Below are 229,772 nucleotides of genomic sequence, written 5' to 3' on the forward strand. Positions count from 1 at the left end.
CAATTACGGCTACACCAAGGTGGCAGCCCCGTTCGACGGCATCGTCAGCGCGCATCTGGTGTCGATCGGCGAGCTCGTCGGCGTCTCCTCCCCGACCCAGCTCGCGACCATCGTCGCGCTGGACCCGATCTGGGTGAACTTCACCGTCAACGAGCAGGACGTCCTTCGCATTCGCGCCGAGGCGGCCCGCCGCGGGCTGACCGTCGCCGACCTCAAGCAATTGCCCGTCCATGTGGGCCTCCAGACCGAGACTGGATATCCGCACGAAGGCCACCTCGACTACGTCTCGCCGACCCTCAACACATCGACGGGCACGCTCGCGGTGCGCGGCGTCATCCCCAACGACAAGCGAACGCTGCTGCCCGGCTATTTCGTTCGCGTCCGCGTGCCCTTCGACCAGGACAAGAACGCCCTCCTCGTCCCCGACACCGCGCTCGGCAGCGACCAGGGCGGCCGCTATCTCCTCGTCGTCAATGCCGACAACGTCGTCGAGCAGCGCAAGGTGCAGATCGGCCCGACCGACAACGGCCTGCGCGTGATCGAAAGCGGCCTCAAGCCGGACGACCGCGTCGTGATCGCGGGGCTGCTGCGGGTGATCCCCGGGCAGAAGATCGACCCGCAGGTGACGAAGATCGAGCAGTCCCAGGCGTCTGCCAAGTAGGAGCCGCCGGCCATGATCTCAAAGTTCTTCATCGAGCGGCCGGTCCTCTCGAACGTCATCGCACTGCTGATGATCCTGATCGGCGGCGTCGCGCTGTTCAACCTCGCGGTCGCGCAATATCCCGACGTGGTGCCGCCGACGGTGCAGGTCACCACGCGCTATCCCGGCGCCAGCGCCAAGACCGTGATCGACACGGTTGCCCTGCCGATCGAGCAGCAGGTCAACGGCGTCGAGGACATGCTCTACATGCAGTCCTACAGCGGCTCCGACGGCACCTACACGCTGACCGTCACCTTCAAGATCGGCACCGATTTGAACTTCGCGCAGGTGCTGGTGCAGAACCGCGTCTCCAGCGCGCTCTCGCAATTGCCGCAGTCGGTGCAGAACCAGGGCGTCACCGTCCAGAAGAAATCGACCTCGATCCTGCTGTTCGTGACGCTGACCTCGCCGGACAAGAGGTACGACAGTCTTTTCCTGAGCAACTACGCCACCATCAACATCCGCGACGAGCTCTCGCGCCTGCCCGGCGTCGGCAACGTCACGGTGTTCGGCGCCGGCCAGTATTCGATGCGGGTGTGGCTCGATCCGAGCAAGCTGCAGGCGCGCGGGCTCGTGCCACAGGACGTCATCAACGCGATCCAGCAGCAGAGCCAGCAAGTCTCGGCCGGTCAGGTCGGCGCGCCGCCGACGCCGCCGGGCCAGGCGTTCCAGTACACGCTCAACGTCAACGGACGGCTCGACGACACCGGCCAGTTCGAAAACATCATCGTCAAGACAGGGACCAGCGGCGACGTCACGCGGGTGCGCGACGTCGGCTGGGTCGAGCTCGGCGCGCAGACCTACAGCCAGATCTTCTCGCTCAACAAGCAGCCCGCCACCGGCATCGGCGTATTCCAGTCGCCCGGCGCCAACGCGCTGCAGGTCGAGCAGGCCGTCGAGAAGAAGATGGCGGAGCTCGCCAAGCGCTTCCCCGAAGGCATCAAATACGACACGCCGTTCGACACCACCAAATTCGTCGAGGCCTCGGTGCACGAGGTCTACATGACGCTGATCGAGGCCGGCCTGCTGGTGCTGGTCGTGATCCTGGTCTTCCTGCAGGACTGGCGTGCGATGCTGGTGCCGGCGACGACCGTGCCCGTCACCATCATCGGCGCCTTCGCCGCGATGGCGGCGCTCGGCTTCACCATCAACATGTCGACGCTGTTCGCGATCGTGCTCGCGATCGGCATCGTCGTCGACGACGCCATCGTGGTGGTGGAAGGCGCTGCGCACAATATCGAGCAGGGAATGAACGGCCACGACGCCGCGATCAGGGCGATGGACCAGCTGTTCGCGCCGATCGTCGGCATCACGCTGGTGCTGATCTCGGTGTTCCTGCCGGCCTCGTTCCTCGCCGGCCTGACAGGGCGCATCTATTCGCAGTTCGCGCTGGTGATCGCGGCGACCGCGCTCTTGTCCGCCATCAACGCGGCGACGTTGAAGCCGACGCAATGCGCATTGTGGCTGCGGCCGACGGTGCCGCCGGAACAGCGCAACTTCTTCTACCGCGGCTTCAACAACGTCTATAACCGGGTCGAGCGCGGCTATACGCGGCTGATCACCTTCCTGGTCAGGCACGCCACCGTGTCGGTCGCGATTGCCCTCGTGCTGATCGGGATCGGCGGCTACGGCCTGTCGCGGGTGCCGACCGGCTTCCTGCCGATCGAGGACCAGGGCTATCTGATCGCCGCCATCCAGCTCCCCGACGGCGCTGCGCTGGAGCGGACCCAGAAGGTGCTCGACCGCGCCAGCGAGATCATCAAGGAGACGCCCGGCGTCCAGCAGGTCATCACCATCGCCGGCATCTCCGCGCTCGACAGCAGCGCGAGCCTTGCCAATGCCGGCGTTGCCTACATCATCCTGAAGGACTGGGACGCGCGCAAAGGACCCGGCGAGGATCTGCGCTCGCTGGTCTACGGCCTCAACGACAAGCTCGCGGTGATCATGGAGGCGCGCACCATCGTGCTGCCGCCGCCGCCGATCCAGGGTATCGGCAACGCTGCCGGCTTCTCGATGCAGGTCGAGCTGCGCGACGGCAACAGCGATTTCGCCAAGCTGCAGGCGATCACCGGGGCGATGGTCAGTAACGGCCAGAGTCAGAGCGCGCTGCAGCGCGTGCAGTCATCGTTCCGCTCGTCGGTGCCGCAGTTCAACGTCGAGATCGATCGTATCAAGACCCAGACGCTGCACGTCACCACCGACCAGGTGTTCTCGGCGCTGTCGACCTATCTCGGCTCGTCCTATGTCAACCAGTTCAACAAGTTCGGCCGCGTGTTCCAGGTCTACACGCAGGCCGATCCCGCCTTCCGCGTCACCGAGCGCGACATCGCCAACATGCAGGTGCGCAACTCGAACGGCGACATGATCCCGATCGGCACCGTCGCCACGATCACGCCGGCCACCGGACCGTCGCTGATCAGCCTCTACAACCTCTATCCATCCTCGACCATCATCGGCCTGCCGGCGCAGGGCTACTCGTCCGGCCAGTCGCTCAAGCTGATGGAGGAGATCGCGGACAAGACGCTGCCGCAGGGCACCGGCTATGAATGGACCGCGATGTCGTACCAGGAGAAGGCGGTCTCGAACCAGATCTACTGGGTGTTCGGACTTGCCATGCTGCTGGTCTATCTCGTGCTCGCCGGCCAGTACGAAAGCTGGTACGCGCCGATCTCGGTGATCCTCGCGGTGCCGCTGTCGCTGATCGGGCCGATGCTGGTCCTCAACGGCCTCAAGATCGACAACAACCTCTACTGCCAGATCGGCCTGATCCTCCTGATCGCGCTGTCGGCCAAGAACGCCATCCTGATCGTCGAGGTCGGGCTGGAGCTGCACAATCGCGACGGCAAGCCGGTGCTGGAGTCCGCCATCGAGGCGGCACGCGCCCGCTTCCGTCCGATCCTGATGACGTCGTTCGCCTTCATCCTCGGCGTGGTGCCGCTGGTGCTCGCGACCGGCGCCGGCGCAAGCGCGCGCAAGTCGATCGGCATCACCGTGTTCTCGGGCATGCTGGCCTCGACCTGCCTCGCGGTGCTGTTCGTGCCGGCCTTCTTCGTGGTAGTGCAACGCTTCGAGAACTGGCGCGCGTCGAAGAAGAAGCCGAAGGCACAGGCCGCGGCGGAGGTGAAGGGATAGGCGACGACCGTCGGCCCAGGCCGTCATTGCGAGCGAAACGAAGCAATCCAGAGTCCTTCCGCGGAGGGATGCTGGATTGCTTCGTCGCTTCGCTCCTCGCAATGACGGTGGAGAGAGTGAGCACCGACCGCTACGCCTGCTCCGACGGAGCCTGTCGCGTTTCGCCGCTGGACACCAGCAGCACCGAGACCTTCGACTGCCTGAGCACGGCGTCGGCGACGCCGCCGAAGGAGAGATGCTCGCCCTGGATGCGGTCGACACCCATGACGACGAGATCGACATCGGTGGTGTCGATCTCGCGCAGGATCGCGGCCTCCGGCGCCCTGTTCACGCGAAGCGTCGTAGTGATGTCGACCTCGTAGCGGGCGGCGAGATCGCTGGCGTCCTTGAGGATACCCGCCTCCTGGCTGAGGCCGCGGGAGGCGCCGCGCTGGGCGCCCTTGTCCCGCGTCGTCGCCACATAGATCACCCGGAGCGAGCCTGACCCTCCTTGCGCCAGCGCCACCGCGACCTCGGCGCCGCGCTTGGAGACGCCGCTGCCGGAGACCGGAACGAGGATATTGAGCGCCTCGGGCACCGGCTGCTTCGCATGTCTGCCCTTGGCCGCGACGATCGCGAGCGGCCCCTCGAACGTCGCGGCGATGTCCTCGATCCTGCGGTCGAAGCGATCCTTGGTCGCGACGACCTTGTCGATGCCGACGACGAGGAGATCGAAGCCCTTGCGCGCCTCCTCGGTGATGGTCTCGCCGAGCTCCGCGCGCCGCGCCCGGGTGACGACGTCGACGCTGCCGGCATCGCCGTCGCCATTGGCGGAGACCGTCTCGGCGGCCTTCTTCACCACCGCCTCGTGGCTCGCCGCCTCGTCGCGGACCTTCTCCTGATCCTTCGCGCGCTTGCCGACATGCAGCACGGTGATCGGCAGGCCGCGCATGCCGGCGATCAGGCCCGCGATGTGGGCGGCGAAGGTGGCGTTGACGCTTTCGTCGACGGCCAGCAGCGGACGCTCGAGGTTGGCGACGAAGCCGCGCTTCTCGAACTCCTCCCGCTCCAGCCGCTCCTTCTCCTCCTTGTCCATCGGCAGCTTCGCCAGCGCCGCGCGCAGCATCGGCGGCATCGCCATCGTGGTCACGATCGCCATGGTGACGATCATCGTGAACAGATTTTGGCTGAGCACGCCGATGGAGAGGCCGATGGTGGCGATGATCACCTCGGTCGAGCCGCGCGCATTCATGCCGCTCGCAAGCGCGAGCGATTCCCGCGTGCTCAGCCCGCCCAATGTGCCACCGACGAAGGCGCCGCCGAACTTGCCGACGCTGGCGATCACGACGAGGAGGCCCGTGAGCATCAGGAGATTGGGATCGCGCAGCACCGAGAGATCGGCGGCAAGGCCGGCGAGGCCGAAGAACACCGGCATGAAGAAGCTGGAGATCAGGCCGCGCAGACGCTCGTCGATCTGCCGGGTCAGGATCGGGGACTCCCCGACCAGGATGCCGGCGACGAAAGCCCCGAGCACGGTGTGGACGCCGATCGCATGCGTGATCATGGCCATCACACACATCAGGAGCAGGATCACCGTGATCACCGCCGCGGCGCTCACGAGGTTGTCGTTGGCCCAGCGAATGAGCTGGAACACCAGCCGGCGGCCGATCGTGAAGCTGACGGCGAGAAAGGCGAGCGTGCCCAGCACCGCCTTCGCGACCGAAGCGATGTCCAGCGTGCCATGCGATGCCAGGCTGAAGATCACGGCGATGATGATCCAGCCGATGGTGTCGTCGATCACGGCCGTCGCGACGATGATCTGGCCGACATTGCGGCGCATGAAGTTCATCTCGCGCACGACGACGGCGACGATCTTCACCGAGGAGATCGACAGCGCCGTGCCCATGAACAGCGAGGCGACGAGGCGGGCTTGCGGGTTCGGCAGCAGCGCATCGGGCAGGAATTCGCCGAGTGCGAAACCGCAGGCAAAGGGCACCAGGATGCCGGCGATCGAGATCGCAACGGCGGCCTTGCCGACCTTCCTGACCAGCTTGAGGTCGGTCTCCATGCCGGTCAGCAACAGCAGCAGCAGGATGCCGACTTGCGCGATGCCGTCGATCATCGCCTTCTGCTCGGGCGCCTTCGGGAAGATCGCGGCTTGCGCCTCCGGCCAGATCCAGCCGAACAGCGACGGCCCGAGGATGATGCCTGCGAGCAGCTCGCCGATCACCGAGGGCTGGCCGATGCGCTGCATGAGCTCGCCGAGGCCGCGCCCGACCGCGATCAGCAGGACGATCTGGACGATCAGGAGAAATTCGGACGGGCTCGCCGATTTGCCGCCTTCAGCGCCGGCCGCGATGGTGGTGAGCACAAGCGCCGCGGGGACGAGGCCGACCGGCCGGAGCAGGCTCCACTGCATGCAGGTGTCTTTTCCCCGTTCGCCGCCCGGCAAGGTTGCCGAGGCCACAGGGACAGAACCCGCGGGATGCGGGGCCGGTTCCCTGCCCGTGACGGAGGGATTTCAACCGGCGAGGCCAAAAGTGCGAAAACAACCCCATGCACAGTAGAGGTGGCATTGAAAAGGCTGGCGTAATTTCGGTCTTGCCGAATCGCGTTGCGGCGTCGGGCAAATCAGGGGCATAATGGCATCATGGGTGGTGTGGCTGGCGCTGCGCCTGGGGCACGACCGGGATACACGGCCCACACGATCCACTCGTCATTGCGAGCGCAGCGAAGCAATCCAGAGTCCCTCCGCGGGGGCAGTCTGGATTGCTTCGTCGCTACGCTCCTCGCAATGACGATGTGGCAAGAGCCCGGCCCATGCGTCACGGGAATTCGCAGCCTCTGGGTCCCGGCTCTGCGCAGCAACGCTGACGCGTCCGGGACACGAGACTTCACACCGCCTGCGGCGTCCGGATCTCGCGGGGCAGGATGATCGCCGCCACGATGGCGAGCAGGCAGAGCGCGGCGAAGGCGTGCAGCATGGTGACGAAGCCACCCTGCTCGTAGAGCCAGGCCACGAGGCCGACGGACGCGCCGGCGGCGGTGAAGCCGATGAAATAACGCACCGCATAGGCGCGCGAGCGCCACTCCTCGCTGGTGTATTTGCCGACCATGGCGTCGTTCACCGTGACCTGCCCGAACGCGCCCATGACGATGCCGATCGAAACCAGGATCAGCGGCAGGTTTTCCAGGCTGGCGGCGAGATAGAGGAACGGCGCCAGCATGAAGGACAGCGGCAGCGCCACGGTCTTCAGCGAGTAGCGGTCGAGCAAGCGACCGATCGTGTACTGCGTCATCGCGCCGAACACGTAGACGCAGGCTGCGATGACCCCGAGCAGCGCCGGGCTCCTGGTGAGGTCGGCGAGCCGCTCCGCAAACAGCTTCGGCAGCGCTACGGTGACGGCGTTGAAGGTCGTGGAGATCGCGATCACCACGATCAGCAGCGACAGGATCACGCGCCACATGTCCTGCTTGGCGACACGCGCCTGCGCCGCCGCCTGCTTCGAACCCTTGCGGTCCTCGTGCACGACCATCATCGCGAACACGATGCCGATCAGGACGGTGACGATTCCGGGAACGATGAAGGCGAAGCGCCAGCCGAGATATTGGCCGATCACCCCCGTCACCAGCGCCGAGGAGGCAACGCCGAGATTGCCCCAGACCCCGTTGATGCCCATCTCCCGGCCGAGACGGTCGGCATAGGACACGATCATGGCGGTGCCAACGGGGTGGTAGATCGAGGCGAAAATGCCGATGGCGAGCAGCGCCGCGCCGAGCTGCACCGGCGTCTGCACGAAGCCGACCGAGATCATGGAGAGGCCGATGCCGACGAAGAAGATCAGCATCATGTGGCGGCGGCTCCAGCGGTCGCCGAGCCAGCCGGTGAGCAGCGAGCCGGCGCCGAAGGCGATGAAGCCGGGGGTCGCGTAGGGCAGCAGCTCCGAATAGGCCATGCCGAGCGCCGGCCCCATGATGATCACGGCGGCGGCAAAGATCAGCATCGAATAATGGTCGATGAAATGGCCTGCATTGACGAAACTGATGACCCGGCTGGGGCTGTTCATTCCCGAATCCTCTCCTGCTCCGAAATGAGTTATATGTCCTCCCCATGACGGGATGCCGCCAATGACTGTCTTGGAAACGCCAATCCTTCGGGAGGTCCGCAGCAACCACCGCTCGCCCGCGGGCGTGCACCTGGTCGCCCGCGACTATCCCAAGGGCATGCGGATCGATCCGCATTTGCACCGCGAGGCGCAGCTGATCTATGCGGCCAAGGGAACGATGCAGGTGACGACGCCCGAGGGACGCTGGCTGGTGCCGCCGGACCGGGCCGTCTGGGTGCCGGCCAGGCTGGAGCACGCCATCGACCTGCTGGCCGACATCGAGATGCGCACGCTGTATTTCGACCTCGCCTGGCTCAAGCGCGAAAAGCGCTACCAGGGATTGACCCGGGAATTCGTGGTGCGGGTCTCGCCCCTGCTCAACCAGGCGATCCTGGCGCTGTTCGACGCGCGCAACACCGAAGAACGCACCGAGCTGCTGGTGCGCCTGGTGATGCTGGAACTGCACCAGGCCGAGGACTCCGCCACCTTCGTGCCGCTGCCGCGCGAGCCGCGCTGCCGCCGCGCCGCGATGATCGTGCTCGACGATCCCACCGGGCTGCACGACATCGACACCCTGGCGCGCGAGGTCGGAACCTCGGCGCGTACGCTGTCGCGGCTGTTCTCGAGCGAGACGCAATTGAGCTTCAAGAGCTGGTGCCAGCGGGCGCGCATTGCGGCGGCGATCCAGCGGCTGTCCACGGACGCGAGCGTGTCGGTGAAGCAGCTGGCGACCCAGCTGGGTTACGCCAGCGTGCCGGCGTTCTCGGCCGCGTTCCGCCAGGTCACGGGGCGGACGCCGACGGAGTTTGCGGGGAAGGGGTAGCCCCGACCTCGTCATTGCGAGGAGCCCTTGCGACGAAGCAATCCAGACTGGCTCCGCGGAACGACTCTGGATTGCTTCGCGGAGCCTGTCATCGGGCCGCGCTTTGCGCGGACCCGGTGGCTCGCAATGACGGCGGGTGGGTAGGCAGCTTCGTCCTCCAAATGCAGAGAACCGCAGGGTGGGCAAAGCGAAGCGTGCCCACGTCTTTTTCGCTATCGGCGAGATATCGTGGGCACGGCGCAAGGGCGCCTTTGCCCACCCTACGGCAGCTTTCGTGCGGCATCAGCACGGCGCTCACCGTCATGCCGCCATTCTCCAAACGCACGGCCCGACGAAAGATGCCGCATTCGCCTGCTTGATTGTGATCGGCTTCCACCTAAATCCCGTGTAAGCTTCCGCATCGCACAATTCCGGACTCGAAAGCCCAGATGGCCAACGCCTTCTTCTCCGACCTGCTCGCCACGATCTCCGAGCGCGGCCGCACTCTGCTTCGGCGCGGCGACGGCTCCGACACCAAGCAGGACGCCGACGGGCTGGTCGAGCTTTGCAACGCGCTGCTGTCGGGCCGGGGCGAAGCCTCCGGCACCGCCATGGCGCGCGAGGTGCTCGATCTCTACCGGGAGCTGGATGCGGCGGGACGCCGCGCCTTCTTCGAGGCGCTGGTGCGCGATTTCGGCCCGGACCGGGAACGCCTGTCCACGGCGATCGAGAAATGGCGCGCCAAGCCGACGGACGAGGACGCAAGCTCGCTGCATTTCGCCTCGGAGCCGCGGCGGCAGGAGCTGATTCGCCGCCTCAACCGGGCGCCCGGCGGCACCGGCGATCTCGTCGCCATGCGCGCCGACCTGCTCGGCATGATGAACGGGCATACCGATCTCGCCGCGCTCGATCGCGACGTCTCGCATCTTCTCTCGTCGTGGTTCAACAGGGGGTTTCTCGTGCTGCGCCGGATTGACTGGTCGACCCCGGCCAACATCCTCGAAAAGATCATCCGCTACGAAGCCGTGCACGAGATCTCCGACTGGGACGATCTGCGCCGCCGCATCGACCCCGTGGACCGCCGCTGCTACGCCTTCTTCCATCCGGCGATGGTGGACGAGCCCTTGATCTTCGTCGAGGTGGCGCTGACCGAGACCATCCCGGGTGCGATCGCGCCGCTGCTCGCCGTTGATCGCCAGCATCTTCCGATCGAGAAGGCGCGCACCGCCGTGTTTTATTCGATCTCCAACACCCAGCGCGGCCTTGGCGGCATCTCCTTCGGCAGCTTCCTGATCAAGCAGGTGGTGGAGGAGCTGCGCCGCGAGACGCCCAAGCTCGATACCTTCGTGACGCTGTCGCCGGTGCCCGGCTTCATGCAATGGGTGAAGCAGGACAAGGACCTGCCGCTGTCGGACGAGGACCGCGAGGTGCTGAAGCGCCTCGACGATGCCAAATGGTTCGAGAGCCCGGAGACGACGGCGCTGCTGCGCGGCGTGCTGGAGCCGCTTGCCGCGCATTATTTCCTGAAGGCACGCACGCCCAAGGGCCGTCTGATCGACTCCGTCGCCCGCTTCCATCTCGGCAACGGCGCGCGCCTCGAGCGCATCAACTGGCTCGGCGACCTCTCGCCGAAGGGCGTGCGCGAGTCGGCCGGCGTGATGGTGAACTATCTCTACCGGCTCGACGACATCGAGAAGAACCACGAGGCCTACGCCAACGACGGCGAGGTCGTGGCGTCCAGTGCAGTGAAGAAGCTGCTCAAGGGCGAAGGACGCCGGCTGCTGGATATGCGGCTGTCGTAACGTACGATGCTGACGGCTTGCCCCGTCCGCCACAACTTCGGTGTCGTCGCCCGGCTTGACCGGGCGATCCAGTATTCCAGAGGCCGACGTTGAAGAGCTCGCACTCCCTACATCAGCCGCGGCGTACTGGATGCCCCGGTCAAGCCGGGGCATGACAGCAGAGCATTAGGCTCGCGCCTCACTGTCATTGCGAGCGCAGCGAAGCAATCCAGAGTCCCTCCGCGCAGACAGCCTGGATTGCTTCCGCCTCCGCCGAGGCTTCGGCGGACAAGTCGCTGCGCTCGCAATGACGGAAAATGTACGCTAAACGTTTCATCGAATTCCTGCACCAAAGACGGGACACCATGAAACGACGCGACTTCCTCGGCCTGACCGCAGCGGCCGCCGCCGGCCTCACTCTCGCGCCCCGACGCAGTTTCGCGGAAGGATACGGCTCCGGGCCGGAGATGACGGCGCTGTGCGACTACATGAGCGCTGCCAGGGACCGCGCGCTGCCGCCTGACGTCGCCGAGCACGCAAAGCACCACATCCTCGACACGCTGGCCTCGATGATCTCGGGGTCGGACCTGCCGCCGGGCCAGGCCGCGCAGCGCTACATCCGCGCCAATGCCGCGCAGGGGACATCGACCGTCGCCGGCACGGCGCTCAGCGCCTCGCCGGTCGAGGCCGCGCTCGCCAACGGCGTCATGGCGCACGCCGACGAGACCGACGATTCGCACAGCCCGTCGCGCTCGCATCCCGGCAGCTCGGTGGTCCCGGCGGCGCTCGCGCTCGGCGAACATCTCGGCATCGACGGCGCGCATTTCCTGCGTGCGGTGACGCTCGGCTACGACGTCGGCACGCGCGTGGTGATGGCGATGGGCGGCGCCGATTTCAGCTATGAGAGCGTGCTGAGCACGCACAGCATCGCCGGCACCTTCTGTGCCTCGGCTGCTGCGGCCTGCGCCGCCGGATTCGACGCACGACGCATGCGATGGGTGCTCGACTATGCCGCGCAGCAATCCTCCGGCTTCATCGTGTGGCGGCGCGACGTCGACCACATCGAGAAGGGTTTCGTGTTCGCGGGCATGCCGGCCCGCAACGGCGTGACTGCGGCGCTCCTGGTGCGCGCGGACTGGAACGGCGTCGACGACGTGTTCTCCGGCCCGGACAACTACTTCCTCGCCTATGCGCCGAAGGCCGCAACCGCGAAGCTCGTCGAAAAACTCGGCGAGCGCTACGAGATCGCGGGCACCGACATCAAGAAATGGACGGTGGGCTCGCCGATCCAGGGACCGCTCGACGCGATCTATGCGATCCGCGGCAAGCAGGCGTTCGAGGCCGATCAGGTCACGCGCGTGACCGTGCGCCTGGCGCCATCCGTCGCCGAGGTCGTGGACAACCGCGACATCCCCGACATCTGCCTGCAGCACATGGTCGCCGTGATGCTGCTCGACAAGACAGCCTCCTTCCACGCCGCGCACGACAAGCCGCGCATGCAGGATGCGGCGGTGCTGAAGGAGCGCGCCAAGGTGAACCTGGTGCGCGACGAGGAGCTGGCCAAGCTGCTGCCGGTGCGGGTCGCCGTGGTCGAGATCGAACTCGCCGACGGGACGAAGCTGTCCGAGCGCGTCACGGCGGTGCGCGGCACCCCGCGCAATCCGATGACGCGGGACGAGGTCATCGACAAGGCCCGCGACCTGATCGCACCGGTGGTGGGGCGTGAGAAGAGCGAGCAGCTGATCAAGACAGTGTATGGGATCGAGGCTGTGGCGGATATCCGGACGTTGAAGCCGCTGCTGCAGCGGGGGTAGTGGCCGTCCTGCCGCAACTCGCTCAGTCGTCGTCCCGGCGAAGGCCGGGACCCATAACCACAAGATTGGTTTGGCGAAGACTCGGAGTTACCAGCTCGCCCCAAAACCTCTCCCTGGGGGTGTGGGTCCCGGCCTTCGCCGGGACGACACCGAGTTGTTGGAGACGTCTTCACGCCTCGCCCTTACTCCGCCAGCGCCGTCATCTCCTTGTAGAGATCCGACTTGCCCTCAAAACCGATGCCCGGGAGATCCGGCATGGTGATGTGGCCGTTCTCGACGCGCACGCCATCCGGGAAGCCGCCATAGGGCTGGAACAGGTCGGGGTAGCTTTCATTGCCGCCGAGACCGAGGCCGGCTGCGATGTTGAGCGACATCTGGTGGCCGCCGTGGGGGATGCAGCGGCTCGGCGACCAGCCGTGGGTTTTCAGGACTTCGAGCGTGCGCTGGTATTCGCACAGGCCGTAGGACAGCGCGCAGTCGAATTGCAGCCAGTCGCGGTCGGGGCGCATGCCGCCGTAGCGGATGAGGTTGCGGGCGTCCTGATGGCTGAACAGGTTTTCACCCGTCGCCATCGGGCCGGGATAGAATTCGGCGAGGGCGGCCTGCAGCGCGTAATCGAGGGGATCGCCGACCTCCTCGTACCAGAACAGCGGATAATCGCGCAGCATTTTTGCATAAGCGATGCCGGTTTCCAGATTGAAACGGCCGTTGGCGTCGACGGCGAGCTGCGCGTCCTTGCCGATCTCCTTCAGCACCGCCTCGATGCGGGTGCGATCTTCGTCGATGGGCGCGCCGCCGATCTTCATCTTCACGACGTTGTAGCCGCGGTCGAGATAGCCGCGCATCTCTCCGCGCAGCATCGAGAGATCCTTGCCGGGATAGTAATAGCCGCCGGCGGCGTAGACGAAGACGCGCGGATCAGCCTTGACGCCATGGCGCTCGGCAAGCAGGCGGAACAGCGGCTTGCCCGCGATCTTCGCCACCGCGTCCCACACCGCCATGTCGATGGTGCCGACCGCGACCGAGCGCTCGCCATGACCGCCCGGCTTCTCGTTGGTCATCATCGCGGCCCAGACCTTGTCGGGGTCGAGATTGTCGCCGGCGCTATTGAGCAGCGACTTCGGATCGGCCTCCGTGATGCGCGAGGCGAAGCGCTCGCGGATCAGGCCGCCCTGGCCGTAGCGGCCGTTGGAATTGAAGCCGTAGCCGACGACGCGCTTGCCGTCGCGCACCACGTCGGTGACGACGGCAACGAGGCTCGTCGTCATCTTGGTGAAGTCGATATAGGCGTTGCGGATCGGGGATGAGATCGGCTTGGTGATCTCGCGGACGTCGACGATGCGGACGGACATGGGGGTGGCTTTCTCGCGGGCTCTCTCGTCTCGTCATGGCCGGGCTTGACCCGGCCATCCACGTCTTTGCCGCCTAGAGAACGTGGATGCCCGGGACAAGCCCGGGCATGACGGCTCACACTACTTCTTATCCCGGAAATACGGCTCGACCGGACCGTGCACCTTGATGGTCAACGGGTTGCCGTGGCGGTCCTTGGCGTTGCCGGCGGTGACGCGGACCCAGCCTTCGCTGATGCAGTACTCCTCGACATTGGTCTTCTCGATGCCCTTGAAACGGATGCCGACGTCGCGCGCCAGGATGTCCGCGTTGTAATAGGGGCTGTTCGGATCGACCGACAGGCGGTCCGGAAATTCGTCGCTCATGATTGTCTCGCTCATAACAGGGTCTCGATTTGATTTCGCAGTCCTTCCGGCCTTGCGGTCGGCGCGTAGCGCGCGATCACCTTGCCGGCACGGTCCACCAGGAATTTGGTGAAATTCCATTTGATGGAGGCCCCCAAGAGGCCGGATTGCTGACGTTTCAGGTACTCATACAAAGGATGCGCCTGCGGCCCGTTGACGTCGATCTTGGCGAACAGCGGAAAGGTGACGTCGTAGTTGGTCGAGCAGAACGCCTGGATCTCGCCCGCCTGCCCCGGCTCCTGCGCACCGAACTGGTTGCAGGGAAAGCCGAGCACCGCGAAGCCGCGCGGCGACAGGTCGCGATAGAGATCCTCGAGCCCGCGATATTGCGGCGTGAAGCCGCATTTGCTCGCGGTGTTGACGATCAGCAGCACCTGCCCCTCGAAACGGCGCATGGTCACCTCCTCGCCGAGAAGCGAGTTGGCCTTGAAGTCGTAGAAATCAGTCATCGCTAACCCACGGGGTCGATTGGCGAGGGCGGCACGCCGCCGGCCTCGATCGCCTCGCCGGCGAGCAGGCAGAGGTCCTCGCGATAGCGGCCGGAGACGATGTGCACGCCGACCGGCGCCTTGCCGACGAGGCCGGTCGAGACCACGAGGCCCGGCAGGCCCATGAAGGGCGTGGCGATCTGCGGCATCTGCGCTTCCCAGACGCGCTCGAAGGAAGCGGCGTCCTTGCGGTCGAGATGATCGGGGAACGGCAGCTCGCCGGAGACCGGCGTCAGCACCACGGCGTATTTTTCGAAGAACACCATCCAGTCGCGTGTGAACGTGGCACGGCGGGTCAGCGCCTGCGCGTAATTCGCCTGGTCCATCGGCGTGACCTTGGCGCGGTTGCCGCGCAGGCAAGCCAGCGCGCCGGGATCGCCTTCGCGCTCGGCCATCTCGAGCTGTGCCTCATAGCCGTCGCCGAGCCAGAGCTTGCGCTGCCACTCGACCGCCTCGCGCATCGGCGGGGTGTTCTCGATCACCTCAACGGTCCAGCCGGCGCGCTCCAGGCGCTTGCCGGCGTCGGTCACGGCGGCCTTCACCTCCGGCTTGGTCGCAAGGCCATCGGGATTGAGGCAGAGCGCGGCGCGCTTCTCGCGTGCGGGGCCTTGCAGCGGCGCCGGGACATACCAGGGATCGCGCGCGTCGGGCGCGGCCATGGCCGCAAGCGAGATGCGCAAATCATTGATGGTGCGCGCCAGCGGGCCCGAGACCGCCATGATCTGCGGCCCGATCGGCCGCTCCGGCAGCGCCGGGTTGAAGGCGGGAATGCGGCCCAAGGTCGGACGCAGGCCGTGCACGCCGCAGGCATAGGCGGGATAGCGGATCGAGCCGGCGATGTCGGTGCCATGGGCGATATGGCCGATGCCCGCCGCGACCGCCGAGCCGGCGCCGCCGGAGGAGCCGCCGGGGGTCAGCGAGGCATCGCGCGGGTTCTTGGTGTCGCCATGGACAAGGTTGGTGGTGAACCAGCGGTAGGAGAAGGCCGGGCAATTGGTGCGGCCGAGCAGGACGGCGCCGGCTTTGCGGAAATTGGCGACGACCGGGTTGTCCTCGCGCGCGATCAGGTCGCGCTGCAGCTTGAGGCCGTTGGTGGTGGCAAAGCCTTCCTGGTCGACATTGGCCTTGATGGTGACGGGGACGCCGGCCAGCACGCCGGGGTCCTCGCCCCTGGCAATGGCGGCATCGACCGCATCGGCCTGCTTGAGCACGTCGTCCGGCCGGTGGTCGATCACGGCGTTGAGCGCGGGATTGACGGCGTCCAGGCGGGCAAGGCCGGCCTTGGCGGCCTCCCGGGCCGACACTTTCTTGGACCTGACGAGGGTGGCGAGGTCGGCGGCCGACAGGCGCCAGAGATCTTGCATGGCTTGCTCCGTGTGACCGGCGTCTTTTAGCGCCGGGAACGCGGCAAAGCCATGCGGATTTCGCAGGGGCGAAGGGCGGCGCAGGCTCGGATTGCCGCATCTTTCGTCATTGCGAGCGAAGCGAAGCAATCCAGAATCCCTCGTCCGAGGCGGTCTGGATTGCTTCGTCGCAAGGGCTCCTCGCAATGACGAGGGGAGAGAGAGGGGCTAATGCCTTGTCGCCGACTGGTCCGGCATGTCCAGCAGCGCCTCGGTGAAGGGAAACTCCAGCACGATCTCACCTTCGACGTCGGTGACCTCGATGACCGCCTCCAGCAGCGCCGGCTGGGTCCCCTCCGATTTCAGGACCTCCAGGATCATCTGGCGGGCGACCTCCCAGGCGCGATCGGGATTGCGCAGATCCTCGCCGTCGGGATCCACGATCAGTTCGTCACCGATCCGGGTGTTGAAGAAGTATTTGGGCATGATCGAGATCCAATTGGGCCGCCTGTACCGGATTGAAAGCTGCACTGCACTCACAACTGCTTTATCAGGACAGGGTTCGCGACCGAATGCGCCCTGCGCAAGGCAGTGCCGTCACAAGTGATGTTCCCCCGGCCATTTTCGCGGCGCAACATGGACCTTCTCGGGAAAATTTCACTGGCGAACTTCTACGCCCGCATTAATTTAATGGTTGGGCGGATACGTCCGAATTCGCGAATATGGAGAGCCAAAATGGCCTGGAAAGCCCCGAAGATCGTCGAAGTGCCCTGCGGCATGGAAATCAACATGTATGTGAGCGCCACCCGCAAGTAAGCGGTTGGTGAGTTTTGCGTTCTGCGCAGGTGGATCTTGCGGTCACGATTGGTTTCCGGACGAAGGAAGCCGTGTCGGCCTGAGATTCACCTCGCGACGTTGCCTCCAGGAGACGTAACATGCTTCGCGTCGTCGTCCTGGGCGCCGGGGCCGGCGGCGGGGTGCCGCAATGGAATTGCGGCTGCGAGGGTTGCCGCGCGGCCCGTGCGAATGGACATGAGCTCCACCGGACCCAGGCCTCGGTTGCCTTCAGCGGCGACGGCGAGCACTGGTTCCTGATCAACGCCTCTCCCGATCTCCGCCAGCAATTGAACGCCACGCCGCAACTGCATCCGAAGGCGGGCGCGCTGCGCCATACGCCGGTCGCGGGCGTGATCCTGACCAATGGCGAGGTCGATGCCGTGGCCGGCCTGCTGTCGATGCGCGAGGGCTCGCCCTTTACGGTCTATGCGCATGAGAAGGTGCTGGCGATCCTGAAGAGCAACAGCATCTTCAACGTGCTGAACGAGAAGAACGTCAAGCGCCAGGCGATCGACATCAGCGAGCCGTTCGAGCCGCGACTGCCCGACGGCGCGCGGTCAGGACTTGAGGTGCTGCCCTTCGCGGTAGCAGGCAAGTCGGCCTGGTATCTCGAAGGCAAGGCGCATCCGGGCGGCGAGACCGGCGACGGCGATACGCTGGGCCTCAAAATCACCGACAAATCGACCGGCAAATGCTTCTACTTCATCGCCGCCTGCGCCGAGGTCACCGACGCGCTCAAGGCCGAGATCGACGGCGCCGCGCTGGTGTTCTTCGACGGCACGGTGTGGCAGGACGACGAGATGATCAAGGCAGGACTCGGCCACAAGACCGGCAAGAGCATGGGTCATGTCGCGATGTCCGGTCACGACGGCGCGATCGCGCGGCTCGCCGACCTCGCACTCGACAGGAAGATATTTCTGCATATCAATAACTCGAATCCGGCGCTGCTGCCTGACTCGCCCGAGCGCAAGACTGCGGAACAGGCGGGCTGGCAGATACCCGCTGACGGAACGGAGATCGTGTTGTGAATGCCGCGTCAATGACTGGAATGACCGCGCTCTCGATCGGCAAGGACATCAGGCTGAACTCGGCCGACGAGCTTGAGGCGACGCTGCGCCATATCGGGGCGACGCGCTATCACAGCCTGCATCCGTTCCATAAGCTGCTGCACGGCGGCAAGCTGAACAAGGGCCAGGTGCAGGCCTGGGCGCTCAACCGCTACTATTACCAGAGCACGATTCCGATCAAGGACGCGGTGGTGATCTCGCGCTTCCGCGACCGCGCCACGCGCCTCGAATGGCGCCACCGCATCGAGGACCATGACGGCGACGTCGGCAGCGAAGGCGGCATCGAGCGCTGGCTGAAGCTGACCGAAGGCCTCGGACTCGACACGGCCTACGTGGAATCGACGGAAGGCATTCTGCCGGCGACGCGCTTCGCGGTGGAGGCCTATGTCCATTACTGCCGCGAAAAGAGCCCGCTGGAGGCGATCGCCTCCTCGCTCACCGAGCTGTTCGCGCCGAACCTGCATGAAGAGCGCATCTCCGGCATGCTGGAGCATTACGACTTCGTCAATCCTGACATCATGAGCTACTTCAAGCGGCGCCTGGCGCAGGCCCCGCGCGATGCCGGCTTTGCGCTCGACTACGTCAAGGCGCATGCCACGACGCCGGAACAACGCGCGCAGGTCTGCAACGCGCTGATCTTCAAGACCAACGTGCTGTGGGTGCAGCTCGATGCGCTCCAGCACGCCTATGTCGAAGGCCACATTCCGCCGGGCGCGTTCGTGCCCAAAGCGAGCTGAGGACAAAAGCAATGGCCGGGCCGCGTAACATCAGCGTCAGCGAGGCGAGCCGCCCCGTGCTGCCGCGGCATGCCAAGCTGAAATACGACGAGACGCGGCAGGTCTGGGTGATCCTGGCGCCGGAGCGGGTGCTGGCGCCCGACGAGATCGCGGTCGAGGTCCTGCAGCTCTGCAACGGCGAGCGCAATGTCGGCGATGTCGCCGATCTGCTCGCGGCGAAATACGCGGCTCCCCGCGATGCGATCCTCACCGACGTCATCGCCATGCTGCAGGATCTCGCCGACAAGGGTTTTCTCACTGAGATCAGGGAGAAGACGTCATGAGCGAGGTGCTTGGACATCCTCCCGTTGCGAGCGACAGCCTCGCGGTGCTGGAGAAGCAGCGTTCGACGGCGGAAACCTTCGGCATTCCGCTCGCCGTGCTGCTCGAAATCACGCATCGCTGTCCGCTGCAATGCCCCTATTGCTCCAATCCGGTCGAGCTCGACCGCTCGGGCAAGGAGCTGACCACCGAGGAATGGAAGAAGGTGCTGAGCGAGCTCGCCGAGATCGGCGTGCTCCAGGTGCATTTCTCCGGCGGCGAGCCGACGGCGCGCAAGGACCTCGTCGAGCTGGTCAAGCATGCCAGCGACGCCGGCCTCTACACCAACCTCATCACCTCCGCCGTGCTGCTGACGCGCGAGAAGCTCGGCGAGCTGGCCGATGCCGGGCTCTGCCACGTGCAGATCAGCTTCCAGGGCGTCGAGGAAGGCCTTGCCGATCGTGTCGCCGGCTACAAGAACGGGCATCGCAAGAAGCTCGAAGTCGCGAAATGGACGCGCGAGCTGGACCTGCCGCTCACCGTGAACGCGGTGATGCACCGGCAGAATTTGCACCAGCTCCCCGACATCATCCAGATGTCGCTCGATCTCGATGCCGACCGGCTCGAGGTCGCCAATGTGCAATATTACGGCTGGGCGCTGAAGAACCGCGCCGCGCTGATGCCGACCGTGGCGCAGCTCGAGGAATGCACCCGCCTCGTCGAGGACGCCCGCGAAGCGCACAAGGGCCGGCTGACGATCGACTACGTCGTGCCTGATTACTACGCGCTGCGGCCGAAAAAGTGCATGGGCGGCTGGGGCCGCCAGTTCTTCAACATCTCGCCCGCCGGCAAGGTGCTGCCCTGCCACGCCGCCGAGAGCATCACCGGGCTCGAGTTCGAGTCGGTGCGCTCCAACCATTCGATCGCCTGGATCTGGCAGAACTCCGAAGCCTTCAACCGCTATCGCGGCACCGGCTGGATGAAGGAGCCGTGCAAGACCTGCGAATTCCGCGAGATCGATTTCGGCGGCTGCCGCTGCCAGGCCTTTGCGTTGACGGGCGATGCCGCCAACACCGATCCGGCCTGCGCGCTGTCGCCGCTGCACGAGACCATCTTCAAGCAGGCCGAGCGTGAGGCCGAGGGCGAGACCAGCCGCTTCCTCTACCGCAACTTCGCCGGCGGCACCCTGGAATCCGAGAATGGCGCCTGACTCCGGCACGTGCGTCCCCGCCAGACGCGCCGATCCCTTTGCTCCGCTGACCTCCGACATGCTCGATGTCGGCGACGGTCACGAGATCTATGTCGAAAGCGTCGGCCGCCCCGACGGCATCCCCGCGATCTATCTGCATGGCGGGCCCGGCAGCGGATGCCAGCCCGACCACCGCCGCCTGTTCGATTCCGACCGCTTCTGCGCCGTGCTGTTCGATCAGCGCGGCTGCGGCCGCAGCCGGCCCAAGGGATCGCGCGAGCACAACACCACCGCGCATCTGATCGCGGACATCGAGAAGATCCGCGAGAAATTCGGTTTCGAACGCTGCATGGTGGTTGGTGGCTCCTGGGGGGCGACGCTGGCGCTGGCTTATGCGCAGGCCCATCCCGAGCGCGTCAGCGGCATCGTCGTGCGCGCGACCTTCCTGGGCACGCGTGCGGAGGTCGAGAGCGCCTTCACCACGCGCCTGGCGCGCTTCTATCCCGCGCTCTACGAGGATTTCCTCAGCGTGCTGCCGCCCGAGGAGCGCGACCGGCCGGTGGACGCCTACTGGCGCCGCATCCTCGATGCCGACCCTGCCGTGCACGGACCGGCGGCGAAGGCCTGGCACGACACCGAGCGCACCCTGTCCGAGCACAAGCCGGCGCGGACGCGGCTCGACCTCGCCTCGCTGAACGTCTGGCGCACATTGCCGTCGACGCCGTTCATGGAGGCGCATTACTTCGTCAATGACAGCTTCATGACCGAAAACCAGCTGCTGCGGAATGCGGGACGGCTCCAGGGCATTCCCGGCATCATCGTCCAGGGCCGCTACGACCTGCTGTGTCCGCCCGAGACATCGCACGCGCTCGCGAAAGTCTGGCCCGGTTCCGAGATTCGCGTCGTGGAAGAAGCCGGACATTCGCTCTATGATGCCGGCGTGAGGGACGCGGTCATGAAGTCGATCGCGGACGTCGCGTCGAAAATCTCGCGCTGAATATATCCCCTCATCCTGAGGAGCGCTCGCAGAGCGCGTCTCGAAGGATGAAAGGCCGGGATGCGGCAGCGCGGGCCCTCATGGATTCGAGACGGCGCTGACGCGCCTCCTCACCATGAGGAGATGGACTGGGAAGGACAAGAAAATGCCACTCGCCGGGAAAGGCATGCTGCTGACGTCGATGAACATCGACGCTTCGGATGAGGCCGAATTCAACCGCTGGTACGATCGCGAGCATCTGGAAGAGCGCGTCGCGATCGAGGGTTTCCTGGAAGCGCGGCGCTATGTCGCGCACGCGGCCAATCCCAAATATCTCTGCCTCTATTCGACCGCGACGCTCGACGTGCTCGACAGCCCCGCCTACAAGGCGCGGCTCGCCAATCCGACCGACTGGTCGCGGCAGACCATGGCCCGCTTCAAGGACATGCTGCGCGTGGTGGCGCGCATCACCATCAGCAACGGCACCGGGCGCGGAGCTGCGCTCGGTGTGGTGCGGCTGCGGCCGACGGCGGACAACGCGGCACCATGGCGTGATGCACTGCAGGAAAAGCTGACGCCGGGGACGCGCGAGGGCATCATCTCCATGCATCTTATGGAGAGCGAGCCAGAATTGTCGGGCGCGACAGCGGACATTCCGGCGGTGCGCAACGAAGGCGCCCGCGACTGGTTCGTGCTGATCGACGGCACGCATGTCGGCGCCGTCTCGGCCATCATCGCCGAACGCTTTACCGGCCCGGCTGCGGCGCCCTTCCCGCTGCCCGTCTCCGTCGGCACCTACGGCCTGATGTGGGACCTCGCGAAGAGCGACATCGCGCGCGTCTGACGCAGCTATCCGCGATGCCCCGTCAACTTATGCACTATGCTCGATTTGATTCACGTACTTCCGAGCTAGCTGCCTAATTTTCTGGCTGGCCCACCTTGAGTCTCTAACCTCCGAAAGCAGGTCCTTGAGGGTCGCTTTCTCCGCTGTCGTGAGGAGCGGGACCCAAACCATTGCCAGATCGGTCCATTGACGGGATTGAGCTTTTAGGGCGGACCCTATCAGCTTCGCAAACGGGAAACCGGTTGCCGCGTTTGCGTTGTAAGCCAACTGTTCGAGCCCAGCCTTTACGTCAGGGAAAGGCCGCTCCAGCAGCAGCCAGGCCCGATAGAAATCTTCGACCACCTCAAGCCGAAACTCTCGATCATCGGCCCTTATTATCCAAGCGCCAGCTTCGGTGAGGGCGATGCTTAGGCCACGATCAATTTCAAACTCGCTTGATACAGATCGGCCCATCACACCTCTTCCTCGATCCGAGCAGCACCACAACACACTACACCTGTCAGGCGCGTTCGCATCGCAGCATATTGCACCGCACGCAGCCTGCGCGCGGCGCGTTAATGCTGTGCGCGCGCAGCTCCCATGAAAGGCGGTGATCGCGAAAATTTGCCGTTGTACTTCGGAACGGTTCTAATAAGCTAACCCAATGACGTCATTCAGAAACCAGATCGCCGCGCATTAAGCGTCGACAAGCTCAAAGAAAAGGCCGCCGGGTCTTTGGGCCTGCGCGGACGAGGGTAGGAATGAAACCGACCGATATCGCGGCCCCCGACTACTTTCACAAAGTAGTCGATTGCCAATGGGCCTGTCCTGCGCACACCCCGGTTCCCGAATACATCCGACTGATCGCACAAGGCCGCTATAGCGACGCCTACATGATCAATTGGAAATCGAACGTGTTTCCCGGAATCCTGGGACGCACCTGCGATCGTCCATGCGAGCCGGCGTGCCGGCGCGGACGCGTCGAGGAAACGCCGGTGGCGATCTGCCGCCTCAAGCGCGTTGCCGCCGACTTCAAGGACGACATCAAGCAGCGCCTGCCCCGCCCCGCGCCGAAGAACGGCAAGCGCGTTGCGCTGGTCGGCGGCGGTCCTGCTTCGCTGACGGTGGCGCGCGATCTCGCGCCGCTCGGCTATCACTGCACCGTGTTCGACGGCGATCCGGAAGCCGGCGGCATGATGCGCACGCAGATCCCGAAATTCCGCCTGCCCAATTCCGTCATCGACGAGGAGACCGGCTACATCCTGGGTCTCGGCGTCGACTTCAAGGGCGGCCAGCGCATCGAGAGCATGAAGTCGCTGCTGGCGGAGAAGTATGACGCGATCTTCGTCGGCTCCGGCGCGCCGCGCGGCCGCGAGCTCGACATTCCCGGCCGGAAGGAAGCCGCCGGCAACATCCATATCGGCATCGAATGGCTGGCCAATGTATCGTTCGGCCACACCGACAAGATCGGCAAGCGCGTGATCGTGCTCGGCGGCGGCAACACCGCGATGGATTGTTGCCGCACCGCGCGCCGGCTCGGCGGCGAGAAAGTCACGGTGGTCGTGCGTTCCGGCTTCGAGGAGATGAAGGCCTCGCCCTGGGAGAAGGAAGACGCGATCCACGAGGATATCCCGATCCTCAACTACATGGTGCCGGTGGCGTTCAAGCATGTCGCCGGCAAGCTCATCGGGGTCACCTTCCAGCACGTCAAAGCCGAATTCGACGCAAAAGGCCGCCGCAATCTGGTGCCTTCGGGCGATCCCGACCAGACGATTCCCTGCGACGACGTGCTGGTCGCGGTCGGCCAGGAGAACGCCTTCCCCTGGATCGAGCAGGATTGCGGCATCGAGTTCGACAAATGGCACATGCCCAAGGTCGATCCCGCGACCTTCGCCTCGACCAACCCGAAGGTGTTCTTCGGCGGCGACGCCGCGTTCGGGCCGAAGAACATCATCTGGGCGGTCGCGCACGGCCATGACGCCGCGCTGTCGATCCACAAGATGCTCTCCGGCGAGGACATCACCGAACGGCCGCTGCCGGACGTGCAGGTGTCCTCGCAGAAGATGGGCATCCACGAATGGAGCTATGACAACGACATCTCCATCGACAAGCGCTTCAAGGTGCCGCACCGCGACAAGGTGATCGCGCTGAAGGACATCCGCACCGAGGTCGAGCTGGGCTACGACGTCAAGCTCGCGCTCGGCGAGGCGCATCGCTGCCTGAACTGCGACGTGCAGACGGTGTTCTCCACCTCGCTCTGCATCGAGTGCGATGCCTGCGCCGACATCTGCCCGATGGATTGCATCACCTTCACCGACAACGGCGAAGAGAGTGACCTGCGCCATCGGCTGAAGGCGCCCTCGCCGCACCCGGACCAGGACCTCTACGTGTCCTCCGACCTCAAGACCGGGCGCGTGATGGTCAAGGACGAGGATGTCTGCCTGCATTGCGGGCTGTGCGCCGAGCGTTGTCCCACCGGAGCCTGGGACATGCAGAAGTATTTCATCGAGATGACCCACGCAGGTTCGACATGTCCGACAAAAAGCCGCTCAGCAGCGTAAACGACTTCGTCGTCCGCTTCGCCAACGTCAACGGCTCGGGTTCGGCCAGCGCCAACGAGATGTTCGCGCGTGCGATCCTGCGCCACGGCGTTCCGGTGTCCCCGCGCAACATCTTCCCCTCCAACATCCAGGGCCTGCCGACCTGGTACGAGGTGCGAGTGACGGAAGACGGCCATCTCGGCGCCCGCGGCGGCGTCGACATGATGGTGGCGATGAATCCGCAGACCTGGGACAAGGACGTCGCCGGCATCGAGCCCGGCGGCTATCTGTTCTACGATTCCACAAAGCCGATGCCGTCGACCAAGTTCCGCGACGACATCACCGTGATCGGCGTACCGCTGACCGCGATCACCAACTCGACCTACACCGATCCGCGCCAGCGCCAGCTGTTCAAGAACATCATCTACCTCGGCGCGCTCTCGGCGCTGCTCGACATGGACCCGAAGCTGATCGAGCAGCTGATCGGCGAGCAGTACAAGGGCAAGGAGAAGCTGCTCTCCTCCAACGTCCATGCGCTGCATCTCGGCCGCGACTGGGCGCTGCAGAATTTGAAATGCCCGATCGGGCTGCGCGTGAAGAAATCCGACAAGGTCGGCGACCGCATCTTCATCGAGGGCAACAGCGCCGCCGCGCTCGGGGCCGTCTATGGCGGCGCCACGGTGTGCGCGTGGTACCCGATCACGCCGTCCTCGTCGGTGGCGGAAGCCTTCACCGCCCATTGCAAGAAATACCGGCACGAGCCTGATACGGGCAAGGCCAAGTATGCCATCGTGCAGGGCGAGGACGAGCTGGCCTCGATCGGCATCGTCATCGGCGCGTCCTGGAACGGCGCCCGCGCCTTCACCGCGACCTCGGGCCCCGGCATCTCGCTGATGACGGAGTTCATCGGCCTCTCCTACTTCGCCGAGATTCCGGCTGTCATCATGAACATCCAGCGCGCCGGCCCCTCGACGGGCATGCCGACGCGCACCCAGCAATGCGACATCATCGCCTGCGCCTATGCCTCGCACGGCGATACCAAGCACGTGCTGCTGTTCCCGGAAGATCCGGCCGAGGCGTTCGAGTTCGCGGCTGCCGCCTTCGATCTCGCCGAACGGCTGCAGACCACGATCTTCCTGATGCTCGACCTCGATATCGGCATGAACCACCGGCTCTGCCGCCCGCTGAAGTGGGACGACGCGAGGCAGTACGACCGCGGCAAGATCATGACCACGGAGATGCTGGAGGAGGGCCGCGACTTCGGCCGCTATCTCGACGTTGACGGCGACGGCATCCCCTATCGCACCTACCCCGGCACGCATCCGACCAAGGGCTCCTACTTCACCCGCGGCACGTCACGCGACCGCTACGCGCGCTATTCCGAGGAAGGCTCGGTCTATGCCGACAACATGCAGCGGCTGGTGCGCAAGTTCGAGACCGCGCAGGACCTGGTACCGCGACCGCTGCAGGCCAATGCGGAACGGCCGACCAAATACGGCGTGATCTATTTCGGCTCGACCTCGCCGGCGATGGACGAGGCGATCGGCCTGCTGGAGGCGCGCGGGCATCAGCTCGACCGCCTGCGCATCCGCGCCTTCCCGTTCCACTCCAGCGTCGCGAGCTTCCTCGCCGAGCACGACTTCGTCTACGTGGTCGAGCAGAACCGCGATGCCCAGTTGCGGCAGCTCATCGTCAACGAGAACGGCATCGATCCCGTCCGCCTCGTGCCGATCGTGCATTATGACGGCACCCCGATCACCGCCCGCTTCATCGCAAAAGCCATTGGCGACCACCAGGATCACCTCAAGGTGACCCCGCTCCGCAAGGCCGTGTCATGATTTGGGCATCACTCTCTCCGTCGTCATGCCCGCGCTTGTCGCGGGCATCCACGCCTTTCTTTTTCTCGGCCAAGACGTGGATGGCCGGGACAAGCCCGGCCATGACGGCCTTGGGATCGCAGGTGCTTTCATGACCTATATTGCCAAGCCAAAGTTTCATCATCCCGGGCTGAAGAAGAACGACCTCGGCTACACGCACCGCGACTACGAAGGAAAAATCTCGACGCTGTGCGCCGGCTGCGGCCACGACTCGATCACGGCCTCGATCATCGAAGCCTGCTACGAGCTCTCGATCGAGCCGCACCGGGTGGCGAAGATCTCGGGCATCGGCTGCTCGTCGAAGACGCCGGATTATTTCCTCGGCAATTCGCACGGCTTCAACTCCGTGCACGGCCGCATGCCATCAGTACTGACCGGCGCCAACCTCGCCAACCGCGACCTGATCTATCTCGGCGTTTCCGGCGACGGCGATTCCGCCTCGATCGGCTTCGGCCAGTTCGCGCATTCGATCCGGCGCGGCGTCAACATGACCTATATCGTCGAGAACAACGGCGTCTACGGCCTGACCAAGGGCCAATTCTCGGCGACCGCCGACCGCGGCTCGAAGAGCAAAAAGGGCGTCACCAACACCGACAACGCCATCGACCTCGTCGCGATCGCGCTGCAGCTTGGCGCCACCTTCGTGGCGCGCTCGTTCTCCGGCGACAAGACCCAGTTGGTGCCGCTGATCGCGGCCGCGATCCGCCACAAGGGCGCGTCCTTCATCGACGTCATCAGCCCCTGCATCGCCTTCAACAATCACGCCGGCTCGACCAAGAGCTTCGACTATGTCCGCGAGCACAACGATGCCGTGAACCGGCTCGACGTGCTGGTCGGCCGCGACCCCATTGCGGTGGACTACGCGCCGGGCACGGTGCAAATGGTCGAGCAGCATGACGGCAGCAAGATCGCGCTGCGCAAGATCGACGCCGACTACGATCCACATGACCGGCTGGGGGCACAAACCTTCCTGGCAAAGCACGCCGCCAAGGGCCAGATCGTCACCGGCCTCCTCTACGTCGATCCCGATGCGGAAGATTTGCACGAGCACCTCAACACGGTCGAGACCCCGCTCAACACGCTGGAAGCGGACACGCTGTGCCCGGGCTCGACGGTGCTGGACAAGATCAACGCCAGCCTGCGGTGATCACTTGCCGCCAACTGGCTGCCTGACACGGATGGTGATCTTCTCGGACACGATGGGCGGCTCGAACGGATAGTGCCTGGCGTCGCCCAGCACTAGCTGGAGAGTGTGCGTGCCCGGCGGAAGCTCGAGCAAAGTTTCGGTCTGCCCTGCACCAAAATGCAGGTGCGACTTGTCTTGCGGGATAGGCTCCTTGGGATCGATGGGATCGGTGACATCGATCAGAAGATGATGATGCCCCGCGTTCTGGTAGTCATCGCCGGCATGCGTTACGCCCATGTTGCGCAAACCGAACCGGACCCAGAATGGACCGCGAAGCTTCTGCCCGTCGCGCGGGCTGATGAAATAGACCTTGGCGTCCTTGGGCGCGGTCTTGCCCTGCGAGTAGGCTGCGCCCGGAGGCAATGCGATCGCCGCCGCCAATGCGGCGAGAAAAATGATCTTCATCAAATCCACTCCAGCATTTACGGACTGAGCGCGACGCGGAATCCGTGCGTGGGGTAACGGACATTGGTGTCGTAACCATCGCGGTTGGACGGCCGCACATATCGCGAATCGTTCTTCCAGGAGCCCGAGCGAAGGACGTGCGAGGAGCAGTCACCGCCGCTCCATGCCGAGCCGTCGCCGGGCGCGTCCTGATAGCTCTTGTGCCAGCAATCCTCGACCCACTGGTCGATCGCGCCGCCCATGTCGTACAGTCCGAACGGGTTTGGCTTGAAGCTGCCAACCTTCGCCGGCTGTTCGCTGGCAAGGTTGCCGCAATCCTTGCAGCCGGCCATGCCCGGCTGGAGCTTGTCACCCCACCAATACTTGCTCTGCGTTCCGCCGCGCGCCGCATACTCCCATTCGGCTTCGCTCGGAAGCCTGTACGGCTTCTTCGTCGCCTGAGAGAGATACGCCACATATTGCTGTGCGTCGGTCCAGCTCACATTGCTGACCGGCGCATCGTCCTTGCCGGTCGCCGTGAAGGAGCACGCCTTTGCGGCGGCGCATTCGTTCCACTCCTGCACGGTCACCGGATACTTGCCGATCGAGAACGGCTTGATCGCGACCTGGTGGACCGGGCGTTCCGTCGGATCGTCGTTGCTTCCCATGGCGAAACTACCGCCACGAACGGCGATCATCTCCGGTTCGCGAGGCGGCGCCGCCGATGGGCTGGGCGTCGGCGATGGCGGGGCGGAAGCCAGTGAGGGAGATGGTGACGGCGTCTGCGCCGCCGCTTCGCGCGGCGGAGGCTGCGGGCTCGGCGTTGGGGCCGGAGCGACGATCGGCGCGGCGGCCTGGTGGCCCAGCCTGCCCGGTGCCAGCAAGTACCACAGCGCACCACTGGCGATGACCAGCAGGGTGATAGCAAGAAGAAAGATCAGGATCGTCTCGCGCCGACCTCGCGTCCCGACGACGGCATCCGCATCCGGCAGCACGCGATAGACGCGTACGGGATCCGTGATGTTCTTGACCTTGCGGTCGCCGAGCGACTCGTAGCCGCACACGACCTTGTGCTTGATCTGCTCGTAGATTGCCCCTGAGATGTAGACTTGGCCAGGTTCGGCAATGCCTTCGATGCGGGTGGCGATATTGACGCCGTCGCCATAGACATCGTCCGGCTCGATGATGACGTCGCCGAGATGGACGCCAATCCGGTATTCGATCCGGGAATGCTTCGGGAGCCCGGCATTGCGGCCGACGAGATTCTGCTGAATGACGATGCTGCATCGAACAGCCTCGACGGGACTGTCGAAGATGGCGATGAAACCGTCGCCCGTCGTTTTCACCAGGGTCCCATGGTGCTCGAGGATACTGGGCTCGATGAGATCCCGCTCGATACGCTTGACGCGGGCATGCGTCCCCTCCTCGTCGGCTTGCATCAAGCGACTGTAGGATACGATGTCGCCGACAATGATCGCCGCGAGACGACGAGGCATGGAGCCGTGTGGCGGCGGCCCATCCTGATTTCCGGATCTGAAGTTGCGAATTTCGCCCATTGCGGGGGGACTCCACACACTACAAAGAGGCGGCCCCACTCTACGACTGCCAAACGCAATCGCCTGTGAAGGCTATCACATCGACGAACGGGAACAATGTCGAATGGCTGACAGCATCGGGTTCCCAAAAAAGCGAGGGGCTACACCGATTGAACCTTCCTGGGTTGAGGTTCGACTAAGGCCGCACATGGAACCACGCCGCCGCGCTCTGCCGTGCGCGTATGCGAGTTGAACGCGCCACGCGTGCGGCGACTGCCGGCACGCAGTGTCGCGTGAAAGCCGCGTGGTCCGCCGCGGTTGCGGCCTGGACTAGTGGACGGGCTCGGGCTGCGCCGCGGGACGGGCCGTCGATGCGAGACGGCCGGCCTTCCAGTATTGCTTGCAGGTCTCGAGCAGCGTTTCGCCGTCGATGGTCAGGCCGCCGGGATTGACGAGCACACCCTCGGCACCGACCGCGTTGTTCATCATCGAGATGATGCGCTTGAGAAGGCCAACCTCGAAGCGGTCGGCGACGAGCGGATCGAGCTTGAGCACCACGATGATCTGACTGCGATAGCGCCAATCCGATATGTCGCGCACGGATTTCCAGGAAATCGTGTCATCGGCGATGCGGGTGTCGCGAAGGCCGACGCGGGTGATGAAGAGAACCGGCTGCCTGCTCGAGACCAGCCGCCAGAGCACCCTGAGCGTGGCAAAGCCGCACACCGCGAGACCGACATAGCTGGCCGTGATCTGGAACGCGGTGAGAGTCTTGATGTTCAGCCAGTTGAATGCGATCGCTGCGCACAGCAGCGTGAGGAAGACGCCGGCGGCCAGCATCTTCAGCAGCCGCGGCACGGAATAGCCGAATGCAAGGTTGGGCAAGTTCTGACTTACGGACATTTTGACCGCCACCAGTCATCTGCAACAACCAGGGGTTTACCAACGCCCCTCCTTCTAAATTATTAAGGCGGGAACCTTGCGCGAGACTGCCCGCAAAGGGCGCAGCCCGGCGCGCTTGAACGCGCCCCTCGCCGCGGGCGACTAAAGCCAAGTCCGCCCCGCCTGCCCGTTGCGGGTTAACGATGGTTCACACGCCCGGTGCGATCATGAAGCTTGCCCTTCTCCTGCCGCTCGCTGTTGCCGCCTTTGCCGGTGTCGCCCACGCCGACGAGGACCAGGTCCGGGAGACCACGAAGGCCGAGGCCGACGCCTTCACGGCCCGGGTCTATGCGGGGCCCACCGGCGACAAGGCCTATGCCTGCTTCGTCCGCCGCTACGACGCCGAGCACCTGGCGCGCCATCCCAAGCAGAAGGTGGCCTCCATGAAGCTGCTGATCTCGGCGGAGACCGACAAGGAAGACAAGCAGATGCACAATTCCTTCCGCCTCGGCTTCCGCTATCGCCACCGCTCCGGCGATTTCGACTCCAGCGGCTCGTGCGGCAGTCACGCGGTGCTGCTCAGTGACGGCGCCGAAGTCCGCATGGGCTGCGGCGTCGATTGCGAGGGCGGCGGCATCGAGGTGGGACTGTCCAAGGACAACAAGTCGGCGATCATTCGCCTGGTGCAGATCCGGGTCTGGCAAAACAACAAGCCGGACGACGAGGCCGAGCATGCGCTTGTCGCCGGCGCCGACGACAAGATTTTCCGGCTCGACCGCACCGACACCAGCGAATGCGCGTCGCTCGTGACCGACCGCAAGGAACTCGCAGCGCTCCGCCACAAGTGATATGTCTCCTTCGCATTCAGGCCGTTATTTGCGCATGATCTGTCCGGAAAACCGCTGCGCACTTTGCGCTAGCGCGGCCTTTCGGGGCCGGATCATGCTTCGAAGGAGATCGCATGAACCGCCGGAACATCCTGTGGAGCGCCGTTTCGGCGCTTGGAGCTGCGTTTGGCGCCTCCAGCGCGAAAGCTGCGACCGAGGCCCCGCCATCGAGCAAGCTCAAGGTCGTCTATCACCTCAGCGACGCCGAGAAGGTCAATTTCGTCCTCGGCAACATCCAGAACCACATCGACGGCGTCGGCGGACCCGACCATGTCACGATCGCGCTCGTGATCCACGGGCCGGCGCTGAAGGCGTTTCACGCGGCGCAGGCCAACCCCGACATCAGCAAGCGCATCGGTGACTTCTCCAAGGACGGTGTCGAGCTCGCCGCCTGCGGCAACACGATGAAGGCGCAGAACGTCACGCTGACGGACCTGTTGCCCGGCTTCGTCAGCGCGGAGAAAGGCGGCGTGGTGCGTTTGGCCGAGCTGCAGTCGCAGGGATATCTGTATCTGCGGCCCTAGCGCTGCGCAGTTGCCGCCACCGCATCCCCCGCCGTCACCACATTCTCCGTCATTGCGGGCGTAGCGAAGCAATCCAGAATTCCTCCGCGGAGACAGTCTGGATTGCTTCGTCGCACGAGCTCCTCAATGACGGCCTAGAGAGCTGCGAGAACCGGCGCCAATATCCTCCCATCCTCCCCTTGACTTACCCATAACTCTACGGTTATGAATTAATCCATAACCTACGAGTTATGGATTCCGCATGTCCGCCGCCCACGACCTCCTGTTCAGGACCCTCGCCGACCCGACCCGGCGGGCGATCTTCGAGCGGCTGTGCCGCGAGGGCGAGCAGACGGTCGGGGCCCTGACGGCGCGATCCGGCGTTTCCCAGCCGGCGGTCTCGAAACATCTGGGCGCGCTGAAGCAGGCGGGCCTGGTGCGCGATCGCCACGAGGGACGGCAGACCCACTACAGCGCGCAACCCGGCGCGCTCAATCCGCTGGTCGACTGGACCAGCCAGATGGCCGGATTCTGGCAGAACCGGCTCGATGCGCTCGACGATCTCCTGAAGAGGATGGACCAATGACCGAACCTGCGACCGAAACCCGCTCCGTCGTCGTCGAGCGCGAATTTGCGTTTCCGGCCGAGCGGCTCTGGCGCGCGCTGACGCAGCCGCATCTGATCGAGGAATGGCTGATGAAGAACGACTTCAAGCCCGAGGTCGGTCATCGCTTCAACCTGCGTGGCGAATGGGGCGGCGTGCTGGATTGCGAGGTGCTCACCCTCGAGCCGCAGAAGAGCCTCGCCTACACCTGGAATTTCTCGCACGAGGACGCCGCGTTCGACCTGAAAAGCGTCGTGACCTTCACGCTGACGCCGATGGGCGCGGGCACGCACCTACGCGTCGAGCAGGCGGGCTTCAGCCCCACCCAGAAGCAGGCCTATGGCGGCGCGCATGCCGGCTGGAAGCAGTTCTTCACCAGGCTCGACGAGATGCTGGCGCGGCCGGATTGAGCGCAAGCCGTTTTCGATCATCGCAGAGGAGTCGTTAAAACATGTGGATTCGACAAACCCATCGCTGGCTGTCCATCGCCTTCACCCTCGCCGTCATCGCCAACATCGTCGCGATGACCATGCAGCTCGACGCCGCCTGGATCGGCTTCCTGGCGCTCGTGCCGCTGATCCCGCTGCTCGCGACGGGGCTCTATCTGTTCGCGCTGCCCTATCTCGGCCGCAGCGGTGCGCGCAGCGAGGCGTGGTCATGAAGAAGGCGGTGGTGGCGAAGACCGGCAGTGCGAAGGCGGACAACGCAGCTTCGCCCGCAAAGCTGATCGACGGCAGGATCAGGGAGCTCGGCGACTGGCGCGGCGAGATGCTGGCGCGGGTCCGCGGCCTCATCAAGGAGGCCGAGCCTGAGGTCGTCGAGGAATGGAAGTGGCGCGGCGTTCCCGTGTGGGAGCGCGACGGCATCATCTGCACCGGCGAGACCTACAAGGAAGTGGTGAAGCTGACCTTCGCCAAGGGCGCGGCGCTGGCGGATCCCGCGGGCCTGTTCAATTCCAGCCTCGACGGCAATGTGCGGCGCGCGATCGATATTCGCCATGGCGAGAAGATCAACGAAAAGGCGTTGAAGGCGCTGATCCGCGCGGCGGTGGAGTTGAATGCGAGCAAGAAGAAACCGGCGAAGAAGCGATCGGCATAGAGCGCCGACAGTCGTTAGAAATTCATCGAGGCGGCGGCCGGAGCACGCGCCTCGTCCTTCGAGACGACTGCTTTCAGCGGTCTCCTCAGGATGAGGCTAAGCAGCATTTTTGAGTATCGTCATTGCTGCCGCACACTCCGGCCTCATCCTGAGGGCCCGCCAAAGGCGGGCGTCTGGAAGGATGGCCGCAGGCGAACTGCCCGCCACGTCCACGCAGGACTTGCCGGCCAGGCTCAGGCCACCGCCGCCGGGATCGGACGCGGGCTGACGACGTATTCGCGCAAAACCTTGTCATTGGCGTCGACTTCGATCAGCGAGACGTCGTAGGTCCAGAGATCGGCGAGGTGCTGCAGCACGCGCTTGGCGTCGGTCTCGTTGAGCTGCGAGCCCTTGATGACGTGGTGATGCAGGATCAGCCTGCGGTCGCCGGAGAGATCGACGTCGACCACCTCGATATTGGCGTCGATGTAGCCGACATCGTGCTGCCGTGCCAGCTCGCGCCGCACCCGGCGGAAACCGCGATCGTCGTGGATGGCGTCGACCCGGATGCCGGCGCGCTCTTCGGGATCGTCGTGCAGGTGGAACATGCGGAAGTGCCGCATCAATCTGGGACTCAAGAATTGCGCGATGAAGCTTTCATCCCGGTAATTGGCCCAGACGTCGCGCAGCACGCCCATCACGTCGTTCTTGCCGGCGATGTCGGGGAACCATTCGCGGTCCTCATCCTCCGGATTGGTGACGATGCGCTCGATGTCCTGCATCACGGCAAAACCGAGCGCATAAGGATTGAAGCCCGAGAAGCGCGGATCGTCGAATTCGGGCTGGAACACCACGTTGGTGTGCGATCCCAGGAATTCGAGGAAGTTGCCGTCGGTGATGCGGCCCTGCTGATGCAGCGCGGTCATGATGCGATAGTGGACGTAGGTCGCCGTCCCCTCGTTCATCACCTTGGTCTGGCTCTGCGGATAGAAATACTGCGCGATGTGGCGGACGATGCGCAACAGCTCGCGCTGCCAGGGCGCCAGCCGCGGCGCGCTCTTCTCCAGGAAGTAAAGCAGGTTCTCCTGCGGCAGGCCCAGCAGCTTGCGGCGGCGCTCGATGCTGAGCGCTGACCGGGTCTTGCTCTTGCCGGCCGGAACGGTACGCCAGAGATCGTTGAAGACCTCCTCCTCGTGCTGGCGGCGGCGCCCTGCCCGCTTCTCCTCGGCGCGCAGGTCGAGCGTCTTCTTGCCGGGATAGCGATCGATGCCGTGCGACATCAGGGCGTGCGCAGCGTCGAGGGTGCGCTCGACCTCGATGCGGCCGTAGCGCTCCTCGCATTGCATGACGTAGTTCTTGGCGAAGTCGAGATAGTCGAGGATGCCCTCGGCATCGGTCCACTGCTTGAACAGATAGTTGTTCTTGAAGAAATGGTTGTGGCCGAAGGCGGCGTGCGCGATCACCAGGGTCTGCATCGTCGCCGTGTTCTCCTCCATCAGGTAGGAGATGCAGGGCGAGGAGTTGATCACGATCTCATAGGCGAGGCCCATCAGACCCTTGCGATAGGACGCCTCGTGATAGGCGAATTGCTTGCCGAACGACCAGTGCTTGTAGAACAGCGGCATGCCGACCGACGAATAGGCATCCAGCATCTGCTCGGCGGTGATGACCTCGATCTGGTTCGGATAGACGTCGAGGCCGAGGTCCTTCAGCGCCACCTCCTCGCAGGCATCGGTGATGCGCTGCAAGGTGTGGAAATCCCAATCGGCGCCTTCGAACAAACGTCCCGTCATGGAGCGGCTTTCTCCTGAGCAGTTTCGCGGCGCTGGAACAGGTCGTGGAACACCGGAAAGATCTCGCTGCGCTCGGAGACCTTGCGCATCGAGAGCGGTGCGCCGCTGTTGCGCAGGCGCTCGTAGAGGGTCCAGAGCGAAGAGTCGGAGAGATCGAAGGCGCTGCCGCCGGATTCCCCGACCTCGAGATAGGCGAAGAACTGGCAGACCGGCAGTATCTTCTCGGTCAGCAGCAGCCCGGTGAGCTCGCCGTCGGAATAGGAATTGTCGCCGTCGGAGGCTTGAGCGGCGTAGATATTCCAATCCGACGGATTGAAGCGCTCGCGCACGATTTCGTGCATTGCCTGCAGCGCGCTGGAGACCAGCGTGCCGCCGGAGGCCGGGCCGTAGAAGAAGGTCTGCTCGTCGACTTCCTCGGCGCGGTCGGTGTGGCGGATGAAGACGATCTCGACATGCTTGTAGCGCCGCTTCAGGAACACGTAGAGCAGCATGTAGAAGCGCTTTGCCAGATCCTTCATGTGCTCGGACATCGAGCCCGAGACGTCCATCAGGCAGAACATCACGGCCTGCGCGACGGGCTTGGGCACCGTCTCGAAGCGGCGGTAGCGGATGTCGAGCGGATCGATGAAGGGAATGCGCTTGGACTTGGCCTTCAGCGCCTCGAGCTGGGCAAGAAGCTCGGTCCGCTCGTCCTCGTCGGTGCAGGCGGCGATTGCGGCCTCAAGCTCCTCGATCTCCTCCTTGCGGGGACGCTTGAGCGCGATCCGGCGCGCCAGCGCGAGCTTCACCGTCCGGCTCACCGAAATGTTGGCGGGCGAACCTGACGTGGTGTAGCCGGCGCGCTGGATGCCCTCGCTCTCGGTCTGCGCGATCTTGCGCTTGGCAAGATCCGGCAGCTCGAGGTCGTCGAGGAAGAGATCGACGAATTCGTCGCGGGAGAGGACGAAACGAAAGGCGTCCTCGCTGTCGCCTTCACCGGGACCGGAATCCTTGGCGCTGCCCTGGCCGGAGCGCTGGAGGTAATCGCCCTCGATGAACTTCTTGTTCCCGGGCAGCACCATGTCGCGCGTTCCGCCTTCACGGCGGAACCGCGGCTCGTGCATGCCGTCGAGCGGTATCGTGACCTCACCACCCTCCAGGACGTCCTTGATGTCGCGTTCCTGCGAGGTCTTCTTGACGGCGCCCTGCACCAGGGATTTGGCCCGACGCAAGAACCGCTGGCGGTTCTCAAGACTCTTACCGCCTGGATTCAGGCGCCTGTCAATAATGTGAATGGGCACTTTTCCATCCGCCTCAACCGGCCTGCTTCACACGCATGTACCATTCGACGAGCCGGCGAACCTGACGCTCGGTGTAGCCGCGCTCCACCATGCGTGCGACGAACTCACCGTGCTTCTTCTCCGTCTCGCCGTCCTTCTTCGACCCGAAGGAGATGACCGGAAGCAGGTCCTCGACCTGGGAGAATATCCGCTTTTCGATCACGTCGCGAATCTTCTCGTAGGAGGTCCAGGTCGGATTCTTGCCGCCGTTCTGGGCCCGCGACCGTAACGAGAATTTGACGACCTCGTTGCGGAAGTCCTTGGGGTTGGCGATGCCGGCCGGCTTCTCGATTTTCGTCAGTTCCTGGTTCAACAATTCGCGATCCAGCAGCTGCCCCGTATCGGGATCCTTGAAGTCCTGGTCCTCGATCCATGCATCGGCATAGTCGACGTAGCGGTCGAACAGGTTCTGGCCGTAATCCGAGTAGGATTCGAGATAGGCCTTCTGGATCTCGTTACCGATGAACTCGGCGTAGCGCGGCGCCAGATCCGCCTTGATGAATTCGAGATAGCGCTTCTCGACCTCCTCGGGCAGCTGCTCGCGCCGGATCGACTGTTCCAGCGCGTACATCAGGTGCACGGCGTCGGCGGCGACCTCCTGCGGATCGTGGTTGAAGGTGGCAGCCAGGATCTTGAAGGCAAAGCGCGTGGAGACGCCGTCCATGCCCTCGTCGACACCGGCGGCATCGCGATACTCCTGGACGCTGCGCGCCTTGGGATCGGATTCCTTCAGGCTCTCGCCGTCGTAAACCCGCATCTTGGCGAACACCGTGGAGTTCTCGTGCTTGCGCAGGCGCGACATCACCGAGAACCGCGCCAGCGTCTCCAGCGTCGAGGGCGCGCACGGCGCGGACGCGAGCTCGGAGCCCTGGATCAGCTTCTCGTAGATCTTCTGCTCTTCCGTGATCCGCAGGCAGTAAGGCACCTTGATCACGCAGATGCGGTCGATGAAGGCCTCGTTGTTCTTGTTGGACTTGAAGCTCGCCCACTCCGCTTCGTTGGAGTGCGCCAGGATCACGCCCGTGAACGGGATCGCGCCGATGTTCTCGGTGCCGATGTAGTTGCCTTCCTGCGTCGCCGTCAGCAGCGGATGCAGCATCTTGATCGGTGCCTTGAACATCTCGACGAACTCGAGCACGCCCTGGTTGGCGCGGTTGAGGCCGCCGGAATAGCTGTAGGCGTCGGGATCGTTCTGCGCGTAGGTCTCGAGCTTGCGGATGTCGACCTTGCCGACCAGCGAGGAGATGTCCTGGTTGTTCTCGTCACCGGGCTCGGTCTTGGAGACGGCGATCTGGCGCAGCCGCGACGGCTGAATCTTGGCGACGCGGAATTGCGAGATGTCGCCGCCGAAGGCCTCCAGCCGCTTGTAGCACCACGGGCTCATCAGGCCGGTGAGACGCCGGCGCGGAATGCCGTACTTCTCTTCCAGCATCGGTCCGAGGTTATCCGGATCGAACAGGCTGAGCGGGCTCTCGAACACCGGCGAGAGCTCGTCACCGGCCTTGAGCACGTAGATCGGATGCACTTCCATCAGCGACTTGAGCCGCTCGGCGAGCGAGGATTTGCCGCCGCCGACCGGTCCGAGCAGATAGAGAATCTGCTTGCGCTCTTCGAGACCCTGCGCCGCATGGCGGAAGAAACCGACGATGCGCTCGATGGTTTCTTCCATGCCGTAGAAGCCGGCGAAGGCCGGATAGGTGCGGATGGTGCGGTTCAAAAAAATACGGCCAAGGCGTGGGTCCTTGGCCGTGTCAATCGTCTGGGGGTCACCGATCGCTGCTAGAAGTCGTTCGGCCGCGTTGGCGTATTTCATGGGATCGCTTCGACACGATTCCAGATATTCCGCCATCGACATGTCGTGCTGGCTTCTCGCCTCGAACGACCGAGCGAAAGCGTTGAATAGAGAATCGTTGTACATGATCCCTCTCCGCGTGAGTTCCGCTACAAGCTGAAACGAAAGCAGTTACTGGACCGTTCCTCAGGCCGCTTCTCGAATCAGCGTGAGCACATGACGATCATTGGACACCCAGGGGCCGACTCGACGCAACGCACAACGTAGGCAACCGGGTGAGTTACGAACAGGCACCTGCCTGTTATTTATGCGAATCTATGTATATCTTCGCTCATTTCCAGCAAATGTCACTCGGTCGCAACATCCGGGCGTTACCGGATATCCGTTCATCCGGCGGTGCAGCATAGGCGCCTGCCGGCGGCAGCTTTATGACGCTTGTGCGGCCAGGCCTTGAGCGCCAGAGTCACGATTGACAGACTCTTGATCGCGGTCGCGCCGCGATGCGGTGCGTGAATCGCTGGCGGCATGGCACTCGCGGCAAGCGCGCAGCAATGTCTCAAAATCGGTCGCCAGGCCCTCGGCGGAGATGAGGATGCGATCGTCCTGTGCGCCGCGCGACGCCGCCCGGCTGCTGGCGCGAATGCAGGAGAGCTGCCGCTGCAAGTCCGGCGTCGGTGTCAGCACGATCATCCTGTGCCCGCGGCGCTCCGCGGTCGAAATCTCCGCGATCGACTCCCACAGCAGAAATTCGTTGCCGATGCGCAGGTCGCGGATGCCGTAGGGCGTGACGATCACCACGGCCCCCCGTTCGGAGGGGAGCAGCCAGATCAGCCAGCCGGTGATCAGGCCGAACACCGCGACGCCGGCATAGCCGGCCGTCGTGTCGTAGTCTCCGAGGCTGTCCCACCAGTCGAAGGCGAGGCTCGCACTGAACACCATCATCGCGAAGCCGGCCGCGACCAGCAGACGCAAGCGCATGGCGCATTGCCCGATTTCGAGATCGTGGGAGGCATCGGCGCGTATGGCCGGCGCGACCGATTGCGGGATGTCGGAGACGGCAAGATCGCGGCCGTCAGGATGTACGTGCATGTTTTCCCCCAGCACGGCCATTCGCGACCGAACCACAACCTATCGGGCGGATCGGGATCCGCTGACGACCCGCTGTGCAGCGGCCGGCAGACGTTACGCAATGAGACCTCGGCCGAACCTTTCCCGGCCAACGACTTTTTACGCAACACAGCCACTGCCGCCTGGATCGCCATGATCGCGACGGAGTTACACTGGAGGATATGACTCCCACATGCTTGATTGGTTCCCTCCCGGGAGCATGTAAGCTAGAGGATAGCGCGTCAGGACCGGCGCGGAAACCCCTCGCCCGCAGGCTTGGAGATAAATAACTATCATGAATCCCGTCAAAGAACTGGAAAAGCACGGACAGGCCGTCTGGCTGGACTTCCTGGCCCGCGGCTTCATCGCCAAGGGCGACCTGAAGCGGCTGATCGACACCGACGGCGTCAAAGGCGTCACCTCCAACCCCTCGATCTTCGAGAAGGCGATCGGCAGCTCGGACGAGTACGACGCCCCGATCGGCAAGGCGCTGAAGCGCGGCGACCGGACCGTGGCCGAGCTGTTCGAGGCCGTCGCCGTCGAGGACATCCAGAACGCCGCCGACGTGCTGCGCCCGGTCTATGACCGCCTCAAGGGCGGCGACGGCTATGTCAGCCTGGAAGTCTCGCCCTACCTCGCGATGGACACCGCCGGCACCGTCGCCGAGGCGCGGCGGCTGTGGAAGGACGTCGGCCGCAAGAACCTGATGGTGAAGGTGCCGGCGACGCCGGAAGGCCTGCCCGCCATCGAGACGCTGATCGGCGACGGCATCAGCATCAACATCACGCTGCTGTTCTCCAAGGCGGTCTATCTCGAGGTTGCGGAGGCCTATCTTTCGGGTCTCGAAAAATACGTCGCCGGCGGCGGCGATCCGTCGCATGTCGCGAGCGTGGCGAGCTTCTTCGTCAGCCGCATCGACGCGGTGGTCGACAAGCAGCTCGACGAGAAGATCGCACGCGCCAACGATCCCTCCGAGAAGGAGCGGCTCGCCGCGCTGAAGGGCAAGGTCGCGATCGCCAACGCCAAGCTCGCCTACCAGGATTACAAGCGCCTGTTCTCGGGTCCGCGCTGGGAGAAGCTCGCCGCCAAGGGCGCCAAGCCGCAGCGCATGCTGTGGGCCTCCACCGGCACCAAGAACAAGGACTACAGCGACGTGCTCTATGTCGAGGAGCTGATCGGCCCCGACACCATCAACACCGTGCCGCCGGCAACGCTCGATGCGTTCCGCGACCACGGCAAGCCGCGCGACAGCCTGGAAGAGAACGTCGAGGACGCAAGGCGCGTGCTGGAGGAGCTGGAACGCTCTGGCATCTCGCTCGATGCGATCACCGAGGAGCTGGTCAAGGACGGCGTCAAGCTGTTCGCGGACGCCGCCGACAAGCTCTATGGCGCGGTCGCGCACAAGCGCGCCACCGTGCTCGGGCCGGCGCTCGACCGTCAGCAGCTTTCGCTCGGCGACGGGCTCGGCAAGGCCGTGGCCAAGAGCACCGAGGAATGGCGCGCCGCCGCGAAGATCCGCAGGCTCTGGCAGCGCGACAAGTCGGTCTGGACCGGCACCGACGAGAACAAATGGCTCGGCTGGCTCGACAGCGCGGCCAAGGCCGACGTTGCCGACTACGAGGACTATGCGGGCCGCGTGAAGGGGCAGAAGTTCTCCGATGCCGTCGTGCTCGGCATGGGCGGATCGAGCCTCGGACCCGAGGTGCTGGCCGAAACCTTCGGCAAGAAGCCGGGCTTCCCGAAGCTGCACGTGCTCGACTCCACCGATCCCGCGCAGGTGCGGGCGATGGAGGACAAGATCGACATCGCCAACACGGTCTTCATCGTCTCCAGCAAGTCCGGCGGCACCACCGAGCCGAACGCGATGAAGGATTATTTCCACGTGCGCGTCGCCAAGGCCGTCGGCCCCAAGGTGAAGACCGGCCATCGCTTCATCGCGGTGACCGATCCCGGCTCGTCGCTGGAAAAGGCGGCCAAGAAGCTGAACTATGCCCGCATCTTCCATGGCGAGCCTTCGATCGGAGGGCGCTATTCGGTGCTCTCGCCGTTCGGTCTCGTGCCGGCGGCAACCGCGGGCATCGACGTCAAGACCTTCGTGAAGCATGCGCTTGCGATGGCCCGCTCGTGTGGGCCGGACGTGCCGCCCGCCGAGAACCCGGGCGTGCAGCTCGGCCTCGCCATGGGGCTGGCCGGCCTCGAAGGCCGCGACAAGGTGACGATCCTGTCGTCGAAGAAGATCGCCGATTTCGGCGCCTGGGCCGAGCAGCTGATCGCCGAATCCACCGGCAAGGAAGGCAAGGGCCTGATCCCGATCGACGGCGAGCCGCTGGGCGATCCCTCGGTCTATGGCAACGATCGCTTCTTCATCGACATCCGTATCGAAGGCGAAGCCGACGCCGCGCACGATTCCCAGCTAGCCGCGATTGAAGCGGCGGGCCATCCCGTCGTGCGCATCGTCATGAAGTCGATCGACCATCTCGGCCAGGAGTTCTTCCGCTTCGAGATGGCGACCGCCGTGGCGGGCAGCATCCTCGGCATCAACCCGTTCGACCAGCCCGATGTTGAGGCGGCGAAGATCAAGACCCGCGAGCTCACGGCGTCGTTCGAGAAGACCGGGGCGCTGCCGGACGAGCAGCCCGTGGTCTCGACCGACGAGGCCGATCTCTACACCGACGAGGCCAATGCCACGGCGCTGCGCGCCGCCGGCGCCAATGGCGATCTCACCTCCTGGCTCAAGGCGCATCTGTCGCGATCCAGCGCGGGCGATTATGTCGCCCTGCTCGGCTACATCGCACGCGACAAGGCCACGATCGACGCGCTCCAGGCCATGCGGCTCGAGGTGCGCGAGAAGCGGCATGTCGCGACCTGCGCCGAGTTCGGGCCGCGCTTCCTGCACTCCACCGGACAGGCCTACAAGGGCGGGCCCGACAGCGGCGTGTTCCTCCAGATCACCGCCGACGATGCCAAGGATCTGGCCGTGCCGGGCCAGAAGGCCAGCTTCGGCGTGATCAAGGCGGCGCAGGCGCGTGGCGATTTCGACGTGCTCACCGAGCGTGGCCGGCGCGCGCTGCGGGTGCACCTGAAGGGCGGGCTCGAGAAGGGCCTTGCAACGCTCAATGCTGCGCTCAACGACGCGCTGAACTAAGGGAATCTGTTACATGCAACTCGGCATGATCGGCCTCGGCCGGATGGGCGGCAACATCGTTCGCCGCCTGATGCGCCACGGACATTCGACTGTGGTCTACGACAAGGACGCTAAGGCCGTCGCCGGCCTTGCCGCCGACGGCGCAGTCGGCTCGGCGACGCTGGAGGAGTTCATCTCCAAGCTCGAGCGGCCGCGCACCGCCTGGGTGATGCTGCCGGCAGGGCACATCACCGAGACCACGATCGACACGATCGCGGGCGTGATGCAGGACGGCGACGTCATCATCGATGGCGGCAACACCTTCTGGCAGGACGACGTCCGCCGCGGCAAGGCGCTGCAGGCGCGCGGCATCCACTATGTCGACGTCGGCACGTCAGGCGGCGTCTGGGGTCTCGACCGCGGCTATTGCATGATGATCGGCGGCGAGAAGGCCGTGGTCGACCGGCTCGATCCGATCTTCGCCGCGCTCGCGCCCGGTGCCGGCGACATTCCGCGCACCGAAGGACGCGAGGGGCGCGATCCCCGCATCGAGCAGGGCTACATCCATGCCGGCCCCGTCGGCGCCGGGCATTTCGTCAAGATGATCCACAACGGCATCGAATACGGCCTGATGCAGGCCTATGCCGAAGGGTTCGATATTCTCAAGAACGCCAATATCGACGCCCTGCCCGCCGATCATCGCTACGATTTCGACCTTGCGGACGTCGCCGAAGTGTGGCGACGCGGAAGCGTGATCCCGTCCTGGCTGCTCGACCTCACCTCGACGGCACTCGCCGACAGCCCGCAGCTTGCGGAATATTCGGGCTTCGTGGAGGATTCCGGCGAAGGACGCTGGACCGTGAATGCGGCGATCGACGAGGCCGTGCCGGCCGAAGTGTTGACCGCCGCGCTCTACACACGTTTCCGTTCCCGTCGGGAACACACCTTCGCCGAAAAAATTCTCTCTGCGATGCGCGCCGGCTTCGGCGGGCACAAGGAGCCGAAGCAGCCGGGCGCTTCGAAGCCGAAGTGAGCGTAACCAAAGCGAAGGCCGATCGTTCGTGACACAAGACCCGCAAGCCAAGCGCAAGCCGGAAAATTGCGCCTTCGTCATTTTTGGTGTCACCGGCGATCTCACCCATCGCCTGGTAATGCCCTCGCTCTACAATCTCGCCGCCGAGCATCTGCTGCCGGAAAAGTTCTGCGTGGTCGGCGTTGCGCGCAAAAGCCAGTCGGATGACGAGCTGCGCGACAGCCTGATGAAGGGCCTGCGGCAGTTCGCGACGCGGCCCATCGACGACGACATCGCCAGGAAGTTGCTGGAATGCGTGACCTTCGTCGAGGCCGATCCGAAGGACCCGCCCTCGTTCGACCGCTTGCGCGAGCATCTGGATTCGCTGGAATGCGCGCAGGAGACCGGCGGCAACCGCCTGTTTTATCTCGCAACCCCGCCGGCCGCTTTCGCGCCGACCGCGCGCGAGCTCGGCCGCACCGGCATGACGAGGGAGAACGGCGCCTGGCGGCGCCTCGTGATCGAAAAGCCGTTCGGCACCGACCTCGCATCGGCCAAGGCGCTGAATGCCGAATTGCTGAAGATCATGGACGAGCATCAGATCTACCGGATCGATCATTATCTCGGCAAGGAGACGGTGCAGAACATTTTGGTGCTGCGCTTTGCCAACGGCATGTTCGAGCCGATCTGGAATCGCAACCACATCGACCACATCCAGATCACGGTGGAAGAGAAGCTCGGCGTCGGCCATCGCGGCGGCTTCTACGACGCCACCGGTGCGCTGCGCGACATGGTGCCGAACCACCTGTTCCAGCTGATGTCGCTGGTCGCCATGGAGCCGCCGGCGCGCTTCGACGCGCATTCCGTGCGCTCCGAAAAGGCCGACGTGCTCACATCGATCCAGCAGCCGACCCGCGAGGAAGCGCTGAGGAACTCGGTCCGCGCGCAATATCTTGCGGGGCGCATCGGCGACGACGAGATTCCGGACTACCGCAAGACCGAGGACGTCAAGCCCGACAGCACCACCGAGACCTTCGTCGCGCTCAAGCTGATGATCGACAATTGGCGCTGGGCCGGCGTGCCGTTCTATTTGCGCACCGGCAAGGCGCTGGGCCACAAGCGCACCGAAGTCGCGATCAAGTTCAAGCAGGCGCCGCTGTCCATGTTCTCCGGGACCACGGTCGACCGCCTGTCGCAGAACTTCCTGACCATCGGCATCGCGCCGACCGAGACCATCGAGCTCCAGTTCAACGCCAAGATCCCGGGGCCGAGCATCACGATCGACGGCGTCGAGATGAAATTCAAGTACGGCGACTATTTCCGGGCCGATCCCTCGACCGGCTACGAGACGCTGATCTACGACTGCATGATCGGCGACAACATCCTGTTCCAGCGCGCCGACGGCATCGAGGCCGGATGGCAGGCGGTGCAGCCGTTCCTGGACGCCTGGACAAGCGAAGGCACCAACGGCATCGAGACCTATGAAGCCGGCAGCGATGGCCCGAAATGCGCCGACGAGTTGCTGCGGCGCGACGGGCGAAGCTGGCGGAAATACTCGTGATCGCGGCCGGGCAGCCGAAGCTGATCGTCGCAGGCGACGCCGAGGCGCTGGCGCTAGTCGCCGCCGAACGGGTGATGGCGCGGATCGCGGCCAACCCCTCGCGCATCGCGATCTGCCTGACCGGCGGATCCAGCCCGAAGAAGCTCTATCAATTGCTCGGCAGCGACGCCTGGCGCGGCAAGATCCCATGGGATCGGGTGCACTGGTTCATCGGTGACGAGCGCTTCGTGCCCGAGACCGATCCGCTCAACAACATGGCGGTGGCCCGCGCCACCTTTCTCGATCGCAACGCACCAGGCGGCCACATCCACCCGATTCCGACCGTGGTTGAAAATCCGGACGAGGGCGCCGCCGCCTATGCGCACGCGCTGCAAGCCTTCTACGGCTCGGACCAGCTCGATCCGGCGCGGCCGCTGTTCGACCTCGTCCTGATGGGCGCCGGGCCGGATGGCCACACCGCCTCGCTATTTCCTGGCTACCCCGAGATCGAGCAGACCCGGCGCTGGGCCGTCGGCGTTCCCAAGGCGAACGTCGCGCCCTTCGTGCCGAGGATCTCCCTCACCCTGCCCGCTTTGGCCTCCTGCCGCGAAATGCTGTTCGAGATTGCCGGGCACGACAAGCAGCCGATCTTGACGCGCCTCCTCAATGGCGAGAATCTGCCGGCCTTACGCGCGCGCTCGAATGGTGAGACCGTCTGGCTGGTCGACAGGGCCGCGCTTCCGGAGGAATTTCGTGGGCCGCGTTGAAGCACCTTGTGCGTTGATCGTGATGGGCGTGTCGGGTTCGGGCAAAAGCACGGTCGCAGGCGCGCTCGGCCAGCGGCTCGGCTGGCGCTTCGAGGACGGCGACAGCTTTCATCCCGCCAGCAATGTCGAGAAGATGCGGGCGGGCCATCCCCTCACCGACGAGGACCGCTGGCCCTGGCTCAACGCCATCGCCGACGAGATCGAGCGGGTCTGCAAGGGCGGCGGGCACATCATCATCGCCTGCTCGGCGCTGAAGCACACCTATCGGGACGTGCTGCTGCGCGGCCGCAGCGACGTCCGCTTCGTCTTTCTGCGCGGCACCAAGGAGCTGATCGCTGAGCGGCTGGCGCAGCGCAAGGGCCATTTCATGCCGCCCGGCCTCCTGAAGAGTCAGTTCGACACGCTGGAGCCGCCTGAAACGGGCGAGCACGTCATCACCGTCTCCATCGACGAGACCGTCGAAGCGATCGTGGACGGCATCGTGCGGCAATTGAAACTGGGCGGTGCGATACCCAAGGTTCTGCCATGACCCCCATCTCACTCGTGGTCTCCGACGTCGACGGCACGCTGCTGACCAAGGACAAGACGCTGACGGACCGCGCGCGGAACGCGGTACAACGGCTGCACCAGGCCGGCATCGGCTTCACCATCACCTCGAGCCGCCCGGCGATCGGCATGCGCTTCCTGATCGAGCCGCTCGCGCTGTGGCTGCCGGTCGGGCCGTTCAACGGCTCCTCGATCATCGATCCCGAGATGAGGCCGGTCGAGCAGCACCTGATTCCCACGAGCGCCGCCGAGCGCTCTTTGCAGATCCTCCGCGAGTTCGGTGCCGATATCTGGGTCTTCACCGCCGACAAATGGCTGATCGACAACGCGAGCGGCAAATACGTCGCGCACGAGCAGCACACGATCCGCTCCGATCCGACCATCGTAACCGACTTCACGCCGTATCTCGCGAGCGCCTGCAAGATCGTCGGCGCCAGTGCCGACGCGGCCGGGTTAGCTGCCTGCGAGAAGGCGATGCAGGAGGCGCTCGGCAGCGCGGCCACTGCAGTCCGCTCCCAGACCTATTATCTCGACATCACCCCGCCCGGCTTCGACAAGGGCACGTTCGTTCAGGCCATGGCGAAGCGCCTCGGCATCTCGACCGATACCGTTGCCACCATCGGCGACATGCAGAACGACCTCGCGATGTTCCGCGTCAGCGGCACCTCCATCGCCATGGGCAACGCCACCGACGACGTCAAGGACGAGGCGACCCACGTCACAGCGAGCAACGAGCAGGACGGTTTTGCGGAGGCGATGGAGATGATTCTGAAGCGGAACGGGGTTGGCTGAGTGGTCGATGCGACCTTGGCCATTGAGCATCTCACTTTTCTGGACGACGGCGCGCAGCTGTTTCGGCAGGCGCTGACCTCCGATCAATTGCGCCAGCTCAAGGCAATCCTGTCCCATCTGCCGCCGGACCACGCCGGCATGAGGCTGAGGGGTGTCGAGGGCCTCTCAGCCTTTCTTGCGGCGGATGGGCCGATCGGAAGCTGCGCGGCCTCAGTGCTTGGAGTAGCCAGTCGTCCGGTCAGGACCATCCTGTTCGACAAGACGGCCGCGACGAACTGGGCCCTGGGCTGGCACCAGGATCGTACTATCGCCGTGAAGCAACGTGTCGCCGTTGCGGGTTTCGAGACCTGGAGCGTCAAGAGCGGCATGCAGCACGTCGAGCCGCCGTTTACGCTCCTGTCGGGCATGGTGACCTTGCGGGTTCACATCGATCCAGTCCCGGCCAGCAATGCGCCGCTGCTGATCGCGCCCGGATCGCACAAGCTCGGACGGATTCCCCAGGAGAACGTGAAGGACGTCGTCCGGCGCTGCGGCACGGTCGCGTGCCTGGCTAAACCTGGCGACATCTGGCTTTATGCGACGCCCATCCTCCATGCATCGGACGCGGCGACCGCTCCGGCGCATCGCCGTGTCCTGCAATCGGACTTCGCCGGAGGCGAGCTTCCGGGCGGCCTGGAATGGCTCGGGGTCTAGGCCACTATTTCGACCGCTGCACCGCCGGCTTCTCGCTCTCCTGCCTGGCTGCGGAGAGGTTGTGCGCGGTGTTGATCAGCGCGATGTGGGTCAGGGCCTGCGGAAAATTGCCGGTTTGGCGCCTCGCACCTGAATCGTATTCTTCCGCCAGGAGCCCGACATCGTTGGCGATGCCGACGACGCGGTCGAGCAGGACTTGCGCCTTGTCGAGATCGCCGGCCAGCACGTGGGCATCGGCGAGCCACAGGCTGCAGGCCAGGAAGGCGCCCTCGATCGGCTGCTTTTCCTCGGAGACTTCGCGCGGATCGTGCCGCAAGACAAAGCCGTCGCGCATCATGTGTTTCTCGACGGCGGCGATGGTGCCGCGGATGCGCGGATCGTCGGCCGGCAGGAAGCCGACGGAAGGCAGCAGCAGCACGGATGCGTCGAGCAGCTTCGCGCCGTAGGACTCGACGAAGGTATTTTCCTTCGCGTCGAAGCCGTTGCGGCAGACCTCGCGATGAATGGTCTCGCGCAAGGCGCGCCAATGCAGTAGCGGCGCCTTGAAGCCGAAAGTCTCGGCGCTCTTGATGCCGCGGTCGAAGGCGACCCAGGTCATCACCTTGGAGAAGACGTAGTGCCGGGGCTGGCCGCGCCGTTCCCAGATGCCGTGATCGGGCCGGTCCCAGACCTCGGCGAGATGCTGCAGCACCGCGCATTCCAGCGCCCAGCTCTCCTCGTCGAGCTTGAGCTTGGCCATGCGCGACTGATGGAAGGCATCGATCAACTCGCCGTAGACGTCGAGCTGAAGCTGCGCATGCGCGGCATTGCCGACGCGCACCGGCTGCGCGCCTTCATAGCCGGCGAGCCAGCCCGCCTCCCATTCCAGGAGGCGCCTTTGGCCCCAGATGCCGTACATGATCTGCATGTTCGACGGCGAGCCGGCGGCGGCGCGCAAGAGCCAGTTGTGCCACGCCAAAGCTTCCTCGGTGTAGCCCGAGTTCATCAGCGCCAGCAGCGTGAAGGTGGCATCGCGCAGCCAGCAGAAGCGGTAGTCCCAGTTTCGGCCACCGCCGAGCTTTTCCGGCAGCGACGTGGTCGGCGCGGCGACGATGCCGCCTGTCGGACCAAAGGTCAGCGCCTTCAACGTGATCAGCGAGCGCACGATCAGGTCGTGATAGTCGCCGTCCCGGGTGCAATGGCCGCACCATTCATTCCAGAACTTTTCGGTCTCCCGGAAGGCGATCTCCGGATCGATAGGCTTGGGCGGATCGAGATGCGAGGGGCCGTAGGTGAGGACGAACGGCACGGTCTCGCCTTCCCCGACCTCGAAGTCCGACACCGTGGTCAGGTTCTCGCCGCAGGTCTCGACCGGCGTCCGCAGCACCGTCATGTCCTGCCCGGCGATGGCCATCAGGGAATGATCGATCCGCCGCACCCAGGGAATGTCCACGCCGAAGCCGAAGCGGATGACGAGCTCCATCCGCATCTTCACTGTGCCCTTGATGCCGCGGACCAGGCGCACGATGTCGGAGGCCTTGCCGCGCGGCGGCATGAAGTCGATCAGCGCGACAGTGCCGGTCCCGGTCTCGAAGCGCGTCTCGAGGATCAGCGTGTTACCGAGATAGCGGCGCGAGATCGAGATCACGTCCCCGGCGGGCGCCACCAGCCAGCGGCCGTTCTTGCGGTCGCCGAGAATCGCGGCAAAGCAGGCATCGGAATCGAAGGCCGGCCAGCACAGCCAGTCGATCGAGCCGTTGCGCCCGACCAGCGCCGCGGTCTCGCAGTCGCCGATCAGCGCATAGTCCTCGATCCTCTGAGACAATGTCGTGCGAGCCTGAAAGAACCCCGCCCAATCAACTCCCGCCGGTCAGGGTACGTTCCCGCGTCGCCGCTCGCAAGGCCGTGAGGTCGACCTTGGAGGCGATCTTGTCCAGCGCGACGGGAAGACGCTGGCGCCAGTTCGGATGCTCGTCGATCGTGCCGGGAATGTTGGGCTGGTCGATCACGCCGAGCAGATCCTCCATGGACACCGCGAGCAGCCGCGATGGCGTGCGCGACAGGAAGGCGAGCACGGAATAGAGGTCGTTGGCGTTGATGCCGTTCTGGCGCAGGATCGCATCGAGCCCGCCGAGCGCATCCCAGCGCGCCTGGTCGTCCTCGCCGGGATCGAGCCCGAGCGAGTGCTTCATCTTGAGGTCGCTGAAGGAGCGCCAGCCGGCATAGGTGCACAGATCATGCGTGTTCAGCGTCACCAGCGCGTTGGGCCGGTAGTGGTCGACATTGCGGAAGCGGCCGGCCTCGTCGCGCTCGAACATCATGACGAGATAGGACCAGATGCCGAAATCCTGCATGGTCTCGCGGAAACCTTCCGGAACGGTGCCGAGGTCTTCGCCGATCACGATGCATTTATGGGCCGCGCTCTCGCGCACCACGGCGCCGAGCAGCGCCTCGAACGGCATCTGCACATAGGCGCCGTTGTCGGGCTTGAAGCCGCGCGGCACGAGATAAAGCCGCTTCAGGCCGAGCACGTGGTCGAGCCTGATGGCGCCGGCATGACGCATCGACGCCGCCAGCATGTCGGCGAACGGCACGAACGACTGGGCCTCGAGGCCGCCGGCATTGAAGCCGGCGAGGCCCCAGTCCTGGCCGATCGTGTTGAGCACGTCGGGCGGCGCGCCGACCGCGAGATGCCGCGAGATCGCGGTCTGCTCGTTCCAGGCATCGAAGCCGTTCGACTGCACGCCGACCGCGACGTCGAGATAGAGCCCGACGCGCATGCCGAGTTGGTGAGCAAGCTCCTTGGCCGCATGCAATTGGCTGTCAGCGGTCCACTGCACGAATTCGACGAACTCGACCTCGCGCTTGTCGGGGCCGTTACGCAGCTCGGCGAATTTCGCCTCGTCCGGCTGCTGCCATTCGGACGGCCATTCCCACCACGGGCGGTTGAAGCGATGGCGCAGCACCTCGAAACAGGCAAAGCGCGACAGCAACGGCGCGCGGTCGGCACGGAAGGCATCGAACTGGTTGCGGCGGACGCCGCTCGCGCCTCTCACGAAACTGTCAAAGGCCGCGCGCAGGGCCAGCCATTTCAGCGCCGCCATGTCGGCATAGGGCACACGGTCGCCTTCGCGCAGCCGCGCGGCGGTCGCAGCCGCGTCGGGGATGAGGTCGGCGGAAAATTCCGGGATCGCCTCGACATCGATATAGAGCGGATTGAGAAACAGCCGGCTGTTCGGCGAATAGGGGCTGCAATCGGCCGGCTGGTCATCGAACAGCACATGCAGCGGATTGAGCCCAACGCCGTCCGCGCCGAGCTGTTTTGCCAACCGGACCAGGCCGGCGAGATCGGTGAAATCGCCGATGCCCCAATTGCGGTCGGAGCGGACGCTGTAGAGCTGCACCGCGAGCAGCCAGCCGCGGTCGAAATCGCCGCCGAAGGCCCGCTCGGGCGCCACGATCATCGGCACCTCTTCGCTCACGCCACCGGCATCGGTCAGCGTCAGGCGGTGATAGCCGAGCGGTATGCCGTCGGGCCAGGCGATCACAGGCTCGCGCGTCTCGCCTTGCGCGATCACACTGCCGTTGCCGGCGACCTTCCATTGCAGCGGCGGTGTCCCGACTGTCACCAATTCGGTGCGCGGATGCCCCAGGGCGCGGACCACGACAGGGCCGCTGACGAAGCGGTAGACCCGCTTCTCCGGCAGGGCGTCAAGGATGGATTTGAGCGCCTCGGGCGCGGTGACCCGCAGCTTACCGAGGGCATCGACGAATTCGGACTGAACGCCCTTGATCCGGGCTTGAGCTAAAAGATCCATTCGGCACGCAGCTTGCAGGCCATGGTTTGGCCGGGGGCATCGATTTTAACGAGGTCGCGGAAGAGGTTAGTCAGGGGTAACTCGCAAACTGCGCCTGCCGTTCCCCAGGGAACCAATGACACACAAGCGGCTTTCTATAATGGTACCAAGCGTAGGTTCCCGACAAGGGAAACGGGCTCCTGCTTTCTTGTCAATGGCATCACCGTGAACAAGACAATTCAAACTGTCGAGAGTGCCGCAGCCGGCAGCGCTTTCCTCATCGAAGACATCTATCCTTTGATCGACGGCGGCCGCTTCGCCGTGAAGCGCATCGCCGGCGAGCGGGTCGAGGTCTGGGCCGACATCTACCGCGACGGCGACGCCGTCGTCGGTGCGGCCCTGGTCTGGCGAGGAGAGCAGGATCGCGAATGGCGGAGCGAGCCGATGATCCATCACGGCAATGACCGCTGGTCCGGCGCGTTCACGCCCCTTGAGCCCGGGCAATATGTCTACGCGATCGAGGCCTGGACCGACGAGTACGCAACCTGGTCGCACGCCGTCGCGCGAAAACAGCGGACCGGGGCCGATGTCAGCCTCGATGCGATCGAGGGTGCCGGTCTCCTGACCAAGGCGCATAGCGCGCGGCAGGACGCCGCAGCCATCATCATCAAGCAATGCGAAGACTACCTCCAGACCGGCGACGTCGCCCCGCTGCTGGCGGCCGAGCTCGGCGAAGCGATGGCCGAGAGCCAGTCGCGGCCGGACCTTACGCGCTCGCCGCCCTTTCCGCTGACGATCGACCGCGACAAGGCGCGCTTCAGTGCCTGGTACCAGATGATGCCGCGCAGCCAGAGCCAGGTGCCGGGCCGGCACGGGACCCTGCGCGACTGCATCGCGCGCGTGCCCGATATCGCCGCGATGGGTTTCGACGTGCTCTACTTCACACCGATCCACCCGATCGGAGACACCCGTCGCAAGGGCCGCAACAACGCGCCGGTCGCGAGCGCCGGCGACCCCGGCTCGCCCTATGCGATCGGCTCCGCCGCGGGCGGGCACGATGCGCTGCATCCGGAGCTGGGCACGATCGAGGACTTTCGCGCGCTGGTCGCCACATGCCTCGAGTACGGGCTTGAGCTCGCGCTCGACTTCGCCGTGCAGTGCTCGCCGGACCATCCCTGGCTGACGCAGCATCCGGAATGGTTCAAATGGCGGCCGGACCGCTCGGTGCGGTCGGCGGACGGGCCCTATTCGGACATCGTCATCCCCGATTTCGGCTCGGTCGACCGGGCCGGGCTGTGGAATGCGTTCCGCGACGCCATGCTGTTCTGGATCGACCACGGCGTGACCATCTTCGCCATCGACAATCACGACACGGCGCCGCTCGCGTTCTGGGAGTGGCTGATCAGCGACATCCGCCGCCGGCATCCCCAAGTGATCCTGTTCTCCAAGACCTTCGCACGGCCGAAGCTGATGAAGGGCCTCGCCAAGCTCGGCTTCGCGCAGTCCTTCAGCTACTTTCCCTGGCGCACGGGGAAATGGGAGCTGGAGCACTATCTCGCCGAGCTGACGCGTTATCCGGAGCGGGACTTCTATCGGGCCAACCTGTTCGTCAACACCGCCGACCTCCTGCCCTATCATCTCCAGAGCGGCGAAGCCTGGGCGTTCAAGTCGCGCGTCGCGCTGGCGGCGACGTTGTCCGGCAATTACGGCATCTTTGGCGGTTTCGAGCTGCTCGAACATGCGGCCATTCCCGGCCATGAGGAATATCTCGATTCCGAGAAGTACGAGATCAAGCAGCGCGACTGGGACGCGCCCGGCAACATCAAGTCCTACATCGCCGCGCTCAACCGCATCCGCAACGATAACGCGGCGCTTCAGCAGACATCAAACCTGCGCTTCCTTGGCATCGAGGACGGCGAGACCATCGCCTTCTCCAAGGAGGCGGCCGATCCCGCGAACACCGTCGTCGTCGTGATCGCACTCTCGCGCCATGCGCGCGAATTCTGGCTGCCGCTCGGCGACGTCACGGTTGACGCCGGCGGGCAGCGACACCATGTGACGGCACTCGAAAACCTCCTCACCGGCGAACAGGCCCGTATCGAATGGGGCGGGATCAGGTTGCGTATCGATCCCGAGCGCGATCCGGCGCTGCTGTTCCGCTGCCTGGCGTAAGGGGTCACGCCATGAACGTATTGTCTTCCGTCGATACCAAGAAGGCCGAGGCTGCCGAGGTCGTGGATGAGCTCTGGTACAAGGACGCCATCATCTACCAGCTCCACGTCAAGGCCTTCGCCGACAGCAACAATGACGGCATCGGCGATTTCGCCGGCCTGACCGAGAAGCTGCCCTACCTGCAGGAGCTCGGCGTCACCGCGCTGTGGCTGCTGCCGTTCTATCCTTCGCCCGGCCGCGACGACGGCTACGACATCGGAGACTACGGCTCGGTCAATCCCGATTTCGGAACGATGAAGGACTTCAAGCGCTTCATCCAGGAGGCGCAGAAGCGCGGCCTGCGCGTCATCACCGAGCTCGTCGTCAACCACACCTCCGACCAGCACAAATGGTTCAAGCGCGCGCGCCGCAGCCAACCGGGCTCGAGCGCCCGCAACTGGTATGTCTGGAGCGACACCGACCAGAAGTACCAGGGCACGCGCATCATCTTCACCGACACCGAGAAATCGAACTGGACCTGGGATCCGGAGGCCGGCGCCTTCGACTGGCACCGCTTCTTCTCGCACCAGCCCGATCTCAATTTCGACAATCCGCGCGTGGTCAGCGCCATCATCCAGGTGATGAAGCGCTGGCTGGATGCCGGCGTCGACGGCTTCCGACTGGACGCCATTCCCTATCTCTGCGAGCGCGAGGGCACCTCGAACGAAAACCTCCCCGAGACGCACACGATCATCAAGCGCCTGCGCCAGGAGCTCGACGTCTATTCGAAGGGAAAGCTCCTGCTGGCCGAAGCCAATCAATGGCCGGAGGACGTGCAGGAATATTTCGGCCGTGGCGACGAGTGCCACATGGCCTACCACTTCCCGCTGATGCCGCGCATCTACATGGCGATCGCGCAGGAGGACCGCTTCCCGATCACCGACATCCTGCGCCAGACACCGGACATTCCGGCGAGCTGCCAATGGGCGCTGTTCCTGCGCAACCACGACGAATTGACGCTGGAGATGGTCACCGACGTCGAGCGCGACTATCTCTGGACCACCTACGCCAACGATCCGCGCGCCCGCATCAATGTCGGCATCCGCCGGCGCCTCGCGCCGCTGATGGACAACGACCGCCGCAAGATCGAGCTGATGAACTCGCTGCTGCTGTCCTTCCCGGGCACGCCGATCATCTATTACGGCGACGAGATCGGGATGGGCGACAACATCTATCTCGGCGACCGCAACGGCGTGCGCACGCCGATGCAGTGGAGCCCGGACCGCAACGGCGGCTTCTCGCGCTGCGACCCGGCCCGTCTCTACGCGCCACTGATCATGGACCCCGTCTACGGCTATGAATCGGTCAATGTGGAGGCGCAGTCGCGCAGCCTGTCCTCGCTGCTGAGCGCCACCAAGCGGCTGATCTCGGTGCGCAAGTCGACGCTCGCCTTCGGCCGCGGCACCATGACCTTCATCCGCCCGGCCAACCGGGCCGTGCTTGCCTATGTCCGGCAATATCGCGACGAGGTGATCCTGTGCGTGGCGAACCTGTCGCGCGCAGCCCAGGCGACCGAGCTCGATCTGTCGCCATGGAAGGATCGCATCCCGCAGGAGATGCTCGGACGGACGCGTTTCCCGCCGATCGGCGAACTGCCCTACATGATCACGCTGGGGCCCTACGGCTTCTACTGGTTCCAGCTTCAGGAGCGCGACAAGTCCGAGCCCGTCGTGCCGCGCGCGGTACCCGAATTCGAAACGCTGGTGGTGCCGGTGAACTCGAACTGGGTTTCTCTGGCCCGCGAGCGCGGCGTGTTCGAACGCGACGTGCTGCCGGGATTCCTGTCGCGGACGCGGTGGTATCCCGAGCACAATCCCAAGCACATCGAGACCGCACTGACCTCGGCGGTGCCGTTCTGCGACATCGGCGACAACCGACCCTGGATCGCCTTCTTCCAGACGAAGCAAGGCGACCCGGCGACACGCTACGTGCTGCCGCTGCAGATCGAATGGGTGCGCTTCGACCGCGAGCGCTTCAATCCGAAGGCACTTGCCGCCGTACGCCAGGGCGCGCGCGAAGGCACGCTGCTCGATGTCGCGAGCGAGCAGATCTTCATCGGCCTGTTCCTGCGCAACCTGTCGCAGAACCTGGTGGTGGAGGAGAACGACCTGCGGCTGGAGTTCAAGGCCACCAGCCGGTTCGCCGACTACTCCATCAAGGAGCCCCAACGGATTCGCGCGATCGAGCAGTCCAACAGCACGGCGCTCGTCGACAATCAATACGTCACCAAGATCTATCGCCGGCTCGAAGACGGCATCAACCCCGAGATCGAGATCGGCCACTACCTCACCGAGGTGGCCCGCTTCGCCAATGCGCCGGCGCTGCTCGGCAGCGCCGAACTGGTCGAAGGCGGTCGGCGCAGCGTGCTCGGCGTGCTGCATGCCTATGTCGAGAACCAGGGCGACGGCTGGACGATGACCACGGGCTATCTCGACCGCTACATCGACGAGCAGCGGCTGTTGTCCGCGGGCGAGGCGCCCCGCGAGACGCAGGAGCAGGCGCCCTATCTGCACTTCATCGCGCAGGCCGGCCGGCGGCTCGCCGAGTTGCATGTCGCGCTGGCGGCGGCAAAGCCGGCCGATCTCGCCCCGGAGCCGATCAGCCCCGCCGACGTCAAGCGCTGGACCTCCGATCTCAAGGCACGGGCCGAACGCGTCTTCGAGCGGTTGGCCGACAGCCGCGACAGCCTGCGGGAGGCCGACCGCCCGCTGATCGACCAGCTCGCGACCACGCGAGCGAGCCTGCCCGGTCATTTGACTGCGCTATTGCCTTCCGGGATCGGCGGGTTGAACATCCGTCATCATGGTGACTTCCGCCTCGGGCAAATTCTGATCGTGAAGGACGACATCTTCATCATCGACTTCGACGGCGACCCACGCCTGCCCGTGGCCGAGAAGCGGCGCAAGCTGCCTGCCGCGCGTGACGTCGCCGGCCTGATCCGTTCGATTGATCTTTCGGTTAACAAGGCCCTTAGCCGGGTGCTTTCGGGCGGGACCGAGGAGCAAGGCCGGCTTACGGCCGCGCTCGACGAATGGCGCGGGCGTGCCACCGCGACCTTCCTGTCCGCCTACCGTGACGCGATGACCGACCGGCGGCTCTGGCCGCAGGATGCGCAGGCCGCGGACGGCCTGTTAAGATTTTTCCTGCTTGATCAAGCGTTCGACGAAGTAGAGTACGAGCTGTCCCACCGGCCTGAGGGGCTCCATGCGCCGCTGACCGTGCTGCTTCGCATTCTGTCCAACGCCGAAAGCGAAGCCTATGCCTAAACTTCCAGCCGAAGCCTACGCGATCATCGAGGGCCGCCATTCGGACCCCTTCCACTATCTCGGGCTGCATCCCGAGGGCGGCAAGAGCGTGGTGCGCGCGTTTCTGCCCGAGGCCTCCAATGTCGAAGCGGTGGGCGACCATGGCGAGGTGGCGAAGCTCGACCGCGTCCACGATGCCGGCCTGTTCGTCGGCGCGCTCCCGAACGGCTCGAAGCACTACCAGCTCCGCGCGAAATTCGGCGACAATGTCGTCGAGTTCGAGGATGCGTATCGCTTTCCGCCGATCCTGACCGATTTCGATCTCTACCTGCTCGGCGAAGGCACGCATCAGCGCCTCTATGACAAGCTCGGCGCACATCCGATGCGGCTCGAAGGCATCGACGGCATCGGCTTCGTGGTGCTGGCGCCGAATGCGCGGCGTGTGTCCGTGGTCGGCGACTTCAATTTCTGGGACGGGCGGCGCCATCCGATGCGGGTGCGCGGCGCCGGCTATTGGGAATTGTTCATCCCGCATGCGAAGAACGGCGATCACTACAAGTTCGAGATCATCGGGCCGCATGGCCACCTGCTGCCGCTGAAATCCGATCCGCTGGCCTTCGCGAGCGAAGTGCGGCCGAAGACCGCCTCCATCGTGTTCGACGAGGCGCACCTGCCGCGTCCGCGGCCCGCGCCCGACGGCATCAACGCGCTGTCGGCGCCGATGTCGATCTACGAAGTCCATCTCGGCTCGTGGCGGCGCAAGAACGGCGATGAATGGCTGACCTATCGCGAGCTGGCCGAGCAGCTTCCGGCCTATGCCCGCGACATGGGCTTTACCCATCTCGAATTCCTGCCCGTCAGCGAGCATCCGTTCGACGGCTCATGGGGCTACCAGCCGACCGGGCTCTACGCGCCGACCAGCCGCTTCGGCACACCGGAGGATTTTGCCGCCCTCGTCGATGCCTGCCATCGCGAGGGGATCGGCGTGCTGCTCGACTGGGTGCCCGGACATTTCCCCGACGATCCGCACGGGCTCGGCAGCTTCGACGGCACCGCGCTCTACGAGCACGCCAACCCGCTGCAGGGCCGCCATCTCGACTGGGGCACCCTGATCTACAATTACGGCCGCACCGAAGTGACCAACTTCCTGGTGTCGAACGCGCTGTTCTGGCTCGAGCGCTACGCCATCGACGGCCTGCGCGTCGACGCCGTGGCCTCCATGCTCTACCTCGACTACAGCCGGCCGCCCGGCGCCTGGATTCCGAACCAGTACGGCGGCCGCGAGAACATCGAGGCGATCAACTTCCTGCGCCGTTTCAACACCGAGCTGTTCGCGCGCTTCCCGCAGGCGACCACGGCGGCGGAAGAATCCACTGCATGGCCGCAGGTCTCGCGCCCGGTCGAATTCGGCGGGCTCGGCTTCGGCTACAAGTGGAACATGGGCTGGATGCACGACACGCTGAACTACATCAGCAAGGATCCCGTTCACCGCAAGCACCATCACGGCGAAATCCTGTTCGGCCTGCACTACGCCTTCTCGGAGAACTTCATCCTGCCGCTGTCGCATGACGAGGTCGTGCACGGCAAGCGCTCCCTGCTCGGCCGCATGCCCGGCGACGAGTGGCAGCGCTTTGCGAATTTGCGCGCCTATTACAGCTTCATGTTCGGCCATCCCGGCAAGAAGCTGATGTTCATGGGCGCCGAGATCGCGCAAAGCCGCGAATGGAATCACGACCAGTCGCTCGACTGGCACCTGCTCGAATACAAGTACCATTCCGGTGTCCAGGCGGTGATCCGCGACCTCAACCGGCTCTACCGCGCGGTGCCGGCGTTGCATCAGATGGACTGCGACCAGGCCGGGTTCGAATGGGTGATCACTGACGATGCCAATCGCAACGTGTTCGCCTGGCTGCGCAAGGGTTTTGACGAGCACGCACGGTGCCTGGTGATCGTCAACTTCTCACCTAACGTCTACCAGAACTATCGCGTTCGCGTGCCCCTGGCCGGCAAGTGGAAGGAAGTCTTCAATTCGGACTCCGCCCATTATGGCGGCAGCAATGTCGGGAACATCGGCGAGGTTCGGACCGTTGACGGCAAGACGCCCGAGCTTCGCCTGACCATCCCGCCGCTCGCCGCGATCTTCCTCGTTCCGGAAAGCTGACCGATGCGCCTCACTGCTGGATCGCCCGCTCGCCTCGGCGCAAGCTGGGACGGACGCGGCACCAATTTCGCGCTGTTCTCCGCCAATGCGCAGAAGGTCGAGCTGTGCCTGTTCGACGCGCAGGGCCGCCGCGAACTCGAACGCATCGAATTGCCCGAGAAGACCGAGGACGTCTGGCACGGCTATCTCAACGACGTCTCGCCGGGCCAGCTCTATGGCTACCGCGTGCACGGTCCCTACGAGCCCGAGCACGGCCACCGCTTCAACGCCAACAAGCTGCTGCTCGACCCCTATGCCAAGCGCCTCTCGGGGCGGCTGGTCTGGAGCGATGCGCATTTCGCCTATCGCACCGGCTCGCCGCGCGAGGACCTATCCTTCGACCGCCGCGACAACGCGCGCGGCATGCCCAAGGCCGTCGTGGTCGACGAGACCTTCAACTGGGGTCGCCGCGAGATCCGCCCCAACATCCCCTGGGAAGACACCATCATCTACGAGGCCCACATCAAGGGCCTGACGCAGAAGCGCGACGACGTGCCGCCGAATTTGCGCGGCACCTATGGCGGCCTGTCCTCGCCTGCGATGATCGAGCACCTGAAGAGGCTCGGCGTCACCACGGTCGAGCTGCTGCCGATCCACAGCTTCGTCGACGACCGCATCCTGGTCGAGAAGAAGCTCGCCAATTACTGGGGCTACAACACGCTCTCCTTCTTCGCGCCGGAGCAGCGCTACGCCCAGGACAATGCGCTGGATTCCTTCCGCACCACGGTCGCGCGCCTGCACGATGCCGGCATCGAGGTGATGCTGGATGTCGTCTACAACCACACCGCCGAGGGCAACCATCTCGGCCCGACGCTGTGCTATCGCGGCATCGACAATGCGTCCTATTACTGGCTGAACCGCGAGAACCCGCGCTATTACGACGACTTCACCGGCTGCGGCTCATCGGTGAACCTCACCCATCCGCGCGTATTGCAGATGGTGATGGATTCCTTGCGCTACTGGGTCGAGGTCTGCCATGTCGACGGCTTCCGCTTCGACCTCGCCACCACACTCGCGCGCGGCCCGAACGGCTATGATCGCGGCATCTCATTCCTGACCGCAGTTCGCCAGGATCCGGTGCTGGCCACGGTCAAGCTCGTCGCCGAGCCCTGGGACCTCGGCCTTGGCGGCTACCAGGTCGGCGCATTCCCCTCGCAATGGTCGGAATGGAACGACCGCTATCGCAGCGCCATGCGCCGCTACTGGAGCGGCGAAGGCAGCCTGATCGGCGATATCTCCAGCCGCATGACGGCGTCCTCCGACCTGTTCAACCACGACGGACGGCGGCCCCGCGCCAGCATCAACCACATCACCGTGCATGACGGTTTCACGCTGGCCGATCTGTTCAGCTACAACGAGAAGCACAACGAGGCCAATGGCGAGGACAATCGCGACGGCTCCAACGACAACCACAGCAACAATTGCGGTGTCGAGGGCCCGACCGACGACCCGGCCATTCTTGGCTTGCGCCGGCAGCTGCGCAAGAACGTGCTGGCCTGCCTGATGCTGGCGCAGGGCGTACCGCTGCTCCTCGCCGGCGATGAGGTCGGCAATACGCAAAGCGGCAACAACAACGCCTATTGCCAGGACAACGAAGTCGGCTGGGTCGGCTGGGACAATCTCGGCAAGGACGGCGAGGACATGGTCGAGTTCGTCGCGCATCTCGCCGATGTCCGCAGCCGCTTCTCGCAGCTTCGCAGCCATCGCTGGCTGGACGGCCGTCCCAAGGACGGCATCTCCTACGGCGCGCTGTGGCTGACGCCTGCGGGCGACGAGATGACGGAGAGCGACTGGACATTCCCGGATGGGCGGTTTCTCTCCTATGTGATGGGCCCGATGGAACCGGGTAGCGCTGCGATCTTTATCGTTCTGAACGCCGCCCCCGAAGAGATCGCATTCAAATTGCCAAAGATGCCCGAATACAAGAGCTGGCAGCAGATCCTGAACACGACTGACGCCAAGCTGAACACGATCGATTTCCCGCCCGGAAGCGACAGCAAGGCGCCGCCGCGCTCCGTGCTCGCCTTCGCGGGGGCGCCATGAGGGCATCGTTCGGGGCGAAGCCGATCAAGGACGGCGTGTCGTTCCGGCTATGGGCCCCCGGCGCACGCCGCGTCGATCTCCTGCTCGACCGCAGACATGCCATGCAGCGCCGGCAGGACGGCTGGTATGTGGCGGAGATTGCCGGACTGCCCGTCGGCAGTCCCTACAAGTTCAGGATCGACGACGAGATCGACGTGCCCGATCCCGCCTCCGCCTTCCAGCCGGACGACGTGTTTGGCCCGAGCGAGGTGATCAATCACGACGCCTTCGCCTGGCGCGCAAAGGATTGGCGCGGCCGCCCTTGGGAAGAGACGGTGCTGATCGAGACCCATATCGGCACCTTCACGCGGGAAGGCACCTACCGTGCCATGATCGACAAGCTCGATCATCTCGCTGCGACCGGCATCACGGCGCTGGAATTGATGCCGCTGGCCGATTTCGCGGGACGGCGCGGCTGGGGCTATGACGGCGTGCTGTGGTACGCACCCGACAGCGCCTATGGTCGCCCCGAAGATCTGAAGACGCTGATCGACGAGGCGCATCTGCGCGGGCTCATGGTCTTCCTCGACGTCGTCTACAATCATTTCGGCCCCGAAGGGAATTATCTCGGCCGTTATGCGCCGACCTTCTTCACCGACGCGCACACCCCATGGGGCAGCGCGATCGACTACCGCGTGCCGCAGGTCCGCGCCTTCGCGGTCGAGAACGCGCTGTCATGGCTCACCGACTATCGCTTCGACGGACTGAGGCTCGATGCCGCCAACCACATCATGGCGATCCCCGGTGAGCAGTCGATGCTGCAGGATCTCAGCGTCGCCGCCGGCGAGCTTGCCAAAGCGACGGGGCGGCACATCCATCTCGTGCTCGAGAACGGCGACAACCGCGCCAGCCTGCTCGACGCCGCGCAGGAGCCGCCGAACGGCAGATACCGTGCGCAGTGGAACGACGATTATCATCACGTCTGGCACGTGATGCTGACCGGTGAGCTCAACGGCTATTACGCCGACTACCAGACCCCGCGCATGGATCTCGCCCGTGCGCTCGCCTCCGGCTTCGTCTACCAGGGCGAGATCTCGGAATTCTGGGGCAAGAAGCCGCGCGGCGAGGCCAGCGGCGAGCTGCCGCCCGCGACCTTCGTCAACTTCCTGCAGAACCACGACCAGATCGGCAACCGTCCGCTCGGCGACCGGCTCGAAAGCCTGGCCTCGCCGCAGCAGATTGAAGCCGCGCTCGCAGTGACGCTACTGGCGCCGATGGTGCCGATGCTGTTTCAGGGCGAGGAATGGGGCTCGAAGGTGCCCTTCCCGTTCTTCTGCGATTTCCAGGGCGGGCTTGCGGATGCCGTGCGCAAGGGCCGCAAACAGGAATATGCCTGGGCTTACGAGAAATACGGCGACGACGTTCCCGACCCGCTCGATCCGGCAACGCTGCAATCGGCCGTGCTGGACTGGAGCGGCCATACGCCGGAGCAGAACGCGCGTCTGGCGCTGGTGCGGGAGCTGCTCGCGCTCCGGCGCAAGGAGATCATGCCGCGGCTGAAGGGCGCGCGCTTCGGTGATGCCGAGGCGACCGACAACGGCCTGCTCAGCGCGCATTGGCGCATGGGCGACGGCACCACGTTGCGGCTCATCGCCAATCTCGGGGATCACGAGATCGCGGCCAATGTCAGCGCGGGCACGCCGATCTGGGGCGGCGCGTCCGCCGATCGGCTTCCGCCCTGGTCGGTGGTCTGGCGCCTCGGAGGTTAGCATGCCTCCTGCCATTCCGCTCGCGACCTACCGGCTTCAGCTCACCGCGGATTTCGACTTCGACAAGGCTGCCGCGGTGGTGCCGTATCTGAAGGCGCTGGGCATCACCCATCTCTATGCCTCGCCGGTGATGAAGGCGCGCAAGGGCTCGACACACGGCTACGACACCGTCGACCACAGCCAGTTCAATCCGGAGCTCGGCGGCGAAGCCGGCTTCGCGCGGCTGAGCGAGGCGCTTAGGGCGCACGATCTCGGTCTCATCATCGACTTCGTGCCCAACCATGTCGGCGTTCATTTCGCCGACAATCCCTGGTGGCTCGACGTGCTGGAATGGGGGCAGGCTTCGCCGCACGCGGTCTCGTTCGATATCGACTGGGATCAGCTGGCCTATCGCGCCCGCGGCGGCGTGCTGCTGCCGATCCTCGGCTCATCCTATGGCGAGGCGCTGGAACGCGGCGAGATCGAGCTGCGCTACGATCCCGACGAGGGAAGCTTTTCCGCCTGGTATTTCGAGCATCGCTTACCCGTCGCGCCGGAGCGCTACGGCGAAATGCTGCGGATCATCGTGAAGGAGGCCGACGCTGCCGATACCGTGGCCGGCAAACGCCTGCTCTCGCTCGCCGCGCGCTACACGGGCCTACGACGGCCGAACCGCAAGGAGGCTCCAGCGTTCAAGGCGGAATTGAAGGAGATCGCTGGCAGCGCCGACATCATCGCCCGCGGCCTCGAGGCCTATCGCGCCGGGACGGACCGTCCTGCGCAGACGCTGGTGCTGCATCACCTGCTGGAGCGCCAGCACTACAAGCTCGGGCACTGGCGGCTTGCCTCCAGCGACATCAACTATCGCCGCTTCTTCGACGTCAACGGGCTGGCCGGCCTGCGTGTCGAGGACCCCGGCACCTTCGCCGCCACGCACCGGCTGGTGAAGCAGCTCGTCGCCGACGGCAGGTTGCAGGGCATCCGCCTCGATCACATCGACGGCCTGCGCGATCCCGCGCAATATTGCCAGCGGCTGCGCCGCCTCGTCCGTGATGCCCAGGGCAAGACCAAGCCGTTCTACACCGTGATCGAAAAGATCCTCTGCGAGCACGAGAAGCTGCCGCATTTCGCCGGCGTCCAGGGCACCACCGGCTATGAGTGGATGAACGTCATCACGCAAGTGCTGGTCGACGCGAAAGGGCTGGAGGCGCTGGACGAGACCTGGCGGCAGATCAGCAACCGCCCGCCGCGGCTTGCGCCTTACGTCAAGGACGCCAAGCGGCGCGTGCTGGAGACGCTGCTCACCAGCGAATTCACCGTGCTGACGCGCCTGCTCGCGCGCATCGCCAACGGGCATTATTCGACGCGCGACTTCTCGGCAGACAGCTTGCGGCAGGCGCTCGAGCTCTACGTGCTGCATTTCCCGGTCTATCGCACCTATCTGACTCACAGCGGTCCGACGGCAGCCGACCGCAAGCTGATCGACGACACCATCGAGCGCGCCCGCCGGGAATGGTTCGCCGCGGACGAAGGCATCTTCGACTTCCTGCGCGACGCGCTGACCATGGACCTGCTCAAGCCCGGCCGTCCGCCGCACAGCACGCCGCGGGTGCGCCGCTTCGCGCTGAAGGTGCAGCAGTTCACCGGGCCGATGATGGCGAAGTCGCTGGAGGACACCGCGTTCTACCAATTCCACCGGCTGCTCGCCCTGAACGAGGTCGGCGGCGATCCCGCGAGCACCGGCCTCGCCATTGCCGCGTTCCACGAGACCATGCGGGCGCGCGCCAAGGAATGGCCGCAGGGCATGACGGCGACCGCCACCCACGACACCAAGCGCGGCGAGGACGCCCGCGCCCGGATCGCGGGCTTGAGCGAGATCCCCGGCGAATGGACCAGCGCGGTGTCGCGCTGGAAGGTGCTGAACGCGCCGCATCTCGAGCTCCAGGGCAATCTGCGCGCGCCATCGGCAACGTTCGAATACATGCTGTACCAGACCCTGCTCGGCGCCTGGCCGCTTGGCGAGACGCCTGATGCCGAATTCGTCGGACGCATCCAGGCCTATGCGCTGAAGGCCGCGCGCGAAGGCAAGGAGGAGACGAGCTGGCTCAATCCGCACGACGCCTATGAGAACGGCATCAAGAGCTTCATTGCCAAGATCCTCGATCCCACGCTGTCGGGCGAATTCCTGGAGGCGCTGCAAACCCTGGCCCGCCGCCTCGCACTGCTCGGCGCGCTCAACTCGCTGAGCCAGCTCACGCTCAAGGCGACACTGCCTGGTGTGCCCGACTTCTATCAGGGCACCGAATTCTGGGATCTCTCGCTGGTCGATCCCGACAACCGCCGCCCTGTGGATTTTTCCGCGCGGAACGCGGCGCTGGCGGCACTGGAAGCGCCGGACTGGAGCAGGCTGGTCAAGACCTGGCCTGACGGCCGGTTCAAGCTGGCCTGGACGCGGCAGCTGCTCAAGCTGCGCAACGCGCACGCGGACGTCTTCGCGCAGGGCGACTACCAGCCGCTCGAGGTGCGCGGCGCGCACGCCGACCATGTCATCGCCTTCGCCCGCCGCCATGGTCGCGCGGCCGCGATCGTCGTGGTCGGGCGCCAGTTCGCGCCCTTCACCCAGGCCGGGCGCGAATGGCCCGTGCTCGAAGGTTTTGACGCGACCGTCGATATCACCGGCTACAGCGCGCCGGGGCTGGCGGGCAACGAGCTCCCGCTCGCACAGGCTTTCCGTGATGTTCCTGCGGCTGTCATCGAGGCTCGCGCATCCAGTGCCATCATGCCGGCGCGTCAGCGCGCCCGCGCCTGACACTCATTTTCCGTCGTCCTTGGTCAGCAGCAACTGCCCGCGCTTCCTGATCGTCGCCTGCGCCATCTCGGCGAAGCGCTGCAGGAGCCAGGGCAACACCACCTGGACCTTGACGTGGTCGTCCGCGACATCGACCTGACCGGTCGCGATCTGCCCGAGCGCGCGAATGCGGAAATTCATGGTGTCGCCGCTCCAGCGCTCCTCCTCGACCTGCACCACGGGAACGCTCGCTGCAGCGCGGCCGAGCCCGGTCTTGAGCCGGCGCGCGGCCTCCTCGCGGCCAAGACGATGCGGAATGGAGACGACAAGCGGTGCTGACATGGTCCCTGCCCTGCGCTGAATGATCCTCACATAATCATGCCGGGCGGACGCGCAAAGGTTCCATGCAGTTGGGACCTGCCAGCCCGTTTCAAATCCGGAACTTTAAAACATGCGGCAAGTTGCCCTCGCACAAAGGGACAGGTGCAAACGACCCTTTCTCAAAGGGCTGGAGGAGATTCGCATGTCTATCGGCACGATCATTCTGATCATTCTGGTCATCGCCCTGCTCGGCGGCTTCAGCGGCATCGGCGGCGGCCCGTTCTACGGCACCGGCTATTACGGCGGCGGCGGCCTCGGACTGGTTATCGTCATCCTGTTGATCCTGCTGCTGATGGGACGCATCTAGCAGCGCCCGCGATGAGTAGGGTGGGCAAAGGCGCTCTTGCGCCGTGCCCACCTCCTCGTCGTAACGAAGAGATGGTGGACACGCTTGCGCTTTGCCCACCCAACGGGAGTTACGCCCGTAGCGCCGACCTACTTCTTCCCCGCAAGCTTTTTCGCCGCTGCCTTGATCGACGCGGCCGCATCATCATAGCCCTCCCACGCCTTCGAGCGCGCCAGCAGGCCCGGCACGGTCCGCACCGTGTATTTCTTCGGATCAAGATCGCTCTTCACCTGCGCCCAGGTCAGCGGCATCGAGACCGTCGCGCCGTCGCGCGCGCGGGGCGACAGTGGAGCGACCGCGGTGGACAGGCGATCGTTGCGCAAATAGTCCAGAAAAATCTTTCCGTTGCGCAGCTTCTTCGACATGTTGAGCAGATAGCGCTCGGGATCGTCGTCGGCCATCCACTGGCAGACGCCTTGCGCGAAGGCCTTGGCCTCCTTCCAGCTTACCTTGTCGCGCGCGCCATGGAGCAGCGGCACCACGACGTGCAGGCCCTTGCCGCCGGTGGTCTTGCAAAAACTCTCCATGCCGACGTCAGCGAGGCGCTGCCGCATCTGCTTGGCCGTCTCGACGACGTCGGCGAAATCGACATCCGGCGCGGGATCGAGGTCGAACACCAGCCGGCCCGGCGTGTCGTAGGCGTCGGGTGCGCAATTCCAGGGATGCAGCTCGACGCCACCGATCTGCGCGACCGCAGCGAGGCCCTCGACCCGATCGATCTGCAGGTAAGGCTTGCGATCGCCGGAGACCTTGGCGAGCTCGAGCAGGTTCGACGTGCCCTGCATGGCATGGCGCTGGAAGAATGTTTCGCCGCCGATGCCGTCGGGAGCGCGCAGGATCGAGCACGGGCGCCCCTTGATATGCACGATCAGCCATGCGCCGACCGCTTCGAAATAGCGCGCGAGATCGAGCTTCGTCACGCCCTCGCCGTCGCCGCCATCCGGCCACAGCTCCTTGTCCGGCTTGGAGATGACAACGCCCATCACCTCGGCCGTTCCGGCGTCCTTCCGCTTGCCTGTCTTGGGCACGGCGCGCTTTCCGGACGACGGCTTTGCCAGCGCGGTATCGGCAGGTGTCTCTGCCTCGACCTCCTCGGCCGGCTTGTCCTGCCGCAGGCCCTTGAACGCAGCCTGGCGGATATTGCCGTCGGCGGTGAAGCCGGCGAACTCGATCTCGGCGACGAGCTCGGGCTTCAGCCAGTGCACATCGCGCGTCTTCTTCGGGGCGTTCTTGCCCCCGAACGGGCTTTCCTTGGCTTCCATCGCTTTCAGCGACGGCATGATACGCTTGACCTTGTCGGCGCCGAAGCCGGTCCCGACCATGCCGACAAAGGCGAGATGATCGCCGCGATGCACGCCGGCCATCAGCGAGCGGAATTTGCCGTTGGTGGTCTTGTAGCCGCCGATCACGATCTCATGCCCGGCGCGGCACTTTGCTTTCGTCCAGCTCTCGGTGCGACCCGAGCGGTACGGCGCATCGACCTTCTTCGAGACCACGCCTTCGAGCTCGAGCTTACAGGCCGACTGCAGCACGGCGTCGCCGCCGCTTACGAAGTGCTCGACATAGCGGATCTGGCTCGCCTTCTTCTTGCGCGCTTCCAGCAGCGCCTTGAGGCGCTCCTTGCGTTCGCCGAGCGGCAGCCGGCGGTAGTCGAGGCCCTCGGCGAACAGGAGGTCGAACGCGAAGAAGATGAGGTCCTCGGTCTTGCCGTCCGACAGCGCGGCCTGGAGCGAAGAGAAATTCGGCGCGCCGTTGTGATCGAGCGCGACGATCTCGCCGTCGATCATGGCGTCCGGGAGCGATGTGCCCTCCTTCGCGATCGTCCCGAACTTGTCGGTCCAGTCGAGGCCCTTGCGCGTCTTCAACGTCGCCTCGCCGTCCTCGATGCGTAGCTGGACGCGATAGCCGTCGAACTTGATCTCGTGGCACCAGCGGTCGCCCGGGGGCGGCCGCTCGACCGGCGTGCAGAGCTGCGGCGCGACGAAATCCGGCATCACCGAGACCTTGCTGGCGTTCGTGGCCGTCGTCGTCTTCTTTCCGCTCTTTCCGGCCTTCAGCGCCGTGCGCGGCGCCGGCTGCAAGGTCCTGCCTTTCGTCTCCTCGGCGCGATTGGAGTGCCAGACCGCATCGGCCTTGCCCTTGGCTCCCTTGGCCAGCATGAACGGCTTCGGCGCGCGGCCCTTGCCGCCGGCGATCTGATCCATCGCGCGGCCGGATGCGACGGATTTGTCCTCTGCCAGGATATCCTCGTCCTCGCTGGCATATTCGTCGCGGTGCTTGATCAGCAACCAGTTGGTGCGCTTTTCGCCGCCGCGGTTGCGCATGCGCACCAGCACCCAGCTGCCGTGCAGCTTGTCGCCGTGCAGCGTGAACTTGAGATCGCCCTTCTTGAAGCCGCGCTCGGGATCGTCCGATTCCCAGGTGCCGCGATCCCACAGCATCACCGTGCCGCCGCCGTACTGGCCTTCGGGAATCGTCCCTTCGAAATCGCCATAGTCGAGCGGGTGGTCCTCGACCTCGACCGCCAGGCGCTTGTCGTGCGGATCGAGCGAAGGCCCCTTGGTCACGGCCCAGGACTTGAACACGCCGTCGAATTCGAGCCTGAAATCATAGTGCAACCGGGTCGCGTCGTGCTTCTGGATCACGAAGCGCCGCTGCTTTGATGGCGCCACCGCGGTCTTGCCCGACGGCTCCGGCGTCTTCTCGAAATCACGCTTCTGTCGATAGGTGGAGAGTTTTCGCAGCACGACCGGTCCCGCATCTCATTCGGCGTTGAAGCCTATCATGGCAAAAGTCCCACCCGGAACCAAAACACGACGGGAGGGTTGGGGTTCCAAAACACGTTGAAAACGCTGGAGAATGCAATGGCGCCCCGAGCCTACTGGAAGGGAACGTTGAAGCTGTCGCTGGTTAGTTGTCCGGTCGCGCTCTATCCCGCGACCACGGCGGCCGAGAAGACCCGGTTTCACATGATCAACCGCGAGACCGGCAACCGCCTCAAGCAGCAGATGGTCGATTCCGAGACCGGCGACGTCGTAGAAAGCGACCAGAAGGGGCGCGGTTACGAGCTGCGCAAGGGCAAATATGTCGAGATCGAGCCGGAGGAGCTCGAGGCGGTCCAGATCGAGAGCAACCACACCATCGACATCGAGAGCTTCGTGCCGAGCGAGGAGATCGACCAGCGTTATCTCAACCATCCCTATTACATCGCGCCCGACGGCAAGGCCGCGGTCGACGCCTTCGCGGTGATCCGCGACGCCATGAAGGACCAGGACCGGGTGGCGCTCGCCAAGATCGTGCTCACCAACCGCGAGCACATCATCGCGATCGAGCCGCTCGGCAAGGGCCTGCTCGGCACCACGCTGCGCTTTCCCTACGAGCTGCGCGACGAGGACGAGTTCTTTGGCGACATCAAGAGCCCGAAGATCACCAAGGACATGGTAGAGCTCGCCGGGCACATCCTGCACACCAAGGCTGCGCATTTCGATCCCAGCAAGTTCAAGGACGAATACGAGACCGCGCTGAAGGCGCTGGTGAAGCGCAAGGCCAGCGGCAAGACCATCAAGCTGCCCGAGCCCGAGGAGCGCCCGAGCAACGTCGTCAGCCTGATGGACGCCTTGAAGCAGAGCTTGAAGGGCGGCGGCAGCGGCAAGAAGACCGCCGCGAAGTCTCATGCGCGCCGGGCGACGGGCCGGCGGCAGGCCGCGAAGAAGGCACACCGGTCGACGGCGCGGGCGAGGAAGGCGGGTTGATTTGCTCTGCCATCGGGAAACTATTGTAGGATGGGTAGAGCGAAGCGAAACCCATCACATATCGGCGCGCGCAGAACCATGATGGGTTTCGCTTCGCTCTACCCATCCTACGGGTCTGCGGAACGCTACTCCCCCGCCTTCAGCCGGTACCCGATTCCCGTCTCTGTCAGCACATATTGCGGGCGCTCGGGATCGGCTTCGATCTTCTGGCGAAGCTGGCGGACATAGACGCGCAGATATTGCGCGTCGGTCAGCTCGTCCCACAGCTCCTTCAGCAGGAACCGATGGGTCAGCACCTTGCCGGCGTGCTGCACCAGCACGCGCAGGAGATCGTATTCCTTCGGCGACAATTTCACCTCGCGCTCGCCGACCTTGACGATGCGGCGCACGAGATCGACCGAGAGATCGCCGGTGCGGAACACCGGGCGCTCGCCCTGGACCTGAAGCTGGTGACGCAGCGCGGCGCGCAGGCGCGCCAGCAGCTCGTCCATGCCGAACGGCTTGGTCAGGTAGTCGTCGGCGCCGAGATCGAGCGCCTGCACCTTGCCGGCCTCGTCGCCGCGGCTCGACAGCACCACGATCGGCACGGCTTCGTTGCGGGCCCGGATGGTGCGCAGCAGCTCATGCCCTTGGATGTCGGGCAGGCCGAGATCGAGGATGATCAGCGCCGGCCCTTCCGCCAGCTTCTCCAGCGCAGTCTTGCCGTTCGGCGCTTCCAGTATCTCGTAGCCCTGCGTCGTCAGCCCCATCCGCAGCAATTTGCGGATCGGCGGCTCGTCGTCGATGACCAGGACCTTGATCGGGGCGGCACTCATGCGGCGGTATCCAATGCGTGGGTCTGCGCGGGAACGGGCAGACGAATGGTGAGGATCGCGCCGCTCCGGTCATTGCGGTTGGCGGCGGAGATCGTGCCGCGCATGGCTTCGACGAAGCCGCGGGAGATGGCAAGCCCGAGCCCGGTGCCGGGACGGACACGATCGCCCTTCTGCGCGCGGTAGAACTTGTCGAACACGCTCTCGAGCTCGGCGGGCGGAATGCCCTCGCCCTCGTCGGCGATCTCCAGCACGACCTGATCCCGCTCGCGCCTGCTCCTGATCGCAATCGTGGTGTCGGGCGGCGAATACTTCGCGGCGTTGTCGAGCAGGTTGAAGAGCACCTGCTCGAACAGCACGGCATCGAGCTCGAGCATCGGCAGGTCGGCGGCGAGCACCAGCTCGACCTTGTGCGCGGTCAGGATCTTGCTGGCGCGGCGGAGCGCGCTGCCGACGATCTCGCCGAGATCGTGCAGCGCGGTGTTGGGCACGATCGCGCCGGATTCGAGCTTGGTCATGTCGAGGAGATTGGCGATGAAGCGGTTGAGCCGCTCGGATTCGTCGATCACGGTGGCGAGCAGATCGCGCTTCTCGGTGTCGGACAGGGCGCCCGCGAGATCGCGCATGGTCGAGGCTGCGCCCAGCACCGAGGCGAGCGGCGTCTTCAGGTCGTGCGAGATCGAGGTCAGCAAGGCCGAGCGCAGCCGCTCGGATTCGACGGTGCGCTTGACGCGATCCATGTCCTCGACCAGCAGCACGCGCTCGATCGCGAGCGCGCCCTGGTCCACCAGCGCGTCCAGCAGCCGGCGCTGGTCCGGCGTCAATAGCGGGCCGGTGCGGTCGTTGTCGATGCCGATCACGCCGATCGGGCCGCGCCCGGTGCGCATCGGCAGGAACAGCCGCTTTGCACCCGGCAGCGTGTCCGAGCCGCGGCCGGCGGAACGATCATTGCTCCAGGCCCAGTTGGCGGCGGCAAGATCGGCCTGGTCGAGCTCGTCCTCCGGCGGATAGCCGGATTTCACCGTCAGGAGACCGTCTTCGGGCAGGAGCAGCACGACGCGCACCTTCAGCATCAGTGCGATCTGATAGGCACTCGCCCACAACACGTCATCGAGCGTCGCGGTGCCGGCAAGCTTCCGGCTGAACGCATAGAGCTGCTCGGTGGTGCGGATACGGCCGATCGCGGTATCGGCCTGGGTGCGCACCCGTCCGGCCACGTTCGACACCAAGATCGCAATCAGCATGAAGAAGAAGAACGCCGCGACATTGGTCGGATCTGTGATGGTGAAGGTGTAGACCGGCGGCAGGAAGAAGAAATTGTAGGCGAACGACGAGACGAGGCTGGCAAGCAGCGAGGGCCACAGTCCATACCGCACCGCGACCGTCACCACGGCGGTCAGGAAGACGAGATCGACATTCTCGATCCCGAAATAGGGCTTGATGACCACGGCGGCCGCAAGGCCAAGCGCGGTAATCCCGATCGCCTTGAGATAGGGCCGGGCATCGAAAGGATCGGAGCGCGCCGCCGTCTGCACCGCGGTTTTGGGTGCGGCTTCTTCGGACAGTTCGTCGCCGGGGATGACGTGGACGCTGATATTGCCGGCCCGGCGCACCAGATCATGCACGACCGAGCCGCGCGTCATCTCGAACCAGCGCGACCGCGTCGACTTGCCGATCACGATCTGGGTGACGTTGTTGGCTTGCGCGAAACTGATGACATCGTCGGCGATGCGGCGGCCGACGGCGGGAATGGTCAGGGCTTCGCCGCCGAGCGATTCCGCAAGGCGCAGCGTGTCGGCGAGGCGGTCGCGCTCCGCGTCGGACAGCTGGAGCGATCGCCGCGTCTCGATCGAGATCGCGATGAAGGGTGCGTGCAGCCGGTCGGCCAGCCGCTTGGTGTAGCGCACGAGGCCGGCCGCGCGTGGATCCTCGCTGACGCAGACGAGGATGCGCTCGCCGGCGGCCCAAGGGCCCGCAATAGCATTCGCCTGCATGTGGTTGAGCAGCTGCTCGTCGACCCGCTCGGCGGTCCGCCGCAGCGCCAGCTCACGCAGCGCGGTCAGATTGCCCGGCGAGAAATAGTGCTCCAGCGCCCGCTCGGCCTGTCTGGGGACATAGACCTTGCCCTCCTTCAGCCGCTGAATCAGGTCGTCGGGCGTGAGGTCGATCAGCTCGATGGCGTCGGCGCGGTCGAACACAGAATCCGGCACCGTCTCACGCACGCGCACATGGGTGATCTGGGCGACGACGTCGTTCAGGCTCTCGATGTGCTGGATGTTGACGGCGGTGTAGACGTCGATGCCGTGGGACAGCAGCTCCTCGACGTCGAGATAGCGCTTGGGATGACGGCTGCCGGCAGCGTTGGTGTGAGCGAGCTCGTCGACCAGCGCGATGGCCGGCCGCCGCGCGATCACGGCGTCGAGGTCCATTTCCTCGACGATCTGGCCGCGATAATCTAGCCGCTTGCGCGGGACCGCTTCGAGGCCGCGCACCAGCGCCTCGGTCTCGGCGCGGCCATGGGTCTCGACGAAGCCGATCACGACGTCGATGCCGGCCTTGCGCTTGGCGTGCGCGCTCTGCAGCATCTCGTAGGTCTTGCCGACGCCGGGGGCGGCGCCGACGAAGATCTTCAGCTTGCCGCTCGCGCTCTCCTCCCGCCGCGCCGCTTCCAGCAGCGCCTCGGGCGAGGGACGTTGTTCGGGATCGCGGCGCTCTCGGACCATGAGGGCAATATAGTCATCCTGACGCCACGGGCATAGACCGCTACTTCGCCGACGCGCGATCGAGCGCGAGGTTCAGGGCCAATACGTTAACGCGGGGTTCGCCGAGCACGCCGAACAGACGGCCCTGGACGTTGGCGGCCACGAGCTGGTTCACCGCCTGCTCCGGCATATTCCGCGCCTTGGCCACGCGCGGCACCTGGAATTGCGCGGCTTCCGGCGAGATGTCGGGGTCGAGGCCGCTGGCCGAGGTGGTGACCAAGTCGACCGGGACGGCCGCATTCGGATTCTCAGCCTTGAGCTTGTCCACATCCTCCTTCAGCCGGTCGGCCAGCGCCTTGCTGGTCGGGCCGAGATTGGAGCCGCCCGAATTAGCGGCGTTGTAGGGCGCGGACACCGTCTTGGTCGAATCGTTCGGGTCCGGCGCCAGCGTCGCCGAGGGACGGCCGTGGAAGTATTTGTCCTCCTTGAATTCCTGCCCGATCAGGGCGGAGCCGACTACCTTGCCGTCACGCTCGATCAGGCTGCCCTGCGCCTGCGCAGGGAAAAGCGTGCCGGCAATGGCCGTCATCGCGAGTGGATAGGCAAGGCCCGTGATGGCGGTGAGCACCAGCAGCAGGACGATGGCGGGGCGGATTTCTCTGAGCATGTTGGTCTCCAATGTCTTCGTCGAACCCCAGGGCGCGCGTTGCGCGCCCTGGGACGGCGGTCAGGCGAGGTGCAGGGCGACGACGACGAGGTCGATCGCCTTGATGCCGATGAAGGGAATGACGATGCCGCCGAGGCCGTAGATCAGGAGGTTGCGGCGGAGCAGCGCGCCGGCGCCGACGGCGCGATAGGCGACGCCTCTCAGTGCCAGCGGGATCAGCGCGATGATGATCAGCGCGTTGAAGATGATCGCCGACAGAATGGCGCTCTGCGGGCTCGACAGGTTCATGATGTTGAGCACGTTGAGCTGCGGGTAGAACGCCAGGAACATCGCCGGGATGATCGCGAAGTACTTGGCGACGTCGTTGGCGATCGAGAACGTCGTCAGCGCACCGCGGGTCATCAGCAGCTGCTTGCCGATCTCGACGACCTCGATCAGCTTGGTCGGGTTGGAGTCGAGGTCGACCATGTTGCCGGCTTCGCGCGCGGCCTGGGTGCCGGTGTTCATGGCGACACCGACGTCGGCCTGCGCCAGCGCCGGCGCGTCGTTGGTGCCGTCGCCGCACATCGCGACCAGCTTGCCCTTGGCCTGCTCGTCGCGGATCAGCTTGAGCTTGTCCTCCGGGGTGGCCTGCGCCAGGAAGTCGTCGACGCCTGCTTCCGCCGCGATCGCAGCCGCCGTCATCGGATTGTCGCCGGTGATCATGATGGTGCGGATGCCCATGCGGCGCAGCTCGGCAAAGCGTTCGCGGATGCCGCCCTTGACGATGTCCTTGAGCTGGATGACGCCGAGCAGCTTGCCGTCCTTGGCGACCGCAAGCGGCGTGCCGCCGGCCTTCGAGATCTCGTCGGCGATGGTCTGGACCTCGCGGCCGACCTCGGAGAGCCCGCCGGGCTGCAGGGCGCGCGCGGTGTTGCCGGAGGCGACCGCCAGCGGCGCACCGCCGCCGACATAGTTCAGCATCGCATCGACGGCACCCTTGCGCACCGACGAGCCGCCGGCATCGACGCCGCTCATGCGGGTCTGTGCCGTGAACGGGATGAAGGTGGCGCCTAATTCGGCCATGTCGCGGCCGCGGATGCCGTATTTCTCCTTCGCCAGCACGACGATCGAGCGGCCTTCCGGGGTCTCGTCGGCGAGCGAGGCGAGCTGGGCCGCATCGGCCAGATCCTGCTCGGTGACGCCGCGCACCGGGCGGAACGCGGTCGCCTGGCGGTTGCCGAGGGTGATGGTGCCGGTCTTGTCGAGCAAGAGCGTGTCGACATCGCCTGCGGCTTCGACGGCGCGGCCGGACATCGCCAGCACGTTGAAGCGCACCAGGCGGTCCATGCCGGCGATGCCGATGGCCGACAGCAACGCGCCGATCGTGGTCGGGATCAGCGTCACGAACAGCGCGACCAGCACGATCACCGAGATCGAGCCGCCGGCATAGGCCGCGTAGCTCGGAATGGTGACGGTGGCGAACACGAAGATGATGGTGAGGCCGGCCAGCAGGATGTTGAGCGCGATCTCGTTCGGCGTCTTGGCGCGCTCGGCGCCTTCCACCAGCTTGATCATGCGGTCGATGAAGGTCGAGCCCTGCGCCGCGGTGATGCGCACGCGGATCCAGTCGGACAGCACCTGCGTGCCGCCCGTGACCGCCGAGCGGTCGCCGCCGGATTCACGGATGACGGGCGCGGATTCACCGGTGATGGCGGCCTCGTTGACGGAGGCAACGCCCTCGATCACCTCGCCGTCGGACGGGATGGTGTCGCCGGCCTCGACCAGCACGATGTCGCCAACCTTGAGGCTGGTGCCCGCGACCAGCTTGAAGGCCTGGCCGGCGCCGGTCAGCAGCTTGGCCTGGCTCTCGGTGCGGGTCTTGCGCAGCGATTCAGCCTGGGCCTTGCCGCGGCCTTCGGCGACGGCTTCGGCGAAATTGGCGAACAGCACCGTGAACCAAAGCCAGAGGATGATCTGGAAGGTGAAGCCCAGACCTGTACCGCCCGTGACGAGGTCGCGCAGGAAGATCACCGTGGTGAGCGCGGCCACGATCTCGACCACGAACATCACGGGGTTCTTCACCATCAGCCGCGGATCGAGCTTGGTGAAGGACGCGCGGATCGCAGGCAGGACGATCTTGGGATCGAGCATCGCCGACGTCGGAGCGCGCTTTTGCAGTTTCATCGTATCCATGGAGGTCACTCCGACAATCAGAAGACGTTACCGGCGTTCATCGCGAGGTGCTCGACGATCGGGCCGAGCGCGAGCGCCGGGAAGAAGGTCAGGCCGCCGATGATCAGGATCACGCCGACGACGAGGCCGACGAACAGCCCGCCGGTGGTCGGGAACGTGCCGGCGGACGGCGGGATTGACTTCTTGGCGGCGAGCGAGCCGGCGATCGCCATGGCCGGAACGATCATGAAGAAGCGGCCGACGAACATCGCGCTGGCGAGCGTGAGGTTGTAGAAGAAGGTGTTGCCGGTGAGGCCTGCGAAGGCCGAGCCGTTGTTGCCGGTCGCCGAGGTGAAGGCGTACAGCACCTCGGTGAAGCCGTGCGGGCCGGCATTCGCCATCGAGGCGACCGCCGCCGGATAGACCACGCCGACCGCGGTCCAGCCGAGATACATCAGCGGCAGCACCAGGATCGCGAGCATCGCCATCTTGACCTCGCGCGCCTCGATCTTCTTGCCGACATATTCCGGCGTGCGGCCGACCATCAGGCCTGCGACGAAGATCGCGAGCACGACGAACAGCAGCATGCCGTAGAGGCCGGCGCCGACGCCGCCGATGATGATCTCGCCGAGCTGCATGTTGATCAGCGGGATCATGCCGCCGAGCGCGGTGAAGCTGTCATGCATGGCGTTGACCGCGCCGCAGGAGGCGGCCGTCGTGATCACGGCGAACAACGAGGACGCCACGATACCGAAGCGGACCTCCTTGCCCTCCATGTTGCCGCCGGTCAGGCCCAGCGCATGCATGATCGAGGTGCCGTTCGCTTCCGCCCAATAGGTCACGGCGACGCCGGCGATGAACAGCACGCCCATCACGGCGAGGATCGCCCAGCCCTGGCGCTGGTTGCCGACCATGCGGCCGAACACGTTGGTCATGGCCGCGCCGATCAGGAAGATCGACAGCATCTGCACGAAGTTCGACAGCGCGGTCGGGTTCTCGAAGGGGTGCGCGGCGTTGGCGTTGAAGAAGCCGCCGCCATTGGTCCCGAGCATCTTGATCGCGACCTGCGAGGCGACCGGGCCGACCGCGATGGTCTGCTTGGCCCCCTCGAGCGTCGTCGCGTCGACATAGGCACCCAGCGTTTGCGGGATGCCCTGCCAGACCAGGAACAGCGTGTAGACCACACAGATCGGCAGCAGCACATAGAGCGTGGTGCGGGTGACGTCGCCCCAGAAATTACCGACGGTGCGCACCGAGGCGCGCGAGAAGCCGCGGATCAGGGCTACCGCGAGCGCGATGCCGGTTGCCGCCGACAGGAAGTTCTGGTGCGTCAGGCCGAGCATCTGGACGAGATAGGAGACCGTGCTCTCGCCGCCGTAGTTCTGCCAGTTGGTGTTGGTGATGAAGGAGATCGCGGTGTTGAAGGACAGATCCGGCGCGACGGCGGATTGATCCGCCGGATTGAACGGCAGCATGGCCTGGAGCCGCATCACGCCATAGATGATGAGGAAGCCGCCGACATGGAACAGCAGCATGGCGACCGTATAGGTCAGCCAGTGCTGCTCGCGCCGCTCGTCGACGCCGGAAACCCAGTAGATGGCGGCCTCGATGGGGCGCAGCACCGGCGACATGAATGTCCGTTCGCCGTTGAAGACGCGCGTCATGTAGCCGCCGAGCGGCTTCGCGAGCGCGACGATGATGACGCAGAATAGAATGATCTGGAGCCAACCGATCATAGTCATGGCATTAACCCTTCAGACTTTGTGTCTGGCGCAACAGCGGCAGGAGCACCGCAAGCAGGCAGACGACGAGCGCGGCGTCCGCCAGCAGCAATTCGGCAAGCAGCAGCACGGCTCAGAACCGTTCCGGCCGCAGCAGCGCGTAGGTGAGATAAACCAGGAGGCCGAACGAGACGGCGCCGGCGAGCGCATAATCGAAGATCATGGTGCGCCCCTCACAGCCGTTCGCAGGCATAGGTGTAGCCGATGGCGAGGGCGAAGAAGACGAAGCCCAGCCCCAGCATCAGAATGTCCATCATGGCGATACTCCTCAATACGAGACGATATCCGGCATTGCCTGTCTCTGGATTCCCGGCAGGCCGCTTGCTGCAAGCGAACGCAGCACGTGTCTCTCCCGGCCGGGAACTTCACCGCGCTGAGGTGCCATTGCGCACATAGGTTTTCGAGATGAGGCCTATGGCGACGTTATAGGAATCTCATAAAGGCCGGCACGTCGTGCCGCCCGCCATGTGACACCGACACCGCATTCCAGACGTACATTCCCGGGCAGGCTTTGCAGCATGCAATCCGCCGGCACCTTCACCTGTGGTTGGTACGGCGGACGGCGACCGCGCGTCTTCTCAAAATGCCCTGCTTCTATAAGTCCCGACCTCTGGCCAGGCGGCGGCGGACACTCCGTCGGGCTTAGCGGGAAGAATACGGGCACTTATGAAATCCCTATATCGCCCGCCCGGTCCCCATCTCGTTTTCAAATGCCCTTCCAGCCATCTTGGAGGTGCCGGCCGACTGACCGACACCAACTCCAGGAGGCCTGACATGACCGCCGCACTCCGACGCCTAAGCCCACCGTCCCTCGCCCAGCAGCTCCGCGCGGCACCGGCGATGACGCGGCCGTTGATGCTCGAGATCATCGCGCACGCCTGCCGGCGCTTTCCGCCGCTCGGCCAAAGCGAACGCAGCGCTCGCATCATGCGCCTGATCGACGTCGAGGCCTGGGCCGATGCGGCATTGGCGCTGATCGACCTCGAGCTGCCGATGTGGCAGGTCCGCCGCATCGCCTATGACGAGGGCGAGTGGCACTGCGCGCTTTCGCGCGAGCGCGAATTGCCGGACTGGCTCGACGCCGCGATCGAGGCGCACCACGCCGACCTCGCGCTCGCTCTGCTGTCCGCCTTCGTCGACGTCCAGGCGCTGACCGCCGAATCGGCGCGACCGAGCGTTCCCACGGTGCGCCCGGCGATCGATCCGCTCTACGAGCCGGTCGCCTGCGACAATTTCGGCTAGAGCCGTCCGGCGGATCGAGGCCATGCCGCAGGCCCCCAACATGCCGCGCATGTTGAACTCATCGCGGGTGATCGCGCGCTTTGCCGTTCGCATTGTGCTGCTGGCCGGCTTTGCCGCATTCGGCAGCGTCGGCTTCGGCCGGAGTCTCTCGGTGCTGCTCTGGATGTCGATCATCCTGTGCGTGCTCGCGGGCCTCGTCAGGCGTGAGCCGCTGTTCGGAACGGCGCTCAATCATTGGGACGAAGGCGTCGCCTTCGGCGCACTGTTCGCGCTGATCCACATCGTCAGCGAGCTCGCCTGAGCAAGTGCGTTCGCCAGAACGCCCGCCCTTATAATCTTCCTATGAGATCGCCGCGGTCCCGCCCTCGAAATCATATTCGCGACGGGGAATATTGATGACGCCGGCAGAAAAATGCGTCCCAGGCCGGCATCGCTGAGAAGGAATACATCCGTGAAACTCGTCGAACCTCCCTCGTATAGCTCGCCTTCGACCGTCGTCTTCATCGGCAGGAATCGCCGCGGACAATGGGTCGCGCAGGAGCAGAACGGCCTCTATGGCGGCCTGTTCGTCAGCCGGGCCCAGGCCATCAAATACGTGCTGTTCGAGAACGGGCAGCATTCCGAGACCATCGTCGAGCTGCCGCGCGAGATCGAGCTCGACATGGGCAAGAGCCCCAACAACATCGTCTCGCAGCGCGCGGCCTGAGCCGGAGCCTTGCAGCGAGCAAAGCCATGTTCATTCCTCCCTCCGCCTGGTTCACCGGCTTCATTCCGGACCTGCCGACGCCGTTCGATGCGGCGGACGCGGTCGATCTCAAGGCCTTCGCCGCACTCTGCGAGCGCCAAATCGCCGCGAATGTTCCCGCCATCGTGGTCTGCGAAACCGCTGGCGAAGCGCCGACGCTCTCGCCGGCCGAGCAGGAGCTCGTGATCCGCGCCGCCGTTGATATCGCCCGCGGCCGGGTGCGGATCATCGCGGGCACGGTCTCGAACGCAACCGACCGCGCCATCGAGCTGGCGCGGCGCGCGGAGGCCGCCGGCGCCGACGCCGTCATGTCGGTCGTCCCCGCCTACAACAAGCCGATGCAGGAGGGAATGCTGGCGCATTTCCGAGCGATTGCCGGCTCAATCGGCCTGCCGGTGATCCTGCACGACAATCCGTCCCGCACGCTGCGGCCGCTTGCCGACGAGACGCTGCTGCGTCTCGTCGAATCCCGCCAGTTCGTGGGCTTACGCGATGGCAGCGGCGACATCACGCGTCCGATGCGCCTGTCCCGCAACCTTCCCGCGGGCTTCCGTTGTCTCTCCGGAGACGACAGGACCGCGTTCGGCTTCATCGCTGATGGCGGCGACGGCGCGATCTCGGAGGTCTCCAACATCGCGCCGGATCTTTGCCGCACGATCTTCTCGCACGTCAGGCAGGGCCGCCTGCAATCCGCCCGCTATCTGCACAAGCGCCTCATTCCCCTGAGCACCTGCCTGTCGAAGGAGAGTCCGGCCGCGCTCAAATATGCGCTGAGCGTGCTTGGCCTGATGGCGGCGCATACGCGGCTGCCGATCGTGCCGCTGGACGCAGCGGCGCAGAGGGAGGTGGTACGGGCATTCGCCGCGATCGCCGACGAGGAATTGATCGACGGTGTCGGCGCCTGAGGCGCCGATTCAATCCGGACACCGCATGCCGAAACCCGCCGACGGATCCCACAGGCTGCTCCACGCCTGGCAGCTGGCGCTGCTGCGCCTCGCCGTGACGCGTGACGAATCCGACAGGATCAACGTTGCGGCGCTCGCGGCGGAGCTCGATCGTTCCGGCGGACGGCACGATGCCGGCTGTTCGCTCCACTTCTTCCGACGCACCAGTTCCCGGCTCTGCGCCGCCATAGGCGGGCAAATCCCGAACGCCGAGGCCATCCTGGACGGCTTCTGCAAGCAGATCGAGCAGCCGCGGCTGCGGCTTGCCTTTGCGGCGGCGATCGGGATCACGCGTTCCGATCCGGTGCCATCCCAACCGGTTCAGCCGAAGCGACACCCCGGCCTCTTCAGAGGGCTGCCGTCGCGCCGGTCCGCATCTTTATGACATTCCTATGCGGCCGCCCCGGCGCTCATCTCGCAATCCTACGCGCCGATGAACATCATCGAAGGGACAAGCGGCGGTCTCGCCGCCCACAAGCAAGGAACAATCACATGTCGATGCTGACATATGGCTTTGACCGGCGCTTCGATGCAGCCGAACGCCCCGCGACACCGCCGGCGGCGCCCCAAGCCCGGCTCAAGGACATCGCGCTCCAGGCATTCGGCCTGCTCTCGATGGGCAGCGTGCTCACCGCACTGATCGCGCTGAAGACCGCGATCTATGTCTGGCATCTCCATGGCTGACCTGTGGAGTACGCATCATGACCCTGCAGATGTGTGAGGAGGCCGCCATGGCCGCCATCGCCCTCCAGGCGGACCGCCGCCAATCTCAGTCCAGGCCAGCGGCGGCGCTCAAGCCGCTCGATCCCGAAATCCTCAGCGCTGCCATCCCGGCCTTCTTCATCGGGCGCAACAGCGCCGGCTTCTGGGTCGCGCGCGAGGCGAACGGCCGCATCGGCGGCCTGTTCCTGTTCAGGAGCTCGGCCGTGGACTTCGCCAACCGCCAGAGTGCGCCGGCGCGGTGCGCGCTGGTATGCCCCACCGAGACGATCGAGCTCGACGTCGAAAATCGCGGCAATCCGCTGATGGTGCTGGCGGAGAGAGCGATGCGGCTGCTCGCACGCATGACCACGCGGCGGCCGACATGATCGAGCTCAAGATCGCCATCCTGATTGCGCTGGTGACCGCATTGCTGCTCGGCATGCGCGCCGGCGCAAAACCCGCCTCGGACAAGTAGCGTGCAACTCCTGAAGGGACATCTGGAGCACGCGGTCACCACGACCATCCTGACCATGACGCTGAGCCTGGTCTGGGGCGCGGTCCTGACGATCGTGATCACGCTCGCCGCCCGCGGGCTCGGCGTCTAGCCCTCACCGCTTCTCGGCCTCGATCAGGCGCGCCAGCTCTGGTCAGCCATGCGCACCGCGATCGACCGTGAATTGACCATGGCTGCCTACGAGGCAAGCAACCGGCCGCGCAGCGCGGTGGCGATGCCTGCCTGAGCCCCCGGGTCCCGGGGAAAAAGGCTTGAACGAACGGACTTGCCGATCTGGCGCAATTTCACGGAACCGTGTAGAGCGGTTTCATGAGCACCAGCACCGTCAACGTCGTCACCCACCCCCTGGTCCAGCACAAGCTTTCCCTGATGCGGGAGAAGGATCGCTCGACCAAGAGCTTCCGCGAGATCCTGAACGAGATCGGGATGCTGCTGGGCTACGAGGTGACGCGCGACCTGCCGCTCGAGCTGGTCGAGATCGAGACGCCGATCGCTGCGATGCAGGCGCCGAAGATCGCCGGCAAGAAGCTCACGCTGGCGCCGATCCTGCGCGCCGGCGTCGGCTTCCTCGACGGGATGCTGGCGCTGATGCCGTCGGCACGCATCGCCCATATCGGCCTCTACCGCGACCCCGAGACATTGCAGGCCGTGGAATATTACTTCAAGGCGCCGCAGGACCTGTCCGACCGCACCGTGATCCTGATGGACCCGATGCTGGCGACCGGCAACTCGGCCTCCGCCGGCGCGTCCCTGCTCAAGGACCGCGGCGCCCGCGACATCCGCTTCGTCTGCCTATTGGCCGCGCCCGAGGGCATCGCCAAGTTCCAGAGCGAACATCCCGACGTGCCGATCTGGACGGCGGCGATCGACGAGCGGCTCAACGACCACGGCTATATCGTGCCGGGCCTGGGCGATGCCGGCGATCGCATGTTCGGCACCAAGTAGACAGTTTTGCGCGATCGGGCTACTCCGGTAGCCATGAGTGCCGACGACTTCTCGCTGCAATCGCTGATCCGGATCGAGGACGCCGCCGATCCCGCCTTCGTGTTCGATGGCGTGGCGGTCTCGCGCGCGGAATTCCAGGAGAAGATCGGGCAGACCGCGGCCTGGCTTGCCGCGCAGGGGATCGGCAAGGGCGACGTGGTCGCGGTCTGGCTGGTCAACCGGATCGAATGGGTCGCACTGCTGTTCGCCGCCGCCCGCTGTGGGGCGATCGTCGCCGCCGTCAACACACGCTACCGCAGCGCCGAAGTCGCGCATCTGCTGAAGGTGTCCGGCGCCAGGCTGATGGTGGTCGAGGCCGCGTTCCGCACGATCGACTTTGCCGCCATTCTCGCCGATGTCGCCAAGGCCGAGGTGCCCGCGTTGCAAAAGCTTGCAGTCGTCGGCGCGGACGCGATCCCGGCGCACTGGCCTTGCGTGCGGTTCGACGCGTTCGACAAGGCCTATCCATCGGCGCCACGCGCCGGGGACGATGTCGACCTGCCGGTCCTGCTCTACACCACGTCAGGCACGACCAAGGGACCAAAGCTCGTCGCGCATTCGCAGCGCACACTGGCCAGCCACGCCGCCTCGGTCGCCACGGCGCTCAAGCTCGATCCGCGGCGTCATTCGCTGCTGGCGATGCTGCCGTTTTGCGGAACCTTCGGCATGACGAGCCTGCTCGGCTTCATCGCGGCGGGCGCGACCGTCCATGTCCTCGATGCCTTCGAGGCCGTGCCGGCAAAGAATATCCTCGAAGAGCAGAGGATCACTCATTCCTTCGGTTCTGACGAGATGTTTCGCCGCATCCTCGCCCTCACCGATGCGCAGCGCCCGTTTCCGCATCTCGAGATCTGCGGCTTCGCCGCGTTCCAGCCGGGCTGGCGCGAGCTGGCCGCGGAGGCCGAGGCGCGCGGCATGAAGCTGTTCGGTCTCTATGGCTCGAGCGAGGTGCAGGCGCTGTTCTCGATCGCCCGCACCGGCGACGCCTTTGCCGACCGGATCGAAGGCGGCGGCTGGCCGATGTCGCCCGACGCTGAGGTCCGCGTGCGCGACACCGAGACCGGCGCGCTTGCGGCCCACGGCGTCTCCGGCGAGATCGAGATCAGCGCGCCCTCACGCTTCCTCGGCTATTTCAACAATCCGGAAGCGACGCACGATGCGATCACTGCCGACGGCTTCTTCCGCACCGGCGACATCGGCCGGCTGCGCGGCAGCGGCGCTTTCGTCTACGAGACCCGCGCGGGCGATGCGATGCGGCTCGGCGGCTTTCTCGTCGCCCCCGGCGAGATCGAGGACGAGCTCAAGGCCTGTCCGGGTGTTGCCGACGCCCAGGTCGTCGCGGTCGACCTGAAAGGCCACGCGCGCTGCGTCGCCTTCGTGATCCCGACCGAGGCACCGCCGCAGCAGGAGGCGCTGACCGCGCGCCTGCGCGAGCGGCTCGCCGGCTACAAGGTGCCGGCGCGGATCTATCTCGTCGAGGCCTTTCCAGTCACCGACAGCGCCAATGGCGTCAAGATCCAGCGTGCCAGGCTTCGCACCATGGCGATGGAGCGGATCGCGGCCGAATAGCGCGCCTATTTCAGGTAGCTGGCCAGGTTCAGGCTCAGGATCTTGCCGAGCGCCGAATAGGATGCGGTGAGCTGCGTCTGGTAGGTCGAAAGCTGCGCCGTGATGGCCGCGACATCGACGCTGGTGAGGTCGTTCGACAACGTCTCGGCATAGCTCTTGTAGTCGGTCTGGCGCGCGCTCGCCGTCTCGATCGCGGACGCCGCGCTGGAGAGCTTTGCCTGCACCGCAGCGGTGTCGTCGAGCGCCGTGCTGGCGAGATCGAGCGCGCTGGTGATGTCCGCGGACGACAGCGTGGTGCTGTTGGCAACGAACTTCAGCACGCGCATTACCTCCTCGAACGCCGAATTATCCGCGGTGACGCCATAGGACACGGTTTCGTCGGCCGCGACCCGCACCGACGCGATTTCGCTGTCGCCGCTATAGTAGCTGGCGTCCGCAATGGTCGTCGAGCCGGTGCCGGACGAGAAGCTCGTGAGATCGACCGGCGCCGTCTCCGTCTTGCCGCCGGCGAAGACGTACTGGCCGTCATACTGCGTATTCATCAGCGAGCCCATCTGCTCCAGCATCTGCTGGGCGGAGCCGATCACCGAATTCACCTCGGTGGAGCTTCCCGTCGAGGCCGCGCTGAGCTGGGAACGGAGCTGGGTGAGGATGTCGGTGACCGAACCGACCGCGGAATACATCACCTGGACCTTGCTGTCGGCGAGCGTTGCGGCGTCGATGTAGGATTGCGCGCGCGTCACCGAGACCTGGAGGTTGACGACGTGCTGTGCATCGGAACCATAGCCCCCGAAATCGGTGGAGACGACACCAGAGGATTCCTGGATCTGCTTGTTGGCCATGACCGATTCCACGCGCATCGCGTCGGCGATCATCCTGTTCGACTGGGCGAAGGTGGCAACTCTCATCGCGACCATGCGCGTGCCCCTCTTACGTCGACTGCACGGCGGTGAGCAGCGCCGAGTACATGGAATTAATGGCCTGGATCAGGGCCGAGGCCGCCGAATATTTGTTCTGGAGCGTGCTCAGATTGGCCGATTCCTCGTCGAGGTTGACGCCGGACTGCGACGCCAGCGAATTCGCATAGGTCGACTGCGCGGTCTCCTTGGCGGTGTAATTGGTCGACGCCTGCGAGGCCTTGCTCGAGACGTCGGACACGATCGCCGAGGCATAATCGGCCAGCGACCCGGTCGAGGCGGCAAGACCTCCGGTCGACGCGAACGACCGCGACTCCGTCAAGGCATCGTAGAAGGCATTGATCACGGTGGCCGAGCCCGAGGACAGCACCGTGCTGCCGACCGTTGGGCCCGACGACGAATCCAGCGTCGCGAGCTGCAGCTCGTTCGTCCCGGACAGGATCTTGCTGTTGACCGCGATATCCGAGGCGCTTGTTCCCGTCACGAGGTCGTTGAGACCGAAATATTCCGAGAACCCCTCGCCCGAGCTGCCGACCGAGCTCGTCATCTCGTTGATGGCGACGCCGTTGCCGGAACCAGTCGCCGTGATCGAGAGATGGCCATCGGAATCGACAGAGGCCGACAATCCGGAGATGCCGTTGATGGCGGTGACGAGGTCGCCGACGGTGGCATAGGACGACAGATCAAGATCGCTGTACGAGACCAGATTGCCGCTCTGGTCGGTCACGGCAAGCCGCACCGTGCCGGTGGCGGACAGCGCCGTGCTGCCGGTGACGGACGTCGTGCCGGTCAGGCTGGTCGCCGCCGGCACCGACGAGGCGCTGTTCGAGATGCTGTTCATCGCGGAGGCGAGCTGCTGTGCGAGTTGGTCGAGCTGGGACTGCGCGTCCGGCAGCGTGTCGTCGCGCAGCGTGACGAGTGCCCCGATATCGCCCCCGGAGATCTGGGAGGTGATATCGACCCCGTTCACCGTGATCGCGCTGAAGCCGCTCGACGACGAGCCGGCCGTGTAGGTCGTCGACGCCGTCACATTGGCGGCGGCCGTATAGCTGATCGTATGTGCGGACGAGTCGACCAGCGCCTGGCCCGACTTCGTATAGATCTGGAGATCGCCGTTCGACGCCGTGAAATAGCTCACGTTCATCTTGGAGGCGAGGTCCTGGAGCGCGGTGTTGCGCTGGTCCTCCAGGTCCGCGGTCGACTGGCCGGTCGCCGCGGTTTGCTTGATCTCAGCGTTCAGATCCGCGATCTGCTGCAGGTCCGCATTGACGTCGTCGATCGAGGACGCGATGTCCTGGTCGGCATCCGACCGCAGCTTCTGGATTCCGCTCGAGGTCTCCCGCAACTGGCTTGCGACGTCGTCGAGCGCGCTGACGACGTTGGACTGCAGCGAGGCGCTGCTCGGCGTGCTCGCCAGCGACGACAGCGCCGATTCCAGCGACGCGATGCTGTTGGCGAGCGAGGTCCCGGACGATGAATCGTCGCTGCTGCTGATCGAGCCGTAGAGCTTCTGGAGCGACGTCAGATAGGTGTTAGTGGTGTCGGCCGCGCCGAGCTCGGAATCCGCGCCGACCAGCGACTTCAACAGCAGCTTGTCGACCGTCGAGGTGATGCCCGTCACCGTGACGCCGGTGCCGACGCCGTTGGTGACGCTGCTCGACTGGTTCGCGGACTTCTTGGTGTAGCCCGTCGTGTCGGCGTTCGAGATGTTCGACGACGTCACGCTGATCTGCACGGACGTCGCCGACAATCCGCTGAAGGCGATCGATCGGGCGATATCGAGTGACACGGCGGGCCCCTTGAACCGTCAGGCGCTGCGGCTGGTGCCGCTGGAAACGGCACGGGCAGCGGCGACGCGGCCGGACGCGCCATAGGGCGACACCGCCGCGATCTGCTCGCGGATCGCTTGCATCACCGCCTCGATCCGGCGGTTGCTGGCCTCGATCGCCGCGCGCAGCCGCACCAGATTCTCGTCCATCGCCATACGCAGCTTCAGGATCCGCTCCATGAGCTGCTCGCGCAGGATGCGGTCGCGCACATTGAGGCTGGTCGTGCCCGCAGCGCATTCGGCCACCGTCCGCTCGAACATCTCCGCCAGCCGGTTCTTCTCGTCCACCTGCTTCAGGCGCGAGGCCGGAAGACCCTTGGCGAGCTCGGCATTCTCCTCGGCGACAAGCGCGGTCAGCGTGTCGATCAGCGTGATCAGCGACTTGATCCTGACATCGCCATTGGCGGCGTTCGTCGTCCTGGCTTGAGCTACACTCATGGTCATCGCCTTCTTCTAGTTGTGCCGCTTGCCGCGGTAGACTTGCGAGTTGCGCAAATATGCGCCGATCGCGCTCGCCCTGACGGTTGCCTGCCGCATCTCGCCCTCGATCTCCGCACATTCCCTGAGGAGACCACCGCGCGTTGTTTCGACATCATCGAGCAGCGCGAGCAGTTGCTTGCGGTCGCTACCCCTGACGGTCGCGGCTCGCGCCAGCAGCCGCTGCATCCGGAGCAACAGCGCTTTGCCGGCCGCGCTTGCCTTTTCACCAGGCATCGCTCACCTCATCGCCGAGATCAGGGTGTCGTACATCTTGTTGACGGTGGAGATGACCTGGGACGCGGCGGAATACGCCTGCTGCGCCGAGATCATGCTCGAGAACTGGCTGGAGGTGTCGGTGGTCGAGGATTCCAGCTCGCTGCCGTAGACCGTGCCCGCGCCGTTCTCGCCGGAGGCCTGCAACGCGGCATTGCCCGACGCCACGGTTGCCGAATAGAGCCCGTCGCTGGCGGCCGCGAGCCCGTTGGGATCGGCGAACGTCGCCACCGCGATCTTGTAGATCGCGATGGTCTCGCCGTTGGAATAGGTGGCGTCGACCACGCCGTTCTTGCCGATCGAGATGCTCGACAGCTTGCCGTAGGACAGGCCGTCGGAATCGATGCTGGTGACGTTGACATCCGGCGTCGTCTCGCCGGAGGCATATTGCGTCAGGCCATCGGTGCCGCCGACCGTGCCGAGAGCCATGGTGACGGTGCTGTCGGCCGCGCCGTCGGTCCAGCCGGTGATCGAGACGGTTGCCGGGTCCGGGCTGGTGCTGGCGAGAGAGCCGTCGCTGTTGAAGGTGATGTCGATCGTGCCCGAGGCCGTGCCCGTCGCGGTCGTGGTGTCCGAGCTGGAGGTCGGATTGGCGAAGCTCGCGCTCCAGGCGTTGGTGCCGGTCTTGGTCCAGGTGATCTGCATCGTATTTGCGGCACCGAGAGAGTCATACACCGTCATCGAGCTGGTATAGGTGTCGCCGGTGGCGGCATCCGACGGCAGATTGGCCGCGATCGTGGTCTTGGTGGTGGCGCTGCCGCTGGTCGAGGCGATCTGCGTGTTGATGGCCGAAAGGTTGCTCGCGGACTCGCTGCCGACGACGTTGCCGTCCGCATCGGTACGCCAGCCCTCGAGGTAGCTGCCGTTGTTCTCGAGATAGCCGGCGTTGTTGATCGTGAAGGCGCCGTTGCGGGTATAGGACGTGATGCCGCCGGTCGCGGCGCTGGTCACCACGAAGAAGCCGGAGCCCTGGATCGCGACGTCCGTCGCATTGGAGGTCGCGGCGAGCAGGCCCTGCTGTGTGATGTTGGAGCGGCCCGAGACGGTGACGCCGCCCGATGCGTAGGAGGTGGTGTTGCTCGACGCCGTCACGAGCGCGTCGAACATCGCCGACGTCGTCTTGTAGCCGGTCGTATCGGAGTTGGCGATGTTGTCGCTGATCATCGACAGGGACTGGCTCTGCGCGCTGAGCGCGGAGATCGCCGAGGACAATGCACCGGTGAGACTCATGATGAAACTCCGAGAAAAGCTGGCCGCAGGGTCAGGACGTGACGCCGAGGATGTTGGCGGCGCTGACCGCGACGCCGTTGACCGTCAGCGACGGCGTGGACGTCGAGGTATCGATGCCGGTCACCGTGCCGGTGACGGTCGTGTAGTTGAGGACCGAGTTGCCGGCGCTGTCCGTCGCGGTCACCGAGATGGTGTACTTGCCGCCGTCGGATAGCTGATTGCCGCTGGAGTCCTTGCCGTCCCAGGTGAAGCTGTTGGAGCCGGAATTGCCCGTGCCGGTGCCGGTGTAGACGACGTTGCCGGAGGAATCCGAGATGCTGATCGAGACGTTCGAGGCGGCCGAGGACAGCGAATAGCCGAACGTCGCCGAGCCGTTGCTGAGGGTCGACGTGTCGGTCTTCGCCTCGACGGTGTGGCCGATATAGTTCACCGAGTTGAGCGTCACGAGGCTCGAGAACGAGCTCGCGAGCGAGGACATGTTGGAGTTGATCGACTGCTGCTGGGTGAAGTTGGCGTAGGAGGTGAGCTGATTGATGAAGTCGGTGGTCGAGGTCGCGTTCAGCGGATCCTGGTTCTGCAGCTCGCTGACGAGCAGGCTCAGGAAGTCGCTCGACGTCAGGGACGAACTGGACGACGTGCTCGACGACGACGTCGTCGTGCTTGCGGTCGTCGTTGAACTCACGGCCGAAACGGTCATCAGAAACTCCGCTTTCCTGCGCGATCGGCGACTGCGTGTGCGGTCGCGGCGCTTGAAATTTGTGTGCTGATGAAACGCGTGGGCGCGCGGATTCAGGCGAGGATTCGCGCGCGTGAAAACCGCTTTCGACACGGCAAAATCTGCCGCGTGGAGAGATGTTGTTCTGTAGAATTAACGCTGCAGCGGCGATGCGCTCCCTCTCCCCGCTTGCGGGGAGAGGGTTGGGGTGAGGGGAGTCTCCGCGAGAGCAGTAACAGTTGGGCTCGCGGAGAGTCCCCCTCACCCGAATTCGATCTACGATCGAATTCGACCTCTCCCCGCAAGCGGGGCGAGGTGAAGGCACAGCGTCAGAATGTCTGAGAAAGAGCCGCTCAGCTCCCCGCCGTCTCGCCTTCGGTGCGCGGCTCGGCGGTGTCGCTCTTCGTCTGTGCAGCGGCGGCGACGATGCGGTCGGCGAGACCCGCGGGCGCGCGGACCGGAGGGGCGGCAAGTGCCTGGCGCAAGACGCGCGCTTCGTCCAGCAGGGCCTGCGCGTCGGATGATCGCGCCAGCAGCTCTTCGGCGGGCACGCGCCGATCGTCGGGCCAGAGGGAGAGATCCTCGCCCAGCCGATCGATCAGTTCCTCAAACTCGGTGACGTCCATCGCCCGCCGGTCCCGCCTCGGTCAGGCCCGTCATAAAGCATTGCAGGCGCGGCGGAAACCGGATTTCGACGGCTTCGGGCGCCAAAACCGCCCGCAGCACTACGGAAAGCAACGGAGCGGCCGGTGGCCTGCCCTCCCCGCGTAGCCGACGACCAGTTTCTTCAGCCCTTGCGGGCCGAATCGGCCGACCCCGGCTTGCCGCCGCGCACCGTCGTGTCGACGAACTCCCAGGCCTCCCGTAGCTCGCTCAACCCGGCGATGATGCGGCCGAAACTCTGGCGGGCGTGCGGGCGTCCGTAAGCCTTGAGGCTTGCCAGGATCATCGCATTGTAGGTCTGGAACAGATGCTCCGCCACGTCGCCGCCTTTGGCGAAATCGAGGTTGTGGCTGAGCCCGCGCAGGATCGCCGTCGCCTTCATCAGGTACTCGTGCCCCTCCTCGAAGCGCCGCGCCTCCTGGGCGGCCAGCGACTTCTGCAGGAACGTGATCGTGCCGCCGAGCAGCATCGAGACCGCCTTGAGCGGCGGCACGGTCGTCGCCGTTCCCCGATAGGCCTGGTTGGCCATGTACGCCATCGGATTATGCATCATCAATCACTCGAGCTGGAATTGAGCAGGGCCTTGAGATAGTTGAGCGTGCTGTTGGCGCTCTCGATCGCGGCCTGGTACTTCGCGTATTGCGTCTGGAGCTGCGACTGCAACGTCGAGGCCGCGCTGTTGATGTCGTCGACCTTCTGCTGGAGGTCGTCGTCGCGGTTGGTCAGGCTGGTGATCTGCGTCTGCAGCGCACCGGATGACGACGAAGAGTTCTTCGCGATCTGATAGATCTGCGATGCGATCCCCGTGGTCGAGGTCACCGTGATCGACTGCGAGGTCGAGCCGCTATAGGTGAACGCCATGCCGGCATAGATCGATCCGGCGGCGCCGATGATCGTGGCGCCGCTGACCGTGAACAGTGAGGAATCGCCACCGACCGAGGCCGAGGCGAGATTGCCGTCGGAATCGACGGTCAGATCCAGGGTGAAGGATTGCGGCGACGTCCCGGTGTTGACGACGCTGAGCTGGCTCGACGACGTCGTGGTCTGCGCCGACAGCAGCTTGGTGACGCCGCTGAGATTGGTGCTCAGGATATCCGATAGCGTCGAGGTGTCGAGCTCGAGCTCGTTCTTCTCGTTGAAGGACAGGCCGAGATCGGCCATCGTCATGCCGCCCACGGTGCTGTTCAGGGCGTTCTGGAGCGCGTCCATGATGTTGCGCATCGTTCCGTCGCCGAACAGGACCGCGCTCGAATCCGCCGTGCCGTCGGTTGCGGTCGCCTGCTGCGCGACGACCTCGTCGCGGAAGGCGTTGTAGTTGGTGACGAACGTCTCCACCGCCGATTCGATCTGGCTGGTGTCGGTCTCGATGCTGATGTTCAGCGAGGTTCCGTCCGGCGTCGCCTGGAGCAGGCTGAAGGTGACACCGCTGAGGACGTCGGAGATGTCGTTGGTGTCGCGGGTCATGGCGATGCCGTCGAGCGAAAACTCGGCCGACTGCGCCTGCTGGATGACGTTCGTGAAGCTCCCCGAGCTGTCGGTCACGCCGAGCTCGTTCATGATGTCGTCGCCGGAGGTGCTGGAATAGGTGATGTCGGCCGCATCCTCGGTGCCGGTCAGCACCATCTGGTACGACGTGCTGGAGACCTGCACGATGGAGGCCTGGACATTGGTCGTCGAGGTCTGGGCGTTGATGGCATCGACGACGTCCTGGAGCGACATCGTGTCGGTGACGGTGATGTCGGACGTGGTTCCGCCGGCAAGGCCGATGGAGAACGTTCCGGAATAACCGAGCTCGTCGGTCTGGCTCGATTGCGCTGTGCCGGACACCTTGTGCGCGGTGGCAAGCTGGCTGATCGTCAGCGTGTGGTCGCCGATCGCGGCCCCGTTCTTGATCGTCATGGAGAGCGCCGAGGAGGCGCTGACGTCGCCGGTCGAGCTGATGCTCGCCGAGCGCGTCGCGAACGCGCTCGAGGAAAGCGAGTTGACCACCGCGGTCGAGAGCGACGACAGGCCCGAATACAGCGTCTGCAGATCGGTCTGCAGCGTCTGATAGGCCGAGATCTTGGCCTCGTTGCTCGTGATCGAGGTCGAGATCGTGTCCGCCTGCGCGGTCTTCGCGTCGACCGCGGCCTGGATCAGCGCCGACCAGTCGATGCTGCTCGAATTGGTCGTCCCGCTCGTGGTGACGCTGACACCGGAACTTGTGCTGCTGCTGACGCTGGTCACTTTGCCTGACTATCCCCTGGCAGGACGCGGGCCGGCGTCATGCCGGCCCGCTTTGGTCAACATCAGCCCAGCAGCTTGAGCAGGTATTGCGGCATCTGGTTCGCCGCGGCCAGCGCCGACACGGCGGCCTGGGTCTTCACTTCCGCCGACGACAGCTTGGACTGCTCGGCCGCGATGTCGACGTCCTTGATCGCCGAATTCGCCGACTGCAGGTTCTGCGTCTGGGTCGAGATCGAATCGGCGCTGAAATTGAAGCGCGATTCCTGGGCACCGATGCTGGCGCGGGCGGCGGACACCGTATCGATCGCGGTATCGAGCGTGGTCAGCGCCGAGGTCGCATCCGACAACGTGCTGACGTCCAGCGAGGACACGCCGAGCGAGGACGCGGTGAGGCTCGTGAGCGTGATCGTGATGGTGTCCGAGCCGGAGGAGCCGACCAGCACCGAGACGCCCGAGGCGAACACGCTGGAGCCGTCGAGCAGGCTCTGGCTGGAGTAGCGGGTGCCGCTCGCGATCGAATCGATTTCGCTGGTGAGCTGGGTGAATTCCGAGTTGATGTAGGCGCGGCTGGAATCGGTCGTGGTGCCCGAGGCGGATTCGGAGGCCAGCGACTTCATGCGGGCGAGAATGTCGGAGATGTTCGAGGCGCCGCCGTCGGCGGTCTGCAGGATCGCGGTCGCCTGCGAGGCGTTGGTCGCGGCCTGCTGCAGCGTGGTGACGTCCGAGGAAATGCGGGTGGAGATCGCAAGGCCGGCGGCGTCGTCGGAGGCGGAGGTGATGCGCGAGCCGCTCGACAGCTTCGAGAGCGAGCTGGTCTCCTGCGAGGAGTTGATGTTGAGGTATCGGACCGCGGCGTTGGCGGCGGTATTGGTATTGATCGCGGGCATTGGAAGCTCCTGTGCTGATGGGCATGGCGTGCCGCATCGTGGAAATCGACTTACGACGACGCGGACCGCAGCCCCGTCCGTTCGCTCAAACGGCGGAGCGCAGCGAGATCAGGCGCGAAAATTCGTGCGGGGAAAATTTTATAGTTAGCAATCGGTAAACGCGGTGCGGATGTCGCGTTCGTGCTTGCGCAGGAGCTGGCGCAGCTGCTGACGGCCGCGCTTGAGCAGAGACTCTACTGCGGCGACCGTCGTGCCCATCACCTGCGCGATCTCGCCGTTGCTCATGTTCTCGTGGTACGAGAAGATCACCGCGATGCGCTGCTGCTCAGGCAGGCGCTGCATCGCCACTTCCAGCATGTCGTTCAGCTCGTTGCGCTCGATGATCTCGACGGCGCCGGGCTGGCCGTCGGCGACTTCCGGCACCGTCTCGACATTCTCGTTGCGCGGCTTGCGGCGCAGGTCGATGCAGCGGTTGGAGATGACGCGGTAGAGCCAGGTCGAGAACTTGGCGCGGCCGTGCTGCCAGCGGCCGCGATGGCTCCAGATCTTCAGCATGGTGTCCTGCACCACGTCCTCGGCGTCCGCCGCGTTGCCGACGATGCGGAGCGCAATGGCGTAAGCGCGATCGATGTGACGCTCGACCAGCATGCGGAACGCTGTCTCGTCGTCGGCGGCGAGCCTGTCGAGAAGTTCGCTGTCTTCATCGAGGACGACATCGGCGGCATCGGGCGCGCAGTCGGGCGCAAGCGGCACCGACGGCGCGACCTGCACGATCGCATCGACCGGCGCCGTCGTCGCGATCTCCGCCTCGGCGGGAGCCCAGACATCAGCAGCGTAACTCATCCCGCAACCTCCAACCCGCAACGCCGGCGGCGCACATGCCACACGGCTTCCAGGCGTTGAACGGGCCGCCAAAACAATCCAGGCGAAGAATTTTTGTTATTTTTCAAGATGTTAGCCGGTCGTTTTTGCCGGGTGTCGGGCAATAATTGCCGATCGCGCGATCATCTCGCGCATCGCGATTGCAATCATCACATCGTCTCGCGCCATGGCGGATCATCCATCCTGAACAGATGCAGTGGGGAGAAAACGCTGACATTACGCGGCACTAGGTGATCGAACGCGACACGCACTTCGCACGTGACACAGCGATTGTTTCCGAGTGTGAATGAACGCGGGACGACTTCCGCACCCGGCAATTTTTTCCGAATCACCTTTTTCGAACCTAGCGATTTTTTTGAATCTGTCAGTCGCGACGAATGCGATTTTGAATCGCGCGTGATTTTTTTTCGCTCGCACGGCGCCTGAACGGCCGCATGCGCACGTTAATCGTGATGGTGGACGGGGAATTGCAGCATGACGATCGCAACGACCGGCGCGGTGCGCCGTGCTCAAATTGTTTCCGCATGGTCGTTCGATGTTTTCGATACATTTCTGCTTCGCGCCTGCACGACGCCGGATGGTGTATTTGAAAGGACTTACGAGCTCTCGGGCATTTCAAGAACTTGTCCAAATATTTCCGTTAGTTTTGTTCAGCATCGGATCCAGGCCGAAGGGCGCGCGCGCAGGGCCGCGAAGGACAGGCGCGGCGCGGTCGAAGTTCGCATCGAGGAGATCTATTCGTTCTTTCCGTTCAACCTGTTCGGCCTGGCGCGCCGCGATCTGAGCGACCTTGTCGAATCGGAGTTCGCGGCCGAGTTCGAGCTCTGCCGCGTCAATCCGGACATGCTTCGGCAATATCAGGACATGAAGCGCGCGGGCCGTCGCGTCGGATTCATCTCCGACACCTATTGGGATTCCCACCGGCTGGCGCGGCTGCTGCGCGCCTGCAGCCCCGGCCTCGTCTGGGACTTCCTCTACGCCTCCTGCGACCATGGCAGCGGCAAGAGCGAAACGCTGTTCGCGAAGTACCTGGCCGAACAGGGCGTCGATGCGCACGCCTCCTTCCACATCGGCGACAACGAGCACGCGGACGTCAGGGGAGCGCGACGTCACGGCATCCGGCCACGCTACTATCCCCAGGCGTCGCGCGAGCTGGCCTCAAAGCTGCAGGGTGAAACCTCGCTGTTCGAGCTGCTCTGTCCCGGTGTTCCCTCGCGGCTCGACAACGGCATGCGCACGTTGCGGCGCATGATGGCGGCACGAAGCGCCGAGAAGTCTCCCGCCTTCCACCTGGGTGCGATGGTGCTCGGCCCTGTCATGACCGCCTTCGACGCCTTCATCGCGGAGCGCTGCGAACAGGTCGCAGGTCCCGGCCGGCGGGTGGCGCTCGGCTTTCTCGGCCGCGACGGCTTTCTGTCGCACCGGATCTGGCAGGATCTGCATGGCGCGACCTCGGCGTATCTCGAGATCAACCGCCGCGTCAGCCTGATGGCCTCGGCCGATACGCTGCAGCCCCTGCTCGAATTCCTGCCGAAGATCGCGAAGTTCGACGCGCCGACCTTCCGCGACATAGTCAAGGTTCTGCCACCGAAGGTCGCGGCGTTCTTCGCGAAATCGCCGGACGGCATCGTGACCGGCGAGGCGCTCGCCGAGGCGCTGCCGGAATTGATAGAGACCAGCGAGCTTCTCGCGCTCGCCGCGATCCTGCGTGCGCGGCTGCTCGCCTATGTGCGCGACGCGATACCGGGCTTCGATGACTGTACCGATCTCGTGCTCGCCGACCTCGGCTATTCCGGCAGCGTCCAGAAGGCGCTCCGGCGGGTCTTCGACCTGGAAGGGATCACGATCCGCCTCCACGGCGCCTACCTCATCTCCCTCGACGATTCCTTCCACGACCTCGCCGGGGAAGACAGCGCGACGGGCTTCATCTCAGATCTCGTGATCACGCCCCACGCCAAGCGCATGCTGGTGCGCAATGTCGCGCTGCTGGAGCAGGCCTGCTGTTCCGCAGATGGCTCGGTGCTCGACTATGACGGCGGCGAGGTCCTGCGCGAGATCAACCCGCACACCGCCAGCCAGATCGCGCTGGCCGCCGAAATCCAGGCCGGCGCGCGCGCCTTCGCGGCAGGCGCCGGAGACGTCGCACGGGACTTGTCCCTGCAGCCCTATGATGCACCGGATGTCGCTGCACGCTGGAGCGCCGCGACGCTGGCCCGCCTGCTGCTGCTGCCCGACGAGGACGAGCTGGCGCTGCTCGGCGACCTCAAGCACGACGTCAATCTCGGCACGCAGGCGCTGGCGCCGATGCTCGACCGCGATTTTGTCCGCAATCAGATCACCGCCCGCGGCCTCTCGGCCGCCTGCACGTCGGCCGGACCGCCGATGTGGCTCGCCGGCAGCTTCGCGCTAACGTCGCCGTCCCACGCCTATCTCTATGCGCTGTTCGGCGCCAACCGCCTGCCCGCCGACGTCTTCGAGGAAAGCCCTTACGGCACGGTTCAGGTCGGATTGTTTCGTGCCGATGGCGAGGCGGTGCTGGAGCAGGTCGCCATCCACCGCACCGGGCTCGGGGAGCTGCGCGTGCGCATTCCGGTCTCGCGCGCCATGGGAATCGCCATGCTGGCGCTTCCGCTGCCGAAATTCGCAGCCCAGGGCCTCCTGCATGGCGTCACCGTGCAATCCGCCGGCGAGATCCGTGAGGCCGCTGCCAGCCAGGACGTCATCGGCATTGCAGCCGAGAGCCTGGTCTTTGCCCGCATGCAGCGGAACGGGGAACATTATCGCAGCGAAAGCGAGGACGGCTGCCTGCTGATCCCGGTCGCCTCGATGGCCCGGGAGATCGCGATCTATTCCGTCGCGATCACCCCGCTCGGCTCCAGCCCCAAATAGTCCGCCTGATTGCGCCGCCCGGATCGTTGAAGTCCAGGGTTGACGCGAAGGGGCATGGACTTGACGGACGAGACGCACGAAGACCTCGATCTGTTGCTGCGATCCGGCGGCATCAAGCTCGGCCCGGCCCAGCGCGGCCGCCTGGAATGGCTGGTCGGCCAGTACGGCGCTCCGATCCTCGATCTCATCAGCGAGGGCCGGCGGAACGGCGTCATCATCTTTAGGGAGCCACTGAGCGGGGCGGCCGCCGAGCTGTTCTATCGCTCGCTCAATCCCGGCTGTGCCGTCGTCATTCCCGCAAGCGAGAATCCCGGCTTCGATTTCCTGAAATCGAAACTGACCGAATTCGGCACCGTCGGCCCCTGCGGCGCCGACGGCCCGCACGAGATGTGGTGGGGCGGCATCGGCTGGTCGAAATTCCTCACCGCCGCCGATGCATCCACCGCCCGCCCGCGGATCGTCTCCTGCTATCCGCGCGGAGCCGATGCGACCGCGGCATTCGCGCTGCGGCACTCGCTCGAACGCTTCGACCTCGCCTGTCATATCGAGCCGATCGACACCCAGATCGGCGACCGCATGCTCTGCTTCGAGAAGGCGGAGTTCATGTTGCGGATGTGGAACAAATATCGCGAGCCGCTGCTGTTCGTCGAAGTGGACGCGAGCTTGCGCGAGGCGCCGCTGCTGCCGTCCTTCCTCGGCTGCGACGTGTCCCTGCACAAGTGGAATCGCTGGGAGATGTCGGCGCGCGTGCTTTATCTCGGCCGCACCGCGCGCGCCGAAATGCTGCTGCGCGCCTGGCAGCAGCTCGCCGCATCCTATCCCGCGATCTGGGAGGGCTATCTGCTCGATCAGGCGTGGAGCTTGACCTCGTCACAGGTGCCGCTCGATACCGTGTGGCTGCCCCGCTCCTATCATTCGTTCAAGGGCGATCTCGGCGCGATGCGCGCCACGATCCTGCACGACCGGCAGACCACGACGCTGGATCTCGGTCCCGATCCCGGCTTTGCCGGCATTGCCCGCACGGCACGTCGCGCCGGACGCACCGGCGCCCGCGATGCCTTCATGGTGATGACTTCGAAGGCCGAGACCGGCAACGGCATCGCCGTGATCCTGCGCGACGTCGCGGCAAGCGACGCCGGTGCGGTGGCCGCGACCGTGGAAGCCGTGACCGGCGCCTATGCCGCCGATTGCGGCGGCTACGACCGGCTGGAGCTGTCGCTCTGCGCCTGGCAGGACGACATCGGCACCGCGCGCGAGGCCGCCGCTCTCGCGCGCCACCGCATCCTGGAGATCGCACCGGGCCAGCGCATCGCCAACGATTTCTTCGCTGCCCATGCGTCCGACCAGGCGGTCATGACCGCCCGGCACCTTTTCCTCTGACGGATATCAACCGATGCTCAAGACCATCATCCTGCTCACCGACACCGTGCAACAGCAGCAGCCGCTCGCCAATCTGCTCCGTGAGCACAATCGCGACCTCGCCTTCTGCTCGGCGCTTCGCGCATCGGACCTCAGCGCCATCGAAGCGGACGTGCTGAGCGAGGCGCGGCTGGTGTCCTTTGCCGCCGACGTCGCCGTCCCCGAAAAGCTCCTGCTCCAGCTTGGCTACGGCGCCTACAGATTCTACGCCGCGCCGACGCAATATCCGAGCCTGCCGCCGGCGCCCGACGAGAGCGACGAGGATCCGCGCTGCTATTCCGTGATCGCGCAGTCGATGACGATCTGGCCGGATTTCAAGAAAGTCGTTGGCCTCGAGACCGTGACGATCCCCGACGGCACCGTCCCTGCCGAGCGCGAGCGACTGGTGTTCTCCCGACTCGCGCATTTGTTCTGGGGAATGTCGCACATGATTGCCGGCGAAGCGGCCGATATCCCCGGCATTATCGGATCCGGCGAGAGCCAGCGTCCGACGCTCGCGATGATGAACTGAGCTAGCCGGCGGGTTTGCGGATCTGCGCCGACAGCGCGTCGCGATGCTCGGGCGCCGCGATCGCGATCAGGCGGCGCGCACGCTCTGCGAGGCCGCAGCCGCGCAGCTCGGCGATACCCCACTCCGTGACAATGGCGTCGACGTCGGCACGAGGCGTCGTCACGGTCTCGACATTGGCGACGATTCGGCTGCTCCCGTCCGACGCCGTCGCCGGCAGCGCGATGATCGCCCTGCCCCCGCGTGACGCATTGGCGCCGCGCACGAAATCGAGCTGGCCGCCGATCGCGCCGATCGCAATGCCATTGAGCGTCTCGGAATTGACGCTGCCGTCGAGCCCGACCTGAAGCGCCGAGTTGATCGCAACCAGCCGGTTGATCTGCGCCAGAGTGCCCTGGCCATGCGTGTAGGACGTCGGCCGCACTGCGACCGCCTTGTTTTCATGCACGAAGCGATAGAGCCGCTGCGTGCCGATCACCTGGTTGGTGACGGCGATCCCGGCATCGATCCCCTTCTCCGCATTCGTCACCGCGCCGCGCTCGATCAGGTCGACGACGGCGTCGTTGATCAGGCCGGAATGGATGCCGAGATTGCGCGCGTGGGACAGCGAGGACAGGATCGCGTCGGGGATACGGCCGACGCCGAACTGCAGCGTGCTGCCGTCGGCGATCAGGCTCGCGGCATGGGACGCGATCCGCCGGGACGTGTCGTCGAGCGATGTCGATGCCAATTCGACCGGCGGACGGCGCGCCGTCACGCGCCGGTGGATCGGCACGTCCTCTGGCCACTCCGCGCCGAAGGTAAAAGGGGCCTCGGGATTGATCTCCGCGATGACAAGGCGCGCGCCGCGAGCGGCATCGCTGACATAATCGTTGGAGAGGCTGGCGCTGAGACGCCCGCCAGACTGCGCAAGCTGCACGAGGACGACATCGGCCTGATGCCTTCGCGTGGCGAAGTCGGCGCAGAAGGCGCTGTAATTGCTCGGGATCACCTCAAGCCGCCCGGCCCTGGCCAGCCGTCGCGTAGTGCCGATCACGCCATAGCTCTGGAAGGACACGTTCGGGCTTGCCGCGGAAAACGTCTCCGAGAACACCGGTCCGATCATCATGCGAAAGGGCGGAAGCTGCGCCGCCTGCGCCATCAGCGCTTCGGTCAGGGTGAGCGGCTCCGCCGTCGCCTGCCCGCACACCACGAGATCGCCTTCACGGATCAGGCCGGCAAAGTCGATCGGCAGTACGCTTTCCGACATCGCGACCTCAGCCGATCGGCGTGAGACGGGCGGAAGCCTCGCCGAGCAGCGTGCGTAGCTCCGTCTTCACGATCTTGCCATAGCTGTTTTTGGGCAATTCGCCGGTGAGGTAATAGTGCTTGGGCCGCTTGAAACGGGCGATCCAGGCGTTGCATATCTGGTCGAGTTCGTCTCGTGTGACCGTCCTGCCGTCGGCGGCAACCACGATGGCCACGACCTCCTCGCCCCATTCCGGATGCGGCCGGCCGATCACTGAGACTTCGGCGACGGCCTCGTGCCGCAGCAGCACCTCCTCGACCTCGCGCGGATAGATGTTGGTGCCGCCGGAGATGATGACGTCCTTGGAACGGTCCTTGAGCGTGAGAAAGCCGTCGGCATCGAAGGCACCCATGTCGCCGGTGTAGAGCCAGCCGTCGCGCAGCGTGTTCGCGGTGGCGTCCGGGTTCTGCCAGTAGCCGGACATGACGGTGTCGCCGCGCACGATGATCTCGCCGACCTCGCCGGGCGCAACATCCTGCCCCGCCTCATCCACGGTGCGGACCTGCACCACGCCCTGCGCGATGCCGACGGAGGCAAGGCGTTCCTCATGACGCGGATGGCCGGCGTCGGCATGCATCGACTTCGGCAAGTAAGTGATGGTCATCGGCGTCTCGCCCTGACCATAGATTTGCGCCAGCTTCGGCCCGAACACGGCAAGCGCCGCCTTGCAGTCGGCAACATACATCGGACCGCCGCCATAGATGATGGTCTTCAGCCCCGGCGCGGTCGCGCCCGCAGCTTCCGCCGCGACCGTCAGGCGCCGCACCATGGTCGGCGCAGCGAAGAAGGAGATGTTGTCGCGCTTCGCCGTCAGCTCGAGAATCTCGTCGGGCTCGAAGCGGCCGCTTTCGGGAATGATCTGCGCGCCCATTCCAAACACATGCGGCACCATATAAAGGCCGGAGCCGTGCGACATCGGAGCTGCGTGCAGCAGCGCCTCGCCCGGCAGGATCGGGTTGATCTCGGCGAGATAGTTCAGCGACATCGCCAGCAGGTTACGATGGCTCAGCACCGCGCCCTTGGGCCGGCCGGTAGTGCCGCTGGTGTAGAAGATCCAGGCGGGATCGGTGATCGCGACATCGGCGATCGCGATGCCGTCCGCCTGCTCCATGCGGCGATGCTCGGCCGAGCTGATCTCGACGATGCGCGGCAGGGTCGTGCCCAGCGCCAGAGCTTCCGACGCGACGCCCGCCATGTCCCCGGTCACGAAGACGACGGCGGCGCCCGAATTGTCGAGAATGAACGCGACCTCGCGCGGATGAAGTTTTGCGTTGATGGGGACGGCGACGAGGCCCGCGTGCCAGCAGGCATAGAGGCAGGCGACGTAGTCGGGCACGTTCTTCATCAGCAGCGCGACACGGTCGCCTCTGGCGAGGCCGAAGCGTTGCTGCAGCGATGCAGCAAGCGACGCCACCGTCGTGGCTAGCCGGCCGTAGTCGGCAACCGGCGTCAGACCCTTGAGCAGCGCCGGAGCTGAAGCGTCGGCCTTGGCAGCACGCAGGAGATGATGAGCGAGGTTCATGACGATCCTCCGCGCAGCCTAGTACGACTTGGCGAGCCCGAGCACCTTTTCCGCGATGAAACTGAGCGCGAGCTGCGGGCTGACCGGCGCGATGCGCGGGATCAGCACTTCGCGCAAATAGCGCTCGACGTGGAATTCCTTGGCATAGCCGAAGCCGCCATGGGTCATCACCGCCTGCTCGCAGGCATGATACCCGGCTTCGCCCGCGAAATATTTCGCGGCGTTCGCGCCGGCGCCGCAGGGCAGGCCCTTGTCGTACTGCCAGGCCGCCTGCATCACCATCAGCCAGGCCGCCTCGAGCTCGACCCAGTTCACCGCGAGCGGATGCTGGATGCCTTGATTCTTGCCGATCGGGCGATTGAACACCGTGCGTGTCTTGGCATATTCGGTCGCCCGCGACAGCGCGAGCTTGCCGAGGCCGACGGCTTCCGCCGCGATCAGAATGCGCTCCGGGTTCATGCCCTCAAGGATGTACTGGAAGCCCTTGCCTTCCTCGCCGATCCGGTCCTCCATCGGGATTTCAAAATCCTCGAAGAACAGCTCGTTGGAATCGACGATCTTGCGGCCCATCTTCTCGATCTCGTGGACCTTGATCTTCTTACGGTCGAAGTCCGTGTAGAACAGGCTGAGGCCATGAGTCGGCGAGCGCACCTCTTCCAGCGGCGTGGTGCGCGCCAGCAGCAGGATCTTGTGCGCGACCTGCGCGGTCGAGATCCAGACCTTCTGGCCGTTGACGATGTAGCGGTCGTTCTTCGCGACGGCGCGGGTCTTGAGCTGCGTGGTGTTGAGGCCGGTGTTGGGCTCGGTGACGGCGAAGCAGGCCTTCTCGCGGCCCTCGACCATCGGCGGCAGCATGCGCTTGCGCTGCTCCTCGGTGCCGAACACGACGACGGGGTTGAGGCCGAACACGTTGATGTGCACCGCGGAGGCGCCGGACATGCCGGCGCCGGACTCCGCGATCGTGCGCATCATGATCGCGGCTTCGGTAATGCCGAGCCCCGAGCCGCCATATTCCTCCGGCACACAGATGCCGAGCCAGCCGGCATCGGCCAGCGCCTTGTGGAAGTCGTGCGGGAAGCCGCCGTCGTGGTCCTTCTTCAGCCAATAGGCATCGGGAAAGCCCTCGCAGATCTTGGCGATGGCATCGCGAATGGCTTCCTGCTGATCGGTAAGCGCGAAATCCATGTTCTTGTTCTCCTTATTGGGAGCCGGGCTCCGATCCTAGCGCCCCATCTGCGAGGGCAGCCAGAGGATGATAGACGGAAACGCCACCAGAATCGCGATCGCAATCAGGTGCGCGATGAAGTGCGGGAAGGTGCCGTGGAAGACTTCCGCGACCGGCCGCTTGGCGTAGCGGGCGACGATGAAGCAGTTCAGCCCGACCGGCGGCGTGATCATGCCGACCTCGGCGGTGACGATCTTGATGACCCCGAACCAGATCGGATCGAAGCCGAGCGTCTTGATCAGCGGCAGCACGATCGGCACGGTCAGAACCAGGATCGCGATTTGGTCCATGAAGGAGCCGAGCACGATATAGCCGCACAGGATCAGCGTGATGATCACCCAGCGCGAGGTCGGCAAGCTGCCGATCCAGGCGACGAGATCCTGGGTCACGTGGGTGAGCGTGAAGAAATAGCCGAAGATCGAGGCCCCGACCAGGATCATGATGATCATGCAGGTGCCGTGGCTGGCGCGCAGCAGCGTCCTGTAGAGCGATGACGGCGTGATCTTGCCCTTGACGATCGCGAGCAGAAACGCGCCGAATGCGCCGAAGGCCGACGCCTCTGTCGGCGTGGCGACGCCGAGATAGATCGTGCCCGTCACGATCGAGAACAGCACCACCATCGGCGAGACCTGCCACAGCAGCGCAAACTTTTCGCGCCACGGCACCGACTTCGCGGCGGGTGCGCGCGCAGGATCCTGCCAGACCAGGAAATAAATCGTGGCCATGATGGTGATGGTGACGAGGATCGCCGGGATGATGCCGCTGATCAGGAGCTTGCCGATGTTCACCTCGGCCAGCAGGCCGAAGATGACCAGCGCGACGCTGGTCGGCAGCAGCATCGACAGCGTGCCCGAGATCGCGACGACGCCGGCGGCCATCTTCGGCTCGTAGCCCTGGCGGATCATCGCGGGCAGGCTGGTCGAGGACAGCGTCGCGGCCGAGGCCGTCGAGGTGCCGCAGATCGCGCCGAAGCCGGCACCGGCCAGCGCGGTCGCCATGCCGAGACCGCCGGGAATGCGACCGACCCAGGCCGAGGCGGTCTTGAACAGATCGTCCGCAACGCCCGACAGCAGCACGAGGTCCGCCATCAGCAGGAACATCGGGATGGTGATCAATTCGTAGGACGAGACGGTCGAGAGCGGCGCGGTTTGCAGGATGCCGAACAGCGTGGACCAGCCGCCGACCATGACGAGGCCGACCGAGCCGGCAAAGGCCATGGCGAAGCCGACGGGTGTGCCGAGAGCCAGCAGGCCGAACAGCAGGGCGAGAACGATGAAAGGTGTCATGGATATCGCCCGTTACTCGAAGGATCGCGCTTCGCCGACGCCGGTCACCGGCGGCAGCGGATAGAGGTCGCGGCCGCTGACGAGGCTCAGCACGTTGCCGACGAGCTGCAGCGCCAGCCGCAGCACCAGCACGCCGCAGCCGAACGGCACCAGCGCCGCCGATATCCAGGTCGGCCAGGCAATCGCACCGGCCAGCACGTCGTGCTGCTCGTAATTCTCCAGCGCGCGCTCGAACCCGACCTTGCAGATCAGGACGAACACGAACAGGCCCGCAAGCGCGGTGACGATCTCCGACAGCCGCCGGCCCGCCGGCGAGAAGCGCGACAGCAGGATGTCGACGCCGACATGCGCATGCTCGCGCAGGCCGTCCGACAGCGTGAAGAAGAACACGCCGGCCAGCAGATAGAGCCCGATCAGGTCATAGGTGAAGGCGAACGGACTGTTCAGCGCGTAGCGCATGAACACGTCGGTCACCACCAGCAGCATGATCGCGAACAGGAACACCACCGCGATCACCGTCAGCGCGCGCTCCAGCGCGCCGAGCACATCTCCTGCCCGCTTGATCACCTCTCGCGCCTCCCTCGTTGCTGTCGGATTACTTCGTGCCGCCGGAGGCGAGCAGGTCCTCGAACTCCTTCAGCGCGGCGGATGCCTGCTTGCCACGGCTGTCGAGCCCGCTCGCCCATTCCTTGCCGACGCCCTTGAGCTTGTCCTTGATCTCGGCGCGCGTCGCTTCCGGCAGCGGATCGAAGCTGACGCCTTCATCCTGCATCTGCTTCTTGGTGACTTCGCCTTCCTTGTCGACGTCGGCGCACGCTTTCGGCGTGATCGCTTCCGAAGCCTCGTCCATCGCCTTCTTCACGTCGTCGGGCAGCTTGTTCCAGACCGACTGGTTGATGGAATAGGCGACGATGAAGCTGCCGAAGCTGACGCCTTCGGTCGCGTGCTTGACCAGCTTGTCGAGGCCGTAGGAGACGACGCTGTCGAGCGGGAACAGCAGGCCGTCCATGGTGCCGCGCGACAGAGACTCATAGGCGTCGGGCGCGGCCATGCGCACCGGCACGGCATTGAGCGCCCGCAGCGTCAGATCCTGCGCGCCGCCGGTGGTGCGCAGCTTGAGGCCCTGCATGTCCTTGGTGGTTTCCACCTTCGACTTGACGGTCCACACCTGATAGGGCGGCAGCACCACGGCCATCAGCAGCTTGATCTTGTTCGGTGCGTATTCCTGCTTGGCCAGGATGCCTTCGCGCGCGGTCTTCCAGTAGGCGAGCGTGCCCTGGCAGCTGGTCGCGAATGCGCCCGGCAATTGCGCGACTTCCGACAGCGGCATCTTGTCGGACACGTAGGACGGCCCGATGTAGCCGATGTCGACCACGCCGGATTGCGTCAGGCGCAGCATGTCGGCTGCCTTGCCGATCTGCTGGTTGGGATAATAGGTGAAGGTCACCGCGCCGTTGGTGCGCTTGGTGACGTCGTCCATCCAGGGCTTGAGCAGCAGGCGGACGAGGTAATGGCCAGCGGGAAAGCTGTCGGCGACCTTCAGCTCGAGCGCGTGTGCCTGAAGCGTCGAGACCGGCAGCGAAAGCGCGAGCGCGGCGGCAGCCCAGGCCAGATTCTTCTTCATTTGGTTCTCCCTAACGCGTCCCCACGCCGAAGGCGGCAGCGGCTTGCTGCAGCACCGTCCGGCCCTCGCTCCATTTCTTGCTTGAGGAAAATGTACATATATGTGAATTTATCTGTCAAGTATATGAACTGCGCATGGCGCTATGCACGCCAGGCCGACTTCGCTGAATTGACACCAGCGTTTTATGAACTCTAACTCCACGTATATGAATTCATCTCACGAGGCCCCATGGGACCGCTCGCCGGCTTCACCATTCTCGACCTGACCTCGGTGCTGATGGGCCCCTACGGCACCCAGGTGCTCGCGGACATGGGCGCCGACGTCATCAAGGTCGAAAGCCCGGAAGGGGACATCGTCCGCCAGATCGGTCCCGGCCGCACGCCCGGCATGGGCGGGATGTTCCACAACGCCAATCGCGGCAAGCGCAGCATCGTGCTCGATCTGAAGAAGAAGGAAGGCCGCGACACGCTGCTGCTTCTGGCCAAGCGCGCCAACGCGCTGGTCTACAATGTGCGCCCGCAGGCGATGGCGCGGCTCGGCCTCGACTACGAGACGCTTCGCGAGATCAATCCGTCGCTGGTCTATGTCGGTGCGTTCGGCTACGGCCAGTCCGGCCCCTATGCCGCAAAGCCCGCCTATGACGATCTGATCCAGGGCGCCGCCACCATTCCGACGCTGCTCGCTGCCGCCGGCGACGGTACGCCGCGCTACGTGCCCGTCACCATCGCCGACCGCATCGTCGGGTTGATGATGGTGAATGCGATCATGGGCGGGCTGATGCACCAGCAGCGCACGGGTGTCGGCCAGCGCATCGACGTGCCGATGTTCGAATCCATGGCCGAGTTCGTGCTGGTCGATCATTTGGGCGGCCTCACCTACGATCCCCCGCTCGACCATGGCGGGTATGCTCGCCTGCTCTCGCGCTACCGAAAGCCCTACAAGACCAGCGACGGCTATCTCTGCGTCCTCATCTACAACGACAAGCACTGGCGCAGCTTCTTCGAGGCGATCGGGCAGCCGCACTTCCTGGAGCAGCCGCGCTTCGCCAACCACGCCGCGCGCACGAAACATATCGACGAGATCTACGAGGAAATCGGACAGATCTTCGCGACGCGCCCCACGGCGGAGTGGCGCGAGCTCCTGGAGCGCGCCGACATTCCGGTGATGCCGATGCACACGCTGGAGACGATCCTGGACGATCCGCACCTCAAGGCGACCGGCTTCTTCCAAACGGTTGAGCATCCCGTCGAAGGGCGCATCCGCCAGATGCGCGTGCCCTCGACCTGGAGCGTGACCCAGCCGGAAGCCGCGGGTCCCGCCCCGACGCTCGGCCAGCACGGCCGCGACATTTTGCGCGAGGCCGGTCTCTCGACTGAAGAGATCGAGCAGCTCGCAGAGCAAAAAGCAGTTCACCTGGCCGCGCCGCCTTAAGCCGCAGCGCGGGCCAAATCGCAAGACACACAGGGAGGAAACCGCGATGGCCGGACTTTATTTCGAAGACTTTTCCGTAGGCCAGGAGTTCAGGCATCCGCTGACCCGGACCGTCACGGAGATGGACAACACCATGTTCAGCCTGCTGACGCTGAACCCGCAGCCGCTGCATATCGACGCGCATTTCTCCGAAAAGACCGAGTTCGGCCAGCGCATTTTCAACAGCCTTTACACCCTCGGCATCATGATCGGCATGACGGTCTATGATACGACCATGGGCACAACCGTCGCCAATCTCGGCATGACCGACGTCACCTTTCCGAAACCGGTCTTCCATGGCGACACCTTGCGGGCGACGACGAAGGTGCTTTCGTTGAGGGAATCCAAATCGCGCCCCAAAGCGGGCATCGTCGAGTTCGAGCACCACGCTCTGAACCAGAACGACGAGATCGTCGGCAAATGCCGCCGCATGGCGATGATGCACAAGAGGCCGGTCTGATGCGTTCGATGCTGTTCGTGCCGGGCGATTCCCCGCGCAAATTCGAGAAGGCGAGCGAAGGCAAGGCCGACGCGCTGATCATCGATCTCGAGGATTCCGTCGTCACCGACAAGAAGCCGGAAGCACGCGGGCTGACGCTGGCGATGCTGAAGAGCCGTGCCGGCTTGCACCAGCTCTATGTCCGCGTCAACGCGCTCGACACCGGCATGACGCTGGCTGATCTCGCCGCGGTGATGCCGGGCCGGCCCGACGGCATCGTGCTGCCGAAATCGCAGGGCGGCGACGACGTGCGGCAGGTCGCGACCTGGCTCGAGGCCCTTGAAGCCGCGTCCGGTATCGCGGTCGGCGCGACCCGCATCGTCTGCGTCGCGACGGAGACCGCAAGCTCGATCTTCGGTCTTGGCAGCTACAAGGGCTGCTCGCCTCGTCTTGCCGGCCTGATGTGGGGCGCGGAGGATCTCTCGGCCTCGCTCGGCGCCACCGAGAAAGCGAGCGGCGGCGTGTTCCACAGCCCCTACCGCCTCGCGCGCGATCTCTGCCTGATGGCGGCGGCCGCGGCCGAGGTCGCGCCGATCGACACCGTCTACACCGACATCGACAACCTCGCAGGTCTCGAAGCGGAAACGCGCGCGGCGCGGCGCGACGGGTTTTCGGCGAAGGCGCTGATCCATCCCAAGCATGTCGATATCGTCAACGCGGCATTCGCACCGACCGACGCCGAGCGCGCATGGGCGGAGAAGGTGATCGCGGCGTTCGCGAGCAATCCGAATTCCGGCACGTTGCGACTCGACGGCCAGATGATCGACAAGCCACATCTTCGCGCCGCGAAGAAGATTCTCGGCCAGAGTTAAAGGATTGCAAGCCTCGCCATGATCGTTCGCCAAGCCGCAAACGTCCTGGAGATCATGGAGTTCTTCGCGCAAGTGAAGAAGCCGGCGACGCTTGCCGAGATCGCCGATCATTTCGGCTGGCCGCGCTCGTCGACCTTCAACCTGCTCGCGACGCTGTCGGAGAAGGGCTATCTCTACGAGCCGCGGCCGCGCGCCGGCTTCTATCCGACGCCGCGGTGGCTCGCCATGGCGCGGATGATCTCGGAGGTCGAGCCGCTGCCGTCGTGGACGCATCAGTTGATCTCCGATCTCTCGGCGGAGACCGGCGAGACCGCGTCCATCGTGGCGCCGGCCGGCGTGATGGCGGTGTTCATCGACGTCGTCGAGTCCAAGGCCGCGATCCGCTATTTCGCGACCATCGGCCATCGCGTGCCGATCCACGCCACCGCAAGCGGCCGCGCGCTGCTGCTGCAATATTCGCAGGAAGAGCGCGATAGCGTCTATCGCAAGATCGAGTTCAAGCAATACGGCCCCTCGACGCCGATCAGCATCGAGGCCGTCGAGACCGAGTTGCGCAACTCGATCTCACGCGGCTATTGCCAGAGCTTTGCGGATTACAGCCGCGATCTCGCTGGCGCCGCGATCCCGCTGCCGATCGGCGACCGCAGGCTGTCGGTCGTCGTTGCGGGACCGGAGTTTCGCATCGGCCCGAAGGTGCCGGACGTGGCCGCGCTGATCGCGCGGACGGTCGACCGGCTGCGGCCGAAGACCACCGCGGCCTAGGTTCTTTGAATTGAGTCAAACTGCGACCGCGTCAGCGGTGCGCCCCCTCGCCCCGTTCTTACGGGGAGAGGGTTGGGGTGAGGGGCCTCTCTCCACAGGCGAGATCGCCGAGAGACCTGTACCCCCTCACCCGAATTCGATCTGCGATCGAATTCGACCTCTCCCCGCAAGCGGGGAGAGGTGAAGGCCTGGCCTTATTCGAATCCCTGAGCAGGCGGCGCCGACGTCTGCACGGGCGCGGCGGGAGCCTCTTGAACCGGCTGCGGCGCCGGCGCGGCTTGCACCGGCGGATTGCTGGCGGCTCTCATCTGGCCGTTGGCATCCATCGCCTGGCGTGTGCGCGGCGGGGCGCCAGCCGTGCGATTGGCCTCGCGACGCGGCGGCGGCCGCTGTCGCGCCGAGCGCGAATCTCTCACGCCCCAGGACCGGGCGATTGCAGGTCCGGCGGTATAACCGATCGCCGCGCCGGCGACGGCGCCGATCGGCCCAAGCACCACGGCGCCTGATACGGCTCCGATTGCCGCAGCGCCGGCACGCTCCTGTGCGGCAGCGCTCGCAGGCACGCCCGCGAGCAGCACGACGGCAGTGATCAGAGCTTTGTTCATCGGAGCGCCTCCCTCTCGGGAGATCACTTCTTACTGAAATATGGCCGCAGGACGTTTGTCCGTTGCCCAACACGGGGCAATCGCGCCGGGAACTCCGGCAATTCAAGGGCAAGCCGGACGCCGATAGCGCAACTACGGCGCGACCTTGTCGCGGGTGAACCCGTTGCCGTCGAGTGCGCGGCGCACCGTTCCATCCGCCTTGGCTTCATCGAGGAAATGCGCCGCCCAGACCTTCGCCGCGGCCTTGCCCTTGGGCACGACAACGACCACGCCGGTCGACTGGATCACCTCGTCCAACACCTTCGTTCCCGGCAGTTTTCGCGAGAGATCCTCCAGGGCCCCCATGCCCATCGCGAGCGCATCGAGCTCGCCCTTGCCAATCAAGGCGGCCGCCTCTTCCGGCTTGGCGAATTTCGTCAGCTTCGCCTGCTTGATCGACTTCTCGACCGTGCGCGACGTCGACGTCCCCTCGATGCAGCCGACCCGCATGCCGACACGATCGACATCCGCAACGGTGCGAATGTCCGAACCGGCGCGCACGAGATAGCCGCTCATGTAGGCGACATAGGCCGGACCCTGATCGACGAACGCCTCGCGCTTGACGTCCGCCGGCATGAAGGAGAGATCCCAGACGTCCTTGCTGCTCGCCGCCGCGATCTCGTCGGAGCTCTGGTATTCGACGAGTTGGAGCGGCACGTGCAGCCTATCGGCGGCGGCCTTGGCGAGCTCGACGGTGACACCGCGCGGCTTGCCGCTCGAAGGATCGCGCGTGGTCCAGAACGCGGAGGCGGCGGGGCCGACGGCGACGGCCACGCGGAGTGTGCCCGTGGGTGCGACGTCGGTGGGGCCTTCGGCTTTCGCATCAAAGGCAGCGGTCGCGAGGAAGACAAAGCCTAACGCAGCAGTCAAACCTTGCCGCAGCATCTCAGCCTCCAAAGTTGGACGAGCCATTAGCAACGCCGGCAGTGCACCCCCTCGCCCCGCTTGCGGGGAGAGGGTTGGGGTGAGGGGGAGTCTCCGCGGGGACGGTGACAGTTGGATTCGCGGAGACTCCCCCTCACCCGGATTGCATCTGCGATGCAATCCGGCCTCTCCCCGCGAGCGGGGAGAGGCGAAGAAGCACCGTCAGACGATCTTGATCGACATGTCCGGCAGGCCCTCGAGCTTGCACAAGAGCACGTCGCCCTTCACCACCGGCCCGACATTCTCCGGCGTGCCGGAATAGATGATGTCACCGGCCTTCAGCTCGAACGCCTCCGACAGCTTCGCGATCTGCTCGGCGACACTCCAGATCATCTTGCTGAGATCCGAGTTCTGCTTCACCGTGCCGTTGATCGCGAGCGAAATGGCGCCCTTCTCGAAATGGCCGGTCTTGCTCGCCGGATGAATCGGGCCGAGCACGGCGGCATGATCAAAACTCTTGCCGATCTCCCATGGCTTCTTCTCCGCGGCCATGCCGTTCTGGAGATCGCGCCGGGTCATATCGAGGCCGAGCGCGTAGCCATAGACATGGTCGAGCGCCTTGTCGGCCGGGATGTTGGTGCCGCCGGATTTCAGCGCGGCCACCAGCTCGACCTCGTGATGGTAGTTCTTGGTCAGCGACGGATAGGGATGGTCGGCGACCTCGCCGATCGCCACGTTCTGGATCGCATCCGTCGGCTTCTGGAAGAAGAACGGCGGCTCGCGGTTCGGGTCCGAACCCCGCTCGATCGCGTGCGCAGCGTAGTTGCGCCCGATGCAGTAGATGCGGCGGACCTGGAACACCTGGGTCTCGCCGACGATCGGAATGGCGACCATCGGCACCGCGAAGATCGGCTTCGGTGCGCCTTGCGCGGCAGCCGGCGTTGCTTCGGCGATGCCCGCCGCGGTCATCGCGGCTGCGGCGGTGAGGAGGTCTCGTCGTGAGGTCTTGGTCATCGTCATATTCCCTGGCTTGGGCATTCGTTTCCTGCGGAGCTATTCATAGGGCCAAACACTCAATGGGCCAATGGATCGGGCCGCATCTGCACCTTATAGACTTTAGGCGAGGATTCCTTGCCGCCCTCCCCATGGAAGCTGGCGCGTGTTCCCGTCGTGCTCCACAGGCCGCGGCCCTTCCAGCCGGTATTGGGATCGTCGATCCGGCCGTCGACATTCTTGGTGAAGAAGCCGAGCGGATAGGGATTGCGCAGGTTCACCAGCTCGCCGTTGACGAGGGCCAGCAGCGACTCGCTGCCGTTGGCGCTTGCGATCGGCACGTTGGCGCCGAGGCCGAACGTGTTGTAGCGGTCCACCCAGACATAATAGGCGTGGTTGGCGCTGCCGCTGGCATCGAGGCCCTTGAACTGGGGTCCCGGCATGCGCCAGGTCTTCCATCCCTCCGGGCATTGCTTGCCGTCGGCGGTCGTGGGTCCATTCAGCGGCCCCTTGCAGAGCTTGCGGTCGAAGCTTGCGAGATGACCGCTGGACAGCACCGTCCACACCACGCCGTCGAGGCCGATGTCGAGACCGCGCGGACCGAACGTCCCCTCCGGCGGCTGATACACCTCCGCCAGCGCGGTGTTCGCCGGATCGGGCCCGGGCATCACGCGCACGATGTAACCGGGCTGATCGATGCGGGAGAAACCGCGATCCATCGCCTGGCCCCAGATCGTGTCATCCACCGGGCTCGGCATGATGCCGTAGAACGACGCCGCGATGCGCTTGTCCTTGGACGGATCGACGGGATCCTTGTGCTCGACATAGGCATCGCGCTTGCCATTGCCGTTGGTGTCGATGATCAGCGGCGTCCAGCCCTGCGATTTCACGTCGTCCAGGCCCTCGCGGTACTGCTTGGTGTTGAGCCAGCCGACCAGACCGCCGCCGAGCCCGGGACCGCCGGAGCTGGTCCACAGCGTCTGGTTGGCGTCGTCATCGAAATACAGGTGATGGGTGGTGAAGCAGGTGTTGATCAGGTCCCACTTGCCCGTCGCAGGATCGAAGCGCGACAACTGCCGCAGCGAAGTCGCCTGCGGCGCCACCTTCGCCGATGGCAGATCCGAGCCCTGCTTGCAGTAATCGGGATTGGCCGGCGGACGCAGGCGCGCGGTGAACCAGACCTTGCCCTGCTCGTCCATCATCACGTTGTGGATGCTGGTATGGCCATCCCAGATCGGCTCGTCGCCCCAATAGGCCGACGGCCCGCGCGGCGCATCGGTCGACGACGGCGTCTTGGGATCGAGATAGGGATGCTTGATGGTGCCGGCGATGTTCTTCACGGGGTCGAGCGTCGGCACGAGGTCGGAGCTCTCTTCCGACGATCCGTAGATCAGGCCATTGGCGTTCAGGCGCGGGTTGCGCTTGTCGGTCGAGATCGCATCGTGCTGATAGCGCGTCGGCGCCGCCCAGTCCCACATCGTGAACACGACGTTGCGCTCGATGCCCTTGGGCCTCTCGGGCCTGGCGAACGGCAATTCGCCGGCCGCGATGCGGTCGGTCCATTTCGAGAAGAGATCGTAGACCTTTTCCGGGCCCATGCTGGCGAGCACCGTCGCCATGTACTCCTGGGCCTGACCGGCCTGGGTGCGGACCGCCCAGGCGGTGTGAGAGTCATAGCCCTCGGTGAACAGTTTCGGGACTTCGCGGATGCCGCGCGTGCCGAGTGCGTGGCAGGACTGGCACATGTTCTTGACCGTATCGACCCACTGGGCCTGCGACTTCATGGTCTCCGGCATCTTGTTGCCCTTGTCGCCGGTGCCGGGAAATTCTTCCGGCTTGGGGATGTCGAGCATCGAATACCAGTACATGCCTGGATAGTTCTGCGCGTCCTGCTTCGGCGCGGCCTGGGCGGCTTTGAAGTCGAGAACCTTGCCGGGACGGGCGTCCTGCTGCGCGGTGTCCTGCAGGCCATAGCCGCGGACCCAGACCTTGTAATTGGCCGCGGGAAGATCCGGGATGACGAACCGGCCCTGATCGTCGGTCACCACCACCTTGGCGTATTTGGTCGGCAAGTCCTTCGTCTCGGCGATCACCCAGACGCCGGCCTCCGCCCCCTTGTCGCTCGTCACCTGGCCGCCGATGTCGCTGGCGGATATTTCGACAGTCGCCGCCATCACGGCGCCGGCATGCAGCAGCGCAGTCGCACCGAGATAGAAGGCCAGCATTCGCCTTAACTTCATCATTCCCTCCCGTTTTTTTGCGTTTGGTCCGGGCCTCTTGCGGGCCTTATCCGGACTAGTCTCTCATGTCTTCAGCCGGTCGAAGAACTCCCTCACTTTCCGCGCGCAGACATCAGGATCGGTGGCGGCGACGTGGTAGGAATCGCCCGGCAGCACTTCGAGCCTCGATCCCGGGATCGTTTCCTGCCAAGCCTTGACGGAATTGACGTCGCCGAGGCCCGAGCCTGTCGTGGTGATCACCAGCGCCGGGCGTCTGATCGACGGCAGCTCACCGGTGACGTCGACCGTCGGTACCATCTGGAGGAACGCCTCCAGCGTCGAGGCCTTGGTCTTCGACATCAGCGCGATCCACCAATCGAGCGCCGCCGGCGGCAGCGACGAGCCAAGCCGGCCGGCGGTGGTCTCGCGCACCCAGGCTTCGACGCCCTGCTCGCGGATCTGCTTGCGCCAGGTCGGCGCCCTCTCGTTGAACGAGGTCAGCGACGCCGGCGCGCCGACCGCGGCGACCGCAATGACGCGATCGGGGTGCTTCGCGGTGAGATGCATGGCCAGCGTGCCGCCGATCTTGCCGCCGATCAGGAACACGCGATCGAGCTTCATCGCATCGAGCATCCGGATGATGTCGTCGCCGAGACCGGCAAAGCGATAGACATAGTCGCCCGGCATCGGCGTCGAATCGCCATAGCCGCGCAGGTCCGGCCGCACGACGAGATGATGCGTCGCGAAATACGGCACCCAGCGCCGGAACGCCTCGCCGCTTTCGGCGAGGCCATGCAGCATCACGACCGGCGGCCTGACATCCCAAGGCAGAAGATAGTCGTCGACGCGAACCGCAAGCTCGCAATCCTCGCTGACGCCGATCTTCCTGAGTTCGCTAGCCATCAGATACACCTCGTTCCGCCGCCATCGACGTTGATGCAGGTTCCAGTAATGAAGGATGCGCGGTCTGAACAGAGGAACGCGACGAGGCCGGAGACCTCCTGCGGCTGCCCGACCCGCCCCAGCGGAACCGAGGCGATCGCCGCGGCATTCGCCGCGCCCCGATCCTGCCCGGCGATGGCCGCGCCCTGCGCAATCAGGCTGTCCCAGCGATCGGTCTGGACCGGACCGGGATTGACGCCCGTGACCAGGACGTTATCGGGCGCGCATTCCTCGGCAAGCGCCAGCGTGAAATTGAGCAGCGCCGCATTGACCGCGCCGCCAGCCATATAGGCCGCGCGCGGCTGGTGTCCGCTGCGGCCGATGATGTTGATGACGCGGCCCCAGCGGCGATCGCGCATCTCAGGCAGGACATTGCGGGCGCAGCGCATGTAGCCGAGCAGCTTCAGCTCGATCGACTTGGCCCAGATCGCGTCCGGCGTCTCCGCGATCCGGCCCATCGGCGATGCGCCGGCATTGTTGACGAGGATGTCGATACGGCCGAAGGCCTCGCGCGCCGTATCCATCGCCCGCGCAATATCGTCTGGCTTGGTCATATCGCCGGCGCAGGCGATCACCCGCCGTCCCGTATCCAGCGACATCTCGCTAGCTGCCGCCGCCAGCCGCTCGGCGTCGCGCGCGACGATCACGACATGCGCCTGCTCGCGCGCGAGCTCGGCAGCAATGGCGTGTCCGATGCCGATGCTGCCGCCGGTGACGACGACGACCTTGCCGCCCAGCTTGAGATCCATGACGCTGTCCTAATCCACCGTGGCGCCAGAGGTCTTGACGAGTTTGCCCCACTTCGTGGTTTCGTCCGCCATGAACTGCCCGAACGCGCCGCCGAAAACCGTGCCCGGTTCGGCGCCAAGCTCAGCAAGCCGCTTCTTGACATCGGGCATCTTCAAAATGGTCTCGAGCTCTCCGCTCAACTTCGCGAGCGCGGGCTGAGGTGTCTTCGCCGGTGCCACCAGTCCGAACCAGGATGAGGCCTCGAAGCCGGGGATGGTCTCGGCCACAACAGGCACCTCGGGCAGCGCGTCCGCGCGCTTGGCGCCCGCAACCGCAATGGCATTGATGGCCTTGCCCTGAACCTGCGGCAGCACCGCCGGCATGTTGTCGAACATGAACGGGATCTGCCCGGCAAGCAGATCGTTCATCGCCGGCGCCGCGCCGCGATAGGGCACGTGAACGATGTCGATGCCGGCCATGCTCTTGAGCAGCTCGCCGGCCAGATGATTGGTCGAGCCGATGCCGGACGAGCCGAAATTCATCGTCCCGGGCTTCGCCTTGGCGAGCGCGATCAGCTCGCCGACATTCTTCGCCGGCACCGAGGGATTGACGACCAGGACGATCGGCACGGACGCGATCAGCGCAACCGGCGCAAACGCCTTGGCCGGATCGAACGGCAGCTTCTTGTAGAGGGAGCCGTTGATCGTCAACGGCGGCGGCGCGGTCAGCAGCAAGGTGTAGCCGTCGGGATCGGCGCTCGCGACCGTCTCGGCACCGATATTGCCGCCGGCGCCACCGCGGTTCTCGACGACGAAGGTCTGCCCGGTCCGCTCGGCGAGCTTCTGCGCGACGATGCGGGCGATGATGTCGTTGGACCCGCCGGCCGGGAACGGCACGATGATCTTGACCGGTCGCGACGGGTAATCCTGCGCGAGCGCCGGACCGGACAGTAGAATGGCGCCGCAGACGGCGAGAACCCAGCGGCGGCAGTATCGGTACATCAGGCGTTTCCTCTCTTTTTACTTATCGTTGACCGCCCTTGTATCAGGTCGTCATCAGCGGCCTTAGCTTGCCGATGTCGTCGACCTTTTCGAGATTGCGGATCTGCTCGATCAGCTTCTCCGATTTCTCGGCGCCCAGCACCGGCGCGATCAGATCCCTGGTCTTTGCTTCCACGGCTTCCGTATTCAGCGGATTTTCCTTGGTGCCCGGCGGATATTTGGTGAAGTGTTCCACCTTCCTGCCATCGGTCAATGTCATCTCGACGACGGCACCGCGCGGCGCGGCCGGATCCATCAGCGCCTTGTCACCGGCCAGCGCCACCTTGGCGCGCTGCTCCAGGATCTTGGGATCGTGCATCAGCGCGACGTCGTGGCTGTCGTTGAAGGAGACGGCCCCCTTGACCAGCGCGACCGCGACGAGATGCTGGCAGTTGACATCCGGCATCGCGCTCTCGCCGACGATGCCCATGGCGTCGGTCGGCAGCTTGACCAGGATGCTCTTTACCTTGTCCGGGGTGAGACCGTGCTGCTTGCGCAGCGTCAGGGTCGCGTCCAGCGGCGACTGGATGGGATAACCAACCGAAAAGGTCTTGATCGCGGTTTCCGTGACATAGAAACGGCTGCCGAGATCCTTCACCATCTCCTCGGGCTTCGGATCGCTCGACAGCGCGATGAAGAGGTTGTGGGTGCCGTCGAGCACGTCGTCGACGCCGGTCAGGCCGTTCTTGACCATGTCCACGGCCATGACGCCGTTGCGCGCGCCCATGCCGGCGAAATCGAACGCCTTCTCGATGTGGTCGTGATCCTTCACCCAGCTCCACAGGCCGGAGACCTGTTGCGACGAATAGGAGACCGCATAGCGCATGCCTTTCTCGTCGAGCCGTGCGAGCGAAGCGGCGGCGCCGAGCGCGCCGAAGGTCGATGACGTGCCCTCCGCGCTGCGATGCGAGCCGCGCACGAGATCAGGGCCCAGCGCCATCAGGAGGCGGCAGGTCAAATCGTAGCCGAGCGCGACGGCGCGAAGGACGTCCTGGCCGCTGCGATGCTCGCGCTCGCCGAACGCAAGCGCGGCCGGGACCACCGAGCATCCCGGATGCGCCTTGGTCACGGGCTCGAAATCATCGGTCTCGTCGGCATGGGCGCACATCGCATTCGCAAGCGCCGCGTTGACCGCGGTGGTCCGGAAATCGGAGCCGATGACGGAGGCCTGCGCATCGCCGCCGAGCGTTCGGACATATTTCAGCGCCATCTCGCCCGGCCGCATGCGCGCGCCCGATACCATCGCGCCGAACGTATCCAGGATGCGGTGCCTGCATTCGAGCAGCACTTTCTCCGGCAGTTCCTGGTCGCGCGCGACGACCATGTAGCGGGCGAGCCGCTCAGTGACGCCAGGGCCTGCCGCCAGAGCGGCGCGGCCGCCGGTTGCGGCCAGCGCGGCAACCGAGCCTGCGGATTGGAGGAAGCGGCGACGTGAGGGCATGCGTCTCTCCCTCGCGATCAGACCGCGACCGACATCTTGGCAATCTCCGCCGCATTCGGCAGGTTCTCGACACCCCAGCAGGCATCCATGACCCGGCGGATGGTCGCCGCGGGAATGATGCCGTCCGCGAGGTCGGAGAACTTGGTCTCGAGCTGCTTGTCGGTCATCGGCACCTCGACGCTGCCGATCGCATGCTCGATGTAGCGGTTGAGCTTGCGGCCGTCCTTGAGCACGATGGTGAGATCGACCTGCTCCGGCTTGATGCCCGGCGTGATCACCGGGTTCACCTTGCCGCGTAGCGCGACGACGCTCGCATCCGTCACGGCGCGATCGCTGAACTGCTTCTCGCCGCCGGCGCCCTCGATGATCGCCACGGCGACTGCGTGATAGACGCTGAACTTGCCTTCCAGGCCGAGCTTCGGCGTCTTTTTGCCGGTCAGCTCCAGCACCAGCGGATGCACCTTGAGGTCGACGCGCTCGATCTGGTCGGCGGCCAGCTTGTTCTCGTTGCGGAGCTGGATCGCCGCATCGATCGCCGGATGCAGGACGATGCCGCAGGCGAACGGCTTGTAGGTGTTCAGCGCCGCCTCGTAGCGCTTGCCGAGGTCGCCCAGGATCTCGTTGTAGTCCTGCTTGGTGCTGATCGTGTTGGCCCAGCCGCGCTTGGCCTCGATCATCGCGTCCGACGAGGTGAAGTTCTTCGAGGCCAGGATGGCGGCGAAGATGCCGCTGGACGCCGCCCGGCCCGGGTTGAAACTCTTGTTCATGGAGCCGAAGGATTCGCGCAGGCCCACGGGCTGCGAGGCGGCAAGGCCGAGCGCCCAAGTCATCTGCTGCTCGTTGAGCTTCAGGAGCTTGCCGACGGCTGCGGCCGAGCCGAACACGCCGGCGGTGCCGGTGATGTGCCAGCCCACGTCATAATGGTTCGGATAGACCGCGTTGCCGATCCGACACTCGGTCTCGACGCCGAGCACCAGCGCGTTCAAGAACTCCTTGCCCGAGACCTGCTGCATTTCCGCCAGCGCGAGAATGGCCGAGGCCACCGAACCCGCGGGATGAATGATGGTCTTCAGATGGGTGTCGTCATAGTCGAAGATGTGGCTCGACACCCCGTTGATGAAGGCGGCATTCATGATGTCGAACCGCTCGCGCCGCCCGAACAGCGAGGCCTGCTGCGGGCCCGAGAACGGGCCGAGTGCCGAGACCGCGATATCGACCGTCTCGTGATGCGAGCCGCCGATGGCGACGCCGACCCAATTCAGCAGCGTGCGCACCCCCTCTTTCCGGACATTGGTCGGCAAATCGTCATAGCTTGCGGTGACGAGATAATGCGCCAGCGCGCGCGTGACCTCCTTGGGCGGCGCGGCGGCAGGCGCTGCGGCCGGCGCCTGAGCAAATGCGGCACTCGCACCGGCGGTGGCGAGCGGGAGCGCGGCTGCGGCCTGGAGCAGGGTTCTGCGATCAGTTTGCATAGGCGGCCTCCTTGACCTTGATCGAGACGAGCTTCGCGGCGAGCCGGACCGCGCTCTCCAGCGCGCCGGTGTTGGCCACTCCCTTGCCGACGATGTCGAACGCCGTGCCGTGCGACGGCGTGGTGAAGACGGTTTCGAGGCCCGCCGTGACGGTGACGCCGCGGTTGAAGCCGCGCAGCTTGGTCGCGATCTGGCCCTGGTCGTGATACATCGCGACCACGCTGTCGAACTCGCCGGCGAAGGCGCGGATATAGACGGTGTCGGCGGGGTAAGGCCCGGTGCAGGCAATGCCCGTCTTCGCGGCCGCCTCGACGGTCGGACGGATCATCTCGATCTCGTCGCGGCCGAACAGGCCGTTCTCGCCGGCATGCGGATTGAGGGCCGCGACCGCGATGCGCGGCTTGGCGACGCCGGCTCGCTTCATCATGCGGTCGACCAGCACGATCGAGTCGGTGATGCTTTCGGGATGGATGCCGTCGAGCGCTTCGCGCAGCGACTGGTGCCCGGTGACGCGCGACATCCACTGCCCGTCGAGCACGTTCATCTCGGAGAAGTAGGTCTTGTGACCGAGCAGGCTGGCGAACATCTTGTGCTCGTCGGGAAACTTCCAGCCGCCATCGAACATCGCGCGCTTGTTCAGCGGCGCGAAGGTGATGGCATCGACCTCGCCTGCCCTAGAGAAATCGATCGCGCGCGACAGCGTCTCGCCGGTCAGCCGGCCGGACTCGGCGCTGGCCTTGCCGAGCGGGAATTGGGCGGGATCGGTATTGCCAAGATCGACGAGCTGCACCGTGCCGCGACTCCAGTTCGCCGCCTTGGGCGAAGAGATGCGCTCCAGTTTCAGCTTCACGCCGGCATGCGCCATGCCCATCTCGAGCACGCGGGCATCGCCCACCACGACGAGACGGGCGGCATCCGCGAGCCTGTCATCGGAGAGCACGCGCGCAATCTGCTCAGGGCCGATGCCGGTGCAGTCGCCCGGGGTCAGCGCGATGACGGGCAGTTCATTGGTGTTGGTAGCCATAGACGAACCTTGGATCCTTAACTCGCTGCTTGGATTTGCGCGGCGGACTGTGCCCAGTCCTCCCGCCTGAATTCCCCGTCCCATTTCGCGACGACGATGGCGGCAACGGCATTGCCGATGGTGTTGGTGATGGCGCGCGCCAGCGACATGAAGCGGTCAATGCCGAGCAGCAGCGCGAGGCCCTCCGCCGGAAGGCCGGCCGCGACGACGGTTGCCGCCAGCGCGGCGAACGCGCCGCCGGTGACGCCGGCCGCGCCCTTGCTGGTGAACAGCATCACCACGAACAGGCTGAGCTGCTGGCCGGCGGAAAGCTCGATGCCGTAGACCTGGGCGACGAAGATCGTGGACAGCGGCAGCGTCAGCGCGACGCCGTCAAGATTGAAGGAATAGCCGGAGGGAATGACGAGGCCGGCAACGGCGCGTCCGACACCCGCCTTCGGCAGCTTCTCCATCATGCCGGGGATGGCGGTCTCCGACGACGAGGTGCCGAGCACGACCAGCAGCTCGGTGCGCAGCAAGCGCAGCAGATCCATCAGGCGGATACCGACCATGCGGCAGATGGTGCCGAGCACGACGAAGATGAAGAACGCCATCATCGCCCAGGCGGTGCCGACCAGCAGCGCCAGCGCGTAGAGCGTGGCGGCTCCGAATTTTGCGACCGTGAAGGCCATGGCGCCGAAGGCGCCGATCGGAGCGAGGGCCACCACGACATGGACGACGCTGAACACGAGCTCGGTCACCCGCTCCATGCCGGAACGCAGCGGCGCGGCCTTGTCGCCGAGCAGCAGCAGCCCGATGCCGCAGAGCAGGGCCAACACGAGCACCTGGAGCACGTCACCGGTCGCGAACGCGCCGACGAAACTTTCCGGGATCATGTGCTGGATGTAGGCGGACAACGATCCGACATGGGCCTGCTGATAGCGCGCGACGGTCTCCGCCTGCTGCGCCGTGGCGTGCGCCACGCCCGCGCCGGGCTGGACCCAACGTACCACCACGAAGCTGATGAGCAGGCACAGCGTCGTCACGGCCTCGAAATACACGAAGGCCTTGAGCCCGATGCGGCCGACCGCCTTCATGTCGCCGACCTGCGCGATGCCCGTGACCACCACCAGGAAGATCAGCGGCGCGATCGTCATCTTGATCAGCGAGATGAAGCTGTCCGCGAGCGGCTTGAACTCGACGGCAACGGCCGGGAACAGGGCGCCGAACAGCACGCCCAGCGCGGCACCGGCGACCACCAGGACATATTGTTCGCGCCAGAGCGGCTTGCGCCGCCGTTCGGACCTGGTGCTCGGGATCGGCTCGGACAGCGGCGTTGCGGCAACCTGCAATTCACGTTCCTCCAACGGCATCGTCGCGCCATGCGAGGTGGCGCTTTGTTCTTGTCTTGCGATGCCGTTTACATTGGACCAGCGGCGCTTCAGGCGCTAATGCCGTATCGGTATCATTTGAGGACAAAACGTTATTATGGACCTGATCTGGCTGGAGGATTTCCTTGCCATCGCCGAGGAGCGCGGGTTCTCACGCGCGGCCGAGCGCCGGCACGTGACGCAGCCGGCGCTGAGCCGCCGCATCAGGTCGCTGGAGGAGTGGCTGGGCACGCAGCTGTTCGAACGGTCCACCCACACCGTGACGCTGACGGCGGCGGGCGAGAGCTTCCGGCCCGTAGCCGAGGATGTGCTGCGCCGGGTCCAGGTCGGGCGCGAGGAAGCGCTGGAGGTGGCCCGGCTGAAGGCCGAGACCATCACCTTTGCTGCAACGCATGCGCTGTCGCAGACGTTCTTTCCGGAGTGGATCCGCAGCTCGGAGAGCGCGCGCGCCGGTGCTGCCGTGCAGCTCGTCGCCTCGAATTTCGCCGGCTGCGAGAAATTGCTGCTGGATGCACAGGCCCACTTCATGCTGGCGCATTATCACCCGTCGCTGGTGAGCCGGCTCGACATGGACCGGTTCCAGCGCATCGAGCTTGCAACCGACATCCTGATTCCGATCAGCGCGCCGGCCGCCAAGCCCGGCCGTGGCGCGCGCAGCAAGAAGTCACAGCCCCGCTACGCCCTGCCCGGCGCATCGGGCGCGCCGCTGCCCTATCTCGCCTATCATCCCGGCTCGGGCGTGGGACGGCTGGTCACCTCGTTCCTGGCGGCGAAGGATCCGTCGGCCTGGCTCGCCCCGGGCTTCGCCGCGCCGGTCATGCTGCTGATCGACATGGCGCGCGAGGGACGCGGTGTGACATGGGCGCCGATGACCCTCGTCCGCGCCGATCTGGACACCGGCCGGCTGCTGCGCGCCGGCGGCGCGGAATGGAACATTCCGATCAGCGTCTCGCTGTTCCGCACGCGGGCGCGCATGACGCGGGCGGCCGAGAATTTCTGGAGTGCCGTGCGCAAGGGCCGGCCGGCGGGAAAAGCCGCCGCCGCGCCGCGAGCGAGGTGACGACGGCCGGACCCGTCCGGTTCGTTTGGCCGCTTTGGCGGCGCATATTGCTGACGGGCCTTGCCGCGGCGGCGGCGGCGACCGCCGCACAAGCCGCCGATTTTTCGGTTACACCTGCCGAATTAAAGGCAATCGGCTCCGTCGAGCCACGCTTCCAGTCCTACAATATCGAGATGGTCGAGGTGACCGGCGGACGGTTCTGGAGACCGTATCCGCGCGCGGGCCGCGCCTTCGATCAAGACGATCGCTATAGCCCGAGGGCGCCGATCGATCTGTCCAACCCACGTCTGCGCATGCTCGCGGCGGCGCTGTCGCCGGCTTATGTCCGCGTCAGCGGGACCTGGGCCAATGCGACGTTCTTTGGCGATGCGGAGACCGCACCGGCAAAGCGGCCGGCCGGATTCAACTCCGTGCTCACGCGCGCGCAGTGGCGCGGCGTCATCGGCTTTGCGCGCGCGGTCGACGCAGAGATCGCAACCTCCTTCGCCGTCAGTCCCGGCAGCCGCGACGGTGCCGGAAATTGGAAGCCGGATCAGGCCCAGCGTCTGATCGATGTCACGCGCTCGCTCGGCGGCCGCGTAGCGGCGGCCGAGTTCATGAACGAGCCGACACTCGCCGCCACCAACGGTGCCCCGCCCGGCTATGACGCCGCGGCCTATGCCCGCGACTTCAAGATCTTTCGCGAATGGATCAGGCAAAGCACGCCGGAGACGCTGATCCTCGGCCCCGGCTCGGCCGGCGATACCGCCTCTCCCTCGACATCGGGCATCACGACGCGCGATCTGCTCGCCGCATCCGGCCTCGGTGTCGACCGCTTCTCCTATCATCACTACAACACGATCTCGCCGCGCTGCGGCGGCCATGACGATCCGACCCAGGCGCTTTCGGACCAATGGCTCGCCCGCACCGACACGACGCTGGCGATCTATCGCGACTTGCGCGACAGGTTCGAGCCGGCGAAGCCGATCTGGCTGACCGAGACCGCGGATGCGGCCTGCGGCGGCAATCGCTGGGACAAGACGCTCCTCGATGCGTTCCGCTACCTCGATCAGCTCGGACGCCTGGCAAAAGCCGGCGTTCAGGTCGTCATGCACAACACGCTGGCGGCCAGCGATTACGGCCTGCTCGACGAGACGACGTTTCGTCCCCGCCCGAATTACTGGGCCGCGTTGCTGTGGCGCCGATTGATGGGACCGACGGTGCTCGATGCAGGGGCGGCCCCGGCGTCCGGTCTCCACATCTACGCGCACTGCCATCCCGAACGGCAAGGCGCAGTCACGCTGCTCGCGATCAACACCTCGCGCGACGTATCGCGCCGTATCGTCCTGCCGCTGTCGTCCGAACGCTTCACGCTCGGCTCACCGCGGCTACAGGGCGGGACGGTGCAATTGAACGGCAGCACGCTGGCGCTGACGGCCGGCGACCGATTACCGGGCATCACGGGCATCGCAACGGCGGCCGGGACAATCCGCCTCGCACCGGCGACCATGACCTTCTTCGTGATGACGGGCGCGGCGAATCCGGCCTGCCACTGAAGTTCAGGATTTCAGCGCGTCGCGCGCCGTCTCCGGCGCCATCAAGGTCGCGACGATCGTGATGATCGACAGTGCGATGATGTAGACCGACACCGCCCAGTACGATCCGGCCCAGGCCAGCAGCGCGGTCGCGATCAGCGGCGAGAAGCCGCCACTCAGCGCGGCCGCGACGTTGGCACCGAGCGATGCGCCGCTATAGCGCACCTGGGTGCGGAACAGTTCCGGCATGAATGCGGCCTTCGGCCCGAACAGCAGCGCATGGGTCAGCGTCATCGTGACGACGAGCGCGAGCGTGATCAGCGCGGGCTCCTTGGTGTCGAGGAACCAGAACAGCGGAAACGCCAGCGCCACCGAGAACACGCCGCCGGCGAGATACAGCGCCCTGCGGCCGAAGATATCGGACAGCCAGCCGGCGAGCGGCAGCGTCGCGAACTCGACGATGGCGGCATAGACCACCGCGTCCAGAATCACCTGACGCGGCAGGCCGAGTTTTGTGGTGGCATAGACGACCGTGAAGACGGTGAGGAGATAGGCAAGCCCCACCTCCGACACCGTGATGCCGATCGCCAGCAAAAAGCTGCGCCAGTCGCGGCGGAGCACTTCCCATACCGGCTGCGCCAGCACCTCCTTGCGCTCGACCACCTCCTTGAAATGCGGCGTCTCCGCAAGCCTCATGCGCACGATGAAACCGACGCCGACCAGGAGGATGCTGATCAGGAACGGCACGCGCCAGCCCCAGCTCAGGAAGTCGGCCTCGGGCAGCTTGGTCATCAGGCCGAAGATGCCGGTGGAGGCGGCAACGCCGACCGGAAAGCCGATTTGCACCAGGCTGCCGTAGAAGCCGCGGCGGTTTCCGGCGTGCTCGATCACCATCACGACCGCGCCGCTCCACTCGCCGCCGAGCCCGATGCCCTGGACGAAGCGCAAGGCGATCAGCAGGATCGGTGCCCAGACGCCGATCTGGCTGTAGGTCGGCAGGCAGCCGATCAGGAAGGTGCCGAGCCCCATCGCGATCATGGTCGCGACCAGCATCGTCTTGCGCCCGAGCCGGTCGCCGTAATGCCCGATGATGGCGCCGCCGATCGGCCGCGCCACGAAGCCGACCGCATAGGTCGAGAATGCGACCAGCGTGCCGACGAAAGGGTCGAAGCTCGGAAAGAACAGCTTGTTGAAGACGAGGGCCGCGGCCGTGCCATAGATCAGGAAGTCGTACCACTCGATCGCGGTGCCGAGCGCGCTCGCCCACACCACATGCGCTGTCGTCGATCGCTCCGCCGAAGTGGAGACCCCCGCTGCTGCCGTCATGCCCTGCCCCATCATTCCAGCGGGCATCATGGCCAATCGTGGAGATGGTTGCAACCTGTGGACGCAGTTGTTCACTCTCGTGTCCCGGACGCTGCGCAGTACCGGAAGCGCGTCTACGCGCGTCTTCAACGCGTTACGCTGATGCGCTGCAGAGCCGGGGCCTACGCGTTCTCGAACGGTCCCCGCTAGATGGGTCCTGGCTCTGCGCAGCAGCGCAAGAGCGCCGCAGTGCGTCCGGGACAGGCGAGGGTCGAGCGACGCTGCTCGCCACATCCGTCATTGCGAGGAGCCGTTGCGACGAAGCAATCCAGCCTGCACCTGCGGAACAGAGCTGGATTGCTTCGCTTGCGATGACGGTGACGAGGCAGTGCACCAAGGCCTTTCCCAGTGTCGTCCCGGCGAAGGCCGGGACCCATAACCACAGGGAGAAGTTTGGCGACGGCTCGTGCTCTGGAACTGCGACCGCCCCGCATCGAGAGATCAACGCGGTATGGGTCCCGGCCTTCGCCAGACGACGGAGAGACCTTATTCGCCATTGACAAACTAATTCGCCATTATCTAATTTGCCGCCCGATAAACCGGCCGCCCCAGGTGGCCCATAAAAGAGAGGGAACGACGATGAGAGGGCTTCTGGCCTGCGCGATGCTCGCGGCCATGACATCAGCTGCGATGACGTCCGCGGCCACCGCGCAGGTCTCCGACGACGCGGTGCGGATCGGCGTGCTGACGGATCTGTCGAGCTGGGGCCGCGACAACTCAGGGCCGGGCTCGGTCGAGGCCGCGAAGATGGCGGTCGAGGAGTTCGGGCCGACCGTGCTCGGCAAGCCGATCGAGATCATCAGCGCCGACCATCAGATGAAGACCGACGTCGGCGTGCAGATCGTGCGCGGCTGGTTCGACAACGGCAAGGTCGACGCCGTCGTCGATATCCCCAATTCCGGCATCGCGATCGCCGTGCACAACATGGTGCGCGAACGCAACAAGATCGCCCTGCTCTCCGGCCCCGGCGCAAGCTCGCTGACCGACGAGCTGTGCAGCCCGAACACCGTGCACTTCACCTACGACACCTATGCGCTGTCGAAGGTGACCGCCTCCGCCGTCATCAAGGAAGGCGGCAAATCCTGGTACTTCATCACGGCGGACTACGCCTTCGGCCAGCAGCTCGAGAAGGACGCAACCCGCTTCATCAACGAGATGGGCGGCAAGGTCTTGGGCGGCGTGAAGCATCCGACCAACACCGCGGACTTCTCCTCCTTTGCGCTGCAGGCGCAGAGCTCGAAATCCGACGTCGTCGCCTTCGCCAATGCCGGCCAGGACACCGATAACGCCATCAAGCAGTCCGGCGAGTTCGGTCTGGTCCAGGGCGGCCAGAAGCTGGTCGGCCTGTTGATGTTCGACACCGACGTGCATGCGATCGGCCTGAAGGCCGCGCAGGGCACTTACATGACCACGGCGTCGTACTGGAACATGGACGAGGCGACGCGGGCCTGGTCCAAGAAGTTCTACGAGCGGACCAAGGTGATGCCGACCATGATCCAGACCGGCGTCTATGGTTCGGTGCTGCACTACCTGAAAGGCATCAAGGCCGCCGGCACCGACGATCCGGCCAAGGTGATGGCCAAGATGCGCGAGCTGCCGATCGAGGACGTCTTCGTCCACGGTGGTAAGCTCCGCGAGGACGGCCGCGTCATCCGCGACATGTATCTGGCCAAGGTGAAAACGCCGGAACAGTCCAAGGAGCCGTGGGACTATCTGGAGATCATCAAGACCGTGAAGGGCGAGGACGCCTTCCGTCCGGTCTCCGAATCCAAATGTCCGCTGCTGAAGAAGTGAGGTGAGACATGACCGGCAACGAGCATAGCGCAAGCGAAACATACGAGTGCGATGTGCTCGTGGCCGGATCGGGCTGCTCCGGAATGTCGGCCGCGATCACCGCGGCATCTCGCGGCCTGAATGTTCTGATCGTCGAGAAGGAGCCGCGCTTCGGCGGCACCACCGCCCGCTCCGGCGGCTGGCTCTGGATCCCCGGCACCTCGCTGGCGAAGGCCTATGGCATCGCGGAGACGCCGGAGCAGGCGCGCACCTATCTGCGCCATGAAGCCGGCAACAATTTTGACGCGGCACGCGTCGATGCGTTCCTGACCGCCGGCCCGGAGGCGGTCGATTTCTTCACCACCAAGACGGCGCTGCGTTTCGACATGCCGCTGGTGTTTCCGGACTATCACGCCGAAGCGCCCGGCGGCGCACAGGGCGGCCGCTCCATGGTGACGCGCCCGTTCGACGGCCGCGAGCTCGGCGACCAGATCAAGACGCTCGGCATGCCCCTGCCCGAGCTCACCGTGTTCGGCATGATGCTCGGAAGCGGCAAGGAGATCATCCACTTCATGCGCGTGACGAAGTCGCTGACCTCGGCGGCTTACGTTGCCAAGCGCCTGTCGCGGCACCTGATGGACGTGCTGCGCTATGGTCGCGGCATGACGCTGACCAACGGGAATGCGCTCGCGGGCCGCCTCGCGAAATCCGCGCAGGACCTGAAGATCCCGATGTGGCTGTCCTCGCCTGTGCGCGAGCTGACGGTCGAGAACGGCACTGTCACCGGCGCGATCGTGTCGCGCGAAGGACGCGACGTGCGCGTCCGCGCGCGGCAGGGTGTCGTGCTTGCCTGCGGTGGCTTTCCGCATGATGTCGAACGGCGCAAAAAAATGTTTCCGCACGCACCGACCGGCAACGAGCACTTCTCGCCGGGCCCGACCGGCAACACCGGCGACGGCCTGCGCCTTGCGGAAAGCGCCGGCGGACATGTCGAGGATCGCCTGCCGAACGCGGCGGCCTGGGTGCCGGTATCGCTGACCACGCGCAAGGACGGCTCGAAGGGCGTGATGCCGCATTTCATCGATCGCGCCAAGCCCGGCGTGATCGCGGTGATGCGCGACGGCAAGCGCTTCGCCAACGAGGGCAACTCCTATCACGACTTCGTCCAGGCCATGATCAAGGCGGCAAAGCCGGGCGAGGAGATCGCGGCCTACCTCGTCTGCGATCATCCCACACTGCGCAAATACGGCCTCGGCTGCGTGCCGCCCTTCCCGATGCCGCTGGGTCATCACCTCGATACCGGCTATCTCATGCGCGGCGACTCACTTGAAGCGCTCGCGGCGAAGGCCGGCATCGATGCAAAAGCCTTCACCGAGACAGTCAGGCAGTTCAATGCGACCGCGCCGCAAGGCCATGACGCCGCCTTCGGCAAAGGTTCAAAGGCCTATAACCGCTACCAGGGCGATGCGCTGCACGGCCCCAACCCTTGCGTCGCACCGATCGAGAACGGCCCGTACTACGCCATCAAGATGGTGGTCGGCGATCTCGGCACCTATGCCGGCATCGTCACCGACGAGAATGCGCGCGCGCTCGACGCCGAGGGCCGGGTGATTCCCGGGCTCTATGCCGCCGGCAACGACATGGCCAGCATCATGGGCGGCAATTATCCCGGCGCCGGCATCACGCTTGGGCCGGCGCTGACCTTCGGCTACATTGCCGGCCGTCATCTCGCCGATAGCGCCGCGAGGCGCAACGCGGCGTAAGCTAAGCGCATCGGAGGCGCATGAAGAGAGAAAGCCGCGGCATCCAGTCGATCGAGGTCGGCGGAGAACTGCTCCGGGCGCTTGCCCGCAGCGGCGAGCCGATGATGCTGCGCGATCTCGCGCGCGAGGCCGGCATGACGCCGGCCAAAGCGCATCCCTATCTCGCCAGCTTCTCGCGCATCGGCCTGATCGAGCAGGACGAGACCACCGGCCGCTACGAGATCGGCGCGCTGGCGCTTGAGCTCGGCCTGATCAGCCTGCGCCGCCTCTCCGGCGTGCGCATCGCACGGCCGAAGATCGCTAGCCTCGCAAGCCAGATCGGGCACGCGGTGTCGCTCGCGGTGTGGGGCACACACGGCCCGACGGTGGTGCAGCTCGAGGAGCCCGGCCAGCCCGTGCATATCGTGATGCGGGCGGGCTCGGTGATGGCGCTGCTGGAAACCGCGACGGGGCGCGCCTTTGCGGCCTTCCTGCCGGAGAAGACCATCAACGCCGCGCTCGAGAGCGGCCTCGACCGTCACGGCGTCGGCTACAATCCGAAGCGTTCCGTCAAAGGCGCGAAGGTCGCCGATATGCTGGCCGAGGTCCGCAAGCACGGCCTCGCCCGCGCGCTCGGCGATCCCCTGCCCGGCGTCAACGCATTCTCCGCGCCGGTGTTCGACCATGCCGGCCATGTCGCGCTGGTCATCACCGCGATGGGGCCGGAAGGCACGTTCGATGCGCGCTGGGACAGCCCGATCGCGCACGCGCTGCGCGATTGCGCGGGCGGGATTTCGAAGCGGCTGGGCTATGGGATGACGGTCGCGGCGGAGTGAGGTTCGAGATTGTGCCGTCATGGCCGGGCTTGACCCGGCCATCCACGTTGCGCCACGATCGTCGGAAGACGTGGATGCCCGGGTCAAGCCCGGGCATGACGACTGAGAGACACGACGCCCCCTACTTCTCCTTCACCGGCACCGTGTAATTCAGGACCAGCCGGCCGCCATCGGGATAGATGGTCTGCCCGGTGATGTAGGACGCATCGTCGCTGGCAAGGAACGCCACCACCGAGGCAACTTCGCTCGGCTCGCCGCCACGGCCGGCCGGCGTGCGTGACAGCACGGTCTTGCGGGCATCGTCGGACGTGTAGATCGACGACGCCACCATGTCGGTCAGGATCGTGCCCGGCCCGACCGCGACGACACGGATGTTGTGCGGGGCGAGCGCGACGGCGGCCACGGACGTCAATTGCTTCATGCCGCCCTTGGACATGGCGTAGGTCGCCAGCGCCGGGATCGCCAGCAGCGCGTTCACCGAGGACATGTTGATGATGACCCCGCCGCCGCTGCCTTGCGCGATCATCTGCTTCGCCGCCGCCTGCACGCCGAAGAACGCGCCCTTCAGATTGATGCCGATGATTTCGTCGAATTCCTGTTCGGAAATCTCGAGGATGTCGCGGTTGCGGGCGACGCCGGCATTGTTGACCATGATGTCGAGCCGCCCGAATTCCTTCACGGCGGTTGCGACGAGCAGATCCACGTCGGCGCGTTTGGCGACATTACCGACCACGGTGCGCAACGCATCCGGCCGTCCGAGCTCGGCCGCGGTCGCGGCGAGGCCATCGGCATCGACATCCGAGATGACGACCTTGACGCCGTCATCCAAAAACCTCTTCGCGCAAGCCTTGCCGATGCCGCGCGCCGCGCCGGTGATGGCGGCGACCTTGCCGGATAGTTTCATGGTCTCACTCCAGGATAGCTCTTCGCGGTAGAACCCGGGCCCGGACGAGGACTCCGACTTAGGCGACCGCAAAGCGTAGATGAGCACGGAACCAGCATTTGATAAAGACCGCGTCGGCGCGATGCGCATTGCTGCGCCCTCTCCCCTTGTGGGAGAGGGCATCACCGCGGGAAGACACGGGCTCACTAGGGTGAGGGGTTGTCTCTTCGCACTCATCTGCACTTGCTTTAGCAGAGAGATACCCCTCATCCGGCGCTTCGCGCCACCTTCTCCCACAAGGGGAGAAGGAAGAAGTCAATTCGCCGCGGTCCTCGCCGCAGCCGGCATGTAGATCTGCGCGTAGCCTTCCTTGATCGCGGAGGTGATGCGATCGAGGCGGCGGTCGATGTGCTTTTCCAGCACGGAAACGCATGCTTCCTCGTCGCGCGCCTTCAGGCCTTCGACGACGGCGCGGTGCTCGGCTTGCGTGTTGGAGCGATTGATGCGGTCCATGTCGATCCAGCGCACGAAGCGGATGCGGGCGTTGACGTTGCGCAGCACGCGCAGCATCTCGGCGTTGTTCGACATGCCCATCAGCCGCTCGTGAAAGGTCTCGTCCAGCTCGACCAGCTCCACCGAGGAGCGCTCGCCGGGATCGGGACCGGTGGCTTCGAGGAATTTCAGCAGCGCGTCGATGTCCTCGTCACTTGCCCGCTTGATGGCGAGGCGGATCGAGGCAACCTCGATCGACTTGCGCAGCTCGTAGAGATCGAAGATCTCGTGGGCATCGAGCTCGCGGCAGAAGAAGCCCTTGCCCGGCGTGAAGCGCAGGAAGCCCTCCGTGTTGAGACGGTTGAGCGCTTCGCGCAGCGGGGTGCGGCTGACGCCGAGGCGCTTGGCCAGCTCGCCCTCATTGAGCCGTTCGCCCGGCTTGAACTCGTAGCTCACGGCCATCGCCTTGAGCTGTTCATAGACGCGATCGACGATACTATCGGAAGCCAGTTCCACGTTGCTCATCATCAGCTGCATTCATGCCCGAACACAGCCCAATATACCGGGGCTGGTTGGCCGATGGCAATGCAAACCAGAGTTTAGCCGAGTTTGTTCAGAGCTTTGCGACAGAAGGAATCAGGCGAAGGCGCGCGGACGCAGTCCAGCATGAAACCAGGTGATCATGGAATAGATGTCGTAGACCGGCAAGCCGACCTCGGCCTGTAATGCCGCCGCATAAGGCGGCATGTTGGTGCATTCGAGCACGATGGCGCCGACATCAGGGTTTTTGGCGACAAGCTCCTTGCCGGCCTCGACCACGTCGCGCTCGGCCTGCGCGATGTCCATGTCGTCCTTCTCGGCCTTGATCAGGACGCGGAAGAACTCCTTGCCGTGCTCGGTGCCGACCAGGGGCGTATCGAGCGGCACACCCGCGCCTTCGAGATGGGCCGGCGTCAGGGTCGAGCCCGACACCGTGACGAGGCCGACGCGCTTGCCGGGCGGCAGCGTCGCCTGCACCCACGGCACCTGCATCAGCGACGAGGTCGCAACGGGAACGCCGACGGCCGCAGCGATCTCCTTCTGGAACAGCGAGAGGAAGCCGCAATTGGTGGTGATGGCCTCCGCCCCGAGCCGCACCAGATCTTTCGCCGCGTCGATGAAATCAGGCAGCAGGCCGGCCGCGCCCTTCAGCACCACCTTCTCCGGCGAAGCGCCGCTCACCACGCGATAGAGCACCGGGAACGGCCAGGTCGTGCCGTTGCCCATGTCGCCGGGAATGCGGGGAAAGCGTGCTTCCAGCATCAGGATGCCGAGCGGCGCGCCATAGACGGCCTTGCCGCCGCGGGCAATACGGGAAGGCGAGTTGGCAGGATAGGTCATGGGTGCGATCTCAGAGGAAGCGGGTGGGTGCGAACGGCGCGAGCGGAATCTCGGGCTGCTTGCCGCTCAGGAGCTGCGCGACGAGGCGGCCGGTGCGGGCTGAGCCGACCAGGCCGACATGACCGTGGCCGAAGGCATAGACGATGTCGCGCGAGGCGCGGGCATGGCCGATGCAGGGCAGCCCGTCCGGCATGCTCGGCCGATGGCCGAACCAGGTCTTGATGCGCGAGGCCGGAATGTCCTTCGGCAGCTTCGGGAACATGCCGAGGAGGTTGTTGCGCAGGATCTCGGCGCGCTTCCAGTTCGGCGCGGCTTCGAGCCCGGCGATCTCGACCGTGCCGGCGGCGCGCAGGCCTTTGTCGGTCCAGTTCACCACCATCTTGGCGTCGGACGCCATCATTGAGCTGCGCGGACCTGATTCCGGATTCTCGATCATGACGTGATAGCCACGCTCGGTCTCGAGCGGCAGGGGATCGCCGACCGATGCGGTGAGCCGTTTTGAATGCGCGCCAGCCGCGACCACGGCGGCATCGCAAGCAATCTCGCCGGTCTCGGTGATAACGGCCACGACCTTGTTGCCGTTTAGCTTAAGCCCCGTCGCCTTGGCGCGCACGTGCTTGGCACCATTCGCGATCGCATGATTGGCGAGCGCTGCGACATAAGCACCGGGATCGCGGCAGCGTCCGGCCTCCTCCACGACGACGCCAAAGGTGTAGCGCGGATGCAGATCCGGCTCGCGCTGGCGCATCTCGTCGGCGCTCAGCTCCATCCACTGGACGCCGACCTTCTTGCGCAGGCGCCAGCCGAGATCGTTGTCGAAATTGCCGCGCGACGGGAACACGTGCATCACGCCGTTGCGCTCGACCAGTTCAGGGACGCCCGCCTCTTCCGCCAGCTTCCGGTGCAGCAGCGGTGCGTCCTTCAGGAGATCACGCAGCGCGAAGGCCGTCTTCTCGACCTTCGCCTCGGTCCAGCCCGACAGCAAATACTTGATCAGCCAGGGCAGCGCCTTCGGCAAGTAGGACCAGCGGATCGCCAGCGGGCCGAGCGGGTCCATCAGATAGCCCGGCACCTTCTTCCAGATGCCCGGCTCGGCCGGCGGGATCACCGAATGCGAGGAGAGCCAGCCGGCATTGCCGTAGCTTGCCGCCTGCTCGCCGCCCGGCTCGCCCGGATCGATCAGCGTGACGCGATGACCCTCGCGCAGCGCCTCGATGGCGCTGATCACGCCGACCGCGCCGGCTCCGATGATGGCGACGTGGCGGCCTTCCGGCATCGCTTAAGCCTTCACTTGCGGCGTGAAATCCTTGCCGACCGAGATCGCCCTGGGATCGATGATGCAATGGAGGATCGACGGCTTGCCCGAGGCGAGCGCGCGCTCGAACGCCGGCGCGAACTCCTCGGTGCGCTCGACGCGCTCGCCATGACCGCCGAACGCCTTGGCGTACATCGCGAAGTCCGGGTTCTTGAGCTGGGTGCCGACGACGCGGCCGGGATAGTCGCGCTCCTGATGCATGCGGATGGTGCCGTATTGCGAATTGTCGACCACGATCACGACCAGCGGCGCATCGTACTGCACGGCGGTTGCGAATTCCTGGCCGTTCATCAGGAAGCAGCCGTCACCGGCAAAGGCGACGACGACACGGTCCGGATATTGCCGCTTCGCCAGCACGCCCGCCGGCACGCCGTAGCCCATCGAGCCCGAGGTCGGCGCGAGCTGGGCCGCGAAGCTGTGGAAGCGATGATGGCGATGGATCCAGCCGGCATAATTGCCGGCGCCGTTGCAGACGATCGCGTCCTTCGGCAAGCGGTCGCGCAGCCAGGTCATCACCTGGCCGTACTGGAAGTGGCCCGGCAGCTCGCGCGCCTTGTCCGTCCAGGCGAGATAATCGGCGTGCGCCTTGGCGGCCTCGCCCTTCCAGGCGACCGCGCCCGCGGGCTTCAGCGTCTCGACGGCGGCGGCGAATGCAGCGGGCGTTGCCTGGATGGCAAGCTCGGGCTGGTAGACGCGGCCGAGCTCTTCCGAGCCCGGATGCACGTGGATCAGCTTCTGCTTCGGCGTCGGAATGTCCAAGAGCGTGTAGGACGAGGACGGCATCTCCGACATGCGGCCGCCGATGAGAAGGACGACGTCGGCGTTGTCGATGCGCGCCTTCAGGCCCGGGCTCGGCCCGATGCCGAGATCGCCGGCATAATGCGAATGATCGGCATCGATCAGCGAGGCCCGGCGGAACGAGGTCGCAACTGGAAGGTCGAAGCGTTCGGCAAAGCGCGCGATGCTCTTGGTCGCCTCGTCGGTCCAGCGCGAGCCGCCGAGGATGACCAGCGGCGCCTTGGCGCCGGCGAGCATCGCACCGACGCGCTCGATATCAGACGGCGCCGGCCAGCTCACCGCGGGCTCGATGCGCATGGCATCGGCGACGGCGGCGGTCTCGGTCAGCATGTTCTCCGGCAGTGCGATCACGACGGGACCGGGACGGCCCTGCATGGCGACGCGGAACGCGCGCGCGACCAGCTCCGGGATACGGTCGGGACGGTCGATCTCGACCGCCCATTTCGCCATGGGACCGAACACGGCCTTGTAGTCGAGCTCCTGGAACGCCTCGCGCTCGCGCATGCCGGTGTCGACCTGGCCGACGAACAGGATCATCGGCGTCGAATCCTGCATCGCGATATGGACGCCGTGGCTGGCATTGGTGGCGCCGGGGCCGCGGGTGACGAAGCAGATGCCGGGGCGTCCCGTGAGCTTGCCATAGGCCTCCGCCATCATCGCGGCACCGCCTTCGGCGCGGCAGATCACGACGTCGATCGGGCTGTCATGCAGCGCATCGAGCGCCGCCAGATAGCTCTCGCCCGGCACGCAGGTGACGCGGTCGACGCCCTGGGCCACCAGCTGATCGATCAGGATCTGGCCCCCGGTGCGGGTGTTTCTGATGGTCATGACAGCTCCCTGCAGGCTTTGGCGATGCGCTTCAAGGCTTCGCGCAAGTTTTGTTCCGAGGTGGCGTAGGACAGGCGGAAATAAGGTGCAAGGCCGAAACAGCTGCCCGGCACCACGGCCACGTCATGCCTCTCCAGCAGGAAGCGGCAGAACGCCGCGTCGCTGTCGATGACGTCGCCGCCAGGCATGCGGCGGCCGATCAGGCCGGCGCAGCTGGCATAGGTGTAGAACGCGCCCTCCGGCCGGCGGCAGCTGACGCCGTCGATCGCATTGAGCGCATCGACCACGATGTCGCGGCGGCGCTGGAACGCAGCGCGGCGCTCCACAAGAACGTCCTGCGGTCCGCTCAAGGCGGCGATCGCGGCCGCCTGGCTCACCGAGGACGGATTGGTCGTGCTCTGGCTCTGCACCACCGCCATCGCCGCGATCAGTTCGCGCGGCCCGCCGCCATAGCCGACGCGCCAGCCGGTCATGGCGTAGGCCTTGGAGACGCCGTTGACGGTCAGCGTGCGCGATTTCAGGCTCGGCTCGAGCGCTGCGGCGGTCACGAACGGCATGCCGTCGTAGGTGAGGTGCTCGTAGATGTCGTCGGCCATCAGCCAGACATGCGGATGGCGCTTGAGCACGTCGAGGATCGGCCGGAGCTGCGCCGCCGAATAGGCCGCACCCGTCGGGTTGGACGGCGAGTTCAGGAGCAGCCAGCGCGTCTTCGGCGTGATCGCGCGCTCGAGATCGGCGGCATCGAGGCGAAAGCCGTTGTCCTCACGGCAGAGCACATCCACCGGCGTGCCGTCGGCGATGCGGACCATGTCGGCATAGCTGGTCCAATAGGGCGCGGCGAGGATCACCTGGTCGCCCGGACTTAAGCTCGCCATGAAGGCGTTGTGGATCACCTGCTTGGCGCCGGCGCCGGCGGTGATCTCGTCCGCGGCATAGACGAGATCGTTCTCGCGGCGGAATTTCTCCGCGATGGCCGCCTTCAGCTCCACCGAGCCGTCGAGGATGGTGTATTTGGTCTGCCCGGCGCGGATGGCGCTTATCGCCGCGTCCTTGGCGTGATCCGGCGTGTCGAAATCAGGCTCGCCGGCCCCCAGCACGATCACCGGCCGGCCCTCGCGCTTCAGCCGCTGCGCGACCGCGCCGATCTTCAGGATCTCGGAGACGCCGATCGCGCTGATGCGCTGTGCAGACCGAAAGCCGGATGCGGATGCCCTGACGGTCACGGCCGAGCCCTTACTTACTTACTTGCGCGCGGCGATCGCGATCACTTCGATACGGAAGGCGGGATCGGCGAGCTCGACCTTGCCGCAGGCGCGGGTCGGCGTGTTGCCTGGCACGACCCAGGCGTCATAAACCGCGTTCATGGCGTCGAAATCGTCCATGGTCTTGAGCCAGACCTGGACGCTGAGCAGGCGCGACTTGTCGGTGCCGGCGCGTGCCAGCATGTCGTCGACCTTGGCCAAAGCTTCCTTGGTCTGCTGGGTGATGTCGGCGGTCTTGGTGTCCGCGACCTGGCCTGCAAGGAAGACGAGATCGCCGAACACGGAGGCGCGGCTGCGGCGGGCGTTCTGGTCGATGCGGGTGATGTCAGACATGGGATATCCCCTTACTTGCCGGTGGCGATGATGCGGCGGCAATGATCGAGCGCCGCGCCGATGAGGTTGTCGCTCGCCTCCGGCGTGCGGAACGCCGAATGCGCCGACAGGGTCACGTTCGGCAGCTTCGTCAGCGCATGGCCCGCCGGGAGCGGTTCGACGGTGAAGACGTCGAGGCCGGCATGGGCGATGTGGCCCGAGCGGAGCGCCTCCAGCATCGCGTCCTCGTCGACGACCGCGCCGCGCGCGGTGTTGATCAGGATGCTGCCCTTGCGCATCTGCGCGATGCGCTCGCGCGACAGGAAGCCCTTGGTCTCGTCGTTGAGCAGGAGATGCAGCGAGACGACGTGGCTCTCGGCGAGCAGCTTCTCCAGCGACACGAACTCGACGCCCGGATGGGTCTTCGGCGTCCTGTTCCAGGCGATCACCTTCATGCCGCAGCCCGCCGCCATGCGCGCGGCTTCCGCCGCGATGCCGCCGAAGCCGATCAGGCCGAGCGTCTTGCCGGTGAGCTGGACCGCGTCGCGGCGCAGCCAGTTGCCCTCGCGCATGCCGCGATCCATCTCGCCGAAGCTCTTTGCGGAGGCCCACATCAGCGCGATCGCGCATTCGGCAACGGCCGTGTCGCCATAACCCTTGATCGTGTGGACGGAGATGCCGCGCTCAGCGAGCTCCTCCGGATTCATGTAGCTGCGCGCGCCGGTACCGAGGAAGACGACGTGCTTGAGCGCCTTGCACGTCTCGGCGATCGGCGTCGGCACAGCTGTGTGGTCGACGATCATGATCTCGGCATCGCCAAGGAGGCCGGGCAGCTCGTCGGGCTTGATCGAGGGGTTGCGGTTGATGCCGACAGGCAGATCCTGGGAGCGCAGCAGCTTGTCGGTCACCGCCGCCAGGGTGTCGTTTGCATCGACGAATAGAGCGCGCACGGGCCCCTCCTTCAGCTTACATTCGAATTGCGTTCAGTCTTGTATTCAGACTTGAATGCGATTTGCAATCCCCGTCGCCGGGGAATTTTGCGCAATCCTGCCAAGATATTGGGCTCACCTCTGCCTTGCCGCACAAATGACCAGCAACATGAAATACCGTATTGCATTTTATCCTGAATACAGAAATAGTCCAGTGGCCGGAGACGATCCGACCCAAAATCCAGGGAGACAGAGACCATGAATCGCAGGGACGCTCTCACCACAGTCGCGCTCGCGGGCGCAGCGATCGCCGCCGCCGGCACCCCGGCCAAGGCCGACGCACCGGCCTCCACGCTCGACCGCATCAAGAAGAATGGCGTGCTCCGGGTCGCCGTCATCGTCGGCCAGGAGCCCTACTTCCATAAGGATCTCGCCACCAACGAATGGTCCGGCGCCTGCATCGAGATGGCCAAGGACATTGCGAGCAAGCTCGGCGCCAAGGTCGAGACGCTGGAATCGACCTGGGGCAACCAGATCCTCGACCTGCAGGCCGACAAGGTCGACCTCGCCTTCGCCGTGAACCCGACGCCCGAGCGCGCCCTCGTCATCGACTTCTCGACCCCGATCCTGGTGCACTCCTTCACCGTCATCACCAAGAAGGGCTTTGCCAAGCCGCAGACCTGGGCCGAGCTCAACAAGCCCGAAGTGAAGATCGCCGTCGACATCGGCTCGACCCACGAGACCATCGCGCGCCGCTACTGCCCGAAGGCCAACATCCTCGGCTTCAAGAACCGCGACGAGGCGATCCTTGCGGTTGCGACGGGACGTGCCGACTGCAACGTCTCGCTCGCCGTGCTCTCGGTCTCGACCCTGAAGAAGAACCCGAACCTCGGCGATCTCGCCATCCCGCGCCCGCTGCTGACGCTGCCGACCAACATGGGCATCCGCGCCGAGAACGACCGCCGCTACAAGGACTTCCTCAGCGCCTGGGCCGACTACAACCGTTCGATGGGCCAGACCCGCGAATGGATGCTCAAGGGTTTCGAAGCGGTCGGCCTCACCGCGGACGATCTGCCACCCGAAGTGCAGTTCTGACGGCCGCGCGACGATGTATGTCTGGGAGTTCGCGGCGCTCAAGCCGTATTGGGGCCTGATCTGGCAAGGGCTCCTGGTCACCGTCTTCTACACGGTGACCACGGTCGCCGCGGGCCTCGTGATCGGACTGATCGTCGGCATCCTGCGCACGACGGCGCCGCGCTGGATTGCGGTGCCGCTGCGTCTCTATATCGAGATCTTCCGCTGCACGCCGCTGCTGGTGCAGCTGGTCTGGATGTATTACGCCCTGCCCGTCCTGATCGGTGTCGACATGTCGCCGGCGATGGCCTGCTTCATCGCGTTGTCGCTCTATGCCGGCTCGTTCTACGCGGAGATCTTCCGCGGCGGCATCGAGGCCGTCGATGTCGGCCAATGGGAGGCCGGGCGCGCCATCGGCATGCGCCGCGGCAAGATCTTCCGCCGCATCGTGCTGCCGCAGGCGACGCAGGTGATGATCCCCTCCTTCATCAACCAGACCATCATGCAGCTCAAGAACACCTCGCTGGTGTCGGTGGTCGCGGTCGGCGACCTGCTCTACCAGGGCTCGGTGATCACAGCGGCGAGCTACCGCCCGCTCGAGGTCTACACCACGATCGCCGTGCTTTATTTCGTCGTGCTGTTCCCGCTGACGCTGGTCGCGGACCGGGTCGAGCTGAGGATGGGAGCACATCGATGAGTGCCCTGATCGCAAGCAATATCCACAAGGCCTTCGGCGACCATGAGGTGCTCAAGGGCGTCTCGCTCGATGTCGCACGCGGCGAGGTCGTCACCCTGATCGGCGCCTCCGGCTCGGGCAAGTCCACCTTCCTGCGCTGTCTCAATCTCCTGGAGATGCCGCAGCAGGGCGAGCTCGCGATCGGCACGCACCAATTCGCCTTCGGCAGGGGCGTTCGCCCCGCGGGCGATGCGCAACTTGCACTGCTCCGCCGCAGCGTCGGCATGGTGTTCCAGCACTTCAACCTATTCCCGCACATGTCGGTGCTTCGCAACATCACCGAAGGCCCCGTGCAGGTGAAGGGCATGGCACAGGCGGAGGCCGACGCGCTCGGCCGCGACCTGCTCGCCAAGGTCGGCCTCGCCGACAAGGCCGACGCCTTTCCGAGCCGCCTGTCCGGCGGCCAGAAGCAGCGCGTCGCAATCGCCCGTGCGCTCGCCATGAAGCCCGAGGTGATGCTGTTCGACGAGCCGACCTCGGCGCTCGACCCTGAGCTCGTCGGCGAAGTCCTCGCCGTCATCCGCAGCCTCGCGAGCGAGGGCATGACCATGGTGCTGGTCACGCACGAGATGACCTTCGCCGCCGACGTCTCCACCCGCGTCGGCTTCATGAACGACGGAATCATGGCCGAGATCGGCACGCCGGAAGAGACCATCCGCCAACCGCGCAGCGAGCGGCTGAAATCCTTTCTCAGCCGCTTTCACGAAACGCACTAGACTGCCGGTCACGACCATCCCGAATCGATGGAGGGATTCATGAAGCTCCGCGGCGGCTACACGAATTACGGCGAGACCATCGGCATCCTGATGCTCGATACTCGTTTCCCGCGCCCGCGCGGCGACATCGGCAATGCGCTCTCCTACGACTTCCCGGTGCGTTACAAGATCGTGCGCGGCGCGCACGCCACGCGGATCATGGGCGACCTGCCCGATCCCGCCCTGCTCGAGCCCTTCATCGCCGCGGCCCGCGAGCTGGAAGCCGACGGCGTCAAGGCGATCACGACCAGCTGCGGCTTCCTCGCGCCGTTCCAGAAGCAGCTCGCCGCCGCCGTGAACATCCCGGTCTTCACCTCGAGCCTGATCCAGGCGCCGCTGATCCACGCCATGCTGCCGCCGGGCAAAATCATCGGTATCTTCACCGAACGCGGCCACCACATGAACGCCGGGCATTTCCGCGGCGTCGGCTGGTCGCCGGACGAGATCGCCGTGCAGATCCAGGGCATGAAGCCTGATGCGCAGTTTCCCGCAACCTACATTCTCGGCCGCGAGGAGCTGGACACCGACGTGCTGCGGGCCGAGATGATCGAGATGACGGAAGCCTTCATGGCGTCCTGCACAAATCCCGGCGCGATCCTGTTCGAGTGCACCAACATGTGCCCGTTCTCGAAGGACGTCGCCGAAATCTCAAACCTTCCGGTGTTCGACATCAACACCCTGATCAACTTCTTCTACCGCGCGGCCCATCCCGTGCCGTTCCTGCGCTGAGCGAAGAACACGCCCGACTGAACATCAGGACGAAAACCTTCATACCGCGCCGACCGCGCCTAAGGAAACCACGCAGTGGAACCCGCCGGATCTCTCAGATGAACTGAATTCCGACATCTTTGTTGATTGATCTATCTCAAGATTACATCCGGAAGGCGAGCTAGGCTTACCCTTTGCAGTCGGCGATACGTCCGCACAATCGGGAGGTAGAGCATGTACCGGCATATTCTCATTCCGACAGATGGGTCCGAGCTGGCGGAGCGTGGGGTGACGCACGGATTGGCACTCGCGAAATCCCTTCGCGCCGCCGTCTCCATCATCTTCGTCGTGGAACCGTTTTCGGACCTATCGGGACGGTTCCTCGAAGCCGTCGCGACCTATGTCGAGTATCGCAAGGAGCAGGCCACGAAGGTGCTCGATCGCGCGTCGGATGCCGCCAGGACGGCCGGTGTGTCCTGCCAGACGATCCAGACGGAGAGCGGGCAACCCCATCAAGCCATCCTCGCGGCTGCCGCGGACAAAGGCTGCGACCTCATCGTCATGTCGTCGCATGGGCGAAGCGGACTGTCCGCACTTCTGATCGGCAGCGTGACCAACAAGGTGCTGACGCACGCGAAGATCCCGGTCCTGGTCTGTCCATGAGGTGCAGACCCGCTTGAAGGTCAACCCAGCGCCGGAACACGCTGACGACGTTGTTGAGAAGGGAGTTCGCAAATGTACGCCCATCTTCTTCTGAGCACGGATGGATCGGAGGTCGCGAAAAACGGCCTCAGGCACGGAATTGCCCTGGCGAAGGCCTTGAAGGCCAAGGTGACGGTGATCGCCGTGACCGAACCGCTGCCGGTCGACTACGGAAGCGGACACGCCTCGGGATGGATACCGTCGCAGCACGAGATGGATGTCTTCGACGCCGCGTCCAAGCAGCGCGCGGGCAATTTCCTCGATCAAGCGCGCGCCATGGCGGAGCAGGCCGGGATATCCGCCGAGCTCCTGCATGTTCCGAACGCGCACCCCGCCACCACGATCATCGCGACGGCCAAGTCGGGCGGCTGCGACTTGATCGTCATGGGCTCCCACGGACGCCGCGGTCTCAAGAAGCTGTTCCTCGGGAGTCAGACATCGGAGGTCCTGGCGGACGGAAGCGTGCCGGTGCTGGTCGTGCACAACGAACAGAAATGAGAGCTACGTCCCCTCCCGCTCTACCCAACCCGTTGCGATGGCGCTCGCCCAGGTGAGCATTCCCTTGGCCTGCGCCAGTGCGGCCATGGTCGCGGTGTCGTAGGGCACGTAGCGGATCATGGCGGACCAGCCGCCTCGGACTTGCTCCAGGATTGCGTAGCTCGCGTGCGGCGTGCCGACCTCGACCACATAGGGAACGGGCACCTTCCCGTCGTAACCGGGCAATCCGACGCTGCCGGGATTGACCACCATGCGCCCGTCCCTGAGGCGAACAACTCGTGGAATGTGCGTGTGCGCGCACAGGATGAGGCCTGCATCGATCCCCGCGGCACCAGCTTCGATGGCCGCGATTCCGGCCGGGCGCACGCTGCCGTCATCCGCGATATGATCGAGCCAGAACGCAGCATCGTCCTTCGGCGATCCATGGCACAGGAACACCCGCTCCCGGTACATCAGGGTGGACGGCATGCTGGCCATCCAATCGAAATGCCTGGGCTCGAGCTGCCGGAAATCGCTGCGCGCCGAGACGCCGGCCTGCCGGATCTCCAGCAAGATGCGATCCTGATCGCCCCGTATCGACGGAAAGCCGCGCTGAATCAGCAGGTCCGCGGTTCGCGCCGCCTCGAGCGGGCCGCTGACGTGATCGCCGAGATTCACGGTCTCGTCGATACCGAGCGCGGCAATGTCCGCGAGCACGGCCTCGAGCGCCGGACGATTTCCGTGCACGTCCGCGATGGCAGCAAACTTCATGTGGCCTCTCCGTTCGAGATGGCCGACGATTCACGCAATGCGGGTCGATGCAGGGTCTGCGGTTCTCTTTAGCTGCATTTTTAAAAAGCGCCCGCAAGCTGAGGATCAAATCGGCGCTGGAGCAAGCCTTACATGAGCGGGCTATCGCGTTCAAGCGATCGCCGGGACGCGCGGCGCGCCGGATTGCAGCTCCGCCCACAGGCGCGGACGCACGCCTTCGCTGAGAGGCACGACATGGAACGGCTGGCCGAAGATGGCGAGCGGCTCCCTTTCCGGTTCGAACCGCGGCCAGGCTTCCGCGACATCGGGCACACCCGTCGTGACGAAGCGCAGCAGGCTCGCCTGAAAACGCGCCGCAACATCGATGTCGGCAGCCGTCATCGGTCCGCCCTTGCGCTTCAGGATCGGGCGATCGATGAAGTCGGGCAGGTGCGCCCAGAGGCACGCATTGTCCGCGCCGTGGGTCGGCCCCTGCGACAGGAACGGCTCCAGTGCCGGGCGATGGTCGAACCGGCTCAGCCACACCGCGCCGCCGGCCGCAGCATGCAGCCGCGCCAGATCGGCCATCGGGCGATGCCAGAACGCGTCGGATAGCAGCGCTTCGTAGGGATCTTCATCGACGCGCGCCGTGGCGCGGTAATAGGCCAGCAGACGTTCCCAGCCGGCATCGCCGAGCGAGGTCCGCACCTGGCGCTCGGTGGTGCGGATCATCGCAGCCGGCGGCGTGCTCTTCAGGAACATCGCCATCTCGTCGCGGCAGGAGCCGAGCCAGAGCGGAATGTGGCGCAACCCGCCGTCGGCGAAGGCGTCGCTCGGCTCGCGCGGGATGACGCTGCCGTCGAGCACCGGACCGAACACGGTACCTGACGCCGTCTCATCCGCGATCATGCGGCCGACGCGCTCGACTGCGGCAAAGAGCCTTGGCAGCGGCACCGAGGCGATCGCGGTCGGATCGCGCGCCAGCTCGACCTCGTCAAGCACGCGGCGCGCGACCGCGTCGGCATGATCGGCGCTCATGATGCTCCGCCCGGGCGCGCTCAGCGCGAGGGCGCGGATGAACTTGCCTCTCGCCTGCGGCAGCGTCGCCAGCGCGATCACCAGGGAGGCGCCGGCCGACTGGCCGGACAGAGTGATGGCGTCGGGATCGCCGCCGAAACCCGCGATGTTGGCGCGCACCCAGTCGAGCGCGGCGAGCGTATCCGTGATGGCGAGGTTGTTGGCTTCGCTCAATCCGTGACGGTGGAGCTGCAGGAAGCCGAGCGGGCCGAGCCGGTAGTTGATGGTGACGACCACCGCGGGGCCATGCGCGGCGAGGAATGCGCCGTCGTAATCGGCGCCGCCGCCGGTGACGAAGGCGCCGCCATGGATGAAGAACAGGACGGGCAGCGGGCCATCGGCCTTGGCCGGCACCCAGATGTTCAGGCTGAGACAGGCCTCCTCAGCGGCTTGATCGAGGTGGCCGGGCTGCGGCGCGTAGGCGCCGTAGTCCGTGCAGCGACGCGGCTCCGTCCACGCGCGGGGCGGTACCGCCCTTGCAAAGCGCCGCGCGGTTGCGAACGGCACGCCCTTGAAGGCGCGCAGGCCGTCCTGCTCGGCGCCGACGACCGGCCCGCTCGTGGTCGAAACTGCGTTGGTCAGCATGCGCTGCTATCCTGTCTGTTCGCTCAAGCGCGCCGCTTGCCGAGATCGGCGATATCCACGGTGTGGGTTTCGCGCGCGGTCGCCGCGGCCGCCGCCGAGATCACGCAGCAGCAGGCCACGAAGATCGCCACCGGAACCCAGCCGTTCGGTCCCTCGCCGACCAGGCTCGCACTGACCAACGGCGTGAAGCCGGCGGCGAGGAAGCCAAGCTGGGTACCGATCGCCGTGCCGGAATAGCGCACGCGCGCTTCGAACATCTCCGCGTAGAACGACGGCCAGATCGCGTTCGGCGCGGCATAGACCACGCCGGACAGGATCATCGCCGCTGCAAAGATCGCGATCGTGTTGCCCGACGTCACCAGCATGAAATAGGGGAACAGCAGCACGGCGCAGCCAAGCACACCGCCGATGAATACCGGCTTGCGGCCGATCCGGTCAGCGAGCAGCGCCCACAGCGGCTGGGTGATCAGCGCGGTGACATTGCCGAGCACACCGGCCCACAGCATGGTCGGACGCGCGACGCCGAATTTGGACGTCGCGTAGCCGAGCGCGAACACGGCGGTCATGGTGCTGACGGTGGCGATCAAAGCGCAGACGATCACGCGCAGCACGTCAGGCCAGTAATCGCGCAGCAGTGCCACGACGGGAAAGCGCGCCACCTTCGCCTTGTCCTTGATGTCTTCGAAGACCGGCGTTTCCGGCATGGTCCGCCGCACCAGATAGGCGACGACCAGCACGAAGAACGACAGCAGGAACGGAATGCGCCAGCCCCAGCTCAGGAGCTGGTCTTCCGGCAGGCTCGACACCGGGATGAACACCAGCGTCGCCAGGATCGCACCGGCCTGGGTGCCGCTCAGCGTCCAGCTCGTGAAGAAGGCGCGGTTGGAATTGGCGGAATGCTCCAGCGTCAGCGAGTTCGCCCCGCTCTGCTCGCCGGCCGCCGACAGGCCCTGCAACAGGCGCAGCAGCGTCAGGATGACAGGCGCGGCATTGCCGATCGATTTCGCGTCCGGCAGCAGCCCGATCGCGAGCGTCGAGCCGCCCATCAGCACCAGCGTGAACAGCAGCACCGTCTTGCGCCCGATGCGGTCGCCGAAATGACCGAGGATCACGGCGCCGACGGGACGCGCGATGTAGCCGATGCCGAAGCTCAGCAGCGCGAGCAGCGTCGCCGTGCCGGGATCGACATTGGCGAAGAACACCTTCGGGAAGATCAGCGCCGCCGCGGTGCCGTAGATGAAGAAGTCGTAGTATTCGAGCATGCTGCCGACGAAGCTGACCAGCGCGGCGCGCTTCGGCAGCTTGTTCGGCGTGGCTTCCGCTGCGGATGACGCAGGCAGCGATGCGGTTGACGTCACCGTCATGAAATTCCTCCCCATGTGTCCCGTGCGGTTCGCGTCAGGCGGTTCGCCAGTACGCGTGTTCTGGTTTTTGTTGCCGCAGCTTTGCTTCCCGCGCATAATGTACGAACTAGTACGTTTATGCAATACGCGTTGGATCACGGCCCGAGGGGGCGAAATTTGCCTTCACCTTCAAGGTGATCCGTGGAAACTGGCGGGAGAAACAGCAATGCTCGAGCGCATGCCGCCCCCATCGAAGCGCACCAACGACCCCGAGCGCACCAAGCGCGACATCCTCGAAGTGGCGATGGCCGAATTCGCCTCGGAGGGCTATTCCGGCGCCCGCGTCGACGCGATCGCGGCGCGGACGCGCACGTCGAAGCGCATGATCTATTACTATTTCGGCGGCAAGGAGCAGCTCTATCTCGCCGTGCTGGAAGAAGCCTATCGCAGCATCCGCGCGCTCGAGGACCAGCTCGACATCGAAAGCTGCGATGCCCGCGAAGGCCTCCGCCGGCTGATCGAGGCGACCTTCGACCACGACGAGCGCAATCCGAACTTCATCCGCCTCGTCTCCATCGAGAACATCCACCACGGCAAGCATCTGAAGCAGAACCTGCAGCTGCGCCAGCTCAATGCCAGCGTGATCGCAACGCTCGACGGCATCCTCAGGCGCGGCCGCACCGAAGGCGTGTTCCGCGACGACGTCGACGCCATCGATTTGCACCTCGCCATCTCCTCCTACTGCTTCTTCCGCGTCGCCAACCGCCACACCTTCGGCGCGCTGTTCGATCGGGATCTCAGCGAGCCCAGGGTGCTGGCGAAGAGCCGGGGGCAGATCGTGGAGATGATCCTGGCGTGGCTGGGGGCGAAGGCTTAGCTGGCGCCAAACATTCGGTGTCGTCCCGGCCTAGTGCGCAATTGCGCACTAGGCCGGGACGACATCGGGGCCCTACCCGCCCCGCTTCTGCCGCGTGCTCGCCAGCAGCACCAGCATGAACGACGCCGCCGTCATCAGCGTGGAGATCGCGGCGATCGTCGGGTCGATCTCGTCGCGCAGCGCGGTGAACATGCGCTTGGTCAGCGGCTGGTACTGGCCGCCGGAGATGAACAGCGCGACGATGGTCTCGTCCATCGCCGAGATGAAGGCGAAGATGCCGCCCGCCACCACGCTGGACTTGATCTGCGGCAGCGTCACCGCAAAGAAGCTGCGCAGGCGGTTCATGCCGAGGCTGCGCGCTACCATCTCCTGTGCGGGATCGAAGCTCTGCAGGCCCGCCAGCACCGAGATCACGACGTAAGGCAGTCCCAGCATCACGTTGGCCAATACGAGGCCGGGCATGGTCGCGACCAGGCCTACCCTGGCATAGACGAAGAAGATGCCGACCGCGGTGATGATGATCGGCACCACCAGCGGCAACAGCAGCGCCATGTGGATCAGGCGCATGATCCGCAGCTTCGACTGGCTGATGGCATAGGCGGCGGCAACGCCAAGCGGCGTCGCGATCACCACGGTGAGGAGCGCGACCGTCAGCGTCACCCGCGTCGCCTGCATCCAGGCGGGATTTGAGAAATATTGCTGGTACCACCGCAGCGAGAAGGACGGCGGCGGGAAAGTCAGGAAGCGCGCGCTGGAGAACGAGATCGGCGCGATGATCAGCACAGGCAGGATCAGATAGACCAGCACCAGCGCGCTGATTACGTAAAGGACGATCCGGGCGGGCGAGGCGCGCATCATTTCTGCCCCAGCACGCGATCGAGCGAGATGAAGCGGCTGACGACGAAGAAGATCGCAAGCACGCTGAGCAGCAGCACGACGGCAACGGCGCTCGCGGCGCCGAACTGGTTGTAGAGCTCGACATTGCGGCTCACCAGCATCGACACCATCACGGTGCGGCCGCCGCCGAGCAGCTCCGGCGTGATGTAGAAGCCGAGGCAGAGCACGAACACCATGGTGCAGCCGGCGAGCACGCCCGGCAGCGACAGCGGCAGGAAGACCCGCATGAAGGTCAGCGACGGGCTCGCGCCCAGGCTGGCGCCGGCCTGCATGAGATCGCCGGGGATCTTCTGCATGGTGGCGTAGAGCGGCAGCACCATGAACGGCAGCAGGATGTGCACCGTCGCTACCACCGTACCGAACGTGTTGTGGACCAGCGCAAGCGGCTCCGAGATCACGTCGAGATAGCGCAGGAACTGGTTGATCACACCGGTACGCTGCAGCAGCGCCAGCCAGGCATAGGCGCGCACCAGCACGCTGGTCCAGAACGGCAGCACGACCAGCGACAGGATGAGGATGCTCCATCCCTTCGGCACGGAATTGGCGAGATAGGCGACGGGATAGCCGAGCAGTAGCGCGATGACAGTCACCGCGAGGCTGATCTCGAAGGTCAGCGCAAAGCTGCGCCAATAGACGTCTTCGGTGAAGACGCGGCGATAATTCTCCAGCGTGAAGCCGTCATGATAGATCGACTGCCAGGCGAGCCAGCCGACCGGCAGCACGATCAGCGCCAGGATCACCAGCAGTGCCGGCGACACCAATGCCAGCATCAGCGCATGCTCGCGGCGCTGATGCTTCAGGGATGGATCTGGCACCGATGTCGTCAACGCCGCCTCGCCCTACTTCTGCATGAACGATGCCCAGCGCTTCTCGGCGGCCTCTCCGGCCGGAGAAGACCACCAGGCATAGGACATCAGCGCCTGCTTCGATGCGTTGGCGGGCTCGCTCGGCAGTTGCGCGGCACGCTCGGGCTTGATCACGTTGGTCTCGAACGCCTTGGGATTGCCCGGACCATAGTCGATGTGCAGCGGCAGATTGGCCTGGTGCACGGGATCGACGGCCTCGTTGAGGAACTTCACCGCCGTCTCGAGATTCGGTGCGCCCTTGAGGATGCACAGCGAAGTGCTCTGCAGGATGCCCTGATTGTAGGTGAAGGACACCTTGGCGCCTTCCTTGGCGACCGCGCTGACACGGCCGTTCCAGGCCATCTCCATGTCGACCTCGCCGTCGTTGAGGAGCTGCGCCGATTGCGCGCCCGAGGTCCACCACACCGTGATGTGCGGCTTGATCTCCTCCAGCTTCCTGAAGGCGCGGTCAACGTCGAGCGGATAGAGCTTGTCCGGCGCGACGCCATCGGCCATCAGCGCGGCCTCGAGCGTAGCGAACGGGTGGTTGCGCAGCGCACGGCGGCCGGGGAATTTCTTCACGTCCCAGAAATCGGCCCAGCTGTTCGGCGCGTCCTTCGGAAAGGTCTTCTGGCTGTAGGCCAGCACGCTGGAATAGAACTCGTAGGACACCGAATAAGGACTGCGATACGCCTCCGGCATCGCCGCGCCGTTCGGAATCTTCGAGAAGTCGAGCTTCTCGATCAGCCCCTGTTCGCCGCCGCGCAGGCAGTTGCCGGTCGGCGTGTCCACCACGTCCCAGATCGGCTTGCCGCTGCCGACCTGCGTCTTGATCGCGGGCCAGGCGTCGGGGATGGAATCCTGGTTGATGGTGATGCCGAGCTTCTTGGCGGAGGGATCGAGGATCGCCACCGTCTGCGCCTGCTGATAGGCGCCGCCCTGCGAGACGAAGGTGATCTGTTCGGCGGCATTCGCCGCGGTGCCGCCGAGCGCGAGCGCGCCCAACAGCGCGCAGCCCATTTCAAAATTCCGTTTCGTGTTCATCCTCGCCTCCTCCATCGCCAAAATGATCTCACCGACCGATCGCATCGAGAAACTGGTACCAGCCGGCGACCATGCGCACGGCGGGCTCGCGCAGCGGATAGAACGGAATGGCCTTCATGCGGCTGACATCGAGCAGGCCGACGTCGGGGCTCTCGCCGCGTACGAGGGCGGCGAGATAGCGGCCCATCAGGCTCGACATCGCAACGCCGGCGCCGTTGTAGCCGAGCGAGACCAGCGTGCGGTCGTCGAGCCGGCCGATATGCGGCACCGAGTCCAGCGTCATGGCGACGAGGCCCGACCATTTGTAGTCGAGCGGAATGTCGGCGAGATCCGGGAAGATGCCGACCATCGCCTTGCGCAAGGCATCGAAGGCGGCCTGCGAATCCTCCTTGCCGAAGGCGCCGCGGCCACCGAAGATGACGCGGTTGTCGACCATGCGGAACCAGCGCATCATGCGCTTGGTCTCGGTATAGGTGCGCCCCGTCGGCATCAATTGTCCCGCGAGATTGCGCGGCAGTCGTTCCGTCGCGACCATGGCGCTGCGGAACGGGATCAGCGTGCGCTGCAGATGCGCGGTGGCGCCGGTCAGGTCGGAATAGCTGTTGGTGGCGATGATCGCCTGCTTTGCGCGCACGGCGCCTCGTGGCGTCTCGGCGACGATGCCGTCCTTCTCCCGCCGAAGCTTTATCACCGGCGATTCCTGGAAGATGGGCACGCCGCGGCCGGCCACGCCGCTCGCGAGCCCGCGCAGATAGTTCAGCGGATGGATGCCGCCCGAGCCGGGATTGAGCACGCCGCCGACGAAAATGTCGGAGCCGGTCTCCTCGCGCACGCCGTCCTTGTCGAGGATGCGGACCTCGGCCGATCCCATCTCGCGCGTCATCCAGTTGGCCTCGTCGATCGCCGCCCGGAGCGTCGTCTCATTATGCGCAGCCTTGACCTGGCCGGTGCGCGTCAAATTCGCGCTGGCGATGCCGAATTCGGAGACGAGCTCCTCGACCATGTCGGTCGATTCATGTGCGATCTCGTACATGCGCTTGGCCATGGAGCGGCCGTGCACGGCGTCGATCTCGCGGAACGAGAGGCGGAACTTTGCGGTGATCACCCCGCCGTTGCGCCCGCTCGCGCCCCAGCCGGGACGGTTCGCCTCCAGCACGACAGGCGCAAGCCCACTCCTGGTGATGTGGTGCGCGGCGGAGAGGCCCGTATAGCCCGCGCCGATGATCACCACATCTGCCTGCTGTTCGCCCGACAGCGCGGGAAAGGCGCGCGCCGGATCCGCCGTGGCTTCCCACAGCGAATTGACCGATGGCAGCGCGCTCCAGTCCCGTGTCATGCCCGTACTCACGACCTTACGCCGCCGGCCCGATCGCCGCGTCGGCCAGCGCCTTCAGTGTCGGATAGTGGAAGTCCGGCTTGGTCAGCGTTTCGACCGCCGGCGTGCCGCCGAAACCGGCGATGCCCTGGCGGCGCTCGATCCAGCACACTTTGTAGCCAAGTTTCCGCGCGATCCCGATGTCGTGATACTGGCTCTGCGCGACGTGCAGGATGTCGGACTGCTTGTAGCCAAACGCCGACTGACGGCCCCTGTTGTAGGCGAAGAACTCCGGGTTCGGTTTTGCCACCCCGGTGTCGTCGGCGCAGACGGTGTCGTCGAAGGGGTTGCCGAGCGCATGCGCGTAGCAGGACAGCGCAACGCGGTCGGCGTTGGTCATCGCCACCAGGCGGAACTTGGTGCGCAGGCGCTTCAAGGCCTCGACCGAATCCGGGAACGGGCCCCAGCGCAGCACGGCGAGCTGGAACACGTCGCAGGAGGCGTCGTCAGCCGGCAGCCCGAGCTCCTTGGCGAGATAGCGATAGACGTGGAACATCACCTCGCTCGAGCGCTCATAGTGCTTGTCGCGGCCGCGCTTGTAGGATTCGAAGATGACGTCGTCGCTGAGCTCGGCCGGCGTCTTGCCGGAGATCCTGCGCACCGCTGCGAGCACGCCGGCCTCGAAATCGATCAAGGTGCCGACGACGTCGAAAGTAAGAACCTTGAAGTTGCTGAACGCGGCTTGGGTCGACATGTGGTTTCTTCTCTCCGGTTGGACGCGGCTTTAGGTTCAGTCCCCCACCCGGGGCACGACGATGGTGTCCTCGGGGTGGAGCGTGACGGTGAGGCTACCGCCGAGCGGCGGGATGCGGTGATAGGCCTGGTGATAGGCCGGCTGGCGCAGACTGAGCGCGATGCCATCGGCAAGCGCCAGGAAGATGCGCAGGCTCTCGCCCTGGTAGACGATGTCGGTGACCGTGCCGGTCAGCCGGTTGCAGGCGCCGTCCTGCGCGCCGTCGTCGATCAGCAGCTTCTCGCTGTGCACCGCAAGCATCAGCGCATCGCCGTCGGGAATGGCGCGGGCGCTGCGCAGAAGTGCGTTGCCGAGCGCGACGCTGGAGGCATCGACGCGGCGAACGGGGAGCATCGTCGCCTCGCCGATGAAGCTGGCGACGAAGGAATCCGCGGGATGATCGTGCAGCCGCTCGGGCACGTCGATCTGGACCAGCCTGCCGTCCTTCATCACGGCGACGCGGTCGCTCATGGTCAGCGCCTCGCGCTGGTCGTGGGTGACATAGATGATGGTGGCGCCGATGCGCCGGTGCAGCGCCCGCAGCTCGATCTGCATGGATTCGCGGAGCTGCTTGTCGAGCGCCGAGAGCGGCTCGTCCATCAGGATCAGGCGCGGCTCGAAGATCATGGCGCGCGCGAGCGCAACGCGCTGGCGCTGGCCGCCGGAGAGCTGAGCGATGCCGCGCTCTTCATAACCGGCAAGGCCGACCATGCCGAGCGCCGCGCGCACCTTGTCCGGCCAGGAGGATTTCGGCAGGCGCCGTGCGCGCAGCGGAAAGGCGACATTCTCGCCGACGCTCATATGCGGGAACAGCGCATAGTTCTGGAACACGACGCCGATGTCGCGCTTGTGCGGCGGCATGTAAGTGACATCGCGCCCGCCAAAGAGGATTGTGCCCGAGGTCGGCAGGATGAAGCCGCCCAAGATGCCGAGCAGCGTGGTCTTGCCGGAACCGGAGGGGCCGAGCAGCGAGACGAACTCGCCGGCGCCGACATTGAGGGACACGTCGTCGAGCGCGCGAACCGCGCCGTAAGCCTTGCTCGCGGACCTGATCTCGACGCTTTCCGCTCGTTTGTCCAACGATCGACCTCGCCATGTCCTGCAATGGCGTGCCTCACTGCGCGCCATAAGCCTGCTTTATAGACAGGGATCTGGAGCCCGCACCGTCAAAGCGTGCGCCGCACCAAATCTTCTCCCGAAGCCCCTGTGTTTAGGCTGTCATGCCAATGACACCAGACTTGGCAAAACTCGGCAATTGCCAAATTCTCACCGCGTCCATAACATGACGTTATGCCAGAGCTGCGCCGCATGCTGCCGTCGAGTAACGCCCTGTTCGTCTTCGACGCGGCGGCGCGCAACGGCAGCTTCACGGCGGCGGCAGCCGAGCTGAACGTCACGCAGCCCGCGGTGAGCCGCATGCTGGGCCAGCTCGAGGATCATCTCGGCGTCCGCCTGTTCGATCGCAAGGCGGGCCGCGCGGTGCTCACCGAGGAAGGCGAGCTGCTCTATCGCCGCGTGCTCGAAGGTTTTCGCAGCATCGAGAGCGGGCTCGTGGAGATCGAGCGGCGGCGCAAGGGCACCGAGACAGTGACGCTGTCGGTCTCCTCCGCCTTCACCACGCACTGGCTGATGCCGCGCATCGACAAGCTGCAGAAGCAGTTTCCGCAGGTCGACCTGCGCTTCCAGCTCATCTCAGGCGCGCTGCGCGGTCCGGTGGAGAATGTCGATCTCGGCATGCGCTTTCGCGACCGCGACGAGCCGTCGTCCGGCGGCACGCTGGTGATGAAGGAAGCGATGCTGCCGATGTGCAGCCCGGCCTATCTCGGCGAGACCGATCCCGCCGAGGGCAATACCATCATCCGCCTCGCCGAGACGCCCGGCGACTGGGCCGCAGACTACGCCTCGCTGCTCACCGGACGCCGCGGCGCAGCCAAGGGACTGAGCTTTACCGACTATGCCGTCGTGGTGCAGGCCGCCCTGCTCGGCCAGGGCATCGCGCTCGGCTGGCTCACGGTCGCCTCGCACTGGCTGCTGACCGGCGCGCTGGTGCCGGCCTCCGACCGGCTCACCACCACGCGCCGCATCTGCGAATTCCTGCCGCCACGCAACCGGGCGATGCGCCCGATCGCTGCCGAGATCCGCGACTGGATCATCGCGCAGATGCGAAGCGAGATCGCCGCGATCGACCGGCTCTATCCGAAGCTGAAATTGATGACCGCCTGCTATTGAAGCGCGGATGCGCCGTCAGCCGGCATCCAGCGGCCATTTCGGTCGCTTGATCTTGCGATACGGCAATGACGTGATGTCGCGCGCGACGACGCCGGGCACGTCGACCATGATGACCTTCGCAGCGATCGGCTCGAAGGATGCGCGGAAATGCTGGGATGACTTGACCACGACAATCTTGCGCTGCGCGGGATCGACCCCGAGCTGCGTAAAGAGATCGGCGCCGAAGGCCTGGCAACGGAAGGTCGAGAGCGCGACCTCGACGCCGTTGCACGCTATGAGCGCGCAGTCGCCGAGCTTCGCCGGCGTTCCCGCAAGTCCCGTCATGACCATGTCCGCCTTGAGCGCCCGGATTTCCCAGACGGCGTCGACGGGATCGCCGGACAGCGGCCCGATCTTGCCGCCGATGCGCAGGCCAAGGCGCGCGCCGACGCCGGCATCGAAGGCAATCCGCACGGCGCCGGGATCCCACAGCGGCCCGAGACAGGCACTCGCGACGTTGCGGTCGAGGAGGCGCCGCAGGATATAGGTCGAATCGCCCGGCGCGCCGCCGCCGGGATTGTCGTTGCCGTCGCCGAGCACCACCGTACCGTTCGTGGCGACCGCCGCATCGAGCGCGGCATCAACACCGATCAGGGGCTCGACGAGCGCATCGCGCAATTCGCGCAGCTCGCGCGCCAGACGTTGCGCCAGCTCCTTCCCCCGAGCGCCGTCGGGATCCGCCGCGGCGTCGCTGTAGACGAGCATCCTGGTGCCCATGTCGGGCACATCGCCCCACGAGAAGCCGTGCACGATCGAGACCGACACGATGCCGTCCTTGCCCTCGAGCGCGCGCACGCGGTTCACAAAGCTCTTTCCCGGTTCACGCGTGGTGTGCAGCGTCGCAATCATGCCGGTATCGACGACCGCGGATTTGAGCTTGAGCCGCTTCTCGGCCAGTGCCGTGCAGAACGCGACGAGCTCCCTCGCCCGCTCCAGAATGTCCGTGTGCGGATACTCCTTCCAGCAGATCAGGAGATCGGCATTGCCAACCATGGCATCGCTGAGATGGGTATGCGGGTCGAGCGTGCCGCCGATGACCGTATCGGGCCCGACGATCTGCCGGACACGCGCAAGGAGATCGCCTTCGCAATCGTCATAGCCGTCGGCGACCATCGCGCCGTGCATGCCGAGCAGGACCATGTCGACGGGAAGAGCGGCCTTGAGGTCCGCAAGGAGCTGGTCGCGCAGGCTCTCGAAGGCTGCGCGCGTCACGATGCCGTTGGGCACGGCCGCCGCCACCAGCCCCTCGATCAGGGTCCAGCCACGCGAAGGCCCGACCTCGCGCGCGGCCCAAAGCGGGCCGCCGTGCATCTGCATCCGGTCGGGATGTTGCCCGGCCGGATAGTAGGCACGCTCGTGGAAGGCCGACACGCCTGTCGGCATCGGCGCAAAGGTGTTGGTCTCGGTGGCAAGGGCGGCGGAAAAGACGCGCATGGAAGGTCAGTTCTCCCTGATATCGTCACGGATTATCGCCGCTCTGCCGCCAAAACTAAAGCGCTGGCATCACCGATGCTCGATCGCCCGGATCGCGCCGCGCAGCTCCGCAAGGCCGCGCAGGCGGCCGATCGCGGTGTAGCCGGGATTGGTGCGCTTGGTCGCCGCGAGATCGTCCAGCATGCGATGACCGTGGTCGGGCCGGAACACGATTTGCTTGTCCTTTGAGCGCCGCGCGTTCTCCTTCAGGAGTGCCTTGAGCACCGCGACCATGTCGACGTCGCCGTCGAGGTGATCGGACTCGTAGAACGACAGGCCGTCCGCCTCGCGCTTGGTGGCGCGCAGATGGGCAAAGGCGATGCGCGGGCCGAAGCGTTCGGCCATCTCAGGCAGGTTGTTCTCCGCGCGCACGCCGAGCGAGCCCGTGCACAGGCAGATGCCGTTCGCCTTCGACGGCACGGCGTCGAACAGCGCCTGGTAATCGTCGGCGGACGAGGCGATGCGCGGCAGGCCGAACAGCGGCCGCGGCGGATCGTCGGGATGCAGGGTCAGCGACACCCCGAGCTGCTCGGCGACCGGCGTCACCTGCGCCAGGAACTCGGCCAGATGCTGCCGCAGGATTTTTGGCGTGATGTCGCGATAGGTCTCGAGCCGGTCGCGGAACTGCGGGATCGTCATCGGCTCGGTGGTCGAGCCCGGCAGCGCGCTGGCGATCACCATCACGAGATAGTCGATGTCGGCCTGGCTCATCTTGTCGAACAGCGCTTTCGCGCGCGCCTGCTGCTCCGGCGAATATTCCTGCGCGGCGGCCGGGCGCTTCAGGATATGCAGCTCGAACGCGGCAAAGCGGTCCTGGTCGAAACGCATGGCGCGGGCGCCGTTCGGCAGCTCCCATTCCAGATCGGTGCGGCACCAGTCCACGACGGGCATGAAATTGTAGCAGATGATCTTGATGCCGCTGGCGGCGACCGCCTCCAGGCTCGCGATCCACGCCTCGATCGACTTCGTCGCCTTGCCCCCGAGACGCTTGACGTCGTCGGGGATCGGGATCGATTCCACCACCGACCAGGTCAGCTGCGAGCGGCCGGGCTGGCCTTTCTCGATGAAGTTCTTGCGCTCCTCGACCGCCTTGCGCGTCCAGGCTTCGCCGATCGGCACCTGATGCAGCGCCGAGACGATATCGCTCGCCCCGGCCTGCCTGACGTCGTCGAGCGAGACCGGATCATCCGGCCCGTACCAGCGCCATCCCTCGAGCATCATCTGGCCTCTCCAATCAATTCGCGGTCAGCACGACCTTGACGCTCTGCGAGCGGTCGAGCGCCAGCCGCAGCGCGTCGGGCGCGGTGGACAGCGGCCGCTCGGCGGTCACCAGCGACAGCACGTCGACGCTGCCGGCGCCGATCAGTTCCACCGCATTCATGAACTCGAAGCCGAAGCGGAACGAGCCGCGCAGGTCGATCTCCTTCGCCATCACCGCGTTCGACGGCGTCGGGATCTGGCCGCCCGGCAGATTGCCGATCTGCACCACGACACCACCGCGCCTGACAATGCCGATCGCGCTGGCGAGGCCCGCAGCAGTCCCCGAGACCTCGAACGCGACGTCGTAGGGACGCGACGCGGCCTGGGCCTTCAGTCCTTCCTCACCACCCGAGACGTTCTCGACGTGCGAAGCGCCGAGCTTGGTCGCAAACGCAAGCGGGGCGGGCGCGATGTCGGCCACGGTGACATCAGCCATGCCGGCGCGGTGCGCGGCGAGCATGGTCAGCAGCCCGATCGGGCCGGCACCGAAGATGATGCCGCGCTTGCCGTCGATGTTGCCGGCGCGCGCGACCGCGTGCAGGCAGACCGCGAGCGGCTCGGCCAGAGCCGCCGCCTGATACGATACGTGGTCCGGAATCTTCACGCACTGCGCCGGGACCGCGTCGAAATAATTGGCAAAGCCGCCCTGCATGTGCGGGGTCTTCGAGGCCGAGCCCATGAAGTAGATGTTCTCGCAGAGGTTCGGCCGGCCTTCGCGGCAGGCGACGCAATGGCCGCACCAGCGCGACGGGTTGACCGCGACGCGGTCGCCGACCTTCAGGTTGGCAGCGGCGCCGGAGATCTCCACCACCTCGCCCGAGATCTCGTGACCGAGCACCAGCGGCGACTTCACGACGAAATCGCCGGTCCGGGCGTGACGGAAATAGTGCATGTCCGAGCCGCAGATGCCGCCGGCGCCGAAGCGGATGCGCACCATCCCGTTCGCGAGCTTGTCGAGCGGATGCTCGACCATGCGCAGGTCTTCGGGGCCGAACAGGGTTGCGGCGAGAGCGGTCGAGGTCATTTGGAGAGTCCCATGTATTTAGGCAGCCAGAGGGTCAGTTCGGGAATGTAGGTGATCGCGATAAGCGCGAGCATCAGCGGCACCAGCCAGGGCAGGATCGCGACCGTCGTGCGCTCGACCGAGAGTTTTGCGACGCGGGCGAGCACGAACAGCACCATGCCGAGCGGCGGATGCAATAGGCCGATCATCAGGTTCAGCGTCATGATCAGGCCGAAGTGGATCGGATCGATGCCGAGCTTGAGCACGATCGGCAGCAGGATCGGCACCAGGATGGTGATCGCCGCCGTGGTGTCGATGAAGCAGCCGACGAACAGGATGAGCACGTTGGCGAGCGCCAGGAACACCCATTTGTTGTGGGTGATGCTGAGCATCCAGTCCGACAGCATCTGGGCGGCCTGCGACACCGTCAGCAGCCAGGCGAAGATCGAGGCCGCGGTGACGATGAACAGCACCGAGGCCGTGGTCTCGATGGTGTCGAAGGTCGCCTTTGCCACCGTCTTCAAGGTCATGGTGCGGTAGCGGACGAGGCCGAGGAACAGCGACCAGATCACGGCTGCCACCGCGGCTTCCGTCGGCGTGAACCAGCCCAGCGTCATGCCGCCGATCAGGATGACGGGCGCCATCAGCGCCATCACCGCCGAGAAGTCGAAGTACCAGTCGATGATCAGCAGCGTGCCGAGACCGATGACCACGGCCATGTTGACCGACATGCCGGCCATCACCATCAGCCAGATTGCCATCGGGAACGCCAGCACGATGGCGATCTCGAGGCCGGCCGAGCCGAGCTGCGGCCAGGAGAACGGCGTGTCGCTGCCCCATTTGTTCTTGTGCGCGAAATAGGTGACCGTCGCCATCATCAGCAGCGTCATGACGATGCCGGGAATGACGCCGCCCAGGAACAGCGCGCCGATCGAGACGTTCGCCATCATGCCGTAGATCACGAACGGCAGCGACGGCGGGATGATCGGCCCGAGCGTGGCCGAGGCCGCGGTAACACCGACCGAGAACTCGGTGGAGTAGCCGTGGTCCTTCATCGCCTTGATCTCGATGGTGCCGAGACCCGCGGCGTCCGCGATCGCGGTGCCGGACATGCCGGAGAAGATCACCGAGCCGATGATGTTGACGTGGCCGAGACCGCCGCGCATCCACCCCACCAGCGCGACCGCGAATTTGTAGATGCGGCCGGTGACACCGGCGATGTTCATGAGATTGCCGGCCAGGATGAAGAAGGGAACGGCGAGCAGCGGAAAGCTCTCGACGCCGGCGATCATGCGCTGCGCCAGCGTAACGTCGGGCGTCACGCCGCTGACCAGGATGTAGAGCAGCGACGATGCGGCCATGGCAATCGCCACGGGAACGCCGAGCAGCATCAGGACGAGGAAGCCTCCGAGCAACAGAAACATGGGATTACCCTTCAAAACCGTCGTAGGCGCCGGGACGTTCGAGGATCGAATAACCCTGTCGCAAATGTTGAATGGCTACCTGCACCGAGCGCGCGAACATCAGCACGAAGCCGGCCAGCACGGCGTAGTAGACGTAGTCCTTGGGGAGATTGATCGTGGTCATCGACTCATCGCCGATGATCTGGATGTAGACCCAGACCAGCTTGATGGCGTAGCCGAAGAAAGCGATCCGGATCAGGTCGATGATCGTGGACAGCGTGCGCGCCACGGGATGCGGCAGATAGCGGTAGATCAGGTCGACCTGGATGTGCCGCGACAGCCGCACGCACATCGATGAGCCGATGAAGACCACGCCGATCAGGCAATAGGTCGCGATCTCCTCGGTCCAGGCATAGCTGTCGTTGAGGACGTAACGAGTGAAGAACTGCAGGAAGACGGCAAGCGCCATCACCCAGAAGATCGCCAGCGCCACCCAATCCTCGAAGGCGTAGACGCCGAGATCGACCTTCGGCGTCGCCTCCTCCTCGAAGGTATGGGCGATCTCGTCGCCGGTGATCTGCCTGTGCACTTCGACGGTGGACATGGGGGTTACTCCTCAAACGGGCTCGGTCGTTCCGGGATGGTGCGCTAGCACCAGACCCGGAACCTCGAGATTCCGGGCTCTCGCTGCGCGAGCCCCGGAATGACGAGTTAGGTCTATTGCGTCACTTTGCTCCGCTCCTCATCCTGAGGAGCTTGCGAAGCAAGCGTCTCGAAGGATGGTCCCGGGCGACACCTGAGTGACACCCGGGCCTTCATGGTTCGAGACGCGCTTCGCGCTCCTCACCATGAGGGTCTTGCTTACTTGACCGCCTGGATCCGCTCCCAGTCGGCCTTGCGATAGCCGAAGGTCTCGAACGGAACGTTCTTCAGAACGGTGTCGCGGAACTCGTTCTTGTCGACCTCGGTCACGGTCAGGCCCTTCTCCTTGAAGAAGGCGACCAGCTTGGCCTCGTTCTGCTTGATCTCGCCGGTCGCCTTGGCAGCGGCTTCCTGCGCGACGTCGGTGAAGATCTTCTTGTCCTCGTCGCTGAGCTTCTTCCAGAGCGCGCCCGCCACCACGGTGTTGAGGTGGTCGACGATGTGGCCGGTCAGCACGATGTGCTTCTGCACCTCGTAGAACTTCTTGGCCTCGATCGTGGTCAGCGGGTTCTCCTGCGCCTCGACGGTGCCGTTCTGGAGCGCAAGATAGACCTCGGCGAACGCGATCGGCGCGGTGTTGGCGCCGCAGGCGCGCGGCATGGCGAGGTAGGCCGGCACGTCGGGCACGCGCATCTTCAGGCCCTTGAGGTCGGCGCAGGTCTTGATCGGCTTGTTCGACGAGGTCTGGCGCACGCCATAATAGGTCACCGCGACGATGTGGTGGCCGCTCTTGTCCTCATAGCCCTTGGCGAGCTCCTTGAAGATATCGCTCTTGGTGTAGGCGAGGAGATGGTCCGCGTCGCGGAAGGTGTAGGGATAGTAGGTCACGCCGATCGGCGGGAAGCTCTTGGCCGCGAAGCTCGAGCCGGAGATAATGATGTCGACCGAGCCGAGCGACAGGCCCTGGTTGATGTCAGCCTCCTTGCCGAGCTGCGAGGCCGGATAGACGTCGATCTGGTAGCGCCCGTTGGTGCGCTTGCCGATCTCCTGCGCGGCCCAGACCGAAGCGGTATGGAACGGCTCCGAGGTCTCGTAGACATGGGCCCATTTGAGCTTGGTCTGCGCCATGCCGGGGTTGCTTGCTGCGAGCATCGCCGCGACCGAAGTCGCCAGCACCATCGTCATCTTCTTCAACACTGTCTTATCCTCCACTGACTAAAGTCTGCTTCTTGTTTGTCCGCCCCAAAATCGGGAACGGGCCGCCCAATCTCATCGCCGCCGTGCACTGCCGCTCTTGGCACGCTCCTTGGCACTTTCCTTGGTGTGCTCCTTGGCCTGCTTCTTCGGCGCGCTATCAGATTTTGCCGGAGCTCGCGCCGGCCGGCTCCCGCCGGCGGCAGTCTCGGCGCCGAAATTCTGCGCAAAGCGTTCCTGCGAACGGGCCAGATGTTTTCGCATGGCCTCACGGGCGGCGTCGGGATCGTGTCTCGCGATCGCGTCGCGCACGGCACGATGCTCGTCCAGCGCGGTGCGCCACGTGCCCCGGCTTTCGAAATAATGCGCAAGCTGCGCGAAATAGGGATTGAGACGCTGGTCGAACAACTCGCCGACCACGCGCACCAGCACCGCGTTGCCGAGGCTGCCGGCGATCGCGACGTGGAAGGCGCGGTCATGCACCATCGAGGCTTCGCCGGGGTGCTCGACATTCTCCATGGCGACGAGCGAGGCATCGATGCGGGCGATATCGTCCCTGGTCGCGACGCGCGCGGCCTGCTCGGCGATGGCGCTTTCCAGGAATTCGCGGGCGCGCAGCAGCTCGAACGGGCCTTCGATACCGGCGGCCGGCAGCGTGGGCGCGGCGTCCGCCGGCTCGGTCACGTAGATGCCGGAGCCGACGCGGATACGGACGCGGCCTTCGACCTCGAGCGCGATCAGGGCCTCGCGCACCGTGGGGCGCGAGATCTTGAGCTGCTCGGCGAGCTCCCGCTCGGTCGGCAAGCGGCTGCCGACCACGTACTCGCCGCTGTCGATCAGGCTTCGCAATTGATCGGCGACCTGGCGATAAAGCCGTCTCGCCTCCACAGCTTCCAGCGGCACGCTGGTCCTCCCGAAAGGGCTGCGCGGGGGTCGTCAAACCCGCGGCCCGCCAATTTTTGGAAAATTGGTCTTACCAATTGACCGGAGCATTGACCTGATACGGGCGCCATGTCAAGCAGCGGCAAAGCAAGGGGGAGACGTCCATGCGCAATTCAGAGCGCCTTGGCAGCGCCAATCTCGACCGGTTGGCACCCGGCATCCGCCGCCCGGCCTATGACCGCGCACGCGTTACACCCGGTATCGTGCATCTCGGCCTCGGCGCCTTCCACCGCGCGCACCAGGCTGTGGTCATCGACGATTGCATTGCCGGCGGCAGCATGTCCTGGGGCATCGTCGGCGCCAGCCTGCGCAGCCCGGATACGCGCGACGCCCTCGCCCCTCAGGACCATCTCTATACCGTTGCCGTACGCGCAGCCGAAGGCACCGAGCACCGCGTGATCGGCGCCCTGCTCGACAGCGTCGTCGCGCGCGAGAAACCCGCAGCGCTGGTCGAACGGATGGCCGATCCCGCAGTTCGCATCGTCTCGCTCACGGTCACCGAGAAGGGCTATTGCCACACGCCGCAGACCGGCGATCTCGACGAGCGGCATCCCGACGTCGTGCACGATCTCAACAATTTTGACGCGCCGCGCTCGGCGCCCGGCTTCATCGTGGCGGCGCTGGCGCGCCGGCGCGCGCAGGGACTTCCGCCTTTCACCGTGCTGTGCTGCGACAACCTCGCTGCCAACGGCCACACCGTGCAGCGGATCGTGACGCAGTTCGCCGCGCTCCGCTCCAAGGATCTCGGCAAGTGGATCGCAGACAACGCCGCCTTCCCTTCGACCATGGTCGACCGCATCGTGCCGGAGACGACGGACGCCGACCGCGATGCGGTGTCATCCGCGCTCGGCCTGCTCGACGCCTGGCCGGTGATGACCGAGCCCTTCACGCAATGGGTGGTCGAGGACCGCTTCACCGCGGGCCGGCCCGACCTTGCCGCCGCCGGCGTCGAGCTCGTCACCGACGTCAAGCCGTTCGAGCTGATGAAGCTGCGGCTGCTCAACGCGAGCCATTCGGCGCTGGCCTATCTCGGCTATCTCGCAGGTTACGAGACCATCGCCGACACCATGACCGATCCGCATTTCGCGCGTCTGGCCGCGCGGGTGATGGAAGAGGCCGCGGTAACGTTGACGATGCCCGCAGGCACGGATCTCGCCGCCTACCGCGCCTCGCTGCTCAAGCGTTTTTCCAATCCAGCGCTGCACCATCGCACCTGGCAGATCGCGATGGACGGTTCGCAGAAATTGCCGCAGCGCCTGCTCGGCGCGATGCAGGATCGTCTTGCGCGGAACCTGCCGGTCGACACCCACGCGCTCGCGGTCGCCGGCTGGATGCGTTACGTCACCGCCACTGACGAGAAGGGCCGCGCCATCGACGTGCGCGATCCGCTTGCGGCCGAGTTCGCCGCGCTGGCACGCGAGGCCGGTCCCGTCGCCGAACGGCTCGCGCCCGCACTGCTCGGCGTCCAGAAGGTGTTCGGGCCCCTGGGCAACGAGCAGCGCCTGCGCGAAGCCGTGACCGCGGCGCTCGGCCGCCTCTATCAAGACGGCGCGCGACGGGCCGTGGAGATGCTTGTCTCGGCATGACCATAAAGTGGGCAGCGTCTTGAATGCTGCACTGCGGTCAAACCAAACGCAAAATCGAACGGAAGTCGCGCTTGATTTTTGCCTGTCATTGCCGCACCCGAGAGGTATGGCAAAGGACAGCAAGGTCATCGCCGCGAACGCGGCCTTCTATGCCGCCTTCTCCACCGGCGACTTCGCCGGCATGGAGAAGATGTGGGCGGACGACGACGCCATCTCCTGCATCCATCCCGGCTGGCCCGCGATCATCGGCCGCGCCACCGTGATCGGAAGCTGGCGCGACATCCTGCAGAATCCGGAACGGCCGCAGATCGTTTGCGCCGAGCCGCAGGCCATCGTCGACGGCGACAGCGCGCGCGTGCTCTGCATCGAGATCGTCGACGGCACAGCTCTGGCCGCAGCCAACCATTTTCGGCGCGTCGGCGACGGCTGGCGCCTCGTCCATCACCAGTCGAGCCCGATTGCGCAGATTGTCGAGCAGGCTGAAGACGATAGAGCGAGCCACAGGGTCCACTGACGACGGGCTCTTACGCCGGCGTGGTCTACTGTGCATGGGGTTGTTTTCCAACTTTTGTGTTGGCCCCCTCATCCAAGGCCCGACAGATCATCCAGCACGGCCCTCGCCGCGCCGAAGTCGTCATCCCCAAAGAACATGCTGCGCGTGATCAGCACCGGAATGTTGGCCTGCGAGGCCGCGATCAGGCCGTTGGCGGAATCCTCGATCGCAAGGCACGCAGACGCGTCGATCTTCAGCCGCGCCAGGACCTCGAGATAGACATCCGGCGCCGGCTTCTTGTGCCTGACATCGTCGCCGGCCACGATCGCATCGAAATCGGCGGCCCAACGCTGGCCCAGCGCCCGCGACAGCAGCGCATCGATGTTGCCGTGCGAGGTGGTGGTCGCGATCGCAAGCCGCTGGCCGCGCGCCTTCGCGGCAGCAAGCAGTTCCGCCACGCCCGGTCGCAAAGGACAGCAGCCGGTCTCGACCAGCTCGGCGTAATGGGCAGTCTTGATGCGGTGAAGCTCGACGATATCCGGATCCGACAGCGGCGGCGCGATCCACTGCCTCGTATGGTAGGCGCGCATGCGTTCCTTGCCGCCGGTCACGCGCAGCAGGTCCTTGTAGGTGGCCCGGTCCCAATGCCAGTCGAGACCGTGCCGGGCGAAGGCGTGGTTGAAGGCCCGCCGATGCAGCTCCTCGGTCTCGGCCAGGGTGCCGTCGACATCGAGGATCAGCGCAGCCGCGCGCCGGACCAGTTCGACTGCACCCGCTGGAGCGATCGCTTCTGCCTGCATGGTCGATGCCTCCCTGTCACGGGCGACCATCGCCCGCACTGGCGGTCGAGTAAAATCGCAATATCTTTTGCCGGACCCAAAAATCTCTTATGAGCGACAGGCGCACCGCCAGCGCGAACGGGAACCTCGACCTGCACGGGAGACGCATGCGGCTCTTCATCCTCGGCCTCGGCTACAGCGCCCAGCATTTTGCCCGCAAGTTCGGCGGCGCCTTCTCGCACATTGCCGGCACGGTGCGCGATCCCAAGAAGCGTGACGACCTTGCGGGTATCGAGCTGCACGGCTTTTCCGGCGGCAGCCCAACCGACGAGACGGTCAAGCGCGTCAGTGAGGCCGATGTCGTCCTGGTCTCGATCCCGCCCGGCAGCACCGGCGACCCCGCGCTCGCGGCATTCGGCGACGTGCTGGGGAGGCACCGCCGCAAGATCATCTATCTCTCCACCATCGGCGTGTATGGCGATCACGGCGGGGCGTGGGTGGATGAAAGCACGCCGACGCAGGCCGCCTTCGAGCGCACGCGCCTGCGGCTCGCGGCCGAGCAGGCCTGGATGGACATCGCGCCGGGCAACGTCGCGATCCTGCGGCTCGCCGGCATCTACGGCCCCGGCCGCAACGCCCTGGTGACGCTGCGCACCGGGACGGCCCGGCGCATCATCAAGCCGGGACAGGTGTTCAACCGCATCCACGCCGACGATATTGCGAGCGCGATCATGGCCGCGATCGGCCACCAGGGCGGCATCTTCAATGTCTGCGACGACGAGCCCGCGCCGCCGCAGGACGTGATCGCCTATGCCGCGCGGCTGATGGGTGTCGCGCCTCCGCGGGAAGAGGCGTTCGAGACGGCCGAGATGTCGGCGATGGCGCGCAGCTTCTATGCCAGCAGCGCCCGCGTCTCCAATGCGAAATTGAAGCGCGAGCTCGGCGTTGCGCTCGCCTATCCCAGCTATCGCCAGGCGCTGGATGCGCTGTGGCGCGCCGGCGAAGGCCGCTAGGTTCCGGCACGATCGGCGCCTCCCAGACATGCCGTGCCCGCGCTTGACTTCGTTCCGGCGCGGTCGTGATCTAGGCAGCGCGCGAGCCACTCCGATAACGAGCTCGCCTGGGAGGAATAGAATGAACAAGACGATCGCCATGATCGCGGCGGCGGCTGCCGCCATCACGCTCGGTGCAGCGCACGCCGCGCCGCTGCCCGAAACCAATCCGGATGACGCCGGCTTCTCGAAGCAGGGTCTTGCGCGGCTCGACAGTTTCTTCGCACGCGAGATCGCCGCCAAGCGCGTCCCCGGCGCGGTGGTCGCCGTCGCGCGGGACGGCAAGCTCGTGCACTACAAGGCCTATGGCATGCTCGATCCGGGCAAGGGCACGCCGATGCCCGTTGATGCGATCTTCGCGCTGGCCTCGATGACCAAGCCGATGGCGGCGGTCGCCGGCCTGACGCTGATGGAAAGGGGCCAGCTGCCGCTCCAGGCCAAGCTGTCCGACTACTATCCCGGCTTTGCCGACATGAAGGTCGGCGTGCCCCAGAGCGACGGCTCGCTCAAGCTCGAGCCGCAGGCATCGCCGATCTTCATCCACGATCTCTACCGACACACCTCCGGACTGATGTATGGCGGCCGCCCGGACTCATCGAGCCCGGTGGCGCGGCAATATCCTGACGGCGTCGCGCCCGCAATCGAGGGCGACACCCAGGCTTTCGTCGACCGCATCACGAAGCTGCCGCTGGCGCACCAGCCCTCGACCGAATTCGAGTACGGTTTTTCGATCGACGTGCTGGGCGCGGTGGTCGAGAAGGTCAGCGAGCAGAAGCTCGGCGACTATCTCGCCGCCAATGTCTGGCAGCCGCTCGGCATGAAGGACGCGACCTTCCACCCGACCGACGCGCAACGCCCGCGCCTCGCCCGCCCGTTCGCGAACGATCCGCTGACCGGCAAGCCGCAGGCCATCAAGCTGCTCGATAGCCCGACCAAGTTCGATTGCGGCGGCGCCTGCTCGTTCGCGACCGTCGGCGACTACGTCCGCTTCGGGCAGATGCTGCTCAACGGTGGCGAGCTCGACGGCCAGCGCATCCTCGGCCCGAAGACCGTGCACCACATGACGACCAATCACCTTGGCCCGGAGATCAAGAACAACGTGGCGAATGTCGAGCCGCATCGCGGCGGCTTCGGCTTCGGCCTTTCCGTGGCGGTCCGCACCAGCGAGGGCCTGTCGTCGGTCCCCGGCAATCCCGGCGAGTTCACTTGGAACGGCGCCTATGGCACGCAGTTCTTCTGCGATCCGAAGGAGCGCCTCGTCGTCGTGGTGGGAACGGCGGCGCCGGGCGAGCTGCGCAAATATTATCGCGAGCAGGTCCAGGACATCGTCTACGGCGCGATGACGAAGTGAGACCAGCGCTGCTTGATAGAGAAAGGGCGGCCACGCGGGCCGCCCTGAAATTCGGTATCAGCTCAACACGCCGTATTTCTTGAACCAGGCTTCCGCCTGCTTCCAGGCATCGTCCGCGGCGTCCCTGCGATAGCTGCCGCGATAGTCGGCGTGGAAGCCATGCGGCGCATCGGGATAGATCTTGAATTCGGCCGTCTTCTTGTTCTCTGCGAGTGCCGCCTTCATCTGCTCGACCTGGGCGACGGGAATGCCGGTATCGGCACCGCCATAGAGGCCGAGCACCGGTGCCCTCATCTCGGGAACGAGCTGCATCGGGCTCTTCGGCCAGAGCGGATTGGCGGGGTCGACCACCGTGCCGTAGAAGGCAACACCGGCCTTGAGATTGCCGTTGTGGGCCGCGTATTCCCAGACGGTGCGTCCGCCGCGGCAGAAGCCGATGATGCCGAGCTTCGCCGTGTCGCCGCCCTGCGATCCCGCCCATGCCACCACCGCGTCGAGGTCGGACAGCAGTTCGGCGTCCGGCTTGGCGTTGACGATCGGCAACAGGTCCTTGATGTCGGTGATCTTGGTGAGGTCGGTGCCCTTGCGGAAGTAGTAATCGGGCGCGATGGCGAAGGCGCCGAGCTTGGCGAGGCGCCGCGTCACGTCCTTGATGTATTCGTGCAGGCCGAAAATCTCCATCGCCACGATGATCACCGGCGCCTTGGTGTTGCCGGCCGGGCGGGCGAAATAGGCCGGCATCTCCTCCGAGCCCACCTTGATCCTGGCATCGCCGGTCTGGAGGCCGTTCGTGTCAGTCGTGATGATGTCGGCGCGGACCGGACCGGCCGCGAGCGTATAGCCAGCGGCGACGGCCGCGGTGGCGCTCATGAATCCGCGGCGGGAGAACGGGGCGACTTTTGTCAGCCCGACGACGTCGGATGTCATGGTGGTTTCAAAGCTCATCGGTCTTTCCCTTCCTATTCCCTGTACTGGTGCCCCCCGGGGCGAGGCATTCGCCAATAGTTGCAGGGCAAAGGCAAGTCACCAGCCTGCGAGGACGCCGCCCTCCGTCTCATTCCTTCGTTGGCGCGCACCGGCGTCCTGCGACTGTCGCTCGGGTCCGCCTACCCGGATTTGATCGTGTGCGGGCTTTAACCGCGTAGCTGCATTGCGGCGCAACATCCATTAACCCAACATTGCGACTCTACAGCCGCGGCCCGCGCGGTCAGGAGTTGCAGATCCGTGGCCGCTTCGCGCCGTTCGAAGCGTTCGGTTGCAACAAATAGCCTGCGCAGTGGCGGTAACGACACATCATGTTGCCGGGATGCCGCGCGCGCGGTCGGAATCCGGCGCGAAGCGCAGTCATTTGACTGAAATTTTCCGAAGAGTTGAGCCGTGCGATTCACCCGAACTTTCTTTGTGACGCTCTAGTTCGACGGCCGGAAGTTCCATGTTCGGGAACGGAGAAGCGTCATCCCCCAGGGCGTGCTCCGCCAGGACGAAGGATCATCCGAGAGCTTCATTGTCGCCCACCCAGATTGCGCTGCCCCAAGGCTCAATTGACTAAAGATTTATCCGACCTGGAATTGAAATGAATTTGGCTCGCGAATCGATCGAACTGGTGGAGCAGGTCGCTCGCATCCTGTGGTTCGAAGGCACCAAGCACGGCCTGCGCGACCGCGAATGGATGGCGCTGCGCTTCCTCTCCCGTGCCAACCGGTTTTCCCGCACGCCTTCGGCGCTGGCGAGTTACGTCGGCACCACGCGCGGCACCGCCTCGTTCATCATCGGTGAACTCGAGCGGCTCGGCTATATCGAGCGCAAGCGCTCGGCCAAGGACAAGCGGTCCGTCATGCTGAGCGTCACGCAGCAGGGCAAGAAGTTCCTGGCGCGCGATCCCGTCAACGTTCTCGTCGACGCCATTGCCGTGCTCGATGACGAAGCCAAGATCCGTTTGCGCGACGCGCTACGCCACGTGCTGGATCAGTCCGACGCGGCCGAGCAGCGGCACCATACCGACGTCTGCAAGCGCTGCATCTTCCTCCGGGAGGATCGCATCATCGCTGACGGCAAGACGGCGGCCGAGTTCTCCTGCCGCCTGTTCCGCGCGCCCATCGCCGAGCCCGAAGTCGAGCTGCTCTGCACCAGCTTCGAGCATCACCGCCTGTAGACGCCGGGCTCAGATCAAGGCGTCGTCTTGCGTGACGAGTAGATGACACCGCCGCTGGATTCCACGACCAGGCGCCCGTTCTCGGATCTGATCTCCTCGATGCGGCCGAGACCTGGCACCTGCTGCCCCAGCACGGCCTCGATGACGCCGTTCGGACTTTGCAGGATCGCGATCCCCTCATAGGCCTGGCGCACGGACCAGCCCTTGACCACCTTGCGCGGCGCCGCCGTGCGTTCGGACGCGGGCACCGAACCCGTGTATTCGGGAACAGCGACCGAGGCCATCATCGGCATCGTCTGCGAGGTCGGCTGCGAGGCGACGGCCGCCGGTGCCGGTACCTGGACTTGCGCCTGGGCGAGCTTGTCGAGTTTCACCGTCGAGGACGAGCTCACGCGCTCGATGCGGTCGAGGTTTTCGGCGAACCTGCCGAAGCGATCACTGGTCGCTTTGCTCGACTGATCGACCGCGGTGCGCAGGCCGTCCAGATTTTCGGACACGCCCGACAGCTGCTTGCGCAGCTGCGCGACCGTCTCGCGCAAATTCCTGATCTCGGTATTGGCCGCGACATTGTTCTGGGCGGGCTGCGTGGTGAGATAGGCGATGACGCCGGTGCAGGCGCAGACCACCAGGATGGCTGCGGCGGCCAAGGTGGCGAGCGGCACCACCCAGGTCGGCCGCGGCGGCGGCGGCTTGGCCACGATCACGGCCGGCTTGATCACGGCCGGTGCCGGCGTGGGAATTGCCATCTTGTCGAGGCGCGCCTTGGCGCGGATGCGCTTCAGTCCTTCGAGCGCCTCTTTCGCCAAAGTCTCGTCGTTCGCTGCAGCCGACATGCGCTTTGCGTTTGGCGCGGGCTTGGCCGCTTGCGGCGAACTTGTATTGCGTGCTTCCGGAGCCGGCTTCGCCGCCGCGGCAACATCGGCCGTTGCGCCGGGACGAGCTTGTCCATCGGACGACATGTGAAAATGCTCCGTTCGCTTCGATCTATCGAGCGACGAATTTATTTGTCGAAGCTTGCCTGAAACGTGCGCGTCGAAAACTTTTCATCGCGCGCGATGCGACGTCGAATGAGTCAAACGCGTCACGCACGCGGCGAAAGTGCGACTCGAAAGACACACACCCGCCAAGATTTCGCCAAGCTGGAGTCCAGCCGCCACACATGAGTCGAATTGTCGCATGTGGACAAGCGGTGGATAGAGTCAATCCGGGGTTGAAATCCCCCCTCTACGCACGACCCCCAGCACCACCCAAAATAGTAGTGATTATACAGAGATGCGGAACTGTAGACACAGCGCGATTCAGAAGTAGTTTAGATTCCAAATCAATTGGTGCGATCAGATACATCAAGAAACAACTCGTAACAAACCAACAGTATCAAACACGCATAGCAATCGCTTTGTTCCGCGCGCTTGATCGGAAATCGGCAATCGTTACGGTCCTACTTAAGTGATTCTCGCCAGTTGGCGAGGAGATCGGCAAGGTTCAGTAGCGTTCGGACGCGATAAGCAACTTGGCGCAACTGTTCTAGGTCGCTGTCTCAATCCGCCCCGCGAGGTGATCCGTAAGACACCCGCCGGGCCTCACGCAGTAAGCGTTCAGTATCGAGTCGAAGTAACAGGCCCGCGGAAAACGCAGGCACTGAATGCGTAGGGCTGCCCGCGAATATCGAAACCATAACAACGGTTCGCGGGATGGGAATATCGTCAAACAGCATAGTCGCCGAGCCGGGCATCACAACAACCAGCCGGCCGCGATAAGTGCGAAACAGGAGCGAAAGACTGATGTATATTATCGTTGATGATCGCGAGAGCGTCACGAACAGCTACGTTGGAGGGCTCGTTCGCGAAGGTGTATCGTCGATCGGCTTCTCCTCCGGAGAGTTCTGGGAGTGGCTGCAATCCGCGAGTGAATCGGACTTGGCGGCGGTCGATGCCTTCCTTCTCGGGGATTGCGACGGCCGCGGGACTCTGCCACGGGCGATGCGCAAGCGCTCTTCGGCTCCCATTATCGCCATGAGCGGCCAGAAGATGCTCAAGAACACGCTGGAGCTGTTTGAATCGGGCGTCGACGACGTCGTGCACGTGCCGATACATCTCCGCGAGATCCTGGCCCGAACGGCTGCTATCGCGCGCCGCCGGGTCGGCGAGCTGCCGAGGCCTTGCGAGACCAGGATCCAGGTCTTCTTCAACGGGCGGGATCCCGAAATCGCCGGCCACGCGCTCACCCTGCCCCGCCGCGAACTGCGCATTCTCGAGTATATGGTCAGCAACCACGGCAAGTGGATCACCAAGACGCAGATCTTCAACGCGGTCTACGGCATCTTCGAGTCCACCTTCGACGAGAGCGTGATCGAAAGCCACGTCAGCAAGCTGCGCAAGAAGCTCCGCGACCGCCTCGGCTTCGATGCGATCGTGGCCCGCCGCTACGTCGGGTATCGCCTCAACATCCCGGCCGGCGAGACCCTCGACGAGCCGATGCAGGACCTCGACGAGGTCGGCATCCTCCTCAACAGGGCGCATGCCGCCCCGGCGGCGTATCAACCCGGAAACTGACCCGGCGAACACCACCGCACGGACAAAGGCTTCTGCGAAGCACTTCGCAGAGGCCTTTTCCATTTTTAGACCGGAAGTGCGGAATGCAGGCCCTGCAGCCCGCGGCCGCCGCGAGGCGCGACCAGACCAGGGCTCTCGCCCCGGCTTTCATACGGCACGACTGTTCAGGACGGCCGGGGTTTGCCCGCCGGCGATGCCTACGGCTTCGACTGGAATTCTTCCTTGGAGACGTAGTTGAAGTCCTCGACCAGGACGTCCTGGACGACGTCGGCCTGCATCCGCTCGTTGACGCGCTGCTTGATCGCCGTCGTGAGGATGCCGAGGTCGTAGCGGGCGAGCTTCCGGAAATCGAGGCGGTCGTCGGCATAGATCCTGCGGAAGGCCTCGTCGACGACGAACGGCTCCGGCGGGACGTTGAGCTGGTGCATGGTCCGCGCCTCCACGGTGTAGACGAAGCGCGCCACGATGTAGCCCTGCACGTTGCCGTTCTCGACCATGGGCACGCTCAGCGCACGCGTCTTCTGGTATTGCAGCCCGTCGAGATAGGCGTCCTTTGGCGGCAGCAGGCTGCCGTTCTCCTTCCAGTAGGCCACGCCATAGCTCGTGCCCGCGGTGAGGATGCAGACCCAGAGTCCGGCCAGCACGACCCTGATCATTTTCCGTCCTGTGCTGCGCGACCGGTATAGGTGCCGTCCGACTCGACGTCCTTGATTGCCCTGACGATGATGGAGGCGACCTCGCGCACCGCATCGTAATGCATCTCGAGGAGCGAACGATTGCGCTCGAGCTTCTCGCGCAGGCGCTGGATCTCCTCGGTGACCTCGAGCTCGGCGCCGAGATGCATGCGCGCCCGCATCAGGCGGACGAATTCAAGCATGCCGCGGCTCTTGCGGGCGCTGAATTCGTCGAAATCGATCTTCTTGCCCGTCGAGAGCGCCTCCGTCTCCTCCTCGACAATGCCTTCGAGCCGGCGGATCGACGCCAAGAGGCCGCGCACCTCGTCCGACTTCTCCGGCTCCGTGGCCTCGATGACCGCTTCGCCGCCGACATTGGTCAGCAGCACGGGCAGCAGCGCATCGCCTGATGCCGCTTCCATCGCTATCGCTTCGGCGTCCACCACCGGCTGCTCCATCACCAGGGCCGCCGCGCTCTCTTGTGCCTGCATAGGAAATTCACCCCTCAACGTCTGTCACCCATTCCCTGATCGTCATCCGGCCTTGCCTGTCGTGTCCGGTCCCACCGGATGGGCGCCGGCAAGCTGCTTGGCAATGCCAATGCCCTTGCCCTTCGCCAACTGAGCGCCAAGCTGCTCCGCCAGCATCGACTTCCACACTCCGCCGGCAGTCCCCTTGCCGAACACCTGTTCCGAATCCTTCGGCAGCATCGTCTCGACGAAGGTCTGCAGGATGAAGGCTTCGAACTTGCGATAGACCTCGTCCTGGCCGGGCTTCTTGATCACCTGCACCGGCGGCCCGTTCACGGCCGTCGACTGCGTCCCCGCAAGCGTCGCCGCGGACTGATCGGCCGCCGCTTTTGCCTTGCTTGCTTCCGTGGCCATCGTGGCGGCGAAATCGACATCCGACGATTTCAGCGCATCGAGCTTCGCGGTCGCCGTGCGCTGCGTCACGGGATCGGCGGCCTCGAGGACGTCGAGGACGAGGTCGGGTGTTGCTGTCACGATCATGTCTTGGTCCGGCTGGCTGGCCGTGGCGTCCACGCGCGCACGGTGAGGCTTGTTCCCGTCATCTCTTCGAGCGCGCGCTTTTCGGCGTCGCGAACCTTGTCCGCGAGCGCTGCCTTGGCGACTTCCTCGAGCTGTTTCACGCGGCGGGTCTCGGCGCGAACCTGGTCGAGCTGCCGCGAGGCCTGCTCCTTCACCACACGCGCCCCGACGCTCGTCCTGTTGAGCCGCCGTGCGATCGAGTCGCTCGACGAGCCCGCCGGCGGCTTGCCCTCGTTCAGCGCGCCCACCAACCATTCCTGCTCGTCCTGCAGGCTGCGCTCCTGCTGCCGCAGATGCGCGAGCTGCCACTCGGACAACCGCAGCTGAAGCTTCACCAGCGAGACCATCCGACCGAGCTTGTCCGCGCGCGCCTTCATGATCCCTCACTCCGCCAGCCACGACGAGACGCCGAGGATGAATTGCGTCAAGAGCTCGTCGCTGGTCAGGTAGAGCAGCAGGAAGCCGCCGAACAGCACGAAGGGCACCGAGATGAAATAGACCGGGATCGCCGGCGTCAGCTTGTTGAGCAGCCCGACCGCGAAGTTGACGATGACGGAATAGACGATGAAGGGGCTGGCGATGCGCAGTGTCAGCACGAACGCCTCCGACAAGCGGCCCACGAGCTGGTCGAGCGGCATGCTGCCGCCGATCCTGCTGCCGGGATGCCAGACGTCGTAGGAGTTCATCAGCCCACGCAGCACCTGCCAGTGCTGGTCGGTCATGAAGAACAGCGTGGTGACCGATGCCATGATCAGCGGCACGAGGGCGGGCGCCGGATCGGTGTCGGCGACCGGCGTGCCCGGGATGTTGCTGAGCCCGATCGCGCTCGCCATCACGGTCGCCATGGTCTGGAGCGCGAGGAAGAACACGCGACCGCCGAGGCCGATGACGCTGCCGACCAGGATCTCGGAACCGATCAGGAGCGCGAGCGACAGCGGCGCCGCGTTGTCGGTGAGAGGCTTCACCACCGCGATCAGGATCGGCGTCAGCGCGAAGGTCGTGACCAGCGCGATGAACAGGCGGACCTGGGCCGGGACGTTGACGCTGGAATAGCCGGGCACGAACATCAGGCAGGCGCCGATGCGGCAGAACACGATGAACGTGACCAGCACGCTGTCGGCGAGGCCGCTGATCACGAGATGGCTCCGAGCGCACGGATCTCGGCGCTGCGCGCCACTTCCACATGCGACAGGATCGGAAGCGTAGGGAATACCCGTTCCAGGATCATCCGGACATAGGGCCGCGCCTCGGGGGTCACCGCCAGCACAACGCTGGTGCCGTTCTCGGTGAACTTGCGGATCGCGGCGCTGGCTTCCGTCGCGAACTGCTCGATGAGGCGCGGATCGGCGTCGAATTCGACGACGTCGCCCTTGGCGTCGCGCTTGAGGCTCTGGTGGAAGGCGAGATCCCAGCGGTTGCCGAGGCGGACGACGTTGAGCACGCCGTTGTCGGAGAGGTCGCCGCAGATCTGCTGGGCAAGGCGCGTGCGCACATGCTCCGCGACCTGTTCGGGGCGCCGCACATGGGGCGCGATCTCGGCGATCGCCTCGAGGATCAGGTGCAGGTTGCGGATCGACACGCGCTCGGCCAGCAGGATCTTCAGGATCGCCAGCAGGCCCGAATAGGAGATCTGCGAAGGACAGAGATCCTCGACGAGACGCTTGTACTCGGGATCGAGCCTGTCGAGCAGGCCGCGCATGTCCTTGTAGGACAGGAGCTGGGCGAGATTTGCCCGGAGCACTTCGCTCAGATGCGTGAGCAGCACCGACAAATTGTCGACCGGCTTGCAGCCCTGCCGCTTGACCTCGTCGGTGAAGGCTTCCGTCACCCACAGCGCCTTCATGCCGAAGGCGGGCTCGATCACCTCTTCGCCGGGCACGTCGGGCTTGCCGTCCTTGTCGACGAGCACCAGCACCTCGCCGAGCCTGAGCTCGCCGTGGGCGACGCGGGTGTCGTGAATCCGGATCTGGTAGCTCTTCGGATCGATCGACAGATTGTCGGTGAGCTTGATCTCGGGAATCACGAAGCCGTATTGCTTGGCGAACTTCTTGCGGATCTTGGCGACGCGGTGTCCGAGCTCGGTGCGCGAGCCCAGCAGGTGGACCGAAAGGTGGCCGCCGAGCGCCAGCTCGATCTCCGCGGTCTTGAGCGAGTCCTTGACCGCTTCCTTGGCCTGGGCCTGGGCGCGCTCGTCGGCCTTGCGCGCATCTTCCTTCTGCTTCTCCGCCGCCTGCCGCTTCGGCAGGGAGTAGCCGACGAAGGCCATGACGCCGCCGAGCAGAATGAAGGGCGGCATCGGCAGCCCCGGCATCAGCGCGAGCACGAACATCATCAGCGCGGCGGCCGACACGGCGCGAGGATAGCCGCCGAGCTGCCGCAGCACGGCCTGCTCCGCCGAGCCCCTGGTGCCGCCCTTGGAGACCAGCAGGCCCGCCGACAGCGACACGATCAGGGCCGGCATCTGCGACACCAGACCGTCGCCGACGGAGAGCTTGGTGTAGACGTCGGCCGCGCGCGACAGCGAGAGGCCGTGATGGGTGACGCCGATGACGATGCCGCCGAAGATGTTGATCGCCGTGATGATCAGGCCGGCGATGGCGTCGCCGCGCACGAACTTCGAGGCACCGTCCATGGCGCCGAAGAAGGCGCTTTCCTCTTCGAGCTCGCGGCGCCGGCGCTGGGCTTCCTTGTCGTCGATCAGGCCCGCGGACAGGTCCGCGTCGATCGCCATCTGCTTGCCGGGGATGGCGTCCAGGGTGAACCGCGCGCCGACTTCGGCGATACGCGTCGCACCCTTGGTGATCACGACGAAGTTCACCGTGACCAGGATCGCGAAGATGATCAGGCCGATGACGAAATCGCCGCCCATGACGAATTTCGAGAAACCGGCGACGACATGACCTGCGGCCTGCTCGCCCTCCCCGCCCCGCGACAGGATGAGACGCGTCGTCGCGATATTGAGCGCCAGGCGCAGGATCGTCGCGATCAGCAGCACGGTCGGAAACGCCGAGAAATCCAGCGGCCGCTGGATCCACAGCGCGACCATCAGGATCAACGCCGACAGCGCGATCGAGAAGGCAAGGCCGAGATCGATCAGGATCGGCGGTATCGGCAGGAACAGGATCGTGAGCATGGTCACGATGCCGGCCGCAAAGAAGGCGTCCGCCCCGAAACGGCGGGGGCTGGGCAGGCTAGCAGCTAACGTATCGGCCATGGGTCACCGGCAGAGGGTCCGCCCCGTAATCTGCCGTGCAAAGCTTACGCGAGGGTGGTGGACCCTCGCGGCTCAGAAGCCCCGCTCGATATGCGAGTAGACCATCTCGGTGAAGGTGGAGAGGTGGGCGCCGATGAAGGAGCCCGAGACGGCAACGACCACGAGAATGACGATGATCTTCGGAACGAAGGTCAGCGTCACCTCCTGGATCTGGGTCAAGGCCTGCATCAGTGCAATGATGGTGCCGACCAGCATCGCCGCGCCGACCGCAGGCCCGGAGGCGACGATGATGGTCCAGATCGCCGCCTGGACGATGTCGAGGGCGTCCCGCTCGTTCATGACTGGCTGATCGTGAGGCCGGGCCCGACGGCGACCTTGGTGCCGTCCTCGAGGGTCGCGACGGAGCCGTCGCTGTTGATCGAGATCGACTTGACCTTGCCGGAGAAGGTCGCGCCGGTGGAATCGGTGAAGCTGACGGTCTTTCCGATCAACCCGTCCGCCTGCGACAGCGACTGCGAGGACAGCAGCGCATCCAGCTTGGTGTTGGTCTGCATGGCCTGCTCGACCGTCGAGAGCTGGGCAAACTGGCTCATATACTGCGAGGTATCCATCGGATTGGTCGGATCCTGGTTCTTCATCTCGGCCACGAGGAGCTGAAGAAACGTATTGTAGTCGACGCTGTTGCTCGCCGTGGTCGTGGAGTTGGTCGAGCTGGACGACTTGCTGGTGCTGTCGGTCGCGCTGGTGACGTTCATGTGCCTCTCCGCTGTCAGGCAGCCTGGAATGGGACTTCAGTGGTGGCGCCGGCCAGGATGGCCTGCTCCACCGGGAACAGCGCCCGGATCCGCTTGAGCGCTTCGAAATAGCGGGTCGCCCCGACCAGCTCGTCGACCGCGGCCAGCCCCTCCAGCATCTCGTGGCTCTCGCATACCGCGGCCAGGGCCGCGTGATGCTGGGCGTAGAGCGCCGAAGCGTCGCGGACGTCGGTCGGGTTCATCAGCATGAGCTGGACGATGAAATAGAGCTGCCGCATCGCCGTGGTGGCGTCGGAGGCCTGCATCACCTGCCCTTCGAGCAGGAACATCACGTCGTTGACGAGCTCGACGGAGACCTTGCGGTCCACGCGCAGCACCGCGCCGTTGATGTAGATCCGTTCGCCCGCCCGCAAGGATATCTTCATTAGAGTGCGTCTCGGATCAGGCGGTTGATTTCGATGAGCTGCACGACGTCGTTCGACTTCTCCTCACGGAGGCGGTCGGCTTCCTTGACCACCCAGAGGCCGATCGAGATGATCTCCGCGCGCAGCTTCTCGGGAAGCGCGTTTTCCGGATGCGAGAGATCCTCGATGAAGATCGTCCACAGCCGTCGTACATAGAGCAGGCTCTGGACCTGATCCTCGAAACTGGCGCGGCCCTTCTGAAGGCGCTCGAGGCGGTCGATGCCGAGGCTGAGCGCCTGCCGCTCGCGACCTCTCGCCTCGGAGCCGCTCTCGTCGACGACTGCTTCATAGGCTTCAAAGCTCATCAGCACCACTCTGCGCAGGAAACGGAATTACAAGACAAGGGTCGTAAACCTCGAAAACGTGCTCTGGCTCAGAGATAGTTGATGAGGCTGATCTTCTGGAGCTGCGAGGTCAGCGCCAGCGCCGTCTGGATCTGGGTCTGCAGGGTGTTGACCCGGACCGAAGCCTCCGTCGGATCGACTTTTTCCATGCCGACGATCTGGTTGTTCAGAATGTCCTGCTGCGTCTTCAGCTTGTCGGTCGCGGAGTCGATCCGCTGCTGGACCGTGCCGACGCTGCCGCCGAGCGTGGCGAGATCGGTGATCGCGCCGCCGACGAGGGAGATGGCCTTGTCTACGACGACCTGGAACGTCTCCTGGCTCAGTTTCGCGTTCCCGAGATCCGCCATCATGGTGTAGGCCTCGGCGAGCTTGCGGAAGCCGGTCTGGTTGGCGCTGACGGACGTATCTGCGATTTCGGTCGTGGAGATGCGGCTCTGCATGACCTGGTCAGTCGCCGTCGACCAGTTGGTGTTCCAGGCCGGGCTCGCGAACTCGGCATCGAAGGTGGTGTTGAGGAACGTCTGCATCTGGGCCGGGGTGATGCTGGCAACGCTGCCCGAGGACTGCGAGAAGCCGAAGGTCGCGAGGAAATCCGCGTCGACCTGGTTCTTGCTGGCCGAGCCCGTGGCATAGGCCGTGACCGGCATGTTCGCCGTGTTGACGCCCGAGAAGAGATACGAGCCGTTGTAGGAAACGTTCAGCGCGCCGATCAGATCCTGCAGGTTGGCGGACGCGGGCGGCAGGACGATCCGCCCGCCATTGTCGGTGCTGCGGGCCGCGATCAGGTCCTTGAGGAAGTCCGTTGCGGTCGTGCCGAGCTGGGTGATCCGGTTCTGCGTGACGTCGAGGCGTCCCGAGACGAGCTCGTTGGTATCGATGAGCTGATCGGCGAAGCTCCAGTCTGCCCGCAGGGTAACGTCGCCCCCCGTCGTGGCACCGAGCTCGAGGCCGACGTCGGCGAAACGGCCGGTGGTCGCTTCCGTCGAGGCCTTGCTCAGCGCGGCCTGGTTGTTCGTGATCGAAGACCTCAACGATGAAGACAGCATCAAGGTCGAGATGTAATTCGCGCTCATCATGGCTTAATTCCCCACGGCAGCCAGCAGGCTCTGCAACATTTCGTCGACGGTCGAGATGATCTTGGACGAGGCCGAATAGGTGCGCTCGACCTGAAGCATCAAGGACATCTCGTCGTCCATGTTGACGCCGCTGACGTTGGATAGCGCCGCGGTGCTGCGGTCGAGCAGCGTTTTCTGGTAGGTGACGTTGGAGTCCGCGGTCTGGCGCTGGTTTTCGATCCAGCTCGTCGACGACGACGCGAAGTCGATCAGGCTGCCGCTCGGCTTGCCTTGCGTGGTTGCGTCGAACGGCTGCGAGGCATCCATGCCGCCGATGAGCTGCTGCAGGCGGGTCGAATAACCGGCGTTGCCGGCGGTGTTGTATCGGTATGCGACGTTGCCGCTGATCGCGCCGTCGCGCAGCAGGTTGGGATTGCCGCCCTGCGCCGGATCGACGGACGCCGCGACGCTGATCAGGCCGGCAAGGCCGACCGAGACGGTGGCGCTCGCCGGCATGGCCGGCGCGCCGGGATAGGTGAAGAGGCCGGGAACGTCGGGCAGCGCCGCCGCGGTCTGATCACTCTCCTTGAAGGTATTGATCAGGCCGCGCGCGATTTCGTCGAGCTGGCTCTGATAGGTGACGGTGTCATTGTCGCGCAGCTGGGCGAGACCCGCGAGCTTGCCCGACTTCAGCGGCATCACCGAATTGGCGCCGGTCACGGGGACGCCGTCGATATAGACCGCATTGCCCGTGGTGCCGGGCGAATAGTTGTTGGTCGCGGTGAAGCTGACCGTTCGCGCCGTCTTGTCGAACAGCACGACGCCGCTGTCGGTGTAGAGCGCCGCGTCGCCGTTGGGGCGGAGCGACATCTCGACGCCGACCTCTTCCGACAATTTCGAGACGATACTGTCGCGCTGGTCGAGATAGTCGGTGACGTCGTCGCCGGAGATCGTTCCCCTCACGATCGCGTTGTTGACCTTCTCGAACTGGGTCAGCAGCTGGTTGATGTTGGCGACCGAGGTCGCCATGTCGGCATCCGCGCCCTCACGGACCGTCTGCACGGTATTGGTCGCCTGGTTGAGCCCGGCCGCCATGTCCTTGGCGGACGTGACCGCCGCCTGCGCCAGCGTGGTGTTGTCCGGGGCGTTGGCATATTGCTGCAGCGCCTTCTTCAGTGCGTTGAGCTGCGCCGTCGGCGACTGGTCGAGCTCCGGATCGTCCACGGTGGCCGTGGCGATCTTCTGGAGTCCGTCATAGATCGCGCCCTGCTTGGCCGACGACGAGGTCGCGGTCAGGACGTTGTTATAGAGACCCGAGCTGGCGGCGCGCTGGATCGCCGCCACATAGACGCCGGCCCCGGGCAGATTGTCCAGCACGGCGATCTTGCGCGAATAGCCGGCGCTGCTGGCGCCGGCAATGTTGCGCGAGATCGTCGAGGACTGGATGCCCGACGCCATGAGCGACGCGCGGGCGGAGTCGAGAGCAGCAGTAAGGGACATGTTTCGCTCTTGCCCGGAGTGCGCGCCGAAGAATTCAGCGCTTCAGGTTGACGACGACGTCGAGCAGGTCGGCGCCGGTCTGGAACGATTTCGAGTTCGCGGTGAAGCCGCGCTGCGCCTCGATCATCCCGGTGAGTTCGTCCGCGAGATCGACGTTGGAATCTTCCAGCGCGCCGCTCTGAACCGTACCAAGCCCGCCGGTGCCGGCATTGCCGGCCTGCGCGTTGCCGGAATTCATGTTGGTCGAATAGACGTTGCCCGGCTCGGGCGTCAGATTGTCCGGGCTTGCGACGTCGGCGAGCATGATCGTGAAGAGCGTCGTCTGCTGCCCGTTCTTGAGCACGGCCGTCACGTACCCGTTCTCGTCGACGTTGACCTTGTCGATGGCCGAAGGAGCGCTGCCGTTGACGGTCGCCTTGAAGCTGAAGTCGGTTCCGGCCTGCGTCATGTTCGACAGGTCCAGTGTCATCGCCGCACCGCCGGGGACGGTGAAGGCGAGCGTCGTCGGGCTCGCCGCGGCCAGCGCGCCATTGCCGGTTGCGGTCGTATCGAAGGTGAAAGTGGTGGCGGCGCCGACCGACGTACCCGTTGCGGAGTTGTAGGCCTGGATCTGCCAGGTGTCCGTGCCGGCGGCCGTCGCCGTGTGGGACATGTAGACGTCCAGCGTGACGGCCCGGCCGATATTGTCGTAGGCCACGATCGAGCTCTTCGAAGAATATGACGCTGGGCCGGGAGGACCGGCGATCACGGCCGCCTTCGGATCCATATTGCCGGTCGTGAGCGTGCCTGCCGTCGACGGCACGGGCACCTGCGAAACCTGGGCAACGTTGACGATCTGCATGCCGGACAGGCTGTTCTGCGAGAAATTGGTCACCTTGCCGGGCTGGCCCAGGAGGTAGAAGCCGGCCGCGTTGACGAGGTTGCCTTGGCTGTCCGGGACGAACGAGCCGGCGCGCGTCAGATATTGCTGCGTGTTGTTGGCGTTCGACACGACGAAGAAGCCGTTGCCCTGCACGGCAAGGTCCGTGGTCGAGGTGGTGAACTGCGTGTGGCCTGCGTCGCTAATGGCGTAGCGCACAGTGGTCTCGACGGCGCCGGAATCGTAATTGCCCGAACCGCTCTTGAGGATCAGCGAGGAGAATTCGGTCGAAGCCCGCTTGTAGCCGGTCGTGTTGACGTTCGCGATGTTGTCCGAAACCGTCGACAGCTTGTTGGATTGCGCAGACATGCCGGAAACGCCGGTGCGCATAACACCATACAGGCTCATGAATTGGGCTCCTTCGGTAGGTTGCAGTTACAATGAGGGTTCTTGCTTGCGCGGGGCTGATGGTCGGGAACCATGCACAACTTCATGTTGTCAGGTCGTTTTCGGCTGACAGAACGAGCGCGCCTTGTCGGTCCACGCGCCGAAGCCGCTCGAAACGAGATGGGCGACGATGTGACAGACGTAGCGCTTCTGCGCCGGCTGGTTGTTGGGGCCCGCATTGTAGCGGGCCACCGCCATGGTCCAGCTTCCCTCGCGCTGCTTCAGCTCCTTGAGGAAGCGCGCGGCGTACTCGACATTCTTGGCGGGATCGAACATCGCCTGCACGGAGGCGAACTTGTCGCCGTGATAATAGTGGTTGATCTGCATGCAGCCGAGGTCGATCAGCTTGATGCCCTTGGCGCGCATCGCCTCGAAATTCGCGATCGCATCGCTCATGTCCTTGGCGAACACGGTCTGGCCGTCGGCACCGAGCGCATAAGGATAGAGCGCGCCGCGCCGTCCGGTCTCGGTGAGGCCGACCGCGTAGAGGATGCCGAGCGGAATGCCGTGCTGCTGGGCCGCACGCGCCATCTCGCGCTCGCAGGGGCGCGCGCTGTCGGTGGCGGCCTCGGCGGCGCCGGCGTTACAGATAAACAGGGCCGCGACTAATCTGCGGCGCCACGTCCTGGTCATGACGCGTCTCCTGGTTGGACTGGCGCTCGTCGCGGGCCTGCCTCGCACTGCCGTCCGATTGTCCGGACGACGTACCGGAGCCGTCGAACGAGCCTTGCGACTGCGACGAGGGCTGATGCTGACCCGAGAGCTGCTGTCCCGAGGGTTGCTGTTGCGATTGGCTGGAGCCGCTCTGGAATCCGTCCAGCGAGCCGTGCTGGACCGGCGCGACGTCGGCGACGTAACCGGCCGAGTGCATCAGGTCGCGGATCGTGTCGCGCTGCTGATCCAGCATCTGGCTCGTGTCCTTGCGCTCGGCGGCGAGGTGAACGGAGACCTCAGAACCGACGAGGCGAAGCCGCACGGTGACGTTACCGAGCGACGGCGGCTCGAGACTGACGGTCAGGACCTTCAGCGGCTGGTCGGGCGCGTTGGTCTGGGACGTTGCGAGATCGGGGACTGCGGACGCCGCCGATGCCGAGGATTCCTTCAGCTCAGAGACCACCGCATTGGCGACCTGCTGCGGCGCGTTGAACTGCGCCGGCGGCAGATGGGTCTCCTGCTGGAGCACGGTGACCTTGGTTGTCTCGGGCAGCGCGTCCCGGGCCGAGGCCTTGACGGCGCGTTCGACATTGGCCGTGACAGCCTCGAAGCCCGGCGTCGCGGGCATCGCCTTCGCGGACGCCTCGCCGCCTTGCTGCGCGGTTGCCGTTGCCTGGGACGCTGCGGCCTGCGAGCGCGCGCCGGTCGGAGCGGCGGCGGACGGCTCGGCATCGACCGTTGCGGCTTTCGCCATGCCCGCCGCCTGCACGTCGCGCTTCGACGTGGAGCGCTCGTCGCGCGCGGACGCATCCTTGCCCTCGCCCGACGGCGGTTGCAGTTGTGACTTCACGGCCGGCGCGACGGCAAGCTGCTCGCCGACGATCGCCGGAATGCTCGCGCGGTTCGCAGCGTCCGCCTTCACGGCGACGTCGAGCGGGCGCTCCGTTTCCGACGCGTGATCGGTCTTCTGGTCGGATGCTTTGTGGCTGGACTTGGTGTCGTCGGCCGCTTCGGTGCGATCGTCCACGGCGTCGTCCTTGCCAGCCGAATGCGCCAGTCGCGCACGCAGCGTTCCGGCTTTCACGGTCGTATCGCTGCCCTCGTCTTTGAGTGCCCGCTTGGCCAGGTTCGAGACGGTGTGGAGCAGGTCGTTGAACGACGAATCCGCCTGCGACTTCGTCGCCGTGCCCTTCGCCGACCGCGACGCTCCGCGCATGTTGAGGCTCTCGGCAAGTCCCGAGAAGAGCTGTCCGGAGGTTCCGCTGAGCTTGGTCATGGGCGGCGATCCCTGGTGAGAAGTTCGAGTTCGCCGAGCTGCTGCTGCGCGCGCGCGAGCATCGCGGTCGATGATGCGAGATCGAGGCGCGCCGGCGTGACCGGCGGTTTCTCGGCGGTGGATTTGCCCGCGAACGGCTTGCGGATGTCGAGCGCGAGCTGGACCGTCGCATTCAGAAGCGGAACGTCGCGCTCCGGCAGCTTCGACCGGTCGACCGCCTTCAACTCGGCAAGACCCCCGTCATACTCGTCGGTGAGCGCCCGCGAGGCGCCGCGGAAGAAACGCGCGCGCTCGCGCTCCGCCGAGGCGTCGGCGCTGAGCGCCAGCGCACGCTCGGACGCGAGCCGGGTCACTTGCATCAGTCCACGCAGCATCGCATTGCGCGCGATCATGAGATGAAGCTTGAGCCGGCTGGCGCGGTCGATCTGCTCCAGCAGCGCGGCGATCCGCGCGAAGCGGCGCTCGTCGAGGGCGAGGTTCGATTGCGTCAGGCCCGAGGAGAAGCGCTGCCAGAAATCGCCGGCATAGATCGAGTTGCGGTAGTGGCGGACATAGGCCTGCGTCAGGAACTCGAACTTGTCGAAATCCTCGGCCTGCCCGACCAGCAGGATCTCGCGCCGCAGTGCCGCCTCTTCCACCAGCGTGCCGGGCAACAGCAGGCGCGCGTCGTCCAGGCGCTCGATCGCCAGCGACGCTTCGGTGCGTGCGAACAGCGCGCCCTGGACCAGCGCGACCTGACCGCCCAGGCCCGAGGGGAGCGTTCGCGGCTTGATGTCCTTGAGCAGATCGCGCGCGTCGTCCTGCCGGCCCTCGACATAGGCGAGCGCACCGTCGAACAGCCGGCTGTCGACACTCATCTTGTCGCGCGGGAGCTTGCGGACCAGTTGCGGCGCGCCGCCGCTGAGCAGGTAGATGACGACGGCCTGGCCGTTCTGCGGATTGCTCCAGACGCTCGCATCGGCGGCGAGAAACTTCTCGCCGACCTGACGGATCAGCGCGATGTGGCTGCCATGCGCCGCGGTATCGCCATTGGCGATACCGTCCTGCACCGCCTGCAAGGCACGCACGAGCTCATACGGTTCGCTCGACCTCGGGGCAGGGCCCGGCTCGGCGAGCGCCAGCGGCGACACCATCAGCAGCGCTGCGCAGAGGAGCGGCCTGATCACGGGCGCTTCTCCCGGATCAGGATCTCGATCCGGCGATTCTGCGCGGCCGCAGGGTCGTTCGGAAGCTTCGGCCGCCGGTCGGCGTAGCCTTCGACATGCTCGATCCTCAGCGCGTCGACGCCCGAGCGGACCAGCATGTAATAGGCCATCTGCGCGCGGGCGGTCGACAGCCGCCAATTGTCGTAGTTCTCGGACTTGTACGGCCGATTGTCGGTATGGCCGCGCACGATGATCACGCCGGAACGTTTCGACAGCAGCGGTCCGATCTTGTCAATCACGCGGATCAGTTCGGGCCGCGGCTCGGCCGAGCCGACAGCGAACATGCCGAAGCTGGCGTCGTCGGTCAGGCTGACGAGCAAGCCTTCCTCGACCTGGCGCACCTCGGCCGCAGGTCCAGCGCCGGCCTTGACGTCCGACAGCGCTTCCGCGATCGCGGATTGAAGCTGCTTGACGGTCGGTTGCTGGGTTTGCGCGGCCTCGCGCTGTTCGGAATCCTTCTTCGCGTCGCCGGCGCGCGCCTGTGCTCCGGCATTGGCCTGAACGTTCGCCTGGACATTCGCTTGGGCACTGCCTTCGCGGGACGATTGCGACGGCGCAGGTCCCGGCGGCAGCAGGGGCGACAGGCTTGCCGACGACGCATCGGCGTTCTGAGCAACGCTTCCGCCGGCATCATCCGTCTTGGCGCGGCGCGGCTGCGGCTCGCCCTGCCCCGCGCTGGAAGCGCTGTCGCGTGCGGATACGTTCGGCTTGGGTTCGCTGTCGATGATACGATCGGCGTCCTTGGACGATTGCGGCGCCAGTTTCCAGAAGCCGGGATCGAAGGGATCGCGATAGGCATCGCCGCCCTTCAGGCCGTCTTCTTCGGCCGAAGTCAGCGAGCCGGCGCGACGCTGGCCCGAGGCCTCGTTCGCGTTGTTGGCGATCTCGGCAAGCGTTGCATAGGGATCGCGGAACAGGACCTTCTCCTCGTAGAAGGGCGGCTTCTCGGCCGTCGGCGAGTCACCGCGACGCTCTTCGCTCGGCCCGCCCGGCTGGCGCCGGCCCTCCTGGCCGTCGAACGTGGTCGGCTCCTTCTTGGTGAGATCCTTCAGACCTTTCGGCGCCGGCGCGTTCTCGGCGAGCTTGATCGGATTAAAATAGCTCGCGACCACCTGCTTCTGGTCCTGGTTGAGCGCGTTGAGCAGCCACATCACCAGGAAGAACGCCATCATCGCGGTCATGAAGTCCGCATAGGCGATCTTCCAGACGCCGCCGTGATGCGCCTCCTCGGCGAAAGCGTTGCGCCGGCGGATGATCACCAGCTCTTGCTTGACCTCTTCCATGACGGGCTACCGGCGCGCTTCGTTCAGTCGTTCGCTCCAGGCCGCAATCTGCGTCTCGATCACGGTCTGGTCGGCCACGACGCGGACCTCGAAAGTTTCGGCGGGCTCGTACGCCACCCCCGTCCGCCTGGAAGCGTCGAGCTGGATCTTGACCAGGTCGAGCAGTTCGCTCGGACCGGTGATCTTGAACGCCGGGACCGGGGAATTACCGGTCAGCGCCGCGATGTGCTCGACCAGCGATCCGATCGCCTTGTCACGGACCGCATCGGCGAGAAAAGGCAACAGGATGCGCGCGACTGAGCTCGCGATGTTGGTCTCGATCTCGCGGCAAGCCGCCTCGAAGCCGCCGACGATCGTGGTCGCCTGCTGGTCGGACCATTTGGCGCGTTCCTCGCCGAGCCGGATCGCGCTGCGCACGCGCTCCTCGGCAACCCTGGCATCGCCTTCGGCAACGCCGGCAGCATGGCCGCGACGATAGGCGTCGTCGAGAAGATTGGCCGACGGCGATTCCACCGCGGTCGCCGGCATCGGCGAATCGAGCTGCGGTTGCGGCTGAGGCTGATGCTGCTGCGGCTGTGCCTGCGGTTGAGGCTCCCGCCGGGTTTCCTTCGTTCTCGTCAGCACATCCTGGAGCTTGAGCGGCGGAGGCGGCGGAGACTTCGCCCGGCCGTTCGCGTCGAACTGCGTCAGGAGTTTTCCGATTGCCGCGTTCATGCCGCCTCCTCGCGTCGCATCCAGTCTTTAAGGATCGCTGCCGCCTGGCCCTGGTCGAGCCGGACGATCTGCTCCAGCCGCTTCTGCGGCGTTCGCTGCATCTTGCCTTCGAGATCCTCGACAAGGTTGAGCTCGGGATCCTGGCTCTCGGCCAACGCGAGGGCCGCGGCGGCTTCGAGCTCGGCGGCCTCCGCCGCTTCGGTCTGCTCCTGCGCCGCGCGATGGGTCAGGATGCCGTTGACCGCGGGCCGCAGGCCGAACCAGACCAGCATTGAAGCGACCGCGAGGATGGTCACCGCGTTGATGACGCTGCCGAGCTGCTTGTTGATCATCTCGACGAAGCTGATCGGCGGCACCGGCGCGAGCTCGCGCGAGCCTTCGATGAAGTCGACCGCCGTGACCTGGATCTGGTCGCCGCGCGCCTTGTCCAGTCCGCCGGCGGTCGCCGCGAGCTGGCTGATCTCGGCGAGCTTGCTGTCGACGATGGCCTGGTTGCTCTTGTCGCCGAGATCGGCGACCAGGCGCGCGCGGTTGACCAGCACGGCGATGAAGAGCTTCTTGACCAGATAGCCGTCGCTGACGGTCGTCGTGGTCTTGGACGAGACCTCGAAATTGGTGACGTCCTCGCGGCGGGTCTTGTCTTCGCTGGAATTCTTGCTGCCGCCGGCGTTCACCTGCTGGTCGGGCAGATTCTGCTGCACCGTGGTCGGCTGCGACCGGTCCGCATTCTGCGACGATTCCTTCTCGCGCACGTTCCGCACCGACCGCTCGGCGCGGCCCTCGGGATCGTAGACGGTCTCGTTGGTCTGCCGCTTGTCGGTGGAGAGCTGCGGGGCGACGCTGACCTCGAAATTGTCCAGACCCAGATACGGCGTCAGCGCCTTGCGGATGTTCTCCTGCACCATCCCGCCGACCGTCTTCTGCAGGCTCGCCATCTTGGTCGGCGCAGCGCTCGCCTCGTCCTCTTCGGCGAGCAGCATCGAGCCGTCGGCATCGAGCACGGTCACCTTGTCGCGGCTCATGCCCGGGATGGCGGCGGCGACGAGATGACGGATCGACTGCGCGGTGCGCGCCTCGATCGCGCCGTCGGTGCGCAGCACGACCGATGCCGAGGGCGGCTGCTGCGTCGCGCGGAACGAGCCGCGCACCGGCAGCACGATGTGCACCCGCGCCGCCTTCACGCCCTTCATCAGCTGGACCGTGCGCGCGATCTCGCCCTCGAGCGCGCGCAGCTTCGTCACTTCCTGCATGAACGAGGTCAGGCCGAGCGAGCCGATCTTGTCGAACAGCTCGTAGCCGGAATTGGCGCTGGTCGGCAGCCCCTTCTCGGCGAGCAGCATGCGCGCCTGCATGGTCTGGCTCGGCCGAACCGAGACCGCGTCACCGGCGGTATTGACGTCGAAGGCGATGTTCTGCTCGCGCAACGCGGCGCCCATGCGCGTCACGTCTTCCCGGGTGAGGCCGGTATAGAGCGTCTCGAACTCGGGCCGGCTCAGATAGTACGCGCCGCCGACGACGGTGACGAGCACGGCAAAGCCGATCAGGCCCAGGGCCATCAGCCGTCGTGGCCCAAGCTCCAGCAGATTGTTGAGCAGTTGCTGTATCTGCGCACGACTGAACAGCATATGACCTCGTACCAATGCGAACGTGGACGACATTCCGCTGCCAACCTTGTCTGAAGGTTGCGCGAGAACACGAATGTGTCGGTTCGCGGGCGAGGCGTTGCAATTCTACAAGAAAATGAGTGACGCCATCCTGCGCGCCGGCAACAGGCGGACAGCCGGACGCATCGCAGCGCAATCGGCTGCGGCGTGTTGCCTGGAATTCGGCGTCAGGAGACCAACGCAGGCACGTCATGTGCCGGCACATCCGCCGTTCATGGCGGGACCGGGCTCCCGAGGGAGCCCGGTCTTTTTCGAAGCCTTGAGCTTACTTGAACAGCGACAGGATGCTCTGGCTGTTCTGGTTGGCGATCGAGAGCGCCTGAACACCGAGCTGTTGCTGGGTCTGGAGCGCTTGAAGGCGGGTCGATTCCGCATTCATGTCGGCGTCGACGAGCTGGCCGACACCGCGATCCACGGAGTCAATCAGGTTCTTGACGAACTCCGTGTTGGTCGCGATGCGGTTCTTGACGGCACCGAGATTGGCGGCGGCTGAGGCAACCGTGTTGATCGCGGTGGTGACCTGCGTGATGTAGCTATCGAGCTTGGTCTGGTCTGCCGCCGAGTCGGTCAGCGCACCAATGGCGATCGTGTCGACCGACGCGCCGGTCGAACCGCCGGTGACCGTATCCAGGATGCCGGTCTTGGTGGCGCCGCCGGTGGTGTAGAGCGCGTAGGTCGCGGTCGTGACGGTGATGGAGCCGATGGTGGGCGTACCGCCGACGCGCGAGTACGACGACACGAGGTTGAAGGTCGTCGGCGTGGCCGTGGAGCTGGTCGAGGTGTCGATGCTCAGCCAGTTGATGCCGTTGATCGTGGCCGAGCTGGCCTTCAGCTTCATATCCTGCTGGATCTGAGTGATTTCCGACTGAATCTTGGTGCGGTCGATACCGGCGGTCTTGGCTTCGACCAGCAGCGCCTGCAGCTTGGTGAGACCGGAGTCCTTGTCGCCGATAACCGTGTTCAGAGCGGTGTATTCGGTGTCGACCATCGCGGCCGACAGACCGAGCGAGTCGGAGATCGCGGAGAGCGCGGCGTTGTCGGAGCGCATCGAGGTCGCGATCGACCAATAGGCCGAATTGTCCGAAGCGGTCGAGACGCGCTGGCCGGTGGAGATCCGGTTCTGCGTGGTGGCGAGCTGCGAGCTGACGTTACGGAGCGTCTGCAGCGCGGTCATTGCAGACGAATTGGTGAGAAGGCTGGAACTCATTTCTTGACGCCCCTTTGAAGATTAAATGGAGTTTTGGGGACATACCGGGCTTGCACCGGTACGGCAGGGCGGCATCATGCCTTTGGGCTGCGGAAAAGCGCACTCAACCTGACGTAACAGTGGCGATAGCACGCGAAGTTTGTGCGAAGCTTGTGGCTCCGTGACCCGGGCGCAACAATGGGGCGGGATCACTGCTTGTACGCGACCTTACGCCGGACAAGAAAAAGGGCCGCGCTTCGTGAGAAGCGCGGCCCCTTGCCGATGGTTCGAAGCTTAGCGGAACAGCGACAGGATGCTCTGGCTGTTCTGGTTGGCGATCGAGAGCGCCTGAACGCCGAGCTGTTGCTGGGTCTGGAGCGCCTGCAGGCGGGTCGATTCCGCGTTCATGTCGGCGTCGACGAGCTGGCCGACACCACGATCCACGGAGTCGATCAGGTTCTTGACGAACTCGGTGTTGGTCGCGATGCGGTTCTTGACGGCACCGAGATTGGCGGCAGCCGAGGCAACCGAGTTGATCGCGGTGGTGACCTGCGTGATGTAGCCATCGAGCTTGGTCTGGTCAGCCGCCGAGTCGGTCAGCGCGGAGATGCTGATCGTGTCGATCGACGCACCGGTCGAACCGCCGGACACCGTGTCCAGGATGCCGGTCTTGGTCGCGCCGCCGGTGGTGTAGAGCGCGTAGGTGGCGGTCGTGACGGTGATCGAGCCGATGGTGGGCGTACCGCCGACGCGCGAGTACGACGACACGAGGTTGAAGCTCGTCGGCGTCGCGGTGGAGCCGGTCGAGGTGTCGATGCTCAGCCAGTTGATGCCGTTGATCGTGGCCGAGTTGGCCTTCAGCTTCATATCCTGCTGGATCTGGGTGACTTCCGACTGGATCTTGGTGCGGTCGATACCGGCGGTCTTGGCTTCGACCAGCAGCGCCTGCAGCTTGGTCAGACCGGAGTCCTTGTCGCCGATGACCGTGTTCAGAGCGGTGTACTCGGTGTCGACCATCGCGGCCGACAGACCGAGCGAGTCGGAAACCGCCGAGAGCGCGGCGTTGTCGGAGCGCATCGACGTCGCGATCGACCAATAGGCCGAGTTGTCAGACGCGGTCGACACGCGCTGGCCGGTGGAGATCCGGTTCTGCGTGGTGGCGAGCTGCGAGCTGACGTTGCGGAGCGTCTGCAGCGCGGTCATTGCAGACGAGTTGGTGAGAAGGCTAGAACCCATTTTTGATGTCCCTTGGATTGAATTGAGTTTGGGGACATACCGGGCTTGCACCGGTACCACAGGGCGGCGTCATGCCTTTGGGCCGCGCAAATGCGTGTGAAGGGCCCAACCTGTCGTACCGGAGAGGCTAGCCGCCGAAGCTTGTGCGAGGCTTGTGGCTCTGTGTCCCGACCGCAACACCGAGCCGGGATCTTGGCGTGGGTTCACGCCGAACAAAAAAAGGGCCGCGCTTCGCGAGAAGCGCGGCCCTCCCCAGATGACCTGAGATTTAGCGGAACAGCGACAGGATGCTCTGGCTGCTGTTGTTGGCGATCGAGAGCGCCTGCACGCCGAGCTGCTGCTGGACCTGGAGGGCCGCCAGGCGGGTGGACTCCTGGTTCATGTCAGCGTCGACGAGCTGGCCGACACCGCGATCCACGGAGTCCATCAGCGACTTGACGAATTCCGTGTTGGTCGAGATACGGTTCTTGACGGCACCAAGGTTGGCGGCGGCCGAGGCGACCGAGCCGATCGCGGCGGTGACCTGCGCGATGTAGCCGTCGAGCTTGGTCTGGTCAGCGGCCGAGTCGGTCAGCGAGCCGATGGCGATCGTGTCGATCGACGCGCCGGTCGAACCGCCGGACACCGTGTCCAGGATGCCGGTCTTGGTGGCGCCGCCGGTGGTGTAGAGCGCGTAGGTGGCGGTCGTCACGGTGATCGAGCCGATGGTGGGCGTGCTGCCGACACGCGAGTACGACGACACGAGGCTGAAGCTCGTCGGCGTCGCGGTGGAGCCGGACGAGGTGTCGATGCTCAGCCAGTTGATGCCGTTGATCGTCGCCGAGCTGGCGGTCGACTTGAGCTGCGCCTGGATCTGGGTGACGTCGGCCTGGATCTTGGAGCGGTCGATACCGGCGGTCTTGGCTTCGACCAGCAGCGCCTGCAGCTTGGTCAGACCGGAGTCCTTGTCGCCGATGACCGTGTTCAGAGCGGTGTATTCGGTGTCGACGGTTGCGGCCGACAGACCGAGCGAGTCGGAGACCGCGGAGAGCGCGGCGTTGTCGGAGCGCATCGAGGTTGCGATCGACCAGTAGGCAGCGTTGTCCGAAGCGGTCGAGACGCGCTGGCCGGTGGAGATGCGGGTCTGCGTGGTGGCGAGTTGCGAGCTGACAGACCGCAGGGTCTGGAGCGCGGTCATTGCGGTCGAGTTCGTAAGCAGGCTTGACATTGCGAATGTCCCTTTATGTACGCGTTACATTTCACGAGGGGACATACCGGGCTTTCACCGGTACGGAGGGGCGGCATCATGCCTTTGGACTGATGTGGGTGGGGTCCAACCCGCCGTGACGCATTGCTAGCACGCCGAATCTTGCGCGCAGATTAAGATCGGCTTGAATTCTTCAACAAAATCATATGGTTAACATTACCCAACGCTAACCATAAGCCGGTACTTCGCGCTAACCATAACCCGCCCGCCGGCGGCGGGGTCGCTACGAGAACGACCGCACGAGGCCCGAGGCCAGCAGATTCCAGCCGTCGATCAGCACGAAGAACAGCATCTTGAACGGCAGCGCGAGGATCGTCGGGGGCATCATCATCATGCCCATCGACATCGTCAGCGTCGCGACGATCATGTCGATCACGAGGAACGGCAGCATGATGAGGAAGCCGATCTCGAACGAGCGCCTGAGCTCGGAGATCATGAAGGCCGGAATGATCACGCGCAGATCGATACGCTTGTCGTCGAACTTCTTGCGGAAGCTTTCGGCGGCGAGCGACTCGAAGGTCTGCAGATCCTTGTCGCGGACATGGGCCAGCATGAACTCGCGGAACGGATCGGTGATCTTCAGATAGGCTTCTTCCTCCGAGATCTCGTTCTTCATGAGCGGCTGGACGCCGGTCTCCCAGGCACGGTCGAAGGTCGGCGCCATCACGTAGAAGGTCATGAACAGCGCAAGGCTGACCAGCACCAGATTGGCCGGCGTGGTCTGAAGGCCGAGACCGGAGCGTAGGAACGACAGCGCCACCGCAAACCGCGTGAAGCTCGTCACCATGATGAGCAGTCCCGGCGCCACCGACAGCACCGTGATCAGCGCCATCAGCTGGATGATGCGGCCACTGGTCGAGCCGTTGCCGGGCGGCAGCAGCGAGTTGAGGTCCGGAATCTGGGCCAGCGCCACCTCGGGCAGCACGACCAGAACCAACGCGAGCAGCAGGACTTTCACTCTCACTGAATCACCAACGTCTCGATGATCAATTCGCGCACCTTGCCGGACGAGCGGATATTGGCGCGCTCGGTCAGGTCGTCGCGCAGATGCTGGAGCCCGCGCGATCCCTCGAACTGGGCAACCGATGACGAACGCAAATAAGTGATGATGTCCTCGCTGATATGGGCGGCCAGGATGCCGGCGTCCTCGTCGCTCATGCTTTCGGTCACCATCGAGGCTTCGACGCGGGCCCAGTTGTTGGCCGGCGCGGCGAGATTGGTCACGATCGGGGATAGCTTCCTAAGCCGCGCACTGCCGGTGTAGCTCGTCGCGATCGGTGGCGGCGTGGCATTCTTCTTCGCATCGGCCACACGCTCGGCGGCCGCAAACAGATGCATGCCGGCAAGCGCGCCCGCACCGATCGCGACAAGGGTCAGCACCAGGATGGCCGCAATCAGGCGCATCACGTCCCCTGCCCTCGCGACCCGGTCATGCCGGCACGAACCTCAGAACGGTGCCACGGCGTCATAGATCCGATGTCCCCATCCAGGCTGCTGCACGTCCGACAGATTTCCGCGACCACCATAGGACACGCGCGCCTCGGCGATCTTGTCGTAGGAGATCGTGTTGGCCCGCGAGATGTCGCGCGGACGCACGATGCCGCCGACATTGAGCACGCGCATCTCGGTGTTGACCCGGAACTCCTGCGATCCGCTGATCATCATATTGCCGTTCGGCAACACGTCGGTGACGATGGCGGCGATCGACAGCTTGATGTCCTCGGTGCGATCGATCTGGCCGTTGCCCTTGATCTGGGTGTTGGTGCTGAGGTTGGCGCTGGTGGAACCCTTGTCGCTCCATCCGGCGACGTCCATCAGCCAGTCCAGCCCGAACTTGATCTGCGAATCGCGCGAACGGTCGGTCTTGTTGTCGAGCTTGGCCTTGTCCTGCATCGAGATGATCACCGTCACGACGTCGCCGGTGCGGCGGGCGCGCGGATCGCGGTAGAGATCGGTGCCGTCGTCCCAGGTCGAGCGATAGCTGACGGGCGTGCGCATGCGCGGCGTCACCGGGATCGGATCGGCCTGCGTCCTCAGGCCGCTGCCGACCGGCGACAGCCGCGGACCGGTCAGGACCTCGGCGGGATCGCCGACGCATCCGGCAAGCATCAGGAGCGAGAGGATGAGGATCAGATACTTCATCTATTTGGTCTTTCCGTCGTCCACGCGACGCATTCCGCCGAGCAGATCGGCAAGATGCGCGGCGCGCGCCGTATCCATCTCGTTGAAGATCGCGCTCGAGCTCCTCGGGCTGAGTTTGGCGAGCACGGCGGCGGCGGTCTCGTCGGCCATGCCGGCGATCTGCGTCGCCGCGGCGTCCGGCTTCATGCGTGAATAGATCTCGACGACCTGCGCCTCGGCCTTCTTCAGGAAGTCGTCGCGCAGCGCCATCCATTTCTCGTATTCGGCGCGCTTGGCCTCGACCTCGGCGATCCGCTCGCGAAGCAGGCTCTCGGCCTTCTCCAGCTCCTTGAGTTGCCAGGCGAGCCTCGCATCGACCGCGGGATCGGCCACGTTGCTGCAGAACAGGGGGATTTCGTTGTCCGCGGACACGGCACCCTGCGGCGCTGCGGGCTTGGGCAGCGCCGTGACGCTGGCGGGCTTGGCCGGCCGCACAGGCGCGGCGGCTTGTGGCGGTGCGGGCTTTTCGGGCGCCGGCACAGCGCCCGTGGTCGCGGGCCCCGAGTCTTCGGCTGCCCACGCCGTTGCGCGGGTCGCCGCATTGTCGCTTGGGTACGACGTAACCGGCTTCTGCGAGCCAGGCGCGCGGGCGCGCGCGAAGGACAGCAGGTTGAGCGGCTTCGTCGGCTTGGCTTCATCCAGCGCCAGCACGGGCGAAACGCCCGCGAGCGCCGCGGCCGCGACCAGCAGGAGGAGTTTGGCTTTGTGATCCAGCTTCAACATCGGGCCGCGTGCGATTCTCGGTCGAGACCTCAGCATTGGGCGACCAAGCTTGCACGACGCTTATGCATCATTGCACGATGACGTCAGCCTGGAGCGCGCCGGCCGTCTTGATCGCCTGGAGGATGGCGATGATGCCCGACGGCTTGAGACCGATCTGGTTCAGCCCGCGCACCAGGCGCTGGAGATCGACGCCGCTCAGGATGGCCACCTGCGATCCGGCCTCGTTGGCCTCGACCACGGTCTGGGGAACGACCACCGTCTGGCCCCGGGAGAACGGCGCCGGCTGCGATACGACGGGGAGTTCCGTGACCCGGACTGTCAGATTGCCGTGCGTCACCGCAACCGTCGATATCCGCACATCGCGTCCGATCACCACCGTGCCGGTGCGCTCGTTGATCACCACCCGCGCCGGGGTATCGGGCTCGACTGTCAGTTCGCCGACTTCCGCGAGGAAGCGGACCGGCCCGACATTGCGCGGCTTCGACAGCACGATGGTGCGGTAGTCGCGCTCGAAGGCGATCTGCGAGCGGTAGCGGCCGCCGGCGTAGCGATTGATGGCATCGAGGATGCGCGTCGCGGTGACGAAATCGGGATTCTTGAGCTCCAGCACCAGGAACTCCATCTCGTGGAGGCTTCCCTGCACTTCGCGCTCGACCAGCGCTCCGTTCGGGATGCGTCCGGCAGTCGGCGTGCCCTGGCTCACGTTCTGGGCCTGGCCGCCCACGCTGTAGCCGGCGACCGTCACCGCGCCCTGCGCTACCGCATAGACCGCACCGTCCGCCGCGCGCAGCGATGTCATCACCAGCGTGCCGCCGAGCAGCGAGGTCGCATCGCCCATCGACGAGACCGTCACGTCCATCCGTTCGCCGGGGCCGATCGAAGGCGGCAGGTCCGCGGTCACCATCACGGCCGCGACGTTGCGCGTGCGCAGCGTGGTCGGACGGGCGGGATTGGTGGTGCTGGTGGTCTCGTTCCTGACGTTGATGCCCATGTTCTCGAGCATCGATTGCAGGGACTGCTCGGTGAACGGCGCATTGCGCAGCGTGTCGCCGGTGCCGTTGAGGCCGATGACGAGACCATAGCCGACGATCTGGTTTTCGCGCAGCCCCTTGATGTCCGCGATGTCCTTGATGCGGACGGCGGCTTGGGCGCTGGCGGCACAGAAGAGCAGGACGAGTGCGAGCAGAACTCTGGTCATGATCCGTCCACGACCTTGACGGTGCCGTCCGGCTGGACAACGCCCCTGATGATCACGCCGGTGTCGGTGTTGCGCACCGGGATCAGCGCGCCGGCCGCGCCCGACTGCATTGCCGAGCCGTAGGTGACAATCGACAGGCCGCTGTCTTCGACCACGACCTTGACCATGGCGCCGCGCGCGACGGTCCAGGGATCTTCCACCGCGTTGCTCGGGATCGGCTGCCCCGGCAGCAGCGCGCGCCGGGCCATGCGACCGACCAGGACCTGGCGTCCTTCGACGAACATCGCGACGCCGAGGACGTTCGGCGCGAAGGCGCGCTCGGTGATCATGTCGTCGCGGATCAGCTCGCCGGCACGGATCGAGACCGCCGGCACCGGTAGCCGCTTCTCCTCGGCGCCGGCGAGGCGCGCCGAGGCGAGAACCAGCAGCACGGTGGCCAACCCGCGCACGATCAGGCCAACCCTGTTCAACATGGACACACCGGAACTAGCGAAGGCCCTTCGATACGGTCGAGGCCATTTCATCCGAGGCCTGGATGACCTTGGCGTTCATTTCATAGGCGCGCTGCGCCGAGATCAACTCGGTGATTTCCTTGACGGGATCGACGTTCGAGGCTTCGAGATATTGCTGGTTGATCTTGCCGTAGCCGGCATCGCCCGGCAGGCCGACGACCGGCGTGCCGGAAGCCGTGGTCTCGCGATAGAGATTGCTGCCCAGCGGCTCGAGGCCGGCCTCGTTGGCGAAGTTGGCGAGGTTGAGCTGGCCGATCTGCCGCGGATTGATTTCGGTGTCCAGCTTGGCAAACACCTGTCCGGTCTGGTTGACCGTGACCTGGACCGTTCCCTGCGGAATGGTGATCGCGGGATCGAGCAGATAGCCGTCGGTGGTGACGAGCTGGCCGTTGGCATTGGTGTTGAACGAGCCTGCGCGGGTGTACTGCACCTCGTTGTTCGGCCCCAGCACCTGGAACCAGCCGCGGCCGTTGATCGCGAGGTCGTAGGGGTTGCCGGTCTGGGTGAGCGCGCCCTGGATGTGCAGCTTGCGGATCGCCGCCGACTTGACGCCGAGGCCGAGGTTGGCGCCTTCCGGGATCGGCGACGAACCGTTGACGTTGGCGACGCCCTGCATGCGGTCCATCTGGTAGAACAGATCGGTGAACTCGGCGCGCGCCCGCTTGTACGACGTCGAGTTGATGTTGGCGATGTTGTTCGCGATGACTTCGATATTGGTCTGCTGGGCGTTCATGCCCGTGGCCGCAATGGCGAGCGATTTCACTTAACCCACTCCCTCAGATCAAATCGACATCCGGACGACTTCTTGGTAGGCCTGCACGACCTTGTCGCGAACCGCGACAGCCGTCTGCAAGGCCTGCTCGGCCGACATCAGCGCTTCCACGACCCGCCGGGTCGATTCCTTGCCCTGTATCGCCGAGATCGACGCCGCTTCGCCCGCCTTAAGCGTGCCGATCGCGTCCGTCGTCACCTGCTTCATCACCGACTCGAAGCCGACATCGTCGCCGGCCTTGACCAGAGCCGTCGCGGCGGGCGAGATGGCCTGCGTCTCGGTGGCGCGGGACGCCGCCTGGCCTGCGGAAATCGCGGTGGACGAGATTGCTTCAAGCATTGTCAGCCCCTCAGAAGGTCGATGGACATGCCAAGCATCGACCTCACCTGTTTCACGACCTGGAGATTGGCCTCATAGGAACGGTTGACTTCCCGCATGTCGGCCATTTCGATCATCATGTTGACGTTCGGCAGCTTGACATAGCCGGCCTTGTCGGCGGCAGGATGCCCCGGGTCGTATTCGACGCGGTAGGGCGTGGTGTCGACGCCGATTTCCTTGACCTTCGCGAGCTGCGCGCCCGAGGCACGGTCCATCGCAGCGTCGAACGTGATGGTCTTGCGCTGATACGGATCGGCGCCGGCGGTGCGGCCCGTCGAGGTCGCGTTGGCGAGGTTTTCCGAGACGATGCGCATGCGCGTCGACTGCGCCTCGAGCCCGGAGCTCGCAACCGTCAGAGAGGCGCTCAGTGCGTCCAGCATGTCAGTTCACCTCAGGTTTTAACGCTCGACATGAGCATGCGGTGGAACGAGCGCACGACCGCGGAATTCATCGAGTAGTCGCGGCTGACGTCGTTGCCCTTGATCATCTCCTGCTCAAGGCTGACGGAGTTGCCGGAGTGAACCACTTCCCAGCTGTCTTTCTTGGCGGTCGCGCGCGTGTCGGTTTCGGCGCCGGACAGCTGCAGGTGCGACGGCGATGTCGTCGCAAGCCGGACCGGCATCGTGTCGAGCACCTTGTTGAACGGCTCGACGTCGCGTGCCTTGAAGCCCGGAGTATTGGCGTTGGCGACGTTGGTCGCGATCGTCGACTGGCGAAGCTCGAGATGACGCGCCTGCGACGATGCGAGTTCGAAGAGATAAAGCGGTCCCACGACAGCCCCATTATGATCTGTTGGGGGTAGCCTAGGGCGTTAAGCTTTCGTCAAGCTGTTGGGCAAAGCGCCATCCCAGGAAATCTACTGAACCTTCTCGGTCCGCGGTGCCTGCTTGGACTGCAGGAAGTAGATGATCTCGGCGACCGGACGGAAAAATTCCGCCGGAATGACCTGATCGACCTGGACCGCCTCGTAAAGCGCCCGCGCCAGCGCCTTGTTCTCGATCACCGGAATCCTGTTCTGCTCGGCGACCTCGCGGATCTTCAGCGCGATCACGTCCATGCCCTTGGCCACCACGAGCGGCGCCGGGTTCTCCTCGCGCTTGTAGCGCAGCGCGATCGCGAAGTGCGTCGGATTCGCGATGACGAGCGTCGCGCGCGAGGCGGCGGCGATCATCCGCTGCCGCGAGCGATCGCGGGCCAGCGAGCGCAGGCGGGCCTTGACCATCGGATCGCCTTCGGCCTGCTTGTGCTCGTCCTTGATCTCCTGCTTGGTCATGCGCAGCTCGCGCCGCCAATGGAAGCGAGCCCAGGCGAGGTCGATCGCGACCAGGACGATGGTCGCAATGCAGATCGCCGAGACGATCCGCATCGCGATGTTGAGGATCATCTCCGGAAGCGCCACCGGATCGGTGTACATCGCCTCGAACGCCCTTGCTTCGGACGAGCGCAGCACCACGGCGACGACGGCGCTGACCGAGCCGAGCTTGAACAGCGACTTGCCGAACTCGACGAGGCCCTGCGTTCCGAACAGACGGTTCCAGCCGCTGATCGGGGAGATCCGCGACAGATCCGGCGCGATGCGCTGCAGGACCAGGCGCGGTGCATTCTGCAACAACGAGGCGGCGAGGCCGAACACCATCAGGATGACGACCAGCGGCACCAGGAATCGAAGCGCCTGCAGCCCCACTACGGTGAGCAGGTTCTGGGCGTCGGCCCCGGTGCCGAGGGGAAAGCCCTCGGGATCGTCGAGCAGACCCTGCAGGGTCGGCACCAATTGCTGCACGCCCTGGCCGATCAGGAATGCCTGGATCACCATCAGTGCGGCCATCGAGGCGAAGATAGACGCTTCCCGAGAGACGGGAATTTTGCCTTGCTCGACCGAATCGCGGACTTTTTTCTCGGTCGGCTCTTCTGTCTTGCTCTCCTGATCGGTTGTTTCTGCCATGCCCGTTCAGCGGTCAGCGGAAGACCAGCTCATCCTCCTGCTCGGGGTTGAGCTCGATTTCGCCCTTCTCCGCCAGCTCGAGCGCGAGATCGGTGATCACGCGCCGCGCCTCCAGCACGTCGCGCTGGTTCGACGGCTCGCCGATCGCGAGCTCGTGCTCGACGACGCGGCGGACGCGCGAGGCGACCGAGGACAGGATCAGCTCGCGGAAGTGCTTGTCTGTGCCCTTCAGCGCGACGACGATGCGATCGGTCGGCACCTGGTCGAAGATCATGGTGCGCGCCTTCGGCGTCAGGTTGATCACGTCGTCGAAGGTGAACAGCAGCTCCTTCAGCACTTCGGCCGACTTCGGCCGCTTCTCCGACAGGCTCTTCAGCATATCCTCGATGTGGCCGCGCTCCATCTTGTTGATGATGTCGGCGACGCGGGCATAGGTATCCGCGCCGAGGTTGCGGGCGAAGTTCAGCGTCAAGTCCTCGTGCAGCGTCTTCTCGAGGACCTTCATCGCATCGTCGGCAATCGGCTTGAGGCTGAGCACGCGCCGCATCAGCTCGTTGCGCAGGCTCGACGGCAGCTGGCTCATTACCTTTGCGGCGCAGGACGGCTTGACCTTGGACAGGATCAGGGCCGCAGTCTGCGGATGTTCCTTGGAGAGGTAGGTCGCCAGAGAGTTTTCCGACACCGACGAGACACGATCCCACACCGACCGGCTCGAATTGCCGAGCAGGTCCGTCATGATCGCCGAGACCTGATCGGCCGGAAGCACGTCGCCGAGCACCGCTTCGAGGCCGCCGAGCGTGCCGAGGATGTTGGCGCCCATCGAGAACTGCTGCGCGAATTCCTCGACGATTCCCTCGAGCTCTTGCGCCGTGATCGGCCGCAGCTCAGCCGCGGCCTTGGTAACGATGCGGATTTCCTGCGGCTCGAACTGCGAGAGCACGCTCGCGGCCGCCTGCCGGCCCATGGCCAGCAGGAGTGCCGCGACCTTTTCCGTTCCGCCCAGCGTGGCAACGCCGCGCTGTTTGATGGGAGCGACGCCGCCCTGTGCCGCGGCCATGGTTAGGTATCACCCTGCCCCAGCGGTCCAACGATCTCCGTGAGCGAGACACCGAAGCGGGAATTGTCCTCTTCGACCACGACCACCTCGCCGCGGGCGACGATGCGGCCATTGACGACGACGTCGACGGGCTCGCCGACCCTGTGATCGAGCGGGACCACGGCGCCACGGCCGAGCTTCATCAGGTTTGCCACCGGGATGGTCGCCGAGCCGAGCACCACCTGCATGGTGACGGGAATGCGCAGGATGGCGTCGATATTGGCGAACTTGCCGCTCTCTTCCGCCGTCCGCGCGGCGATCTCCGCCAGCCGCTCCAGCGGAGACGCATCGCTCTCTCCCGATGCCGGTTCCGACTCATATTCGAAGGATTGCGCCATTTGGTATCGCCTCTTGGTATTTCCACTCCCGGAACGCCGCGGGCGCCCCGATCGTCATTGTCCGGCCGGTTCGAGTCTCAGTGCTTGTTCACGTCCGCGCCGCCGGCGGTGGCGGATGCCAGCCCGCTCCTGGCATCGAGCGCCGCGATCGCGTCGTGAGCCTGGTCGATCTTGGCGCTGAGCACGTTGGCGAGCCGCCCGAGATTTGCCGTGGAGTCGTGTGCCGCATGGATCACGGTGTCGAAGGCACCCGCAGTCTCGTGCACGATGGTCGAGAACTCGCCCTGGTAGCTGCGCAGGCGCGCCAGCTCGCGGTGCATCCGGGTCACCCGCATGCTGGTGAAGGCGAGCGCAATGAGCAGCACGGCATCAACGAGATAGGATATCATCGACGAACTCCCGTTTCTGATCCACCGGATCGGACACCTGCATGGCGTAATAGCCATCAAGCTGACCGATCTGACACCAGAACAGCACCTGGTTGTTGCTTTCGAGACGGGCCAGCGTGCGCGGCGTGGCTTCGAGCTCGAGCACCTGCCCGACGTGGAATTTCACGACGTCGTCGAGCGATATCATCTTCTCGTCGAGCACCGCGCTCAGCGTCACCTCGGTGCGATGGACCTCGCTCTCCATCTGCTCGCGCCAGCGCGGATCGGTCGCCCGGCCGTCGCTGACGACGACATGGGCGAGCTTCTGGCGCAGCGGATTGAGCGCGGAGTGCGGAATGATGAGGAACATCTGACCGCCGCGGAACAGCGCCTGCAGCATGATGTTCGCGCAGATCGACATGTTACCGCTGCGTCCGATAGCCAGCGACGCCATGGCCGTCTCGACCCGCTCCACACGGAAGGTGACGTTGGAGGTCCCGGCAAAGGCGAGTTGCAGTGCCTTGGCGAAGCGTTCGAACAGGGCCTGGACCAGGCGGATCTCGATGTTCGAGAACGAGCGCTCGACGTCGAGCGGCGGTTCGGCGCCGTCCGAACCGAACATGGCCTCGACCATGGTGAACACGAAGTCGCGGTCGAGCATGATGATGACGCGGGAATCCCACTGCTCCGCGTAGAGCACGGCTGCGACCGCGTTGCCCTCGTAATCCTTGATGATGTCGCCGAGAGGATCGTTGGTGATGCCGTTGACCGAGAAGTAGCACGGCGTTCCGGCCATCGGCTGCAGGCTGTCCGTGCACGATGCCGCCATGCGATCGAAGATCACATTGAGCATCGGCATGCGTTCGATCGATATGCCGGCAGCGTCCAGCAGATAGTTCGGCAGCTGCTTCTTGTGATCGACGTCGACGTTTTCCATCATCATGCGCGCGCAGCCTTGGGTTCAGCGTCGCTCACGACCGCCTTGGGACCTGCGATCGTCTCGTTCTCGACGACGTCGATCGACGGCCGCTCGTTGCTCGAGATCATCTTGCGGCCGTGCTCGACCGCGATCTGCGGCATGGCGCCGTTCATGAAGGCGAGCAGCGTCTGCTTGACGATGATGTAGGGCCGGCACTTCTTCTCGCGCATCATCTTGATCTTGATCGCGAAGGGCGAAATGATGCCGTAGGACAGGAAAATGCCGGCGAAGGTGCCGACCAGCGCGGCGCCGATGAAGCCGCCGAGCAGCTTCGGCGACTGGTCGAGCGCGCCCATCGCCTTGATGACGCCGAGCACCGCGGCGACGATACCGAGCGCCGGCATCGCCTCGGACACCGTCACCAGGGCATGGTAAGGCGCAAGCTTGCTCTTCACGATGGTGTGGATCTCCTCGTCCATCAACGATTCGATCTCGTGCGTGCGCGCGTTGCCCATGATGATGAGGCGGACATAGTCGCAGATGAACTGGAGCAGCGAGGGGTCGCCGAGCACGCTGGGGAACGCCTTGAAGATCTCGGAGGACGAGGGGTCGTCGATATGCGCCTCAACCTCGTTGCGGCCCTTGCCCCTGAGCTCGCGCATCAGGGCATGCAGCGCCCCGAGCAGGTCGAGGTAATAGCGCTGTCCGGGCACCGCATTGGTGATGGCCTGCATGCAGGCGACACCGCTGTCCACGACCGTCTTCCACGGATTGGCCACGATGAAGGTGCCGACCGCGGTGCCGATGATGATCACGAATTCCCACGGCTGCATCAGCACGGCCAGATGCCCGCCCATGGCGGCAAATCCGCCGAGCAGCGCCGCCACCGTGATGAATATCCCCACGAAACTGCCCAACGCGCCGCTCCATCGCCGATCCCACCGGAAATATTTAGTCGGCGAGCCTTGCGCGAAGCTGGCTTCCCGCACCGTCAGCCCCGCGCAAGCAATACGCGGCAGCTTGAGCAAAAGTCGCAATAGCGGCCACAGGGGCGCGTGCCATGCTATCCACCATCGCGGACTACACCAGACTGACCACGGACCTTGGCAAGTCGATGACCCAGGTCGCGCAGGAGCCGGACGTCAGCCGCGAGACCGATTATTTTCTCAGCCACATCGGCAATGTGAAGACGATCGACGACTTCCTGAAGGACTACCGCCTCTACAGCTACGCGATGAAGGCCTACGGCCTCAGCGACATGACCTACGCCAAGGCGTTCATGCGCAAGGTGCTGACCGAGGGCGTCTCGGACAGCGCCGCCTTCGCCAACAAGCTCACCGACACCCGCTACCGGCAGTTCGCCACCGCCTTCAACTTCGCCGCCCTCGGCGACCAGGCGACCCAGACCACCGCAGCCACGACCGGCACGGCGACCCAGTACGTCACGCAGACGATGGAGGAGAAGGCCGGCGACCAGAACGAGGGCCTGCGGCTGGCGCTCTATTTCACCCGCAAGGCCTCCACGGTTGCCAACGCCTACCAGATCCTCGCCGACAAGGCGATGACGCAGGTGGTGCAGACCGCCATGGGCTGGCCGGCGACCATCAGCTCGTCCGACATCGACGTCCAGGCCAAGATGATCACGGACAAGATCGATCTCACCGATTTCCAGGACCCCACCAAGGTCACCAAATTCGTGCAGCGCTTCGCCGCGATGTGGGACGCGACCCAGGCCCAGAGCGACAATTCGACCAATCCGGCGCTGGTCCTGATCGCCGGCGCCGCGTCGTCGATCAGCCTGGACACCAACATGCTCACGACGCTTCAGAACATCAAGTTCAACAGGTAAGTCATGCAATCGGCTCTCTATGTCGGCCTGTCGGCGCAGGTCGCTCTCGAAAAGCGCCTCCAGACGATCGCCAACAACGTCGCCAACGTCAACACGGCCGCTTTCCGCACCGACGTCGTGAAGTTCGAGACCGTGCTCTCCAAGGCCGGCGCGAACCCGGTCGCGTTCTCCTCGCCCGGCGACAACATCATCTCGCGCGAGCAGGGCAACATCACCGAGAGCGGCAACCCGCTCGACGTCGCCGTGGTCGGTCAGGGCTGGCTCGCCTTCGCCGGCCCGAACGGCACGGTCTATACGCGTGACGGCCGGCTCCAGATCGCCGCCAATGGCGATCTTCAGACCGTGTCCGGCTTCCCCGTCGTCGATGCCGGCGGCGCGCAGATCACGCTGGACCCGAACGGCGGACCGGTCTCGATCTCGCGCAGCGGCGCGATCACCCAGGACAACAACGAGATCGGCACCATCGGCCTGTTCAACATTCCTGCCGATGCCAATCTCGAGCGCTACGGCAATTCCGGCGTCACGCCGGACCGGCCCGCGACCGCCATCGCCGACTTCTCCCGCGACGGCTTCAAGCAGGGCTATGTCGAGGGCTCCGGCGCCAATCCGATGATGGAATTGACCAAGCTGATGGCGGCCTCGCGCGCCTTCGACGGCACCAATTCGATGATCGAGGGCACCGAGAACTCGCTGCAGAACGCGATCCGGACTCTGGGCGAGCCGGGCAAATAGACTAACAAGTCAAGTGCGCCACGTGCGCAATGAGGGTGGACGGTTTCCTTGAACGCTCTTCGGCAACTCGAGTGGGCGCTGCTGGACCTTCAGCAGAGCACTCCCCTGGCCAGCGTCAGCGGCGCGATCTCCGAGATCGCGCCGACGCATTTTCGTGTCTCCGGCCTGTCGCGTTTCGTCAGACTGGGTGAGCTGATTGGGGTCAATTCCGGCGGCAAGCCCCAGATCGGCGAAGTGGTGCGGATCGACAGCGACGGCATCATCGCCAAGCCGTTCGACCGGCAGTTCGGCGGCGGCCTCGGCTCCGTCGCCTACCGGATGCCGCCATTGTCCTTCGCGCCCGATCCAAGCTGGAAGGGCCGCGTCATCAACGCGCTCGGCGCCCCGTTGGACGGACAGGGTCCGCTCACGCCGGGATCGCGCGCCGTCTCGGCGGAAGCCGAAGCACCGTCGGCCATGAAGCGGGCGCGCGTCCACAAGCCGCTGCGCACCGGCGTGCGCGTCATCGACCTGTTTTCCCCGATCTGCGCCGGCCAGCGCGTCGGCATCTTTGCCGGCTCCGGCGTCGGCAAATCGACGCTGCTCGCCATGCTGGCCCGCAGCCAGGGCTTTGACACCGTCGTGCTGGCCCTGGTCGGCGAGCGCGGCCGTGAGGTGCGCGAATTCATCGAGGACGTCCTCGGTCAAAACCGCAGCCGCGCGATCACCATCGTGTCGACGGGCGATGAGAGCCCGATGATGCGGCGGCTGGCGCCGAAGACGGCCATGGCAGTTGCCGAATATTTCCGCGATCGGGGCGAATCGGTCCTGCTGATGGTCGATTCGATCACCCGCTTTGCCCACGCCGCCCGCGAGGTCGCACTCGCCGCCGGCGAGCCCGCCGTGGCGCGCGGCTACGCGCCGACGGTATTCACCGACCTGCCGCGCCTTCTCGAGCGCGCCGGCCCGGGCGAAGAGGGATCTGGCACGATCACCGGCATTTTCTCCGTGCTGGTCGACGGCGACGATCATAACGAGCCGATCGCCGACACCATCCGCAGCACGCTCGACGGCCACATCGTGCTCTCCAGGCATATCGCCGACCAGGCGCGCTATCCGGCCGTGGACGTACTGGCCTCGGTCTCCCGCCTCGCCCACAATGTCTGGGACCCCGAAGAGCGCGAATTGGTGAGCAAGCTGCGCACCATGATCGCCAAATACGAGGACACGCGCGACCTGCGCCTGATGGGCGGATACCAGGCGGGGCGCGATTCGGGCCTCGACCAGGCGGTCGACATGGTGCCGCGGATCTACAGCGCGATGCGGCAGGACGCTTCGGCGCCGCCGAGCGCCGACCCCTTCCGCGAACTGCGGGACATGCTCAAGGGCGAGTAAAGCGCGCGGCGATCCCGCGGGATCGCCGGCTCGCACTAGAGCGTTGTTTGCGCGCGATCTTTCCGGCGAACCGCAGCGTATTTTTACGGATCATGCGTGGGCCGGCCGAGATGGGCGCGCATCGCCCATGATGCGGCCTTGCTCATTATTTCGACAGCCGGTCACTACGTGCCGCCGCGGCGCCGCGGCATGCGCGCGAACGACGGCCATCGCTTCCGCGCGCGAGGCACCTCAACCGTTCGGATGAGCATGACCGGGCGGGTGGCGGTCGAATCCCCGATTCTCCGAATCGCGCCCACAACAACCGCCACGTGTAATTCCTGCGGGTTCCCTCAGGCTATTTCCCCGTAAAACCCACAAGTTGTGGATGACTCGTCGATGCGTAGTGTCCCGGTCGTGCACAAGCATCGATCAATTTGCATCACCAACGGACAACAACATGTCGTGCAATCAAACCGTCGTATAGTTGCGCGCATGCTGTTGCAGGACAACGTATTGCGTTCACTATCATGTGTCCGTAAGAGCGAGATTGTCTTGAACGTTACATTCGTCTGCAACGACACCCAGTCAGCGAGAGCCTCTCTACTTGATTTTGTTGAGAAGCTCATTCATCGTTTCGGGCGGAAGATAAGAAACGTCTGCGTGTGACTTGAACTTCAGGGGCTTCGGTTGAACAATTCCGATCCATCGTCCGGCTGTGACGGCAACTCGGGCTTGCGTTCGACGGCGTCGCGGTTGGCATACCATCAGCGGCATAGTCTCTGGCGCCGGACTTCGTGGCGCCCTTCGGTCCAAACCGGACGAGCAGCAGTGCAGGCCTTCGCACAAGAGCCCGACACGACGTGCGCATCGCACATCGCCGGTCGCCAGGCTTCTTGCGGCAAATTCGTGCGTCATGGCGAAGAGCGGCTTCGGGCCGCGACACACGACATTCCCGGGGCGAGGTAGGAATCCATGCCGTTGGCAAGAGAGGCCGTCGAGCTGCTGGTTCAGGCGGCGCGGGCTTGGTATTTCGAAGGCAATCAGCATGGATTGCGCGACCGGGAATGGATGGCGCTGCGTTTCCTCGGCCGCGCCAACAGGTTTTCGCGCACACCGTCCGCGCTCGCCGGCTTCATCGGCGCCACCAGGGCGACTGCATCGCAGATCGTGAAAACGCTGGAGGGCAAGTCCTTTCTCGTGCGCAAGCCGTCGCATGAGGACAAGCGTTCGGTGGTGCTTCACGTCACCGCGCAAGGCGAGAAGTGTCTCAGTCAGCACGATCCGATCAACCACGTGGTGAACGCGGTCACGTCGCTCGGCACCGACGAGTGCATTCGCTTGCGCGACTCGCTGCGGGAGATTCTCAATCACCTCGACGCTGCGCATCAGCGTCTCGACGCCAGCATCTGCCGCGACTGCATGTTTCTGGCCGAGCGCGGCCCGGGCATCGGCCCGGCCGCCGCAAAGGGGCGCACAACCGCCGAGTTCATGTGCCGGTTGTATCGCGCCCCTGTTTCGCTCGAGGAGACCGAGCTGCTCTGCACCAGTTTCGAGCGCACCCGCGACCGCCCCAAGATCGAGGAGCATCTCGACCGCGCGCGCGTGGCGAGCCAAGGCTGAGGCGTGTCCCGCCTCCGGGCGGGAAAATTCGGCAAGGCCTGCGGAGAGATCCGCGGCCATGCGCGACTCACTGATATCATCGGGAAATAGCGGCACTGCACTCCGCAACGCATCGCCGGGGCGCTGCGTCCGGGGCCCGAGAACAGCGAGTGACCGACACTCTTCCGGCTCATCATTGCGACTTGTCCGCCGCAGCCTCTGGCGAAGGCGGAAGCAGCCAGCCGCGGTGCCGTAGGGTGGGCAAAGGCGCGGAGCGCCGTGCCCACGTGCCGTAATGATACGCATGATCGTGGGCACGCTTCGCTTTGCCCACCCTGCGATGCCCGAGTTTGTGGCAAGCCGCTTCCCATCGTCATTGCGAGCGCAGCGAAGCAATCCAGAGTCTTTCCGCGGAGGGATTCTGGATTGCTTCGCTGCGCTCGCAATGACGGAGTGTGAGATAACACTGCAGTTCTCCGACACCCACTCGTAGGATGGGTAGAGCGAAGCGAAACCCATCACGCATCCGCTTCGCCGGAGCATGATGGGTTTCGCAAGTGCTCTACCATCCTGCGAACTCGCGGACACACCTCCGCAGCCTCGCGGCGCAATTCGCCCGAGCTTTGCCTGGTCACTCCACCCTCTTGAGCCAAGAGGGCGCAGGGAAGGCCGGGTGCTGACCTCGCACCCGCGGTCCGCTGCGCGAAGATGTAGCGCAAAGGAACCGCACAGCAGCATACAGGTGGTGCCAATCACTCGGCCTTCCCTGCGCGATGGTCGGACGGCTTATGCCGTGCTCTCCCGGGAGCCGAATTCCTTCTGGCCTCCCTCACCCCAGCGAAAGTCGCCAGCGCCGCGCCGGTTGACGCGATCGCCGCCTCCGCAAGAGCTTGGCCGTAGCAACGACGGCCAGGACCACACGGTTTTGCCGTACGCGCGGTCCGCCATGTTCGCCGCGGGATTCGTCGACGTTGTGCACGTTGCCGCCGACCCCTTGGCGAGACGAACCTGTCAGCGCCGTTCGTCTACGCGATACCGAGGGCTCACGGAGAGCAATCCGCCCTGCCCTCAGGCCTTCGCGCCCGACGCTGCCGCGTCCACCGCAAGCCCGGCTCGCGACAATGACGATCACATGATCGCCCCTCAAGGATGAGCCGGGATGGGCGAGACGTACGACAAATCCGAATTTCGGTAAAGCGGAATATTTTTGGCGGAGCGGATTGACAGCGATACGAAACAGGCCGGTCCCGTAGCCCGGATGAGCGCAGCGACATCCGGGATCCTCGCGAGCGACGTCCCGGGTATCGCTGCGCTCACCCGGGCTACGAAACGCACACTACGGGACAGCAGTCCTGCCGCCATCCGCGCGAACAAAAAAACACCCGGCGGTTGCCCGCCGGGTGTTCGCTTCAATCTTTCGACCGAAATTACCAGTTGCGCTGGGCGCGGAGCAGCAGGGTGATGCTGTCCTGGTCCTTCAGCTCGTACAGAGCGGCCGGCTTGGCCGTCGTACCGGCACCGGCGTAGCCGACAGTGCCCGAGTACTTCTGGTCGAGATGGGTCCAGTTCAGGTCGCCCGAGAACGTCAGGTTCTTGACCGGAGTCCAGCGGGTGATCAGGCCGATCTGGCCGACCGCGAAGTCAGGGTTACAACCCGTGACGCCAGCCAGGCCGCCGAAGACGCCGCCAGCACCGCCGGCGCCGCAGAGAGCGGTCTTGGCCAGCGAGCCGTACTGCGCCTGAGCGTAGGCACCGTAGAGCGCGGTGTTCCAGTACGGATCCCAGTTGTGGGTGTACGCGCCGCGGAAGCCCCAGGTCTTGACGGTTTCCTGCGAAGAGCCCGTGATGAACACGGTGTCCGGAGCATAGGCGAAGCCAACGCTCTGGTAGGCAACGCCGGAGCTGCCGAACATCGAGTACGAGCTGCCCGCCAGGTTCTGGAAGTTGTAGCGGGTCGCACCGTCGGTGTAGACGGCCGACACGTTGATCACGTCACCCGCGCCGGTCGGGATGTTCTTGATCGACAGAGCGAGCTGAACCGCCCAGCCCCACTTGTCGTCGGGGTGACCGGTGTTCTCGGTCGCACCGTAATAGGCAACGTGGTTGTCGTGCGCGGCGATCGACGCCTGGAACAGACCCCAGGCCTGGTCGACGCGGACCATACCGACGAGGTTCGGCGAACGGCTGCCGCCGATGGCGTTGGAGCCGTAGGTGCCGCCGATCATGCTGGTCGCGGTCGCGCCAGTCAGGTTGACGTTGCCGGCCTGATAGTAGGCCGTCGCGTCTTCCGCCGAGAACGCCGCCGTCACGCCCTGACCGAAGTCAGCGGTGTAGGTGAACTGGGTGACGCCAGTGACCGTGCCGGAGCCGCCGACGAGACCGTCGAAGTTGTTGCCGGGATAGTTGGTCCAGGGCGCGTCGAACTGCGACACGGCCTTACCCATGGTGAAGCCGGCGAACTGGATGAAGGCGTAGTACACGCCGAGCGAACCGGCCGAGGTGTTGCCGTCGGTGCCGTTGATCGACGAACCAACGAGCGCCGGCGTTGCGCCGGAGGTGTTGAGGCCGAGGTTGCCGGTGTAGACGGTGGAGCCGGTCGCGGAGCCCGAACCCTGGTAGCCGCCGGTGGTCCAGGTGAACACGCCGTCGAAGAAGGTACGGACGACGCCGTACTCGGTCGCGGTGCGCGTGTCGATATTGAGGTCTTCACGAGCGCGCATGGTGTAGTAGTTGCTCAGGCGGTTGTGCGCACCGGCCGGGGAGCCGTTGGCAGCGCCGTAGGAGCTGTTGGTGCCCAGCGCGACTTCGGCGCGGAGGTAACCACCGAGCTTGATGCAGGTGTCGGTGCCCGGGATGTAGTAGAAGCCGGCGCCGTACAGCGAGCAGATCTTCACGTATTCGACCGCCTTGGCCTTCACGGGAAGGTCGGCAGCGAACGCACCGGTAGCGGCCATCAGGCCGGCTGCCGATCCGAGAAGAAGCGTCTTCGTAAACTTCATTAGTAAACCTCCAGGTGGTCGGTTCAGGGGGCTCGGCTCCTCGCTGGAGGCCGCGTTACCCACATCAATTTCCGTTCAATTCAGGTCCGCACTGAAGGTCCGGACTGAAACGACAGCGAGGTGCCCCCCCTCCGTCGTGCTTCACGTATAGTTTATAAAAACAATCGTCTCAATTCATTGATTTGATGAAGGGCCCGTTTCGACGGAACATGTTGCCTGCAAGCAACAGCCTGATTTGACGGCCAGAGAGCTGTTGTAATCAAAAAGAAAAAGCCCTCAGGGGGCATCCCGAGGGCTTTCTTGGAGGTCTCACATTACTGGCTGTCGATTTGATCAATAGCCGCAAACTTTGAGTGGGATGAGACGTAACTCAATTAATTGATTTTTGCAAGCATTATTCACTCGGGTGGTTTCACCGACGCGATATCGGCGCGCGATCGGCCTGCAACTTCAGCGCGCTATCCGCGAGACACACGCAAGATATCTCGATACAAGAGCTGTTTTGACGCATCTGCCTGATTTTCCCTTGCTTGCTGATTCCGGGACCCCATGAGCGAGAAGCGACTCGACAGAGCGATTACGGACTTCATCTGGAACGTCGTCGAGATTCACTCCCAGCTCGAGGACATCCACACCAGTTGGGCCGCACTGCTGGGCATCACCGAGCCGCAGTGGCTGATCCTGATGGCCATCACGGAGCTGGACGAAGGCCGCGGCGTCGCCGGAATCGACATCGCGAACAAGCTGCGGATTCACCCGGCCTTCGTGACCAACCAGACCAAGGCTCTCGAGAAGGCCGGATTCCTGTCGCGACGGCCGGCAGCCGACGATGCCCGTTTCGTTCTGATGTCGCTGACGGAAAAGGCGACGACGGAAATCGAGAAGCTCTCCAAAAGAAGGCTCGCGCTCAATTCGACCATGTTCAACGAGCTTGACGAGAAGACCCTGGCCGACCTGAATGCCGCGCTCGCGACGATTGCCAAGAATGCCCGGCTCGCCGCGCGACTGCTGGCTATCGACGTGTCGTGATCCGCAAGCCCTTCCTGACACAACCCAGGCGCGACCGATGATGAAGAAGCGCCGGTGCGCTTCGTGATGCGTTCCGGCCCGATCTCCGACCGTGCTTCCTAGAGATAGGTTACGGGATCGAGCCGATGGCCGGCCCCGAGCTTGCCGTCGAGCCATTCGACGATGAAATCATCCACCGCGATGAAGTTGTCGACTTCGCCCCTGGGGTACGCGATGCGGTTCGGCACGACGACCGAGCAATCCGCTCCGGCCCGCCGATAACCGGCTTGCAGCTCCAGCGCCTCTTGTTCCCGCACCATCGAGCGATCGCCAACGACGACGAGAAGCGGACAGGCGATCCGGCGCGGCGGCATCGACGAATCGGCCGGGCTTGCGTCGTGGACGGACTGCCCGACGCCGGTCATCCAGCGAACCGAAGCCCGGCGCATCACCGACGTCACCAGACCGCCGTCGCACACGGCGGCGGCTATCCTGCGATCGAGGAGCGCAAGGCGGGAGGCATGACGGGCGCCCGTCCCCTCGCCGTAGATCGCGATCCGCTGCGAGTCGACATCCGGACGAGCGTCCAGATAGTCCATCCAGCACTGGATAATATGTTGCGGCTTCAACAGGCGGGGCGCAGGCGAATGCTCGGCATCGACGAGCAGGAGCGACATCTTCCGGCGCAGCGAGGCGGGCAGAAGCCTGCTCATCATCGAGGCCAGCGGGATGTTCTCGTCGGCGATACAGATGACCGTGGAGGCGGATGGGCCGCCACGGAGTGCCGGCAGGAAGTAGCCGGTCAGCGCAGCACCATCGAAGCCGTCGATCTCCACGCGCTCGATCGCCGGATCGGCCTCGTCCGAGAAGCTTCTGAGGCTGAGGCCGACCTTGTCCGCGAGGTCGCTGGCCGCGAGATCTCCCGGGCAGGACAGGGTTCGCGCCACTTCGAATGCCGTCAGCGAACACATCCAGGCTTCGCGCGCAATCCGGTCGGAACCACTTGCACGCGCGAACTCGGCCGAGGTCCAATAGTCTTCCGCGACCCTCAACCAGTCCGAAAGCCACAGCTGCCTGTGCGTCTCACGCGCAAGCTCCGCGACGGACAGGCTCTCGAAGAATTCGGACGCGCGTTTCCGCAAGCGTACCAGACTTCCACCGGCGCCATCGCAGGAGCCGTGAGGCCAATGATCACCTTCCATTTTATTCCCCGAACGGCGCTGTCAGCGATTGTCCAGCGCAGCGCCGTGCACGTCAGCTCGATGCGGCCGCAAGCATACTTGATCGAATCCGCCGGGCTGACGTGTGCAGATGAAGTCCGCGTCGGGCCCCCATCCGATGATGATTCCTTTTTCACTTCGCGACAGCGAAGGCATGGACCGAAGCGGCATGTCGCCCCGACGAACCGGCTTCAACATCAATTCCACGCCGGCTCCAACTCAATCGTCACGTCTCAGCTCCGTTGCTGATGCATAGTCTAAGGCCCCACGCCACTCTGCCATTTTTGCGGTCCAGCAGTTGTATTTTTTTGTTGCGATCAATGACCAAAGTTTGGCTGCCGTTTGATGACAGAACAGGCACGACCATCCCGATGCTCATCGCGATTTTCTTATGGCCGACTGAATCGCGCCGCCAATCACGATCATGCGGGGCGATGCGACGGATTGCCGCTCGATCGATGCGAGCTGTCGAAGTTCGCGAAAACTGAGAAAACGATTCTCCGTTCGCCGCACACAACGCGTGACGACGTCTATCGCTGCACGATGAACCGGACGACATTCCGGGCTTCGCCGAATTAGCTTGCTTGGAGCAAGGACAACCATGCGCAGACACCTGGCGTCATAATTCCGTCGTCGGCGGCCGGACGGGTGGGTCCGGTCCAGTGGTCCCTTGTATGCATTATCCCAGTTGCCATCCTCGGCCACTTCGCCTTACATGCCGGCAACCCGCCCTGGAACGACGGCCGGGGCGCAAAAATCACCGACATTTCCAAGGGACGAAGCATGGCACGTAACATATTGATTCTCGGAGCTTCCTACGGCTCCCTGCTCGGCACGAAGCTGCTGATGGCCGGGCACAATGTGACCCTGGTCTGCCGTGCCAAGACCGCCGAGCTCATCAATCGCGACGGTACAGAGGTCCGCATCAAGTTGCGCGACGAGGCGGTACACCGGGCTATCTTCTCGCGCGACCTGCCCGGCAAGCTCGACGCGGTGACGCCGGGCGACGTCGATCTCAAGCGCTACGATCTGGTCGGCCTTGCGATGCAGGAGCCGCAATACACCAACCACACCGTGCGCGTGCTCATGGTCAAGATCGCCGCGGCGAAGCTGCCTTGCCTGTCGATCATGAACATGCCGCCGCTGCCCTATCTGAAGCGGATCCCGGCACTCGCCGACATGGATCTGGAAGAGGCCTATACCAATGCCCAGGTGTGGGAGCGATTCGAGCCGGGCCTTGTGACGCTGTGCTCGCCCGATCCGCAGGCCTTCCGTCCGCCGGAGGAAGCCGCGAACGTGCTTCACGTCGGGCTGCCCACCAATTTCAAGGCATCGGCCTTTGCCGACGAGAAGCACAACAAGGTGCTGCGCGAGCTGGAGGCCGACATCGACGCGGTGACGCTCGACGGCCATGACGTGCCGGTGAAGCTGAAGGTTTTCGATTCCCTGTTCGTGCCGCTGGCGAAATGGTCGATGCTGCTCACAGGCAATTACCGCTGCATCACGCCGCACGATCCGCAGTCGATCCGCGACGCCGTGCACGGCGATCTGAAGCGCTCGCAGACGATCTACGACCATGTCGATGCCATCGCCCGCCGCCTCGGCGCCGATCCGCAGGACCAGGTGCCGTTCGCGAAATACGCCAAGGCCGCCGAAAGCCTGTTGAAGCCGTCATCGGCCGCGCGCGCGGTCGCGAGCGGCGCGCCCTTCATCGAGCGCGTCGATTTGCTGGTGAAGCTGATCTCGCATCAGCTCGGCGTGCCCAATCCCGAGATTGATCGCACGGTCGACACCGTGGATCAGAAGCTGAACGAGAAGATCGTGCAGGGCGGATCCGGCGCGCAGTAGCGCGCCGCGTCCAACCGCGCGCCGGCGATCACGCGCCGAGAAGCGACTGAAGCCAGATCAGGCCGGTCACGGCGACGAGCGTGACCGCGCCGGCGCGGGTGATCAGGTCTGGACGCCCGAGCCGCCGGGCGCCGCGACCGAGCGCAGCCCCCAGCGTCACCCAGCTCGCTCCCGCCGTGACGATCAGGAGCGCGATCACGCCGAACCAGGGCAACAGCTCGAACAGTCCAGCCTGCAGCGGCAGCAGCAGGAAGGCAAACACCATCGCCTTCGGATTGAGCAGCGTGGCGAGCAGCACCTGCCCGAACTGCACGGGCGCGCCGGCGCGCAGCTCGTTCGCGCGGAAACGCCAGAGCACGACGGCAAGGCCGAGGATGTAGACGGTCACGGCCCCGCGGAGCGCGACAGCCGCGACCGGGATATTGCTCAGGACCGGACCGAGCGCCAGCCGCGCCAAGACGATCGCCAGCAGATAACCGCACAGCTCCGCCGCCAGCAAATGCAGCGAGCGCGAGATACCGACCCCCGCCCCCGATGTCGCGAGCAGGGTGTTGGTCGGACCGGGCAAGGCCAGCATGAAGCAGGAGGCGGTGAGGAAGGCCAGAAAACTCATGCGCCCAGCTAACTGATCACGAGCTCACGCGCCTTGATCTGCGTCATTGGACGCAAGCGAGCGGAACGCCGATTCCGCTGGCTTCGCGCGGCACTGTTCCGGGTGTGGCGCTGACGTCACCGCTGCCCGATCACGCGATCGTGTCGCCGTCGCGGAGCTCCTGAGCGCCGCTGCAATATCACGTGTGCGTGAGAGCAACGCACTTGATCTCGTCGCGCGGCAGCGTAAGGCAGCTAAAAACGTGGTGTTTCCGTGTGAACACAACGAAAGCGCGGCGAATTCTGCTCTCGTCCTGCATGCGGACACCCTCAGTCGCCGCTGCGTGATCCTTCATTTGCGCAAGGCCGCATGCACGCGCAGCGGGCAGCTCGCCTTGCCTCGCGCCATGGCGTGAGCAAGATCGTTTTTCAGATCAGTTATTTTTCAACTGCTTTTTCAGGCATCGATTTGCGATGCCTGCGTTGGTGTTCCAGAAGAACAAGAGAAGAAGCGATGGACCAGGCGATGCTGAGCGTCGTCCGCGCGGTCGAGGCGGGCGCGACGACGATGAAGGGCGTCATCGACGCCACCGGCCTCTCCCGTCTCAAGATCGAACGCGCGCTGACCGCGCTGGAAAAACAGAAGCTGCTGGTCCGCGACGGCCAGGGTTTTCGGGCCACCGGCCTGCCGAAGACGGCGCGGCCCGCCCGGGAATGCGGATCGTGCAACGCCTGCTGCGATATCCTCGAGGTTGCCGGCGTCGACAAGCCGGTGAACCAGCTCTGCCGGCATTGGCAGACAGGGACCGGATGCACCATCTACGAGCGCCGTCCGCAGATGTGCCGGTCCTTTGTCTGCGCCTGGCTGCAGGGCCATCTCGACGACGACTGGTTCCCCGCGAAGTCGGGCATCGTGGTCCATTTCAGCCAGGATGCCGTCAACGTCACGGTCGACGACGATTGCCCCGATCGCTGGCGCGAGGAGCTCTACTTCAACAAGCTCGCCGAATGGTCGCTGAACGGGATCAGGCGGATCGGAAATCGCGGCTATGCGACCCTGATTGTCTCGGGGGCCGAGCGGTTCCTGCTGCTCGGGCGCACCGTCGTTCCCGAGCCGACGTCGTTCGGCACCGCGTTCCTGCCCCTCGCAGCCGACACCTTCGCCTTCTGGCGGGCGAGATCACCGGGGCACCTGCAGCGTCTGCACGAGCGCATCGCCGAGATCGAGCGTATCCGGCAGGAATTCGGCTCGTGCGCCATCCCTGCGAACGAGGACGACGATCCGCAGGCCCCCTACCGGCCCGCACTTCTACGGTTGTCCGGTCACGCCTGAACGCCGCCGTGGGCAACGCCGCCTGATTCGCGCCGGAGCGCTCGACGCGCCCCGGCCGGGTTGGTAAGCCGCTGTCCGCGAATGGAAGGGCTTGAGTCGGGACATGACGGTTGCGATCGAGATGGGGCTGACCACGGCAGGCGCCGCGGCCGCCATGGACCTCGAGGAACTCCTGGCGACCCGTCTCCTGGTGCAGGGCAATTCAGGCTCCGGCAAGTCGCATCTGCTGCGGCGCCTGCTGGAGCAGAGCGCGCCCTGGGTGCAGCAGGCCATCATCGATCCCGAAGGCGACTTCGTCACGCTGGCCGAGCGCTTCGGCCATCTCGTGATCGACGCCGAGGATCACACCGAGCGCGGCCTCCAGGTCGCCGGCGAGCGCGCGCGGCTGCATCGGGTCTCCACCGTGCTCAATCTCGAGGGCCTCGACGCCGAGAACCAGATGCGGCGCGCCGCCGCCTTCCTCGGCGGGATGTTCGACGTCGACCGCGACCATTGGTACCCGATGCTGGTGGTGGTGGACGAGGCGCAGCTGTTCGCGCCGGCGGTCGCCGGTGAAGTCTCGGACGAAGCGCGAAAGCTCTCGCTCGGAGCCATGACCAATCTGATGTGCCGCGGCCGCAAGCGCGGCCTTGCCGGCATCATCGCAACCCAGCGCCTGGCCAAGCTCGCCAAGAATGTCGCGGCCGAAGCCTCGAACTTCCTGATGGGCCGCACCTTCCTCGACATCGACATGGCGCGCGCCGCCGATCTGCTCGGCATGGAGCGGCGGCAGGCCGAAGCGTTCCGGGATCTCGAGCGCGGCCAGTTCATGGCGCTGGGGCCCGCGCTGTCGCGCCGTCCGCTGCGCCTGAACATCGGCCCGACCGATACCTCCCCGCGCAACTCCACGCCGCGGCTGATGCCGCTGCCGGAGGCGGCGACGGAAGAGATGCGCGCGGTGATCCTGGCCGCGCCGCCGCCGGACGCCAGCCGCCCGCAGCGCCGGCCGGCGCCGGACCTGCTCGAGCAGCTCCGCGCCGCCAAGGCGGCCGCGGTGCCGGAGGTGCGCGCGGAGCCGATCGAGGTGCCGGTCAGCGCCGAGGAGCTCGCCGAGCGGCGCGAGCGCGTCGATCGTACGCTGCGCGCCGTGCTCGCCGAGCCCGACGCCGGTTTTCGCGCGATCGGCGTGCTGTACCAGGAATTCGTGGTCCGCTGCCGCATCGAGGGGCTCGGCTCTGCGGTGCCCGATCTCAACGAATTCCGCCGCATGCTGACGCATGCGCGCGCCGGGCTCGGCACCGATCTCGCCGATGACGACGCCTGGCAGGAGGTGTCGCTGCGCGCCTCGATCCTGCCCGACGACATGCAGGGCGTGTTCATGATGATCGCGCGGGCCGCTAAGGAAGGCTGGCCCTGTCCCGGCGACGCCGCGATCGCCCGCGCCTACGGCTCGCACTCGCTGCGCCGCGCGCAGCGCCTGCTCGGCTACATGGAGGAGCAGGGCCTGATCGTGGTCCAGCTCGACGGCGGCGGCCGCCGGTTCGTGACGCTGGTGGAGCTGGCCTGGGCGACCGCGCCGGGCGATCCCAATGGCGACGAGCAGCCGCCGGCCGAGCCAGCAGCTCGCGCAGCTTCGGCGTAATACGAGATGGACGTCGTCATGCCCTAGCCGTCCGAAGGACGGCGTCGCTTCCGCTCGCCTATGCCCGGGCATCCACGTTCTGCGTGCCGGGAAGCAAGACGTGGATGGCCGGGTCAAGCCCGGCCATGACGTGGAGAGGTCAGCGCACTGCGTCAGGCGGCCTCAGAACCACCGAGATAGGCGTCGCGCACCCTGGGATCGTCCTTCAGCGCGCGCGCCGGACCCGACAGCACGATCTTGCCGGTCTGAAGTACGTAGGCCTCGTGCGCGATCTCGAGCGCGAGGCTGGCGTTCTGCTCGACCATGAACACCGACACGCCCTCCTGGTTGATGGTGCGGATCAGCTCCAGCACACGGTCGACGTAGAGCGGCGACAGGCCCATGGTCGGCTCGTCCATCACGATCATCCTGGGACGGCTCATCAGCGCGCGCGCCATCGCCACCATCTGCTGCTCGCCGCCGGAGAGCGAGCCTGCGCGTTGCGACAGCCGCTGGCCGAGTTTCGGGAACAGGGTCAGCATCCTCTCGAGATCCTGCGCGACCGCGTCGCGGTCGTTGCGCACGAAGGCGCCCATCAAAATGTTCTCGCGCACGCTCATGTCGGCGAACAGGCGCCGCGCCTCCGGCACCGAGGCGATGCCGCGGCGGACGATCTGCGGCGTCGTCAGCCCGATCAGCGAGGCGCCGTCGAACGTGACATCGCCGGAACGCGGCTTCACCAGGCCCAAAATGATCTTCATCGTCGTGGACTTGCCGCTGGCATTGCCGCCGAGCAGGCAGACGATGTGGCCGCGCGCGACCGTGATCGACAGGTCGAAATGCACCTGGGCCTGGCCGTAGAAGGTATTGACGCCGGACAGCGCCAGCAGCGGTTCGGGTGTGCTCGCCGTCATGCCGCACTCTCCTGTTCCGCCGTGCCCGACAGTCCGTGGCCGAGATAGGCCTCGATCACCTTGGGATCGGTGCGAACCTCCTCGCCCGGCCCTTCCGCGATCTTCTTGCCCTCGTCCATGACGATGACACGGTCGGACAGCCGCATCACCATCTCCAGCTTGTGCTCGATCAGGAGGATGGTCAGCCCCTCGGCCTTCAATTCGGCGACGAGCGCCTGCATCTCCGCCGTCTCGGTCGGGTTCATGCCGGCGGTGGGCTCATCGAGCAGCAAGAGGCGCGGCTTGAGCGCGAGCGCGCGCGCGATCTCGACGCGGCGGCGGTTGGCGTAGGACAGGCTATAGGCCGGCTGGCCGATGCGCGGCAGCAGCCGCTCGCCGAAGCGGGCGAGGATGACTTTCACCTCCTCGCGCAGCCGCTCCTCCTCGGCCCTGACGCTGGAGGGACGCAGCAGCGCGAGGCCCAACTCCAGCAGCGGGCCGATCACCGGCACGGCCGGCTTCACCGCCCGCAGCCGTGTGTGCGCGCCGATCAACACGTTGTCCATGACGCTGAGATTGCCGAAGACGCGGCCGAGCTGGAACGTGCGCGCGATGCCTTCGGCCGCAAGACGCTCCGGCGACAGGCCGGTGATGTCCCGGCCTTCGAAGTGGACAGTGCCGGCATCGGGCCGGTCGAGCCCGGTCACGAGATTGAACAGCGTGGTCTTGCCGGCGCCGTTCGGACCGATGATGCTGATCAGCTCGCCTTTGGCGAGATCGAGGTCGATGGCATCGACGGCGGTGAGGCCGCCGAAGCGGCGCGTCAGCCCGCGCAGCGACAGCATAGATGTGTGCTGCTCCGCCATCAGATCGTCCCCAGCAGGCCTTGCGGCCTGAACCGCACCAGCAGCAGGAGCACGATGCCATAGATCAGGATGCGATACTCCGCCGCGATCCGGAAGACCTCGGGCAGGCCGACCAGCGCCACCGCCCCGACGATGGCGCCGACCACGTTGCCGAGGCCGCCGAGGATGACGACCGTCAGCGCCAGGATGGATTGCTGCGTGTTGAAGGTCTCGTGGTTGATGTAGGAATAGAGATGCGCGGCAATGCCGCCGCTGACGCCGGCCGCGAAGCCGCCGAAGATGAAGGCGAGCGACTTGTAGCGGTTGAGGCTGAGGCCATAGGCGCGCGCGGCGATGTCGTCGTCGCGGATCGCGCGAAAGCTGCGGCCGAGATGCGATGTGAGCAACCGCCCCTGCAGCAGCGCCAGCACGGCCATCACCACGAAGCTGAACCAGTAGATCGAGGACGGGCTGATCAGGTCATAGCCGAACAGCGACAGCGGCGGGATGCCGGAGATGCCGATCGGGCCGCGCGTCACGCTTTCCCAGTTCAGGATCACCAGCGACACGATCTCGCCGATCGCGAGCGTCGCGATCGAGACGTAGTGCCCGCGGAGGCGGAAGGACGGCGAGATCAGCAGCGTGCCGAGCGCGGCGCTCATCAGGCCGCCTCCGATCACGGCAAGGCCCACGGGGACGTTGAGGGTCAGCGACAGCAGCGCCGACGTATAGGCGCCGATCGCGAGCAGCGCGGCGTGTCCGAGCGAGACTTGCCCCATGGTGCCCGCGACCAGTGTCAGGCTCAGCGCGAGCATGCCGAGCAGCCAGGCATTGATCAGGGTCTGGAGCACGTAGAAGGACACAGGGAAGAACGGCAGGATCGCGAAGATCGCGGCGGCGACCGCAAGAGCCCAGCGCGGAATACGGACGGGGCGGCTCGGCGCAATAAAAGTGCCGGTGAGCGGCTCGGGCGGCGCCTGGCGCGCGCTGGCGAACAGGCCGTTCGGGCGCAGCACAAGAACGACAACGAGCAGCAGGAAGGCGAACAGGTTGCGATAGCTGGTGCCGAACACGGCCACGCCATAGCTCTCGACCAGGCCGAGCAGCAGGCTCCCGATCACCGCGCCGGGCACGTTGCCGGCGCCGCCGACGACTTCGGCGACGACGCCTTTCAGCGTCGCCTGCAGGCTCATCGCGGTGTCGATCTGGTTGTAATACATGCCGACCAGCATGCCGGAGACGCCGCCGAGCGCGGCGGCAATGCCGAACACCGCCTGATTGACCCGGTTGACGTCGACGCCCATCTGCATGGCCGCATCGCGGTCCTGCGAGGCCGCGCGCACCGCCCAGCCGAGCTTGGAGTAGCGCAGGAACACGAACAGCAGCAGCGCACTGGTGAGGCCGACACCAGCAATGAGCAGATCAAGAGGTCCGATGGTGCCGCCGCCGACCTGGAAGCGAACATCCGGCAACTGGCTCGGCAGCGCGCGCGGATTGGGCGAGAACGTCAGCATCACCAGCTGATCGAGCACGAAGCTGATGCCGATCGTTGCCAGCAGCGGTGCGATGCGCACCGAGTTCTGCAGCGGACGCAGGCCGAACCGCTCGATGATCAGCCCGACGATGGCGGCGGCGGCCGCCACCACGATGATGGTGAGCGGCAGCGGCGTATGCAGCTGCACCACCGCGACCCAGCCGATATAGGCGCCGACCAGATAGATCGAGCCCTGCGCGAAGTTGATCAGCCGGCTGACGCCGAAGATCAGCGCAAGCCCGACCGCAACGAGCGCGTAGACATTGCCGACGATCAGCCCGTTGATGGTGTAGTCGAGCCAGGAAGACACGCTTGAGCCCCGCGTCGAGAGGAAAGCGGCCGGAGCCCCCGCTCCGGCCGTCGGATCAGGTCGGCTTGCCGTCCCAGAGCGCGAACTGGCCCTTGCGAACGACCAGCTCGGCATTCATGGCGCCCTTGACGCGACGGGTCGCGACGTCGAACGTCGCGGTGCCGAAGATGACGCTCGGCACGTCCTTGACCTTGGTAAAGGCCTCGCGGATCGCCTTGCGATCGGTGCCGCCGATCCTCACCACCGCAGCCGCCATGTTCATGGCGTCGTAGGCGTAGGCGTTGAAGGCGTCTGGCTCGAGCCCGTTGTACTTCTTCTTGAAGCCGGAGATGAACTTCTGCACCTCGGGCCGCGGATCTTCCGGGAAGTAGCGCGTGCCGACGTGAACGTCCTCGACGGCCTCGCCGCCGAGCTCCAGGAATTTCGGCGAGTAGACCGAGCTTGCGGCGCAGATCACCTGCTTGAGCCCGACCTGGCGCGCCTGACGCGCGATCAGCGCGCCGTCGGAATAGTAGGAGATCAGGATCAGCCCGTCCGGATTGGCATCTCGGACGCGCACCAGCGTGGAGCGGAAGTCGCGCTCCTCCGCGATATAGCCCTCGGTGACCACGATCTCCGCGCCATATTCCTTGGCGGCGTTGACGAAATAGTCGCGGCTGGTGCGGCCCCAATCGGTGTTGAGATGCAGCACCGCGAGCTTCTTGAGGCCGAGCCGCCTCACCGCATAGGACGCCAGCAGCGGCTGCTCGTCGGCCTGACTGACCGAGGTGCTCCACATGAAGTCGCCGCCCTTGGTGAAATCAGGATGCGAATTGGTGAAGCCGAACTGCACGAGGCCCGCACGCTGGTAAATCGGCGAGGCCGCCATCGAAGCCGGGCTGGAGAAGTCGCCGAGCTCCAAAACGATGGCGGGATTGGAGACGAACTTCTGGGCGATCGCCACCGACTGGCGCGGGTCGCTCTGGCTGTCCTCGAACTGGTAGGCGAGCTTGCGGCCGTTGATGCCGCCGGCCGCCTGGATCTCGTCGAGCGCGAGATCAAAACCCTGCTTCCACTGCGTGCCATATTGCGCATTCGGTCCCGTCAGGGGGCCGCTGACACCGAGCAGGATCGGCTCGGAGGATTGGGCGAAGGCGCCGCGCGAAAAGGCCGCGCCCGCCATCATGGCGGCAAGCGAGCCCTTGACCAGACTACGGCGATCGATGTTGCTCATGAAAGGCTCCATCCACTCAGGTGTTGAAACAAAGCAGCAAGTCTTGTGCCGGTGAGAATGCCTATTTCGAGGGCCCTCCGAGCGACAGCATCAGCCGGTTCGCCCAGTTGAAGAACGAGGCGCCGTTGATGACGTCGACGATCTCGGCATCGTCAAGGCCGGCGCTCCGCAGCTCCTTGATATTGTCGGGACCGAAAGCGATCGGCGTCGCGGCCAATGCCACGGACGCCTTGACCACGGCATTCCAGCGCTCGCCGAGATCGGCCTTGACGCCCTCGTCGAGCAGCTTCTGCACATCTTCGCGGCGCTTGGAATAGGTGCTGGCGAAGCGCGCATGCACGGAAGCGCAATAGATGCAGCCGTTGTAGCGCGAGGTCGCGGCGGCGGCGAGCTCGCGCTCGGCGCGCGGCAGGCCGTCGGCGACGTTGTAGAAGATGTCCTTGTCGGTCTTGGTGCGGGCTTCAAGCACTTCGGGGTCGCGCACGAGCAGGCGGAAATATTCCGACTTGGCGCGGGCGCGGTCGACGAGGCCATTGAAATGCCGTTCGGTCAGCTCGGCCTCGGGCAGCGGGTCGATCCACGAGACCCAGCCGAGCTCGTCCTGGGTGAAGACGACGGGCGGATTGATGGTGCTCATGATTGTTGCCTCCTACGTGCTTGCCGCGGCGAGCGTGCGCAAGCCGCTGACGACGCGGACCTGGAACGACAGGAACGCCACGAGCTGGGAGAACGTGACGATGCCGGTCGCCGACCAACCCGCGGCCAGCAGCGCCTTCATGTCGGCGGATGCGGCATCGCGCGGGCGGAAGACCAGGAGGTGCGCATGCTCCAGGGCCGCGACGAGCCTGGTGCCGAGAACGGATTTGCTCGCCGCACTGACGCGATAGATCAGGCCGGCGGTGTTCTCGGCCGAGAGCGGCCCGGCCGGAAAGGAGCCATACGGACCCGAGGTCCTGCCCCGCGCGATCTCCGCGTCGATCGCCTCGAGCAGAGCCGCACCACCCGAACTCGCCGCAAGCTTCTCGCGATAGAAGGTTGCAACGGGCGACTCGCCATGAAGCCCGGTGACGAAGGCCGCGACCGCGGCGCGCTCGACCAGCGAAAAATCGCTCGCGTCGATCGGCTCGAACAAGGAGAGGTAGCTCTTCTGCGCGTTCTCGCGCGCCTGCAGGCGCCGCGCGCGGATGCCGTCCAGGACCGAGCCCGGCGCGATGCCGGCAAGCGTGTCGATGATATCCTGTGTTGCCATCATTCAGCCTCGTGCAGTTTCATTTCGGCTAGCCCGCCAGCGCCACGGCGGGCGCCGTGCGCGTCCAGCCCAGCGCCGGCGCGACCTTCTCGGCGACCAGCTCGATCGAGCGCAGAACATAGGGATGCGGCGCATCGACCGAATGGACCTGGAAGACGAGATCGGTCACCCGCTCCAGCGTCGCATCGGTGCGCAGCGAGGCGATCACCTCGTCGGCCGCGCCGACATGGGTGTCGAACGCGACGATCATCTCCTCCAGCGTCTCGCCGGGTGGAAGGTGACCGCCCTTCATGAATTGCGGCAGCGCGCGACGCAGTCCAATGTCGGCAAGGCGCAGCGCCTCGCGATGGTCGTCGGCGACGAAGACGCTGCGCGAGGCCATGATGCGCGGCTCGCAGCCCGGCGGCAGCGCTTCGAGATAGGCGTCGATGATCGGGTTCTGGATCTCGGCGAGCGTCGCCGTCGGCGCGTCCTTGGCGCGGGGCTGGGTGCGCGAGAGCAGGAGGCCATCGCCGGCCTTGCCGGCGCGGGCGCCGCCCGCGACGGAGAACGTCGCCTGCCAGATGCGCTTGTCCAGTTGCGGCCGCTGCGGATAGAGCGTGTCGCCACCGTCGAGCTGCTTGCCGGTCAGCGCCTTGCGGACGATGTCCAGATTGCGCGCAAAGATCTCGTTGCGCTGGGCGCCGTCGAGGCCGAAGGCGGCGAAGGCCGACGGATTGCCGCCGGTACCGACACCGAGCTCGAACCGGCCGTTGCAGAGCAGATCGAGCACCGCCGCGTCCTCGGCCACCCTCACCGCACTCTCCAGCGGCAGCGTCACGATGCCGGTGCCGAGGCGGATGCGCGAGGTCTGGGCGGCGACATAGCCGAGGAAGGTGAAGGGCGACGGCAGGCCGCCCTCGCGCTCATGGAAATGATGCTGCGCGATCCAAGCGGAATCGAGCCCGGCCTTCTCGGCGCGCACGATCTGCTCGGCGGCGAAGCGATAGCGGTCCGCCGGCGGCGCCTCGTCGAGGAGCCGCGTGAAGAAGCCCAGGCGTTTCAGGTTTGCAAAGCGTTTCATACGACCCCTGTCGGGCAAGGATGGCCACGCCCCCGATGATGTCGGTTGCCGCAGCTCCAGACAAGCGGGCATTGCGCAAGGCTCATGCGCACGGCTGCCCGCCGGATCGCCCTGGACGTCTGGCGGGCAGGCTGCCTACCAGCTCGGCAGCACCGCGCCCTTGAACTTGGTCAGGACGAACTCCTTGACCTCCGGCGAGTGATAGCTGTCGACCAGGATCTTGACCCAGGGCTTGTCCTTGTCGGCGGTGCGCACCGCGATCAGGTTGACGTAGGGGCCCTTCGGGTCCTCGCGCAGGATCGGGTCCTTGACCGGGTCGAGGCCCGCCTGGGTTGCATAATTGGTATTGATCGCGGCTGCGTCGACATCGTCGAGCGCGCGCGGAGCCTGCGCCGCATCGACCTCGATGAACTTCAGCTTCTTGGGATTCTCGGTGATGTCGAGCACCGTCGGCTTGAAGCCGGTGCCGTCCTTCAGCTTGATCACGCCCTTGTCGCGCAGCAGCAGCAGAACGCGGCCGCCGTTGGTCGGATCGTTGGGGATCGAGACCTTGCCGCCTTCGGGAATGTCGGCGAAGGCCTTGTGCTTCTTCGAGTAGACGCCGATGGGGAAGTTCACGGTCAGGCCGACGGCCTCGATCTTGTAGCCGCGGTCGGCCTTCTGGTTGTCGAGGTACGGCTGGTTCTGGAACGAATTGGCCTGGATCTCGCCGGCGTCGAGCGCGGCGTTCGGTACCACGTAGTCGGAGAACTCGAGGAGCTGGATGTCGAGCCCCTGCTTGGCGGCGATCGGCTTCACCGCTTCGAGGATCTGCGCATGCGGCCCCGGGGTCACGCCGATCTTGATGGTCTCGGCCGCGGCTGCGGCAGACCATGCGGCGAGCACGGCCGAGAGGATCAGGGGGAGGCGAAACGACATCTTGGTCTCCACGGGTCTGCAACGATGAATGGAACCGTATTCGCTTCTCTGCCGGGCGAAATCAATGAAATGGAAATCCATATTGGCTGCCGGGGCAAGCGAGCCTTTCTCCGTTCGGCGTGAAACGGGAAACGAATTCGCGGGGAAGGCGGCGCCCCGGGCAAGCGTGAGGTGTATCACGGCACAGCGGCGCACCGGGAGCGAAATTGGCGGCAACCATCAGCCAGGAGAGCCGCCATGACCGCCCTCGCCGTGCCGAAGCTCGCAGCCCGGAACCGCCTCGAATGCTTTGCGCTCTACGCCTTGTTCCAGGGCGTACCGCTCTATTCCAGCGTCGTGCTGATGATGAAGCTCGTGGCGGCCTCCGAGATCGTTGGGGAACGCTATGGCGCCACCATCTTCATCGTGCTGGCGGCGGCCTTCCACGGGCTGGCGATGATCTGGCTTGCACCGAAATTCCCGCGCTTCTTCCGGCACAACAACGCGCCCGCCTTCGGCGATGCCACGCTGTCCTTCACCGGAAAGGT

210 protein-coding genes and 1 pseudogene (2 of these 211 only partly in view) are annotated in these 229,772 nt (G+C 65.2%); 81 read left to right on the forward strand and 130 right to left on the reverse strand.

Annotation, left to right across the window (positions count from 1 at the left end):
• Together A7X65_RS24040 and A7X65_RS24045 are read left to right on the forward strand one after the other, a co-directional pair.
• On the forward strand, positions 1-661 hold the 3' portion of the coding sequence (locus A7X65_RS24040; RefSeq protein ID WP_063689630.1) for an efflux RND transporter periplasmic adaptor subunit. 533 nt of this gene lie to the left of the window's left edge; only the last 661 of its 1,194 coding nucleotides appear in the window; its start codon lies off the left edge, out of view; its stop codon occupies positions 659-661.
• 12 nt (positions 662-673) lie between these two features.
• Positions 674-3,832, forward strand: a complete 3,159-nt coding sequence (locus A7X65_RS24045; RefSeq protein ID WP_063689633.1) for an efflux RND transporter permease subunit — start codon at positions 674-676, stop codon at positions 3,830-3,832.
• Between the two features lie 130 nt (positions 3,833-3,962).
• Here the strand turns inward: A7X65_RS24045 and A7X65_RS24050 are convergent, their stop codons facing one another.
• Together A7X65_RS24050 and A7X65_RS24055 are read right to left on the reverse strand one after the other, a co-directional pair.
• On the reverse strand, positions 3,963-6,230 hold the full coding sequence (locus A7X65_RS24050) for a cation:proton antiporter domain-containing protein (protein WP_063689635.1): 2,268 nt from the start codon (positions 6,228-6,230) through the stop codon (positions 3,963-3,965).
• Positions 6,231-6,705: 475 nt separating this feature from the next.
• Entirely contained in the window at positions 6,706-7,878 is a 1,173-nt protein-coding gene (locus A7X65_RS24055; RefSeq protein ID WP_063689638.1) for an MFS transporter, read from the reverse strand.
• A gap of 61 nt (positions 7,879-7,939) precedes the next feature.
• Between A7X65_RS24055 and A7X65_RS24060 the strand changes: the two genes are divergently transcribed.
• From A7X65_RS24060 to A7X65_RS24070, 3 genes are all read left to right on the forward strand, one after another.
• Complete coding sequence (locus tag A7X65_RS24060) at positions 7,940-8,740, forward strand: AraC family transcriptional regulator (RefSeq protein ID WP_063689640.1); 801 nt, start codon at positions 7,940-7,942, stop codon at positions 8,738-8,740.
• A gap of 428 nt (positions 8,741-9,168) precedes the next feature.
• A complete protein-coding gene (locus A7X65_RS24065; RefSeq protein ID WP_063689643.1) occupies positions 9,169-10,521 on the forward strand; it encodes a malonyl-CoA decarboxylase in 1,353 nt (450 codons plus the stop codon).
• Positions 10,522-10,865: 344 nt separating this feature from the next.
• Positions 10,866-12,314, forward strand: coding sequence for an MmgE/PrpD family protein (locus A7X65_RS24070; protein WP_063689645.1), 1,449 nt, complete (start codon positions 10,866-10,868; stop codon positions 12,312-12,314).
• A 182-nt stretch (positions 12,315-12,496) separates the two neighbouring features.
• On the opposite strand, the gene tarD is transcribed toward A7X65_RS24070, so the two are convergent.
• The 5 genes from tarD to A7X65_RS24095 form a co-directional block, all read right to left on the reverse strand.
• Positions 12,497-13,666 carry a D(-)-tartrate dehydratase gene (gene tarD, locus A7X65_RS24075; RefSeq protein ID WP_063689646.1) on the reverse strand — a complete coding sequence of 390 codons (1,170 nt, stop codon included), beginning with the start codon at positions 13,664-13,666 and terminating at the stop codon, positions 12,497-12,499.
• Positions 13,667-13,786: 120 nt separating this feature from the next.
• Complete coding sequence (locus A7X65_RS24080; protein WP_011089470.1) at positions 13,787-14,044, reverse strand: DUF3297 family protein; 258 nt, start codon at positions 14,042-14,044, stop codon at positions 13,787-13,789.
• On the reverse strand, positions 14,041-14,517 hold the full coding sequence (locus A7X65_RS24085) for a glutathione peroxidase (protein WP_063689649.1): 477 nt from the start codon (positions 14,515-14,517) through the stop codon (positions 14,041-14,043). Before A7X65_RS24085 ends, A7X65_RS24080 begins: the two co-directional genes overlap by 4 nt.
• A 2-nt stretch (positions 14,518-14,519) precedes the next feature.
• A complete protein-coding gene (locus tag A7X65_RS24090; RefSeq protein ID WP_063689651.1) occupies positions 14,520-15,920 on the reverse strand; it encodes an amidase family protein in 1,401 nt (466 codons plus the stop codon).
• A gap of 207 nt (positions 15,921-16,127) precedes the next feature.
• Positions 16,128-16,385, reverse strand: coding sequence for a DUF6894 family protein (locus A7X65_RS24095; protein ID WP_063689654.1), 258 nt, complete (start codon positions 16,383-16,385; stop codon positions 16,128-16,130).
• Positions 16,386-16,634: 249 nt separating this feature from the next.
• On the opposite strand from A7X65_RS24095, the gene pqqA reads away from it, so the two are divergent.
• The 7 genes from pqqA (at position 16,635) to A7X65_RS24130 (ending at position 21,849) form a co-directional block, all read left to right on the forward strand.
• Positions 16,635-16,715 (forward strand): pyrroloquinoline quinone precursor peptide PqqA, encoded by an 81-nt coding sequence (gene pqqA, locus A7X65_RS24100; protein WP_007595659.1) that lies wholly within the window; start codon positions 16,635-16,637, stop codon positions 16,713-16,715.
• A 119-nt stretch (positions 16,716-16,834) separates the two neighbouring features.
• Entirely contained in the window at positions 16,835-17,764 is a 930-nt protein-coding gene (pqqB, locus tag A7X65_RS24105) for a pyrroloquinoline quinone biosynthesis protein PqqB (protein WP_063689657.1), read from the forward strand.
• Between the two features lie 20 nt (positions 17,765-17,784).
• Positions 17,785-18,540 carry a pyrroloquinoline-quinone synthase PqqC gene (gene pqqC / locus A7X65_RS24110; protein ID WP_430643466.1) on the forward strand — a complete coding sequence of 252 codons (756 nt, stop codon included), beginning with the start codon at positions 17,785-17,787 and terminating at the stop codon, positions 18,538-18,540.
• 11 nt (positions 18,541-18,551) lie between these two features.
• Complete coding sequence (pqqD, locus tag A7X65_RS24115; protein ID WP_063689663.1) at positions 18,552-18,863, forward strand: pyrroloquinoline quinone biosynthesis peptide chaperone PqqD; 312 nt, start codon at positions 18,552-18,554, stop codon at positions 18,861-18,863.
• Positions 18,860-20,050 (forward strand): pyrroloquinoline quinone biosynthesis protein PqqE, encoded by a 1,191-nt coding sequence (gene pqqE, locus A7X65_RS24120; protein ID WP_063689666.1) that lies wholly within the window; start codon positions 18,860-18,862, stop codon positions 20,048-20,050. Before pqqD ends, pqqE begins: the two co-directional genes overlap by 4 nt.
• Positions 20,040-21,026 (forward strand): prolyl aminopeptidase, encoded by a 987-nt coding sequence (pip, locus tag A7X65_RS24125; protein ID WP_063689669.1) that lies wholly within the window; start codon positions 20,040-20,042, stop codon positions 21,024-21,026. Before pqqE ends, pip begins: the two co-directional genes overlap by 11 nt.
• Positions 21,027-21,171: 145 nt before the next feature.
• Positions 21,172-21,849 carry a DUF4286 family protein gene (locus A7X65_RS24130; protein ID WP_063689672.1) on the forward strand — a complete coding sequence of 226 codons (678 nt, stop codon included), beginning with the start codon at positions 21,172-21,174 and terminating at the stop codon, positions 21,847-21,849.
• A gap of 27 nt (positions 21,850-21,876) precedes the next feature.
• Here the strand turns inward: A7X65_RS24130 and A7X65_RS24135 are convergent, their stop codons facing one another.
• Positions 21,877-22,302 (reverse strand): hypothetical protein, encoded by a 426-nt coding sequence (locus tag A7X65_RS24135; protein WP_063689675.1) that lies wholly within the window; start codon positions 22,300-22,302, stop codon positions 21,877-21,879.
• Positions 22,303-22,589: 287 nt separating this feature from the next.
• Here A7X65_RS24135 and A7X65_RS24140 point away from each other — a divergent pair, with 287 nt between their 5' ends.
• From A7X65_RS24140 to A7X65_RS24150, 3 genes are all read left to right on the forward strand, one after another.
• Entirely contained in the window at positions 22,590-24,389 is a 1,800-nt protein-coding gene (locus A7X65_RS24140) for an FAD-dependent oxidoreductase (RefSeq protein WP_063689678.1), read from the forward strand.
• Positions 24,359-26,206: a 2-oxoacid:acceptor oxidoreductase subunit alpha gene (locus tag A7X65_RS24145; protein WP_063689680.1), complete on the forward strand. Its 1,848-nt coding sequence runs from the start codon at positions 24,359-24,361 to the stop codon at positions 26,204-26,206. Before A7X65_RS24140 ends, A7X65_RS24145 begins: the two co-directional genes overlap by 31 nt.
• Positions 26,207-26,336: 130 nt before the next feature.
• Complete coding sequence (locus tag A7X65_RS24150; RefSeq protein WP_063690756.1) at positions 26,337-27,392, forward strand: 2-oxoacid:ferredoxin oxidoreductase subunit beta; 1,056 nt, start codon at positions 26,337-26,339, stop codon at positions 27,390-27,392.
• Here the strand turns inward: A7X65_RS24150 and A7X65_RS24155 are convergent, their stop codons facing one another.
• From A7X65_RS24155 to A7X65_RS24165, 3 genes are all read right to left on the reverse strand, one after another.
• The gene (locus A7X65_RS24155) at positions 27,393-27,836 is read right to left on the reverse strand and encodes a DUF4399 domain-containing protein (protein ID WP_063689683.1); all 444 of its coding nucleotides are present in this window, start codon (positions 27,834-27,836) and stop codon (positions 27,393-27,395) included.
• A 17-nt stretch (positions 27,837-27,853) separates the two neighbouring features.
• On the reverse strand, positions 27,854-29,371 hold the full coding sequence (locus A7X65_RS24160) for an SUMF1/EgtB/PvdO family nonheme iron enzyme (protein WP_063689684.1): 1,518 nt from the start codon (positions 29,369-29,371) through the stop codon (positions 27,854-27,856).
• A gap of 309 nt (positions 29,372-29,680) precedes the next feature.
• Complete coding sequence (locus tag A7X65_RS24165) at positions 29,681-30,253, reverse strand: STM3941 family protein (RefSeq protein ID WP_063689687.1); 573 nt, start codon at positions 30,251-30,253, stop codon at positions 29,681-29,683.
• Positions 30,254-30,459: 206 nt separating this feature from the next.
• Between A7X65_RS24165 and A7X65_RS24170 the strand changes: the two genes are divergently transcribed.
• The 6 genes from A7X65_RS24170 to A7X65_RS24195 all read left to right on the forward strand — a co-directional run bounded on the left by A7X65_RS24170 (position 30,460) and on the right by A7X65_RS24195 (position 33,324).
• Positions 30,460-31,080 carry a hypothetical protein gene (locus tag A7X65_RS24170; RefSeq protein WP_063690757.1) on the forward strand — a complete coding sequence of 207 codons (621 nt, stop codon included), beginning with the start codon at positions 30,460-30,462 and terminating at the stop codon, positions 31,078-31,080.
• A 113-nt stretch (positions 31,081-31,193) separates the two neighbouring features.
• Positions 31,194-31,643: a DsrE family protein gene (locus tag A7X65_RS24175; protein WP_063689688.1), complete on the forward strand. Its 450-nt coding sequence runs from the start codon at positions 31,194-31,196 to the stop codon at positions 31,641-31,643.
• 241 nt (positions 31,644-31,884) lie between these two features.
• Entirely contained in the window at positions 31,885-32,208 is a 324-nt protein-coding gene (locus tag A7X65_RS24180) for an ArsR/SmtB family transcription factor (protein ID WP_027546888.1), read from the forward strand.
• On the forward strand, positions 32,205-32,636 hold the full coding sequence (locus A7X65_RS24185; protein ID WP_063689690.1) for an SRPBCC family protein: 432 nt from the start codon (positions 32,205-32,207) through the stop codon (positions 32,634-32,636). The genes A7X65_RS24180 and A7X65_RS24185 overlap by 4 nt, the downstream gene beginning before the upstream one ends.
• 41 nt (positions 32,637-32,677) lie before the next feature.
• A complete protein-coding gene (locus A7X65_RS24190) occupies positions 32,678-32,887 on the forward strand; it encodes a hypothetical protein (RefSeq protein WP_063689692.1) in 210 nt (69 codons plus the stop codon).
• Positions 32,884-33,324, forward strand: a complete 441-nt coding sequence (locus A7X65_RS24195) for a DUF1801 domain-containing protein (RefSeq protein ID WP_063689694.1) — start codon at positions 32,884-32,886, stop codon at positions 33,322-33,324. The genes A7X65_RS24190 and A7X65_RS24195 overlap by 4 nt, the downstream gene beginning before the upstream one ends.
• 233 nt (positions 33,325-33,557) lie before the next feature.
• Here the strand turns inward: A7X65_RS24195 and A7X65_RS24200 are convergent, their stop codons facing one another.
• From A7X65_RS24200 to A7X65_RS24215, 4 genes are all read right to left on the reverse strand, one after another.
• Positions 33,558-35,096 (reverse strand): SpoVR family protein, encoded by a 1,539-nt coding sequence (locus A7X65_RS24200; RefSeq protein ID WP_063689696.1) that lies wholly within the window; start codon positions 35,094-35,096, stop codon positions 33,558-33,560.
• A complete protein-coding gene (locus A7X65_RS24205) occupies positions 35,093-36,370 on the reverse strand; it encodes a YeaH/YhbH family protein (protein WP_208608629.1) in 1,278 nt (425 codons plus the stop codon). The genes A7X65_RS24200 and A7X65_RS24205 overlap by 4 nt, the downstream gene beginning before the upstream one ends.
• A gap of 19 nt (positions 36,371-36,389) precedes the next feature.
• Entirely contained in the window at positions 36,390-38,333 is a 1,944-nt protein-coding gene (locus A7X65_RS24210) for a PrkA family serine protein kinase (protein ID WP_063689700.1), read from the reverse strand.
• Between the two features lie 300 nt (positions 38,334-38,633).
• The gene (locus A7X65_RS24215) at positions 38,634-39,317 is read right to left on the reverse strand and encodes an STM3941 family protein (protein WP_063689702.1); all 684 of its coding nucleotides are present in this window, start codon (positions 39,315-39,317) and stop codon (positions 38,634-38,636) included.
• A 292-nt stretch (positions 39,318-39,609) separates the two neighbouring features.
• Between A7X65_RS24215 and A7X65_RS24220 the strand changes: the two genes are divergently transcribed.
• The 7 genes from A7X65_RS24220 to A7X65_RS24250 are packed head-to-tail and all read left to right on the forward strand — an operon-like array spanning position 39,610 to position 47,788.
• Positions 39,610-42,459 (forward strand): bifunctional transaldolase/phosoglucose isomerase, encoded by a 2,850-nt coding sequence (locus A7X65_RS24220; RefSeq protein ID WP_063689704.1) that lies wholly within the window; start codon positions 39,610-39,612, stop codon positions 42,457-42,459.
• A 13-nt stretch (positions 42,460-42,472) separates the two neighbouring features.
• Positions 42,473-43,471 carry a phosphogluconate dehydrogenase (NAD(+)-dependent, decarboxylating) gene (gene gnd, locus A7X65_RS24225; protein ID WP_063689707.1) on the forward strand — a complete coding sequence of 333 codons (999 nt, stop codon included), beginning with the start codon at positions 42,473-42,475 and terminating at the stop codon, positions 43,469-43,471.
• A gap of 28 nt (positions 43,472-43,499) precedes the next feature.
• Positions 43,500-45,011 (forward strand): glucose-6-phosphate dehydrogenase, encoded by a 1,512-nt coding sequence (zwf, locus tag A7X65_RS24230; protein ID WP_063689710.1) that lies wholly within the window; start codon positions 43,500-43,502, stop codon positions 45,009-45,011.
• Entirely contained in the window at positions 45,008-45,757 is a 750-nt protein-coding gene (gene pgl / locus A7X65_RS24235; RefSeq protein WP_063689713.1) for a 6-phosphogluconolactonase, read from the forward strand. The genes zwf and pgl overlap by 4 nt, the downstream gene beginning before the upstream one ends.
• On the forward strand, positions 45,744-46,286 hold the full coding sequence (locus tag A7X65_RS24240) for a gluconokinase (protein WP_145664881.1): 543 nt from the start codon (positions 45,744-45,746) through the stop codon (positions 46,284-46,286). The genes pgl and A7X65_RS24240 overlap by 14 nt, the downstream gene beginning before the upstream one ends.
• The gene (locus tag A7X65_RS24245; RefSeq protein WP_063689717.1) at positions 46,283-47,095 is read left to right on the forward strand and encodes a Cof-type HAD-IIB family hydrolase; all 813 of its coding nucleotides are present in this window, start codon (positions 46,283-46,285) and stop codon (positions 47,093-47,095) included. The genes A7X65_RS24240 and A7X65_RS24245 overlap by 4 nt, the downstream gene beginning before the upstream one ends.
• Complete coding sequence (locus A7X65_RS24250; protein WP_245323789.1) at positions 47,096-47,788, forward strand: phytanoyl-CoA dioxygenase family protein; 693 nt, start codon at positions 47,096-47,098, stop codon at positions 47,786-47,788.
• 4 nt (positions 47,789-47,792) lie between these two features.
• Here the strand turns inward: A7X65_RS24250 and A7X65_RS24255 are convergent, their stop codons facing one another.
• Positions 47,793-49,592: a glycoside hydrolase family 15 protein gene (locus A7X65_RS24255; protein ID WP_063689721.1), complete on the reverse strand. Its 1,800-nt coding sequence runs from the start codon at positions 49,590-49,592 to the stop codon at positions 47,793-47,795.
• A gap of 31 nt (positions 49,593-49,623) precedes the next feature.
• Positions 49,624-51,585, reverse strand: coding sequence for a 4-alpha-glucanotransferase (gene malQ / locus A7X65_RS24260; RefSeq protein WP_063689723.1), 1,962 nt, complete (start codon positions 51,583-51,585; stop codon positions 49,624-49,626).
• 204 nt (positions 51,586-51,789) lie between these two features.
• Here malQ and A7X65_RS24265 point away from each other — a divergent pair, with 204 nt between their 5' ends.
• The 6 genes from A7X65_RS24265 to treY are packed head-to-tail and all read left to right on the forward strand — an operon-like array spanning position 51,790 to position 65,799.
• Positions 51,790-53,736, forward strand: coding sequence for a maltotransferase domain-containing protein (locus A7X65_RS24265; protein ID WP_063689725.1), 1,947 nt, complete (start codon positions 51,790-51,792; stop codon positions 53,734-53,736).
• Between the two features lie 11 nt (positions 53,737-53,747).
• On the forward strand, positions 53,748-57,041 hold the full coding sequence (gene treS / locus A7X65_RS24270) for a maltose alpha-D-glucosyltransferase (RefSeq protein WP_063689727.1): 3,294 nt from the start codon (positions 53,748-53,750) through the stop codon (positions 57,039-57,041).
• Entirely contained in the window at positions 57,034-59,181 is a 2,148-nt protein-coding gene (glgB, locus tag A7X65_RS24275; RefSeq protein ID WP_063689729.1) for a 1,4-alpha-glucan branching protein GlgB, read from the forward strand. Before treS ends, glgB begins: the two co-directional genes overlap by 8 nt.
• Positions 59,182-59,184: 3 nt before the next feature.
• Entirely contained in the window at positions 59,185-61,263 is a 2,079-nt protein-coding gene (glgX, locus tag A7X65_RS24280) for a glycogen debranching protein GlgX (RefSeq protein ID WP_063689731.1), read from the forward strand.
• The gene (treZ, locus tag A7X65_RS24285; protein ID WP_063689734.1) at positions 61,260-63,011 is read left to right on the forward strand and encodes a malto-oligosyltrehalose trehalohydrolase; all 1,752 of its coding nucleotides are present in this window, start codon (positions 61,260-61,262) and stop codon (positions 63,009-63,011) included. The genes glgX and treZ overlap by 4 nt, the downstream gene beginning before the upstream one ends.
• Before the next feature lies 1 nt (position 63,012).
• The gene (gene treY, locus A7X65_RS24290) at positions 63,013-65,799 is read left to right on the forward strand and encodes a malto-oligosyltrehalose synthase (protein ID WP_063689737.1); all 2,787 of its coding nucleotides are present in this window, start codon (positions 63,013-63,015) and stop codon (positions 65,797-65,799) included.
• Between the two features lie 3 nt (positions 65,800-65,802).
• Here treY and A7X65_RS24295 read toward each other — a convergent pair whose 3' ends face one another.
• The gene (locus A7X65_RS24295; RefSeq protein WP_063689739.1) at positions 65,803-66,120 is read right to left on the reverse strand and encodes a polyhydroxyalkanoic acid system family protein; all 318 of its coding nucleotides are present in this window, start codon (positions 66,118-66,120) and stop codon (positions 65,803-65,805) included.
• A gap of 181 nt (positions 66,121-66,301) precedes the next feature.
• Here A7X65_RS24295 and A7X65_RS40375 point away from each other — a divergent pair, with 181 nt between their 5' ends.
• Positions 66,302-66,466 carry a DUF3309 family protein gene (locus tag A7X65_RS40375; RefSeq protein ID WP_018318514.1) on the forward strand — a complete coding sequence of 55 codons (165 nt, stop codon included), beginning with the start codon at positions 66,302-66,304 and terminating at the stop codon, positions 66,464-66,466.
• A gap of 128 nt (positions 66,467-66,594) precedes the next feature.
• Here the strand turns inward: A7X65_RS40375 and ligD are convergent, their stop codons facing one another.
• Positions 66,595-69,252, reverse strand: coding sequence for a DNA ligase D (ligD, locus tag A7X65_RS24300; protein ID WP_063689742.1), 2,658 nt, complete (start codon positions 69,250-69,252; stop codon positions 66,595-66,597).
• 117 nt (positions 69,253-69,369) lie between these two features.
• Between ligD and ku the strand changes: the two genes are divergently transcribed.
• The gene (gene ku, locus A7X65_RS24305; RefSeq protein ID WP_063689744.1) at positions 69,370-70,257 is read left to right on the forward strand and encodes a non-homologous end joining protein Ku; all 888 of its coding nucleotides are present in this window, start codon (positions 69,370-69,372) and stop codon (positions 70,255-70,257) included.
• A gap of 125 nt (positions 70,258-70,382) precedes the next feature.
• On the opposite strand, the gene A7X65_RS24310 is transcribed toward ku, so the two are convergent.
• The 6 genes from A7X65_RS24310 to A7X65_RS24335 all read right to left on the reverse strand — a co-directional run bounded on the left by A7X65_RS24310 (position 70,383) and on the right by A7X65_RS24335 (position 78,536).
• The gene (locus tag A7X65_RS24310) at positions 70,383-71,072 is read right to left on the reverse strand and encodes a response regulator (RefSeq protein ID WP_063689747.1); all 690 of its coding nucleotides are present in this window, start codon (positions 71,070-71,072) and stop codon (positions 70,383-70,385) included.
• Positions 71,069-73,792, reverse strand: a complete 2,724-nt coding sequence (locus A7X65_RS24315) for a sensor histidine kinase (RefSeq protein ID WP_063689750.1) — start codon at positions 73,790-73,792, stop codon at positions 71,069-71,071. Before A7X65_RS24315 ends, A7X65_RS24310 begins: the two co-directional genes overlap by 4 nt.
• Positions 73,793-73,832: 40 nt before the next feature.
• Positions 73,833-74,438, reverse strand: a complete 606-nt coding sequence (locus A7X65_RS24320) for a K(+)-transporting ATPase subunit C (RefSeq protein WP_063690760.1) — start codon at positions 74,436-74,438, stop codon at positions 73,833-73,835.
• A gap of 60 nt (positions 74,439-74,498) precedes the next feature.
• Positions 74,499-76,613, reverse strand: a complete 2,115-nt coding sequence (gene kdpB, locus A7X65_RS24325; RefSeq protein WP_063689753.1) for a potassium-transporting ATPase subunit KdpB — start codon at positions 76,611-76,613, stop codon at positions 74,499-74,501.
• 17 nt (positions 76,614-76,630) lie between these two features.
• A complete protein-coding gene (gene kdpA / locus A7X65_RS24330; RefSeq protein ID WP_063689756.1) occupies positions 76,631-78,334 on the reverse strand; it encodes a potassium-transporting ATPase subunit KdpA in 1,704 nt (567 codons plus the stop codon).
• 112 nt (positions 78,335-78,446) lie between these two features.
• Positions 78,447-78,536, reverse strand: coding sequence for a K(+)-transporting ATPase subunit F (locus A7X65_RS24335; protein ID WP_018641117.1), 90 nt, complete (start codon positions 78,534-78,536; stop codon positions 78,447-78,449).
• A gap of 611 nt (positions 78,537-79,147) precedes the next feature.
• Here A7X65_RS24335 and A7X65_RS24340 point away from each other — a divergent pair.
• The 10 genes from A7X65_RS24340 to A7X65_RS24380 all read left to right on the forward strand — a co-directional run bounded on the left by A7X65_RS24340 (position 79,148) and on the right by A7X65_RS24380 (position 85,073).
• A complete protein-coding gene (locus A7X65_RS24340) occupies positions 79,148-79,615 on the forward strand; it encodes a hypothetical protein (RefSeq protein ID WP_063689760.1) in 468 nt (155 codons plus the stop codon).
• A 22-nt stretch (positions 79,616-79,637) separates the two neighbouring features.
• Positions 79,638-79,916: a hypothetical protein gene (locus A7X65_RS24345; RefSeq protein WP_063689764.1), complete on the forward strand. Its 279-nt coding sequence runs from the start codon at positions 79,638-79,640 to the stop codon at positions 79,914-79,916.
• A 150-nt stretch (positions 79,917-80,066) separates the two neighbouring features.
• Positions 80,067-80,321, forward strand: coding sequence for a hypothetical protein (locus A7X65_RS24350; RefSeq protein ID WP_063689769.1), 255 nt, complete (start codon positions 80,067-80,069; stop codon positions 80,319-80,321).
• 26 nt (positions 80,322-80,347) lie between these two features.
• Entirely contained in the window at positions 80,348-81,265 is a 918-nt protein-coding gene (dapA, locus tag A7X65_RS24355; protein ID WP_063689772.1) for a 4-hydroxy-tetrahydrodipicolinate synthase, read from the forward strand.
• 25 nt (positions 81,266-81,290) lie between these two features.
• On the forward strand, positions 81,291-81,689 hold the full coding sequence (locus A7X65_RS24360; RefSeq protein WP_063690761.1) for a hypothetical protein: 399 nt from the start codon (positions 81,291-81,293) through the stop codon (positions 81,687-81,689).
• Between the two features lie 107 nt (positions 81,690-81,796).
• Positions 81,797-81,988, forward strand: a complete 192-nt coding sequence (locus A7X65_RS24365; RefSeq protein WP_063689774.1) for a hypothetical protein — start codon at positions 81,797-81,799, stop codon at positions 81,986-81,988.
• Between the two features lie 17 nt (positions 81,989-82,005).
• Positions 82,006-82,392 (forward strand): hypothetical protein, encoded by a 387-nt coding sequence (locus tag A7X65_RS24370; protein ID WP_063689777.1) that lies wholly within the window; start codon positions 82,006-82,008, stop codon positions 82,390-82,392.
• Between the two features lie 90 nt (positions 82,393-82,482).
• Positions 82,483-82,611, forward strand: coding sequence for a hypothetical protein (locus A7X65_RS43595; RefSeq protein ID WP_283806171.1), 129 nt, complete (start codon positions 82,483-82,485; stop codon positions 82,609-82,611).
• 218 nt (positions 82,612-82,829) lie between these two features.
• Positions 82,830-83,465 (forward strand): uracil phosphoribosyltransferase, encoded by a 636-nt coding sequence (gene upp, locus A7X65_RS24375; protein WP_063689780.1) that lies wholly within the window; start codon positions 82,830-82,832, stop codon positions 83,463-83,465.
• 33 nt (positions 83,466-83,498) lie between these two features.
• Positions 83,499-85,073 carry an AMP-binding protein gene (locus A7X65_RS24380; RefSeq protein ID WP_063689783.1) on the forward strand — a complete coding sequence of 525 codons (1,575 nt, stop codon included), beginning with the start codon at positions 83,499-83,501 and terminating at the stop codon, positions 85,071-85,073.
• A gap of 5 nt (positions 85,074-85,078) precedes the next feature.
• On the opposite strand, the gene A7X65_RS24385 is transcribed toward A7X65_RS24380, so the two are convergent.
• The 11 genes from A7X65_RS24385 to A7X65_RS24435 form a co-directional block, all read right to left on the reverse strand.
• On the reverse strand, positions 85,079-85,990 hold the full coding sequence (locus A7X65_RS24385; protein ID WP_063689786.1) for a flagellin: 912 nt from the start codon (positions 85,988-85,990) through the stop codon (positions 85,079-85,081).
• 13 nt (positions 85,991-86,003) lie between these two features.
• Positions 86,004-87,779, reverse strand: a complete 1,776-nt coding sequence (gene flgK / locus A7X65_RS24390; protein WP_063689789.1) for a flagellar hook-associated protein FlgK — start codon at positions 87,777-87,779, stop codon at positions 86,004-86,006.
• 18 nt (positions 87,780-87,797) lie between these two features.
• Positions 87,798-88,256, reverse strand: coding sequence for a hypothetical protein (locus A7X65_RS24395; RefSeq protein ID WP_063690762.1), 459 nt, complete (start codon positions 88,254-88,256; stop codon positions 87,798-87,800).
• Positions 88,257-88,271: 15 nt separating this feature from the next.
• Entirely contained in the window at positions 88,272-88,532 is a 261-nt protein-coding gene (locus A7X65_RS24400) for a hypothetical protein (protein ID WP_063689792.1), read from the reverse strand.
• Positions 88,533-88,535: 3 nt separating this feature from the next.
• Positions 88,536-89,801 (reverse strand): flagellar hook protein FlgE, encoded by a 1,266-nt coding sequence (gene flgE, locus A7X65_RS24405; RefSeq protein WP_063689795.1) that lies wholly within the window; start codon positions 89,799-89,801, stop codon positions 88,536-88,538.
• Between the two features lie 31 nt (positions 89,802-89,832).
• Positions 89,833-90,498, reverse strand: coding sequence for a flagellar hook assembly protein FlgD (locus A7X65_RS24410; RefSeq protein WP_063690763.1), 666 nt, complete (start codon positions 90,496-90,498; stop codon positions 89,833-89,835).
• 371 nt (positions 90,499-90,869) lie between these two features.
• Positions 90,870-91,142, reverse strand: coding sequence for a hypothetical protein (locus A7X65_RS24415; RefSeq protein WP_063689798.1), 273 nt, complete (start codon positions 91,140-91,142; stop codon positions 90,870-90,872).
• Between the two features lie 161 nt (positions 91,143-91,303).
• A complete protein-coding gene (locus A7X65_RS24420; RefSeq protein ID WP_063689800.1) occupies positions 91,304-91,732 on the reverse strand; it encodes a flagellar export chaperone FliS in 429 nt (142 codons plus the stop codon).
• A complete protein-coding gene (gene fliD, locus A7X65_RS24425) occupies positions 91,732-93,405 on the reverse strand; it encodes a flagellar filament capping protein FliD (protein ID WP_063689803.1) in 1,674 nt (557 codons plus the stop codon). Before fliD ends, A7X65_RS24420 begins: the two co-directional genes overlap by 1 nt.
• A gap of 62 nt (positions 93,406-93,467) precedes the next feature.
• Complete coding sequence (locus A7X65_RS24430; protein ID WP_018641141.1) at positions 93,468-94,292, reverse strand: flagellin; 825 nt, start codon at positions 94,290-94,292, stop codon at positions 93,468-93,470.
• A 144-nt stretch (positions 94,293-94,436) separates the two neighbouring features.
• On the reverse strand, positions 94,437-95,135 hold the full coding sequence (locus A7X65_RS24435) for an RNA polymerase sigma factor (protein WP_063689805.1): 699 nt from the start codon (positions 95,133-95,135) through the stop codon (positions 94,437-94,439).
• Positions 95,136-95,648: 513 nt separating this feature from the next.
• Between A7X65_RS24435 and A7X65_RS24440 the strand changes: the two genes are divergently transcribed.
• Genes A7X65_RS24440 through A7X65_RS24450 form a run of 3 tightly spaced genes read left to right on the forward strand, consistent with a single transcriptional unit; the run spans position 95,649 to position 99,993 of the window.
• Positions 95,649-98,063: a hypothetical protein gene (locus tag A7X65_RS24440; RefSeq protein ID WP_063689807.1), complete on the forward strand. Its 2,415-nt coding sequence runs from the start codon at positions 95,649-95,651 to the stop codon at positions 98,061-98,063.
• A gap of 60 nt (positions 98,064-98,123) precedes the next feature.
• On the forward strand, positions 98,124-99,443 hold the full coding sequence (locus tag A7X65_RS24445; protein WP_063690764.1) for a hypothetical protein: 1,320 nt from the start codon (positions 98,124-98,126) through the stop codon (positions 99,441-99,443).
• A 13-nt stretch (positions 99,444-99,456) separates the two neighbouring features.
• Positions 99,457-99,993 (forward strand): hypothetical protein, encoded by a 537-nt coding sequence (locus A7X65_RS24450; RefSeq protein ID WP_063689809.1) that lies wholly within the window; start codon positions 99,457-99,459, stop codon positions 99,991-99,993.
• Between the two features lies 1 nt (position 99,994).
• Here the strand turns inward: A7X65_RS24450 and A7X65_RS24455 are convergent, their stop codons facing one another.
• From A7X65_RS24455 to A7X65_RS24480, 6 genes are read right to left on the reverse strand one after another with little or no spacing between them, the layout of a single operon-like run.
• Complete coding sequence (locus A7X65_RS24455; RefSeq protein ID WP_063689812.1) at positions 99,995-101,239, reverse strand: acetyl-CoA hydrolase/transferase family protein; 1,245 nt, start codon at positions 101,237-101,239, stop codon at positions 99,995-99,997.
• Positions 101,240-101,246: 7 nt separating this feature from the next.
• Positions 101,247-102,800 (reverse strand): AMP-binding protein, encoded by a 1,554-nt coding sequence (locus A7X65_RS24460; protein WP_063689816.1) that lies wholly within the window; start codon positions 102,798-102,800, stop codon positions 101,247-101,249.
• An 18-nt stretch (positions 102,801-102,818) separates the two neighbouring features.
• On the reverse strand, positions 102,819-103,985 hold the full coding sequence (locus A7X65_RS24465) for an acyl-CoA dehydrogenase family protein (protein ID WP_063689821.1): 1,167 nt from the start codon (positions 103,983-103,985) through the stop codon (positions 102,819-102,821).
• 36 nt (positions 103,986-104,021) lie between these two features.
• Positions 104,022-105,311 carry a TRAP transporter large permease gene (locus A7X65_RS24470; RefSeq protein ID WP_063689832.1) on the reverse strand — a complete coding sequence of 430 codons (1,290 nt, stop codon included), beginning with the start codon at positions 105,309-105,311 and terminating at the stop codon, positions 104,022-104,024.
• A gap of 12 nt (positions 105,312-105,323) precedes the next feature.
• Complete coding sequence (locus A7X65_RS24475) at positions 105,324-105,878, reverse strand: TRAP transporter small permease (protein ID WP_145664984.1); 555 nt, start codon at positions 105,876-105,878, stop codon at positions 105,324-105,326.
• Positions 105,879-105,906: 28 nt separating this feature from the next.
• Positions 105,907-106,935 carry a TRAP transporter substrate-binding protein gene (locus tag A7X65_RS24480; RefSeq protein ID WP_063689834.1) on the reverse strand — a complete coding sequence of 343 codons (1,029 nt, stop codon included), beginning with the start codon at positions 106,933-106,935 and terminating at the stop codon, positions 105,907-105,909.
• Positions 106,936-107,163: 228 nt separating this feature from the next.
• On the opposite strand from A7X65_RS24480, the gene A7X65_RS24485 reads away from it, so the two are divergent.
• The 4 genes and pseudogenes from A7X65_RS24485 to A7X65_RS24500 all read left to right on the forward strand — a co-directional run bounded on the left by A7X65_RS24485 (position 107,164) and on the right by A7X65_RS24500 (position 110,478).
• Positions 107,164-108,366 carry a CaiB/BaiF CoA transferase family protein gene (locus A7X65_RS24485; RefSeq protein ID WP_063689837.1) on the forward strand — a complete coding sequence of 401 codons (1,203 nt, stop codon included), beginning with the start codon at positions 107,164-107,166 and terminating at the stop codon, positions 108,364-108,366.
• 31 nt (positions 108,367-108,397) lie between these two features.
• Positions 108,398-108,865, forward strand: a pseudogene (locus A7X65_RS24490) (MaoC family dehydratase); the annotation flags it as partial.
• On the forward strand, positions 108,865-109,716 hold the full coding sequence (locus A7X65_RS24495) for an HpcH/HpaI aldolase/citrate lyase family protein (protein ID WP_063690766.1): 852 nt from the start codon (positions 108,865-108,867) through the stop codon (positions 109,714-109,716). The pseudogene A7X65_RS24490 and the gene A7X65_RS24495, both read left to right, overlap by 1 nt.
• A gap of 18 nt (positions 109,717-109,734) precedes the next feature.
• A complete protein-coding gene (locus A7X65_RS24500; RefSeq protein WP_063689840.1) occupies positions 109,735-110,478 on the forward strand; it encodes an IclR family transcriptional regulator in 744 nt (247 codons plus the stop codon).
• A 194-nt stretch (positions 110,479-110,672) separates the two neighbouring features.
• Here A7X65_RS24500 and A7X65_RS24505 read toward each other — a convergent pair whose 3' ends face one another.
• The 11 genes from A7X65_RS24505 to A7X65_RS24555 all read right to left on the reverse strand — a co-directional run bounded on the left by A7X65_RS24505 (position 110,673) and on the right by A7X65_RS24555 (position 123,177).
• Positions 110,673-111,083, reverse strand: coding sequence for a hypothetical protein (locus A7X65_RS24505; RefSeq protein ID WP_063689843.1), 411 nt, complete (start codon positions 111,081-111,083; stop codon positions 110,673-110,675).
• A gap of 132 nt (positions 111,084-111,215) precedes the next feature.
• Complete coding sequence (locus A7X65_RS24510) at positions 111,216-112,007, reverse strand: transporter substrate-binding domain-containing protein (RefSeq protein WP_063689846.1); 792 nt, start codon at positions 112,005-112,007, stop codon at positions 111,216-111,218.
• A gap of 201 nt (positions 112,008-112,208) precedes the next feature.
• Entirely contained in the window at positions 112,209-113,000 is a 792-nt protein-coding gene (locus A7X65_RS24515; protein WP_063690767.1) for a fumarylacetoacetate hydrolase family protein, read from the reverse strand.
• Between the two features lie 59 nt (positions 113,001-113,059).
• Complete coding sequence (locus A7X65_RS24520) at positions 113,060-115,219, reverse strand: carboxypeptidase-like regulatory domain-containing protein (RefSeq protein WP_063690768.1); 2,160 nt, start codon at positions 115,217-115,219, stop codon at positions 113,060-113,062.
• Between the two features lie 63 nt (positions 115,220-115,282).
• Positions 115,283-116,101 (reverse strand): alpha/beta fold hydrolase, encoded by an 819-nt coding sequence (locus A7X65_RS24525; protein WP_063689849.1) that lies wholly within the window; start codon positions 116,099-116,101, stop codon positions 115,283-115,285.
• Entirely contained in the window at positions 116,101-116,889 is a 789-nt protein-coding gene (locus A7X65_RS24530; RefSeq protein ID WP_063689852.1) for an SDR family NAD(P)-dependent oxidoreductase, read from the reverse strand. The genes A7X65_RS24525 and A7X65_RS24530 overlap by 1 nt, the downstream gene beginning before the upstream one ends.
• Before the next feature lie 9 nt (positions 116,890-116,898).
• Positions 116,899-117,870 carry a Bug family tripartite tricarboxylate transporter substrate binding protein gene (locus tag A7X65_RS24535; RefSeq protein ID WP_063689855.1) on the reverse strand — a complete coding sequence of 324 codons (972 nt, stop codon included), beginning with the start codon at positions 117,868-117,870 and terminating at the stop codon, positions 116,899-116,901.
• Positions 117,871-117,913: 43 nt separating this feature from the next.
• Entirely contained in the window at positions 117,914-119,350 is a 1,437-nt protein-coding gene (locus A7X65_RS24540) for an MmgE/PrpD family protein (RefSeq protein ID WP_063689857.1), read from the reverse strand.
• Between the two features lie 17 nt (positions 119,351-119,367).
• Positions 119,368-120,822: an MmgE/PrpD family protein gene (locus A7X65_RS24545; protein WP_063689859.1), complete on the reverse strand. Its 1,455-nt coding sequence runs from the start codon at positions 120,820-120,822 to the stop codon at positions 119,368-119,370.
• Entirely contained in the window at positions 120,812-121,846 is a 1,035-nt protein-coding gene (locus A7X65_RS24550) for a PdxA family dehydrogenase (RefSeq protein WP_063689861.1), read from the reverse strand. The genes A7X65_RS24545 and A7X65_RS24550 overlap by 11 nt, the downstream gene beginning before the upstream one ends.
• Positions 121,847-121,863: 17 nt before the next feature.
• Complete coding sequence (locus A7X65_RS24555; protein WP_063690769.1) at positions 121,864-123,177, reverse strand: cation:dicarboxylate symporter family transporter; 1,314 nt, start codon at positions 123,175-123,177, stop codon at positions 121,864-121,866.
• A 136-nt stretch (positions 123,178-123,313) separates the two neighbouring features.
• Between A7X65_RS24555 and A7X65_RS24560 the strand changes: the two genes are divergently transcribed.
• Positions 123,314-124,276 carry a LysR family transcriptional regulator gene (locus A7X65_RS24560; protein ID WP_063689863.1) on the forward strand — a complete coding sequence of 321 codons (963 nt, stop codon included), beginning with the start codon at positions 123,314-123,316 and terminating at the stop codon, positions 124,274-124,276.
• A 47-nt stretch (positions 124,277-124,323) separates the two neighbouring features.
• Complete coding sequence (locus A7X65_RS24565; protein ID WP_245323795.1) at positions 124,324-125,811, forward strand: glycosyl hydrolase family 79 N-terminal domain-containing protein; 1,488 nt, start codon at positions 124,324-124,326, stop codon at positions 125,809-125,811.
• Positions 125,812-125,814: 3 nt separating this feature from the next.
• Here the strand turns inward: A7X65_RS24565 and A7X65_RS24570 are convergent, their stop codons facing one another.
• Entirely contained in the window at positions 125,815-127,116 is a 1,302-nt protein-coding gene (locus A7X65_RS24570) for an MFS transporter (protein ID WP_063690772.1), read from the reverse strand.
• 618 nt (positions 127,117-127,734) lie between these two features.
• Here A7X65_RS24570 and A7X65_RS24575 point away from each other — a divergent pair.
• From A7X65_RS24575 to A7X65_RS24585, 3 genes are read left to right on the forward strand one after another with little or no spacing between them, the layout of a single operon-like run.
• Positions 127,735-128,949 carry an ABC transporter substrate-binding protein gene (locus tag A7X65_RS24575; RefSeq protein ID WP_063689866.1) on the forward strand — a complete coding sequence of 405 codons (1,215 nt, stop codon included), beginning with the start codon at positions 127,735-127,737 and terminating at the stop codon, positions 128,947-128,949.
• 8 nt (positions 128,950-128,957) lie between these two features.
• Positions 128,958-130,691, forward strand: coding sequence for an FAD-dependent oxidoreductase (locus A7X65_RS24580; RefSeq protein ID WP_063689869.1), 1,734 nt, complete (start codon positions 128,958-128,960; stop codon positions 130,689-130,691).
• Positions 130,692-130,711: 20 nt separating this feature from the next.
• Positions 130,712-131,506 (forward strand): IclR family transcriptional regulator, encoded by a 795-nt coding sequence (locus A7X65_RS24585; RefSeq protein ID WP_063689873.1) that lies wholly within the window; start codon positions 130,712-130,714, stop codon positions 131,504-131,506.
• Between the two features lie 121 nt (positions 131,507-131,627).
• Here A7X65_RS24585 and A7X65_RS24590 read toward each other — a convergent pair whose 3' ends face one another.
• From A7X65_RS24590 to A7X65_RS24625, 8 genes are all read right to left on the reverse strand, one after another.
• A complete protein-coding gene (locus A7X65_RS24590; RefSeq protein ID WP_063689877.1) occupies positions 131,628-132,410 on the reverse strand; it encodes an SDR family NAD(P)-dependent oxidoreductase in 783 nt (260 codons plus the stop codon).
• A gap of 294 nt (positions 132,411-132,704) precedes the next feature.
• Complete coding sequence (locus tag A7X65_RS24595; protein WP_245323798.1) at positions 132,705-133,409, reverse strand: GntR family transcriptional regulator; 705 nt, start codon at positions 133,407-133,409, stop codon at positions 132,705-132,707.
• 108 nt (positions 133,410-133,517) lie between these two features.
• On the reverse strand, positions 133,518-134,261 hold the full coding sequence (locus tag A7X65_RS24600) for an aspartate/glutamate racemase family protein (protein WP_018641179.1): 744 nt from the start codon (positions 134,259-134,261) through the stop codon (positions 133,518-133,520).
• A 10-nt stretch (positions 134,262-134,271) separates the two neighbouring features.
• Positions 134,272-135,537, reverse strand: coding sequence for an NAD(P)/FAD-dependent oxidoreductase (locus A7X65_RS24605; protein ID WP_063689883.1), 1,266 nt, complete (start codon positions 135,535-135,537; stop codon positions 134,272-134,274).
• A gap of 3 nt (positions 135,538-135,540) precedes the next feature.
• The gene (locus A7X65_RS24610) at positions 135,541-137,202 is read right to left on the reverse strand and encodes a thiamine pyrophosphate-binding protein (protein ID WP_063689886.1); all 1,662 of its coding nucleotides are present in this window, start codon (positions 137,200-137,202) and stop codon (positions 135,541-135,543) included.
• Positions 137,199-138,425 (reverse strand): pyridoxal phosphate-dependent aminotransferase, encoded by a 1,227-nt coding sequence (locus A7X65_RS24615; protein WP_063689889.1) that lies wholly within the window; start codon positions 138,423-138,425, stop codon positions 137,199-137,201. The genes A7X65_RS24610 and A7X65_RS24615 overlap by 4 nt, the downstream gene beginning before the upstream one ends.
• Before the next feature lie 18 nt (positions 138,426-138,443).
• Entirely contained in the window at positions 138,444-138,797 is a 354-nt protein-coding gene (locus tag A7X65_RS24620; protein WP_063689892.1) for a RidA family protein, read from the reverse strand.
• Between the two features lie 11 nt (positions 138,798-138,808).
• Positions 138,809-139,726 carry an NAD(P)-dependent oxidoreductase gene (locus A7X65_RS24625; protein ID WP_063689895.1) on the reverse strand — a complete coding sequence of 306 codons (918 nt, stop codon included), beginning with the start codon at positions 139,724-139,726 and terminating at the stop codon, positions 138,809-138,811.
• A 237-nt stretch (positions 139,727-139,963) separates the two neighbouring features.
• Here A7X65_RS24625 and A7X65_RS24630 point away from each other — a divergent pair, with 237 nt between their 5' ends.
• The 6 genes from A7X65_RS24630 to A7X65_RS24655 all read left to right on the forward strand — a co-directional run bounded on the left by A7X65_RS24630 (position 139,964) and on the right by A7X65_RS24655 (position 144,178).
• A complete protein-coding gene (locus tag A7X65_RS24630; protein ID WP_063689898.1) occupies positions 139,964-140,800 on the forward strand; it encodes a transporter substrate-binding domain-containing protein in 837 nt (278 codons plus the stop codon).
• 13 nt (positions 140,801-140,813) lie between these two features.
• Positions 140,814-141,476: an amino acid ABC transporter permease gene (locus tag A7X65_RS24635; protein WP_063689902.1), complete on the forward strand. Its 663-nt coding sequence runs from the start codon at positions 140,814-140,816 to the stop codon at positions 141,474-141,476.
• Positions 141,473-142,231 (forward strand): amino acid ABC transporter ATP-binding protein, encoded by a 759-nt coding sequence (locus A7X65_RS24640; RefSeq protein ID WP_063689905.1) that lies wholly within the window; start codon positions 141,473-141,475, stop codon positions 142,229-142,231. Before A7X65_RS24635 ends, A7X65_RS24640 begins: the two co-directional genes overlap by 4 nt.
• Before the next feature lie 39 nt (positions 142,232-142,270).
• Complete coding sequence (locus A7X65_RS24645; RefSeq protein ID WP_063690774.1) at positions 142,271-142,999, forward strand: aspartate/glutamate racemase family protein; 729 nt, start codon at positions 142,271-142,273, stop codon at positions 142,997-142,999.
• 213 nt (positions 143,000-143,212) lie between these two features.
• Positions 143,213-143,641, forward strand: coding sequence for a universal stress protein (locus A7X65_RS24650; protein ID WP_063689909.1), 429 nt, complete (start codon positions 143,213-143,215; stop codon positions 143,639-143,641).
• Between the two features lie 72 nt (positions 143,642-143,713).
• Positions 143,714-144,178: a universal stress protein gene (locus tag A7X65_RS24655; protein WP_063689911.1), complete on the forward strand. Its 465-nt coding sequence runs from the start codon at positions 143,714-143,716 to the stop codon at positions 144,176-144,178.
• A 3-nt stretch (positions 144,179-144,181) separates the two neighbouring features.
• On the opposite strand, the gene A7X65_RS24660 is transcribed toward A7X65_RS24655, so the two are convergent.
• The 3 genes from A7X65_RS24660 to A7X65_RS24670 form a co-directional block, all read right to left on the reverse strand.
• The gene (locus A7X65_RS24660) at positions 144,182-144,928 is read right to left on the reverse strand and encodes a metallophosphoesterase family protein (protein ID WP_063689913.1); all 747 of its coding nucleotides are present in this window, start codon (positions 144,926-144,928) and stop codon (positions 144,182-144,184) included.
• Positions 144,929-145,078: 150 nt separating this feature from the next.
• Positions 145,079-146,569, reverse strand: a complete 1,491-nt coding sequence (locus A7X65_RS24665; RefSeq protein WP_063689915.1) for a carboxylesterase/lipase family protein — start codon at positions 146,567-146,569, stop codon at positions 145,079-145,081.
• Positions 146,570-146,592: 23 nt separating this feature from the next.
• Complete coding sequence (locus A7X65_RS24670; RefSeq protein WP_063689917.1) at positions 146,593-147,933, reverse strand: MFS transporter; 1,341 nt, start codon at positions 147,931-147,933, stop codon at positions 146,593-146,595.
• A 205-nt stretch (positions 147,934-148,138) separates the two neighbouring features.
• Between A7X65_RS24670 and A7X65_RS24675 the strand changes: the two genes are divergently transcribed.
• A complete protein-coding gene (locus A7X65_RS24675) occupies positions 148,139-148,789 on the forward strand; it encodes a TetR/AcrR family transcriptional regulator (protein ID WP_063689919.1) in 651 nt (216 codons plus the stop codon).
• Positions 148,790-148,861: 72 nt separating this feature from the next.
• Here A7X65_RS24675 and A7X65_RS24680 read toward each other — a convergent pair whose 3' ends face one another.
• From A7X65_RS24680 to A7X65_RS24705, 6 genes are all read right to left on the reverse strand, one after another.
• Positions 148,862-149,647, reverse strand: coding sequence for an ABC transporter permease (locus A7X65_RS24680; protein ID WP_063689921.1), 786 nt, complete (start codon positions 149,645-149,647; stop codon positions 148,862-148,864).
• The gene (locus A7X65_RS24685) at positions 149,644-150,456 is read right to left on the reverse strand and encodes an ABC transporter permease (protein ID WP_063690779.1); all 813 of its coding nucleotides are present in this window, start codon (positions 150,454-150,456) and stop codon (positions 149,644-149,646) included. Before A7X65_RS24685 ends, A7X65_RS24680 begins: the two co-directional genes overlap by 4 nt.
• 69 nt (positions 150,457-150,525) lie before the next feature.
• The gene (locus tag A7X65_RS24690; protein WP_063690777.1) at positions 150,526-151,575 is read right to left on the reverse strand and encodes an ABC transporter substrate-binding protein; all 1,050 of its coding nucleotides are present in this window, start codon (positions 151,573-151,575) and stop codon (positions 150,526-150,528) included.
• Between the two features lie 28 nt (positions 151,576-151,603).
• A complete protein-coding gene (locus A7X65_RS24695) occupies positions 151,604-152,911 on the reverse strand; it encodes an NAD(P)/FAD-dependent oxidoreductase (RefSeq protein ID WP_063689923.1) in 1,308 nt (435 codons plus the stop codon).
• Between the two features lie 16 nt (positions 152,912-152,927).
• Positions 152,928-153,644, reverse strand: coding sequence for an HAD family hydrolase (locus tag A7X65_RS24700; RefSeq protein WP_063689926.1), 717 nt, complete (start codon positions 153,642-153,644; stop codon positions 152,928-152,930).
• A 36-nt stretch (positions 153,645-153,680) separates the two neighbouring features.
• Positions 153,681-154,763, reverse strand: coding sequence for an ABC transporter ATP-binding protein (locus tag A7X65_RS24705; RefSeq protein ID WP_063689929.1), 1,083 nt, complete (start codon positions 154,761-154,763; stop codon positions 153,681-153,683).
• A gap of 210 nt (positions 154,764-154,973) precedes the next feature.
• Between A7X65_RS24705 and A7X65_RS24710 the strand changes: the two genes are divergently transcribed.
• The gene (locus A7X65_RS24710; protein ID WP_063689932.1) at positions 154,974-155,912 is read left to right on the forward strand and encodes a LysR family transcriptional regulator; all 939 of its coding nucleotides are present in this window, start codon (positions 154,974-154,976) and stop codon (positions 155,910-155,912) included.
• A gap of 15 nt (positions 155,913-155,927) precedes the next feature.
• Here the strand turns inward: A7X65_RS24710 and A7X65_RS24715 are convergent, their stop codons facing one another.
• The 7 genes from A7X65_RS24715 to A7X65_RS24745 form a co-directional block, all read right to left on the reverse strand.
• Entirely contained in the window at positions 155,928-157,385 is a 1,458-nt protein-coding gene (locus A7X65_RS24715; protein ID WP_063689934.1) for a M81 family metallopeptidase, read from the reverse strand.
• A 69-nt stretch (positions 157,386-157,454) separates the two neighbouring features.
• Positions 157,455-158,645, reverse strand: a complete 1,191-nt coding sequence (gene uxuA, locus A7X65_RS24720) for a mannonate dehydratase (RefSeq protein ID WP_082885032.1) — start codon at positions 158,643-158,645, stop codon at positions 157,455-157,457.
• Between the two features lie 13 nt (positions 158,646-158,658).
• On the reverse strand, positions 158,659-159,708 hold the full coding sequence (locus A7X65_RS24725) for an L-idonate 5-dehydrogenase (RefSeq protein WP_063689937.1): 1,050 nt from the start codon (positions 159,706-159,708) through the stop codon (positions 158,659-158,661).
• Positions 159,705-161,111 carry a TRAP transporter large permease gene (locus A7X65_RS24730; protein ID WP_063689940.1) on the reverse strand — a complete coding sequence of 469 codons (1,407 nt, stop codon included), beginning with the start codon at positions 161,109-161,111 and terminating at the stop codon, positions 159,705-159,707. The genes A7X65_RS24725 and A7X65_RS24730 overlap by 4 nt, the downstream gene beginning before the upstream one ends.
• A 4-nt stretch (positions 161,112-161,115) precedes the next feature.
• Positions 161,116-161,694, reverse strand: a complete 579-nt coding sequence (locus A7X65_RS24735; protein WP_063689943.1) for a TRAP transporter small permease — start codon at positions 161,692-161,694, stop codon at positions 161,116-161,118.
• A 257-nt stretch (positions 161,695-161,951) separates the two neighbouring features.
• Positions 161,952-162,911, reverse strand: coding sequence for a sialic acid TRAP transporter substrate-binding protein SiaP (locus tag A7X65_RS24740; RefSeq protein WP_063690783.1), 960 nt, complete (start codon positions 162,909-162,911; stop codon positions 161,952-161,954).
• 90 nt (positions 162,912-163,001) lie between these two features.
• The gene (locus A7X65_RS24745) at positions 163,002-163,829 is read right to left on the reverse strand and encodes a FadR/GntR family transcriptional regulator (RefSeq protein ID WP_063689948.1); all 828 of its coding nucleotides are present in this window, start codon (positions 163,827-163,829) and stop codon (positions 163,002-163,004) included.
• 143 nt (positions 163,830-163,972) lie between these two features.
• On the opposite strand from A7X65_RS24745, the gene A7X65_RS24750 reads away from it, so the two are divergent.
• Positions 163,973-165,454 carry a mannitol dehydrogenase family protein gene (locus A7X65_RS24750; RefSeq protein ID WP_063689951.1) on the forward strand — a complete coding sequence of 494 codons (1,482 nt, stop codon included), beginning with the start codon at positions 163,973-163,975 and terminating at the stop codon, positions 165,452-165,454.
• Positions 165,455-165,560: 106 nt separating this feature from the next.
• Positions 165,561-165,968, forward strand: coding sequence for a nuclear transport factor 2 family protein (locus A7X65_RS24755; protein WP_063689954.1), 408 nt, complete (start codon positions 165,561-165,563; stop codon positions 165,966-165,968).
• A 68-nt stretch (positions 165,969-166,036) separates the two neighbouring features.
• Here the strand turns inward: A7X65_RS24755 and A7X65_RS24760 are convergent, their stop codons facing one another.
• Positions 166,037-166,747 carry an HAD family hydrolase gene (locus tag A7X65_RS24760; protein WP_063690785.1) on the reverse strand — a complete coding sequence of 237 codons (711 nt, stop codon included), beginning with the start codon at positions 166,745-166,747 and terminating at the stop codon, positions 166,037-166,039.
• Positions 166,748-166,893: 146 nt separating this feature from the next.
• Between A7X65_RS24760 and A7X65_RS24765 the strand changes: the two genes are divergently transcribed.
• Together A7X65_RS24765 and A7X65_RS24770 are read left to right on the forward strand one after the other, a co-directional pair.
• On the forward strand, positions 166,894-167,739 hold the full coding sequence (locus A7X65_RS24765; protein WP_063690787.1) for an SDR family oxidoreductase: 846 nt from the start codon (positions 166,894-166,896) through the stop codon (positions 167,737-167,739).
• A gap of 121 nt (positions 167,740-167,860) precedes the next feature.
• Positions 167,861-169,129, forward strand: a complete 1,269-nt coding sequence (locus A7X65_RS24770) for a serine hydrolase domain-containing protein (RefSeq protein ID WP_063689956.1) — start codon at positions 167,861-167,863, stop codon at positions 169,127-169,129.
• 57 nt (positions 169,130-169,186) lie between these two features.
• On the opposite strand, the gene A7X65_RS24775 is transcribed toward A7X65_RS24770, so the two are convergent.
• The gene (locus A7X65_RS24775) at positions 169,187-170,074 is read right to left on the reverse strand and encodes a dienelactone hydrolase family protein (RefSeq protein ID WP_063689959.1); all 888 of its coding nucleotides are present in this window, start codon (positions 170,072-170,074) and stop codon (positions 169,187-169,189) included.
• Between the two features lie 628 nt (positions 170,075-170,702).
• On the opposite strand from A7X65_RS24775, the gene A7X65_RS24780 reads away from it, so the two are divergent.
• On the forward strand, positions 170,703-171,281 hold the full coding sequence (locus tag A7X65_RS24780; RefSeq protein ID WP_063689961.1) for a MarR family winged helix-turn-helix transcriptional regulator: 579 nt from the start codon (positions 170,703-170,705) through the stop codon (positions 171,279-171,281).
• Between the two features lie 14 nt (positions 171,282-171,295).
• On the opposite strand, the gene A7X65_RS24785 is transcribed toward A7X65_RS24780, so the two are convergent.
• The gene (locus A7X65_RS24785) at positions 171,296-172,240 is read right to left on the reverse strand and encodes a hypothetical protein (protein ID WP_063689964.1); all 945 of its coding nucleotides are present in this window, start codon (positions 172,238-172,240) and stop codon (positions 171,296-171,298) included.
• Positions 172,241-173,062: 822 nt separating this feature from the next.
• Between A7X65_RS24785 and A7X65_RS24795 the strand changes: the two genes are divergently transcribed.
• A complete protein-coding gene (locus A7X65_RS24795; protein ID WP_063689968.1) occupies positions 173,063-173,833 on the forward strand; it encodes a response regulator transcription factor in 771 nt (256 codons plus the stop codon).
• A 197-nt stretch (positions 173,834-174,030) separates the two neighbouring features.
• Here A7X65_RS24795 and A7X65_RS24800 read toward each other — a convergent pair whose 3' ends face one another.
• From A7X65_RS24800 to motA, 38 genes are all read right to left on the reverse strand, one after another.
• A complete protein-coding gene (locus tag A7X65_RS24800; protein WP_063689970.1) occupies positions 174,031-174,489 on the reverse strand; it encodes a hypothetical protein in 459 nt (152 codons plus the stop codon).
• Entirely contained in the window at positions 174,486-174,998 is a 513-nt protein-coding gene (locus tag A7X65_RS24805; protein WP_063689973.1) for a hypothetical protein, read from the reverse strand. The genes A7X65_RS24800 and A7X65_RS24805 overlap by 4 nt, the downstream gene beginning before the upstream one ends.
• 42 nt (positions 174,999-175,040) lie before the next feature.
• Complete coding sequence (locus A7X65_RS24810) at positions 175,041-175,517, reverse strand: rod-binding protein (protein WP_063690789.1); 477 nt, start codon at positions 175,515-175,517, stop codon at positions 175,041-175,043.
• Positions 175,514-175,933, reverse strand: coding sequence for a hypothetical protein (locus tag A7X65_RS24815; protein ID WP_063689976.1), 420 nt, complete (start codon positions 175,931-175,933; stop codon positions 175,514-175,516). The genes A7X65_RS24810 and A7X65_RS24815 overlap by 4 nt, the downstream gene beginning before the upstream one ends.
• A 6-nt stretch (positions 175,934-175,939) precedes the next feature.
• Positions 175,940-176,692, reverse strand: coding sequence for a flagellar biosynthesis protein FliR (fliR, locus tag A7X65_RS24820; RefSeq protein WP_063689979.1), 753 nt, complete (start codon positions 176,690-176,692; stop codon positions 175,940-175,942).
• Positions 176,689-178,770 carry a flagellar biosynthesis protein FlhA gene (gene flhA / locus A7X65_RS24825; protein ID WP_063689982.1) on the reverse strand — a complete coding sequence of 694 codons (2,082 nt, stop codon included), beginning with the start codon at positions 178,768-178,770 and terminating at the stop codon, positions 176,689-176,691. The genes fliR and flhA overlap by 4 nt, the downstream gene beginning before the upstream one ends.
• A 72-nt stretch (positions 178,771-178,842) precedes the next feature.
• A complete protein-coding gene (gene fliQ, locus A7X65_RS24830; protein WP_018641238.1) occupies positions 178,843-179,109 on the reverse strand; it encodes a flagellar biosynthesis protein FliQ in 267 nt (88 codons plus the stop codon).
• Complete coding sequence (flgD, locus tag A7X65_RS24835) at positions 179,106-179,525, reverse strand: flagellar hook assembly protein FlgD (protein ID WP_063689985.1); 420 nt, start codon at positions 179,523-179,525, stop codon at positions 179,106-179,108. Before flgD ends, fliQ begins: the two co-directional genes overlap by 4 nt.
• A gap of 14 nt (positions 179,526-179,539) precedes the next feature.
• Positions 179,540-179,950 carry a flagellar biosynthesis repressor FlbT gene (flbT, locus tag A7X65_RS24840; RefSeq protein WP_063689988.1) on the reverse strand — a complete coding sequence of 137 codons (411 nt, stop codon included), beginning with the start codon at positions 179,948-179,950 and terminating at the stop codon, positions 179,540-179,542.
• Positions 179,950-180,294, reverse strand: coding sequence for a flagellar biosynthesis regulator FlaF (gene flaF / locus A7X65_RS24845; RefSeq protein WP_063690791.1), 345 nt, complete (start codon positions 180,292-180,294; stop codon positions 179,950-179,952). Before flaF ends, flbT begins: the two co-directional genes overlap by 1 nt.
• Positions 180,295-180,362: 68 nt before the next feature.
• A complete protein-coding gene (locus A7X65_RS24850; protein ID WP_063689991.1) occupies positions 180,363-181,409 on the reverse strand; it encodes a flagellar hook-associated family protein in 1,047 nt (348 codons plus the stop codon).
• 3 nt (positions 181,410-181,412) lie between these two features.
• Positions 181,413-182,888 carry a flagellar hook-associated protein FlgK gene (gene flgK, locus A7X65_RS24855; protein ID WP_063689994.1) on the reverse strand — a complete coding sequence of 492 codons (1,476 nt, stop codon included), beginning with the start codon at positions 182,886-182,888 and terminating at the stop codon, positions 181,413-181,415.
• Positions 182,889-182,922: 34 nt separating this feature from the next.
• The gene (locus A7X65_RS24860) at positions 182,923-184,155 is read right to left on the reverse strand and encodes a flagellar hook protein FlgE (protein WP_063689996.1); all 1,233 of its coding nucleotides are present in this window, start codon (positions 184,153-184,155) and stop codon (positions 182,923-182,925) included.
• 90 nt (positions 184,156-184,245) lie between these two features.
• The gene (locus A7X65_RS24865) at positions 184,246-184,827 is read right to left on the reverse strand and encodes a transglycosylase SLT domain-containing protein (RefSeq protein ID WP_063689998.1); all 582 of its coding nucleotides are present in this window, start codon (positions 184,825-184,827) and stop codon (positions 184,246-184,248) included.
• Positions 184,778-186,124, reverse strand: a complete 1,347-nt coding sequence (gene fliK, locus A7X65_RS24870) for a flagellar hook-length control protein FliK (protein WP_063690001.1) — start codon at positions 186,122-186,124, stop codon at positions 184,778-184,780. Before fliK ends, A7X65_RS24865 begins: the two co-directional genes overlap by 50 nt.
• On the reverse strand, positions 186,121-187,290 hold the full coding sequence (locus tag A7X65_RS24875; protein ID WP_063690004.1) for a chemotaxis protein: 1,170 nt from the start codon (positions 187,288-187,290) through the stop codon (positions 186,121-186,123). Before A7X65_RS24875 ends, fliK begins: the two co-directional genes overlap by 4 nt.
• Complete coding sequence (locus A7X65_RS24880) at positions 187,287-188,612, reverse strand: MotB family protein (RefSeq protein ID WP_063690007.1); 1,326 nt, start codon at positions 188,610-188,612, stop codon at positions 187,287-187,289. The genes A7X65_RS24875 and A7X65_RS24880 overlap by 4 nt, the downstream gene beginning before the upstream one ends.
• 6 nt (positions 188,613-188,618) lie before the next feature.
• Positions 188,619-189,326, reverse strand: a complete 708-nt coding sequence (locus tag A7X65_RS24885; RefSeq protein WP_063690009.1) for a hypothetical protein — start codon at positions 189,324-189,326, stop codon at positions 188,619-188,621.
• Positions 189,323-190,951, reverse strand: coding sequence for a flagellar basal-body MS-ring/collar protein FliF (fliF, locus tag A7X65_RS24890; RefSeq protein ID WP_063690012.1), 1,629 nt, complete (start codon positions 190,949-190,951; stop codon positions 189,323-189,325). Before fliF ends, A7X65_RS24885 begins: the two co-directional genes overlap by 4 nt.
• A gap of 304 nt (positions 190,952-191,255) precedes the next feature.
• Entirely contained in the window at positions 191,256-192,197 is a 942-nt protein-coding gene (locus tag A7X65_RS24895; RefSeq protein ID WP_063690015.1) for a flagellin, read from the reverse strand.
• Between the two features lie 273 nt (positions 192,198-192,470).
• The gene (locus tag A7X65_RS24900; RefSeq protein WP_063690018.1) at positions 192,471-193,412 is read right to left on the reverse strand and encodes a flagellin; all 942 of its coding nucleotides are present in this window, start codon (positions 193,410-193,412) and stop codon (positions 192,471-192,473) included.
• A gap of 268 nt (positions 193,413-193,680) precedes the next feature.
• Positions 193,681-194,619 (reverse strand): flagellin N-terminal helical domain-containing protein, encoded by a 939-nt coding sequence (locus A7X65_RS24905; RefSeq protein ID WP_063690021.1) that lies wholly within the window; start codon positions 194,617-194,619, stop codon positions 193,681-193,683.
• Between the two features lie 262 nt (positions 194,620-194,881).
• Positions 194,882-195,622, reverse strand: a complete 741-nt coding sequence (gene fliP, locus A7X65_RS24910) for a flagellar type III secretion system pore protein FliP (RefSeq protein WP_063690024.1) — start codon at positions 195,620-195,622, stop codon at positions 194,882-194,884.
• Positions 195,619-196,062: a flagellar basal body-associated FliL family protein gene (locus A7X65_RS24915; protein WP_063690027.1), complete on the reverse strand. Its 444-nt coding sequence runs from the start codon at positions 196,060-196,062 to the stop codon at positions 195,619-195,621. The genes fliP and A7X65_RS24915 overlap by 4 nt, the downstream gene beginning before the upstream one ends.
• A 42-nt stretch (positions 196,063-196,104) precedes the next feature.
• Entirely contained in the window at positions 196,105-196,800 is a 696-nt protein-coding gene (gene flgH / locus A7X65_RS24920; protein WP_063690029.1) for a flagellar basal body L-ring protein FlgH, read from the reverse strand.
• Positions 196,801-197,562 carry a MotE family protein gene (locus A7X65_RS24925; RefSeq protein WP_063690031.1) on the reverse strand — a complete coding sequence of 254 codons (762 nt, stop codon included), beginning with the start codon at positions 197,560-197,562 and terminating at the stop codon, positions 196,801-196,803.
• Positions 197,563-197,629: 67 nt separating this feature from the next.
• Positions 197,630-198,760 (reverse strand): flagellar basal body P-ring protein FlgI, encoded by a 1,131-nt coding sequence (gene flgI, locus A7X65_RS24930; protein ID WP_063690034.1) that lies wholly within the window; start codon positions 198,758-198,760, stop codon positions 197,630-197,632.
• Positions 198,757-199,233, reverse strand: coding sequence for a flagellar basal body P-ring formation chaperone FlgA (flgA, locus tag A7X65_RS24935; protein WP_082885033.1), 477 nt, complete (start codon positions 199,231-199,233; stop codon positions 198,757-198,759). The genes flgI and flgA overlap by 4 nt, the downstream gene beginning before the upstream one ends.
• Positions 199,234-199,246: 13 nt before the next feature.
• Positions 199,247-200,035, reverse strand: a complete 789-nt coding sequence (gene flgG, locus A7X65_RS24940) for a flagellar basal-body rod protein FlgG (protein ID WP_063690036.1) — start codon at positions 200,033-200,035, stop codon at positions 199,247-199,249.
• Positions 200,036-200,053: 18 nt separating this feature from the next.
• Positions 200,054-200,383 carry a flagellar hook-basal body complex protein FliE gene (fliE, locus tag A7X65_RS24945; RefSeq protein ID WP_063690039.1) on the reverse strand — a complete coding sequence of 110 codons (330 nt, stop codon included), beginning with the start codon at positions 200,381-200,383 and terminating at the stop codon, positions 200,054-200,056.
• 2 nt (positions 200,384-200,385) lie between these two features.
• The gene (gene flgC, locus A7X65_RS24950; protein WP_063690042.1) at positions 200,386-200,802 is read right to left on the reverse strand and encodes a flagellar basal body rod protein FlgC; all 417 of its coding nucleotides are present in this window, start codon (positions 200,800-200,802) and stop codon (positions 200,386-200,388) included.
• An 11-nt stretch (positions 200,803-200,813) separates the two neighbouring features.
• Positions 200,814-201,194, reverse strand: coding sequence for a flagellar basal body rod protein FlgB (gene flgB / locus A7X65_RS24955; RefSeq protein ID WP_063690045.1), 381 nt, complete (start codon positions 201,192-201,194; stop codon positions 200,814-200,816).
• Positions 201,195-201,278: 84 nt separating this feature from the next.
• A complete protein-coding gene (gene flhB, locus A7X65_RS24960) occupies positions 201,279-202,364 on the reverse strand; it encodes a flagellar biosynthesis protein FlhB (protein WP_063690048.1) in 1,086 nt (361 codons plus the stop codon).
• A 13-nt stretch (positions 202,365-202,377) separates the two neighbouring features.
• Positions 202,378-203,421, reverse strand: coding sequence for a flagellar motor switch protein FliG (locus tag A7X65_RS24965; protein ID WP_063690051.1), 1,044 nt, complete (start codon positions 203,419-203,421; stop codon positions 202,378-202,380).
• 2 nt (positions 203,422-203,423) lie between these two features.
• Complete coding sequence (gene fliN / locus A7X65_RS24970; RefSeq protein WP_063690054.1) at positions 203,424-203,798, reverse strand: flagellar motor switch protein FliN; 375 nt, start codon at positions 203,796-203,798, stop codon at positions 203,424-203,426.
• A 77-nt stretch (positions 203,799-203,875) separates the two neighbouring features.
• Entirely contained in the window at positions 203,876-204,187 is a 312-nt protein-coding gene (locus A7X65_RS24975; RefSeq protein ID WP_063690056.1) for a hypothetical protein, read from the reverse strand.
• Positions 204,168-205,109, reverse strand: a complete 942-nt coding sequence (locus tag A7X65_RS24980) for a flagellar motor switch protein FliM (protein ID WP_063690059.1) — start codon at positions 205,107-205,109, stop codon at positions 204,168-204,170. The genes A7X65_RS24975 and A7X65_RS24980 overlap by 20 nt, the downstream gene beginning before the upstream one ends.
• Complete coding sequence (motA, locus tag A7X65_RS24985) at positions 205,106-206,002, reverse strand: flagellar motor stator protein MotA (RefSeq protein WP_063690062.1); 897 nt, start codon at positions 206,000-206,002, stop codon at positions 205,106-205,108. Before motA ends, A7X65_RS24980 begins: the two co-directional genes overlap by 4 nt.
• A gap of 143 nt (positions 206,003-206,145) precedes the next feature.
• Between motA and A7X65_RS24990 the strand changes: the two genes are divergently transcribed.
• The 4 genes from A7X65_RS24990 (at position 206,146) to A7X65_RS25005 (ending at position 210,642) form a co-directional block, all read left to right on the forward strand.
• Positions 206,146-206,934, forward strand: a complete 789-nt coding sequence (locus A7X65_RS24990; RefSeq protein WP_063690065.1) for a DUF1217 domain-containing protein — start codon at positions 206,146-206,148, stop codon at positions 206,932-206,934.
• A 3-nt stretch (positions 206,935-206,937) separates the two neighbouring features.
• Positions 206,938-207,666, forward strand: a complete 729-nt coding sequence (gene flgF, locus A7X65_RS24995) for a flagellar basal-body rod protein FlgF (protein ID WP_063690068.1) — start codon at positions 206,938-206,940, stop codon at positions 207,664-207,666.
• 48 nt (positions 207,667-207,714) lie between these two features.
• Positions 207,715-209,040, forward strand: coding sequence for a flagellar protein export ATPase FliI (fliI, locus tag A7X65_RS25000; protein WP_063690071.1), 1,326 nt, complete (start codon positions 207,715-207,717; stop codon positions 209,038-209,040).
• Between the two features lie 954 nt (positions 209,041-209,994).
• Positions 209,995-210,642 carry a MarR family winged helix-turn-helix transcriptional regulator gene (locus tag A7X65_RS25005; protein ID WP_063690074.1) on the forward strand — a complete coding sequence of 216 codons (648 nt, stop codon included), beginning with the start codon at positions 209,995-209,997 and terminating at the stop codon, positions 210,640-210,642.
• A gap of 1,406 nt (positions 210,643-212,048) precedes the next feature.
• Here the strand turns inward: A7X65_RS25005 and A7X65_RS25010 are convergent.
• Complete coding sequence (locus tag A7X65_RS25010; RefSeq protein WP_063690077.1) at positions 212,049-213,620, reverse strand: porin; 1,572 nt, start codon at positions 213,618-213,620, stop codon at positions 212,049-212,051.
• A 549-nt stretch (positions 213,621-214,169) separates the two neighbouring features.
• Between A7X65_RS25010 and A7X65_RS25015 the strand changes: the two genes are divergently transcribed.
• A complete protein-coding gene (locus tag A7X65_RS25015) occupies positions 214,170-214,649 on the forward strand; it encodes a MarR family winged helix-turn-helix transcriptional regulator (RefSeq protein WP_063690080.1) in 480 nt (159 codons plus the stop codon).
• Positions 214,650-214,747: 98 nt separating this feature from the next.
• On the opposite strand, the gene A7X65_RS25020 is transcribed toward A7X65_RS25015, so the two are convergent.
• Positions 214,748-215,770, reverse strand: a complete 1,023-nt coding sequence (locus tag A7X65_RS25020) for an alpha/beta hydrolase family protein (protein ID WP_347336389.1) — start codon at positions 215,768-215,770, stop codon at positions 214,748-214,750.
• Between the two features lie 861 nt (positions 215,771-216,631).
• On the opposite strand from A7X65_RS25020, the gene A7X65_RS25025 reads away from it, so the two are divergent.
• Complete coding sequence (locus tag A7X65_RS25025; RefSeq protein ID WP_063690088.1) at positions 216,632-217,696, forward strand: ketopantoate reductase family protein; 1,065 nt, start codon at positions 216,632-216,634, stop codon at positions 217,694-217,696.
• A 28-nt stretch (positions 217,697-217,724) separates the two neighbouring features.
• Here A7X65_RS25025 and A7X65_RS25030 read toward each other — a convergent pair whose 3' ends face one another.
• Positions 217,725-218,309: a LysE family translocator gene (locus tag A7X65_RS25030; protein WP_063690090.1), complete on the reverse strand. Its 585-nt coding sequence runs from the start codon at positions 218,307-218,309 to the stop codon at positions 217,725-217,727.
• Between the two features lie 492 nt (positions 218,310-218,801).
• Between A7X65_RS25030 and A7X65_RS25035 the strand changes: the two genes are divergently transcribed.
• Both A7X65_RS25035 and A7X65_RS25040 read left to right on the forward strand, forming a co-directional pair.
• Positions 218,802-219,620, forward strand: coding sequence for a CxxCxxCC domain-containing protein (locus tag A7X65_RS25035; protein ID WP_063690093.1), 819 nt, complete (start codon positions 218,802-218,804; stop codon positions 219,618-219,620).
• Positions 219,621-219,723: 103 nt separating this feature from the next.
• Positions 219,724-221,241, forward strand: a complete 1,518-nt coding sequence (locus A7X65_RS25040; protein WP_063690096.1) for a helicase HerA domain-containing protein — start codon at positions 219,724-219,726, stop codon at positions 221,239-221,241.
• A 152-nt stretch (positions 221,242-221,393) separates the two neighbouring features.
• Here the strand turns inward: A7X65_RS25040 and A7X65_RS25045 are convergent, their stop codons facing one another.
• The 8 genes from A7X65_RS25045 to A7X65_RS25080 form a co-directional block, all read right to left on the reverse strand.
• Positions 221,394-222,134, reverse strand: coding sequence for an ABC transporter ATP-binding protein (locus tag A7X65_RS25045; protein WP_063690099.1), 741 nt, complete (start codon positions 222,132-222,134; stop codon positions 221,394-221,396).
• The gene (locus tag A7X65_RS25050; protein ID WP_063690102.1) at positions 222,131-222,979 is read right to left on the reverse strand and encodes an ABC transporter ATP-binding protein; all 849 of its coding nucleotides are present in this window, start codon (positions 222,977-222,979) and stop codon (positions 222,131-222,133) included. Before A7X65_RS25050 ends, A7X65_RS25045 begins: the two co-directional genes overlap by 4 nt.
• Entirely contained in the window at positions 222,979-224,802 is a 1,824-nt protein-coding gene (locus A7X65_RS25055) for an ABC transporter permease (RefSeq protein ID WP_063690105.1), read from the reverse strand. Before A7X65_RS25055 ends, A7X65_RS25050 begins: the two co-directional genes overlap by 1 nt.
• A 55-nt stretch (positions 224,803-224,857) precedes the next feature.
• Positions 224,858-226,015, reverse strand: coding sequence for an ABC transporter substrate-binding protein (locus A7X65_RS25060; protein ID WP_063690795.1), 1,158 nt, complete (start codon positions 226,013-226,015; stop codon positions 224,858-224,860).
• 61 nt (positions 226,016-226,076) lie between these two features.
• On the reverse strand, positions 226,077-226,652 hold the full coding sequence (locus A7X65_RS25065; RefSeq protein ID WP_063690108.1) for an alkylhydroperoxidase domain protein: 576 nt from the start codon (positions 226,650-226,652) through the stop codon (positions 226,077-226,079).
• 12 nt (positions 226,653-226,664) lie between these two features.
• Entirely contained in the window at positions 226,665-227,264 is a 600-nt protein-coding gene (locus A7X65_RS25070) for a CMD domain protein (protein WP_063690797.1), read from the reverse strand.
• A 28-nt stretch (positions 227,265-227,292) separates the two neighbouring features.
• A complete protein-coding gene (locus A7X65_RS25075) occupies positions 227,293-228,327 on the reverse strand; it encodes a putative FMN-dependent luciferase-like monooxygenase (RefSeq protein ID WP_063690110.1) in 1,035 nt (344 codons plus the stop codon).
• A 135-nt stretch (positions 228,328-228,462) separates the two neighbouring features.
• On the reverse strand, positions 228,463-229,245 hold the full coding sequence (locus A7X65_RS25080; RefSeq protein ID WP_208608626.1) for a MetQ/NlpA family ABC transporter substrate-binding protein: 783 nt from the start codon (positions 229,243-229,245) through the stop codon (positions 228,463-228,465).
• 237 nt (positions 229,246-229,482) lie between these two features.
• Here A7X65_RS25080 and A7X65_RS25085 point away from each other — a divergent pair, with 237 nt between their 5' ends.
• Positions 229,483-229,772 carry the 5' portion of a hypothetical protein gene (locus A7X65_RS25085; RefSeq protein WP_063690112.1) on the forward strand. It continues 97 nt past the right edge of the window, so only the first 290 of its 387 coding nucleotides appear in the window; it begins with the start codon at positions 229,483-229,485; its stop codon lies off the right edge, out of view.

The sequence above is a fragment of the Bradyrhizobium stylosanthis genome, from assembly GCF_001641335.1.
GTDB classification, from domain to species: Bacteria; Pseudomonadota; Alphaproteobacteria; order Rhizobiales; family Xanthobacteraceae; genus Bradyrhizobium; species Bradyrhizobium stylosanthis.

Bases quoted from the DNA above. Each gene is read 5' to 3' on its own strand.
- A7X65_RS24510 (WP_063689846.1), bottom strand. From the start codon at position 112,007: ATGCTGCGGCAAGGTTTGACTGCTGCGTTAGGCTTTGTCTTCCTCGCG.
- A7X65_RS24815 (WP_063689976.1), bottom strand. From the start codon at position 175,933: ATGAAGGCGCGCGCGGACAAGCTCGGTCGGATGGTCTCGCTGGTGAAG.
- A7X65_RS24460 (WP_063689816.1), bottom strand. From the start codon at position 102,800: ATGAACCTCGCTCATCATCTCCTGCGTGCTGCCAAGGCCGACGCTTCA.
- A7X65_RS25025 (WP_063690088.1), top strand. From the start codon at position 216,632: ATGGCACGTAACATATTGATTCTCGGAGCTTCCTACGGCTCCCTGCTC.
- A7X65_RS24175 (WP_063689688.1), top strand. From the start codon at position 31,194: ATGAACCGCCGGAACATCCTGTGGAGCGCCGTTTCGGCGCTTGGAGCT.
- A7X65_RS24215 (WP_063689702.1), bottom strand. From the start codon at position 39,317: ATGGCCGTGCTGGGGGAAAACATGCACGTACATCCTGACGGCCGCGAT.
- A7X65_RS24735 (WP_063689943.1), bottom strand. From the start codon at position 161,694: ATGTCCACCGTCGAAGTGCACAGGCAGATCACCGGCGACGAGATCGCC.
- A7X65_RS24795 (WP_063689968.1), top strand. From the start codon at position 173,063: ATGTATATTATCGTTGATGATCGCGAGAGCGTCACGAACAGCTACGTT.
- fliQ (WP_018641238.1), bottom strand. From the start codon at position 179,109: ATGAACGAGCGGGACGCCCTCGACATCGTCCAGGCGGCGATCTGGACC.
- A7X65_RS24575 (WP_063689866.1), top strand. From the start codon at position 127,735: ATGAGAGGGCTTCTGGCCTGCGCGATGCTCGCGGCCATGACATCAGCT.
- A7X65_RS24810 (WP_063690789.1), bottom strand. From the start codon at position 175,517: ATGATCGTGACAGCAACACCCGACCTCGTCCTCGACGTCCTCGAGGCC.
- A7X65_RS24715 (WP_063689934.1), bottom strand. From the start codon at position 157,385: ATGCGCGTCTTTTCCGCCGCCCTTGCCACCGAGACCAACACCTTTGCG.
- A7X65_RS24665 (WP_063689915.1), bottom strand. From the start codon at position 146,569: ATGCTGACCAACGCAGTTTCGACCACGAGCGGGCCGGTCGTCGGCGCC.
- A7X65_RS24315 (WP_063689750.1), bottom strand. From the start codon at position 73,792: ATGGTCCGAGAGCGCCGCGATCCCGAACAACGTCCCTCGCCCGAGGCG.
- A7X65_RS24180 (WP_027546888.1), top strand. From the start codon at position 31,885: ATGTCCGCCGCCCACGACCTCCTGTTCAGGACCCTCGCCGACCCGACC.
- A7X65_RS25045 (WP_063690099.1), bottom strand. From the start codon at position 222,134: ATGACGGCGAGCACACCCGAACCGCTGCTGGCGCTGTCCGGCGTCAAT.
- A7X65_RS24140 (WP_063689678.1), top strand. From the start codon at position 22,590: ATGAAACCGACCGATATCGCGGCCCCCGACTACTTTCACAAAGTAGTC.
- A7X65_RS24660 (WP_063689913.1), bottom strand. From the start codon at position 144,928: ATGAAGTTTGCTGCCATCGCGGACGTGCACGGAAATCGTCCGGCGCTC.
- A7X65_RS24780 (WP_063689961.1), top strand. From the start codon at position 170,703: ATGAATTTGGCTCGCGAATCGATCGAACTGGTGGAGCAGGTCGCTCGC.
- A7X65_RS24860 (WP_063689996.1), bottom strand. From the start codon at position 184,155: ATGAGCCTGTATGGTGTTATGCGCACCGGCGTTTCCGGCATGTCTGCG.
- A7X65_RS24805 (WP_063689973.1), bottom strand. From the start codon at position 174,998: ATGCAGGCACAAGAGAGCGCGGCGGCCCTGGTGATGGAGCAGCCGGTG.
- A7X65_RS24130 (WP_063689672.1), top strand. From the start codon at position 21,172: ATGCCACTCGCCGGGAAAGGCATGCTGCTGACGTCGATGAACATCGAC.
- A7X65_RS24560 (WP_063689863.1), top strand. From the start codon at position 123,314: ATGGACCTGATCTGGCTGGAGGATTTCCTTGCCATCGCCGAGGAGCGC.
- A7X65_RS24880 (WP_063690007.1), bottom strand. From the start codon at position 188,612: ATGGAAGAGGTCAAGCAAGAGCTGGTGATCATCCGCCGGCGCAACGCT.
- A7X65_RS24065 (WP_063689643.1), top strand. From the start codon at position 9,169: ATGGCCAACGCCTTCTTCTCCGACCTGCTCGCCACGATCTCCGAGCGC.
- A7X65_RS25050 (WP_063690102.1), bottom strand. From the start codon at position 222,979: ATGGCGGAGCAGCACACATCTATGCTGTCGCTGCGCGGGCTGACGCGC.
- A7X65_RS24045 (WP_063689633.1), top strand. From the start codon at position 674: ATGATCTCAAAGTTCTTCATCGAGCGGCCGGTCCTCTCGAACGTCATC.
- A7X65_RS24775 (WP_063689959.1), bottom strand. From the start codon at position 170,074: ATGAGCTTTGAAACCACCATGACATCCGACGTCGTCGGGCTGACAAAA.
- pqqA (WP_007595659.1), top strand. From the start codon at position 16,635: ATGGCCTGGAAAGCCCCGAAGATCGTCGAAGTGCCCTGCGGCATGGAA.
- A7X65_RS24905 (WP_063690021.1), bottom strand. From the start codon at position 194,619: ATGTCAAGCCTGCTTACGAACTCGACCGCAATGACCGCGCTCCAGACC.
- A7X65_RS25065 (WP_063690108.1), bottom strand. From the start codon at position 226,652: ATGAGCACCATCAATCCGCCCGTCGTCTTCACCCAGGACGAGCTCGGC.
- A7X65_RS24520 (WP_063690768.1), bottom strand. From the start codon at position 115,219: ATGAAGTTAAGGCGAATGCTGGCCTTCTATCTCGGTGCGACTGCGCTG.
- flgI (WP_063690034.1), bottom strand. From the start codon at position 198,760: ATGACCAGAGTTCTGCTCGCACTCGTCCTGCTCTTCTGTGCCGCCAGC.
- A7X65_RS24675 (WP_063689919.1), top strand. From the start codon at position 148,139: ATGCTCGAGCGCATGCCGCCCCCATCGAAGCGCACCAACGACCCCGAG.
- A7X65_RS24435 (WP_063689805.1), bottom strand. From the start codon at position 95,135: ATGAGTTACGCTGCTGATGTCTGGGCTCCCGCCGAGGCGGAGATCGCG.
- treY (WP_063689737.1), top strand. From the start codon at position 63,013: ATGCCTCCTGCCATTCCGCTCGCGACCTACCGGCTTCAGCTCACCGCG.
- A7X65_RS24580 (WP_063689869.1), top strand. From the start codon at position 128,958: ATGACCGGCAACGAGCATAGCGCAAGCGAAACATACGAGTGCGATGTG.
- flgA (WP_082885033.1), bottom strand. From the start codon at position 199,233: ATGTTGAACAGGGTTGGCCTGATCGTGCGCGGGTTGGCCACCGTGCTG.
- A7X65_RS24160 (WP_063689684.1), bottom strand. From the start codon at position 29,371: ATGGGCGAAATTCGCAACTTCAGATCCGGAAATCAGGATGGGCCGCCG.
- flgE (WP_063689795.1), bottom strand. From the start codon at position 89,801: ATGAGTCTCACCGGTGCATTGTCCTCGGCGATCTCCGCGCTCAGCGCG.
- flgC (WP_063690042.1), bottom strand. From the start codon at position 200,802: ATGCTGGACGCACTGAGCGCCTCTCTGACGGTTGCGAGCTCCGGGCTC.
- tarD (WP_063689646.1), bottom strand. From the start codon at position 13,666: ATGTCCGTCCGCATCGTCGACGTCCGCGAGATCACCAAGCCGATCTCA.
- fliF (WP_063690012.1), bottom strand. From the start codon at position 190,951: ATGCTGTTCAGTCGTGCGCAGATACAGCAACTGCTCAACAATCTGCTG.
- A7X65_RS24895 (WP_063690015.1), bottom strand. From the start codon at position 192,197: ATGAGTTCCAGCCTTCTCACCAATTCGTCTGCAATGACCGCGCTGCAG.
- A7X65_RS24515 (WP_063690767.1), bottom strand. From the start codon at position 113,000: ATGACCAAGACCTCACGACGAGACCTCCTCACCGCCGCAGCCGCGATG.
- A7X65_RS24765 (WP_063690787.1), top strand. From the start codon at position 166,894: ATGCGGCTCTTCATCCTCGGCCTCGGCTACAGCGCCCAGCATTTTGCC.
- A7X65_RS24480 (WP_063689834.1), bottom strand. From the start codon at position 106,935: ATGAAGAAGAATCTGGCCTGGGCTGCCGCCGCGCTCGCGCTTTCGCTG.
- A7X65_RS24885 (WP_063690009.1), bottom strand. From the start codon at position 189,326: ATGAACGCGGCAATCGGAAAACTCCTGACGCAGTTCGACGCGAACGGC.
- A7X65_RS24635 (WP_063689902.1), top strand. From the start codon at position 140,814: ATGTATGTCTGGGAGTTCGCGGCGCTCAAGCCGTATTGGGGCCTGATC.
- A7X65_RS25010 (WP_063690077.1), bottom strand. From the start codon at position 213,620: ATGAAGTTTACGAAGACGCTTCTTCTCGGATCGGCAGCCGGCCTGATG.
- A7X65_RS24730 (WP_063689940.1), bottom strand. From the start codon at position 161,111: ATGTTTCTGTTGCTCGGAGGCTTCCTCGTCCTGATGCTGCTCGGCGTT.
- A7X65_RS24700 (WP_063689926.1), bottom strand. From the start codon at position 153,644: ATGTCGACCCAAGCCGCGTTCAGCAACTTCAAGGTTCTTACTTTCGAC.
- A7X65_RS24600 (WP_018641179.1), bottom strand. From the start codon at position 134,261: ATGACCTATCCTGCCAACTCGCCTTCCCGTATTGCCCGCGGCGGCAAG.
- A7X65_RS24195 (WP_063689694.1), top strand. From the start codon at position 32,884: ATGAAGAAGGCGGTGGTGGCGAAGACCGGCAGTGCGAAGGCGGACAAC.
- A7X65_RS24990 (WP_063690065.1), top strand. From the start codon at position 206,146: ATGCTATCCACCATCGCGGACTACACCAGACTGACCACGGACCTTGGC.
- pqqB (WP_063689657.1), top strand. From the start codon at position 16,835: ATGCTTCGCGTCGTCGTCCTGGGCGCCGGGGCCGGCGGCGGGGTGCCG.
- A7X65_RS24060 (WP_063689640.1), top strand. From the start codon at position 7,940: ATGACTGTCTTGGAAACGCCAATCCTTCGGGAGGTCCGCAGCAACCAC.
- A7X65_RS24055 (WP_063689638.1), bottom strand. From the start codon at position 7,878: ATGAACAGCCCCAGCCGGGTCATCAGTTTCGTCAATGCAGGCCATTTC.
- A7X65_RS24590 (WP_063689877.1), bottom strand. From the start codon at position 132,410: ATGAAACTATCCGGCAAGGTCGCCGCCATCACCGGCGCGGCGCGCGGC.
- A7X65_RS24630 (WP_063689898.1), top strand. From the start codon at position 139,964: ATGAATCGCAGGGACGCTCTCACCACAGTCGCGCTCGCGGGCGCAGCG.
- A7X65_RS24135 (WP_063689675.1), bottom strand. From the start codon at position 22,302: ATGGGCCGATCTGTATCAAGCGAGTTTGAAATTGATCGTGGCCTAAGC.
- A7X65_RS24915 (WP_063690027.1), bottom strand. From the start codon at position 196,062: ATGCGCCTGATTGCGGCCATCCTGGTGCTGACCCTTGTCGCGATCGGT.
- A7X65_RS25040 (WP_063690096.1), top strand. From the start codon at position 219,724: ATGACGGTTGCGATCGAGATGGGGCTGACCACGGCAGGCGCCGCGGCC.
- A7X65_RS24750 (WP_063689951.1), top strand. From the start codon at position 163,973: ATGCGCAATTCAGAGCGCCTTGGCAGCGCCAATCTCGACCGGTTGGCA.
- A7X65_RS24400 (WP_063689792.1), bottom strand. From the start codon at position 88,532: ATGCCTGGTGAAAAGGCAAGCGCGGCCGGCAAAGCGCTGTTGCTCCGG.
- A7X65_RS24550 (WP_063689861.1), bottom strand. From the start codon at position 121,846: ATGGCTACCAACACCAATGAACTGCCCGTCATCGCGCTGACCCCGGGC.
- A7X65_RS24655 (WP_063689911.1), top strand. From the start codon at position 143,714: ATGTACGCCCATCTTCTTCTGAGCACGGATGGATCGGAGGTCGCGAAA.
- A7X65_RS24345 (WP_063689764.1), top strand. From the start codon at position 79,638: ATGCCGCAGGCCCCCAACATGCCGCGCATGTTGAACTCATCGCGGGTG.
- A7X65_RS24385 (WP_063689786.1), bottom strand. From the start codon at position 85,990: ATGGTCGCGATGAGAGTTGCCACCTTCGCCCAGTCGAACAGGATGATC.
- treZ (WP_063689734.1), top strand. From the start codon at position 61,260: ATGAGGGCATCGTTCGGGGCGAAGCCGATCAAGGACGGCGTGTCGTTC.
- A7X65_RS24495 (WP_063690766.1), top strand. From the start codon at position 108,865: ATGCGTTCGATGCTGTTCGTGCCGGGCGATTCCCCGCGCAAATTCGAG.
- A7X65_RS25005 (WP_063690074.1), top strand. From the start codon at position 209,995: ATGCCGTTGGCAAGAGAGGCCGTCGAGCTGCTGGTTCAGGCGGCGCGG.
- A7X65_RS24785 (WP_063689964.1), bottom strand. From the start codon at position 172,240: ATGTCGTCCGATGGACAAGCTCGTCCCGGCGCAACGGCCGATGTTGCC.
- flaF (WP_063690791.1), bottom strand. From the start codon at position 180,294: ATGAGCTTTGAAGCCTATGAAGCAGTCGTCGACGAGAGCGGCTCCGAG.
- A7X65_RS24340 (WP_063689760.1), top strand. From the start codon at position 79,148: ATGACCGCCGCACTCCGACGCCTAAGCCCACCGTCCCTCGCCCAGCAG.
- pip (WP_063689669.1), top strand. From the start codon at position 20,040: ATGGCGCCTGACTCCGGCACGTGCGTCCCCGCCAGACGCGCCGATCCC.
- A7X65_RS24245 (WP_063689717.1), top strand. From the start codon at position 46,283: ATGACCCCCATCTCACTCGTGGTCTCCGACGTCGACGGCACGCTGCTG.
- A7X65_RS25060 (WP_063690795.1), bottom strand. From the start codon at position 226,015: ATGAGCAACATCGATCGCCGTAGTCTGGTCAAGGGCTCGCTTGCCGCC.
- A7X65_RS24465 (WP_063689821.1), bottom strand. From the start codon at position 103,985: ATGGATTTCGCGCTTACCGATCAGCAGGAAGCCATTCGCGATGCCATC.
- A7X65_RS24925 (WP_063690031.1), bottom strand. From the start codon at position 197,562: ATGTTGAAGCTGGATCACAAAGCCAAACTCCTCCTGCTGGTCGCGGCC.
- A7X65_RS24585 (WP_063689873.1), top strand. From the start codon at position 130,712: ATGAAGAGAGAAAGCCGCGGCATCCAGTCGATCGAGGTCGGCGGAGAA.
- A7X65_RS24610 (WP_063689886.1), bottom strand. From the start codon at position 137,202: ATGACCATCAGAAACACCCGCACCGGGGGCCAGATCCTGATCGATCAG.
- flhB (WP_063690048.1), bottom strand. From the start codon at position 202,364: ATGGCAGAAACAACCGATCAGGAGAGCAAGACAGAAGAGCCGACCGAG.
- flgH (WP_063690029.1), bottom strand. From the start codon at position 196,800: ATGAAGTATCTGATCCTCATCCTCTCGCTCCTGATGCTTGCCGGATGC.
- A7X65_RS24455 (WP_063689812.1), bottom strand. From the start codon at position 101,239: ATGTCGGAAAGCGTACTGCCGATCGACTTTGCCGGCCTGATCCGTGAA.
- flbT (WP_063689988.1), bottom strand. From the start codon at position 179,950: ATGAAGATATCCTTGCGGGCGGGCGAACGGATCTACATCAACGGCGCG.
- A7X65_RS24150 (WP_063690756.1), top strand. From the start codon at position 26,337: ATGACCTATATTGCCAAGCCAAAGTTTCATCATCCCGGGCTGAAGAAG.
- A7X65_RS24500 (WP_063689840.1), top strand. From the start codon at position 109,735: ATGATCGTTCGCCAAGCCGCAAACGTCCTGGAGATCATGGAGTTCTTC.
- A7X65_RS24620 (WP_063689892.1), bottom strand. From the start codon at position 138,797: ATGTCTGACATCACCCGCATCGACCAGAACGCCCGCCGCAGCCGCGCC.
- A7X65_RS40375 (WP_018318514.1), top strand. From the start codon at position 66,302: ATGTCTATCGGCACGATCATTCTGATCATTCTGGTCATCGCCCTGCTC.
- malQ (WP_063689723.1), bottom strand. From the start codon at position 51,585: ATGGATCTTTTAGCTCAAGCCCGGATCAAGGGCGTTCAGTCCGAATTC.
- pqqD (WP_063689663.1), top strand. From the start codon at position 18,552: ATGGCCGGGCCGCGTAACATCAGCGTCAGCGAGGCGAGCCGCCCCGTG.
- A7X65_RS24440 (WP_063689807.1), top strand. From the start codon at position 95,649: ATGACGATCGCAACGACCGGCGCGGTGCGCCGTGCTCAAATTGTTTCC.
- A7X65_RS24710 (WP_063689932.1), top strand. From the start codon at position 154,974: ATGCCAGAGCTGCGCCGCATGCTGCCGTCGAGTAACGCCCTGTTCGTC.
- A7X65_RS24530 (WP_063689852.1), bottom strand. From the start codon at position 116,889: ATGGATCTCAAGCTGGGCGGCAAGGTCGTCGTCGTCACCGGCGGCAGC.
- A7X65_RS24645 (WP_063690774.1), top strand. From the start codon at position 142,271: ATGAAGCTCCGCGGCGGCTACACGAATTACGGCGAGACCATCGGCATC.
- A7X65_RS24850 (WP_063689991.1), bottom strand. From the start codon at position 181,409: ATGATGAGCGCGAATTACATCTCGACCTTGATGCTGTCTTCATCGTTG.
- A7X65_RS24420 (WP_063689800.1), bottom strand. From the start codon at position 91,732: ATGATGCATAATCCGATGGCGTACATGGCCAACCAGGCCTATCGGGGA.
- ku (WP_063689744.1), top strand. From the start codon at position 69,370: ATGGCGCCCCGAGCCTACTGGAAGGGAACGTTGAAGCTGTCGCTGGTT.
- kdpA (WP_063689756.1), bottom strand. From the start codon at position 78,334: ATGACTATGATCGGTTGGCTCCAGATCATTCTATTCTGCGTCATCATC.
- dapA (WP_063689772.1), top strand. From the start codon at position 80,348: ATGTTCATTCCTCCCTCCGCCTGGTTCACCGGCTTCATTCCGGACCTG.
- A7X65_RS25075 (WP_063690110.1), bottom strand. From the start codon at position 228,327: ATGAAACGCTTTGCAAACCTGAAACGCCTGGGCTTCTTCACGCGGCTC.
- A7X65_RS24680 (WP_063689921.1), bottom strand. From the start codon at position 149,647: ATGATGCGCGCCTCGCCCGCCCGGATCGTCCTTTACGTAATCAGCGCG.
- A7X65_RS24755 (WP_063689954.1), top strand. From the start codon at position 165,561: ATGGCAAAGGACAGCAAGGTCATCGCCGCGAACGCGGCCTTCTATGCC.
- A7X65_RS24430 (WP_018641141.1), bottom strand. From the start codon at position 94,292: ATGCCCGCGATCAATACCAATACCGCCGCCAACGCCGCGGTCCGATAC.
- A7X65_RS25015 (WP_063690080.1), top strand. From the start codon at position 214,170: ATGAGCGAGAAGCGACTCGACAGAGCGATTACGGACTTCATCTGGAAC.
- A7X65_RS24185 (WP_063689690.1), top strand. From the start codon at position 32,205: ATGACCGAACCTGCGACCGAAACCCGCTCCGTCGTCGTCGAGCGCGAA.
- kdpB (WP_063689753.1), bottom strand. From the start codon at position 76,613: ATGGATACGATGAAACTGCAAAAGCGCGCTCCGACGTCGGCGATGCTC.
- A7X65_RS24535 (WP_063689855.1), bottom strand. From the start codon at position 117,870: ATGTACCGATACTGCCGCCGCTGGGTTCTCGCCGTCTGCGGCGCCATT.
- fliE (WP_063690039.1), bottom strand. From the start codon at position 200,383: ATGCTTGAAGCAATCTCGTCCACCGCGATTTCCGCAGGCCAGGCGGCG.
- A7X65_RS24975 (WP_063690056.1), bottom strand. From the start codon at position 204,187: ATGATATCCTATCTCGTTGATGCCGTGCTGCTCATTGCGCTCGCCTTC.
- A7X65_RS25080 (WP_208608626.1), bottom strand. From the start codon at position 229,245: ATGTCGTTTCGCCTCCCCCTGATCCTCTCGGCCGTGCTCGCCGCATGG.
- A7X65_RS24760 (WP_063690785.1), bottom strand. From the start codon at position 166,747: ATGCAGGCAGAAGCGATCGCTCCAGCGGGTGCAGTCGAACTGGTCCGG.
- A7X65_RS24410 (WP_063690763.1), bottom strand. From the start codon at position 90,498: ATGACCGTTTCGGCCGTGAGTTCAACGACGACCGCAAGCACGACGACG.
- A7X65_RS24545 (WP_063689859.1), bottom strand. From the start codon at position 120,822: ATGCAAACTGATCGCAGAACCCTGCTCCAGGCCGCAGCCGCGCTCCCG.
- A7X65_RS25035 (WP_063690093.1), top strand. From the start codon at position 218,802: ATGGACCAGGCGATGCTGAGCGTCGTCCGCGCGGTCGAGGCGGGCGCG.
- A7X65_RS24380 (WP_063689783.1), top strand. From the start codon at position 83,499: ATGAGTGCCGACGACTTCTCGCTGCAATCGCTGATCCGGATCGAGGAC.
- A7X65_RS24770 (WP_063689956.1), top strand. From the start codon at position 167,861: ATGAACAAGACGATCGCCATGATCGCGGCGGCGGCTGCCGCCATCACG.
- A7X65_RS24070 (WP_063689645.1), top strand. From the start codon at position 10,866: ATGAAACGACGCGACTTCCTCGGCCTGACCGCAGCGGCCGCCGCCGGC.
- A7X65_RS24695 (WP_063689923.1), bottom strand. From the start codon at position 152,911: ATGACACGGGACTGGAGCGCGCTGCCATCGGTCAATTCGCTGTGGGAA.
- A7X65_RS24210 (WP_063689700.1), bottom strand. From the start codon at position 38,333: ATGTACAACGATTCTCTATTCAACGCTTTCGCTCGGTCGTTCGAGGCG.
- A7X65_RS24900 (WP_063690018.1), bottom strand. From the start codon at position 193,412: ATGGGTTCTAGCCTTCTCACCAACTCGTCTGCAATGACCGCGCTGCAG.
- treS (WP_063689727.1), top strand. From the start codon at position 53,748: ATGAACGTATTGTCTTCCGTCGATACCAAGAAGGCCGAGGCTGCCGAG.
- A7X65_RS25030 (WP_063690090.1), bottom strand. From the start codon at position 218,309: ATGAGTTTTCTGGCCTTCCTCACCGCCTCCTGCTTCATGCTGGCCTTG.
- gnd (WP_063689707.1), top strand. From the start codon at position 42,473: ATGCAACTCGGCATGATCGGCCTCGGCCGGATGGGCGGCAACATCGTT.
- A7X65_RS24320 (WP_063690760.1), bottom strand. From the start codon at position 74,438: ATGCTCAGAGAAATCCGCCCCGCCATCGTCCTGCTGCTGGTGCTCACC.
- A7X65_RS24740 (WP_063690783.1), bottom strand. From the start codon at position 162,911: ATGGTGCTGGCGACTTCGGTCGCGGCGATGCTCGCAGCAAGCAACCCC.
- A7X65_RS24980 (WP_063690059.1), bottom strand. From the start codon at position 205,109: ATGATGATGGAAAACGTCGACGTCGATCACAAGAAGCAGCTGCCGAAC.
- flgD (WP_063689985.1), bottom strand. From the start codon at position 179,525: ATGAACGTCACCAGCGCGACCGACAGCACCAGCAAGTCGTCCAGCTCG.
- A7X65_RS24395 (WP_063690762.1), bottom strand. From the start codon at position 88,256: ATGAGTGTAGCTCAAGCCAGGACGACGAACGCCGCCAATGGCGATGTC.
- A7X65_RS24090 (WP_063689651.1), bottom strand. From the start codon at position 15,920: ATGCAAGATCTCTGGCGCCTGTCGGCCGCCGACCTCGCCACCCTCGTC.
- A7X65_RS24295 (WP_063689739.1), bottom strand. From the start codon at position 66,120: ATGTCAGCACCGCTTGTCGTCTCCATTCCGCATCGTCTTGGCCGCGAG.
- A7X65_RS24080 (WP_011089470.1), bottom strand. From the start codon at position 14,044: ATGAGCGAGACAATCATGAGCGACGAATTTCCGGACCGCCTGTCGGTC.
- A7X65_RS24155 (WP_063689683.1), bottom strand. From the start codon at position 27,836: ATGAAGATCATTTTTCTCGCCGCATTGGCGGCGGCGATCGCATTGCCT.
- A7X65_RS24360 (WP_063690761.1), top strand. From the start codon at position 81,291: ATGCCGAAACCCGCCGACGGATCCCACAGGCTGCTCCACGCCTGGCAG.
- A7X65_RS24415 (WP_063689798.1), bottom strand. From the start codon at position 91,142: ATGGACGTCACCGAGTTTGAGGAACTGATCGATCGGCTGGGCGAGGAT.
- A7X65_RS24310 (WP_063689747.1), bottom strand. From the start codon at position 71,072: ATGAGTGCCGCCCCGATCAAGGTCCTGGTCATCGACGACGAGCCGCCG.
- A7X65_RS24640 (WP_063689905.1), top strand. From the start codon at position 141,473: ATGAGTGCCCTGATCGCAAGCAATATCCACAAGGCCTTCGGCGACCAT.
- A7X65_RS24725 (WP_063689937.1), bottom strand. From the start codon at position 159,708: ATGACCTCGACCGCTCTCGCCGCAACCCTGTTCGGCCCCGAAGACCTG.
- glgB (WP_063689729.1), top strand. From the start codon at position 57,034: ATGCCTAAACTTCCAGCCGAAGCCTACGCGATCATCGAGGGCCGCCAT.
- A7X65_RS24190 (WP_063689692.1), top strand. From the start codon at position 32,678: ATGTGGATTCGACAAACCCATCGCTGGCTGTCCATCGCCTTCACCCTC.
- fliN (WP_063690054.1), bottom strand. From the start codon at position 203,798: ATGGCGCAATCCTTCGAATATGAGTCGGAACCGGCATCGGGAGAGAGC.
- glgX (WP_063689731.1), top strand. From the start codon at position 59,185: ATGCGCCTCACTGCTGGATCGCCCGCTCGCCTCGGCGCAAGCTGGGAC.
- flhA (WP_063689982.1), bottom strand. From the start codon at position 178,770: ATGGCCGATACGTTAGCTGCTAGCCTGCCCAGCCCCCGCCGTTTCGGG.
- A7X65_RS24865 (WP_063689998.1), bottom strand. From the start codon at position 184,827: ATGACCAGGACGTGGCGCCGCAGATTAGTCGCGGCCCTGTTTATCTGT.
- A7X65_RS24220 (WP_063689704.1), top strand. From the start codon at position 39,610: ATGAATCCCGTCAAAGAACTGGAAAAGCACGGACAGGCCGTCTGGCTG.
- pqqC (WP_430643466.1), top strand. From the start codon at position 17,785: ATGACCGCGCTCTCGATCGGCAAGGACATCAGGCTGAACTCGGCCGAC.
- A7X65_RS24050 (WP_063689635.1), bottom strand. From the start codon at position 6,230: ATGCAGTGGAGCCTGCTCCGGCCGGTCGGCCTCGTCCCCGCGGCGCTT.
- A7X65_RS24670 (WP_063689917.1), bottom strand. From the start codon at position 147,933: ATGACGGTGACGTCAACCGCATCGCTGCCTGCGTCATCCGCAGCGGAA.
- A7X65_RS24450 (WP_063689809.1), top strand. From the start codon at position 99,457: ATGCTCAAGACCATCATCCTGCTCACCGACACCGTGCAACAGCAGCAG.
- A7X65_RS24690 (WP_063690777.1), bottom strand. From the start codon at position 151,575: ATGAACACGAAACGGAATTTTGAAATGGGCTGCGCGCTGTTGGGCGCG.
- A7X65_RS24335 (WP_018641117.1), bottom strand. From the start codon at position 78,536: ATGATCTTCGATTATGCGCTCGCCGGCGCCGTCTCGTTCGGCCTCCTG.
- A7X65_RS24165 (WP_063689687.1), bottom strand. From the start codon at position 30,253: ATGTCCGTAAGTCAGAACTTGCCCAACCTTGCATTCGGCTATTCCGTG.
- flgK (WP_063689994.1), bottom strand. From the start codon at position 182,888: ATGTCCCTTACTGCTGCTCTCGACTCCGCCCGCGCGTCGCTCATGGCG.
- pqqE (WP_063689666.1), top strand. From the start codon at position 18,860: ATGAGCGAGGTGCTTGGACATCCTCCCGTTGCGAGCGACAGCCTCGCG.
- A7X65_RS24685 (WP_063690779.1), bottom strand. From the start codon at position 150,456: ATGCTGGCATTGGTGTCGCCGGCACTGCTGGTGATCCTGGCGCTGATC.
- fliK (WP_063690001.1), bottom strand. From the start codon at position 186,124: ATGACCAAGCTCAGCGGAACCTCCGGACAGCTCTTCTCGGGACTTGCC.
- A7X65_RS24505 (WP_063689843.1), bottom strand. From the start codon at position 111,083: ATGAACAAAGCTCTGATCACTGCCGTCGTGCTGCTCGCGGGCGTGCCT.
- A7X65_RS24200 (WP_063689696.1), bottom strand. From the start codon at position 35,096: ATGACGGGACGTTTGTTCGAAGGCGCCGATTGGGATTTCCACACCTTG.
- A7X65_RS24145 (WP_063689680.1), top strand. From the start codon at position 24,359: ATGTCCGACAAAAAGCCGCTCAGCAGCGTAAACGACTTCGTCGTCCGC.
- A7X65_RS24540 (WP_063689857.1), bottom strand. From the start codon at position 119,350: ATGCCCTCACGTCGCCGCTTCCTCCAATCCGCAGGCTCGGTTGCCGCG.
- flgF (WP_063690068.1), top strand. From the start codon at position 206,938: ATGCAATCGGCTCTCTATGTCGGCCTGTCGGCGCAGGTCGCTCTCGAA.
- A7X65_RS24370 (WP_063689777.1), top strand. From the start codon at position 82,006: ATGACCCTGCAGATGTGTGAGGAGGCCGCCATGGCCGCCATCGCCCTC.
- A7X65_RS24525 (WP_063689849.1), bottom strand. From the start codon at position 116,101: ATGGCTAGCGAACTCAGGAAGATCGGCGTCAGCGAGGATTGCGAGCTT.
- A7X65_RS24095 (WP_063689654.1), bottom strand. From the start codon at position 16,385: ATGCCCAAATACTTCTTCAACACCCGGATCGGTGACGAACTGATCGTG.
- A7X65_RS24485 (WP_063689837.1), top strand. From the start codon at position 107,164: ATGGGACCGCTCGCCGGCTTCACCATTCTCGACCTGACCTCGGTGCTG.
- A7X65_RS24650 (WP_063689909.1), top strand. From the start codon at position 143,213: ATGTACCGGCATATTCTCATTCCGACAGATGGGTCCGAGCTGGCGGAG.
- A7X65_RS24965 (WP_063690051.1), bottom strand. From the start codon at position 203,421: ATGGCCGCGGCACAGGGCGGCGTCGCTCCCATCAAACAGCGCGGCGTT.
- A7X65_RS24595 (WP_245323798.1), bottom strand. From the start codon at position 133,409: ATGATGAGCAACGTGGAACTGGCTTCCGATAGTATCGTCGATCGCGTC.
- uxuA (WP_082885032.1), bottom strand. From the start codon at position 158,645: ATGATGCTCGAGGGATGGCGCTGGTACGGGCCGGATGATCCGGTCTCG.
- A7X65_RS25070 (WP_063690797.1), bottom strand. From the start codon at position 227,264: ATGGCAACACAGGATATCATCGACACGCTTGCCGGCATCGCGCCGGGC.
- A7X65_RS24365 (WP_063689774.1), top strand. From the start codon at position 81,797: ATGTCGATGCTGACATATGGCTTTGACCGGCGCTTCGATGCAGCCGAA.
- upp (WP_063689780.1), top strand. From the start codon at position 82,830: ATGAGCACCAGCACCGTCAACGTCGTCACCCACCCCCTGGTCCAGCAC.
- A7X65_RS24605 (WP_063689883.1), bottom strand. From the start codon at position 135,537: ATGCCGGAAGGCCGCCACGTCGCCATCATCGGAGCCGGCGCGGTCGGC.
- A7X65_RS24570 (WP_063690772.1), bottom strand. From the start codon at position 127,116: ATGACGGCAGCAGCGGGGGTCTCCACTTCGGCGGAGCGATCGACGACA.
- A7X65_RS24470 (WP_063689832.1), bottom strand. From the start codon at position 105,311: ATGACACCTTTCATCGTTCTCGCCCTGCTGTTCGGCCTGCTGGCTCTC.
- A7X65_RS24800 (WP_063689970.1), bottom strand. From the start codon at position 174,489: ATGATCAGGGTCGTGCTGGCCGGACTCTGGGTCTGCATCCTCACCGCG.
- A7X65_RS24085 (WP_063689649.1), bottom strand. From the start codon at position 14,517: ATGACTGATTTCTACGACTTCAAGGCCAACTCGCTTCTCGGCGAGGAG.
- A7X65_RS24170 (WP_063690757.1), top strand. From the start codon at position 30,460: ATGAAGCTTGCCCTTCTCCTGCCGCTCGCTGTTGCCGCCTTTGCCGGT.